The sequence below is a fragment of the Arthrobacter koreensis genome (genome assembly GCF_009193255.1).
GTDB lineage: Bacteria > Actinomycetota > Actinomycetes > Actinomycetales > Micrococcaceae > Arthrobacter_B > Arthrobacter_B koreensis.
The window spans coordinates 684,115-909,210 of sequence record NZ_WACG01000001.1 but is presented as its reverse complement, the minus strand read 5'-3'; the positions used below and the strand labels follow the sequence as shown (position 1 = coordinate 909,210).

At 66.3% G+C, this 225,096-nt stretch carries 212 protein-coding genes, 2 tRNA genes, 2 pseudogenes and 1 riboswitch (2 of these 217 cut by a window edge); of the genes and pseudogenes, 129 read left to right on the top strand and 87 right to left on the bottom strand.

Annotation, left to right across the window (positions count from 1 at the left end; all coding sequences use genetic code 11):
• Both GD628_RS04275 and GD628_RS04270 read left to right on the top strand, forming a co-directional pair.
• A protein-coding gene (locus GD628_RS04275) for an MFS transporter (RefSeq protein ID WP_091601407.1) crosses the window boundary here: on the top strand, nt 1-111 show its final stretch. It extends 1,185 nt beyond the left edge of the window; only the last 111 of its 1,296 coding nucleotides appear in the window; its start codon lies off the left edge, out of view; it ends in the stop codon at nt 109-111.
• A 201-nt stretch (nt 112-312) separates the two neighbouring features.
• Nucleotides 313-1,149 (top strand): SDR family oxidoreductase, encoded by an 837-nt coding sequence (locus GD628_RS04270; RefSeq protein WP_152273915.1) that lies wholly within the window; start codon nt 313-315, stop codon nt 1,147-1,149.
• A gap of 15 nt (nt 1,150-1,164) precedes the next feature.
• Here the strand turns inward: GD628_RS04270 and GD628_RS04265 are convergent, their stop codons facing one another.
• The 4 genes from GD628_RS04265 to GD628_RS04250 all read right to left on the bottom strand — a co-directional run bounded on the left by GD628_RS04265 (nt 1,165) and on the right by GD628_RS04250 (nt 4,873).
• Nucleotides 1,165-1,638 carry a GtrA family protein gene (locus GD628_RS04265; RefSeq protein ID WP_091601409.1) on the bottom strand — a complete coding sequence of 158 codons (474 nt, stop codon included), beginning with the start codon at nt 1,636-1,638 and terminating at the stop codon, nt 1,165-1,167.
• Between the two features lie 145 nt (nt 1,639-1,783).
• The gene (locus GD628_RS04260) at nt 1,784-3,382 is read right to left on the bottom strand and encodes an ATP-binding protein (RefSeq protein ID WP_152273914.1); all 1,599 of its coding nucleotides are present in this window, start codon (nt 3,380-3,382) and stop codon (nt 1,784-1,786) included.
• Nucleotides 3,379-4,197, bottom strand: a complete 819-nt coding sequence (locus GD628_RS04255) for an alpha/beta fold hydrolase (RefSeq protein ID WP_152273913.1) — start codon at nt 4,195-4,197, stop codon at nt 3,379-3,381. The genes GD628_RS04260 and GD628_RS04255 overlap by 4 nt, the downstream gene beginning before the upstream one ends.
• 139 nt (nt 4,198-4,336) lie before the next feature.
• Nucleotides 4,337-4,873: a dihydrofolate reductase family protein gene (locus GD628_RS04250; RefSeq protein WP_091601415.1), complete on the bottom strand. Its 537-nt coding sequence runs from the start codon at nt 4,871-4,873 to the stop codon at nt 4,337-4,339.
• Nucleotides 4,874-5,077: 204 nt separating this feature from the next.
• Between GD628_RS04250 and GD628_RS04245 the strand changes: the two genes are divergently transcribed.
• The 3 genes from GD628_RS04245 to GD628_RS04235 are packed head-to-tail and all read left to right on the top strand — an operon-like array spanning nt 5,078 to nt 6,854.
• Nucleotides 5,078-6,064 carry a pirin family protein gene (locus GD628_RS04245; protein WP_152273912.1) on the top strand — a complete coding sequence of 329 codons (987 nt, stop codon included), beginning with the start codon at nt 5,078-5,080 and terminating at the stop codon, nt 6,062-6,064.
• Complete coding sequence (locus GD628_RS04240; protein ID WP_338083407.1) at nt 6,061-6,402, top strand: GNAT family N-acetyltransferase; 342 nt, start codon at nt 6,061-6,063, stop codon at nt 6,400-6,402. Before GD628_RS04245 ends, GD628_RS04240 begins: the two co-directional genes overlap by 4 nt.
• On the top strand, nt 6,399-6,854 hold the full coding sequence (locus GD628_RS04235; RefSeq protein ID WP_152273910.1) for a carboxymuconolactone decarboxylase family protein: 456 nt from the start codon (nt 6,399-6,401) through the stop codon (nt 6,852-6,854). The genes GD628_RS04240 and GD628_RS04235 overlap by 4 nt, the downstream gene beginning before the upstream one ends.
• Nucleotides 6,855-6,917: 63 nt before the next feature.
• Here GD628_RS04235 and GD628_RS04230 read toward each other — a convergent pair whose 3' ends face one another.
• On the bottom strand, nt 6,918-8,375 hold the full coding sequence (locus tag GD628_RS04230; RefSeq protein WP_152273909.1) for a benzaldehyde dehydrogenase: 1,458 nt from the start codon (nt 8,373-8,375) through the stop codon (nt 6,918-6,920).
• A 212-nt stretch (nt 8,376-8,587) separates the two neighbouring features.
• On the opposite strand from GD628_RS04230, the gene GD628_RS04225 reads away from it, so the two are divergent.
• Complete coding sequence (locus tag GD628_RS04225) at nt 8,588-10,372, top strand: thiamine pyrophosphate-requiring protein (protein ID WP_152273908.1); 1,785 nt, start codon at nt 8,588-8,590, stop codon at nt 10,370-10,372.
• Nucleotides 10,373-10,470: 98 nt separating this feature from the next.
• On the opposite strand, the gene GD628_RS04220 is transcribed toward GD628_RS04225, so the two are convergent.
• The 3 genes from GD628_RS04220 to GD628_RS04210 all read right to left on the bottom strand — a co-directional run bounded on the left by GD628_RS04220 (nt 10,471) and on the right by GD628_RS04210 (nt 13,369).
• Nucleotides 10,471-11,757: an ammonium transporter gene (locus tag GD628_RS04220; RefSeq protein WP_152273907.1), complete on the bottom strand. Its 1,287-nt coding sequence runs from the start codon at nt 11,755-11,757 to the stop codon at nt 10,471-10,473.
• A 214-nt stretch (nt 11,758-11,971) separates the two neighbouring features.
• A complete protein-coding gene (locus tag GD628_RS04215; RefSeq protein ID WP_176697514.1) occupies nt 11,972-12,568 on the bottom strand; it encodes an HdeD family acid-resistance protein in 597 nt (198 codons plus the stop codon).
• 123 nt (nt 12,569-12,691) lie between these two features.
• Nucleotides 12,692-13,369 carry a phosphoribosyltransferase gene (locus tag GD628_RS04210; RefSeq protein ID WP_193313189.1) on the bottom strand — a complete coding sequence of 226 codons (678 nt, stop codon included), beginning with the start codon at nt 13,367-13,369 and terminating at the stop codon, nt 12,692-12,694.
• A 120-nt stretch (nt 13,370-13,489) separates the two neighbouring features.
• Here GD628_RS04210 and GD628_RS04205 point away from each other — a divergent pair, with 120 nt between their 5' ends.
• From GD628_RS04205 to GD628_RS04150, 12 genes are all read left to right on the top strand, one after another.
• Entirely contained in the window at nt 13,490-14,242 is a 753-nt protein-coding gene (locus GD628_RS04205) for an SDR family NAD(P)-dependent oxidoreductase (protein ID WP_152273905.1), read from the top strand.
• Between the two features lie 143 nt (nt 14,243-14,385).
• Nucleotides 14,386-15,711: a M20 family metallopeptidase gene (locus GD628_RS04200; RefSeq protein WP_152273904.1), complete on the top strand. Its 1,326-nt coding sequence runs from the start codon at nt 14,386-14,388 to the stop codon at nt 15,709-15,711.
• 85 nt (nt 15,712-15,796) lie between these two features.
• Nucleotides 15,797-17,371: an AbgT family transporter gene (locus GD628_RS04195; protein ID WP_091601434.1), complete on the top strand. Its 1,575-nt coding sequence runs from the start codon at nt 15,797-15,799 to the stop codon at nt 17,369-17,371.
• Nucleotides 17,372-17,408: 37 nt separating this feature from the next.
• On the top strand, nt 17,409-18,365 hold the full coding sequence (locus GD628_RS04190) for an ATP-grasp domain-containing protein (protein WP_152273903.1): 957 nt from the start codon (nt 17,409-17,411) through the stop codon (nt 18,363-18,365).
• Nucleotides 18,366-18,444: 79 nt separating this feature from the next.
• Nucleotides 18,445-20,133 carry a long-chain-fatty-acid--CoA ligase gene (locus GD628_RS04185; protein WP_152273902.1) on the top strand — a complete coding sequence of 563 codons (1,689 nt, stop codon included), beginning with the start codon at nt 18,445-18,447 and terminating at the stop codon, nt 20,131-20,133.
• Nucleotides 20,134-20,457: 324 nt separating this feature from the next.
• Nucleotides 20,458-21,429 (top strand): YsnF/AvaK domain-containing protein, encoded by a 972-nt coding sequence (locus GD628_RS04180; protein WP_152273901.1) that lies wholly within the window; start codon nt 20,458-20,460, stop codon nt 21,427-21,429.
• Between the two features lie 283 nt (nt 21,430-21,712).
• Nucleotides 21,713-22,216, top strand: coding sequence for a DUF805 domain-containing protein (locus GD628_RS04175; RefSeq protein WP_152273900.1), 504 nt, complete (start codon nt 21,713-21,715; stop codon nt 22,214-22,216).
• 82 nt (nt 22,217-22,298) lie between these two features.
• Nucleotides 22,299-25,775, top strand: a complete 3,477-nt coding sequence (locus GD628_RS04170) for a proline dehydrogenase family protein (RefSeq protein ID WP_152273899.1) — start codon at nt 22,299-22,301, stop codon at nt 25,773-25,775.
• Nucleotides 25,772-26,587, top strand: coding sequence for an SDR family oxidoreductase (locus GD628_RS04165; protein ID WP_226802329.1), 816 nt, complete (start codon nt 25,772-25,774; stop codon nt 26,585-26,587). The genes GD628_RS04170 and GD628_RS04165 overlap by 4 nt, the downstream gene beginning before the upstream one ends.
• A gap of 278 nt (nt 26,588-26,865) precedes the next feature.
• On the top strand, nt 26,866-27,132 hold the full coding sequence (locus GD628_RS04160) for a hypothetical protein (RefSeq protein WP_152273898.1): 267 nt from the start codon (nt 26,866-26,868) through the stop codon (nt 27,130-27,132).
• Between the two features lie 126 nt (nt 27,133-27,258).
• Nucleotides 27,259-28,305: an enoyl-CoA hydratase/isomerase family protein gene (locus GD628_RS04155; RefSeq protein WP_152273897.1), complete on the top strand. Its 1,047-nt coding sequence runs from the start codon at nt 27,259-27,261 to the stop codon at nt 28,303-28,305.
• Nucleotides 28,306-28,321: 16 nt separating this feature from the next.
• Nucleotides 28,322-29,122, top strand: a complete 801-nt coding sequence (locus tag GD628_RS04150) for an SDR family NAD(P)-dependent oxidoreductase (RefSeq protein WP_226802328.1) — start codon at nt 28,322-28,324, stop codon at nt 29,120-29,122.
• 45 nt (nt 29,123-29,167) lie between these two features.
• Here GD628_RS04150 and GD628_RS04145 read toward each other — a convergent pair whose 3' ends face one another.
• Nucleotides 29,168-29,407, bottom strand: coding sequence for a hypothetical protein (locus tag GD628_RS04145; protein WP_091601461.1), 240 nt, complete (start codon nt 29,405-29,407; stop codon nt 29,168-29,170).
• A gap of 134 nt (nt 29,408-29,541) precedes the next feature.
• Here GD628_RS04145 and GD628_RS04140 point away from each other — a divergent pair, with 134 nt between their 5' ends.
• Both GD628_RS04140 and malQ read left to right on the top strand, forming a co-directional pair.
• Nucleotides 29,542-29,871 (top strand): DUF6221 family protein, encoded by a 330-nt coding sequence (locus tag GD628_RS04140; RefSeq protein WP_152273896.1) that lies wholly within the window; start codon nt 29,542-29,544, stop codon nt 29,869-29,871.
• Nucleotides 29,872-29,968: 97 nt separating this feature from the next.
• A complete protein-coding gene (malQ, locus tag GD628_RS04135; protein WP_152273895.1) occupies nt 29,969-32,107 on the top strand; it encodes a 4-alpha-glucanotransferase in 2,139 nt (712 codons plus the stop codon).
• Here the strand turns inward: malQ and GD628_RS16875 are convergent.
• Nucleotides 32,104-32,604, bottom strand: a complete 501-nt coding sequence (locus GD628_RS16875; protein WP_152273894.1) for a MarR family winged helix-turn-helix transcriptional regulator — start codon at nt 32,602-32,604, stop codon at nt 32,104-32,106. The genes malQ and GD628_RS16875 overlap by 4 nt on opposite strands.
• Before the next feature lie 91 nt (nt 32,605-32,695).
• Here GD628_RS16875 and GD628_RS04125 point away from each other — a divergent pair, with 91 nt between their 5' ends.
• The 7 genes from GD628_RS04125 (at nt 32,696) to GD628_RS04095 (ending at nt 38,870) form a co-directional block, all read left to right on the top strand.
• The gene (locus tag GD628_RS04125) at nt 32,696-33,622 is read left to right on the top strand and encodes an SDR family oxidoreductase (RefSeq protein WP_152273893.1); all 927 of its coding nucleotides are present in this window, start codon (nt 32,696-32,698) and stop codon (nt 33,620-33,622) included.
• Nucleotides 33,623-33,639: 17 nt separating this feature from the next.
• Nucleotides 33,640-34,095 carry a MaoC family dehydratase gene (locus tag GD628_RS04120; protein WP_091601471.1) on the top strand — a complete coding sequence of 152 codons (456 nt, stop codon included), beginning with the start codon at nt 33,640-33,642 and terminating at the stop codon, nt 34,093-34,095.
• 108 nt (nt 34,096-34,203) lie between these two features.
• Nucleotides 34,204-35,220 (top strand): ABC transporter substrate-binding protein, encoded by a 1,017-nt coding sequence (locus GD628_RS04115; RefSeq protein WP_193313188.1) that lies wholly within the window; start codon nt 34,204-34,206, stop codon nt 35,218-35,220.
• A gap of 100 nt (nt 35,221-35,320) precedes the next feature.
• Nucleotides 35,321-36,865 (top strand): acyl-CoA synthetase, encoded by a 1,545-nt coding sequence (locus tag GD628_RS04110; RefSeq protein ID WP_091601596.1) that lies wholly within the window; start codon nt 35,321-35,323, stop codon nt 36,863-36,865.
• Nucleotides 36,866-36,920: 55 nt separating this feature from the next.
• Nucleotides 36,921-37,481, top strand: a complete 561-nt coding sequence (locus GD628_RS04105; protein ID WP_152273892.1) for a sigma-70 family RNA polymerase sigma factor — start codon at nt 36,921-36,923, stop codon at nt 37,479-37,481.
• Nucleotides 37,481-38,266, top strand: a complete 786-nt coding sequence (locus tag GD628_RS04100; protein ID WP_152273891.1) for a hypothetical protein — start codon at nt 37,481-37,483, stop codon at nt 38,264-38,266. The genes GD628_RS04105 and GD628_RS04100 overlap by 1 nt, the downstream gene beginning before the upstream one ends.
• An 85-nt stretch (nt 38,267-38,351) precedes the next feature.
• Entirely contained in the window at nt 38,352-38,870 is a 519-nt protein-coding gene (locus GD628_RS04095) for a metallophosphoesterase family protein (protein ID WP_152273890.1), read from the top strand.
• 37 nt (nt 38,871-38,907) lie between these two features.
• Here GD628_RS04095 and GD628_RS04090 read toward each other — a convergent pair.
• Nucleotides 38,908-39,722: pseudogene (locus GD628_RS04090) on the bottom strand (hydroxypyruvate isomerase family protein).
• Between the two features lie 114 nt (nt 39,723-39,836).
• On the opposite strand from GD628_RS04090, the gene GD628_RS04085 reads away from it, so the two are divergent.
• A complete protein-coding gene (locus tag GD628_RS04085) occupies nt 39,837-40,595 on the top strand; it encodes an IclR family transcriptional regulator (RefSeq protein WP_152273889.1) in 759 nt (252 codons plus the stop codon).
• Nucleotides 40,596-40,666: 71 nt separating this feature from the next.
• Here the strand turns inward: GD628_RS04085 and aceE are convergent, their stop codons facing one another.
• From aceE to GD628_RS04070, 3 genes are all read right to left on the bottom strand, one after another.
• Nucleotides 40,667-43,408, bottom strand: coding sequence for a pyruvate dehydrogenase (acetyl-transferring), homodimeric type (gene aceE, locus GD628_RS04080; RefSeq protein WP_152273888.1), 2,742 nt, complete (start codon nt 43,406-43,408; stop codon nt 40,667-40,669).
• A gap of 162 nt (nt 43,409-43,570) precedes the next feature.
• The gene (locus GD628_RS04075; protein ID WP_152273887.1) at nt 43,571-44,584 is read right to left on the bottom strand and encodes a PDR/VanB family oxidoreductase; all 1,014 of its coding nucleotides are present in this window, start codon (nt 44,582-44,584) and stop codon (nt 43,571-43,573) included.
• Nucleotides 44,585-44,587: 3 nt separating this feature from the next.
• The gene (locus GD628_RS04070; RefSeq protein ID WP_152273886.1) at nt 44,588-45,745 is read right to left on the bottom strand and encodes an aromatic ring-hydroxylating oxygenase subunit alpha; all 1,158 of its coding nucleotides are present in this window, start codon (nt 45,743-45,745) and stop codon (nt 44,588-44,590) included.
• A 136-nt stretch (nt 45,746-45,881) separates the two neighbouring features.
• Between GD628_RS04070 and GD628_RS04065 the strand changes: the two genes are divergently transcribed.
• Both GD628_RS04065 and GD628_RS04060 read left to right on the top strand, forming a co-directional pair.
• Nucleotides 45,882-46,490 (top strand): PadR family transcriptional regulator, encoded by a 609-nt coding sequence (locus GD628_RS04065; protein ID WP_152273885.1) that lies wholly within the window; start codon nt 45,882-45,884, stop codon nt 46,488-46,490.
• Between the two features lie 51 nt (nt 46,491-46,541).
• Nucleotides 46,542-47,471, top strand: coding sequence for an intradiol ring-cleavage dioxygenase (locus GD628_RS04060; RefSeq protein ID WP_152273884.1), 930 nt, complete (start codon nt 46,542-46,544; stop codon nt 47,469-47,471).
• Here GD628_RS04060 and GD628_RS04055 read toward each other — a convergent pair.
• Nucleotides 47,468-48,124, bottom strand: a complete 657-nt coding sequence (locus GD628_RS04055; RefSeq protein ID WP_091601621.1) for a TetR/AcrR family transcriptional regulator — start codon at nt 48,122-48,124, stop codon at nt 47,468-47,470. The two genes, GD628_RS04060 and GD628_RS04055, sit on opposite strands and share 4 nt — an antisense overlap.
• A 145-nt stretch (nt 48,125-48,269) precedes the next feature.
• Between GD628_RS04055 and GD628_RS04050 the strand changes: the two genes are divergently transcribed.
• The 5 genes from GD628_RS04050 (at nt 48,270) to GD628_RS04030 (ending at nt 54,470) form a co-directional block, all read left to right on the top strand.
• On the top strand, nt 48,270-49,925 hold the full coding sequence (locus GD628_RS04050) for a class I adenylate-forming enzyme family protein (protein WP_152273883.1): 1,656 nt from the start codon (nt 48,270-48,272) through the stop codon (nt 49,923-49,925).
• 3 nt (nt 49,926-49,928) lie between these two features.
• Nucleotides 49,929-50,711, top strand: a complete 783-nt coding sequence (locus GD628_RS04045) for an SDR family oxidoreductase (protein WP_152273882.1) — start codon at nt 49,929-49,931, stop codon at nt 50,709-50,711.
• Nucleotides 50,711-51,961, top strand: a complete 1,251-nt coding sequence (locus tag GD628_RS04040) for an acyl-CoA dehydrogenase family protein (RefSeq protein WP_152273881.1) — start codon at nt 50,711-50,713, stop codon at nt 51,959-51,961. Before GD628_RS04045 ends, GD628_RS04040 begins: the two co-directional genes overlap by 1 nt.
• Complete coding sequence (locus GD628_RS04035) at nt 51,958-53,049, top strand: phosphotransferase family protein (protein ID WP_226802327.1); 1,092 nt, start codon at nt 51,958-51,960, stop codon at nt 53,047-53,049. Before GD628_RS04040 ends, GD628_RS04035 begins: the two co-directional genes overlap by 4 nt.
• Nucleotides 53,050-53,159: 110 nt before the next feature.
• Nucleotides 53,160-54,470: an MFS transporter gene (locus tag GD628_RS04030; protein ID WP_152273880.1), complete on the top strand. Its 1,311-nt coding sequence runs from the start codon at nt 53,160-53,162 to the stop codon at nt 54,468-54,470.
• Between the two features lie 97 nt (nt 54,471-54,567).
• Here the strand turns inward: GD628_RS04030 and GD628_RS04025 are convergent, their stop codons facing one another.
• From GD628_RS04025 to GD628_RS04010, 4 genes are all read right to left on the bottom strand, one after another.
• Nucleotides 54,568-55,752, bottom strand: coding sequence for an ABC transporter permease (locus tag GD628_RS04025; protein ID WP_091601632.1), 1,185 nt, complete (start codon nt 55,750-55,752; stop codon nt 54,568-54,570).
• Complete coding sequence (locus GD628_RS04020; protein ID WP_152273879.1) at nt 55,749-56,633, bottom strand: ABC transporter ATP-binding protein; 885 nt, start codon at nt 56,631-56,633, stop codon at nt 55,749-55,751. Before GD628_RS04020 ends, GD628_RS04025 begins: the two co-directional genes overlap by 4 nt.
• A 110-nt stretch (nt 56,634-56,743) precedes the next feature.
• The gene (locus GD628_RS04015; protein WP_152273878.1) at nt 56,744-57,472 is read right to left on the bottom strand and encodes a response regulator; all 729 of its coding nucleotides are present in this window, start codon (nt 57,470-57,472) and stop codon (nt 56,744-56,746) included.
• A gap of 86 nt (nt 57,473-57,558) precedes the next feature.
• Entirely contained in the window at nt 57,559-59,007 is a 1,449-nt protein-coding gene (locus GD628_RS04010; RefSeq protein ID WP_152273877.1) for a sensor histidine kinase, read from the bottom strand.
• Between the two features lie 189 nt (nt 59,008-59,196).
• Here GD628_RS04010 and GD628_RS04005 point away from each other — a divergent pair, with 189 nt between their 5' ends.
• The 4 genes from GD628_RS04005 (at nt 59,197) to GD628_RS03990 (ending at nt 63,283) form a co-directional block, all read left to right on the top strand.
• The gene (locus GD628_RS04005; RefSeq protein WP_152273876.1) at nt 59,197-60,372 is read left to right on the top strand and encodes a M20 metallopeptidase family protein; all 1,176 of its coding nucleotides are present in this window, start codon (nt 59,197-59,199) and stop codon (nt 60,370-60,372) included.
• Between the two features lie 71 nt (nt 60,373-60,443).
• The gene (locus GD628_RS04000; protein WP_152273875.1) at nt 60,444-60,911 is read left to right on the top strand and encodes a DUF3237 domain-containing protein; all 468 of its coding nucleotides are present in this window, start codon (nt 60,444-60,446) and stop codon (nt 60,909-60,911) included.
• Between the two features lie 102 nt (nt 60,912-61,013).
• Entirely contained in the window at nt 61,014-61,712 is a 699-nt protein-coding gene (locus GD628_RS03995; RefSeq protein ID WP_152273874.1) for a DUF6308 family protein, read from the top strand.
• Between the two features lie 125 nt (nt 61,713-61,837).
• Nucleotides 61,838-63,283, top strand: coding sequence for an APC family permease (locus GD628_RS03990; protein WP_226802326.1), 1,446 nt, complete (start codon nt 61,838-61,840; stop codon nt 63,281-63,283).
• A 90-nt stretch (nt 63,284-63,373) separates the two neighbouring features.
• On the opposite strand, the gene GD628_RS03985 is transcribed toward GD628_RS03990, so the two are convergent.
• Entirely contained in the window at nt 63,374-63,586 is a 213-nt protein-coding gene (locus tag GD628_RS03985) for a hypervirulence associated TUDOR domain-containing protein (protein WP_091601648.1), read from the bottom strand.
• Nucleotides 63,587-63,710: 124 nt separating this feature from the next.
• On the opposite strand from GD628_RS03985, the gene GD628_RS03980 reads away from it, so the two are divergent.
• Complete coding sequence (locus GD628_RS03980; protein ID WP_152273873.1) at nt 63,711-64,265, top strand: acyl-CoA thioesterase; 555 nt, start codon at nt 63,711-63,713, stop codon at nt 64,263-64,265.
• A gap of 88 nt (nt 64,266-64,353) precedes the next feature.
• Nucleotides 64,354-64,953, top strand: coding sequence for a dihydrofolate reductase family protein (locus tag GD628_RS03975; protein ID WP_152273872.1), 600 nt, complete (start codon nt 64,354-64,356; stop codon nt 64,951-64,953).
• Nucleotides 64,954-64,971: 18 nt separating this feature from the next.
• Here GD628_RS03975 and GD628_RS03970 read toward each other — a convergent pair whose 3' ends face one another.
• Both GD628_RS03970 and GD628_RS03965 read right to left on the bottom strand, forming a co-directional pair.
• Complete coding sequence (locus GD628_RS03970) at nt 64,972-65,655, bottom strand: class I SAM-dependent methyltransferase (RefSeq protein WP_091601656.1); 684 nt, start codon at nt 65,653-65,655, stop codon at nt 64,972-64,974.
• 136 nt (nt 65,656-65,791) lie between these two features.
• Nucleotides 65,792-67,390, bottom strand: a complete 1,599-nt coding sequence (locus GD628_RS03965) for a hypothetical protein (RefSeq protein ID WP_152273871.1) — start codon at nt 67,388-67,390, stop codon at nt 65,792-65,794.
• A 373-nt stretch (nt 67,391-67,763) separates the two neighbouring features.
• Between GD628_RS03965 and GD628_RS03960 the strand changes: the two genes are divergently transcribed.
• The 3 genes from GD628_RS03960 to GD628_RS03955 all read left to right on the top strand — a co-directional run bounded on the left by GD628_RS03960 (nt 67,764) and on the right by GD628_RS03955 (nt 70,470).
• A complete protein-coding gene (locus GD628_RS03960) occupies nt 67,764-69,200 on the top strand; it encodes an OFA family MFS transporter (protein WP_091601661.1) in 1,437 nt (478 codons plus the stop codon).
• Nucleotides 69,197-69,298: an MFS transporter small subunit gene (locus GD628_RS16975; protein WP_193313187.1), complete on the top strand. Its 102-nt coding sequence runs from the start codon at nt 69,197-69,199 to the stop codon at nt 69,296-69,298. The genes GD628_RS03960 and GD628_RS16975 overlap by 4 nt, the downstream gene beginning before the upstream one ends.
• Before the next feature lie 134 nt (nt 69,299-69,432).
• Nucleotides 69,433-70,470: an NAD(P)-dependent alcohol dehydrogenase gene (locus GD628_RS03955; RefSeq protein WP_152273870.1), complete on the top strand. Its 1,038-nt coding sequence runs from the start codon at nt 69,433-69,435 to the stop codon at nt 70,468-70,470.
• A gap of 18 nt (nt 70,471-70,488) precedes the next feature.
• Here GD628_RS03955 and GD628_RS03950 read toward each other — a convergent pair whose 3' ends face one another.
• Nucleotides 70,489-71,274 carry an SDR family oxidoreductase gene (locus GD628_RS03950; RefSeq protein ID WP_420837565.1) on the bottom strand — a complete coding sequence of 262 codons (786 nt, stop codon included), beginning with the start codon at nt 71,272-71,274 and terminating at the stop codon, nt 70,489-70,491.
• 280 nt (nt 71,275-71,554) lie between these two features.
• On the opposite strand from GD628_RS03950, the gene GD628_RS03945 reads away from it, so the two are divergent.
• Together GD628_RS03945 and fmdA are read left to right on the top strand one after the other, a co-directional pair.
• The gene (locus GD628_RS03945) at nt 71,555-71,839 is read left to right on the top strand and encodes an FmdB family zinc ribbon protein (RefSeq protein ID WP_152273868.1); all 285 of its coding nucleotides are present in this window, start codon (nt 71,555-71,557) and stop codon (nt 71,837-71,839) included.
• A 22-nt stretch (nt 71,840-71,861) separates the two neighbouring features.
• On the top strand, nt 71,862-73,118 hold the full coding sequence (gene fmdA / locus GD628_RS03940; protein WP_152273867.1) for a formamidase: 1,257 nt from the start codon (nt 71,862-71,864) through the stop codon (nt 73,116-73,118).
• A 54-nt stretch (nt 73,119-73,172) separates the two neighbouring features.
• On the opposite strand, the gene GD628_RS03935 is transcribed toward fmdA, so the two are convergent.
• Nucleotides 73,173-75,152 carry an acyl-CoA dehydrogenase family protein gene (locus tag GD628_RS03935; protein ID WP_091601673.1) on the bottom strand — a complete coding sequence of 660 codons (1,980 nt, stop codon included), beginning with the start codon at nt 75,150-75,152 and terminating at the stop codon, nt 73,173-73,175.
• Between the two features lie 186 nt (nt 75,153-75,338).
• On the opposite strand from GD628_RS03935, the gene GD628_RS03930 reads away from it, so the two are divergent.
• The 8 genes from GD628_RS03930 to GD628_RS03895 all read left to right on the top strand — a co-directional run bounded on the left by GD628_RS03930 (nt 75,339) and on the right by GD628_RS03895 (nt 82,167).
• The gene (locus tag GD628_RS03930; RefSeq protein WP_091601676.1) at nt 75,339-75,974 is read left to right on the top strand and encodes a TIGR03085 family metal-binding protein; all 636 of its coding nucleotides are present in this window, start codon (nt 75,339-75,341) and stop codon (nt 75,972-75,974) included.
• 101 nt (nt 75,975-76,075) lie between these two features.
• The gene (locus GD628_RS03925; RefSeq protein WP_091601679.1) at nt 76,076-76,519 is read left to right on the top strand and encodes a MarR family winged helix-turn-helix transcriptional regulator; all 444 of its coding nucleotides are present in this window, start codon (nt 76,076-76,078) and stop codon (nt 76,517-76,519) included.
• Between the two features lie 45 nt (nt 76,520-76,564).
• Nucleotides 76,565-76,909 carry a bifunctional 3-phenylpropionate/cinnamic acid dioxygenase ferredoxin subunit gene (locus GD628_RS03920; protein WP_091601682.1) on the top strand — a complete coding sequence of 115 codons (345 nt, stop codon included), beginning with the start codon at nt 76,565-76,567 and terminating at the stop codon, nt 76,907-76,909.
• Nucleotides 76,910-76,912: 3 nt separating this feature from the next.
• Nucleotides 76,913-78,118 carry an NAD(P)/FAD-dependent oxidoreductase gene (locus tag GD628_RS03915; RefSeq protein WP_152273866.1) on the top strand — a complete coding sequence of 402 codons (1,206 nt, stop codon included), beginning with the start codon at nt 76,913-76,915 and terminating at the stop codon, nt 78,116-78,118.
• Nucleotides 78,119-78,237: 119 nt separating this feature from the next.
• Nucleotides 78,238-79,284: an iron-siderophore ABC transporter substrate-binding protein gene (locus GD628_RS03910; protein ID WP_152273865.1), complete on the top strand. Its 1,047-nt coding sequence runs from the start codon at nt 78,238-78,240 to the stop codon at nt 79,282-79,284.
• A 106-nt stretch (nt 79,285-79,390) separates the two neighbouring features.
• On the top strand, nt 79,391-80,605 hold the full coding sequence (locus GD628_RS03905; RefSeq protein ID WP_091601691.1) for a mechanosensitive ion channel family protein: 1,215 nt from the start codon (nt 79,391-79,393) through the stop codon (nt 80,603-80,605).
• A gap of 102 nt (nt 80,606-80,707) precedes the next feature.
• Nucleotides 80,708-81,019: a PRC-barrel domain-containing protein gene (locus GD628_RS03900; RefSeq protein WP_091601694.1), complete on the top strand. Its 312-nt coding sequence runs from the start codon at nt 80,708-80,710 to the stop codon at nt 81,017-81,019.
• An 80-nt stretch (nt 81,020-81,099) separates the two neighbouring features.
• Nucleotides 81,100-82,167 carry a YihY/virulence factor BrkB family protein gene (locus GD628_RS03895; protein ID WP_091601698.1) on the top strand — a complete coding sequence of 356 codons (1,068 nt, stop codon included), beginning with the start codon at nt 81,100-81,102 and terminating at the stop codon, nt 82,165-82,167.
• 47 nt (nt 82,168-82,214) lie between these two features.
• On the opposite strand, the gene GD628_RS03890 is transcribed toward GD628_RS03895, so the two are convergent.
• Both GD628_RS03890 and GD628_RS03885 read right to left on the bottom strand, forming a co-directional pair.
• Nucleotides 82,215-83,177, bottom strand: coding sequence for a DUF368 domain-containing protein (locus tag GD628_RS03890; RefSeq protein WP_091601701.1), 963 nt, complete (start codon nt 83,175-83,177; stop codon nt 82,215-82,217).
• Between the two features lie 72 nt (nt 83,178-83,249).
• A complete protein-coding gene (locus GD628_RS03885; protein WP_152273864.1) occupies nt 83,250-84,287 on the bottom strand; it encodes an NAD-dependent epimerase/dehydratase family protein in 1,038 nt (345 codons plus the stop codon).
• A 144-nt stretch (nt 84,288-84,431) separates the two neighbouring features.
• On the opposite strand from GD628_RS03885, the gene GD628_RS03880 reads away from it, so the two are divergent.
• From GD628_RS03880 to GD628_RS16615, 6 genes are all read left to right on the top strand, one after another.
• Nucleotides 84,432-85,481, top strand: coding sequence for a glutathione S-transferase family protein (locus tag GD628_RS03880; protein ID WP_152273863.1), 1,050 nt, complete (start codon nt 84,432-84,434; stop codon nt 85,479-85,481).
• A gap of 273 nt (nt 85,482-85,754) precedes the next feature.
• Complete coding sequence (locus tag GD628_RS03875) at nt 85,755-86,726, top strand: FecCD family ABC transporter permease (protein ID WP_091602203.1); 972 nt, start codon at nt 85,755-85,757, stop codon at nt 86,724-86,726.
• Between the two features lie 14 nt (nt 86,727-86,740).
• On the top strand, nt 86,741-87,778 hold the full coding sequence (locus GD628_RS03870) for a FecCD family ABC transporter permease (RefSeq protein WP_152274222.1): 1,038 nt from the start codon (nt 86,741-86,743) through the stop codon (nt 87,776-87,778).
• Between the two features lie 3 nt (nt 87,779-87,781).
• A complete protein-coding gene (locus GD628_RS03865; protein ID WP_091601710.1) occupies nt 87,782-88,669 on the top strand; it encodes an ABC transporter ATP-binding protein in 888 nt (295 codons plus the stop codon).
• Entirely contained in the window at nt 88,666-89,739 is a 1,074-nt protein-coding gene (locus GD628_RS03860) for a siderophore-interacting protein (RefSeq protein WP_091601713.1), read from the top strand. The genes GD628_RS03865 and GD628_RS03860 overlap by 4 nt, the downstream gene beginning before the upstream one ends.
• A 211-nt stretch (nt 89,740-89,950) precedes the next feature.
• Nucleotides 89,951-90,769: a M23 family metallopeptidase gene (locus GD628_RS16615; protein WP_226802324.1), complete on the top strand. Its 819-nt coding sequence runs from the start codon at nt 89,951-89,953 to the stop codon at nt 90,767-90,769.
• 59 nt (nt 90,770-90,828) lie between these two features.
• Here GD628_RS16615 and GD628_RS03850 read toward each other — a convergent pair whose 3' ends face one another.
• Nucleotides 90,829-91,821, bottom strand: coding sequence for a diacylglycerol/lipid kinase family protein (locus tag GD628_RS03850; protein WP_152273862.1), 993 nt, complete (start codon nt 91,819-91,821; stop codon nt 90,829-90,831).
• Between the two features lie 89 nt (nt 91,822-91,910).
• On the opposite strand from GD628_RS03850, the gene GD628_RS03845 reads away from it, so the two are divergent.
• From GD628_RS03845 to GD628_RS03800, 10 genes are all read left to right on the top strand, one after another.
• Entirely contained in the window at nt 91,911-92,684 is a 774-nt protein-coding gene (locus GD628_RS03845) for an SGNH/GDSL hydrolase family protein (RefSeq protein WP_152273861.1), read from the top strand.
• 241 nt (nt 92,685-92,925) lie between these two features.
• The gene (locus GD628_RS03840; RefSeq protein WP_176697526.1) at nt 92,926-94,512 is read left to right on the top strand and encodes an MFS transporter; all 1,587 of its coding nucleotides are present in this window, start codon (nt 92,926-92,928) and stop codon (nt 94,510-94,512) included.
• 112 nt (nt 94,513-94,624) lie between these two features.
• On the top strand, nt 94,625-95,125 hold the full coding sequence (locus tag GD628_RS03835) for a MarR family winged helix-turn-helix transcriptional regulator (protein ID WP_091601725.1): 501 nt from the start codon (nt 94,625-94,627) through the stop codon (nt 95,123-95,125).
• Entirely contained in the window at nt 95,126-96,271 is a 1,146-nt protein-coding gene (locus tag GD628_RS03830; RefSeq protein ID WP_091601728.1) for a glucose-1-phosphate adenylyltransferase family protein, read from the top strand.
• A 354-nt stretch (nt 96,272-96,625) separates the two neighbouring features.
• The gene (gene rpmB / locus GD628_RS03825) at nt 96,626-96,862 is read left to right on the top strand and encodes a 50S ribosomal protein L28 (protein ID WP_055239037.1); all 237 of its coding nucleotides are present in this window, start codon (nt 96,626-96,628) and stop codon (nt 96,860-96,862) included.
• Nucleotides 96,862-97,029, top strand: coding sequence for a 50S ribosomal protein L33 (gene rpmG, locus GD628_RS03820; protein ID WP_013602737.1), 168 nt, complete (start codon nt 96,862-96,864; stop codon nt 97,027-97,029). The genes rpmB and rpmG overlap by 1 nt, the downstream gene beginning before the upstream one ends.
• Nucleotides 97,030-97,031: 2 nt before the next feature.
• Nucleotides 97,032-97,337, top strand: a complete 306-nt coding sequence (gene rpsN, locus GD628_RS03815) for a 30S ribosomal protein S14 (RefSeq protein ID WP_055239038.1) — start codon at nt 97,032-97,034, stop codon at nt 97,335-97,337.
• Between the two features lie 236 nt (nt 97,338-97,573).
• Entirely contained in the window at nt 97,574-97,858 is a 285-nt protein-coding gene (locus GD628_RS03810) for an HU family DNA-binding protein (protein ID WP_055239039.1), read from the top strand.
• Between the two features lie 116 nt (nt 97,859-97,974).
• Nucleotides 97,975-100,122: a bifunctional copper resistance protein CopD/cytochrome c oxidase assembly protein gene (locus tag GD628_RS03805; RefSeq protein WP_091601731.1), complete on the top strand. Its 2,148-nt coding sequence runs from the start codon at nt 97,975-97,977 to the stop codon at nt 100,120-100,122.
• Nucleotides 100,119-102,032, top strand: a complete 1,914-nt coding sequence (locus GD628_RS03800; protein WP_091601734.1) for an NHL domain-containing thioredoxin family protein — start codon at nt 100,119-100,121, stop codon at nt 102,030-102,032. The genes GD628_RS03805 and GD628_RS03800 overlap by 4 nt, the downstream gene beginning before the upstream one ends.
• Before the next feature lie 80 nt (nt 102,033-102,112).
• Here GD628_RS03800 and GD628_RS03795 read toward each other — a convergent pair whose 3' ends face one another.
• From GD628_RS03795 to GD628_RS03750, 10 genes are all read right to left on the bottom strand, one after another.
• The gene (locus tag GD628_RS03795) at nt 102,113-103,096 is read right to left on the bottom strand and encodes a nuclear transport factor 2 family protein (protein WP_091601737.1); all 984 of its coding nucleotides are present in this window, start codon (nt 103,094-103,096) and stop codon (nt 102,113-102,115) included.
• 82 nt (nt 103,097-103,178) lie between these two features.
• Nucleotides 103,179-104,456, bottom strand: a complete 1,278-nt coding sequence (locus GD628_RS03790) for an ABC transporter ATP-binding protein (RefSeq protein WP_091602212.1) — start codon at nt 104,454-104,456, stop codon at nt 103,179-103,181.
• 36 nt (nt 104,457-104,492) lie between these two features.
• Nucleotides 104,493-105,335, bottom strand: a complete 843-nt coding sequence (locus tag GD628_RS03785; RefSeq protein WP_091601739.1) for a carbohydrate ABC transporter permease — start codon at nt 105,333-105,335, stop codon at nt 104,493-104,495.
• Nucleotides 105,336-106,298 carry a carbohydrate ABC transporter permease gene (locus tag GD628_RS03780; protein WP_091601742.1) on the bottom strand — a complete coding sequence of 321 codons (963 nt, stop codon included), beginning with the start codon at nt 106,296-106,298 and terminating at the stop codon, nt 105,336-105,338.
• Nucleotides 106,295-107,617 (bottom strand): sugar ABC transporter substrate-binding protein, encoded by a 1,323-nt coding sequence (locus GD628_RS03775; protein ID WP_152273860.1) that lies wholly within the window; start codon nt 107,615-107,617, stop codon nt 106,295-106,297. Before GD628_RS03775 ends, GD628_RS03780 begins: the two co-directional genes overlap by 4 nt.
• Nucleotides 107,618-107,858: 241 nt before the next feature.
• Nucleotides 107,859-108,278, bottom strand: coding sequence for an aspartate 1-decarboxylase (gene panD / locus GD628_RS03770; protein ID WP_176697528.1), 420 nt, complete (start codon nt 108,276-108,278; stop codon nt 107,859-107,861).
• A gap of 93 nt (nt 108,279-108,371) precedes the next feature.
• Nucleotides 108,372-108,445 (bottom strand) — tRNA-Gly (locus GD628_RS03765).
• Between the two features lie 106 nt (nt 108,446-108,551).
• Nucleotides 108,552-108,815 carry a protealysin inhibitor emfourin gene (locus GD628_RS03760; RefSeq protein WP_141653627.1) on the bottom strand — a complete coding sequence of 88 codons (264 nt, stop codon included), beginning with the start codon at nt 108,813-108,815 and terminating at the stop codon, nt 108,552-108,554.
• Entirely contained in the window at nt 108,812-109,876 is a 1,065-nt protein-coding gene (locus GD628_RS03755) for a M4 family metallopeptidase (protein WP_226802323.1), read from the bottom strand. Before GD628_RS03755 ends, GD628_RS03760 begins: the two co-directional genes overlap by 4 nt.
• A 133-nt stretch (nt 109,877-110,009) precedes the next feature.
• Entirely contained in the window at nt 110,010-110,510 is a 501-nt protein-coding gene (locus GD628_RS03750; protein WP_152273858.1) for an SseB family protein, read from the bottom strand.
• 156 nt (nt 110,511-110,666) lie between these two features.
• Between GD628_RS03750 and GD628_RS03745 the strand changes: the two genes are divergently transcribed.
• From GD628_RS03745 to GD628_RS03735, 3 genes are all read left to right on the top strand, one after another.
• Nucleotides 110,667-111,518 carry a tryptophan 2,3-dioxygenase gene (locus GD628_RS03745; protein WP_091601754.1) on the top strand — a complete coding sequence of 284 codons (852 nt, stop codon included), beginning with the start codon at nt 110,667-110,669 and terminating at the stop codon, nt 111,516-111,518.
• A gap of 20 nt (nt 111,519-111,538) precedes the next feature.
• Nucleotides 111,539-112,114 (top strand): dCTP deaminase, encoded by a 576-nt coding sequence (dcd, locus tag GD628_RS03740; protein WP_091601757.1) that lies wholly within the window; start codon nt 111,539-111,541, stop codon nt 112,112-112,114.
• Between the two features lie 66 nt (nt 112,115-112,180).
• Entirely contained in the window at nt 112,181-112,570 is a 390-nt protein-coding gene (locus tag GD628_RS03735; RefSeq protein ID WP_152273857.1) for a DUF1801 domain-containing protein, read from the top strand.
• 3 nt (nt 112,571-112,573) lie between these two features.
• On the opposite strand, the gene GD628_RS03730 is transcribed toward GD628_RS03735, so the two are convergent.
• Nucleotides 112,574-113,929 (bottom strand): MFS transporter, encoded by a 1,356-nt coding sequence (locus tag GD628_RS03730; RefSeq protein WP_226802381.1) that lies wholly within the window; start codon nt 113,927-113,929, stop codon nt 112,574-112,576.
• A gap of 193 nt (nt 113,930-114,122) precedes the next feature.
• Between GD628_RS03730 and GD628_RS03725 the strand changes: the two genes are divergently transcribed.
• From GD628_RS03725 to mnhG, 6 genes are read left to right on the top strand one after another with little or no spacing between them, the layout of a single operon-like run.
• A complete protein-coding gene (locus GD628_RS03725; RefSeq protein WP_152273855.1) occupies nt 114,123-117,128 on the top strand; it encodes a Na+/H+ antiporter subunit A in 3,006 nt (1,001 codons plus the stop codon).
• The gene (locus GD628_RS03720; protein ID WP_091601769.1) at nt 117,125-117,613 is read left to right on the top strand and encodes a Na(+)/H(+) antiporter subunit C; all 489 of its coding nucleotides are present in this window, start codon (nt 117,125-117,127) and stop codon (nt 117,611-117,613) included. The genes GD628_RS03725 and GD628_RS03720 overlap by 4 nt, the downstream gene beginning before the upstream one ends.
• The gene (locus GD628_RS03715) at nt 117,610-119,220 is read left to right on the top strand and encodes a Na+/H+ antiporter subunit D (protein ID WP_091601772.1); all 1,611 of its coding nucleotides are present in this window, start codon (nt 117,610-117,612) and stop codon (nt 119,218-119,220) included. Before GD628_RS03720 ends, GD628_RS03715 begins: the two co-directional genes overlap by 4 nt.
• Before the next feature lie 14 nt (nt 119,221-119,234).
• Nucleotides 119,235-119,816, top strand: coding sequence for a Na+/H+ antiporter subunit E (locus GD628_RS03710; protein ID WP_091602221.1), 582 nt, complete (start codon nt 119,235-119,237; stop codon nt 119,814-119,816).
• On the top strand, nt 119,813-120,070 hold the full coding sequence (locus tag GD628_RS03705) for an MrpF/PhaF family protein (protein WP_091601775.1): 258 nt from the start codon (nt 119,813-119,815) through the stop codon (nt 120,068-120,070). The genes GD628_RS03710 and GD628_RS03705 overlap by 4 nt, the downstream gene beginning before the upstream one ends.
• Nucleotides 120,071-120,072: 2 nt before the next feature.
• Nucleotides 120,073-120,609, top strand: coding sequence for a monovalent cation/H(+) antiporter subunit G (mnhG, locus tag GD628_RS16970; RefSeq protein WP_152273854.1), 537 nt, complete (start codon nt 120,073-120,075; stop codon nt 120,607-120,609).
• Between the two features lie 87 nt (nt 120,610-120,696).
• On the opposite strand, the gene GD628_RS03695 is transcribed toward mnhG, so the two are convergent.
• Nucleotides 120,697-120,960 (bottom strand): DUF4235 domain-containing protein, encoded by a 264-nt coding sequence (locus GD628_RS03695; RefSeq protein ID WP_091601781.1) that lies wholly within the window; start codon nt 120,958-120,960, stop codon nt 120,697-120,699.
• 93 nt (nt 120,961-121,053) lie between these two features.
• Nucleotides 121,054-121,194, top strand: a riboswitch (TPP riboswitch).
• A 52-nt stretch (nt 121,195-121,246) separates the two neighbouring features.
• Between GD628_RS03695 and GD628_RS03690 the strand changes: the two genes are divergently transcribed.
• From GD628_RS03690 to GD628_RS03680, 3 genes are read left to right on the top strand one after another with little or no spacing between them, the layout of a single operon-like run.
• Nucleotides 121,247-121,846, top strand: coding sequence for an ECF transporter S component (locus GD628_RS03690; protein WP_152273853.1), 600 nt, complete (start codon nt 121,247-121,249; stop codon nt 121,844-121,846).
• A gap of 3 nt (nt 121,847-121,849) precedes the next feature.
• Nucleotides 121,850-123,361 (top strand): ABC transporter ATP-binding protein, encoded by a 1,512-nt coding sequence (locus GD628_RS03685; protein WP_152273852.1) that lies wholly within the window; start codon nt 121,850-121,852, stop codon nt 123,359-123,361.
• On the top strand, nt 123,358-124,176 hold the full coding sequence (locus GD628_RS03680) for an energy-coupling factor transporter transmembrane component T family protein (RefSeq protein WP_152273851.1): 819 nt from the start codon (nt 123,358-123,360) through the stop codon (nt 124,174-124,176). Before GD628_RS03685 ends, GD628_RS03680 begins: the two co-directional genes overlap by 4 nt.
• 60 nt (nt 124,177-124,236) lie before the next feature.
• Here GD628_RS03680 and GD628_RS03675 read toward each other — a convergent pair whose 3' ends face one another.
• Nucleotides 124,237-125,112, bottom strand: a complete 876-nt coding sequence (locus GD628_RS03675) for an aminodeoxychorismate lyase (protein ID WP_091601793.1) — start codon at nt 125,110-125,112, stop codon at nt 124,237-124,239.
• 81 nt (nt 125,113-125,193) lie between these two features.
• Here GD628_RS03675 and cls point away from each other — a divergent pair, with 81 nt between their 5' ends.
• Nucleotides 125,194-126,660 carry a cardiolipin synthase gene (gene cls, locus GD628_RS03670; RefSeq protein ID WP_420837564.1) on the top strand — a complete coding sequence of 489 codons (1,467 nt, stop codon included), beginning with the start codon at nt 125,194-125,196 and terminating at the stop codon, nt 126,658-126,660.
• A 6-nt stretch (nt 126,661-126,666) separates the two neighbouring features.
• On the opposite strand, the gene GD628_RS03665 is transcribed toward cls, so the two are convergent.
• The 3 genes from GD628_RS03665 to GD628_RS03655 are packed head-to-tail and all read right to left on the bottom strand — an operon-like array spanning nt 126,667 to nt 130,159.
• On the bottom strand, nt 126,667-128,799 hold the full coding sequence (locus GD628_RS03665) for a chorismate-binding protein (RefSeq protein ID WP_152273850.1): 2,133 nt from the start codon (nt 128,797-128,799) through the stop codon (nt 126,667-126,669).
• The gene (locus GD628_RS03660) at nt 128,796-129,305 is read right to left on the bottom strand and encodes a low molecular weight protein-tyrosine-phosphatase (RefSeq protein ID WP_091601800.1); all 510 of its coding nucleotides are present in this window, start codon (nt 129,303-129,305) and stop codon (nt 128,796-128,798) included. Before GD628_RS03660 ends, GD628_RS03665 begins: the two co-directional genes overlap by 4 nt.
• A 50-nt stretch (nt 129,306-129,355) precedes the next feature.
• Nucleotides 129,356-130,159 (bottom strand): methyltransferase domain-containing protein, encoded by an 804-nt coding sequence (locus GD628_RS03655; RefSeq protein ID WP_091601803.1) that lies wholly within the window; start codon nt 130,157-130,159, stop codon nt 129,356-129,358.
• 171 nt (nt 130,160-130,330) lie between these two features.
• On the opposite strand from GD628_RS03655, the gene GD628_RS03650 reads away from it, so the two are divergent.
• The 5 genes and pseudogenes from GD628_RS03650 to GD628_RS16605 all read left to right on the top strand — a co-directional run.
• Nucleotides 130,331-130,777: a flavodoxin family protein gene (locus GD628_RS03650; protein ID WP_152273849.1), complete on the top strand. Its 447-nt coding sequence runs from the start codon at nt 130,331-130,333 to the stop codon at nt 130,775-130,777.
• A gap of 191 nt (nt 130,778-130,968) precedes the next feature.
• Nucleotides 130,969-132,855 carry a molecular chaperone DnaK gene (dnaK, locus tag GD628_RS03645; protein WP_091601809.1) on the top strand — a complete coding sequence of 629 codons (1,887 nt, stop codon included), beginning with the start codon at nt 130,969-130,971 and terminating at the stop codon, nt 132,853-132,855.
• A gap of 2 nt (nt 132,856-132,857) precedes the next feature.
• On the top strand, nt 132,858-133,469 hold the full coding sequence (locus GD628_RS03640; RefSeq protein ID WP_091601812.1) for a nucleotide exchange factor GrpE: 612 nt from the start codon (nt 132,858-132,860) through the stop codon (nt 133,467-133,469).
• A gap of 98 nt (nt 133,470-133,567) precedes the next feature.
• On the top strand, nt 133,568-134,557 hold the full coding sequence (locus GD628_RS03635; protein WP_193313186.1) for a DnaJ C-terminal domain-containing protein: 990 nt from the start codon (nt 133,568-133,570) through the stop codon (nt 134,555-134,557).
• 69 nt (nt 134,558-134,626) lie between these two features.
• A pseudogene (locus GD628_RS16605) lies at nt 134,627-135,004 on the top strand (heat shock protein transcriptional repressor HspR); the annotation flags it as partial.
• 156 nt (nt 135,005-135,160) lie between these two features.
• Here GD628_RS16605 and GD628_RS03625 read toward each other — a convergent pair.
• From GD628_RS03625 to trmB, 6 genes are all read right to left on the bottom strand, one after another.
• The gene (locus GD628_RS03625) at nt 135,161-135,979 is read right to left on the bottom strand and encodes an ABC transporter permease (protein ID WP_226802322.1); all 819 of its coding nucleotides are present in this window, start codon (nt 135,977-135,979) and stop codon (nt 135,161-135,163) included.
• Complete coding sequence (locus GD628_RS03620; RefSeq protein ID WP_152273847.1) at nt 135,976-136,926, bottom strand: ABC transporter ATP-binding protein; 951 nt, start codon at nt 136,924-136,926, stop codon at nt 135,976-135,978. The genes GD628_RS03625 and GD628_RS03620 overlap by 4 nt, the downstream gene beginning before the upstream one ends.
• 34 nt (nt 136,927-136,960) lie before the next feature.
• Nucleotides 136,961-137,257 (bottom strand): transcriptional regulator, encoded by a 297-nt coding sequence (locus GD628_RS03615; RefSeq protein ID WP_152273846.1) that lies wholly within the window; start codon nt 137,255-137,257, stop codon nt 136,961-136,963.
• 3 nt (nt 137,258-137,260) lie between these two features.
• Nucleotides 137,261-137,956, bottom strand: coding sequence for a hypothetical protein (locus GD628_RS03610; RefSeq protein WP_226802321.1), 696 nt, complete (start codon nt 137,954-137,956; stop codon nt 137,261-137,263).
• Nucleotides 137,957-138,056: 100 nt separating this feature from the next.
• Nucleotides 138,057-138,518 carry a GatB/YqeY domain-containing protein gene (locus tag GD628_RS03605; RefSeq protein ID WP_152273845.1) on the bottom strand — a complete coding sequence of 154 codons (462 nt, stop codon included), beginning with the start codon at nt 138,516-138,518 and terminating at the stop codon, nt 138,057-138,059.
• A gap of 93 nt (nt 138,519-138,611) precedes the next feature.
• Nucleotides 138,612-139,466 carry a tRNA (guanosine(46)-N7)-methyltransferase TrmB gene (gene trmB / locus GD628_RS03600; RefSeq protein WP_152273844.1) on the bottom strand — a complete coding sequence of 285 codons (855 nt, stop codon included), beginning with the start codon at nt 139,464-139,466 and terminating at the stop codon, nt 138,612-138,614.
• Nucleotides 139,467-139,738: 272 nt separating this feature from the next.
• Between trmB and GD628_RS03595 the strand changes: the two genes are divergently transcribed.
• A complete protein-coding gene (locus GD628_RS03595; RefSeq protein WP_152273843.1) occupies nt 139,739-141,331 on the top strand; it encodes a DEAD/DEAH box helicase in 1,593 nt (530 codons plus the stop codon).
• Nucleotides 141,332-141,417: 86 nt separating this feature from the next.
• Here GD628_RS03595 and GD628_RS03590 read toward each other — a convergent pair whose 3' ends face one another.
• The 3 genes from GD628_RS03590 to GD628_RS03580 all read right to left on the bottom strand — a co-directional run bounded on the left by GD628_RS03590 (nt 141,418) and on the right by GD628_RS03580 (nt 142,734).
• A complete protein-coding gene (locus GD628_RS03590) occupies nt 141,418-141,621 on the bottom strand; it encodes a helix-hairpin-helix domain-containing protein (RefSeq protein WP_091601833.1) in 204 nt (67 codons plus the stop codon).
• A gap of 70 nt (nt 141,622-141,691) precedes the next feature.
• Complete coding sequence (locus GD628_RS03585; RefSeq protein ID WP_091601836.1) at nt 141,692-142,261, bottom strand: HutD/Ves family protein; 570 nt, start codon at nt 142,259-142,261, stop codon at nt 141,692-141,694.
• A 2-nt stretch (nt 142,262-142,263) separates the two neighbouring features.
• A complete protein-coding gene (locus tag GD628_RS03580) occupies nt 142,264-142,734 on the bottom strand; it encodes a pyridoxamine 5'-phosphate oxidase family protein (RefSeq protein ID WP_091601839.1) in 471 nt (156 codons plus the stop codon).
• A gap of 83 nt (nt 142,735-142,817) precedes the next feature.
• Here GD628_RS03580 and GD628_RS03575 point away from each other — a divergent pair, with 83 nt between their 5' ends.
• Nucleotides 142,818-143,261: a YccF domain-containing protein gene (locus GD628_RS03575; RefSeq protein ID WP_091602236.1), complete on the top strand. Its 444-nt coding sequence runs from the start codon at nt 142,818-142,820 to the stop codon at nt 143,259-143,261.
• On the opposite strand, the gene GD628_RS03570 is transcribed toward GD628_RS03575, so the two are convergent.
• From GD628_RS03570 to betT, 5 genes are all read right to left on the bottom strand, one after another.
• Nucleotides 143,258-145,018: a penicillin-binding transpeptidase domain-containing protein gene (locus tag GD628_RS03570; protein WP_152273842.1), complete on the bottom strand. Its 1,761-nt coding sequence runs from the start codon at nt 145,016-145,018 to the stop codon at nt 143,258-143,260. The two genes, GD628_RS03575 and GD628_RS03570, sit on opposite strands and share 4 nt — an antisense overlap.
• Before the next feature lie 67 nt (nt 145,019-145,085).
• Nucleotides 145,086-147,032, bottom strand: coding sequence for a penicillin-binding transpeptidase domain-containing protein (locus GD628_RS03565; protein WP_152273841.1), 1,947 nt, complete (start codon nt 147,030-147,032; stop codon nt 145,086-145,088).
• A gap of 76 nt (nt 147,033-147,108) precedes the next feature.
• Nucleotides 147,109-148,722 carry a GMC family oxidoreductase gene (locus GD628_RS03560; protein WP_152273840.1) on the bottom strand — a complete coding sequence of 538 codons (1,614 nt, stop codon included), beginning with the start codon at nt 148,720-148,722 and terminating at the stop codon, nt 147,109-147,111.
• 5 nt (nt 148,723-148,727) lie between these two features.
• Nucleotides 148,728-150,218: an aldehyde dehydrogenase family protein gene (locus GD628_RS03555; RefSeq protein WP_152273839.1), complete on the bottom strand. Its 1,491-nt coding sequence runs from the start codon at nt 150,216-150,218 to the stop codon at nt 148,728-148,730.
• Complete coding sequence (betT, locus tag GD628_RS03550) at nt 150,215-152,323, bottom strand: choline BCCT transporter BetT (protein ID WP_152273838.1); 2,109 nt, start codon at nt 152,321-152,323, stop codon at nt 150,215-150,217. The genes GD628_RS03555 and betT overlap by 4 nt, the downstream gene beginning before the upstream one ends.
• Nucleotides 152,324-152,646: 323 nt before the next feature.
• Between betT and GD628_RS03545 the strand changes: the two genes are divergently transcribed.
• The gene (locus GD628_RS03545; protein WP_091601855.1) at nt 152,647-153,249 is read left to right on the top strand and encodes an SRPBCC domain-containing protein; all 603 of its coding nucleotides are present in this window, start codon (nt 152,647-152,649) and stop codon (nt 153,247-153,249) included.
• Nucleotides 153,250-153,463: 214 nt separating this feature from the next.
• Nucleotides 153,464-156,088: an ATP-dependent chaperone ClpB gene (clpB, locus tag GD628_RS03540; RefSeq protein ID WP_091601857.1), complete on the top strand. Its 2,625-nt coding sequence runs from the start codon at nt 153,464-153,466 to the stop codon at nt 156,086-156,088.
• A gap of 96 nt (nt 156,089-156,184) precedes the next feature.
• On the opposite strand, the gene GD628_RS03535 is transcribed toward clpB, so the two are convergent.
• Entirely contained in the window at nt 156,185-158,113 is a 1,929-nt protein-coding gene (locus GD628_RS03535) for a septum formation family protein (RefSeq protein ID WP_152273837.1), read from the bottom strand.
• Between the two features lie 274 nt (nt 158,114-158,387).
• Between GD628_RS03535 and GD628_RS03530 the strand changes: the two genes are divergently transcribed.
• A complete protein-coding gene (locus GD628_RS03530) occupies nt 158,388-158,624 on the top strand; it encodes a DUF3073 domain-containing protein (RefSeq protein WP_091601863.1) in 237 nt (78 codons plus the stop codon).
• A gap of 226 nt (nt 158,625-158,850) precedes the next feature.
• Here the strand turns inward: GD628_RS03530 and purM are convergent, their stop codons facing one another.
• Genes purM through GD628_RS03505 form a run of 5 tightly spaced genes read right to left on the bottom strand, consistent with a single transcriptional unit; the run spans nt 158,851 to nt 163,301 of the window.
• Complete coding sequence (purM, locus tag GD628_RS03525) at nt 158,851-159,966, bottom strand: phosphoribosylformylglycinamidine cyclo-ligase (RefSeq protein WP_152273836.1); 1,116 nt, start codon at nt 159,964-159,966, stop codon at nt 158,851-158,853.
• On the bottom strand, nt 159,963-161,516 hold the full coding sequence (gene purF / locus GD628_RS03520) for an amidophosphoribosyltransferase (protein WP_091601869.1): 1,554 nt from the start codon (nt 161,514-161,516) through the stop codon (nt 159,963-159,965). Before purF ends, purM begins: the two co-directional genes overlap by 4 nt.
• 51 nt (nt 161,517-161,567) lie before the next feature.
• On the bottom strand, nt 161,568-161,888 hold the full coding sequence (locus GD628_RS03515) for a polysulfide reductase NrfD (protein ID WP_091601872.1): 321 nt from the start codon (nt 161,886-161,888) through the stop codon (nt 161,568-161,570).
• Between the two features lie 25 nt (nt 161,889-161,913).
• On the bottom strand, nt 161,914-162,294 hold the full coding sequence (locus GD628_RS03510; RefSeq protein WP_091601875.1) for a sterol carrier family protein: 381 nt from the start codon (nt 162,292-162,294) through the stop codon (nt 161,914-161,916).
• A 2-nt stretch (nt 162,295-162,296) separates the two neighbouring features.
• The gene (locus GD628_RS03505; RefSeq protein ID WP_091602242.1) at nt 162,297-163,301 is read right to left on the bottom strand and encodes an asparaginase; all 1,005 of its coding nucleotides are present in this window, start codon (nt 163,299-163,301) and stop codon (nt 162,297-162,299) included.
• 308 nt (nt 163,302-163,609) lie between these two features.
• Between GD628_RS03505 and purD the strand changes: the two genes are divergently transcribed.
• Together purD and GD628_RS03495 are read left to right on the top strand one after the other, a co-directional pair.
• Nucleotides 163,610-164,920, top strand: coding sequence for a phosphoribosylamine--glycine ligase (gene purD, locus GD628_RS03500; RefSeq protein WP_152273835.1), 1,311 nt, complete (start codon nt 163,610-163,612; stop codon nt 164,918-164,920).
• Entirely contained in the window at nt 164,917-165,810 is an 894-nt protein-coding gene (locus tag GD628_RS03495; protein WP_152273834.1) for a phosphoribosylaminoimidazolesuccinocarboxamide synthase, read from the top strand. The genes purD and GD628_RS03495 overlap by 4 nt, the downstream gene beginning before the upstream one ends.
• A 69-nt stretch (nt 165,811-165,879) precedes the next feature.
• Here GD628_RS03495 and GD628_RS03490 read toward each other — a convergent pair whose 3' ends face one another.
• From GD628_RS03490 to GD628_RS03465, 6 genes are all read right to left on the bottom strand, one after another.
• A complete protein-coding gene (locus GD628_RS03490; protein ID WP_152273833.1) occupies nt 165,880-166,518 on the bottom strand; it encodes a dihydrofolate reductase family protein in 639 nt (212 codons plus the stop codon).
• Nucleotides 166,519-166,612: 94 nt separating this feature from the next.
• A tRNA-Pro gene (locus GD628_RS03485) sits at nt 166,613-166,689 on the bottom strand.
• Nucleotides 166,690-166,794: 105 nt separating this feature from the next.
• On the bottom strand, nt 166,795-168,621 hold the full coding sequence (locus tag GD628_RS03480; protein WP_152274219.1) for an ABC transporter ATP-binding protein: 1,827 nt from the start codon (nt 168,619-168,621) through the stop codon (nt 166,795-166,797).
• Between the two features lie 32 nt (nt 168,622-168,653).
• Nucleotides 168,654-170,468: an ABC transporter ATP-binding protein gene (locus tag GD628_RS03475; RefSeq protein ID WP_152273832.1), complete on the bottom strand. Its 1,815-nt coding sequence runs from the start codon at nt 170,466-170,468 to the stop codon at nt 168,654-168,656.
• Between the two features lie 145 nt (nt 170,469-170,613).
• The gene (locus GD628_RS03470) at nt 170,614-171,576 is read right to left on the bottom strand and encodes a metallophosphoesterase (RefSeq protein ID WP_152274218.1); all 963 of its coding nucleotides are present in this window, start codon (nt 171,574-171,576) and stop codon (nt 170,614-170,616) included.
• Nucleotides 171,573-173,753 (bottom strand): transglycosylase domain-containing protein, encoded by a 2,181-nt coding sequence (locus GD628_RS03465; protein ID WP_226802320.1) that lies wholly within the window; start codon nt 173,751-173,753, stop codon nt 171,573-171,575. The genes GD628_RS03470 and GD628_RS03465 overlap by 4 nt, the downstream gene beginning before the upstream one ends.
• 106 nt (nt 173,754-173,859) lie before the next feature.
• Here GD628_RS03465 and GD628_RS03460 point away from each other — a divergent pair, with 106 nt between their 5' ends.
• Genes GD628_RS03460 through GD628_RS03450 form a run of 3 tightly spaced genes read left to right on the top strand, consistent with a single transcriptional unit; the run spans nt 173,860 to nt 175,401 of the window.
• Entirely contained in the window at nt 173,860-174,015 is a 156-nt protein-coding gene (locus GD628_RS03460) for a Sp36 family protein (protein WP_141653630.1), read from the top strand.
• Nucleotides 174,015-174,497: a RidA family protein gene (locus tag GD628_RS03455; RefSeq protein ID WP_152273830.1), complete on the top strand. Its 483-nt coding sequence runs from the start codon at nt 174,015-174,017 to the stop codon at nt 174,495-174,497. Before GD628_RS03460 ends, GD628_RS03455 begins: the two co-directional genes overlap by 1 nt.
• A complete protein-coding gene (locus GD628_RS03450) occupies nt 174,490-175,401 on the top strand; it encodes an NUDIX hydrolase (RefSeq protein ID WP_152273829.1) in 912 nt (303 codons plus the stop codon). Before GD628_RS03455 ends, GD628_RS03450 begins: the two co-directional genes overlap by 8 nt.
• Nucleotides 175,402-175,472: 71 nt before the next feature.
• On the opposite strand, the gene GD628_RS03445 is transcribed toward GD628_RS03450, so the two are convergent.
• The gene (locus GD628_RS03445; RefSeq protein WP_055239104.1) at nt 175,473-176,150 is read right to left on the bottom strand and encodes a Crp/Fnr family transcriptional regulator; all 678 of its coding nucleotides are present in this window, start codon (nt 176,148-176,150) and stop codon (nt 175,473-175,475) included.
• A 221-nt stretch (nt 176,151-176,371) separates the two neighbouring features.
• Between GD628_RS03445 and GD628_RS03440 the strand changes: the two genes are divergently transcribed.
• Nucleotides 176,372-177,553, top strand: coding sequence for a MarP family serine protease (locus tag GD628_RS03440; RefSeq protein WP_152273828.1), 1,182 nt, complete (start codon nt 176,372-176,374; stop codon nt 177,551-177,553).
• Here GD628_RS03440 and aroQ read toward each other — a convergent pair.
• From aroQ to GD628_RS03425, 3 genes are all read right to left on the bottom strand, one after another.
• Entirely contained in the window at nt 177,543-178,016 is a 474-nt protein-coding gene (gene aroQ / locus GD628_RS03435) for a type II 3-dehydroquinate dehydratase (RefSeq protein WP_152273827.1), read from the bottom strand. The genes GD628_RS03440 and aroQ overlap by 11 nt on opposite strands.
• Nucleotides 178,017-178,024: 8 nt before the next feature.
• Nucleotides 178,025-179,353: an MFS transporter gene (locus GD628_RS03430; protein ID WP_226802319.1), complete on the bottom strand. Its 1,329-nt coding sequence runs from the start codon at nt 179,351-179,353 to the stop codon at nt 178,025-178,027.
• A gap of 122 nt (nt 179,354-179,475) precedes the next feature.
• Nucleotides 179,476-180,060 (bottom strand): TetR/AcrR family transcriptional regulator, encoded by a 585-nt coding sequence (locus GD628_RS03425; protein ID WP_152273826.1) that lies wholly within the window; start codon nt 180,058-180,060, stop codon nt 179,476-179,478.
• Between the two features lie 119 nt (nt 180,061-180,179).
• Here GD628_RS03425 and GD628_RS03420 point away from each other — a divergent pair, with 119 nt between their 5' ends.
• Nucleotides 180,180-180,602 (top strand): organic hydroperoxide resistance protein, encoded by a 423-nt coding sequence (locus GD628_RS03420; RefSeq protein ID WP_091601931.1) that lies wholly within the window; start codon nt 180,180-180,182, stop codon nt 180,600-180,602.
• Nucleotides 180,603-180,684: 82 nt separating this feature from the next.
• Here GD628_RS03420 and acs read toward each other — a convergent pair whose 3' ends face one another.
• Nucleotides 180,685-182,673: an acetate--CoA ligase gene (gene acs, locus GD628_RS03415; protein WP_091601937.1), complete on the bottom strand. Its 1,989-nt coding sequence runs from the start codon at nt 182,671-182,673 to the stop codon at nt 180,685-180,687.
• 321 nt (nt 182,674-182,994) lie between these two features.
• Here acs and GD628_RS03410 point away from each other — a divergent pair, with 321 nt between their 5' ends.
• The 3 genes from GD628_RS03410 to GD628_RS03400 all read left to right on the top strand — a co-directional run bounded on the left by GD628_RS03410 (nt 182,995) and on the right by GD628_RS03400 (nt 185,816).
• Entirely contained in the window at nt 182,995-184,263 is a 1,269-nt protein-coding gene (locus GD628_RS03410) for a hypothetical protein (RefSeq protein WP_152273825.1), read from the top strand.
• An 81-nt stretch (nt 184,264-184,344) separates the two neighbouring features.
• Nucleotides 184,345-185,136 (top strand): endonuclease III, encoded by a 792-nt coding sequence (gene nth, locus GD628_RS03405; RefSeq protein WP_091601947.1) that lies wholly within the window; start codon nt 184,345-184,347, stop codon nt 185,134-185,136.
• A complete protein-coding gene (locus GD628_RS03400) occupies nt 185,133-185,816 on the top strand; it encodes an NUDIX hydrolase (RefSeq protein ID WP_091601952.1) in 684 nt (227 codons plus the stop codon). The genes nth and GD628_RS03400 overlap by 4 nt, the downstream gene beginning before the upstream one ends.
• Here GD628_RS03400 and GD628_RS03395 read toward each other — a convergent pair whose 3' ends face one another.
• Together GD628_RS03395 and GD628_RS03390 are read right to left on the bottom strand one after the other, a co-directional pair.
• The gene (locus GD628_RS03395; RefSeq protein WP_091601955.1) at nt 185,817-186,482 is read right to left on the bottom strand and encodes a response regulator transcription factor; all 666 of its coding nucleotides are present in this window, start codon (nt 186,480-186,482) and stop codon (nt 185,817-185,819) included.
• Nucleotides 186,479-187,648 (bottom strand): sensor histidine kinase, encoded by a 1,170-nt coding sequence (locus GD628_RS03390; RefSeq protein ID WP_152273824.1) that lies wholly within the window; start codon nt 187,646-187,648, stop codon nt 186,479-186,481. The genes GD628_RS03395 and GD628_RS03390 overlap by 4 nt, the downstream gene beginning before the upstream one ends.
• A 134-nt stretch (nt 187,649-187,782) precedes the next feature.
• Between GD628_RS03390 and GD628_RS03385 the strand changes: the two genes are divergently transcribed.
• Nucleotides 187,783-188,730: a CPBP family intramembrane glutamic endopeptidase gene (locus GD628_RS03385; RefSeq protein ID WP_091601962.1), complete on the top strand. Its 948-nt coding sequence runs from the start codon at nt 187,783-187,785 to the stop codon at nt 188,728-188,730.
• Between the two features lie 3 nt (nt 188,731-188,733).
• On the opposite strand, the gene GD628_RS03380 is transcribed toward GD628_RS03385, so the two are convergent.
• Entirely contained in the window at nt 188,734-190,440 is a 1,707-nt protein-coding gene (locus GD628_RS03380) for a bifunctional 3'-5' exonuclease/DNA polymerase (RefSeq protein ID WP_152273823.1), read from the bottom strand.
• 162 nt (nt 190,441-190,602) lie between these two features.
• Here GD628_RS03380 and ssd point away from each other — a divergent pair, with 162 nt between their 5' ends.
• From ssd to GD628_RS03345, 7 genes are all read left to right on the top strand, one after another.
• Entirely contained in the window at nt 190,603-191,730 is a 1,128-nt protein-coding gene (gene ssd / locus GD628_RS03375) for a septum site-determining protein Ssd (RefSeq protein ID WP_091601965.1), read from the top strand.
• Entirely contained in the window at nt 191,727-192,932 is a 1,206-nt protein-coding gene (locus GD628_RS03370; protein ID WP_226802318.1) for a TadA family conjugal transfer-associated ATPase, read from the top strand. Before ssd ends, GD628_RS03370 begins: the two co-directional genes overlap by 4 nt.
• Before the next feature lie 4 nt (nt 192,933-192,936).
• Nucleotides 192,937-193,767, top strand: coding sequence for a type II secretion system F family protein (locus tag GD628_RS03365; protein ID WP_152273821.1), 831 nt, complete (start codon nt 192,937-192,939; stop codon nt 193,765-193,767).
• A gap of 16 nt (nt 193,768-193,783) precedes the next feature.
• Complete coding sequence (locus GD628_RS03360; protein ID WP_152273820.1) at nt 193,784-194,434, top strand: type II secretion system F family protein; 651 nt, start codon at nt 193,784-193,786, stop codon at nt 194,432-194,434.
• 204 nt (nt 194,435-194,638) lie between these two features.
• Entirely contained in the window at nt 194,639-195,034 is a 396-nt protein-coding gene (locus GD628_RS16445; protein ID WP_226802317.1) for a DUF4244 domain-containing protein, read from the top strand.
• Nucleotides 195,031-195,390: a TadE family type IV pilus minor pilin gene (locus GD628_RS03350; RefSeq protein ID WP_152273819.1), complete on the top strand. Its 360-nt coding sequence runs from the start codon at nt 195,031-195,033 to the stop codon at nt 195,388-195,390. Before GD628_RS16445 ends, GD628_RS03350 begins: the two co-directional genes overlap by 4 nt.
• Complete coding sequence (locus tag GD628_RS03345; protein WP_152273818.1) at nt 195,387-195,773, top strand: Rv3654c family TadE-like protein; 387 nt, start codon at nt 195,387-195,389, stop codon at nt 195,771-195,773. Before GD628_RS03350 ends, GD628_RS03345 begins: the two co-directional genes overlap by 4 nt.
• A 182-nt stretch (nt 195,774-195,955) precedes the next feature.
• Here GD628_RS03345 and GD628_RS03340 read toward each other — a convergent pair whose 3' ends face one another.
• Nucleotides 195,956-198,364 carry a DEAD/DEAH box helicase gene (locus GD628_RS03340; protein WP_152273817.1) on the bottom strand — a complete coding sequence of 803 codons (2,409 nt, stop codon included), beginning with the start codon at nt 198,362-198,364 and terminating at the stop codon, nt 195,956-195,958.
• 69 nt (nt 198,365-198,433) lie between these two features.
• Nucleotides 198,434-199,084 (bottom strand): GNAT family N-acetyltransferase, encoded by a 651-nt coding sequence (locus GD628_RS03335; RefSeq protein WP_091601986.1) that lies wholly within the window; start codon nt 199,082-199,084, stop codon nt 198,434-198,436.
• 83 nt (nt 199,085-199,167) lie between these two features.
• Between GD628_RS03335 and trhO the strand changes: the two genes are divergently transcribed.
• Complete coding sequence (trhO, locus tag GD628_RS03330; RefSeq protein WP_091601989.1) at nt 199,168-200,061, top strand: oxygen-dependent tRNA uridine(34) hydroxylase TrhO; 894 nt, start codon at nt 199,168-199,170, stop codon at nt 200,059-200,061.
• 65 nt (nt 200,062-200,126) lie between these two features.
• Here the strand turns inward: trhO and GD628_RS03325 are convergent, their stop codons facing one another.
• Nucleotides 200,127-200,726: a TetR/AcrR family transcriptional regulator gene (locus GD628_RS03325; RefSeq protein WP_176697532.1), complete on the bottom strand. Its 600-nt coding sequence runs from the start codon at nt 200,724-200,726 to the stop codon at nt 200,127-200,129.
• Between the two features lie 129 nt (nt 200,727-200,855).
• Here GD628_RS03325 and GD628_RS03320 point away from each other — a divergent pair, with 129 nt between their 5' ends.
• The 6 genes from GD628_RS03320 to proC all read left to right on the top strand — a co-directional run bounded on the left by GD628_RS03320 (nt 200,856) and on the right by proC (nt 209,989).
• Nucleotides 200,856-202,313 carry an MDR family MFS transporter gene (locus GD628_RS03320; RefSeq protein WP_226802316.1) on the top strand — a complete coding sequence of 486 codons (1,458 nt, stop codon included), beginning with the start codon at nt 200,856-200,858 and terminating at the stop codon, nt 202,311-202,313.
• 128 nt (nt 202,314-202,441) lie between these two features.
• The gene (locus GD628_RS03315) at nt 202,442-204,094 is read left to right on the top strand and encodes a DUF7059 domain-containing protein (RefSeq protein WP_152273816.1); all 1,653 of its coding nucleotides are present in this window, start codon (nt 202,442-202,444) and stop codon (nt 204,092-204,094) included.
• Between the two features lie 155 nt (nt 204,095-204,249).
• The gene (gene topA, locus GD628_RS03310; RefSeq protein WP_152273815.1) at nt 204,250-206,964 is read left to right on the top strand and encodes a type I DNA topoisomerase; all 2,715 of its coding nucleotides are present in this window, start codon (nt 204,250-204,252) and stop codon (nt 206,962-206,964) included.
• A gap of 87 nt (nt 206,965-207,051) precedes the next feature.
• On the top strand, nt 207,052-208,086 hold the full coding sequence (locus GD628_RS03305) for a Ppx/GppA family phosphatase (protein WP_091602001.1): 1,035 nt from the start codon (nt 207,052-207,054) through the stop codon (nt 208,084-208,086).
• A complete protein-coding gene (locus tag GD628_RS03300) occupies nt 208,083-208,916 on the top strand; it encodes a sugar phosphate isomerase/epimerase family protein (protein WP_152273814.1) in 834 nt (277 codons plus the stop codon). The genes GD628_RS03305 and GD628_RS03300 overlap by 4 nt, the downstream gene beginning before the upstream one ends.
• Before the next feature lie 227 nt (nt 208,917-209,143).
• The gene (gene proC, locus GD628_RS03295) at nt 209,144-209,989 is read left to right on the top strand and encodes a pyrroline-5-carboxylate reductase (protein ID WP_152273813.1); all 846 of its coding nucleotides are present in this window, start codon (nt 209,144-209,146) and stop codon (nt 209,987-209,989) included.
• A gap of 6 nt (nt 209,990-209,995) precedes the next feature.
• Here the strand turns inward: proC and GD628_RS03290 are convergent, their stop codons facing one another.
• Nucleotides 209,996-210,664: a potassium channel family protein gene (locus tag GD628_RS03290; RefSeq protein ID WP_091602010.1), complete on the bottom strand. Its 669-nt coding sequence runs from the start codon at nt 210,662-210,664 to the stop codon at nt 209,996-209,998.
• The gene (locus GD628_RS03285; RefSeq protein ID WP_152273812.1) at nt 210,657-212,066 is read right to left on the bottom strand and encodes a TrkH family potassium uptake protein; all 1,410 of its coding nucleotides are present in this window, start codon (nt 212,064-212,066) and stop codon (nt 210,657-210,659) included. Before GD628_RS03285 ends, GD628_RS03290 begins: the two co-directional genes overlap by 8 nt.
• Nucleotides 212,067-212,173: 107 nt before the next feature.
• Here GD628_RS03285 and GD628_RS03280 point away from each other — a divergent pair, with 107 nt between their 5' ends.
• The 3 genes from GD628_RS03280 to gdhA all read left to right on the top strand — a co-directional run bounded on the left by GD628_RS03280 (nt 212,174) and on the right by gdhA (nt 215,414).
• Nucleotides 212,174-213,382 (top strand): acetoin utilization protein AcuC, encoded by a 1,209-nt coding sequence (locus GD628_RS03280; protein ID WP_091602261.1) that lies wholly within the window; start codon nt 212,174-212,176, stop codon nt 213,380-213,382.
• Between the two features lie 57 nt (nt 213,383-213,439).
• Nucleotides 213,440-213,985 carry an ArsR/SmtB family transcription factor gene (locus tag GD628_RS03275; protein ID WP_091602016.1) on the top strand — a complete coding sequence of 182 codons (546 nt, stop codon included), beginning with the start codon at nt 213,440-213,442 and terminating at the stop codon, nt 213,983-213,985.
• Nucleotides 213,986-214,073: 88 nt separating this feature from the next.
• Nucleotides 214,074-215,414: an NADP-specific glutamate dehydrogenase gene (gdhA, locus tag GD628_RS03270; protein ID WP_091602019.1), complete on the top strand. Its 1,341-nt coding sequence runs from the start codon at nt 214,074-214,076 to the stop codon at nt 215,412-215,414.
• Here gdhA and GD628_RS03265 read toward each other — a convergent pair.
• The gene (locus GD628_RS03265) at nt 215,411-216,646 is read right to left on the bottom strand and encodes an alpha-hydroxy acid oxidase (protein ID WP_338083403.1); all 1,236 of its coding nucleotides are present in this window, start codon (nt 216,644-216,646) and stop codon (nt 215,411-215,413) included. The genes gdhA and GD628_RS03265 overlap by 4 nt on opposite strands.
• A gap of 307 nt (nt 216,647-216,953) precedes the next feature.
• On the opposite strand from GD628_RS03265, the gene GD628_RS03260 reads away from it, so the two are divergent.
• The 3 genes from GD628_RS03260 to GD628_RS03250 all read left to right on the top strand — a co-directional run bounded on the left by GD628_RS03260 (nt 216,954) and on the right by GD628_RS03250 (nt 218,697).
• Nucleotides 216,954-218,051, top strand: a complete 1,098-nt coding sequence (locus tag GD628_RS03260; RefSeq protein ID WP_091602026.1) for a 3-deoxy-7-phosphoheptulonate synthase — start codon at nt 216,954-216,956, stop codon at nt 218,049-218,051.
• Nucleotides 218,052-218,199: 148 nt separating this feature from the next.
• Entirely contained in the window at nt 218,200-218,412 is a 213-nt protein-coding gene (locus GD628_RS03255) for a helix-turn-helix domain-containing protein (RefSeq protein ID WP_055239164.1), read from the top strand.
• Between the two features lie 186 nt (nt 218,413-218,598).
• Nucleotides 218,599-218,697, top strand: a complete 99-nt coding sequence (locus GD628_RS03250) for a 30S ribosomal protein bS22 (RefSeq protein WP_003792170.1) — start codon at nt 218,599-218,601, stop codon at nt 218,695-218,697.
• A gap of 83 nt (nt 218,698-218,780) precedes the next feature.
• Here the strand turns inward: GD628_RS03250 and GD628_RS03245 are convergent, their stop codons facing one another.
• Nucleotides 218,781-219,593: an HAD family hydrolase gene (locus tag GD628_RS03245; protein ID WP_091602029.1), complete on the bottom strand. Its 813-nt coding sequence runs from the start codon at nt 219,591-219,593 to the stop codon at nt 218,781-218,783.
• A 66-nt stretch (nt 219,594-219,659) separates the two neighbouring features.
• Here GD628_RS03245 and GD628_RS03240 point away from each other — a divergent pair, with 66 nt between their 5' ends.
• Nucleotides 219,660-219,923 (top strand): glutaredoxin family protein, encoded by a 264-nt coding sequence (locus GD628_RS03240; protein ID WP_152273811.1) that lies wholly within the window; start codon nt 219,660-219,662, stop codon nt 219,921-219,923.
• Between the two features lie 122 nt (nt 219,924-220,045).
• Nucleotides 220,046-220,756 (top strand): redox-sensing transcriptional repressor Rex, encoded by a 711-nt coding sequence (locus GD628_RS03235; RefSeq protein ID WP_091602031.1) that lies wholly within the window; start codon nt 220,046-220,048, stop codon nt 220,754-220,756.
• Nucleotides 220,757-220,759: 3 nt separating this feature from the next.
• On the opposite strand, the gene GD628_RS03230 is transcribed toward GD628_RS03235, so the two are convergent.
• From GD628_RS03230 to GD628_RS03220, 3 genes are all read right to left on the bottom strand, one after another.
• Nucleotides 220,760-221,671, bottom strand: coding sequence for a hypothetical protein (locus GD628_RS03230; protein ID WP_152273810.1), 912 nt, complete (start codon nt 221,669-221,671; stop codon nt 220,760-220,762).
• Between the two features lie 175 nt (nt 221,672-221,846).
• Complete coding sequence (locus GD628_RS03225; protein ID WP_152273809.1) at nt 221,847-222,551, bottom strand: hypothetical protein; 705 nt, start codon at nt 222,549-222,551, stop codon at nt 221,847-221,849.
• 196 nt (nt 222,552-222,747) lie between these two features.
• Nucleotides 222,748-223,287, bottom strand: a complete 540-nt coding sequence (locus GD628_RS03220; RefSeq protein WP_091602040.1) for a YceI family protein — start codon at nt 223,285-223,287, stop codon at nt 222,748-222,750.
• Nucleotides 223,288-223,433: 146 nt separating this feature from the next.
• Between GD628_RS03220 and GD628_RS03215 the strand changes: the two genes are divergently transcribed.
• The 3 genes from GD628_RS03215 to GD628_RS03205 form a co-directional block, all read left to right on the top strand.
• Nucleotides 223,434-224,096, top strand: a complete 663-nt coding sequence (locus GD628_RS03215; protein ID WP_152273808.1) for a histidine phosphatase family protein — start codon at nt 223,434-223,436, stop codon at nt 224,094-224,096.
• 95 nt (nt 224,097-224,191) lie between these two features.
• Complete coding sequence (locus GD628_RS03210; protein ID WP_091602046.1) at nt 224,192-224,791, top strand: TlpA family protein disulfide reductase; 600 nt, start codon at nt 224,192-224,194, stop codon at nt 224,789-224,791.
• Between the two features lie 77 nt (nt 224,792-224,868).
• Nucleotides 224,869-225,096: the beginning of a cytochrome c biogenesis CcdA family protein gene (locus GD628_RS03205; RefSeq protein WP_091602267.1), read on the top strand. It continues 489 nt past the right edge of the window; the window shows 228 of its 717 coding nt (coding positions 1-228); its start codon is at nt 224,869-224,871; its stop codon lies beyond the right edge, outside the window.

The following is a 225,096-nucleotide window of genomic DNA, read 5'->3' as shown; positions in this document are numbered from 1 at the left end:
GCCATGGTGATCGGTGTCCTGTGGGCTCCGAACACCCGCGGCCGGAGCCTGGAAGAGATCGAGGAAGAGCGTTACGGCAGCGCTCCCGGTGCCGCCAAGCAGTCCGTCTAGGCGCACCCCAAACCACGGGCCTCCGTCCCGAACCGGCCTCAGCCGGTCCGGGCCGGAGGCCTTTGTGTTCCCGTCAGCGGTCCTGCGGGAGTGATTCCTTCCGTTAAATCCGTGACTTCCCGGGTCCCGGGTAGTTGGATGTGCCCTACGGGTGCTTCCAGGGGTACCGACGCCCCTGCGGCCGGATGACGAGGAGGTTCCATGGGACGGGTCAGCGGCAAGACGGTTCTAATCAGCGGAGGTGCACGGGGAATCGGGGCGGCTGTTGCGCGGCGGCTCGCCGACGAGGGCGCACAGGTAGTCATCGGGGACGTGCTCGACGCCGAGGGGCAGGCCCTGGCGGATTCGCTGGGCTCAGTTGCGGCCTTCGTGCACCTGGATGTCACCAGCCTCGAGGGATGGGCCGGCGCCGTTCGGGAGGCCGAAGGCCGGTTTGGCGGCGTGGACGTACTCGTCAACAACGCCGGCATTGCGAACTTCGGCAGCATCGAGGATTACACGCTGGAGCAGTGGAACTCCATCATCGGCATCAACCTCACCGGGGTTTTCCTGGGCATCAAGGCAGTGGTTGAAACCATGAAGCGCTCCGCTGGCGCCTCCATCATCAACCTGTCCTCCACTGCCGGACTGCAGGGCTACAAGGACCTGCCGGGATACACGGCTGCGAAATACGGAGTCCGGGGCCTGACCAAATCTGTTGCGATAGACCTTGGCCCGTACGGAATCCGGGTCAACTCGGTGCACCCCGGTGCGGTGCGGACGCCGATGACGGACGGACTGGAAGGAGGCCAGGAACATGTGGCGCTGCACCGCATGGGCGAGCCGGAAGAGATCGCCAACCTGGTGCTGTTCCTCGCCAGCGACGAATCGAGCTTCTCCACGGGTGCCGAATTCGTCGCCGACGGCGGAGAGACTGCCGGGCTGGCACGTTACGAGGTGGCGGAGCTGAGCTCGGAGCCCGGACAGGCGCCGTCGTCACCGGCGGGCGGATCCATTCCCGGCCAGCCGCCGGCACCACCGGAACCGCCGATCATGTAAGTCCTGCAATGCGGATTAGCGGGACAGCTCGGTGTCTGCACGCTCCGGGCTGCCGGTGTTGCCCTTGGGCTCAGTGAAGACGACGTACCGGTAGGCGAAGTAGCGGAAGACGTTGCCCAGCAGCACGCCGATGATATTGCCGGAAACGTTGTCCGCGAACTGGCTCGTGAAACCAAGGAGGTAATGGGAGACAAACAGGCATCCCGTGGCGATGCCCAGCCCCACCAGGTTTGTCAGGGCGAACAGGATAGTCTCCGCCCGCACACTGCGTCCGCGGGTACGCCGGAAGGTCAGGTATCGGCTGCCCAGCCAGGAGATGGTGGTCGCAACGATGACGGAAACAATTTTCGCCGAAATGGGATTGTCATCAAGGACGGTGGCGACGAGCAGGTTGAACAGGCCGATGTCGACCAGGAACGCGACGGTGCCCACGAAGGAGAAGGAGCCAAGTCGCCGGAGCACCCTCCGCGTCGTCGAAATGCCGTCCATGCTGCTACCAGTTCTTCTTCCGGTCCAGAACGGGCCGAGGCGTATTGTCCTGCAGCCCGGCCGCAGGCCAAAGAACCGCGGAACAGGGCTCCGCCTCGATGTTTTCACATGCACCAAAGCCGGACAAAATCGCCGCGCCCCTGCGTTACTGGCCCTGCATGGGCAGTCGGACCGTGAAGACGGTACCTTCCCCGGCCTCGCTCTGCAGGGTAATGGTTCCGCCATGGGCTTCGACGATGTTCTTGCTGATCACCAAGCCCAGTCCCACACCGGGAATGGCGGCCTTCCGGCTGGTCCCGGAGCGGAAGAACTTAGTGAACACCTCGGCCTGCTCGGCCTGTGTCATGCCAATGCCCGTGTCGGAGATCTCGAAAGTCAGGGTCTCCGGGGTGCTCCAGGCGCGCACGGTGACCTTGCCGCCGTCGGGGGAGTACTTGACCGCGTTCGACAGCAGGTTGTCGATGACCTGGCTGATCCGCTGCGGATCCAGGAAGACGGGGAGCTCAGCCGGGAAGTCGGGGACGAGCTGGACCTTGTTGATCTCCGCCCTGGGGGCGGCAGAGGTCAGGGCGCTGTTGAGCAGTTCGGACAGATCCGCAGGCACCCGTTCAATGCTGCTCGGCCCCGCGGCAGCGGAGAGCAGGTCGGAGACCAGTTCCAGCAGCTTCTCGGAATTGCGCAGCGCAACTCGCAGCGACGCCGCGACGTACGCGGGAATCTGGTCCTCGTCCTCAAGGGCCAGGTCGAGGTACCCCATGATCGAGGTCAGCGGGGTCCGGAGCTCGTGGGACACGTTGGCCACGAAGTCTTCCTTGGCCGCCACCGCGTTCACGAGTCCCGTCACGTCGCTGAACGCCAGGACGGATCCCTGGAAGTCGCCCTGCCGCTGAACGGACCGCGCGGTCACGGAGAACGCCCGCTGCGCATCGCCGCAGCCGAACCACACCAGCTGGTCCGAGAAGGACTGGCCCAGGACGGTGCGGCGCACCGGCCGCATTTCCGGAGGCAGCGGCGTCGTCCGGTCCGGCCCGTAGATCAGCAGGTCGCATTCGTCAGCTTCCACGGCACCCGGCGGAAGGGCCCGGCGGTTGATGAAGCGCTGGCGTGAGTTGGTGAGGATCGCGTTCCCCGCCTCGTCCACCACCGAAACCCCCACTTCCACCGTGTTCAGCACGGTCTGGAGGAGCGATTCCTTGCGGCGGCTTTCTGCGAGGCTCTCCTGCAGGATACGGTCCTTCTCCTGCAGCGCCCGCTGCTTTTCCAGCACCACTGCTTCGGCGCTGGCCCGTGCGACTTCGGCCTGCTCGGCCGCGCGCAGGGCGGTCACCAGCTCTCGCTCGTAGAGGCGGCGCTCATGGGCGTTGAAGACCACGATACGGTCCATGGCGGGCCGGGATCCCTCAGCGGGCTGCCGGTTGGCGGAGATCAGGGCGGGCAGCCGTGTGCCGTCCGCGCTGAGGAAATCTACCGCCAGTTCAGCGAAGGACCGGCCGACGCCGAGCTGCGGCAGGGCATGCGTGGAGTACACGATCCGGTCACCGACGGGCAGCAGGGACAGCAGGCTGGTACCGATCAGGTCTTCCCGGGGGCAGCCGATCCAGTTCGCGAACGTGGCGTTCGCTTCCGCGATGCTTCCGTCCTCCAGCGTGACCAGGTAGCCCGAAGGAGAAGTGTGGAAGAGCTCCTCATAGTCCAGTGCGGCGCCGGACGGGGTCAACCCGCTTCCGGCGGCCGTGTCGCTCACGACTGGTCCCGCGAAAGGTAGGCGAGGATGGCTTCGGCCGTTTCTGCGGGCGCGCTGACATGCGGCAGGTGTCCCGTGGCCCGAAGCTGCACCAGGGTGGCATTGGGCAGCTTGTCGCGGGTATAGGCGCCGATGTGTACGGGTGCCAGCAAGTCGTCGGAGCACTGCAGGACCAGCGTAGGTACGGAGACGTCCTTGAGGCGTCCGCGTACATCGGACCGGAAAGAAACGTCGGCGAAGCCCCGCGCAACCGCGGGGTCCAGACGGCAGAAGCTTCCTTCGAGCTCGTTATGGAGCTCGGGGCTCTCCGGGTTTCCCATGATCATGGGTGCCATGGCGGCTGCCCACACAAGGTAGTTGGCGTCCAGTGAGTCCAGCAGCTCATCAATGTCCTGGCTGGTGAAGCCTCCGGTGTAACCATCTTCCGGGCGGTCCATGTAGCTGGGGGAGGAGGCCAGGAGAACCAGGTTCGCGAACCTCTCCGGTGCCTGCGCCACGGCTTCGACGCCCATCATGGCGCTGACGCTGTGCCCAACGAAGGTCACGTCGCGGAGGTCGAGTGCCGAACAGATCTCCAGCACGTCATCCACGTACCCGTCGAGGGAGCCGTACTTGGAAGTGGAATAGGCGTCCTTGTCTGATGCGCCCGCTCCCACGTGGTCGAAGACCACCACGCGGTAGTTCTCCGTGAAATAGGGAAGCACCCGGCGCCACATCCCCTGGTCGCACCCGAATCCGTGCCCAAACATGACCACAGGGCCGGCGCTGTTGCCCAGAATCTGGACATTGTTGCGGGCGGAAACGTCAGTCGTCATGGGACGGCGGCCTTTGGTCGTGGGGCGTGGGGGTGGTGGTGCTGGAGTGAACTTTACCGCCCTCGCCGCCCCGCGCGGTGAATCCCGTTTTCATGACAGGTGTTTCCCCATCCCGGGCGCTCTGGCCCAGGCCGGAGGGTCACTCGCGGGCGAAGCGCAGTTCCGCGGCCCCGCCGTTGAAGGACGTGGTGCCGATCAGGTGCATCCGGCCGGTCGGTGCCGTGACCGGAAGCAGCCGCCGTCCCGAGCCCAGGGCGACGGGCATGTAGGTGACCCAGAGTTCGTCGAGCAGCCCGGCGTCCGCGAACTGTGCGGCCACGTCTCCGCCGCCCACCACCCAGACGTTCCTGTCCCCGGCCAGGGCGCGGGCCTGTTCCAGTATCTGGCCGGGATCCCCCGCTGCGAACCTGACTCCCGTGCCGGGCGGGGCCTGCAGATCACGGCGGGTCAGCACCAGGCAGGGCAGTTCGCCGTAATCCCAGGTGTCCGGCTGTTCGCGGCGGATCCATTCGTAGGTCTGCGAACCCATGATGAGGGCGCCCACGCCCGAGATGAACTGCTCGTAGTGGTCCTGGAAAGCGGCGAAGCCAAAATCCAGCAGCCAGTCAAGGCTGTTGCCTTCGGTGGCGATGAAGCCATCCAGTGACGAAGCGACGTAATAGATGACTTTTGGCATGACCTGAGCCTAGCGGTCGGGGTTACCCGAAGGTTAGGGCCTGCGCCGTCCCCTCCATCGAGATGGCAGAAACTGCTCATATGGAGCCCCATACGAGCAGTTTCTGCCATCTCGATGGAGGGAAGGGGGCTGAACCGGGCAATTAGATGCATATGCATGTAGTATGGCGGGAACAGCCGTTCTGCGAAGTGGATAAGGAGAGGCATGAGCAACATCGAGACTGCCCCGGTGGAAGTCGAATGCGCCAGTGCCCCCGCTGCCGCCGTCGAAATCCATACACCCAGGGATGTGCCGCTCGGCGGGCCCCGGGCAATGCCGGTCCGCCGCACGCTGCCCCAGCGCAGCCGCAGCCTCATTGGCGCCTGGTGCTTCGTGGACCATTACGGGCCCGACGCCGTCGCCCGCACCGGCGGAATGGTGGTGCCGCCCCACCCGCATACCGGGCTGCAGACCGTGAGCTGGCTCTTTACCGGCGAAATCGAACACCGTGACAGCACCGGCGCCCACGCCATGGTCCGTCCCGGCGAGCTCAATCTGATGACCGCCGGCCGGGGCATCGCCCACTCCGAGGTCTCCACGCCGCAGACCAGCACCCTGCACGGCGTCCAGCTCTGGCTGGCGCTTCCGGAGGCGTCCCGGCACATCGATCCGCGCTTTGAGCACTATGCCCCCGAACCCGTCGCCGGGCCCGGGTGGGAGGCCCGGGCATTCCTGGGCGAACTCGCGGGATCGTCCTCCCCGGTCCGCACCCATTCGCCGATCGTCGGCGCGGAGATCCTCCTGGAGCCGGGTACCGTCCTGGATCTCGACGCCGATCCCCGGTTTGAGTACGGGCTGCTCGCGGACACCGGCAACCTGCTCTTCCAGGGTGCCGCCGTCGCGCCCGGGGAACTCGCCTACGTGCCGCCCGGGAGCGCCGGCCTGCGGATCGCTGCGCCGGCGGATTCGTCCGTCCGCGCAGTGCTGCTTGGTGGCGAGCCGCCGGGCGAAACTATTGTCATGTGGTGGAACTTCATTGGCCGCAGCCACGAGGAGATTGTCCAGTACCGCCGTGACTGGCAGCAGCATCTCGGTGCCGAAACCCATCCAGGAGCAGACGCGGCCAGCCGGTTCAGCGCTGTTCCGGATGATCCGCTGCCGCCGCTGCCCGCACCTGTCCTGCCCAACGCCCGGCTGCGCCCGCGCCGCTGACAAGAAAGGCGACCGAAATGAAGATCCAGCACAACTCCGCAAAGCAGCGCTACGAAGCGATTGACGACGCCGATGGCACGGTTGCCGGGTTCGCCGCCTACCGCGACCGTCCGGGAAGCAGGGCGTTCACGCACACCGAAGTTTCCGATGCCTATGCGGGCCAGGGCGTGGCCTCCCAGCTGGCGCGTTTCGCTGTCGAAGACGTGCGCGACGCCGGACTCCGGCTGGTCCCGTACTGCCCCTTCATTGCCCGCTGGCTCACGAAGCATCCTGAATACAACGGATTCGTCGACTGGCCCAAGACCACCGAAAACAGGAACGAGGAGTCAGCACGTTGAGTGAGAAGGTCTTTATCGACAAGCAGCACCGTCCGGTCTACCAGGCGATGGCGGCTACCGCAGCGTCCATCCGGAGTGCCGCCGAAGAAGCCGGACTGGGACGCATTGTCATGGAACTGGTGAACGTGCGCGTTTCCCAGCTCAACGGCTGCGCCTTCTGCCTGGATCTGCATACCCGCCAGTCACTCGAAGCCGGAGAGAGCGAGCAGCGGCTCGCTGTCCTGCCCGCATGGCGGGATACCGCCCTGTTCGATGAGACCGAACGGGCAGCCCTGGGGCTCGCCGAAGCCGTGACGCAGCTGCCCGGCGGCGAGGACCGGGAGGGCATTTACGCCAAGTACCGGGCCCAGCTCAGCCCGGAGCAGTTCTCGGTGCTCAGCTGGGCTGCCATTGCGATCAACGCCTTCAACCGGGTATCCATCGTCAGCGGCCATCCGGTCCGGAAGCGCTAGGGCGCTTGGACGCCCGGGGCCGCGGCAGGACGACCTGCCGCGGCCCCGGGCTTTCCACCATTCCTAGAACGGATAGGGAGCAATTTCCGGCCGCATGGTCAGCCACTGGATTTCGGTAAACGCGTCGATGTTGGCGGCCGCGCCGCCGAACCGTGAACCGGTCCCGGAGGCGCCCATTCCTCCGAAGGGGGAATTCGCCTCATCGGACACCGTCTGTTCGTTAATGTGCACCTTGCCCGAAACCACGCGGTCGGCAACCTCCATGGCCAGCCCAACGTCGCCCAGGATTCCCACGGACAGCGCGTACTCCGAGGCGTTGGTCAGTTCGATCGCTTCCTCTATCGAGGAGAAGGCAAGGATGGGGGCTACCGGCCCGAAGATCTCCTGCGTCCAGGCGGGGTTGTCCGGCGTCAACCCGGTCAGCACGGTGGGGGAGTAGAACAGCCCCTCGTAGGTGCCGCCGGCCGCAATCTGCGCGCCGGAGTCCTTCGCGTCGCGCACCAGCCGGTCAATGTTGTCCCGCTGCCGCTCGTCGATGATCGGGCCCAGCGCCACCTGCCCGCTTGCAGGGTCGCCAACCGGCAGGTTCTTCGCCTTGTCCGCCAGGCGTGCCGTGTACTCCTCCACCAGTGATTCGTGGACCAGATGCCGGCCGGTAGTCATGCAGATTTGCCCCTGGTGCAGGAAGGAGCCAAACGCGCCCGCCGACGCGGCGAGGTCAAGGTCCGCACCCGGAAGCACGATGAGGGCGTTGTTGCCGCCGAGCTCCAGGTGGGCACGCTTGAGCAGGCGGCCCGCCGCCTCACCCACCTTCCGGCCTGCCGTCGTCGAGCCGGTGAAGGAAATCACGCGTACTTCCGGTGCTTCCACCAGTGCCTGGCCCACGTCCGCGCCGCCCGGCAGCAGCTGCAGGAGGCCGGCGGGCAGCCCGGCTTCCTCGAAGACCCGCATGATGACGACGCCGCCGGAGACGGTAGTGCGGGGGTCCGGCTTGAGCAGGACGGCGTTGCCAAGTGCCAGGGCCGGGGCTACGGAGCGGATGGAAAGGATCAGCGGAAAGTTGAACGGGGAGATGACCGAAACGACGCCGGCTGGCCGCCGCCGGGCGAAGGACCAGCGGTCCTCATTGCTGGTAAGCACGTCTCCTGCGGGATGGGCCGGCAGCGCTGCGGCATCGAAGCACTCATTGGCCGCTACGTGCGTTTCAAGCCCGGCCTTGGCGTCGATCCCACCGGTTTCACGCATGATCCACCCCTGGATCTCCTGCGCATGGTCTTCGAAGAACTGACCGGCCCGGCGCAGCACGGCGGCCCGGACTTCCGGTTTGGTCCGTGACCATTCCTGCTGGGCGGCCGCGGCCCTGGCGGCGGCGGCAAGGACGTCTTCACGGTTCGCCTGCCCTACGGAGCCAAGGACCGAGCCGGTGGCGGGTTCGAGCACATCCATGGTGCCGCCGGAGCCCGTGGTCCAGGAATCGGTGTGGATTTTGCCGTGCCAGTCGGAGGTAGTGAGGAGGGACATTGCTGCTCCTTGTCATGGATATGGCCAGATGCCGGGGAACGTGTTGCGGGTGGCCCCTAGGGTACGCCAGAAGTGATGTCCGTCACGTCACATGACGCTAATTGTGCGGCCGGACTGCGGCCCGCCCCGGCACCGCACTGCTTGGCCCGCATGTGCGTGCCGTGGAATAGTGGCAGGCGAACCCGTAAGCATGCTGACTAATGGAGGTTTCCATGGCAGAACGGCTCGTTGCAGATGTGATCGTCGAAAGGCTGCAGGCCTGGGGCGTCGACCGGATCTTTGGCTACAGCGGGGACGGGATCAACACCGTGCTCGGTGCCCTGCGGCGCTCCGGATCCCCGGAGTTCGTGCAGGCCCGGCATGAGGAAAACGCAGCGTTCATGGCGGTGGGGCACGCAAAGTACACCGGCCGGCCAGGGGTGGTGCTTTCCACCCAGGGCCCCGGGGCCGTCCACCTGCTCAACGGCCTGTATGACGCCAAAATGGACAGCGTGCCCGTGGTAGCAATCATCGGGCAGCAGTCCCGCAGCGTCCTGGGCTCGGCCTACATGCAGGAAATCGACCTGCTTAACCTCACCCGCGATGTCGCGTCGTCCTTCCGCCAGCAGGTCAACAGCCCCGAACAGCTTCCGCTGGTACTTGACCGCGCGTTCAAGGCCGCGCTCGCGGACCGGGCTCCCGCCGTCGTCATCATTCCGCACGACGTTCAGCAGGCGCCCGCCCCGGAACTGGAACAGGAACACGGAATCGTGACCAGTGCGCCGGTATGGAGCCCGCCGAACCTGGTGCCGGCGGACGCAGACCTGGAGGCAGCCGCGGCGGTCATCAACGACGGCGAGCGGGTTGCCTTTCTCGTCGGGCAAGGTGCCCGCGGAGCCTGGCCGCAGGTGCGGGCGCTGGCTGAAAAGACCGGTGCCGGAATCACGACCTCACTGATGGGCAAACCGTACGTGGATGAATCCCATCCGCTGGCTGCCGGAGTGATGGGACATCTGGGCACCAGCGCCAGCGGATATGTGCTGGGACGGTGCGACACCCTGGTCATCATCGGCTCCAACGATCCGTGGACCGAGTTCTATCCGCCGCCCGGCGCAGCGCGGGCGGTGCAGATCGACGTCGATGCCGCCGCAATCGGCAACCGGTACCCGGTAGAGGTGGCAGTGACCGGCGACGCCGCAGCCGCCTTGGAGGGGCTGCTTCCACTGGTCAGCGAGCGCAGCGGTTGGCGCAGCTCCGTGGAGACAGCAGTGCAGGACTGGAATCAGCTGGCCGCCGAACGTGCAGCGACCCCGGCGAATCCGGTGAACCCGGAACTGGCGGTGCGGGAGCTGGGCAGCCGGCTGCCGGAGAACGCGCAGGTGGCGGTCGACGTCGGAAGCAGCGTGTACTGGTACGCGCGGCAGCTGCGCCTGCCCGCCGGCGTCCCCGCGCATCTGTCCAGCACGCTGGCGAGCATGGGCTGCTCCATTCCCTACGGACTGGCAGCAAAACTGGCTGCCCCGGACAGGCCGGTGGTCGCCCTGTCCGGTGACGGAGCCATGCAGATGGCCGGGCTGTCCGAGCTCATCACCGTCAGCAGGCTCTGGCCCCGCTGGGCCGATCCCCGCTTTGTGCTGATGGTGCTGAACAACCGGGAACTGGCCGAAGTGACGTGGGAACAGCGGGAAATGGAAGGGGACCCGCGGTTTGACCAGAGCCAGGCGCTGCCGGACTTCTCCTACGCGGCGTACGCCGAACTGCTGGGACTGCAGGGCATCCGGGTGGAGGATCCCGCGCAGATCGGCGCGGCGTGGGACGCGGCCCTGGATGCCGACCGTCCGGTGCTGATCGAAGTGCTCTCCGATCCGGATATTCCGCTGCTGCCGCCGTTCCCGGCAGGGCGCACCAAGGGGCAGGACATGCTGGATGCGCTGGAGAAGGAAGGGCCGGATACTGCGCATGCCCGTGAGCTGGTAGAAACCTACCTGCGCCAGGAGGAAGGCCTCTCGTCGACCTAGCCCGCCCCTTTAAAACGAGATCACAGAAACTGCCCGTTAGAGCGTTCTAACGGGCAGTTTCTGTGATCTCGATGGGCGAGGAGGGGAAGTAGAGGAGATCAGGGCCGCACGGGAGCGCCGAGCTCGGCCGGTTCCTCTTCGTTCAGGTAGGCGGATTCGGAGTGCGCGGCCATGTCGATGCCGCGGACCTCGTGCTCCTCCGGAACCCGCAGGCCCATTACCAGGTCCAGGACCTTCGCGATGGCCCAGGTGAGCACAAAGGAGTACACCAGCACGGCAATCGTGGCCACGGACTGGATGCCCAGCAGGGACCAGCCGCCGCCGTAGAACACGCCGCTGACGCCGTTCGGCGCGGCAGCCGTTGCGAAGAACCCGATCAGCAGGGTGCCGATCACGCCGCCCACGAGGTGCACGCCCACGACGTCGAGCGAATCGTCGTAACCGAGCCGGAACTTCAGCTCGATCGCCAGGGAGCAGACCAGCCCGGCGATCGCGCCGATGGCCACGGCACCCAGCGGGCTGACCGCGCCGCAGGCCGGAGTGATGGCTACCAGTCCGGAGATCAGCCCGGAGGCTGCCCCCAGGGTCGAGGAGCGTCCCAGCCGCAGCCGTTCCATCAGCGCCCAGCCGAGCAGCCCCGCCGCTGCGGCAACCGCGGTATTCAGGAAAACGACGGCGGCAGTATGGCCGGCGCTCAGCGCGGACCCGGCGTTGAAGCCGTACCATCCGACCCAGAGCAGGCTCGCGCCGAGGATCACCAGCGGCCGGTTGTGCGGCTGGGTGATGACGTGCGGCCAGCCGCGGCTGCGGCCCAGGACCAGGGCGAGCGCCAGGGCCGCGACGCCGGCGTTCATGTGGACCGCGGTTCCGCCGGCAAAGTCGATGGCGCCCAGGCTGTTGGCGATCCAGCCGCCGGTGACGGTGCCGTCCTCACTGCTGAAGGCAAAGACCCAGTGCGCCACGGGGAAGTAGACCAGAGCGGCCCACAGCCCCGCGAAGACCATCCAGGCACCGAACTTCATCCGCCCCGCGGCCGCGCCGGCCACCAGCGCCGTGGTGACGCAGGCAAACATCAGCTGGAAGGCCGCGAAAAGCGCAGCCGGCAGGGCCGCGGCCGGATCTTCGGTGAGCAGGCTCTCCAGGCCGAAGAACTCCAGCGGGTTGCCGAGGACACCCAGGGGAGTGAGCGAGTTGCCGAAGGCTGCCGAGTAGCCGAACAGCACCCACAGCACGGCAACGAGGCTGGCGCTGCCGAAGCACATCATCATCATGTTGAGGATTCGGCGGGACCCAACCATGCCGCCGTAGAAGAACGCAATGCCGGGGATCATCAGGCAGACCAGTGCGGCGCTGGCGAGCAGCCAGGCGGTATTTCCAGAGTCCATGGAGCGGCTCCAATCCGGGTGCGTACCGGCCGTGGGGCCGGTGCGGGATCTGTACGTTAAGGAGGCCGAGACTGGTGGTGCGGCCAGGGGCCGCACCGCTGTCCTTAGCGTAGGAGCCGGAGTGTTTCAGGCGGCAGCGCACGCACGTTAGCGCTGTGTTAACAGCTGCTGGGAGGCCGCTGGGCGCTGCCTGAAAAGCGCAGGCCGGAGCGGGTTAGGCGGTGCGGACCCCGCCGCGTCCGAAGGTGATGGCCCGGACCAGCTGCACCACGCCCAGGACCACCAGGAAGATCCCGCCGAAGATCACCAGCGCTGCCAGGGACTCGACCGGAAGGAACAGGACAACGACGCCGGCAACGATGCTCAGGATGCCGAAGGTAATCGCGTACCAGCGGGAACCGCCCGATTCCGTCTCCGCCAGCGCCATGATGCCTTCGATGATCCAGGCGATGCCTACCAGCATGCCGAGTACGGCGAGTGAGGACAGCGGGTTGCGGATAGCGACGATGCCCACGATGAAGAGCAGCAGCCCCACAATGATGCTCAGCACCCGCAGTCCCGGTGTGAGGGGCGCGGCGATTCCGCTGACCACGCGCAGGGCACCGGAGATGAGGAAGTACAGGCCGAAGAGGAACGCGATCACTGAGAGGGTGGCCTGCGGCCAGAAGAGGACCAGCAGGCCGAGGATCAGGGACACCGCCCCCACAACGCCGAAACCTGTCCGCACCGCGGAGATAGTCCGGGACGAAAGTTCGCTGGTATCCAGGCCGAGCCCTCCCCAGCCGTAGAAAGCACCACTGGTCATGGACATTGGAGCCTCCCGAGCTCTCGAAAATGGTGTCCCCAAGCCCTTCGAATTATCCTCCCGGCCTACCTCCCAGACCAGCATGGGGCAGCCGTTCCGGCGCCGGGAGCAGGGGAAAACCAGGGAAGGTCAGGCGAGGCCCAGCAGGAAGCGCACCTCGTCCTCGCCGGTCTGCCCGAAGTGGAGGTAAGCCGAACCCACCGCCGGCAGGCCGCTGTCCGGCCAGGGAATGACGACGTCGTTCGCCGCCTCGGTGAGCGCGTCCGTCCGCTCACAGGACATGGGAGCCGCCGCCACCAGCCACGCCGGATCGAGTTTGCGGACAGCTTCCAGGGCCGCGCGCATGGTGGCACCCGTGGCAATTCCGTCGTCGACCACAATCACCGTCCGCCCCCGGAGTTCCTGCACACCGCGCCCGCCCCGGAACCTCCGGGCCCGGCGCTGCAGCTCCTCCCGCTCGGAGGCCAGGACGGCATCCAGCCCAGCCTGGCCGCCCGGCCCGGCGGCGGCCAGCCATGCGTTCAGGATGGGCAGATTCCAGGTTTCGGCAGCGGCACCCCCGGCCTCGGCCACCGCCCCGGCAGCGAGTTCCGGCTGTCGTGGATGGCCGATCTTGCGCACCACCACCACGTCCAGCTTTGCTCCCAGGGCGCCGGCGACCTCCGCTGCAACCGGCACCCCGCCGCGCGGGAGGCCCAGCACCAGCACTCCGGGGCCGCCCCGGTACCGCTCCAGCGCACCTGCCAGGACCCGGCCTGCGTCGGCGCGGTCGGTATAGGGGAACGGATGGGCGGTTTGGACGGCCACGGCACTCCCGGCATCAGCGGGTCCTGGTCCTCCCACGGTAGGTGCGTCCCGCCGCGGGAGGCAATGCGCCGCGCGAAGCCTGCGTTGCCAAACCCCCTGCAGGCGTAGCAGGCTGTCCCAATGACTGAAACGGCAGTAATCACAGGGGCCACCGCAGGCCTGGGAGCAGAGTTCGCCCGTGCCCTGGCCGAGCGTGGCTACAACGTAGTCCTGACCGCCCGGGACGAGGAACGGCTCAGGGCCAAGGCCGAAGAGCTCTCCTCCCGCTACCAGGTTGAGGCTTCAGTGCTGCCCGCGGACCTTTCCACGAAAGAGGGCGTGGAGAAGGTGGCCGCACGGGTGGGCCAGCCGGACGTCGCCGTCCTCGTCAACAATGCCGGGTACGGCCTGAAGAACGACTTCCACGCCAACCCGGCCCAGATAGAGCTCGACCACCTGGCCGTACTGGTCCAGGCACCCCTGCTGCTGAGCCACGCCGCGATCAACTCGATGCTCGAGCGCGGCGGCGGACGGATCATCAACGTCGCGTCGGTGGCCGGATTCATTCCCCGCGGTACCTACAGTGCGGCGAAAGCCTGGGTCATCAACTTCAGCCGCTGGGCCAACCTGCACTATGCCGGGCGCGGCATCTCCGTGACCGCAGTCTGCCCGGGGTTCGTGCACACCGAGTTCCACCAGCGGATGCAGATGGACAAGACGCTCTATCCCCGGTGGATGTGGCTGGACGCGGACCGGGTGGTCCGCGAAGGCCTCGCCGATGCCTTCGCGGGCAAGGGAGTCTCCATCCCGTCGAAGCGGTACAAGGTGCTTGCCGCGGTGGGGAGCCGAGGGCCCCAGGGGCTGGTGGCGCGGATAGGCGGCCGCGGGCGCTGACCCGGTTTTCGAGCACAGGATCCGGCACCCCACCCGGGCGCCCGGCCGAATCCTAATCCGGTTGCGGCGGCACCGGAACCCCCTATGCGCCGCATTACGGGTCCGGCAGGCATTAGCCCTGGATCAGTCGTAGGGTGGCCCCCATGAGTGATCCAACGCAGCCAAGCACCGACTACCTGGACTACCTGGACAAGGAAACGCAGGTCCGTGCCCGGCACATCCGGCACGAGGATTCTCCGTTTGCCGGAGCTCCGGAAGCGCTCGCCGACGCCGTCCTGGCCCGGGTGGACGCGCTCGCCCCGGAGCTGGCGGACCTGGCTGCCCAGCTGCACCAGGACCCGGAAACGGCCTATCAGGAACACCGCAGCGCCCGCCGCGTGGCGGACTTGCTGGAACGCCACGGGATCGCCGCCGAAGTGGGGGTCCACGGCCTGGACACCGCAGTCCGGGCGCAGGCCGGCTCCGGATCCCCGGTGCTTGCCGTCATGGGTGAGTACGATGCGCTTCCGGGGATCGGCCATGCCTGCGGCCACAACGTCATTGCCGCCGCCGGAGCCGGCGCGTTCCTGGCGCTGGCGGAGACCCTCCGCGATGATCCGGACGCGTTTCCAGGAACGGTGGTCTTCCTCGGAACTCCGGCAGAGGAAGGCTATTCCGGCAAAGAAGTGATGATCCAGCACGGTGCCCTGGACGGCGTGGATGCTGCGATGATGGTCCACCCGCTGGGGGCCGACGTCGTTGACCAGGTCTGGCTGGGCCGGCGGGTGCTCACGGTGAAGTTCTCCGGAGTTGCGGCCCATGCATCCGCCCAGCCCTTCATGGGCCGCAACGCGCTCGACGCCGCCACCCTCGCCTACCAGGGGGTGGGCCTGCTGCGCCAGCAGATGCCGCCGTCGGACCGGATCCACGCCATCATCACCGAGGGTGGCGAGCGGCCGAGCATCATTCCGGAATTCGCCGAAATGAAGTTCTACGCCCGGTCCAAGTACCCCGAGACCCTGCGGGAGCTCAGCGGCCGTATCGAGGACATTGTCCGCGGGGCAGCGCTCATGACCGGCACCGGGGTGGAGATTGAATGGGACGCGGAGCCGCCGTCGCTGCCCGTGCGTTCCAGCCGCGCGCTAACCGGCCGCTGGCTCTCCGCCCAGCGCCGCCGCTCCCGCGACCCGCTGCCCGCGGGAGTGGTTTCGGAGACGCTGGCGGCATCGACGGACTTTGGAAATGTGAGCTACCGGGTGCCCGGGATCCATCCGCTGATCGCCATATCCGCCCCGGACGTTGCCCTGCACACCCGCGAGTTCGCGGCGGCTGCGGGCTCACCCGAGGCTGCCCGGGGAGCAGCCGACGGCGCCGCCGGCCTGGCGCTGACAGCCCTGGACTACTTCTGGGACCCGGAGCTGCAGCGTGCCGCCGCCCAGGAATTCGCCGACGCCGGCGGTCCCGTGGACGTCGCCGGCTACTTCGACTGACCGCCCCACGGAAATACCCGCCGGGCCGGTGCCCGCCGGACGGGGAACCCCGCCTTAAGGATCCGCACTCTCCGAAGGACGCTCCATGACCACAGCACCCGCCGCAGCCCGTTCCTCCCGAACTGACCGGCTGCTGGCCGCCGTGGAACGGGCCGGGAACAAACTGCCGGACCCGTTCATCCTCTTCCTGCTGCTCTTCGGCATCGTTGCGGTTGCCTCCACGGCCATGGCGTGGGGAAACGTCAGCGTCACGGTTCCCGGCAGCGACGAGGCCACCCGCATCCGCGGACTGTTTACCGCGGAAGGCATGAGCTGGCTGACCACCACGCTGGGGGAGAACTATCTCGGTTTCCCGCCGCTGGCCACCGTGCTGCCGATTCTCCTGGCGGTCGGCGTGGCAGAAAAGTCCGGGCTGCTGGCTGCCATGATCCGCCGCGCCTTCGGCGCCGCCCCGCGCTGGGCCCTGCCCTACGCCGTCGGGCTGGTGGGCGTTGCCGGGTCCATCATGGCGGACGCCGCGTTTGTGGTGATCCCGCCGCTGGCCGCACTGGTGTTCAAGGCGGCCGGACGCCACCCCGTCGCCGGGCTGCTCGGCGGATTCGCGGCAGCCGGGGCGGGCTACTCCACTTCCATGCTCGTCACCTCCCTGGACGCCCTGTTCGCCGGGATTACGACGGCGGTGACCGGCTCGCTGCCCAACCCCGGTTCACCGGTCAATCCGGTCTCCAACTACTTCTTCAACGTGGCCTCCTCAGCGGTGCTGATCCTTGCCGCCGGCTTCCTGATCGACAAGGTCCTTGAGCCGCGGCTGGTCAGGCAGTCAGTGCCGCGCAGCCAGACGGAGGATCCCGACGACGGGGCTCCCGCGGGCGGGGAAGCCCTGGACCCGAACCTGTCCGCGCTGGAACGGCGCGGCCTGCGCTGGTCCCTGGGAATCGGCATCGTGGTTGCGGGGATCATCGCCGCGGCGGCACTGGTACCGAATTCGCCGTGGAGGAATGAGGACGGCGGATTCCTGCCGGCATCGCCGCTGCTCTCCTCAATCGTCTTCATTGTCTTTGTCATGTTCGTGATTCCGGGCCTGGTGTACGGCCGGATCACCGGGACCATGCCCCACGCCCGGGACATTCCACGCGTCATGGGCCAGTCCATCAAGGAGATGAGCGGGTTCCTGGTCCTGGCATTTGTGCTGGGTCAGTTCATTGCGTTGTTCAACTGGTCCGGGATCGGCAACTGGATCGCCGTTGCAGGAGCCTCCGGACTGGAATCCATTGGGCTCACCGGCTACCCGGCCATCCTCGCCTTCATAGTGCTCGCTTCGCTGCTGAACCTCTTCATCATTTCCGGCTCGGCGATGTGGACCCTGATGGCCGCCGTCTTTGTGCCCATGTTCGCGCTCCTGGGGTATGAGCCCGCCTTCGTGCAGGCCGCGTTCCGGGTGGGGGATTCCGCAACCCAGGTGCTGACACCGCTGAACCCCTACATGATCGTCCTGCTGACCATGCTGCGGCGCTACGAGCCGTCCGCCGGCCTGGGCACGGTCATCTCCCGGATGCTGCCGTTCACCGTGGTGTTCTGGGTGGCCTGGGTGGCAGTGCTGACGGTCTTTTATGTCTTTGATCTGCCCCTCGGCCCGGGCAACGGCATCTTCATCCAGTAGGCTTCCATTCCGTCCAACGCTCGTGAAAGGCCTCCCCATGGCACTGCCCGTTTACGCCCTGCATGAGAATCCGGAGTGGTTCCCGCCCTTCGCCAAGGCCTTTGAGGCCGAGGGTGTTGAGGTGCATGAATGGCTGCTGACCGACGGCGTCCTGGACCTGGATTCAGCGCCGCCGGAAGGCATCTTCTGGTCCCGGATCAGCGCTTCCTCGCACACCCGCGGGCACGGTCTTTCCAAGGACTACGCCCGGGCAGTCCTCGCCTGGCTGGAGGCGCACGGCCGCCGCACCGTCAACGGCCGCCGCGTGCTGGAACTTGAGATGAGCAAGGTGGACCAGCTCACCGCGCTGCGCGCTGCAGGCATTGAGACGCCCCGCACCGTGGCCGCGATTGGCCGGAACCAGATCCTGGCCGCGGCCAAGGAATTCCCGGTGCCGTTCATCCTGAAGCACAACCAGGGCGGCAAGGGACTGGGGGTGCGCAAGTTCGAATCGCACGGAGAGCTTGCCGACTACGTCGCCTCCGACGAATTCGAGGAACCGCAGGACGGCATCACCCTGGTGCAGGAATTCATCCAGGCGGCTGAACCGTCCATCAGCCGGGTGGAACTCGTCGGCGGGAAGTTCGTCTACGCCATCCGCGCCGACACTGCCCGCGGGGGCTTCCAGCTCTGCCCCGCGGACGCCTGCGCCATCGATCCGGCCACCGGCACGCCCATCATGCCGCCCGGAGCATCCATTGCGCCGGATCCGGATACCCAGCTGTTCAGCCTGCGGGAAGGATTCGACCACCCGATCATCAGCCGGTACGAGGAGTTCGCCCGGCGGATGAACCTGGAGGTCTGCGGCATTGAATTCATCGAAGCGGCTGACGGCCGGGTTCTGACCTATGACGTGAACACCAACACCAACTACAACGCGGTGGTCGACGCCGCGGCCCCGGTGTCCGCTCCGCGCCAGCTGGCGCGGTACCTGGGAGGGCTCGCGGCAGAATAGTCCGGAGTTCCCGGTGCTTTCCCTACCTATGCGGTGACTGGAATATAGTCGAAAGTACCGAACCTAAGGAGCTCCGTCCATGACCGCTGCCCAGGAACCGCTGTGGGTAAAGCACTACCAGCCCGGTGTACCGGCAGAAATCGAACTGCCCACCGAATCCCTCACCTCCATGGTGGAAGACGCGGTGGCGCGGTTCGGGCCGAAGGTGGCACTGGAGTTCTTCGGTGCCGAGACCACCTATACGCAGCTGGGCGACCAGATCAACCGCGCCGCTGAAGGGCTGCGCAGGCTGGGCGTCCGGAAGGGCCACCGGGTGGCAATCATCCTGCCCAACTGCCCGCAGTACCTCATCGCGTTCTACGCGGTGCTGCGCCTCGGCGGCGTCGTCGTGGGGCACAACCCGCTCTACACGGAGCGCGAACTGCGCCACCAGTTCGAGAACCACGGTGCGCAGGTTGCCGTCGTGTGGGACAAGGCCGTGGAGAAGGTCCAGGACTTCCCGGATGACCTTGCGGTACCCAGCATCATTTCCGTGGACATCACCAAGGCCATGCCGCGCCTGAAGCGGATTGGCCTTCGGCTGCCGATCCCGTCGATCCGCCGAACCCTTGCCGGTCTGACCACCAAGACCGAGAACACGATTCCCTGGGAAAAGCTGCTCGCCAACGATCCGGTCGACCCGCAGCACCCCAAGCCGTCCGTGCAGGACCTCGCTGCGCTGCAGTACACCTCCGGCACCACCGGAATCCCCAAGGGTGTCATGCTCACGCATTACAACCTCCGCTCGAACGCCCTGCAGGGACAGGCCTGGATGCACGGAGCCAAGGAGGGCGAGGAAGTCATCTACGGCGTCCTGCCGATGTTCCATGCTTTCGGCCTGACCCTCTACCTGACGTTCGCGATGCTCACGGGTTCACGGCTGGTGCTCTTCCCGAAATTCGACGTCGACCTGGTCCTGGACGCTGCCAGGAAGTCCAGGCCTACCGTCTTCTGTGCCGTGCCGCCGATCTACGAGAAGGTGGCAATCGAGTCCAAAAAGCGCGGAATCGACATCTCCACCATCCGCTTCGCCATTTCCGGTGCCATGACATTGTCCGCGAAGACCGTCGAAATCTGGGAAGAGGTCTCCGGCGGCCTGCTGGTGGAAGGCTACGGACTCACCGAATCTTCGCCGGTGGCCCTCGGTAATCCGTTCGCGGAGACCCGCCGCAACGGAACCATCGGCGTGCCTTTCCCCAGCACCCTCATGCGGGTTGCGGATCCCGAAGACCTGGGCCGTGATGTTCCGCAGGGCGAGCCGGGCGAGCTGCTGATCAGCGGCCCGCAGGTGTTCTCCGGTTACTGGAACAACCCGGAGGAAACCGCAGAGATCCTGACGGAAGACGGCTGGCTTCGCACCGGGGACATCGTCACGGTGGACGAGGACGGGTTCGTGAAGGTGGTGGACCGGCGCAAGGAACTCATCATCACGGGCGGTTTTAACGTCTCCCCGTCCGAGGTGGAGGAAGTGCTCCGCAGCAACCAGTCAGTCGCAGACGCAGCAGTGGTGGGCCTGTCCCGCGGCACCGGCGGAGAGCAGGTGGTTGCCGCCGTCGTGATGCAGCCGGACACCGAGCTGGATGAGCAGGCACTGCGCGCCTTCTGCCGGGAACGCCTCACCCCCTACAAGGTTCCCCGCCGGATCGTGGCGATCGAGGAACTGCCCAAGTCCATGCTGGGCAAGGTCCTGCGCAAGCAGGTCCGGGAGTCCCTCCAGGATTCGCTCTAGCCTCCCCTTTCCCACACCGGAGGCCCGCCTGGTGCCTTCCCGCTCCTCCTCGGCAGGGCTTTTCGGATGAGCCCGGTTTTCTCTTGACGCTGCTCGCATGCAGGCAGTGGAATAATAAGTAGGCTTGGCAATTCAGGCCCGGCCGAAGAATGGCCAGAGGAGCCGGAACCGGTGCCGGTGAAACGGTACAGCCGCGCGGGCGGGTATCTGCCCGGCACGGTGTTCGGGGAGCTGCGGGCGGAAGCTGCTCCGAAGGATCCCGGCTCGTGAATCGTGATCGCTGTGCCGGACCCCGGCGCAGATTCGCTGCCGAAGGAGAAAACGATGATCAGCAACGAGCAAGTCGAAGGACTCATGGCCGCTTCGGGGAACGTTCTTGGTCCCAACGGCGACAAAATCGGGTCAGTGGGAACGTTCTACCTCGATGACCAAACCAACGAACCGGCCTGGGTCACGGTGAACACCGGCTTGTTCGGAACGAACGAGACCTTCGTTCCGCTGAGCGAGGCCAGCGTTGAAGGCGTCGATGTGCTTGTGCCCTACTCCAAGGACGAGGTGAAGAACGCGCCGCAGATCGACAGCGACGGCTCCATTAGTGCGGAGGAGGAAGTAACGCTCTACCGCTACTACGGCTTCACGTACGACGACGGAACGTCGGACGCAGATACGCGCAGTGCGGGTGCCGGCACTGACACCCTCATCGAGTCCGACACGGAGACCCTTTCCGGCACGGACCGGGGGCGCAGCGGCCTGGTTGACGATTCCGGCGCAGGGGCCGGCTCAGAATCCGGGCGTGCTGGTACCGCCGGATTCTCCTCCGGTGCGGGAATCGACGAGGCAATGACCCGTTCGGAAGAGCAGCTGGAGGTTGGAACCGAACGCCGCGAAACCGGCAGGGCCCGGCTGCGTAAGTACACCGTGACGGAGACGGTCACCACCCAGGTGCCGGTCAGTCATGAGGAAGTGGTGATCGAGCGGGAGCCGATCACGGAGGCCAACCGTGAAGCTGCGATGCGCGGCCCTGAGATGCGCGAAGACGAATACGAAGTCACGCTGCATGCCGAGGAGCCCGTAGTCCACAAGCACACCGAACCGGTGGAGCGGGTGCGGCTGGACACCGAAACGGTCACGGGGCAGGAAAACGTGTCCGAGGAAGTCCGCAAGGAGCGGATCGAGAGTGAGGTGGAAGACGCCTCCGGGCGCTCCGCGTCCACCGAAGGCCATACCGGGCACCATTCCTCCGGCTCCGGCCACGATTCGGGCCACGGTGATTCCGGCTCGGGCAGTTCACGCTAACCGCGCCCGGATGACGGAGGCCGGAACCACCGGCTCATCAAGCAGGACCCCGCCGGCCCGCCAGGGCCGGCGGGGTCCTGCCATGACTGCGGGTTCCGGGACGCAGCTCTCCGCACCGGGAAGGGTCGGCACGGCTGCAGAATCCCTCTAGGTCAGCGCGTTCTTGACGCCCGCTCTGACCTGCGAAAACTGTCTCGACGGTGCCCCGTTCGTCGGCTATTATCCGTTCGGTCGCACAAATACTAAGCGGCCTTCACTTATCAGCTACAGGGGGAACACCAACATGTCACAGCACTCTGCATCCAACCCGTACGCGCCGAGCCAGCCCGGCGCCACGGACCTGTCCCAGCCGCTTTACGGAGCCGGGATCGGCGACGCCGTCAAGCGCTTTTTCAAGAAGTACGCCACGTTTTCCGGCCGCGCGAGCCGCAGCGAGTACTGGTGGTGGACGCTGGTGAACGCGGTAGTTCTCACCGTGCTGGGCATTTGGACCATCACTGCCGCTGTTGGCAGCGTGAACACGGTGACCGGAGAGCTGGAGGGCACCAGCTTTCTATTCCCCTACGCGCTGATCGGACTCTGGGGCCTGGCCACCCTGGTGCCGGGCATCGCGTTGACCGTGCGCCGCCTGCACGACGGCGGCTTCACCGGCTGGCTGTTCCTTCTGGCCCTGGTTCCGGGCCTCGGTGGACTCGCCCTCCTGGTGCTGGCCCTGATGCCGAGCAAGCCGGAAGGTGCCCGTTACGACGCCGGCGCCCCGCAGTACGGAGCGTACCCGCAGGCCTGACCTGTGCGGCGCGGAGGAACATAACCGCAGGTGAAACCGGTAACCCCTTCCCGTCAGGAGGAAAGACTCCAATACTGGGAGGATGACCCACACCACATCGCCACACCCCGGCAATGATGCCCACTACAGCTCCGATCCCGAATCTGCCCACCTCGCAGAGGAAACGATCCAGCTGGTCCGCACCTGGCTCGCAGAGGCGTCCACTCTCGAAGTGGACGCCTCTGCCGCGCAGCTGGCCGGAATCCTCAAAGACCCCGGCGGCCTCGGCTTCACGGTCGGCTTCGTTGACGGGGTCATCCGCCCCGAAGACCTGCAGGTCGCTGCCCGCAACCTCGCCACGCTCGCCCCCCGGGTTCCGGACTTCCTGCCCTGGTACCTGAAAGCCGCCGTACGCACCGGCGGAGTGCTGGGGCCGGCTGTTCCTTCCGTAGTGGTGCCCGCAGCCCGCCGGGCACTGCGCAGGATGGTAGGCCACCTGATCATCGACGCTTCCGAGGAGCGCCTCGGCCAGTCCATCGTCCGGCTGCGCCGTGACGGCGTGCGGCTGAACATGAACCTGCTCGGAGAAGCGGTGCTGGGACGCCGGGAAGCCGAACGCCGGCTGGAAGGCACCCGCAGGCTGCTGGAACGCAGCGACGTGGACTACGTCAGCATCAAAGTCTCCTCCACCGTGGCGCCGCACGCCCCGTGGGCCTTTGACGAAGCCGTCGCCGATGTGGCGGAAACCCTCGCCCCGCTGTACCGGCTCGCCGCCGAATCTCCCCGCCCCAAGTTCATAAACCTGGACATGGAGGAGTACAAGGACCTTGAACTGACCATGGCGGTCTTCATGGAACTGCTCTCCCGTCCGGAGTTCCACAACCTCGAAGCCGGACTGGTCCTGCAGGCCTACCTGCCGGACGCGCTGGCAGCCATGCAGCAGCTCCAGGACTTTGCCGCCGCCCGCTGCGCCGCCGGAGGTGCCCCCGTCAAGGTCCGGCTGGTCAAGGGGGCCAACCTCCCCATGGAACAGGTGGAGGCATCCCTGCACGGATGGCCCCTGGCCACCTGGGGTTCGAAGCTCGAAACGGACACGAACTACAAGCGCGTCCTGGACTACTCCCTGCACCCGGAGCAAATCCGCAACGTCCGCATCGGCGTCGCCGGCCACAACCTCTTTGACATCGCCTACGCCTGGCTGCTCGCCGGCGCCCGCGGAGTCCGGGACGGGATCGACGTCGAAATGCTGCTCGGAATGGCAGCCGCACAGGCAGAGGTGGTCCGGAAGGAAGTCGGTTCACTGCTGCTGTACACCCCGGTAGTGCACCCGCAGGAGTTCGACGTCGCCATCGCCTACCTGGTGCGGCGGCTGGAGGAAGGCGCCAGCAGTGAGAACTACATGTCCGCCGTCTTCGACCTGGCGGACGAAGAAACACTGTTCGAGCGCGAGAAGCAGCGCTTCCTCGACTCCCTGACCGCGGTGGACAGCAGCGTTCCGGCTCCCCGCCGCCAGCAGGACCGTACCCGGGCACCCGAGCCCGGGCCGGACGAATTCGCGAACACCCCGGACACGGATCCTTCCCTGCCTGCCAACCGCGGCTGGGGCCGGGACGTCCTGTCCCGGGTACCCGGATCGGACCTCGGGCGTGAGCTCGTCTCTGCATCGCGGGTGGTAACCGAAGAGCAGCTCGACGAACTCCTGAACGGTGCGGTGACCGCCCAGGAGAACTGGGCAGCCCTCGGCGGAACCGGACGCGCGGAGATCCTGCACCGGGCCGGGGACATCCTGGAAGCCCGGCGCGCCCAGCTGCTCGAAGTCATGGCGGCCGAGGCGGGCAAGACCTTGGACCAGGGCGATCCCGAGGTATCCGAGGCCATCGACTTCGCCCGCTACTACGCCGAGCGGGCGCGTGAACTGGACGCCGTCGACGGCGCGCGGTTCCATCCAGCCCGCCTCACGCTCGTCACGCCGCCGTGGAACTTCCCGGTGGCAATCCCGGCCGGTTCAACGCTGGCGGCTTTGGCGGCAGGCTCATCCGTGATCCTCAAGCCGGCAGGACCGGCAGCACGGTGCGGGGCGGTACTGGCGGAAGCGCTGTGGGAAGCCGGCGTGCCCAGGGACGTCCTGCGCTTCGTGCAGCTGGGCGAGTCCGAGCTGGGCCGCGAACTCATTTCCCATCCGGCAGTGGACCGGGTCATCCTGACCGGCGCCTACGAAACTGCTGAACTGTTCCGCTCCTTCCGCCCCGACCTTGAGCTGCTGGCAGAAACGTCGGGCAAGAACGCCATTGTGGTGACCCCCAGCGCAGACTTCGACCTCGCCGCCCGTGACGTGGCGGCGTCAGCGTTCGGGCACGCCGGGCAGAAGTGTTCGGCAGCCTCACTGGTGATCCTGGTGGGCTCCGTGGCTGAGTCCCGCCGTTTCCACCACCAGCTGCTGGACGCCGTCCAGTCCCTCGTAGTGGGGCAGCCGGAGGACCCCCGGACACAAATGGGGCCCGTCATTGAACCTGCTGCCGGCAAACTGCTGCGCGGACTCACCGAACTGGGCGCTGGGGAGACCTGGGTGCTCCAGCCCCAAAAGCTCGACGCCGAGGGACGGCTTTGGTCCCCGGGAATCCGTGCCGGGGTACAGCCGGGCTCGGAGTTCCACCTCACCGAGTACTTCGGCCCGGTACTGGGCGTGATGCGGGCAGACACGCTTGAGGATGCAGTCCGGCTGCAGAACCAGGTGGACTACGGCCTCACCGCCGGACTGCATTCGCTGGACCCGGAAGAGATCCGCTGGTGGACGGGGGCGGTTGAAGCGGGGAACCTCTACGTCAACCGTGGAATCACCGGCGCAATTGTCCGCAGGCAGCCCTTCGGCGGATGGAAGAAGTCCTCGGTGGGGGCCGGAACCAAGGCGGGCGGCCCCAACTACCTGCTGGGACTGGGCAGCTGGAGCACTGCGCCCTCCACGGCAGACGCGGCTCCGGGGGACAAGGTCCGCACCCTGCTGGACCAAGCCGGCGGCGCATCAGTGCTTCCCAGTTCGGACCTCGCCTTCCTGCACCGGGCAGCTGCGTCCGACGCCGCAGCCTGGGCGGCCGAATACGGCCAGGTCCGAGACGTCTCCGGTCTCAGTGCGGAACGGAACCTCTTCCGCTACCTGCCGGTTCCCGTCCACGTCCGGCTCGCGGAATCCGAACCGCAAGCGTCCGTGCTGCGCGTCCTCTCGGCGGCACTGCTGGCGGAATCCCACGTCACGGTCTCGGTTCCGGATGCGTTGGCTCCGGGTATTACCGCTGTCCTGGCCGCTTTCTCCTGTTCCGTCGCGGTTGAAAATGACGCCGAATGGCTGTCCCGGATGGGAACAGCGGACGCCCCTCCGTCCCGGATCCGGTTGCTGGGCGGAGACCGCAGGGCATTGGCAGCGGCCCTTGGCGGGCGGCCGGACTGTGCGGTTTATGCGCAGCCGGTCACCGAATCGGGAAGGGTTGAACTGCTGCCGTTCCTGCACGAACAGGCGATCAGTATTACGGCCCACCGCTTCGGTACCCCGAGCCCCATTGCCGACACCGAGCCCGGAAAGCCGTGAAACTGGACAGTCCGCTCCCACTGGCGGGCCGTACCGCCGTCGTCACCGGGGTGAGCCGCCGCCAGGGCATTGGCTATGCCGTGGCGTCGCGGCTCGCCCGGATGGGAGCCAGCCTTTTCACCGCCCACTACCAACCGCATGACCTGGACCAGCCGTGGGGCGGGGACTCCCTCGACGCCGTGGCTGAGGGGCTGCGCGGGCAGCTCGCCCCGGAGGCAGTCCTGGCGCACCGGAGCATCAACCTGGCCGAGCCTGACGCCGCTTCGGAACTGGTCAGCGCGGCAGCCGCGGAACTGGGCCACCTGGACATCCTGGTCTGCAACCACGCGCGCAGCGGCGGGGACGGCCCGCTGGCGGAGATGACCCCGGAAAAGCTCGATGCCCACTGGCAGGTCAATACCCGCTCCACGCTGCTCGCCACCCGCGAGTTCGCGGCGCAGCATGACGGCCGGCCCGGAGGCAGGGTGATCTGGATGACGTCCGGGCAGATCAACCGCGGGGTCATGGACTCGGAAATTGCCTACGCGACGTCCAAGGCCGCCCTTGCCGGCATCACTCCGTCCGTGGCGGCGGACCTGGCGCGCCGGGGAATCCTCCTCAACACGGTGAACCCCGGGCCAGTCAACACTGGATACCTGACGGTGGAGACGGCCGACCGGCCGCCGGAGGTCCTCGCTGATGTGCTGGCACATTTCCCTGCGGGCAGGTTTGGTGAACCGGATGATCCGGCGCGGCTCATCGCGTGGCTCGTCAGCGACGAAGGGCGGTGGATGGTGGGCCAGGTGCTGAGCAGTGACGGCGGATTCCGGTAATTCACGCGGTTCGTGGATTCGCTCTTTCCATTACCTTCTGCGCTTGTTAGGGTCCTGCACATGGATACGCTCATTTTCGAGTAGCGAACTGCGCCCGCCGGAACACTCCGGCCCTTCAAAGTGGCGCAAACCGCTCAACGCAGACCCACCCGCAACCGCTGGCCAAGGCCAGGCGTCCTTCCGTCTGCAGCTCGAAATCCCGCCGTGGAAAGTCTTCCCGGCGTGCCCGGAAGGGCTCACCCTGGCACAGCCACGCCAGAGATGAACTGGAGCAAACCATGACTGAACCTACATCCAATCCCGCACAGGAACCGCTCGAACCAGCCGGTCTGCCTGCTCACTCCTCCGCTGGGGACGAGACGCAGCTGCAGGTCAATATTGCCCCCGCAGCCGCCCGCCGCCTCAGCGAGGAAGGCCTCCAGCGGCTAGCGGCCGCCCGCGAGCAGGAAGCCAACCTGCCCGGCTGGCAAAGCCTGGGCAAGGGCGGGAAGCCCAACCATGCAACCGGCCGCCAGGGCCGCCGCGAACGCAAGGTCCGCTGGTAGGAGAGCGGAACATCCGGTAAACACAGCTGCGCCGGCTGCGGGCAACATCGCCTGCAGCCGGCGCAGCTGCGTTCCCGGCGCTATCCGGAGTTGGGCCGGATGGAAAAACTTGGGATGCTAGCGGGCATGAATTCCTCGCCCGCCCCCGCAACGGTTCAAACCTCCCCGCACGCCACGAATGAACTGCAGGCCTGGACCTCCGGCACTTTGGGAACCATCCGGCTGAACCGGCCGCGGGCCCTCAACGCCATGACCCTGGACATGGTGCGGGCGATGGACCGGGTACTGCAGGACTGGGCAGCAGACAGTGCCGTGCAGGCCGTGGTGCTTTACGGTGCCGGTGAACGCGGACTGTGCGCGGGCGGTGACATCCGTGCGATTGCGTCAGGCACGGATGAACAGGCCATGGAGTTCTGGACCGCCGAATACGCGCTCAATGCGCGGGTGGCAGCTTTCCCCAAGCCGTATGTAGCAGTGATGGACGGTGTGGTCATGGGCGGCGGTATTGGGGTCTCCGGACACGCCGGGATCCGGATCGCCACCGAAAGGACCACTGCTGCCATGCCGGAGGTGCGCATCGGCTTCAGCCCCGACTGCGCCGGGTCCCTCCTGCTCTCCGGCGCACCGGGTGAACTCGGCACCCACCTGGCTCTGACCGCTGGATCGATGACCGGTGCCGACGCCGTGCTGTGCGGTTTCGCGGACTTCTACGTCCCTTCCGGGTCGCTTGCCGACCTGCTGGCGGCGCTTGAATCCGCGGGCAGCAGCGCCGCGGATGTGGTGGCCGCTTTCGCCGTTGAACCTCCGGCCGCGCCGCTCGCCGCCGAGCAGGAGTGGATCGACGAGTGCTACACGGGTGGGGACGTGGCCGCCATCCTGCAGAACCTGGAGCGGCACCCGGCGCCGGCCGCAGGGGAAGCAGCCCGGGCCATTCGGGCCATGGCACCGTTTTCGCTGGGGGTTGCCCTTGCCGCGCTGCGCGCCGCCGCACAGGAACCGGACCTCGGCACGGTCCTGCAGCGTGACCTGGTGATGGCGGAGAGGATGATCGGACGCCCCGATTTCCGTGAGGGCGTCCGCGCCCGCCTCCTGGACCGGAACGAGCCGCGGTGGAATCCTGCCCGGCTTGACGGCGTCGATCTGGCCGACGTGGCCTGGACTCTGGCCCTCTGATTGCTCCGGTGCCAGAATGAGGCGCACTGCGTCCACATTCTCTTCAGGCAAGGACACCGGCATGCTCCTCAACGGCAGGAATGCGGTCATCTACGGCGGCGGCGGATCGATTGGCGGCGCCGCGGCGCGCGCGTTTGCCCGCGAGGGCGCACGGGTCTTCCTGGCTGGCAGGCACGCAGAGCCGCTGCAGGAGGTGGCCGCGGAAATCCGGGCCGCCGGCGGACTGGCGGAATCAGCAGTGCTGGACGCGCTGAACCAGGAAGCGGTCAACGAGCATGCGGATGACGTCGCCGCGGCGGCAGGGAGCCTGGACATCTCCCTCAACGTGATCCAGCACGGCGACGTCCAGGGCACACCCATGGCCGCCATGTACCTGGAGGACTACCTTCGGCCGGTTTCCACCGCCGTGCAGGCAACCTTTATCACGGCGCAGGCGGCCGCACGGCACATGATGGAACAGAAATCCGGGGTGATCCTGGCTTTTGGCGGTTCGGGAACCGAAGACCGGGGACAGTATCTTGGCGGGCTGGTCACGGCCCTGGAAGCCATCGAATCGATGCGCCGCCAGCTCGCCATCGAACTGGGCCCGTTCGGCATCCGGGTGGTGACACTGCGCTCCGGCGGTGTCCCGGAATCCCTCCCCGCCGCCATGGAGGGACGGGAAGGAATAGCCGGATCCATCGCCGCAGCGACGCTGCTGAACCGGGCGGCAACGCTGGAGGATGTTGGGAACGCGGCTGTTTTCGCTGCTTCGGACATGGCGGCGAGCATCACTGGGACCACCATCAATATCAGCGCCGGTGCGATGCTCGACTGAGCCTGACGGCTGGCTGAGCCGGGCGGTCCCGTCAGGCGGACGGGTTTAGCGCTGGGTGCGCCAAATGGTGAAGTCCTCCGTGCTCACGGCCGTGTGCATCCCGGTTTCCTCGTCATTGAGCCACAGGGTTGCGAGTCCGGGCGCTGTGTCGCGGACTTCTCCGCGGTAGTAGACCTCGTCGCCGCTGCGGGCTTCGACGTAGTCTCCGCGGTGGATCGAGCTGACATTGCGGACGCGGCGGGCAGGGGCATTGGAACGGGATGGGGACGCGCAGGCTGAGGGCAAACTGAACTCCTGGATAGTTGGCTGGGGTCTTCGATAGGGGACCTAGTTATGTCAACCAGTCAAGTGCGCGAAAATATTCCCGGAACGCCCGCGGACCCCTGACGCGGAGGATACCCTGCGCGTAAAGTCTGGGCATGGACATCGTGGATTTCCTGCTGACGCGCTTTCACGAAGACGCCGCGGAGTCACGCAAGCTGCTGGGCGGCTCCGAGATTTCGCTCTCTGACCGCTGGTATGAAGAGCGCCTGCTGCGCGAGTGCGAGGCCAAGCTGATGCTGATTGACATCATTGGCGGCGCCCGGCGCAACGCGCTTTCCCGCATGCTGCAGGACGCTGAAGGGGACAGCCGCACCTATGCGGACGAACTGGAATGGACCACGCTGGCGCTCGCTGCGCTGGCCGCCCCCTATGCGGAGCATGTGGACTACCAGGACGTCTGGCGGCTGGTTGAAAAACGGCCCTGACGTCCAGCACCGCGGTGCTTTGGCTGCACGGACCACCCCGCCCCTGTCCTTGGGGTGCCTTTGCGCCTAGATTGGCACGCATGACTGTGGAGACCCGATGACGGAATACGACGACGGCGCCGCACCGGCAAGGGAGCTGCTGGAGCAGCTGGCAGAAGCCAAGAACGTTGCCACAACCTTCACCGGCTGGGACGGCGGTGTCCAGCAGGTCTCGGATGCCTCCCTCATCAGCGTCCTCGCTGCCCGCGGAGCGCCGGCAGCGACCCGGGAGCAGGCCGAGGCATCCCTGGCGGAAGCGGCCCTGGCGCCCTGGCGCAGTATGCTGCCGCCCACGGTAGTCCTGCGCCGGCAGCAGTCCCTGCCAGTCACGGTACATGTGCCCCGCGGAGCCGAGGCGCGGGCCTGGATCACCCTGGAGGACGGCAGCTCCGTGCCGCTGCCCTCCCCGCAGGCTGTGGAACAGGCGGCCGAAACAGCGTTCATGAACGGCGTCGAACTGGAAGCCAGGCAGCTGCCGCTCCCGGCCGGCCTGCCGCTGGGATGGCATGCCCTGCACGTTTCCACCTCCGGACGGGAAGAACAGTCCGTCCTGGCGGTCACCCCTGACCGGCTGCCCGCTCCGAACACAGGGGGCCGGGGGTGGGGGATGATGGCCCAGCTTTACTCCGTGCGGTCCGAACGGTCCTGGGGGATCGGGGACCTTTCCGACCTCGCGGACCTCTCAGCCGTGTCAGGCAGCGCCGGCGCTGCCTTTATGCTCATCAACCCGCTCCACGCAGCCGAACCACTGCCTCCCGTCGAGGACTCGCCCTACCTTCCGGCCACCCGCCGCTTCTTCCACCCGCTCTACATCCGGGTGGAAGCGATCGAGGAGTATGCCTATCTTCCCGGGTCGGAGCGTGCCGGGGTCGAGGCCCTGGCCGCGAACCAGCGGGCAGTGGACCGCGATGCGCGGCTGCTGGACCGCAACTCGTCCTACGCCGCCAAGCTGCAGGCACTCCGAGCGGTCTACCAGGTGCCGCGCAGCCCCGCCCGGGCGCAGCAGTTCGAGGCCTTCGTCCGCGAGGCGGGGCCCGGACTGGAGAGCTTTGCCCTGTGGTGTGCCCTCGCGGCCGACTATCCTCCGGAAGCGGCCGAATGGCAGGAAGGGCTGCACAGTGCCCTGGCGGCGGAGAAATCCGCCGAACTCGCGGACGAAACCATGTTCTACAAGTGGCTGCAGTGGATCTGCGACGAGCAGCTCGAATCTGCCCAGCGGGCAGCACTCAGCGCGGGCATGGGAATCGGAATCGTCCACGACCTCGCCGTGGGGGTCCATCCCGGCGGCGCCGATGCCTGGACCCTGCGGGACGTGATGGCCCCGGAGGTGTCCGTGGGCGCGCCTCCGGACATGTTCAACCAGATTGGCCAGGACTGGAGCCAGCCGCCCTGGGATCCGGACCGCCTCGCGGCAAGCGGCTACGGCGCGTACCGGGACATGCTGCGCACCATCCTGCGCCATGCCGGTGGTGTCCGGGTGGACCATATCCTGGGCCTGTTCCGTCTCTGGTGGATCCCGAGGGGACAGGAGCCGGGCAAAGGCGCGTACGTCTACTATGACCATGAGGCGCTGGTGGGGATCCTTGTCCTGGAAGCGCACCGGGCCGGCGCCGTCGTCATCGGCGAGGACCTTGGGGTCTTCGAACCCTGGGTCCAGGGCTACCTGGCGGAACGGGGCGTGCTTGGCACGTCGATCCTGTGGTTCGAACAGACCGGGGAGGGGCCGCGGGAGCCCGCGGAGTACCGGCCGGGGGCGCTGGCCACGATCGGCACCCACGACCTGCCGCCGGCAGCCGGATACCTGGCCGGAGAGCACGTCACGCTGCGGGATTCGCTGGGACTGCTGAACCGTCCGGTGGAGGAAGAACGCGAACTGGATGCCGCCGCCACCCGCGGCATCCTCGACCTGGCCCGCCGGCACGGACTGCTGGAACCGGGTGCCTCCGAGCAGGAGACGGTGGAGGCACTGCACCGGCTCATCGCCCTGAGCCCCTCGTCACTGGTGGGGGTGGGCCTGGTGGATGCCGTCGGTGAGCGCCGCACACAGAACCAGCCGGGGACGGCGCGTGAATATCCGAACTGGTGCATTCCACTGGCCGGCCCGGACGGGAAACCGGTACTGGTCGAAGACCTCGCTGCCAACCCGCGGTTCGCGTCACTCACACGCGTCATGAACAGCGCGCTGGGAAAGGGCTAGGCCTGGTCTGCGAAGGCCACCCGGCGCAGCAGGTCCCTCAGTTGGTTCCGCTCGGCGGGGGAGAGCGCTCCGAGTGAGGCCTCCCCGGCTCCCTGGACCACCGCGGCCGCCTGGGCATACAGGCGCTTGCCTGCCGCCGTCGGGGTGATGATGTTGGACCGGCGGTCCCGCGGATCTGCCTTGCGTTTCACGGCTCCGCGCTTTTCAAGCTGGTCCACCAGCGCAACGATCTGGCTCGGGTCCAGGAACAGGAACTCGGCCAGTTCCCGCTGGGAGGGGTTCAGCCCGCTGCACGCCAGGGACAGGACCGAATAGGACCGGACCTTCAGGTCCAGCGCCGCCAAATGTTCGTTGGCCCGCCGCGAACCCACCGAGCGTGCGCGTGCGGCAAGAAATTCCGTCTCGTTGGCCAGATCGGATGAGTACAGGCGCTCGATTCCGGCTTCGGCTGACGGGGGTGCTGCAGCGCGCGCAGTTGGGTGGGCCGTCTCAGTCATGAGTCAAGAGTACGCCCCGTTTCAACTGTTGACTTTCTCAACTATCTCGGATGTCATGGTGTGAGACAGGACACAATCATGAGGAGTTCGAATGTCCCTTCAGGGCAAAGTTGCGATCGTTACCGGCAGCGGACGGGGGCTGGGCCTGGCCTACGCCCGCGAACTGGCACGGCAGGGCGCGGCAGTGGTGGTAAACGACGTCGACGCCGCCGTCGCTGAGGAAGCCGCGGCGACCATCACCGCCGACGGCGGCCGTGCCGTGGCCGTAGTGGCTCCGGTAGGTTCCACCGAGACCGCCAAGGCGCTGGTGAACGCCGCCGTGGAAAACTTCGGCGGCCTGGACATCCTGGTCACCAACGCCGGCGTGCTGCGGGATAAGTCCCTGCTGAAGATGACGGATGAGGACTTTGACCTGGTGATCAACGTGCACCTGCGCGGAACGTTCACCTGCGTGCGGGAAGCCTACGCGTACTTCAAGGAAAACAATGTCCAGGGCCGGATCATCGCCATTGGATCCCCCACCGGCCAGCGCGGAAACTTCGGGCAGACCAACTACGCAGCCGCCAAGGCCGGGATTGTTGGGATGGTACGGACCTGGGCCCTGGAAATGAAGAAGGCCGGCGTCACCGCCAACGCCGTCATTCCGGTGGCGGCAACCGCCATGACCAAGACCGTGCCGTACTTCGCGGCCGCCGTCGAAGCGGACGAGCGGGGCGAGGCCATGCCCGATTTCTTCCGCAAGACACTCGGCTTCGGGACGGCCGAGGACGTTGCCGGCCTGATCGCCTTCCTGGCCTCCGAAGAGGCAGCCGGCATCACCGGCCAGGCAATCGGAGTGGGCGGTGACCGCCTGCAGCTGTGGTCCCACCCGGAAGAAGTCGAATCCGAATACCGCGACGGCGGCTGGAGCTACGAGGATCTTGCCGAAGGCTTCCCCTTCGCCGGGAAGCAGCAAAGTGTGGGCGAGAAGTTCCCGCCGCTGCCCGCCGAGCTCCAGCCCGAGACCGCTACCAACTAAACGCTAGGAAGAAACACATGAGTGCCACTGTTGTCACCTTCGAAGAACTGCCGTCCCTGGTAGGCAAGGACCTCGGCTACACCGACTACATCGAGATCACCCAGAACCAGATCAACACGTTCGCGGACGCCACTGATGATCATCAGTGGATCCACACCGATCCGGAAAAGGCGAAGGATGGCCCCTTCGGCGCCCCGATCGCGCACGGTTTCCTGACCCTGTCCCTGATCATTCCGCTGTGGAGCTCGCTCTTCGACGTCGACGGCGTGAAGACCAAGGTCAACTACGGCCTGGACCGGGTCCGGTTCACCAACCCGGTGAAGGTGGGTTCCAAGGTCCGCCTCCACTCGGTAATCTCCGAGGTCACCGAGGTTAAGGGCGGCGTGCAGATCAAGACGTCCAACACCATCGAGATCGACGGCGAAGAACGTCCCGCCGTCGTCGCAGAGTTCCTGGCACGGTTCTACGCCTAACCTGCCAGCCGCACTCCCGGCCCCGTCCGCGGTTCGGGCAGCACCAACGCACCACCAGCACCACCCCTCCAGCAGTATCCATTTCTCCCCTCAAGGAAGAGGAAAGTCATGAGGCACTTCATTACCCGGCGGGCTGCCAAGGCCCTTGCGCTCGGCGCAGTCGCCACCCTGGCACTGGCGGGCTGCGGCGGCGGCAGCCTGTCCGGCAGCGATTCAAGCTCCTCCCCGTCCGCGTCCGGATCCGCTGCAGCGGGCGGCGAGGTCGAAAAGATCGTTGTTGGCGTCATCGGCATCGCGCCCTCGGCCGCCATGCAGTACGGCGTGGACGAAGGCATCTTCGAGGAGCACGGACTGGACGTTGAACTCCAGACCGGCCAGGGCGGCGCAGCCATGCTCCCGGCAGTCTCCACCGGAGACATGAACTTCGCCGTCGGCAACCCGCTGACCGTCATGGTGGCCAAGGACAAGGGCCTGGACATGAAGATCGTCACCGGGTACTCCAACTCCTACGCCGAAGGCGAAGACATCAACGGCGTGGTGGCACGGGCGGATTCCGGCATCACCAGCTTCGCCGACCTGGAGGGCAAAACCGCCAGTGTCAACGCAGTGAACACCCAGGGCGACCTGACCATCATGGAAGCAGCATCCCTGGCCGGGGCCGATCCCACGCAGATCAAGTTCTCCGAGATGCCGTTCCCGGACATGGAAGCCCAGCTGGACCTCGGCAACACGGACGCCATCTGGATTCCGGAACCCTTCCTCAGCAAGGCACTGTCCAACCCGGACAACGTCCTGGTGGGCTACTCCAACCAGGAAGCCGTCCCGGGCATGCCCACCATGGTGACCTTCACGTCCGGCAACTATGCCTCCTCCAGCCCGGAAACGGTGGAGAAGTTCAAGACCGCCATGGAAGACCTCCTGGAGCAGGCAGAAGCCAACATTGACGACGTCAAGGCAGTCCTCCCGGCGTTCATGAACATGCCTGCAGAGGTGGCCGCCAATCTGAAGATGGAGCAGTACGACGCCGAGCTGCGCACCGAACAGCTCAACGACATGGGCGAACTGATGCTCAAGTACGAGTTCGTTGAGAAGGCACCCGACCTGGAAGCAATGACGATCCAGTAATGAGCCGTGCCGGGGTCCGCCTGCACCTCCTCAGGCGGACCCCGGCACACCCGCTCACCAACACCCAAACCACCCGGCACGGATGAAGGACGTTTCAGCAATGCAGAACCAGGGCCTTGGGTCATGGATCCACCGCCAGCGGATCAAGTCAGGTTCCAGAACCGCACTGGTCTTCCGTGACCAGGCAACGAGCTACGCGGAGCTGGACGATCGGATCAACAGCCTTGCCGCAGCGCTGCGCGCGGCAGGAGTCCGGCAGGGAACGCGCGTGGCTTTCCTTGGCGACAACCACCCCTCCTTCCTTGAGACCTTCTTCGCCGCCGGTTCCCTCGGTGCGGTCTTCGTTCCACTGAACACCCGGCTGGCTCCGCCCGAGATCCAGTTCGCGCTCCAGGACTCCGGCAGCACCGTGCTGGTGAACACCCTGGCCCTGGACGAGCTTGCGGTCCGCGGCTCACGGGGCACCGGCGTCGAGCTCCGTCTCCTGGTGGATGACGGCACAGGTGCCGTCCGTGCCGAGGATCCCGAGGGCCGGGTCCAGCCGTACGAGCCGGCCTTCGAGGCACCGTCCGGCTTCGCGGATGCCCCGGTGTCCCTCGAGGACGCCGCGATCATCCTCTACACGTCCGGGACCACCGGACAGCCGAAGGGCGCCCTGCTCACCCATGCCAACCTGGCCTGGAACTGCTTCAACGTGCTGGTGGACTATGACGTCGCGGAGAACGATATTGCGCTGATGATCTCACCGCTGTTCCACGTCGCGTCCCTGGACATGGGGGTGCTGCCGAACCTGCTCAAGGGTGCCACCGTGATCCTCGAAACCCGGTTCGAGCCGGGGCGGACCCTTGAACTCATCGAGAAGTACCGGGCCACCTACATCAGCGGCGTCCCCACCACCTACCAGCTGCTGTGCGAGCACCCTGACTGGGACAAGCGGGACATCAGCTCGCTCCGCAAGCTCACCTGCGGCGGGTCAGCCGTGCCGCTGCGCGTGATCGACGCGTACGAGGAACGCGGCCTGAGCTTCTCCGGCGGCTACGGCATGACCGAAACGGCGCCCGGCGCCACCGCCCTGCCCCCGTTGTTCTCGCGGGAGAAGGCCGGTTCCGCCGGCGCTCCGCACTTCTTTACCTCCGTCCGTGTGGCCCGGCTGGACGGGAGCGACGCCGACCCCGGCGAAGTGGGCGAGGTACAGATCAGCGGGCCGAATGTCATCAAGTCCTACTGGAACCGGCCGGACGCCACTGAAGCTGCCTTTGTGGACGGACACTGGTTCCGCTCCGGGGACATGGGCTATTTCGACGCCGACGGGTTCCTCTTCATCTCTGACCGGCTGAAGGACATGATCATTTCCGGCGGAGAGAACATCTACCCCGCCGAAGTGGAGCAGATCATCAGCGAGCTGGATGCGGTTAGCGGCGTCGCGGTCATCGGAGTGGCGGATGAGAAGTGGGGCGAGGTGCCGAAGGCGCTGGTAACCCTGCGGGACGGGTTTACGCTGGAGCCGGCCGAGGTGGCCGCGCATCTGGACGGCCGCTTGGCACGCTACAAGATTCCCAAAACCGTGGAGATCGTTTCCGACTTTCCGCGCACTGCCAGCGGCAAGATCCGCAAGGCTGACCTGAAGCGCCAGTACGCCGGCTAGAAAATCCCCGGTGCCGGTGTGAAACACTCGGGCGCATGGCGGACAGGTACGGGGTATGACCCAGTTCCCAGGAAAGCCGGACCGTGAGGCGCGCTTTCGGGCTCTCTATGCCGCCGTGTACCCGGACCTGCTGAGGTTCGTGCAGCGGCGCACGGGCGCCGGCCATGCCGAGGACCTCGTCGCCGAAACCTTCCTGGTGGTGTGGCGCAGGTTCGAGGACCTGCCCGCAGGCGAGGCGGACCGGCGTGCCTGGATCTTTGGCATAGGCCGCAACATGATGCTCAATGGCCGCCGCGGTGAGCAGCGCCGCAGCGCGCTGGGCGTCCGCCTTAGTGAAGCCGTTTCAGTTCCGGTCTCTTCGGCCGAGATTGACTTCGCGGAGCAGCGGATGGATGTTGCCCGCGCCTGGCGGCAGCTGTCCGAGGTCCACCAGGAAGCCCTGGGGCTGGCTGTCTTCGAGGACCTTCCAGGGCCGCAGGCTGCGGCTGTCCTGGGCATTTCCCCGGTCGCCTACCGGATCCGGCTCACCCGCGCCCGCCGGGCGCTGCGGCTGCTGCTGGACCATCTTCCCGCTGCCGCTGCGGTGCGGGTACCTGCTGCCGAAAGGAAACCGTAATGCTGCGGGATGAAGAAACAGATGTGCTGCTGAAGTCACTGGACGCTGCTGCCCCGGCCGGTACAGGACCGGAGCGGAGAACTGCGGACGTTGAACGGATACTGGCTGCTGACCACGCCGGCGAAGAGTTGCGGACGATACCCGCGCGGACGCGAAGGAACCGCCGTCTTGTCCTTGGCTGTGCCGCCGCAGCAGCTGCCCTGGCGATTCTTGCCGTTCCGGTGCTTGGCGGCGGTGATCCGGCGTATGCCAGCTGGACCCAGACACCGTCTGCCCTGGGTCCGGAAGGCAGCGAGAAGGCCGGGAACGACTGCCGTTCGTCGGACCGGAACACGGCTCGCGAATCCGCAGGAGCAAGCGTGGCAATTGCCGAGCGCCGGGGCGAGTGGACCACGGTTGTCCTCTCCGGCCCAGGCGGCTTCTCATCCATGTGCGTTACTGACGGGTCTCTCTTCGGCGGTTCTTTTGGGTACTCAGGCAACACTCCGGGCGGAGCCGAGCCCGCTACGCGTGGCTTGCTTCCCACCGCCATGGGGATGGGATCCACTTCTGCTGGCGAGCTTTCCATGGTTGTGGGTGCCGCGGGAGCCGATGTCAGCGCTGTCTCCTATGCCAGTCATACCCAGGGTGAGGTGAGCGGCAGTGTTGCCAACGGGTACTTTGTGCTGTGGTTTCCCGGGGACGAGCTGAAGGACTATCCGGACGCCGGCATCCCGTTGGAGTTGACCTACAAGGACGGAACCCGGGGCCAGGTCCGGGTTTCCCTGGACTGGGCGAACCCGTAGGCCCGGCCGGCGAATCAATACCGGGCTAACCTAGGGTCCGGGCCCGGAACGTGCCCGTGGGGAATCCACCGAGAGGGAAGTGGGAATGACAACCAGGGCGCTGCTAATTGCAGACACCCATGTGCCAAAGCGGGCCAGGGCGCTGCCGGCACAGGTGTGGGATGAAGTGGAAGCGGCAGACCTGGTCATTCACGCCGGTGACTGGGTCAGCGAGGACCTCCTGGACGAGCTGCAGGAACGTTCGCACGCACTGCTGGGCTGCTGGGGGAACAATGACGGACCCGGACTCCGCGCCAGGCTGCCGGAGGCAGGCACCGCAGTCGTCGGCGGCGTGCGCATCGCCGTCGTGCATGAAACCGGTGCGGCAAAGGGCCGTGAAGCGCGTATGCAGGACGCATTCCCGGACACTGACCTGCTGGTCTTTGGGCACAGCCACATTCCCTGGGATACCACCACGCCAAACGGGCTGCGGCTGCTCAACCCGGGGTCCCCGACGGACCGGCGCCGCCAGCCGTACTGCACCTATATGGTGGCGAACATCGGCAACGGAACGGTCGACGTCGAACTGCACCGGCTGCCGCTGCGCACCTCCCGCACCCGATAACTCCCCACGGCACCGGCAGGAACCTCCGCGCCAGGGTTTACTCCGCGGCCGCCCGGTACGGCTCCAGCCAGGTGAAGGCCTCCGCGCTGGGGCTGAGGTATTCCAGGCTGATTAATCCCCGGTAGCCCGCGGCGATGGCCGACGCCGTCCACCGTTCCAAAGGCAGGCTGCCGGTTCCGGGGGCACCGCGTCCCGGAGCGTCGGCGAGCTGGATGTGCCCGAACGACGCCGCGTGCCCGGCGATGAGGGCCGGTACGTCCTCGCCGTTGACGGCCAGGTGGTAGAAGTCCGCCAGCAGGCGAGGTTCTGCCGTCCGGTGCCGTGCACCCGTTCGAGGACGGCGAAGCAGTCGGCTGCGGTCCGGAGGGGGTACCCGGGGACCCCGCTGAGCGGCTCCAGCAGGACCGTCCCGCCCAGGGAGGAGACGGCGTCGGCGGCCGCAGCCAGATTCTCCACCGCACAGTCTGCCTGGGCGGCCGGGACGGTGTTTTCCTCCGGCAGGCCGTACAGTGCGTTGAACCCTCGGCACCCCGTCCGCTCGGCGATGGCGGCCGTGGCCTCCAGACTGGAACGGAAGGCTGCGCTGCGGGAGGGAGAGGAGAGCACGCCGCGCTCCCCGTCCGGCATGTTCCCGGCATAGAAGTTGAGCCCGGTCAGCCGGACGCCGGCGTCGGAGATTGCGGTGAGGAAGGCATCCACCTCCCGATCCCCGGGAACCGGCGATTCGAACGGCCACCAGAATTCGACGGCGCTGAACCCCGCCGCTGCCGCTGCCGCCGGGCGCTCCAGCAGCGGAAGATCCGCGAGCATGATGGAACAGTTCACGGTCAGGTCCCGGAAGGGTCCAGCCATGGTAGTGCCTCCTCTGAGACTTCCGTAGAACGGATAATATTGTTTGCGATACGGAATGAGAACGTAGTGCTGAACTGTTCGCCTTGGTGAACCGTACCGGAAGGACCTGCCGTGATGGCTGAGCGAACCGCTGGCCCCGGTGTGCAGTCGGTGGAACGGGCCTTCGAGCTGCTGGAGCTCATTACGGACGCCGGCGGTTCGGCGGCGCTCAGCGAGCTCGCGGCCACTGCTGACCTGCCGCTGCCCACCATCCACCGCCTGCTGCGCACCCTGGTTGGCCTGGGCTACGTCCGCCAGCTGCCGAACCGCCGGTACGCCCTGGGGCCCCGGCTGATCCGGCTTGGCGAAGGGGCAACCGCACAGCAGGGTGCCCTGGCCCTGCCGGTGCTGAAAAAACTCGTTGACCAGCTGGGCGAAACAGCCAACATGGCCGTCCTGGACTCGGACCAGGTGCTGTACATCGCCCAGGCGCCGTCCAGGCACTCCATGCGGACCTTCACCGAGGTGGGCCGGCGGGCCCATGCCCATGCCACCGGCGTCGGAAAGGCGGTCCTGGCGCAGCTCCCGGATGACCAGGTTCGCGGCATTGTGGCCCGCACCGGGCTGCCCGCTGCTACGGAAGCCAGCATCACCGGCCTTGATGGGCTCTTGGCGGACCTGGAACTGATCCGCCGGCGCGGCTGGTCCGTGGATGAGCAGGAGCAGGAGCTGGGTGTGCGCTGCTTCGCCGTCGCCGTGCCCGGTGCGCCCAGCCCCACCGCGATCTCGGTGTCCGGGCCGGTCTCCCGGGTGGATGAAGCCTTTGGGCAGCGGGCAGTTCCGCTGCTCCAAGCAGCCGCGCGGGAGGTCGCGGAGGACCTGCGGCACCGCTGAGAGACCAACCGAAAGAAGGAAGGGCCGGAAACCGCATACGGTTTCCGGCCCTTCCTTCGTGAGACGGGGACTTAGGCGTCGCCGCCCGCGTTGCCGCTGGTGCCTGCATTCACGTTCAGCAGGTCATACTTCTCCATCGCCAGGCGCGGAGCGTCCTTGTCCACTTCACCGCGGGCCGCAAGCAGCTGCAGGGTCTTGACCACCATGGAGTGGCTGTCGATCTTGAAGTAGCGCCGGGCCGCTGCACGGGTGTCAGCGAAGCCGAAGTCGTCCGCGCCCAGGGACGCGAAGTCGTTCGGTACGAACTGGCGGATCTGGTCCGGCACGGCCTTCATGTAGTCCGTGGAGGCCACAATCGGTCCTTCGGCGCCGGCCAGCTGCTGGGTCACGAACGGCACGCGCGGTTCGGAGCCGGGGTTGAGGAAGGCTTCTTCCTCCGCTGCCAGGCCGTCGCGGCGCAGTTCGTTCCAGGAGGTCACCGACCAGACGTCGGCGGAGACGCCCCAGTCGCTGGCAAGCAGCTGCTGGGCCTCCAGTGCCCACGGGACTGCCACGCCGGAAGCGAGGAGCTGGGCCTTGGGGCCTTCTGCGTCGGAGGCCGAGACCTTGTAGATGCCCTTAATGACACCTTCAACGTCCAGGTTTTCCGGTGCCTTCGGCTGAAGGATCGGCTCGTTGTAAACCATGATGTTGTAGATCAGGTTCCGGTCTTCGGAATCTTCTCCGTACATCTCTTCGAGGCCGCGGCGCATGATGTGGCCGATCTCGTAGCCGTACGCCGGATCGTAGGTCTTCACCGCGGGGTTTGTGGAGGCCAGGATCGGGGAGTGCCCGTCGGCGTGCTGCAGGCCTTCACCGGTCAGGGTGGTGCGGCCGGCCGTGGCGGAGATCAGGAAACCGCGTGCCATCTGGTCAGCTGCTGCCCAGATGTAGTCCGCGGTGCGCTGGAAACCGAACATGGAGTAGAACACGTAGACCGGGATCAGCGGTTCGCCGTGGGTGGCGTAGGCGCTGCCCGCAGCGGTGAACGCTGCGATGGAACCGGCTTCGTTGATGCCCACGTGCACAATCTGGCCCTGCGGGGACTCCTTGTACGCCAGGACGAGGTCCCGGTCCACGGAGAGGTAGTTCTGTCCCTTGGGGTTGTAGATCTTGGCCGTCGGGAAGAACGAGTCCATGCCGAAGGTACGGGCCTCATCGGGGATGATCGGCACAATACGCTTGCCGAATTCCTTGTCCCGCATGAGGTCCTTGAGCAGGCGGACGAAGGCCATGGTGGTGGCAGCCAGCTGCTTGCCGGAACCGCGGTTGGCCACCTCGTAGGCAGAGGCCTCCGGCAGCTTCACCGGGGCGTGCTTCTCGCGGCGTTCGGGCACGTTGCCGCCCAGTTCACGGCGGCGTTCCAGCAGGTACTTGATCTCCGGGGCGTCGGCTCCCGGGTGGTAGTACGGCGGCTGGTATGGATCGGCTTCCAGCTGCTCATCCGTGATGGGGATGCGCAGGTGGTCGCGGAAGGCCTTCAGGTCCTCCAGCGTCAGCTTCTTCATCTGGTGCGTGGCGTTGCGCGCTTCGAAGTGCGTGCCCAGGCCGTAGCCCTTGACGGTGTGCGCCAGGATGACGGTCGGCTTGCCCTTGAACTCGGTGGCAGCCTTGTAGGCAGCGTAGACCTTGCGGTAGTCGTGGCCGCCGCGCTTGAGGTTCCAGATTTCCTGGTCGGTCAGGTCCGCAACCATGTCCTTGGTCTGCGGAGTCTTGCCGAAGAAGTGTTCACGGACGAATCCGCCGGACTCGGCCTTGTAGGTCTGGTAATCGCCGTCGAGCGTGGAGTTCATGATGTCCACGAGCGCGCCGTCGTTGTCCTTCTCGAGCAGCGAGTCCCACTCGCGGCCCCAGACAACCTTGATGACGTTCCAGCCGGCACCGCGGAAGAAGGCTTCCAGTTCCTGCATGATCTTGCCGTTGCCGCGGACGGGTCCGTCCAGGCGCTGCAGGTTGCAGTTGACCACGAAGGTCAGGTTGTCCAGCTTGTCATTGGCGGCGAGCTGGAGCAGGCCGCGCGATTCCGGCTCGTCCATTTCGCCGTCGCCCAGGAACGCCCAGACGTGCTGGTCCGAGGTGTCCTTGAGTCCGCGGTTGTGCAGGTAGCGGTTGGACTGCGCCTGGTAAATGGCGTTCATGGGGCCGATGCCCATGGAGACGGTGGGGAACTCCCAGAAATCGGGCATGTTCCGCGGGTGCGGGTAGGAGGACAGTGCGTGTCCCTCACGGGACTTTTCCTGCCGGAACCCGTCGAGGTCCTCCTCGCTCAGGCGGCCTTCGAGGAAGGCGCGGGCGTAGACGCCGGGGGATGCATGGCCCTGGAAGAAGACCTGGTCGCCGCCGCCGGGGTGGTCCTTGCCGCGGAAGAAGTGGTTCATGCCCACTTCGTACAGGGTGGCGGCTCCGGCGTAGGTGGAGATGTGGCCGCCGACGCCGATGCCCGGGCGCTGCGCGCGGTGCACCATGACTGCGGCGTTCCAGCGCAGCCAGGCGCGGTAGCGGCGTTCGGTTTCCTCGTCGCCGGGGAACTCGGGTTCCTGGTCCACCGGGATGGTGTTGACGTAGTCGGTGGTGGTCACCATGGGAACACCAACGGAGCGGGATCCTGCCCGCTGGAGCAGCGAGCGCATGATGAACTGCGCACGCTCCGTGCCCTGCGAGCGGATCAGCTCGTCAAGGGATTCAATCCATTCCGCGGTTTCTTCCGGGTCACGATCCGGCAGCTGGCTGGTCAGCCCGCTGAGGATGTCCGTTCTGTCTTCACTGACGCTCATATGCAGCCTCTCGGTTGAGGGCGGGGTCCCCTCAAAGTAATTCGGTGACTCACCGACCATTCCGTTATGCGGAATGCTCAGTTCAATCTATACGAATGCGCGGCTTCATGCCTGCTCAGGCAGGTAGCCGCCGCGCCTTCGTAAGACGTATCACAGAACTGTTTAGGAGACCTCAATGGTGACGACGGCGGGGCCGGCGCGGAGCCCGGAAGTTCCAGGCTCTGCGGCGGGATCTGTGACGGCGCGCGAGACGCAGCAGCACATTTTCTCCCGGGCCCGCTGCTGGCGTTCGCTGTAGAAGACGTCCCGGTGGTCCACGGTGCCTTCCAGCTGCAGGATCCGCACTTCGCACAGCCCGCATTCGCCCTTGCGGCAGTCGAACATCATGTCCGCCCCGGCGTCTTCGAGGGCTTCGAGCATGGACCGTCCGGGCCCCACCCGGGTTTCAAGTCCCAGCCGCGGCACCCGCACAATGAACTCCTCCGGGCGGTACCAGCCAGAGTTGCCGAACGTCTCATACCGCAGGTTGGCGGGGTCCAGGCCATGGTCCCGCCAGGACCGGCGTACCGCGTCCATCAGGCGGATCGGTCCGCACATGTACAGTTCCGTTCCGTCCTGCAGCCCTGCGACCAATTCCGTAACGGACAGCGCACTGCCTTCGGCATCCACGTGGATTTCAAGGGCGTCACCGTGCTCGGCCTGCAGCTCGGCCAGGTAGGCCATGGCGCTGCGGTTCCGTCCGGCATAGACCAGACGGTAGTCGGCCTTCACGTTCTTCAGGACCCGGGCCATGTTCAGGATGGCGGTGATGCCCACGCCGCCTGCCAGCAGGACATAGCGCGGCGCACCTACGCGCAGCGGAAAGTTCTGCAGCGGCTGGGTAATCTCCAGCTCGTCCCCCGGTGCCAGGGTATGCATGAAGATCGACCCGCCGCGGGACGCCGCGGTACGGAAGACGCTGATCGCCAGTTCCCTGCCGCCGTCGTGCGCTTCAACGATCGAGTAGGAGCGGCGGTGCTTCTCGCCGTCAATGGTGACCATGACGTCCACATGGGTTCCCGCCGCGGCCGGAACCGGTTCTCCGGGGACCAGCACAATGCGGCGGATGCCCTCCGCTACGTCCCGGGTTTCCCGGACGACGGCGCGCTGCCAGGCCTCAACATTTGTTGCAGCCATCGCCTAGCCCAGTGCCGCGCGCTGCCGGACACCGGACGGGAGCCTGCTTCCGTCCGGACGGCGTCCCTCGGCCTCGAGCCGGCGTTCGATCAGCCGCCTCACCCACATGCCACCGGCGTCGATGTTCAGGTTGTAGAACTCGTAGTCCGGGTTCGCGTCGATCGCCGCCTGCTGCGCGGCGAGCATTTCCTCATCCTCGCCGAAGACGCCGTGGACACCGTTGCGCAGCTGGGTGGTGATGAGCTGGCTGTCCAGCCGGTAATTGCGCATGAAGGCCCAGAAGTAGTGGCAGGTCTTCGCCGTCTCCGGGGTGATGGTGTTCATGACGAATCCGTTCACGCCCTGGCTGCGGTCACCCTGCGGTGCGCCAGTTCCTGCCTTCGCCACGCCCACGTCAATGTTGATGGTCGACGGCGCACGGTAGGTGATGATCTGCCACCGGTCCACCTTGCCTTCAAAGCCGGGGAATTTGTCCCGCATGTTCTTGAGCCAGAAGGGCGGCGGATCGATGTTAAGCATCCAGCGGGTCACCGTGACGGTGTCGTCGTCATGCGTGACGACGAATTCGGATTCGCTCAGCTCGTCCTGGCCAATGGAGGAGGAGTGGACGAACTCTTCATGGGTGAGGTCCATCAGGTTGTCCAGGACCAACTGGTAGTTGCACGGCGCGAAGATGGTCTCGCCGTCGCCGGCCCATTCGTCGGATGACATCTGGTGCATGTCCGGCACGGCGTCCGGATCGGCCAGGGTGGGGTCGCCGAGCCAGACCCAGACGTAGCGGTGGCGTTCGATCACGGGGAAGGAGGGCACCGTGGCGCTGGGGTTGATGGTTTCCTGGGCCGGCATGGAGATGCAGCGGCCCGCCGAGTTGTAGACGATCCCGTGGTACGGGCACTGGATCCCGTCCCGTCCGGTGGTCTTGCCCATGGACAGCGGGGCCAGGCGGTGCCAGCAGGCGTCGGCCAGGGCTACGGCCTTGCCGTCCTCGGTCCGGTAGAGCGCCAGCGGGCGGTCGGCGATCCGGCGGGACATGGGCTTGCGGGTCACCTCGTGGTCCCAGGCAGCCACGTACCAGGCATTCAGCGGGTAGCCCAGCACCTTGGACGTGGTAGAGCTCTGTGTCTGGCTGTTGATTCCAGTATCGGTCGAGACGGCAGTCATTGCGTTCCTTCCAGGAGCATCTGCACTGATGCGGCGGTACAACTCACTATGGACATAGATAGTTAGTGATATGCGCCACAGTATCTATGTCTATAGTGGTTAGGCAAGGGATTTCTTTTTACGGAATGGGGCCGTCATGAGCCTTCGGTACGCACTGCTGGCGCTGCTGAACGTGGAGCCCATGACCGGCTATGACCTGTACAAGCAGTTCGAATCGTCCGTTGGCTATGTCTGGCATGCGCCGGACTCGCAGATCTATCCCGAGCTGCGCCGCATGGAGCGCGACGGCCTGCTGGAGGGCGAGGAAGTCGCCTGGGGTACCAAGGGACGCAAGCGGCAGTACCACGTGACGGATGCCGGCCGTGAAGCATTCCGGACCTGGGTGAACACGCAGCTGGACTATCCGCGCGAACGGGATCCAATGCACCTCAAGGCTGCCTACCTGGAGTGGGCGGATCCGGACGCGGCCCGCAGCCAGCTGCTGGCCCACGCCGAGCACTACGGTGCGCGCCTTCTCCAGTGGCAGCAGAAGATCCAGGAGATTGACGGCGGCACCTCGGACATGCTCAACCGCCGCCTGGCGACCTTCCCCTCCGCAGACCATTCCCGCGTAGCCGCCTTCAAGCGGTTCACCTATGAAGGGCTCACTGCGCGGGCCGAATCTGAAATTGCCTGGGCACAGCGCGGACTGGCGCTGCTGGATGAGCTCTACCCCGAGGACAGCTCCGGCACAGCCGCGACATAGGAAGCGGGCCTAGCCTCAATCCGGAGAGAGTTCCGGAAGAAGAGGAGAACCATGCCGCACCCGAAAGCCACCTATCAGGGCCGTCCGCTGCCCCGCCCGGAAGAGGACCTGGAAGACCAGGGCCTGCCATTCGACGTCGGGACCCTCCTCCAGCGGCGGCAGGTCCTGAAGGTGTTCGGCATCGGCGCCCTCGGTTTTGGACTTGCGGCCTGCGGTGGACCCGCCGGGGCGGAGGGGGAGATCCCCGATGAGACAGCGGGTCCCTATCCGGGCGACGGATCCAATGGTCCGGATGTACTGGAACAAAGCGGCATTGTCCGCAGCGATATCCGCTCCAGTTTTGGCGAATCCTCCGGCACCGCCGAGGGCATTCCCCTGGATCTGGAACTGAAGGTCACGGACCTGGCCAACGGGGGTGCTCCCTTTGCCGGAGTGGCCGTCTACGTGTGGCACTGCACGCGGGAGGGGCTGTACTCGATGTACTCCGAGGGTGTGGAGGACCAGAACTACCTCCGCGGGGTCCAGATTGCCGACGGCGACGGCGCAGTCCGGTTCACCAGCATCTTCCCGGCCTGCTATTCGGGCCGCTGGCCGCATATCCACTTCGAGGTCTACCCCGACGAAGCTTCCATCACCGATTCAGCCAACGCCATTGCCACCTCCCAGATGGCGCTTCCGGAGGACGCCTGCAACGCGGTCTATGCCACCTCCGGGTACGAGGCCTCGGTGCAGAATCTGTCCGGGGTCACGCTGGAAGGCGATAACGTGTTTGGCGACGACGGCGGTGCGAGCCAGCTGGGCACGGTCACCGGCAGCGTCGGCCAGGGCTACTCAGCGACCCTGGCCGTCCCGGTGGACACCCGCACGGAGCCTTCCGCGGGAGGAGCTCCCGGAGGAGGAGCTTCCGGAGGGCCGGGAGGCCCCGGCGGGCAGCCCCCAGCCGGCGACCGTCCGGGCGCCGAACCCCTGGCAGCTCCCTAGGCCGGCCTGGCCCCCACGGCCATGCGGGCGATGGTGCGGTAGCGTTCGGCCAGCTGCTCCGGAGTCAGCTCACCGTCCAGCCGGAACCACTGTGCGACCCCGGTGCACATGGTGACGACGGCGGTACCCGCCTCACGCGGGTGCGGTGCGGAGAAGATTCCCGCCGCCGTTCCCTCTTCAAGGATCGTGTCCATGAGGCGCTGCTGCCGGTCCCGGGCCGCGATGTGGGCGGCGCGGGCGTCCGGTTCCAGGGAGCGGATCTCGCTGAAAGCGATGAAGGCCTGGCCGCGTCGCCGCGCGTGGAAAAGCACCAGGCACTCGACGAGCAGGTCGAACCGGCGGGAAAGGTTGCCGCCGGCCTCGGCGATTGCCTGCTCGCTGCGAATCCACAGATCGTTCATGGCATGGGAGGCGATGGCTACCAGTAGCGCCTGCTTCGAGGGGTAGTAGTGGTAGAGGCCCGGAACTGACAAGCCTGTCCGAGCGGCCAGCTGGCGGATGGTGGTGCCGTGGTAGCCGTGCTCCATGAAGCACTCCAGTGCGCTGGCCAGCATGGGCGGCAGGTCATCCATATCGTAATTCCGCCAGCCGGGGGTGCCGGAGGGCAGGGGGGCGGAGCCGGGAGCCGGTTCCTGTGCAGCAGCTTTTGCCATCGGACCTCTTCGTGTTTGGAAAAACATTAGGTTGCCAAAGGGGGTTGACACTACCTTGTGACGTTCTTCACACTACTTCTACCGAGCGATCGCTCGCAAGGTAGATGCGGAACCATTACAGGGAAGCAGGCACACAGTGGAGGACATGGCGCTCTCACCGGCGTGGGCCGGTGCCTATCCAGCCGGAGTCTCAACGAGGCTGGAAGTGGCGGCCCCTTCGCTGGTGGCGGCGTGGAAAGACCGCGTCCGGACCAACCCCGGCGGAACAGCAGTCGCCTACTTTGACGGCCGGATCAGCGCTGCGGAGCTCGACGGGCTTTCCGATGCCTTCGCGGCCGCGCTCGAAAACCGGGGGATCGGACACGGGGACCGGATTGGCATCCAGCTGCAGAACATTCCGCAGTACGTGATCGCCTTCCTGGCGCTGTGGAAACTGGGTGCCATCGCGGTGCTGATGAACCCCATGTACAAGGAACGCGAACTGCGGCACCTGATCGAAGACTCAGGCGCCCGGGGCATTCTCGCCGATGACACCCTCTACCAGGCAACGGCAGCGGCCGCCGCAGGAACCAGTGTCGAGTGGATCCTGACCACGTCCGGCCTGGAGTACCAGAGCCGCTGCGATCCCCGCATCTTCGGGCCAGCGGAACCGGTGCCGCCGTCCCCGGACGGAGACATGGCTGCCTTGATCGCCGAATTCACCGGCCGCGCCCCGGCACCGCTAACCATCACACAGGACGACGTCGCCCTGCTGGCCTATACCTCCGGAACCACGGGTGCGCCGAAGGGTGCGATGAATACCCACGGCAACATCCTCAACGTCGCGGCAACCTGCTCGGCCTGGATGGGGCTGGCTCCCGGGGACACAGTGCTTGCCGTCGCACCGCTGTTCCACATTACCGGCGCCGTGATCGACGCCGCTGCGCCGCTGCTCACGGACACCACGCTGGTTATGGTGAACCGAACCGACCCGGCCGTGGCGGTGGATGCCTTTGCCGAACACCGGGTCACCTGCACCACCGGTTCCATCACCGTCTTCAACGCCATCTACCAGCTCCCGGATGCCGGAGCGGAGCACTTCGCCTCCGCCAAAACCCTCTACTCCGGCGGTGCTCCCATCCCGCCCTCCACGGTTGAGTCCTTCCAGCAACGGTTCGGCGCCTATATCCACAACATCTTCGGCATGACCGAAACAACGTCTGCCGTCATCGGTGTTCCGCCGGGAGTGCAGGCACCGGTGGATCCGGCCAGCGGCAGCCTCTCCATCGGGCTTCCGCTGCCCAACGTCACTGCCCGCATCATCGACGCGGCCGGGAATCCGCTGCCGGCCGGGGAACAGGGAGAACTCGAACTCGCCGGACCGCAGATCGTCCCCGGGTACTGGAACAACCCCGAAGCAACCGCCCGAACCATGCCTGCCGGCCGGCTGCGCACCGGCGACGTGGCCACCATGGATGAGTCCGGCTGGGTGTACATCGTTGACCGGATGAAAGACCAGATCAACGTCTCCGGCTACAAGGTGTGGCCGCGCGAGGTGGAGGACGTGCTGTACGAACATCCGGCCGTCTACGAAGCCGCCGTCGTCGGGATGCCAGATGCATACCGGGGCGAAACCGTCGTCGCGTACGTGTCCCTGAAATCCGGTCAGGCGGCCACCGAAGAAGAACTGATCGCCTTCACCAGGGAACGCCTGGCCGCCTACAAATACCCGCGGTCCGTGCACGTGATCGATGACCTGCCCAAGACGCAGACCGGCAAGATCCGCCGCCGGGAACTGCGCGAGACCCCAAAGGAAGGATGATCCGTGGCAACTGACCGTGGGCTCCAAGGAAAACTCCAAGGAAAAACAGCAATCGTCACCGGCGCCAGCCGCGGGATCGGGCTCGCCATTGCCCGGGACCTCGTCTCCCAGGGCGCGCGGGTCTGCCTTACGGCCCGGCGCAGCGACGCGCTGAAGGAAGCCGCCGCACAGTTTCCGGACGGCAGCGCCATCGCCGTCGCCGGGGCGTCAGATGACCCGGTGCACCGTGCCGACGTACTGGACACCGTGGCCAAGGAGTTCGGCGGGCTGGACATCCTGGTCAACAACGCCGGCATCAACCCGGTCTTCGGACCGCTGGTGGAGATGGACCTTGAAGCGGCCCGGAAGATCTTCGAGGTCAACGTCCTGGGCACCCTCGCCTGGGTGCAGGACACCGTGGTGCACAGCGGGCTCGGATTCCGTGAACGCGGCGGAACAATCGTCAACCTGTCCTCAGTCTCCGGCGACACTCCCTCACCCGGAATCGGGCTCTACGGCATCAGCAAGGCAGCGGTCTCGCACCTGACCCGGTCCCTCGCCGTCGAACTTGGCCCGGAGATCCGCGTCAATGCCGTTTCGCCGGCGGTAGTGAAGACCCGCTTCTCGCGGGCCCTCTACGAAGGCAAGGAAGACGCCGTCACCAGCGCCTATCCGCTGGGCCGGCTGGGCACCCCCGAAGACGTCGCTTCTGCGGTGACCTACCTGGTCTCCCCGGACGCTTCCTGGGTCACCGGGCAGGTCCTGACGCTCGACGGCGGCCTGCTTGCAGCGGGAGGTACCGCCTGATGGGCGCGCCCGCCCACACTGCCCCCGGCCGCGAAGCCGTGGCGGACCTGCGCCGGCGTACACGTGCGTTTATCCGGGAGGTGGTGATGCCCGCCGAGCCGGTGCCGGGCCAGGCGCTGACCGAGTCCGAGCGTGCCCGCCTCCAGCAGGCAGCCAAGGACGCCGGCGTCTTCGCCCCGCACGTGCCCGTGGAGTACGGCGGCCAGGGGCTGCCGCTGCAGGACTGGCCGGAAATCTTCGAGGAGGCCGGCTACTCACCGATCGGCCCCACCGCCCTGAACTGCATGGCGCCGGATGAGGGCAACATGCACATGCTCGAGCTCATCGGCACGCCGGAACAAAAGCAGCAGTACCTGGCACCGCTGGCGGCCGGGGACGTCCGGTCCTGTTTCGGCATGACCGAACCGCACCCGGGCGCCGGGTCGGACCCGGACGCTCTGCAGACCACCGCCCGCCGGAACCGGGACGGCTGGCTGATCAACGGCCATAAGCGGTTCACCTCCGGTGCGATCGGCGCCGGGTTCTGCATTGTCATGGCCCGGACGGAGGCCGACGGCGATGCCCCCGCCGGTGCCACCATGTTCCTGGTGGACATGGACAACCCGGGCATCCGCGTGGGGGAGCACATCCACACGATCGACCGGACCATCGGCGGCGGCCACCCGCACGTGTACCTGGAGGACTGCGCGGTGCCGGACTCGGCGGTCCTCGGCGAAGTGGGGCTGGGCTTCAAATATGCCCAGGTGCGGCTCGGTCCGGCCCGGCTGACGCACTGCATGCGCTGGCTGGGACTGGCCAGGCGCTCGCTGGACATCGCGCTGGACCGCACCGGGAAACGGGAAATCTTCGGTTCAAGCATCAGCGAACTGGGACTGGCGCAGGAGCTCATAGCGCAGAGCGTGATCGACATCGAAACCTCGGCCGCGATCATCACCCGCACGGCGGACCTGCTGGCAGCGGATGCGAAGGCCGGCTCTGCCCTGTCCTCGGTGGCCAAGGTGCACTGCTCCGAAGCCGTGTACCGGGTGATTGACCGCTGCGTGCAGCTGTGCGGCGGGGACGGGGTTTCCGACGGGCTGCCGCTGGCCCAGTACCTCAACGAAGTGCGTCCCTTCCGGATCTACGACGGTTCGAATGAGACCCATAAGTGGGCCATCTCGCGGCGGGCTTCGGCCCGGCGGCGGCGGGAAGTGGAAGCCGGGGCGCCCTACCAGGGCGACGCCGTCGTCCGCGGGGAGCAGGAGCGGTGAGCCGGCTGCAGACCACTGCGGACGGGACTGAAGTTGTCTCCACCGGTTCTCAGGCTGCCGCACTCGAACGGCCGCCGCTGCTGGTGCTGGACGCCGTCGCCGGTTTCCTGGACGCGCACGGACTCGGCAGCGGGGACCTCGCCTGGGAACGCATCGGCGACGGGCAGTCCAACATCACCTACCGGATCATCCGCGGCGGCGAATCGTTCGTGCTGCGGCGAGGCCCGCGTCCGCCGCTTCCCCGGTCCACGCATGACATGGTGCGCGAAGCCAGGGTCCAGCAGCTGCTCGGCGCCGAAGGGATCCCGGTGCCGCAGATCCTGGCGGTCTGCAGCGACGAAACCCTGCTCGGAGTGCCGTTCTACGTCATGTCCTACCTGGACGGGCACGTGATTACCGGATCAGCCCCGGAGCACCTGGATACCCCGGAGCAGCGCGGAGACATCAGCCGCGCCGTCGTCGAAACCCTTGCCCGGCTGCACAGCGTGGACGTCACCGGCCCGGAGCTTTCCAGGCTGGGCCGGGCCGAGGGATACCTGGAACGGCAGGTCAGGCGCTTCGCCGGGCTCTGGGAGGCAAACACCCTGCGCGATGTGCCGCTCGTGGAGCAGGTCGCCCAGGAACTGGGGGCCAGTGTGCCGGCGTCCCAGCGCGCTTCGGTGGTGCACGGCGACTATCGGCTGGGGAACCTGATGTTCGGGCGGCAGCAGCCGGCAACGGTAACGGGGATCCTGGACTGGGAAATGGCAACCCTGGGCGATCCGCTGGCGGACCTTGGGTACCTCGCCGCCACCTACTCCGAACCCGGTGCCGAGTCCACCGTGATGGACCTGACCTCTGTCACCAAGCAGCCCGGCTACTGGAGCAGGGACCAGCTGGTGGCCGGATACGCGGACCGAACCGGACTCGATGTCAGCGCCCTGCCCTGGTACCAGGCACTGGCGCTGTGGAAATCCGCCATCTTCTGCGAAGCGATCTACACGCGGTACCTCAAGGGCGAACGCCCCGGGGACACCTTCGGACCCACCCTCGAAGAAGGTGTCCCGCTGCTGCTGGAATCAGCCGCCGAAACCCTGCGGAGGAGCTAGCCCCGTCCCCCCCCATCGAGATGACAGAAACTGCCCGTATCGGGCGTCAAATGGGCAGTTTCTGCCATGTCGATGGGACACCCCGATGCAACACTGGCAAAGGAGCCATCATGTCTGCACAGCCTTCGGCTGCCGTTCCGGCACGCCCGGCATCAGCCACCGCAGGTAAGAAGAAGTCCCTGCTGGCCACTACGGCCGGCAACATCCTGGAGTGGTACGAATGGAGCGCTTACGCGGTCTTCGCCCCGTTCATCGCCGCGGCGATGTTCAACCCGGATGACCCGGTCTCGGCGCTGCTTTCAACCCTCGCCGTCTTCGCCGTCGGCTTCCTCATGCGCCCGCTTGGCGGCATCGTCTTCGGCCGGGTCGCCGACCGCCGGGGCCGCAAATTTGTGCTGATCACCACCATGCTCATGATGGCCGGCGGCTCCCTGGTGATCGGGCTGATGCCCAGCTACGAGACGGTTGGCGTTTGGGCCTCGGTGATCCTGCTGGCCGCACGGATTGGCCAGGGCTTCGCGCACGGAGGTGAGTCGGCCACGGCCAACACCTACATCGCCGAAATCGCTCCGCACAACCGCCGCGGCATGTGGGGCAGCATCGTGTTCGTGGCGATCTTTGCCGGGTCAATCCTCGCGTACACCGTGGGCGGGTCCGTGACCGCTGTACTGGGGGAAAGCGCCGTGGCCGACTGGGGCTGGCGGATTCCGTTCATCCTGGGTGCCTTCCTGGCGCTCGCCGCACTGTACCTGCGCAAGGGCATGGTTGAAAGCGAAGTGTTCGACGACGCCGCTGCCGCGACCGCCGGTGCGTCCGCGCAGGAACCCCTGCCGCGCCGGCAGATTGTCCGGGCCGTGCTGCTGATGATCGCCATGACCTCGGGCATCACGGCCGCGCACTACACCTGGACTTCCTATGCGTCGACCTACGCGATCACCCAGCAGGACATGCCGGCGGCCTCGGCGTACTGGATGTCCGTCACCGCGCAGCTGATTGCCCTTGTTTCGCTGCCGTTCTGGGGGCGGCTCTCGGATTCAGTGGGCCGCCGTCCGCTGATGCTGGCCTTTGCAGGACTGATGATCCTGCTGCAGCTGCCGCTAATGGGCCTGATCAGCTCCGCTCCGTGGACCCTGCTGGCCGCGTCGTCACTGGCGCTCGTCGTCGTCGCTATTCCCGGAGCCCTGCTCTCGGCGACCCTGTCCGAGAACTTTCCCACCAAGGTGCGCACCCAGGGCATCGGGTTCGCCTACTCGGTTTCGGTGGCGGTCTTCGGCGGCACGGCTCCGTACCTGAACGCCCAGCTGATCGAGTGGAACGTGGGCTGGATGTCCAGCGTCTACATCATGATCCTCTGCGGCTGCACCGCCGTCGCAGTGTGGCTGATGCCCGAGACCAAGGGAATCGACCTCAAGGACGCGTAGCCCGCCGCCGATGCAACGCATCGAGATGACAGAAACTGCCCGTATGAGCGCTCATACGGGCAGTTTCTGTCATCTCGAAGGGGGAGAGGGGCAGCGGCTACTGCTCCAGCTTCATGGCCTTGCGCAGGGTGAGTGCGCCGCCGCCCTGCATCACGGCACGGCGGTAGATCTTCTCGCCGAACCGCAGCAGCGCATAGGCCGCAGCCAGGGCGAGCGCCAGGGAGAGGAAGGTTTCCCAGAGCGGAATCTCTCCGCTGAGCATCCGGACCGGCATGGCCACCGTGGAGATGACCGGGACGAAGGACGCCGCCACCAGCAGCTGTCCCTTGGCGAACAGGCCGGCGAACAGCGCAACGATAATCACCGTGAGCACCGGGCCGGAGCTGTTGTTCAGGTCCTCGGTGCGGGATGCCATGGAACCGATCATGGCCCACAGCGAGGCCAGGATGAGGAAGCCCACCAGGAAGAAGACCAGGAACCAGCCCGACGCCGGAATGATGGTGCTGACCGAGTCCGCCGTGCCGGTGAACGTCAGCGCCAGCAGGGCGGCGCCGGCGTACAGGGCCAGCTGGATCATGGCCAGGATGGTGTTGCCCGCAACCTTGCCGTAGAGCAGCTGGCGGATCGGAATGGCGGTGGCGAGGATTTCCACCACGCGGTTCTGCTTTTCCTCCAGGACTGAGGTAGCGATTGCCATGCCGAACACGATCGCGGCCATATAGAACAGGAAACCGAACACGAACCCGGTGAACTGGGCAACGAACTGGTTTTCAGCGTCGCCGTTCAGCAGGGCGGTCTTGAACTCGCTGCCTTCGAGCAGTGCTTCCGGGGTGGTGCCGGCGTTGGCGGCGTTGATTTCCAGGACCTCCGCCCGCAGTGCTTCAGCGATGCCCTGCTGCAGGCCGTTGGCGAGTTCCTCATTGCCGGTCAGCGTCCAGCCGTCGTATGCCACCAGGAGGGCGGCGTCGGCTTCTCCGGACCGGACCAGTTCCTCGGCAGCCTCCCGGCTGGAGGCTTCAACCGCCTCGAAACTGGTGTTGCCGCCGTCGGCCTGGCCGGTTTCATGTGCCGTCTCAACAACGGAAACGGCGTCCGCTCCGGTCACCGCAACGGTGTACTCCTCCGCCTTGCTGCTCATGTAGGCGTTGAAGACGACGACGCCGACGATCAGTACCAGCGTGACGAGGGTGGAGATGAGGTAGCTGCGGTCGCGGGCCTTGACCATGACCTCGCGGAGGGTGACGATCGCCCACGCCGGGGTGGGCCGGGATACGGTGCTCATGCTGCGGTGACCTCACGGTAGATTTCGCTCAGGGACGGACGGATCGGGGCGAATTCCTCCACGGAACCCCGGGTCAGGGCGGTGGCCAGCAGCCGCTGGCGCGCGTCGTCGTCGTCGAACTGGAGGATGGCCGTGGGGCCGGCGACGTCCAGGACCCGCACGCCCGGTTCGTCGCGCACCCAGCCGGCGTCCGGGGAAATGGTGAGACGGTGCCGGTTGACGGCCTTGGCACGGAGGTCATCCCCGGTGCCGGAGGCGATCACCTTGCCCTGCTGCAGCACCACCATGTTGTCGCAGAGCCGGTCCACGAGGTCCAGCTGGTGGCTGGAGAAGAGCACCGGAACTCCGGCGGAAGTGCGTTCGCGCAGCAGTTCCACCATCGAATCCACGGCGACCGGGTCCAGGCCGGAGAACGGTTCATCCAGGATCAGCACGGAAGGCTCGTGCAGCAGCGACGCCGCGATCTGCACCCGCTGCTGGTTGCCCAGGGAGAGGGACTCCAGCTTGTCCTTGGTGCGGCCGCCCAGGCCAAAGCGTTCAAGCAGCTCGGTGGCGCCCTTCCGCGCATCGGTGGAGCTCATCCGATGCAGCTGGCCCAGGTACACCAGCTGGTCCAGGATCGGCTGCTTGGGGTAGAGGCCGCGTTCCTCGGGCATGTAGCCAAAGCTGGAGCGTGCCTCGGCATCCAGCGGAGCGCCGTCGAGCAGGATTTCACCGGACGTGGTGCTGAGCACGCCCATGATCATGCGCATGGTGGTGGTCTTGCCGGCACCGTTGGCACCGACAAAGCCGGTCATTTGACCTGAAGGGATGTCAAAGGTCACCGAGTCGACGGCGGTCTTGTCACCGAACCTTCGGGTGAGATTGCGGACCTGCAGCATGGGGGTACTGCTCCTTTTCCCGGCGAGCCGGACAGTTGATCGAAAGTAACTGCCTCCAGCCTAGGGAAGGGAGTACGACGCCGGATCGGCCGTTCGGCGGAAGCCGCAGCTTACGCTTCGCGTCCGGCCTCACCCGGAAGAATGAGTCCGGATTCGTAGGCGAACACCACGGCCTGCACCCGGTCCCGTACCTGGACCTTGCCCAGCAGATTGGAAACGTGTGTCTTGACGGTGGCTTCCGCCACGAACATGCGGGATGCAATTTCGGCGTTGCTCAGCCCGGCCGCCACCAGCTCCAGCACCTCCCGCTCGCGCGCGGTCAGCGAAGCGAGAAGCCGCTGCTGGGCCGGGTTGGCCTGCGGCTCGACGGCGGCGGGACCCTCGGGGGCCGCGGCGGTGTTGCGCTCGGCCTCCAGCTGGCGGGCGAACCGCTCGATCACCCGCACGGTCACTTCGGGGGCAAGCAGTGCGTGTCCGCAGGCGACGGCATGGACTGCGCCAACCAGGTCATCGGGATCCGCGTTCTTGAGCAGGAACCCGCTGGCTCCGGCCTGGATGGCGTCAAAGAGGTAGTCGTCGCGTTCGAAGGTGGTCAGGATGATGACCTTGGCACGGTCAGCGGCCACGATCTGTTCGGTGGCGCGGATGCCGTCCAGCACGGGCATCTGCACGTCCATCAGGATGACGTCCACATCATGGGACGCCGCGAAGTCCACCGCCTCCTGGCCGTTGGCGACTTCCCCCACCACCTCGATCTCATCCTCGACGGAGAGCATCATGGCGAAGCCGGCGCGCACGAGCGCCTGGTCGTCAGCAAGCAGAACACGGATCGGTTCCATAAGTCCTCGAAAAAATCCCGGCCGGCCCGGTGCCGTCCGCCGGAATCACCCTATCGGCTAGGCCGCCGGGCGGGGCAAACCGGATGTCAGCGCAGCGTAAAGCGGACCCGCACCCGCCAGCCGCCGCCGTCGCGCGGGCCAATGTCCGTGATGCCGCCGTGCAGGGCAGCCCGTTCACTGATGCCGCGCAGGCCGTAACCGGTGCCGCCGGTGCCCTGGCGCGGACGGCCGTCGTCGACCGTCTCGACTTCCACCCAGCGCAGGGGCGGTGTATCCGGACCCGCCGGTGTGCTGCCGCTTCGCAGGGCGACGACGGCGCTTCCGGCCGTGGAGTGGCGCCGGATGTTCGCCAGCGATTCCTGGATAGTCCGGTAGACGGAGAGCGCGAGCGGCGCCGAGAGGTTTTCCAGCACGCCCGGTTCGTGTTCGGCGCGGTGGAACTTCACGTCCAGGCCGTTGGAGCGGTAGTCCGCCAGGAGCTGCGGAATCTCCTCCAGCCCGGGCTCCGGCTCGCGCTGGGCAGGACCGTCCGTCTCGGCATCCGAGGAGCGCAGGACACCGAGCAGGGAGCGCATCTCAGCGACGGCATCGCGGCTGGAAGATTCGATGGTCTGCAGGGCCCCGGCCGCGGCATCCGGCCTCTTTTCCAGGACCCGGCGGGCAGCACCGGCCTGGATGCCGATTACCGAGATGTGGTGCGCAACGACGTCGTGCAGTTCCCGCGCGATGCGCAGGCGTTCCTCGATGACGGCCTTGCGGGCCAGGTCAGCAGCCTGGGCCTCAAGCTGGACGGCCTGGTCCGCGAGCTGTTCGCGCTGGTGGGCGCTGCGCCAGGAGTTCCAGCCGAACATGATGGCGCCGCCAAAGTAGGCGGCATTGAGCATGAAGGAGTAGAGCACGTAGGAAGTCAGCGGTGCGAAGAGTCCTACCGGGTCATTGGAGCTCATGTTGAAGGTCTGCAGGATTTCGTCGTAGCTGCTGGACAGCGTGAAACCAACGATGATCCACAGGAACATGGCGGCGACCACCACAGTGACGGAGAGCCACAGGGCCCGTCGGTTCCGTGCCCATGCCACGGCGCTGTACAGGGACGTGAAGTAGGCGGCCTGGAATCCAATGGTCTGGCTGATTGGCGGCATGGTGATGCCCACAATGACGAACGTTGCGGAACTGAGCAGCATCACGACAATCGGGAACCGGCGCCGGAAGACCAGGAAGACGAAAATGGACGACTGCACCAGGTGCTGGACCCAGCGGTTGCCGATGTCGCCGTCGCCGAAGGCGAATCCGCGCATGAATTCAAGCATTACCGCGCTGAGTAACAGCGCTATGCCGACGCCGATAATGTCGCGGCGGTACCCCTCCGGCCCGGGGGCCGGGCGTTCCCAGTCATCCTCGGCATGCCAGGGCAGGCTGAGCCGGAACGTGCGGATCCGTCCGGCCAGGCCGCGGAGCGACTCTGCGGACACCGCCGGCTTCTTCCCCGGCACAGCTGGACCGCCGGTGTCCGTGCCGGACGGCTGGGTTTCAATCATGCCCAACAGTCTAAATCCGGGAACCCGGCAGCGGATCCGCCTTGCGGCTGAGGCAGGCCTGCCGGCGCATTGCTCCCCGCGGACCTGGAAAGCCACTGTGACAAGTGCGTTTGTCCGTCCGGGGTGGTTTACTTCCACGCAGGGCAGGAGGACTCCGCCCGCTGTGCCGGACCAACCGTAAGGACGAGGATGTTTGCTGCTGAGGGCCAGGACCTGCTGCCGGAGCTGGTGGCTTTGCGCCGGGATATCCACCGCGAACCCGAGGTGGGCCTGCACCTGCCGCTGACCCAGCAGAAGATCCTGGACGCGCTGGACGGACTGGGGCTGGAAATCACCACGGGCAAGTCACTGAGCTCCGTGACCGCAGTGCTGCGCGGCGGTGAGGACGGCCCCTCGGTGCTGCTCCGCGGAGACATGGACGCGCTGCCGGTGGAGGAACTCACGGACCTTGAGTACGCCTCGACCAACGGAGCGATGCACGCCTGCGGCCACGACCTCCACGTTGCCGGCCTGGTTGGTGCAGCGCGGCTGCTCGCGGCGCAGCAGCGGGACATCTCCGGGAACGTCATTTTTATGTTCCAGCCCGGCGAAGAGGGCGACGGCGGTGCCGGGCTGATGATCGAGGAAGGCGTCCTTGAGGCGGCCGGCGAAAAGCCGGTTGCCGCGTACGGCGTGCACGTGCGGCCCGGCCCGCTGGGTCTGTTCAGGACCAAGCCCGGAACCCTGATGGCCGGAGCCAACGAGCTGCGGATTACGGTTCACGGTTCCGGCGGCCACGGTTCCCAGCCGCACAACGCCCTTGACCCGGTGCCGGCCCTGGTTGAAATCGCCGGTGCGCTCCAGGTGATGGCTACCCGCAAGTTCTCGGTCTTTGATCCGATCGTCCTGACCATCACCCAGCTCGAAGCCGGCCGAGCGATCAACGTCATTCCTGACTCAGCCCGGCTCGGCGCGAGCGTCCGCACGCTGTCCGCGGAATCAGTGGACCGGCTCATCGTGGAGACCAAGGCGCTCGCGGACGGGATAGCCGCGGCCCACGGCTGTACCGCGGAAGTCAGCTTCGAAATCCTCTACCCGATGACTGAGAATGACCCTTCGCGGACTTTCGAGGCGATGCGTGAGCTCCGGGAAATGTTCGGTGAGGAGCGGGTTCTCCAGTCCCGCGATCCACTGATGGGCTCCGAGGATTTCTCCCTGGTGCTGCAGAAGATTCCCGGAACCTTCCTGTTCCTGGGCGCCACTCCGCCGGACGTGGATCCGGACACCGCCGCGTGGAACCACTCCCCGCGGGTGCTTTTCGACGATTCGGTGCTGGCGGACCAGGCCGCGGCGCTGGCCCAGCTCGCCTTCAACCGGCTCACGTAGCTCTTCCGGGACAAGAAGGTGAGGGCGCGGCCTGCCGGGACGAGGCCCCGGCAGACGATAGCCTCGTGGACATGTCTCCTGCCGCTCCTGCTGTCTCGTATCTGGCCACCGTCTCCGTTGAAGTGGGCAAACCCATTGAGGTTGGGCAAACCGCAGCCGGCCTGCGGCGCATCATTCCCATCCTCGGAGGAAAGGTGGACGGCCCCGCGCTGCGGGGCACTGTCCTGCCTGCCGGCGCGGATTTCCAGTTGCTCCGCACCTCCACCCTGACGGAACTGGAAGCCAAGTACGCCATCGAAACGGATAAAGGCGAGCGGCTCTACGTGAACAATTTCGGGCTGCGATCGGGCAGTGAGGAGGATATTGCTGCCCTCCTGCGCGGCGAGCCGGTGGACCCGGAACGGATCTATTTCCGCTGCACCCCGAAAATCGAAGCGCCCGACGGCGGCAGCTGGGCCTGGCTCACCAGCCGCATCCTGATCGGCACCGGTGTCCGGCTCCCCAACGAAGTCCGGCTGGAAATCTTTACCGTGGACTAGGAAGGCCCCCTGGGTACTAATCCCTGGCCTACAAATATCCTTCCGCGGGTACTATGCGGGACAGGAGAGCGTGCCGACTTTCGCAACTTGTAGGGGGACTTTATGAAACTGCCTGAAATTCTCGATGATGGTTCAGTCGACCAGGCTTCGCAGCTGCTCCGGGATTACTATCTAGCACCTTCGAAGGCCACGGGGGATGTCCGCACCGGCGCCCGATACGACGACTGGGCCGGAGGCGGAGACTCACCGGAGACGCGTGACTCCATTACTGGTGACGACGTCATTGCCGCATTGTTTTTGTCGATTCCATTCCCGGGCCGTGCTGCGATAGGGATCTTGGAAACCCACGCAGAGAAAGTGACTCAGCTGCTGCGGGGAATTCCTTCCGACGTGGAGCTAAGCGACTTGAACGGTGACCAGTTCGAATCCGTTCTGGGACCGGACAGCGCATCATGGCACCTCTGGGATCTACTACGCGGAAAACCCGACCGGAAGTGGGGAGTGGGCCCGACTACGGCCAGCAAACTCATGGCTCGTAAAAGACCGCATCTCATCCCTATCTGGGATTCGGTGATCAAGAGCCAGACTGGACTCAATAGCTCGCTGACTCAGTGGCGGGAGTGGCACACGGCGTTGACAGCGGACGGAGGCAAGCTTGCTTCCCGACTAAATGAAATCCAGGAGCACGCGCAGCTCTCCGCGCCAATTTCACGCCTGCGTGTCATGGACGTCGTGCTTTGGATGAATGGAACCGACCGCGGACGGAACGTCTCCGCTCCCGTGGAAGCAGACGACGCATAGCGCGTTTCACCTGGAGTCCCCAAACCGGACGAAACATTAGGTGTGGCCGGACCATCCCAGTAACGTGAGTGGGCAATTTCGTTTCGTGTCCCGTGACACAGCTCTACAGAAAGGGGGGTGTCGGCGTGTCCGCAGCAGAAACCGGAACCGAACCCTCACTCAAAAAGGTCCTGGGCCGCATCGACGTTCTGGCACTTGGATTTGGCGCCATGATCGGCTTCGGCTGGGTTGTGCTGACGGGGGACTGGCTGTCCAATGCCGGCACCGGAGGCGCGATCCTCGCCATGCTCACCGGCGGCGTCATCATGGCGATCGTGGGCCTGACCTACGCCGAACTGTGCGCCGCAATGCCAAAGGCCGGCGGCGAGCACAACTACATCCTGCGGGCGATGGGTCCGCGTACGTCCTTCATCGGTTCCTGGGCAATCATCGGCGGCTACGTCACCATCGTTGCGTTCGAAGCCGTGGCCCTGCCGCGGACGGTGCAGTACATCTTCCCGGACCTCAGCCAGATTCCGCTCTGGACGGTGGCGGGATTCGAAGTGCACCTGACGTGGGCGCTGGTAGGGGCCATTGCCGCCGTCGTTATCACCTGGATCAACGTCCGCGGCGTGAAGGAAGCCGGCATTGTGCAGACCTTCGTGGTCCTGTTCCTGCTGGCCATTGGGCTGATCATGATCTTCGGTTCCTTCTCCGGCGGCGCCGCCGCCAACATGGATCCCTGGTTCACCGGCGGGATGACCGGATTCTTCGCGGTCCTCGTGGTGGTCCCGTTCCTCTTCATCGGCTTCGACGTCATTCCGCAGTCCGCAGAGGAAGTGAACATCCCTGCCCGGCAGATCGGCCGGCTGGTTGTCATCTCAGTCATCCTGGCAACCATCTGGTACGTGATGGTCATCCTCACCACGTCATCCGCCATGCCTGCGTCGGAGCTGGCCGGTGCGGATATCGCCACTGCAGACGCCGTCGGTGCGATGTTCGGTTCCGACTTCATGGCCAAGGTCCTCATTGCGGGCGGCATCGCCGGCATCCTGACTTCCTGGAACTCGCTGCTCATGGGTGCGTCCCGACTGATGTTCTCCCTGGCCCGCTCCGGCATGCTCCCGGCCTGGTTCGGCCGGCTGCACCCGAAGTACCACACCCCGCACAACGCGCTGCTGTTCATCGGCGGACTCAGTGTTTTGGCGCCGTTCGGCGGAGCTGAAATGCTCGGCTGGCTGGTGGACTCCGGCGCGCCCAGCATCGTGCTGGCCTACACCCTGGTAGCCGTGTCCTTCCTGATCCTGCGCCGCCGTGAACCGGGAATGGACCGGCCGCTCCGCGTAGGCGGCAAGGGCAAGGGCGGCATCGCCATCGGCATCGCCGCAGCCATCCTGGGAACCGCACTGTTCAGCCTCTACATGCCGGGCATGCCTGCCGCGCTGGGAATCGAACCGTGGCTGCTGTTCGGCGCATGGTGGGTCATTGGGCTCATCTTCTTCTTCCGGGTTCCGGGCGGCATCAAGGCCGGACCTGACGCGGAGGAGCATGTGCTCGCCAAGCTCCGGGCCAGGGCTGGTGCACGCTCCTAGGGCACTGCAACACAACGACGGGCACCTCAACACGACGACGGCGGCGGCTTCCCCGGCGGGGACGCCGCCGCCGCGCGTCTGGCTTGAGAATCAGCCCAGGCGCCGCAGGGCATCCGCCCGGTGGACCGCGTGCAGTGCGGTGGCGTCACTGCGCACCTTGTACTGCGGGTCATCTTCCGAGCACACCCGGCGCCGGCCCATGAACTCGAAGTCTGCGGTGTGTACTTCGGTCACTTCCCCCGTGACGGCTCCCGTGCGCGAGTTCCACCGCACCCTGTCGCCCACGTTGAATTCCTCGCTCATGAGCAGAGTTCTACACCCAGGCTGCCTCTCCTGTAACGAGTAGTTGCACGCATTCACGCTCACTGTGCCGAAACACAGCGGCGGGGTGGCGCGCAGCTATGTTACTCATGGGTAATATGACGGCATGCACCTGATCTTCCGCACCCTGCTGCTGCTCCTGACCGCGCGCCGCCGCCGGCCCTCACTCGACCTGTTCGAGACGTCCTCCCTGCCCATGCGTGTCCTGCCCACGGACCTCGACTTCGCGAACCACGTCAACAACGGCATGTACCTCTCGCTGATGGATCTGGGCCGGTTCGATCTGATGATCCGCAGCGGGTTCTGGAAGCTGATGCGCCGCAAGGGCTGGGGCCCGGTGATCAGCAACGAGACCATCAGCTTCCGCAAGTCGCTCGAACCCTGGCAGCGCTACAGCATTGAAACGAAGATCATAGGTTTCGATGAGCGCGCCATCTACTTCGAACAGCGCATGGTGGTGGACGGCGAAATCTACGCCAGCGCGTTCATCGCCACCCGGATGCTCTCCAAGAACGGGCCCGTCAGCAACGAGGAAATCTTTGAGGCGGTGGGCCGCCGCCCGCCCGAAGACCTGGTGCTGCCTGAGTGGATTGCTGACTGGCGGGCCAACGTGGCGCTGCCCGGTACACGCCGTCCGGCTCCGCACGCCTGGGCTGCCTGATCCTCTCTTGACTCAGGTTCGGCACTGGCCGAGCCTGAGAATAGCCGCATCTGCGGCATTCGGGTTCTGGAGTCCGGAGGTGCCGGCCATGCGGCTTACCGTAAACACACTGCTGAGCATGGACGGCGTGATGCAGGGGCCCGGTGGTGCGGATGAGGACCCGTCCAATGGGTTCGACCGGGGCGGCTGGCTGGTGCCGCTGGCAGGCGAAGAAATGGACCAGATCGTCTCCGGATGGTTTCGGCAGGCGGATGCGCTGCTGCTCGGCAGGACCACGTATGAGATCCTGCAGCCCTACTGGGAGATGGTCACGGATCCGTGCGATGAGGTAGCCGATTCCCTGAACCACCTGCCTAAGTACCTGGTCTCCAGCACCCTCGCGGAACCGAGCTGGCACAACACCAGGGTGCTCGACGGCGACCCGGTTGAAGCCGTCGCCAGGATCAAGAAGCATGAACGGGGCGAACTGCAGATGCACGGCAGCCATCAGCTGGCCCAGTCGCTCTACGAAGCCGGCCTGGTGGACGAGTACCGGCTGCTCATCTTTCCCGTGGTGGTGGGTGCCGGCAAGCGGCTGTTCCAGGACTCCGTGCCGCCGTCGTCCTTCATCGTGGCGGGAACGCACGTCACCAAGTCAGGCCTGGTGGCACTGTCCCTCCTCCCGCGGCCGTTTCGCGCGGCCTTCTAACCCCCCTGACCCATACCTCTAGGCTCCGCGCTGGGCCAACAGTACGTTGTCATGGACAACGGCTTCCTGGCCTTCGGGGCCCTGGACTGTCCGCGGAATCGCCTCAGCGGTCTCGATGATCCAGCCCGCAGCCACCAGGCCAAGCTCCTCCGCCAGTTCCCCTGCGGTGGGCAGTGCGGGATCGGGCGCCGGGTGGCGGCCCCACGGCGGGAAGTCCTGGTGCCCGACGACGAGGAGCCGGCCGCGCGGCGCCACGGCGGCGACCGCGCGCAGCAGAATGGCGTTGCGCGGAAGTTCGGTGGGGGAGTGCAGGTACTGTGCACAGACCAGGTCATAGCCGGGGCAGGTCCCGGGATCCGTGGCGGACCACTCCGCCAGGTCTGCTTCGAGGAGCGTGACCAGGTTATCCACCCCGGCGTCGCGCGCATGTGCGGCTGCCCGTTCAAGGGCCACCGCGGAGATGTCCATGCCCGTCACTTCCCAGCCCTTTTTCGCCAGCCAGACGGCGTCTGCCCCTTCTCCGCAGCCGAGCTCGAGTGCGGTGCCCGGATTCAGTCCTTCGACCTCACGGACCAGCAGGGCGTTGGGGTTCCCGCTCCACACCTGGGTGCGTTCGCGGTAGAACCCGTCCCAGAATTCATGGGGCCGGGCCGGGGGCTCCGATTCCTGCGGATCATGCTGGTGCGTGGGGTTTTCCTGCATGGTTGAACTCTAGTTCCGCGGCCCGGCGCCTCCAAGCCGCCTGTCTGCACGCCGGCCGGCACGTAGAAAGGCCGGACACCTCCCTGGGGACGTGTCCGGCCTTTCCTTCGTCGGTGGTGCGCTTATCCGCGCCGCTCTAGTGCTGTGAGCGGCGGCCGCGGGCCGAGATCAGCAGGGCCAGCGGGATGAGCAGCAGAGCCACCGGGATCAGGACCGCCAGGATGGCGGGCGAGGTGAGGATCTCACCCGGCGTCATGGCCGAGGTGCGTTCCATCATGGTTCCGGCGCCGGCGGAGATTTGACCGTTGCCGTCAGCGAGGGTCACGGTGCCGTCGGCGAGCTTGCCGTTGCCTTCTGCGAGGTCCGCCGCGCCGGTCTTCAGCGTGGTGGTTCCTTCCTTCAGCGTCTGAGCGCCGTCGTTCAGCTTGACCATGCCTTCGTTCAGCGAATCCGAGCCGGAGAGCAGCCGGCCGGAGCCGTCTGCCAGCTTGGCGTTGCCCTCGGAGAGCGTGTATGCGCCAGCTTCAAGGGTGCCGAGGCCGCTGGTCAGGGTTCCCGCGCCGTTGGCGAGCTTCGCGTTGCCTTCGGAGAGGGTGTAGGCGCCGTTTTCGAGGGTGATGAGGCCCTGGTTCAGGTTCTGGGCACCTGCGGAGAGCGTTCCGGCTCCGGCGTAGAGCTGTTCGACGCCCGCTGCTGCGCTGTTTGCTCCGGCCGCGAGGGCGGGGGCTTTGGTGTTGAGCTCGCTTAGACCTCCGGATACAGCATCGGAGCCATATACAAGCCCGCCCTGATAAACAGTGGTTCCGAACTTCGTCGGATGGGAGGGGGCGGCAGGGTTGCCTTTGAGGCCGAGGTCGATGCCCACTACGAGGCGTTCCAGTCCTTCGAGCTTGTCGGCTGCGACTGCCAGTTTGGCGCCGCTGCCTGCCGGAACGAATCCAAGGGCTTCCAATGGCGCCAGTGCTGCCCCTGCATCGCGGAGGTCTTGGGCTCCCGCGGAGGTTCCGCTCGTCGAGTACGGCGTTAGGTCCGCGGAGATCTTCTGGTAGGGGGTGAGCCCTTCGGCATCCGGCTGGAGGTTGATCGCGGCATAGACGTCGTTCACACCTTTGCTCAGCGCCTGCGCCCCCGGGGCCAGCTGCCCGATGCCGGCAACGGCCGCGTCCGCACCGGCGGCGAGTTCCTTGGAGCCCCCTACCAGGGGCTCCATCTTCGTGTAGAGCTCGTTGGCGCCGGTGGCCAAGGCGGACGAACCTTCCCGGGCGGTGGTCGCGCCGGTGGCCAGCTTGTTGGCGCCCTCGGAAGCGGAGTAGGCGCCGTTGGCCAGCGTGGAGGCTCCGGTGTAGGCATTCGTGGCACCGGCGGCGAGCTTGCTGGCGCCCTCAGAGGCGGCAGCGGCGCCGTCGTTCAGGGTGGCAGCGCCGTCATTCAGGGACGTGGCGCCGGTCTTGGCGGTCCCGATGCCCTGGGCGAGGGTCTGGGCACCGCTGTCCACTTTTTCACTGCCGGCGGCGACTTTGTCTGCGCCCTCCGCGGCTGCAGCAGCGCCTTCCTTCAGGTCTCCGGCACCGGCGGATGCCCGCTCGGCCCCTTCGGAGAGCTGGGAGGCGCCGTTGGCTACCTGGTTGGTGAAGAGGACGAAGAACGCCAGCAGCAAGACCAGGAACACGGCCAAAAGACCGGTCAGAATGGTGTGCGGCCGGTTAGTGGACCGGCCGGACGTGGAACTCGTCATTGAATATCCCTTTTCTGATTCAACTTCGGTCTTGAGACCGCTTCAACGGCGGGAGTACGCCTGTGGGCTCCGCCTTCGTGGTGCGCTGCCGGGTAGTTCCCCCGTGTCATGGAGTGTCACGAACGGTGGTTACCGGACAGTAGGAATGTGATGTCGGTTACATCTAACTTACTGATTGGTAACAAAGCAAGGGTTTTTCAAAATTAGTTACCCGCGGGTAGGTTGCGGCCCTGTCGCGCATATGATCCGGCAATTTACGGCGTGTCGAGGCCCCCGTATCCCCAGGCATCGACAAGGCTGGGGCGCACAGGCCGGTGCTGCCCTGGCGGCACCGGCCGGCCAATGACTGTGCTGGGTGAGATTGGGAGAACAGATGAGCTGGCTGGACCGAGACCGCATAATTGCCCCGCCCGGATTCAACCGATGGCTCATTCCTCCTGCCGCACTCGCCGTTCACCTCTGCATCGGACAGGCGTACGCGACGAGCGTCTATAAGACAGCCCTGGTGGAGTACTTCGACGCGAGCCTCACCCAGATTGGCGTGATTTTCTCCATCGCCATCGTGATGCTCGGTCTTTCGGCCGCGGTCATGGGCACCTGGGTGGACCGCAACGGTCCGCGCAAGGCCATGTTCGTCTCGGCGCTTTTCTGGTCCGGTGGTTTTATGGTCGGCGCCGCGGGCATCTTCACCGGACAGCTGTGGCTGGTGTACGTGGGCTACGGATTCCTGGGCGGTATTGGACTTGGCATCGGCTACATCTCGCCGGTGTCCACGCTGATCAAATGGTTCCCGGACCGTCCAGGCCTGGCAACAGGCATGGCGATCATGGGATTTGGCGGCGGCGCCCTTATCGCCAGCCCGCTTTCCTCGGCCCTGCTGGCCTTCTATGATCCGGACTCAGGGAACCCCGGCTGGGTGGCCAGCGGCGACGCCGTCGGCAAGCTGTTCCTGACCCTCGGAATCGTGTACCTCGTCTATATGCTCTACGGGGCATGGACTATCCGCGTGCCCGCGGATGACTGGAAGCCCAAGGGATTCGATCCGGCCACCGTCGCCAGGAAACCTCTGGTCACCAACGCCAACGTGTCGGCGTCCAACGCCATCAAGACCCGCCAGTTCTGGCTGGTGTGGATTGTGCTCTTCTGCAACGTGACCGCGGGAATCGGCATCCTGGAACAGGCCGCACCCATGATCCAGGACTTCTTCCGGGAGCCCGACGGCGCCTCCCTGGTCACGGCGGCCGTCGCCGGCGGGTTCGTGGGACTGCTCTCGATCGGCAACATGGGCGGCCGGTTTGTCTGGTCAGCCACCTCGGACCTGATCGGCCGCAAACGCATCTACATGGTCTACCTGGGTGCAGGTGCCGCGTGCTACGTACTGCTGGCCCTGTTCGGCTCCACGTCCACCATCCTGTACGTGCTGCTGGCCTTCATCATCCTCTCCTTCTACGGCGGCGGATTCGCCACCGTCCCGGCCTACCTGCGTGACCTTTTCGGCACGTTCCAGGTCGGTGCAATTCACGGCCGCCTCCTCACCGCTTGGTCTGCTGCGGGCATCGCCGGTCCGTTGATCGTCAACTCTTTCCTGGATGCGCAGGGCACTCCCGGCGAACTCACCGCCCAGGCATACCAGCCGGCGCTGCTGACTATGGTGGGACTGCTGATCGTGGGGTTCATCGCCAACCTGCTGATCAAGCCGGTGGCCACGAAGTACCACGAGCCCGGCAAGGATCATGCGTCCGAAGCGGCGGACGAGAATCCGGCCCGGGACCCCAATGCAAGCGAACCCCTTGAGGAAGGCACGCGATGAGCAACCTGAAACTGACCTTTAGCTGGCTGCTGGTCGGCATTCCCCTCGCCTACGGTGTCTTCCAGACCCTGACCAAGGCGGCAGCGCTCTTCGGATAGCCCCTAAGGTGGCCTCCGGGCCGCCGTGCGCTGCGCTGCGGGGCTGTGTAATCAGCCCAACGGTGCAACGATGAAAGGGCAAATCCATCCACCCGTGCGGGCAGGATCTGCCGGTGCGGAGACAGGAGCATGCCATGAAGGCCCTTCAATACCGCAGCATTGGCCAAGCCCCCGAAGTAGTGGAAATCGACACCCCGGAGCCCGGGCCGGGACAGGTGCGGCTCAAGGTCACGGCCGCCGGAGTGTGCCACTCCGACGAATACATCATGTCCCTCCCTGAAAGCGAGTATGTCTACGGGCTGCCGCTGACCCTCGGCCATGAGGGTGCAGGGATCGTGGACAAGATCGGCGAGGGGGTGAAGTACATCGAGGAGGGCCAGTCAATGGCCGTCTACGGACCGTGGGGATGCGGCCTCTGCTACGAATGCTCCTCCGGCCGGGAAAACTACTGCCGGAACGCGGGCACGTACGGCATCACTCCTCCCGGGCTGGGTGCACCGGGCTCCATGGCGGAATACATGATTGTGGACAGTGCCCGGCACCTCGTGCCGCTGGGGGACCTGGATCCGGTCAGGAATGTTTCCCTCACCGACGCCGGCCTTACTCCGTACCACGGGATTAAGGGATCCCTGGAGAAGCTGCACTCAGGGGCCACGGCGGTTGTGATTGGCGTTGGCGGGCTTGGCCACGTGGCCATCCAGATCCTGCGGGCACTTACCAGCGCCACGGTGGTTGCGCTGGACATCGACGAGGCAAAACTGAACCTGGCCAGCGACGTCGGCGCGCAGTACACCTTCCCGTCCGAGGCCGGCGCCGCGACCATGGTCAGCGATCTGACCAACGGCCTGGGTGTAGACGCCGTCTTCGACTTCGTAGCCAACCAGGCCACCCTGGACCTGGGCCAGGCAATGGTGCGCCACCAGGGCGACCATGTGCTCCTGGGCGCCGGCGCCGGAAACCTGAAGATGGGGCTGGTCTCCGGAGCGGCGTGGGACGTCTCCGTGCGCTCACCGTACTGGGGTTCGCGCTCCGAGCTGTTCGAAGTCCTGGACCTCGCCCGGAGCGGAAACATCCGGGTGCACACCGAGGTCTTCTCGCTCGATGATGCACCGTCTGCGTACGAGAAGCTGAAGAACAACCAGCTGCTGGGCCGCGCCGTCATCGTCCCGTAACCGGCTGCCGCGGGAAGGCTAACCGCCGCCCAGCAGTCCGCCGTCGAGCGTCAGCACCTGGCCCGTGATCCACGCCGCGTCGTCGGAAGCCAGGAACGCTGCTCCCGCCGCGACGTCCTCCGGGGTGCCCAGCCGTTCAAGCGGATAGGCGGCCGCAGCCTTCTCCTCACGCCCCTCATAGAGGGCCTGGGAGAAGCGCGTCCGGACGACGGCGGGTGCCAGCGCATTCACGCGCACCGCCGGTGCCAGCTCGACGGCGAGGGACCGGGTGAGGTGCTCCAATGCGGCCTTGCTGATGCCATAGAACGCGATCCCCCTCGCCGCAGTCCGCGCGCTCACCGAGGAGAGGTTCACCACCGACGCTCCGCCGCCGAGAAATCCGGCGGCCGGATGGCGGCAGGCTGCCTGCACCCAGGCCAGGGTGGTAAGCAGGTTCGTCTCCAGGATCTTCCGCGCCGCGTCCAGATCCAGGTCCAGCAGCGGACCGTAGACGGGGTTGGTCCCGGCACAGTTCACGAGGATGTCGAGGCCTCCCAGCCCGTCGGCCGCCGCGTCCAGCACGCCCCGCTGGTGCAGCGGATCCGACGCGTTGCCGGAGACGGCCAGCACCGTTCCCTCCGGGAATCCCGCAGCTGCTTCGCCAAGCGCAGCCGCGTCCCTGCCGGTGATCAGCACGCGGGCACCTTCGTCCACAAGACGGTGCGCTATGGCCAGCCCAATACCGCGGCTGGACGCGGTGACTACTGCCCTCCTCCCCGCCAGGCGGCCAGGACCGCCTGCTGCCGGTGCCGGATAGGTACTCACGGGCATCCCCTTCGCTGTTCGCCGTCCGGACTCGGCTGCCGGAGGGCCTGAGTCTGCGCCGGCCTCCGGGAGGTGTCAAGGCTCGTCCAGGTTCCACCGCAGCACTCGGCAAAAGTGCCGGGCAGCACGAACCATTGACCTTTATGAGGAGCCGTCATTAGGGTGTGAAACAATCGCCGTTTGGTTTTTCGGAAACTATTCAGGCCCGGGGTCCAGAATTTCTGGAATGTATCCGTAAACGGAACCGGGCCCGGAAGAAATGCCCGCAGAGAGGTGACTAATGCCGCTGTACGCGTACCGGTGCATGGACTGCTCGGTCTTTGAGGTCCAGTCACCCATGGGCAGCGTCCGGGATGCGGAACCATGCCCGGACTGCGGGGCCCCGGCACCACGGAGATTCACCGCCCCTAACCTGTCACGCGCGTCCTCCAGCGCCTATCAACTCATCGAGAGTACGGCCCGCAGCGCGTCTGTTCCTGCCGTGGTTTCCTCCCCGGGCGGGCGGCTCCCGTCTTCCGGGATTACCCGGAATCCGCTCCACCGGAAGCTTCCCCGCCCCGATTAAAGAATGTCCACAAGGAGGAATGGTGCCAAAAAACCTGTTTCCACTCGACTCGGCCAGAAAATTCGAAGACCAGGAAAAGCTGGGACATAACCGGTGGCACCCGGAGATCCCTCCGGTCGCCGTGGTAAAACCGGGCGAATCCTTCCGGGTGGACTGCCGGGAATGGTTTGACGGCGCGATTGTCAACGATGATTCCGCCGAGGACATCCTCAACGCCCCGCTGCTGACCGTGCACAAGCTCAGCGGACCCTTCGCAGTGGAGGGCGCCAAACCCGGTGACCTGCTGATAGTGGACATCCTGGACGTGGGGCCTATTCCGCAGGAGGATTCAGGCCCGCTGGCGGGACAGGGCTGGGGCTACACCGGCATTTTCGCCAAGGAAAACGGCGGCGGCTTCCTCACGGACCAGTTCCCGGACGCCTATAAGGCTATTTGGGACTTCAACGGCCAGACGGCCACCTCGCGCCACGTCCCCGGCGTCTCCTTTACCGGGCTGATCCACCCCGGCCTGATGGGAACGGCGCCGTCCGCGGCGCTGCTGGCCAAGTGGAACAAGCGCGAGGGGGACCTCATCGCCACGGACCCGCACCGGGTGCCGCCGCTGGCCCTGCCGCCGGAAGCCGAACATGCCGTTCTCGGCGGGCTGCCGCGGGAGGACTGGGCACGCGTGGGCGGCGAAGCGGCGCGCACCGCGCCCCCGCGGGAGAACGGCGGCAACCAGGACATCAAGAACCTCTCCAAGGGCTCGAGGATCTTCTATCCGGTGTTTGTGGACGGCGCCAATCTCTCCGTGGGGGACCTGCACTTCTCCCAGGGAGACGGTGAGATAACCTTCTGCGGTGCCATCGAGATGGGCGGCTTTATCGACCTGCGCGTGGACATCATCAAGGACGGCATGGACACGTACGGAGTGCAGCAGAACGCCATTTTCATGCCCGGCAACGTGGACCCGCAGTTCAGCGAATGGATCGCGTTCTCCGGAACGTCGGTGACGCTCGACGGCGAGCAGCGCTACCTCGACTCGCACCTGTCCTACCAGCGGGCCTGCCTGCACGCGATCGATTACCTGACCAAGTTCGGCTACAGCCCGGAACAGGCGTACCTGCTGCTGGGTGCCGCGCCGATCGAGGGCAGGCTCTCCGGCGTCGTCGACATTCCCAACTCCTGCTCCACCGTCTACATTCCGACGTCGATCTTCGACTTCGACGTGCGGCCCTCGGCATCCGGACCCTTCCAGATAGACCCCGGAATCGGAGCACCGCGCGACTCAAGCCGCTAAAACGGCCAGCCGCGCACGTCTGCCCCGGGCACGGTTCCGGGGCAGGCGCTCCGCTCAGCGGTACTTGCGGTGCAGGTTCTCCTTGGGTTCGCCGTCGGACGCCGTGGGGGAGATCCACGGGCCGGTTCCCTCCGACTGGTCCAGCACGCCCTTCTCCAGCCAGGTGTACCGGCCGTCCAGGACCTTCTTTGAAAGCCTGTGGTCCTCGGCATCCGAGTTGCTCCACAGCTCGGCAAAGAGGGCATCCACCCGCACCCGCGACTGGGCGCAGAAAGCGTCGGCCAGCTCGTACGCTCCGGCGCCTTCGGAGGCATCCCGCCGCCGGATGGTTTCTGCCTTCATGCAGGACGCGGACATGGCGAACAGCTCCGCGCCGATGTCCACGATCCGGCCCAGGAACGCCTGGTGGTGCTCAAGCCCGGCCTGCCAGCGGGCCATGCCGTAGAAGGTGGAGCGTGCCAGCTTCCGGGAAGCGCGCTCGGCGTAGCGCAGGTGCTTGGCCAGTGGCCCGAACTCGGCGTACGACGTCGGGACGTTGCCGCTGCCCACCGCAAGGGTGGGCAGCCACTTACCGTAGAAGCCGCTGGCCTTCGCGCCGGCCCTCACCTTGCTGGACAGCGGTGCGTCGGCCACCGCGAGGTCCCCGGCAGCCTTGAGGTGCGAATCCACGGCTTCGCGGGCGATGAGCAGGTGCATGATTTCCGTGGACCCCTCGAAGACCCGGTTGATCCGCAGGTCCCGCAGCTGCTGCTCCGCGGCGACCGCCCGCTCCCCGCGGGCAGCCAGCGATGCAGCAGTCTCGAACCCGCGCCCGCCGCGGACCTGGACCAGCTCATCGGCAATGTCGTAGGCCATTTCGCTCGCCCACAGCTTGGCCAGTGCAGCCTCGATCCGGATGTCCTTGGTTCCGGCGTCGGCCATCTCCGCGGAGAGTTCAAAGACGGACTCCAGGGCGAAGGTGGTGGCCGCGATGAACGCCAGCTTCTTTCCCACCGCCTCGTGCCGGCCGATCGGGCGGCCCCACTGTTCACGGGCGTTCGACCACCCCCTGGCGATCTTCAGCGACCACTTGCCGCCGGCTGCGCACATGGCCGGAATTGAAAGCCGCCCGGTGTTCAGGGTGGTCAATGCGATCTTGAGGCCCTGGCCTTCGCTGCCCACCCGGTTTGCCGCCGGAACCCGGACGCCCTGCAGCCGGGTCACGCCGTTCTCGATGCCCCGCAGGCCCATGAAGTTATTACGGTTCTCGACGCTGATCCCCGGCGAATCCATCTCCACGATGAATGCACTGATCCCGCCCTTCTGGCCGTCGTGCGGAGGAACAGCGGCCATCACCACCACCAGTTCGGCGATGACGCCGTTGGTGGTCCAGAGCTTCACGCCGTCCAGTACGTATTCGCTGCCGTCTTCAGTGGGAACGGCCGTGGTGCGCATGCGGGCCGGGTCCGATCCGACATCCGGTTCGGTGAGGAGGAAGGCCGTGATTGCCCCGGCGGCGCAGCGCGGCAGGTACTCCCGTCGCTGCTCTTCACTGCCGAAGACCTTCACGGGCTCAGGGACGCCGATCGAGAGGTCTGCCGAGACGAGGGCGCCCAGGCTGGGATGGACCGTACCCAGGATCATCAGGGCTCGGCCGTAGTAGAGCAGGGAGAGTCCCAGGCCACCGTATTCCTGCGGAATCTTCAGGCCGAAGACTCCCAGCTCGGCCAGGCCCGCCAGATACTCGTCCGGGATCACCCCGGTGCGCTCGATCAGCTGGCCGTCCATGGTGGCGCAATACTCCGTCAGGTCCGCCAGGAACTTCTCCGAACGGGCTGTTTCGCCGGGCGACGGCGCGGGATGCGGGCGGATGAGGGAAAGATCGAAGTCGCCCAGGTAGATGCCCTTGGCGAAGCTGGGCCGCTGCTCGTCGGTGATACGGGACGCCTCTGCGACGTCGCGGGCGTCCTTTTCGCTGACCTTGCGTTCCCGGAGCCGGCGGACCGAATCATCCTCGCCGGTGTTTTGGGCATCCTGCAGATTAGTTGAACTCATGGTTTTCCCCTAGTTCTGAACTGATCAGGGCCGCTCCCCATGCAGCCTCCGCTGGCTGTGCCAGCCATGCTACGCGTTCCTACTGGCCGGTAAAGGGGTAGCCGGAGAACCGGTGCCGGCCAGTAGGCAATCCACGACACCGCCCTTTTGCAGGTGCCGGGACGGCGGCCATGTAGGGTACCGGGCATGGCATGGATGGAAACCGAACGCGAGGCCATGGTCCGCACTTTGCACGCCGCTGACCCGCACGCACCCACGCTCTGCGACGGCTGGAACGTGAGCAGGCTGCTCGCTCACCTGATAGTGCGGGAGGAACGGCCGTGGGCGATGGCAGGGGATGTGGTCCGGAGGGACAAACCGGGGCAGGAGCACAGCCTGGACCCGCTGGTGGCCCAGGCCGCGACGGAAACCGGTTACCGGCAGCTCGTTGACCGGTTCGCCGCCGGCAGCCGGGGTTTCTCGCCAATGCGGTGGGGCGGCGACACCGCCAACCTCCTCGAGTTTTTCGTGCACCACGAAGACATCCGCCGCGGAACCGGTCATGCGGAACCCCGGGAACTGCCGGAGGGCGAGCTGCGCGAACTGCGCCGCAGGCTGCCGCTGATGGCCCGCCTGGGGTACCGGCGCAGCCCCGTGGGGGTGGTGCTGCAGGTTCCCGGCGGAGAGCAGGTCACGGTGCGCAAAGGCGAGCCGGCAGTGACCATCACCGGCCCGGTGACCGAGCTGGCGCTGCATGCCATGGGAAGGCGAACGGCCGCGCAGGTGCGGATTTCCGGCGCGCCCGGGTGCGTGGCGCGATTCGAGGACTATGCCGGGGCCTGAGGGCGGCCGAGCTTGACAGCCACCCCCCTGCTTCGGTTTGGATAGTAAGTACACTGAGGAAATCGGAAACCAGCCACAGCTAACTCAGGGGGAACCGAGGTATGCAGAACGAGGGGGATTGGGAAGCGGTCCGGCTGCTGTCTACGGCAGCCCGGATGCTGCGCCGGGAGATGGATAACCGGCTGCGGGCCATGGGGCTGACCCAGGAGCGGGTCACGGCTCTGAAGGTCCTGCGGGACTTTGGGCCGATGCGCCGGGCGGAACTGGCACGCAGGCTCCGGGTGACCGCGCAGACACTGGGTACCACCCTGGTGAGCATGCGCTCGCAGGGGCTCGTCTACGAAGTGGGCGACGGCGCCGAGGCGCCCAAGCGTGCAGTGCACATTTCCGAGTACGGCCGCGAAGCGCTGGGAGAGGCAATCAGCCTGGAAGACCAGAGCCTTACGGCTGAACTCCGGCCGGCACTGCGCCAGGAGCTCATCTCACTAATCTCCGAGCTGGAGGGACAGCGCCAGTACGGAGCCGCAGGGTCCGCCGGTGCCTAGGCGCCGGCTCAGTTCGGGCGCTGGGCTCGCGGTAACGTGGATGCCATGAGTGAAGGTATTCGCGTAGCTGCAGCAGATGACATCGATGAGGGCGAAGCCATCACGGTTGACTCCACCACCACCGGAACAGCGGACGACATAGCTGTCTTCCACAGCGACGACGGCGGGTTCTACGCCCTCAATGACACCTGCACGCATGAGGAAGCATCCCTGGCTGAAGGGTGGATCGAAGACGGCGAGGTTGAGTGCCCGGTCCACTCGGCGCGCTTCTGCCTCAAGACCGGTGAGGCCCTGTGCCTTCCCGCCACTGTGAATGCCGTTGCCCACCGCGTGGAGGTCGTGGACGGGGACGTGATCCTCTACCCGGGCGTCGCCCCCGCCGGGTCCTAGGGGATGTCCCAGCCCCGCTCCGCAGCCATCATCGGGGCCGGTCCGGCGGGCTTCAGTGCTGCCGCCGAACTACGCCGGCGCGGTTTCCCCGGACGCATCCAGCTCCTCGATCCGGACGGCCTGCCCTATGACCGTCCGCCGCTCAGCAAGGCCTACCTGGCCGGCGGATCCGCCACCGCCCTGGCCGAGGATTCCTGGTACCAAGCCAATGCCGTGGAAGTGGTATCCGGGACGGCCGTGCAGCTGCACCCGGATTCCGGAACCGTAGTATTGGCCGGCGGGGAGGAGATCCAGGCCGACGCTGTGCTGCTGGCCACCGGCGGCACCGCACGGACGTTGCCCGTCCCCGGCGCGGAATTCCTCCATGCCCTGCGGACGCGCGCAGATGCCGATGCCCTCCGCGGCCGTCTGGGTGCCGGAAAACGCCTCGCCATCATAGGGGCCGGACTCATCGGAGCTGAAGTCGCGGCCACGGCCGCCGCGGCCGGCACCGCCGTCGTACTCATTGACCCTGTGCCCGTACCGCTGGTTCCGGCCATGGGGCCGGAAGCTGCCGCTTACCTCCATTCACTTCATGCCCGGAACGGGGTTGAAACCCTTACCGCCCTGCCTGTGGACGTAGTGCCCGACGGCGCCGGGCTGGCTGTGCTGCTGGAAGACGGATCCGCGGTGGCCGCGGATACCGTGCTGGCCGCGGTGGGAATGGTCCCGGACACTGCGCTCGCTGAAGCTGCAGGTCTGGAGGTTGATGACGGAATTGTGGTGGACTCCGCCGGGCGCACCAGCCATCCCCGTGCTTACGCAGCGGGCGACGCCGTCCGCCTCCGGAGCGGCGGACACCTCGAGCGGCGAGCGGAGCACTGGGACGCAGCCGTGCGGTCCGGGCAGGCTGCCGCGGCCGGAATCCTGGGGCAGGAACCCCCGGAAGCCGCCGTGCCGTGGTTCTGGACCGACCGTTATGGCATTCATGCCGAGGCAGTGGGATCGATGACCCGGAGCGGTTCCAGTGTGGAGCGCGGACTTCCCGGCCCGGGGTACATGGTGTTCCGCGTCTCTGAGGATGGAACGCTCGCCGGCGCAGCCGGAATAGACGCCGGGAACTCCATGCGTGCCGCGCGGCGGCTGATTGCGCTGGGCAAGCCTGTGGACGCTGCCGCGTTGGCTGATCCCAAGGTTGACCTGCGCCGGCTGCTGCGTCCCCGGCCCTGAGTGTGACCCATTAGGACACATCTGTTTTGCGTATTTAGCTGACGAATAGGTTAGCCTTACCTTGCCGGACAAAAAACGCCGGCATCCCCGTCCACATTGCACTATCAAGGAGCCCACAAATGGCCCTGTCCCGCATGCGCAGCCTTGCGGCCGTCGCAGCCGTTGCCGCGCTGTCCCTTTCCGCCTGCTCCACCGGGTCCACCTCGGATGCGGGCAGCGCAAGCTCTGCCGGCTCCAGCGACCAGTTCCCCGTCACGATCCAGCACGCGTTCGGTGAAACCACCATCGATGAGGTGCCGGAGCGAGTCGCCACTGTTTCCTGGGTGAACACCGACACCGCGCTGGCCCTGGGCGTAGTCCCCGTGGGCATGCCGGAATACGAGTGGGGCGGCAACGAGAACGGCACCACCCCGTGGATTGACGACGCACTTGAAGAGCTGGGGGCACCCATCGGATCGGAGAACGCTCCGGTCCAGTACTCCGAGACTGACGGCATCAACTTCGATGCCATCGCTGCCACCACCCCCGACGTCATCCTTGCCGCCTACTCAGGCATTACCGAGGAAGAATATGACAAGCTCAGCGCCATCGCTCCGGTGGTCGCCTACCCGGAGACTCCGTACTACACCTCCTGGCAGGATTCCGCCGAGATGATCGGCGAAGCCCTGGGCAAGAGCGACGAAGCAGCGAAGCTGGTGGAGGAAACCGAGCAGGCCATCACGGATAAGGCCGCCGAATACCCCGAACTGGCAGGAACCAGCTTCATCTACGGCAACCTGGACACCACGGCTGGTGCAGACCAGATTTCGATCTACACCTCCGGGGACAACCGGCCCAAGTTCCTGAAGGAACTCGGCATGGTCCAGGCTCCGCTGGTGGACGAGAACGCTCCCTCCGACGCGTTCTACCTGACCTGGTCTCCCGAGCGCGCCAATGAGCTCGAAGCCGACCTCTTTGTCAGCTGGGTGGCGGACGACGCCGCCAAGGAAGCCATTGTGTCCGATCCGCTGCTGAGCCAGATTCCGGCCGTCAAGAACGGCGGACTGGTTGCGGACTCGGACAACACCCTCACGCTGTCCATCTCCGCCGCAAACGTGCTGAGCATCCCCTACGCGCTGGACAACTTCGTTCCGATGCTGGGCGAGGCCGCCGCGCAGGTCAAGTAACACCGTTCCGCGCACAGGTGCCCCTCCGGTTCGTCCGGAGGGGCACTTTTGCGTCCGGGATCACAGAATTGGACAGGCCCCCCGGGACGTTTGCCATGATCGGCCCATGCAGGAATTCCTCGACACCCTGGACCCGCTGCGGCCACTGATCGCTGTTCTTCTAGCCGTCACTGCCGCATTAATTGCCGCCCGTGTTGTGCACGGATCCGCTGCCCGGATTTTCCGGAAGGTCCCGCACATCCGCGAAGTCACCGCCCTGGGGCGGAACCCGCTGCGGCTGGTACTCGCGCTGATCGGCACCCGGATTGCCCTCGGAGCCACGGCCCGCGGGGAGTCCTGGTACGGCACCCTGGACTACGTGCTGGTCATTGGGCTGATCGCTGCCATCGGCTGGCTCGCCGTCGTCGCACTGCTGATCGTCGAAGCCGTCATCCTCACGAAGTACAGCACCGACACCAAGGACAACCGGCGGCTGCGGCGCCTGAAGACGCAGGTCATCCTGGGCCGCCGGGTCGCCGTCGCGCTGATCATCACCGTGGCCGTAGCCTGCGTGCTGCTGACCATCGAGGAAGTCCGTGCCCTGGGCGCAGGCCTGCTGGCCTCCGCCGGCCTGCTCTCGATCGTGGCCGGCCTTGCGGTGCAAAGCACCCTCGGAAACGTTTTTGCCGGCCTGCAGCTCGCCTTCACCGATGCCATCCGCGTGGATGACGTGGTGGTGGTGGAGGGCCAGTGGGGCACCATCGAAGAAATCACCATGACCTACGTGGTGGTGCATATCTGGGATGACCGGCGGTTGATCCTGCCCTCCACCTATTTCACCTCCACCCCCTTCGAGAACTGGACCCGCAAGCAGTCCGCGATCCTCGGCACCGTTGAACTGGACCTGGACTGGGAGTCTCCGGTGGCGGCAATGCGCGATGAGTTGAAGCGCATCCTGGCCGGCACGGATCTCTGGGACGGACGCACCGGCGTCCTCCAGATCACCGATGCCATCCAGGGCCTCATTCGGGTCCGCATCCTCGTTTCAGCTCCGGACTCGGGCACCCTGTTCGACCTGCGCTGCCTGGTCCGGGAGTCAATGGTTTCCTTCCTGCAGGATGAGCACCCGGCGGCCCTGCCGCGGCAGCGCTTCGAGCAGCTGCGCCAGCCGGCCGTGGACGCGGTGCCCCCGCGCCTGCAGCCGCAGCGCCGCGGCGGAGGCGAAGATACCAGCACGTCGCAGCTGTTCACCGGCAGCATCGATGCGGTGGAACGCAACCGCAGTTTTGCCGGTCCCGGCCGCGACGCCTGGGAAGACCGGGATGACCATACGGACCGCTAGGTGTTGACAACCCGGGGGGCCTTAGGGCTGGAATGATACCCACGGCGCAGCCAGCGAAGCCGGAAAGGCTGTGCGAACCACCCTGAGAAGGAGCCAGCGGCCATGGTTGACCAGTACGTGATCCACGAATTGCAGGGCTCGAATGTGTGGGCGAAGGACGGCGAACGGCTGGGGCTGGTGGGCAACGTCCATCTGGACCGGGCCACGGGACAGCCGGCCTGGATCACGGTGGCGTTGGGGCTCTTTGAAGGCCGGCAGTATTTCGTGCCGCTGCAGGGCTCCCGCCGGGACGACGATGACCTGTACGTGAACTATTCCCGCAAGGCGATCGAGGATTCCCCGGACGTGGACCACGACGGCGCGCTTACTCCGGAGGAGGAAGCGCAGCTGGAGGACTATTACAAGGCCTGGTGAGCCCGGCGGGGCTGCTTGGACATAAGTCTACTTAGCAATACCATGGGTAACCCGGACTCGAGCATGCCAGGAGGGGCCCCATGGCTCAGCAGGACAAATCTGACCAGTCGGGCGAAGGTTCGCTCGGAACGGCGTCGAAGCCGGACACCCCGGCGGAAGTCACCAAGCCCAGCTGGATGTATATCTTCAAGAAAACAGCGCGGGAATTCTCCAAGGACCAGTGCACCGACCTGGCTGCGTCCCTGACCTACTACACGGTGCTCGCGCTGTTCCCAGCGCTACTGGCCCTGGTTTCCATTCTGGGCCTTGTGGGGCAGGCGGAGAGCACTACCAGCACCCTGATGGAGTACGTCCGCTCCTTCGCGCCGGCCGAAGCCGTCACGGTGCTAGAGGGGCCGATCGAGCAGCTCACTTCCTCCTCCGCAGCGGGTCTGGCGCTGTTCGTTGGTCTCGCGGGCGCCCTCTGGTCCGCCTCCGGCTACACCGGCGCGTTCGGGCGGGCGATGAACCGGATCTACGAAGTCGAAGAGGGCCGGCCCATCTGGAAGCTGCGCCCCATCCAGCTGCTGGTCACCCTCATCCTGATCCTCCTCGTGGCCTGCCTGCTGATTATGCTGGTGGTCAGCGGGCCGATCGCCGAAAGCATCGGCAACTGGATCGGCATGGGCGGGCAGGCCCTGACCGTGTGGAACATCGCCAAGTGGCCGGTGATGGTCATTTTCGCCGTCATCCTGATTGCCGTGCTGTACTACGCCACACCCAACGTGAAGCAGCCCAAGTTCCGCTGGATGAGCATGGGTGCCTTCCTGGCACTGGTGGTCATGGCCGTTGCCACGCTCGGGTTCGCCTTCTATGTCAGCCGGTTCGGCAGCTACAACGCCACCTACGGTGCAATCGGTGGTGTCATCGTGCTGCTGCTGTGGCTGTGGCTGGTGAATATATCCCTGCTCTTTGGCGCCGAGTTCGACGCCGAGGTGGAACGCGGCCGGGAACTGCAGGCCGGGATCCAGGCCGAGCATTCGATTCAGCTGCCTCCGCGGGACACCCGCCAGATCGAGAAGCGCGCGGAACAAGAAGAAAAGGACGTCCAGCAGGGCCGGGAACTGCGCCAGCAGCACGCGGGCAAGGACTACGACGACGACCTGTAGGCGGTTTCCCGGCCCGCTCCAGCGGGCCGGGAACCAGGCCGCAGGTGCTAGGCGGAAAGGTTCTTCGCTTCGGCGCGGGACTGTGCGAACCACAGCAGCAGCACCACCGCGGCACCGATAAGGGCGGCGGCGAGCGGCATCATCCACGCATCATCGGGCGGCAGCAGGGCACTGTCTTCCTGCCAGGGCCACAGCGCCCGGATGGAACCCAGGATCAGGCCGGTCGCCACCAGCAGGACGGCACGGCGGTGGACCCGCAGCAGGTAACCCAGCAGGCGGACAAAGGACCCCAGGCCGATGACCGCTCCGGCGGCGAAGAAGGCAAGGTATCCCAGGTCCCGGTTGCTCACGGCTTCCAGCGTCGGCTCGTACATGCCAAAGGTCAGCAGCAGGAAGGACCCGGACAGGCCGGGAAGCGCCAACGCACAGACTGCTATCGCACCGCTGAGGACCAGGACCCACCACGAGTGGTTCTCAATCTGCAGGGCGGGGATCCCGAGCAGCGCGAACGCGGCGGCAGCTGTCACGAGCACCACCGCGGGACCAGCCAGCCTGCCCGCCGCCGTCGCCGGTCCGGCCGGCGCGGCGTCACGGGCCATGCTGATCGGAACAACCAGGCTGGCCGCCACCATGCCGAAGAACAATCCGCTGGCGATCTTCGGCTGGCCCTCCACGAAGGCATGCAGCGGTCCGGACAGGAAGATCAGGGCAAGGAACATTCCGGCAGCCAGCGGGAGGAGCAGGTTCCATTCCACCCCGGACGCCCTGCGGACGGCGCCGGCCCGGTCCCGCCGGAGCACCAGGTGCACTGCGCCGCTGATGAAGTGGTTTGCCGAGGCGATCAGCCGATCGAAAACGCCAAGGACCAGTGCAACGGTGCCGCCGGAGACTCCGGGGACAAGTTCCACCAGGCCAATGAGGGCGCCGCGGCCGGCGTGGGTGACGCCGGAACGGACGGGCCGCGCGGGTTTGGACGGCGTGGGCAGCGGCGAGGGGTGTGAAGAAACCATTCGGTCCACGCTACTAGACGTCCCGGAGGCACCGGGAACTCCCGGCCCGCTGCAGCAGGCCGGGAGGCCGGATCAGCGGCCGGGACCCAGCAGCGGCGATGCCGGTACGCCGGCCTGCTCGCTCAGTCCGTCCAGCACATCCTGGAACGCCCGCAGGGACGTGCGGGTCGGCTGCCAGCCAAGAACCTCACGGGCACGGGTGGTGTCCATCAGCGGTGCTCCCGCAGCCATGTCGATCCATCCCGGATCGGTGGCCTGCAGATGTGCGGCCCAGGTGAGGCCCACAATGGCACGGATGACACGCACGGGAACGTTAATGATCCTGCGAGCTCCCAGCATGCCGGCCAGCAGCTCGGGCGTGACGACGGGATCGGAGGCAATGTTGAAGGCACCCTCCGCCCGCTGGTCCACGACGCGCCAGTACGCGTCCGCCATGTCATCCGCGTGGACCACCTGGAAGGAGAACTCGGCGGGCAGCGGGATGATCGGCAGGCTGAGCTTGTTCAGGATGGACCGGGGAACCAGCGGGCCCAGGAAGTACCGGCCAATTTCACTGCCGGCGTCGGACTGGAAAATCAGTCCCGGACGCAGCCGTGCCACCCGGATCTCCGGATAGCGCCGCTCGAATTCGTCCAGCAGTTCTTCCTGCTCACCCTTGTGCCGGCTGTAGTGGGAAGTGGCGATGCCGCGGGCCGGCCAGGACTCGTCCGTAAGCCTGTCCTTCGGGGCAGGGGAGTAGGCGCCCACGGAGGACGCGCAGACAACCTGCCGCACTCCGGCCTCCGCAGCAGCGGCGAGCATGTTCTGCGTACCGCGCACGTTAATCCGGTGCAGCTCCGCCTCATCACGGTTCGGCTGAATGGCCCAGACCAGGTGGATCACGGCGTCCACGCCGCGCAGCACCTCAGTCAGCTCTTCGGTTCCCGCCCGTGACGCTACGTCGATGCTGTGCCACTGCACTGACTCGTAGGGGCCGGTGCGCTGCTCCGGAATCCGGCGGGCGACGCCGATGATCTCCAGGCCATCGGGACGTTCGGCCCGCGCTGCCTGCAGTCTGCGCAGGACGGCGGTCCCAACGTTTCCGGTTGCTCCAAGGACGGCTACACGCATCAAGAAAGTCCCTTCGATCTTCGAACCCGCGGTTCCGCTGCGGCAGTGCTGTTGGTTCCCGACTCTACAGCTCAACCGGCCCGGCCGGCAGGGCGATAGGCTGGAGGCCAGAGCAGGCAAGCGGTGAGGAAAGGCGGAGCGACCATGGCGAACGCAGCGGACCAGGCAGCATCGGAGTACAGCACCAAGGGGGCCTATGTGTCCGGCGGGCAGGAGTACACCCGCGACACCAACTACATCGAAACCCGCATCACCCGAGACGGCCGTGATGGCTACCCCGTAGAAGCGGGCCGGTACCGGTTGATCGCGGCCCGCGCGTGCCCTTGGGCCAACCGCACCATCATCGTGCGCCGGCTGCTGGGCCTGGAGGATGCGATCTCCTTGGGCATGCCCGGCCCCACGCACGACTCCCGCAGCTGGACCTTCGACCTGGACCCGGACGGCAAGGACCCGGTACTGGGCATCGAACGGCTGCAGGAAGCCTTCTTCCGCCGCACCCCCGGCTACAGCCGCGGTATCACCGTTCCCGCCGTCGTCGATATACCCACCGGCGCCGTGGTGACGAACAACTTCCCGCAGATCACCGAGGACTTCAGCAGCGAGTGGGTCGATTTCCACCGCGACGGAGCTCCGGACCTGTGGCCGGCCGAACATCTGGAGGAAATGCGCGAGGTCAACAAGCGCGTCTTCACCGAGGTGAACAACGGTGTGTACCGCTGCGGTTTCGCCGGATCGCAGGAAGCGTACGACGCCGCTTATGACCGCCTCTGGACGGCAATGGACTGGCTGGAAGACCGGCTGGCCACGCAGCGGTACCTGATTGGTGACACCATCACCGAGGCTGACGTGCGGCTGTTCACCACCCTGGTTCGGTTCGACGCCGTCTACCACGGCCATTTCAAGTGCAACCGGAACAAGCTCAGCGAGATGCCGAACCTGTGGGGCTACGCCCGGGACCTGTTCCAGACTCCGGGCTTCGGCGACACCGTGGATTTCGTGCAGATCAAGCAGCACTACTACATCGTCCACGAGGACATTAATCCCACGGGGATCGTGCCCAAGGGGCCGGACAACTCGGTCTGGCTGACCGAGCACGGACGGGAGGCGCTGGGCGGCCGTCCGTTCGGTAACGGAACCGCTCCCGGACCGGTCCGTCCCGGCGAGGAAGTTGCCCCCGGCCACGGCGCCGAGTAACTCGCTTTGCTTCACTCCTGAACCCGCGAGAGGCCAGTTACGGCTGTTATGGACGTCCATACGAGCCGTAACTGGCCTCTCGCGTGTCTCGTGGTGAGTAATACGGCACAGAACTGTTTCTTAATCTGACCAGCCGTAGGTTAGCCTTACTTAAGTCCTATACCGCTGGCTTCAGGAGGTGCCGCCGTGTCCTCACCGGCCGTGCTCAGCACCCCCGTCTCCGGTTCCCGGCCCGCACAGCAGAATGGCCGCCGGGTGCCCCCGGTGCTCCTTCTGGCAGTCTCCCTCGGCATCCTGGCCGTGGCCGCATTCGCCTCCGTTGCGCTCGGTGCCAGGCCGCTCTCCCTAGACACCGTCTGGCAGGCCCTCGTCAACGCCGATCCCGCCAACGGTGACCACGCCGTCGTGCTGAGCCGGCTTCCGCGCACCGTCTCCGCGCTGCTCATCGGCGCCGCGCTCGGACTTGCCGGAACCGCGCTGCAGGGCATGACCCGCAACCCCCTCGCAGACCCCGGAATCATGGGCCTTAACGCGGGCGCGGCCTTCGCGGTCGTCACCGCAATCTACGTTTTCGGCGTTACGTCCTTTACCGGCTATGTGTGGTTCGCCCTCGCAGGCACAGCCCTCGCCGCACTGGTGGTTTACGCCGTCGCGTCCCTGGGCAGGGAAGGGGCCACCCCGGTGAAGCTGGCACTGGCCGGCGCGGCCCTCACCGCCGGACTAACCAGCCTGCTCTCCGCCGTGCTGGTCTCCAGCCAGCAGACTCTGAACACCTTCCGCTTCTGGCAGGTGGGCACGGTCTCCGGCCGCGGCTGGGACGTCCTGCTTCCGCTGATCCCGTTCCTCGCCGTGGGCGCAGCCATCCTGCTTGCCTCCGGTCGTGCGCTGAACGGCCTGAGCCTGGGCGACGACGTCGCGCGCGGCCTGGGCCAGAACGTCGCCCTTTCCCGCGGCGTCATGGCAGTTGGCGTCGTGCTGCTCTGCGGTGCCGCAACCGCGGCGGCCGGCCCCATCGCGTTCCTCGGCCTGGTCATTCCGCACCTGGTACGCGGCCTGGCCGGGCCGGACTACCGGTGGATCCTGGTGCTCTCGGCGGTGCTGGCGCCCGTACTGCTGCTGGTGGCGGACGTCGTCGGCCGTCTCATCCTGCCCCCTGGCGAAGTGCCGGTTGGCATCATGACCGCCGTCATCGGCGCACCCGTCTTTATTGCGATCATCCGCCGGCGGAAGCTGGCCGAGCTGTGAGCGCCGCACCCCTGATGCAGGAGAACCGGCCTGCCGCCGCAGCCGTACGGGACGTCCGCCGGCGCAGCGGGCGGCGCCGCCGTGCGGTACTTGCTGCGCTTGCAGCCGCAGTGGTGGTGCTCTTCTTCGCCGGCGTGCTGCTCGGCAGCTACACCGTGACCATCCCTGACTTTGTGCGCATCCTGGCGGGGGAGAGGATCCCCGGCGCCTCGTTCATCGTTATGGAGAGCAAGCTGCCGCGTGCCGTGACCGCCGTCCTCATTGGCGCGGCCTTCGGAATCTCCGGACACCTTTTCCAGACCATGCTCCGCAACCCGCTGGCCAGCCCGGACATCATCGGCATCAGCTACGGAGCGAGCGCCGCGGCCGTCACGGCCATGGTCGTCTTTGGTGCCACCGGCGCCGGAGTCTCCCTCGCTGCCCTCGCCGGGGCCTGCGTGATCGCCGTGTCCCTGCACCTGCTCAGCCGGCGCGGCGGGGCGTCCGGTGCACGCCTTGTCCTCATGGGTATCGGCTTCGCGGCCGTGCTCCAGGCCGTGGTGAACTTCCTGCTCACCCGCACGGATGTCCGCACGGCAGCCGAGTCGCTCGTGTGGCTGACCGGGTCCCTCAACTCCGCGTCCTGGGAGCGTGCCGGCATCGTTGCCGCCGCACTGGTGGTGCTGATCCCCGCCGCCGTCCTGCTGGGCCGGCGCCTGCGCGTGCTGGAACTGGGGGACGATTTCGCTGCCGGACTGGGCCTGCCCGTGGAAGGAACCCGCGCCGGCCTGCTGTTCACCGGCGTCGCACTCGCTGCCGTGGCGACCGCAGCGGCGGGGCCCGTGGCCTTTGTGGCGTTCCTGGCCGGCCCGATTTCCCGCCAGCTGATTGGCGGGCGTGCCTCGCTGGCTGCGGCCGCCCTCACCGGTGCCCTCATCCTGCTGGCCGCCGACTTCGTGGCCGGCAACCTGCTTCCGGGTGCCCTGCCCGTCGGCGTTGTGACGGGCGCCTTGGGCGCGCCGTTCCTGCTGTGGCTGCTCGTCAGCTCCAACCGCGTAGGCCGAGGAGGCTAAAGCATGCAGAACAAGCTCGAGGCACGGGACCTGGTGCTCTCCTACGCAGACCGGACGGTGGTAGACGGCCTTACCGTTGAGCTGCCCGCCGGGAAGATCACCGTGATCGTCGGTGCCAACGCCTGCGGGAAGTCCACTCTCCTGCGTGGCCTGGCGCGCCTGCTGAAGCCTGCCTCCGGCGTGGTGGAACTGAACGGCCGGAACATCAATTCAATGCCCAGCCGCGAAGTAGCCCGCACCCTCGGCCTGCTGCCCCAGACGCCGAACGCGCCGGATGGCATCACCGTCGCGGACCTCGTGGGCCGTGGCCGCTACCCGCACCAGGGCTGGTTCCGCCAGTGGAACGCGGATGACGACGCCGCAGTCGCCGCTGCCCTCGAAGCGACCGGCACGCTGGAGCTCGCTGGACGGGACATCGACGAGCTCTCCGGCGGCCAGCGCCAGCGGGTCTGGATCGCCATGGCACTGGCCCAGCAGACGGACATCCTGCTCCTGGACGAACCCACCACCTTCCTGGACGTCACCCACCAGGTGGAAGTCCTGGACCTGGTTACTGACCTGAACCGGCGCGCGGGCACCACCGTGGTGATAGTCCTGCATGACCTGAACCTGGCGGCCCGCTACGCAGACCACCTCATTGCCATGAAGGGCGGCTGCATCGCCGCCCAGGGTGCTCCGGCCGACGTCGTGACCGAGGAACTGGTCCAGGACGTATTCGGCCTGGAAGCCGCCGTCATCCCCGATCCGGTATCCGGAACGCCCATGGTGGTCCCGGTGGGACGCCACCATTCCCGCCCGGCTCCGGCCGCGAAGAACCCCGCCGTGGGCTACCTGCCCAACCCGCACGATTCCCGCCATGAGCACCACAACCCAATGGAGGCAGCTTCATGACCGCTATCCGCACCACCTCGACGGCAGCGGCTGCTGCCCCGGCACGGCGCCAGGGCGCGAATGCTGCCGTACTGGCCTTCGACGTCGAGGTCCGTAACGTCTTGCGGCTCAGCGCCAACTTCCAGCGCATCACCTTCGGCGGGGAATGCCTGCGCGAATTCGGGGTGCAGGGCTGCACGGACGACCTCCGGATCAAGCTGGTCATTCCGCCGCAGGCCGCTGACGGCACCCGGGCGCCGCTGCCTCCCATCGACTGCGACGACGCCGGGTGGTACCGGAACTGGCTCGCCATGGATGCGCAGGCCCGCGGCTCGATGCGCACGTACACCGTCCGGGCCTCCCGCTGCTCCGCGCCCGAGCCGGAGATCGACGTCGACTTCGTCCTGCACTTCGATGCCGACGGCGAAGGCGGCCCGGCTTCCACCTGGGCGGCCGCGGCAAAGCCCGGGGACCGTGTGACGGTCATCGGCCCCAACGCAGTGCACTGCGTCACCGCGGAGTCCTACGGTGGCATTGAATGGCGTCCCGGACTGGCCCAGCACGTGCTGCTGGCCGGTGACGAGACCGCGGTGCCGGCGATCGCCTCCATCCTCGAAAACCTTCCGGAGGACTTCACCGGACACGCGCTGCTGGAAGTTCCCGACGCCGCAGACGTCCAGCAGCTCACCACGGCATCCAAGGTGAGCATCAGCTGGCTCCCCCGCAACGGCCGGCCTCACGGCGAAGCGCTGGAAGCCGCGGTACGGGATGCCGTCGCGGTTCCGGGGTACGCCACGGTTGAACGCGCGGAAACGGCTGCTCCTGTTCCGGCCCGCCGGCCGGAACTGGAAGACGTGGACATCGATTCAGTTATACTCTGGGAAACGCCCGCCCGGCTCGACCCCGACGTCGTCAAGGGTTCTCCCAGCCCCAATACGCCTGCCGGCGCGCTGCCGTTCTATGCCTGGATTGCGGGCGAAGCGGCGGTAGTCCGGGGGCTGCGCCGCTACCTGGTCCGGGAAGCCGGAATCGACCGCAAGCAGGTGGCCTTCATGGGCTACTGGCGGCAGGGACGGGCCGAAGCTTCCTAAATTTCCGCTTCCCGCCTGGTGTGAATTGGCGCTGCCGGCCGGGCAGTAGGCCCCGCCACGCGCCCCTGTTTGTTTAGACACAAAAGCTCCACTGTCAAGACGGGCTTCGTTAAGCTGGAGGAAATCACTTCCACTTTTCCGTGGCTCTCGCACGCCCTCAAGAGGCACCGCAGTACCGACAGAACTGTTGTCTATCCACAGTGGAGTATGCGTGACCCCCAAACTGAACGAGACCGCCCGGAACCTGGCTGACGCTTTCCGACGGTATATCACCGAAACCGCGTCCCGGTACCGTACCCCCGGCCGGCATGCCGGGCCGGAAGGCGACCGTCAGCATCTTTTCGATTCCGCCGGGCTGCAGCAGGCCCTGCGGCGTGCCCGGACATACAGCACACCCGCACGCAAGACGGCAGCGCTTGGAACCGGCGCTTCCCTGCTGCTCAGCGGGATGGTCTTCGGCGTGGCCGAAGCCGCAACCCTTGAAGCACCCGAAACGGTTTCCGAACGGCAGCTGGTCAACATCCGTCAGCTTGACGAGGAACCGCCCGCAGAGGCTCCCGTCGAGGACGGCGCCGGCTCAACCGCCCCGGTCCAGGATGGCGCCGGCACTACCGCCCCCGTTGCCGAAGAGCCACCGGCCAAGCCTTCCGTTCCGGTGGACGGAATGGTGATCACCTCACCGTTCGGGTGGCGGATCAACCCGATGACCGGATCCGGCCAGGAGTGGCACACCGGCACCGATTTCCGCGGAGTCACGGGCACCGAGGTCCGCTCAGCCCGAGCAGGCACGGTCACGGAAGCCGGCTGGCACACCACCGGCGGCGGTGGGCTCAGGGTGGTGGTGGACCACGGGAACGGAACCCAGACCACCTACAACCATCTCAACGACATCCGGGTTGAACCCGGACAGCCCGTCGGGGAAGGCCAGGCAGTCGGCGGAGTTGGCAGCACCGGAAACTCCACCGGTCCCCACCTGCACTTCGAAGTGCTCATCAACGGTGAATACATCGATCCCATGACCTGGCTCTAGGTCACAACAGACAGCCCCCGGCATGAGCCGGGGGCTGTCCTTCTTATGTCTTCGGGAGCTTAGGGCTCCGGATTGGTGAGGATCGCCGGGTCTTTCTTTCCGTGGGGCATGCGGATCCGCAGGGCGCTCGGATCAACCCGCAGCGACAGGCGCGTTGCGCTGCCCAGGTGGTCTCCGTCCATCTCGAAGTCCTGCGGGGAGTCCGCCCAGATATCGGCGCTGCGGCACTGGAAGTACTCAACGGCCGTACCCCGGCCCTTGCCGCGGCGCAGCAGCCCGGCCACCACGGAGAGCCAGCCGAGCCGGCCCTTCGGCGCCATGGTCATGATGTCCAGGAGGCCGTCATCGATCTTGGCACCGGGGAAGACTTCCAGGCCGCCGACGATCTTGCCGCAATTGCCGCCCATGACGCTGCGGAGCCGCCGGGAGAACGGTTTGCCGCCGTCAATCGAGATCATGGTCTTCACCGGCTTGCCGGGGAGGTTGCGGATACCGGCATCCACGTAGGCCAGCCATCCCACGCGGTCCTTGAGCGCAGTATTGGTGTCCCCCATCATCACGGCGTCGTAGCCGAGCCCGGCCATGACCAGGAAGATTTCGCTGTCCACGGCCTCGTCCACCTTGACGTGGACCACGTCAATGCGCCGTTCGGTCCCTGCCAGAGCCGTGCGGATGGCACCCTCCGGGTCATCAACCGGCACGTCCAGGTTCCGGGCCAGCAGGTTGCCGGTCCCGAGCGGCAGCAGTCCCAGGGGAGTGTCCGTGTCGGCCAGCTCAGCGGCGACGCAGCGTACGGTGCCGTCGCCCCCCGCGGCGATGACGACGTCGGCACCTTCTTCCAGCGCCTGCTTCGCCATGCCGTGGCCGGGGTCATCCGCCTCAGTTTCCAGCCACAGCGGCGCAGCCCACCCTTCACCGGCGCAGACCTGCTCCACCAGTGCGCGGATGTCCACGTCTGTCTTCTTGGTGGGGTTGATAACGACGGCGGCGCGCCGACCGGGGGAGTGCGCAGCGGATTCTGCCGCGCCCTGCGTCTGGGACTGGCTGGACATGATGCCCTTCGATAGATGGGAGTGTTCCGGCTCTGAGTCTAGACTGCTGCCGGGCCACCGGCGTGAAGAACGGCTTGTAGGCTGTGGGGGTGACTTTCTCGCAGCGATACGTGGCCCTTGGAGATTCCTTTACCGAAGGTGTGGGGGACTGGGATTCCTCCCGCCCCAACGGCGTCCGCGGCTGGGCGGACCGGGTAGCGGAGCAGCTCACCCTGGCCGACCCCTCCTGGGGCTATGCCAACCTGGCCATCCGCGGAAAGAAGCTGCGCCAGGTCATCGACGAGCAAATTGAACCGGCACTGGCACTGGAACCCACGCTGGTGAGCATCTATGCCGGCGGCAATGACATCCTGCGTCCCAAGGTGGACATCGATGCCATTGTCCAGGCCTACGATTCCGCGATCGGCCGCCTGCAGGCCTCCGGAGCGGCCGTGCTGGTCTTCACGGGTTTCGACTCGGGCCAGTCGCCCATTTTCGGCCGGACGCGGGGACGCACCGCACTGTACAACGAGCTGGTGCGCGAAGCCGTGGACGCACGCGGAGCAATCCTGGTGGACTACTGGCGCCTGAAGGTCCTGCAGGACGAGAGGTACTGGGACGTGGACCGCCTTCACATGTCCCCGGCAGGCCACATCCAGACGGCGAAGAAGGTTCTTGAGGTGCTGCGTGCCACCGACGCACTGGATGTTCCCGAGCTGGATACCCTGCCGGCCCGCGACCGGATCCAGCGCCTGAAGCACGACGCTCGCTGGGCCCGTGAGTACCTCGGTCCGTGGGTCAGCCGGCGCCTCCGCGGAGTTTCCTCGGGAGATAATCTCACCGCCAAATTCCCGGGGCTGGTGCAGCTCGCTCCACAGGGCTGAGCCGGGTCCAGGGCCGGAAAAGGCCCCGCGAAACTATGTGTGTGACTCACTTCACAATACTCGTGGATTGCCGCGTAGTTGTTGGCCACTGCGGGCGCTGCCGCGCGCCCGAACCTGGATAAGCACCCTTACGATTCGGGAATAGCCGCCCGTTTTTCTAGACTTATGGGTCTGCCGGCCCGCTGCCGGCGCGCAGGGATGCACCACCCCTCAGCAGATGACCTCTAGAGAAAAGGCCCAAATGCAGCAGGAAGCACCTGATTCGAGCACCGCTCCGCCCGGTTCACTCCCGGGCGCTGCGGCCCGCAAACCGAAGCGCAACCCGCTTCGCCGCCGCCGGCTCGAGGTAGAAGACGTCAACGTAGTTGATCATTCGATGATGAAGAAAGCCGTCGGAGGCACCGTCGTCGGCAACACCATGGAATGGTTCGACATCGGCGTGTACGGCTACCTGGCCGTCACCATGGGCGCCGTCTTCCTTTCCGACGCGGACCCCGCCGCCCAGCTGCTCTTCAGCCTGGGCGTGTTCGCGGCGACCTTCGTTGCCCGCCCGCTGGGCGGCGTCGTCTTCGGGCGCATCGGAGACCGGATTGGCCGGCAGAAGACGCTGGCCGCCACGCTGATCATGATGGCGGCGTCCACGTTCGTCATTGGCCTGCTGCCGGGTTATGCCCAGATTGGCATGGCCGCACCCGTGCTGCTGGTCCTCATGAAGCTCCTGCAGGGCTTCAGCACCGGTGGTGAATACGCAGGCGCCACCACGTTCGTCTCGGAATACGCTCCGGACAAGCGCCGCGGCTTCCTGGCCAGCATCCTGGACCTCGGCAGCTACATGGGCTTCGCCCTCGGCGCGCTGACAGTCTCAACGCTGCAGCTGACCCTCAGCGAAGAAACCATGCTGGACTGGGGCTGGCGGATCCCGTTCCTGATCGCCGGACCGCTTGGCGCCATTGCCATCTACTTCCGCCTGAAGATCGAAGAATCCCCCGCTTTCCAGGCCACCTTGGACGCCCAGGAGGAGCAGGCCGCTTCCGCCGCCAGCAAGGACCTGGACAAGGATTCAGTTGCGCAGGGAACCTTTGGGATCTTCCGCACCTACTGGCGCCCGATCGTGCTGGCCATGGTCCTCGTGGCCGCAGCGAACACCGTCGGGTACGCCCTGACGTCCTACATGCCTTCCTACCTCACCGATTCGAAGGGCTACGATCCGCTCCACGGCACCCTGCTGACCATCCCGGTGCTGGTAGCCATGGCCCTGTGCATTCCGCTGACCGGACGCCTTTCGGACCGGATCGGCCGGCGCCCGGTGCTGTGGATGGGCGCCGGAAGCACCATCGTGCTGGCCGTCCCGGCCTTCGTCCTCATTGACCAGGGCCCCATCTGGACCACCCTGCTCGGACTGGGCCTGCTCGCCATTCCGGTGACGTTCTACGTTGCCAACCTGGCCTCGGCTCTGCCGGCACTCTTCCCCACCGCCAGCCGCTACGGAGCGATGGGCATTGCCTACAACTTCGCGGTGGCGATCTTTGGCGGTACCGCTCCGCTGATCATGCAGGGCCTGATCACCCTTACCGGCGATGACATGATGCCCGCCTACTACCTGATGGCAACCTCGGCCATTGGAGCCGTCGCCATCGGCATCATGAAGGAATCGGCGCGCCGCCCGATGCCCGGGTCCATGCCGAGCGTTGCCACCGAAGAGGAGGCCCGCGAGCTGGTTGCGACGCAGGACGAGAACCCGCTGCTTGACCTGGATTCGCTCCCGTTCGACTCAGCGGACGAGGCAGGCGGACCATCCGCGCCCGGGGGCCGGGAAGCGGTTCGCTAGCTCCTGCGCAGAGCCGGATGCCTGGCCGGCACCCCTGTCCGAATGGAGAAGGGTGCCGGCCAGGTCCTGACTTAAGGCTTGAAGGCTCAAGTGACGTGAGAGAATTGGCCCCATGACCGAACAGCAGTCCGGCCGGTGGCTCACCCCGGAGGAACGCAGCGCCTGGCTGGCGCTCTACGCCGTCGCCACGCGGCTGCCGGGAACCCTCGACGCCGATCTTTTCCGCCGGGCACGGATCACCCTTTTTGACTACCACGTGCTGGCCATGACGTCGGAGGCCGAGGGGCAGCAGCTGGCCATGAGCGAACTCGCCTCACGCTCCAACGCTTCCCTCTCCCGCCTGTCACACGTCGTGAAGAAACTCGAGGCGCGCGGCTGGATGCGCCGCTTCCCGTCCCCCACGGACGCACGGGTGACGACGGCGGCACTCACGGAAGAGGGCATGGCTGCCCTGGTTGAACTCGCCCCCGGGCATGTGGAGACTGTCCGGGAAGCGGTTTTCGACGCCTTGGATGACCGGGACGTGGAAGACCTGACCCGCGTAGGCACCAAAATCCTTACCCTGCTCGATCCGGCCTCGGACCGTCCGGGCGCCCCAACCGAAGGAACCTGAATGCGCCAGCCGCGGATACTGACCATCATCCTTGCCGGGGGATCCGGAGGAAGGCTGGGAAGCCTCACAGACACGCGGGCCAAGCCTGCCATGCCGGTGGGCGGTTCCTACCGGCTAATCGACATCCCGCTTTCGAACCTGCACAACTCCGGACTCAGCGACGTCTGGATCGTGGAGCAGTACGAACCGAAGTCCCTGAATGACCATCTGGTCAGCGGACGGCCCTGGGACCTGGACCGCACCAACGGCGGCCTGCGCGTGCTTCCGCCCTACCAGGGGTCCGAGGGGGAGGGGTTCGCCGAAGGCAATGCCGATGCCCTGTACCGCCAGGTGGACTACATCCGCGAATATGATCCGGACCTGGTCCTGGTCCTCAGCGCGGACCACCTGTACCGGCTGGATTACCGGGACGTTATAGCCGCGCACACGTCCGCGGCCGCCGCCCTCACCGTAGTGAGCTACCGGATCAGCCATGAGCCGTCCGAGCACGGTGTCCTCGAAGTGGCGGACGGCACCGTCACCGGGTTCGAATACAAGCCCGAGGATCCCAAGTCGGACCTGGTTGCGGCGGAAATCTTCCTCTACGACGCCGAAGTTCTGCTGCGCAGCCTGGAGGAGCTCATGGAGCGCGACGGCAAGCTGGAAGACTACGGAGACCAGCTCCTGCCGTACCTCGTGGAGCGCGAAAAGGTCATCGAACACCGGTTGGACGGCTACTGGCGGGACATGGGTACGCCGGAGAGCTACCACCAGGCGCACATGGACCTGCTCGAAGGGCACGGCTTGGTCTTCGACGACCCGGCATGGCCCATCCTTTCCGCCACCCCGCGCCGCCTGCCCGCTTTCGTGGGTGCCTCTGCGCAGGTTGAAACCAGCCTGCTGGCTCCCGGCTCGCGCGTGGACGGCAAAGTTGTCCGCAGCGTGGTGGGCCCGGACTGCCATGTTGAACCCGGCGCCGAGATCCATGGCTGCGTGCTGCTGGACGGAGTGCGCGTCACCAGCGGCGCCCGGCTGCGGAACATGGTGGTGGATTCCGGGGCCGTGGTGGGCGGCGCAACTGATTTGGACGGCGCGAAAGAGGACCCGGAAACCGGGATCGCCGTCGTGACTGCCGCCGGAGCGCTGGAGAAGCCCTCCGCTGATTAGCCGGTTTGGACCAGGGGCCCGCACCGTTTAGGATAGGAAGGCGTTAAGTCGCGCCCATGATCTGGTTCCTTCCCGCAAGAGCAGGGACCAGGGCATTTGCGTGGCCGCCCGTATAAACCTAGAATTGAAGGCTGTCACAGTGGATTTCCGCTGTGCCTGCCCGAACTTCACCGTCTTCCCCGCGGCGAGGCACTTCGGCTGGATCTCACCCCGCCAGGTCAACCTCCGGAAAGTCGCAGTAATAACGGTGTCAAAACTGGTGGCGGGACGCTCTTTATTGCAGGTGCCATGGCGGCATCGCCTGGTGCTTGTTTTTTGAGGACCGTCATATTTACTACAACTGGAGGAGAGATCATGGCAGCTTACTGCCAGGTAACCGGAGCTGTTCCCGGCTTTGGTCACAGCATTTCGCACTCGCACCGCCGCAACAAGCGTCGGTTCGACCCGAATATTCAGAAGAAGCGCTACTGGGTTCCGTCCCTGCGCCGCAACGTGACGCTGCAGGTTTCCGCCCGCGGCATCAAGACGATCGACGTCCGCGGCATTGACGCAGTCGTCACCGAACTCCTCGCGAAGGGTGTGAAGCTCTAGTGGCTAAGGACAAGGACGTTCGTCCGATCATCAAGCTGAAGTCGACCGCCGGCACCGGGTACACCTATGTGACCCGCAAGAACCGTCGTAACGACCCGGACCGCATGGTTCTGAAGAAGTACGACCCCAAGATCCGCCAGCACGTCGAATTCCGTGAGGAGCGCTAAGAATGGCAAAGAAGTCCAAGATTGCCCGCAACGAGCAGCGCAAGGTTGTTGTTGAGCGCTACGCTGCCAAGCGCCTCGAACTGAAGAAGACCCTGGTCGACCCGAACGCGACCGACGAAGCACGCGAAGCAGCACGCCTCGGCCTGCAGAAGCTTCCCCGCAACGCTTCCCCGGTTCGCCTGCGCAACCGCGACCAGATTGACGGCCGCCCCCGGGGTACCCTCCAGAAGTTCGGTATCTCCCGCGTGCGTTTCCGCGATATGGCTCACGCCGGCGAACTGCCCGGCATCAAGAAGTCCAGCTGGTAAGCTCCGCTTTCCACGCCTGAAAAGGGCGGCAACCCCCGTGGTTGCCGCCCTTTTTTCATGCCCGGCACTTTACTGCATCCAAAACTCCCCGGATTTTGCCCAAAAACCCGAAAAAACCGCGAAAAACCGGGGTTTTCAGCGTGACTTAGGCTTCTAAGCTGGTAAGTTTTCGAACAGAGGCGGTTACGCATCCGTGAACCGCTCGCGCTAAACACCAGAGTCCAGGAGGACATAAATTGGCTATGAACCGCAGTGAACTTGTTGCCGCTGTCGCAGAGAAGTCCGGCAACAGCCAGACCGCCGTTAACGGCGTGCTCGACGCTGTCTTCGACATCTTCGCCACTTCCGTTGCCAACGGCGAAAAGATCACCATCCCGGGCTGGCTTGCTGTTGAGCGCACCGACCGTGCAGCTCGCCAGGGCCGCAACCCGCAGACCGGCGAAACCATCCAGATCCCGGCCGGCCACAGCGTCAAGCTGACCGCAGGCTCCAAGCTGAAGGCTGCTGTCGCCAAGAAGTAGTATTCTCGCTTTCCCGAGAGGCCGGTACCGGATGGTGCCGGCCTCCCGTGTTCCCGGGCCCGCAGGCTGGTCCAACCAGCGGCCGGGATTGGCCCAATTTTTACAAGGGGTAGAGAATGGATACCGTGCCAAACTCTGCCAAGACCCAGAACACCTCACCGGGCCGTCCTGCCGGATCGGCGTCCGAAGCCGGACACCCGGCCCGCAACGGCTGGCTGGCTGCTGCCGCGGGTGTCATGGTTCTCGCCCTGGGCATTGCGCTGCTGTTCACGGGTGCCGCCGCGGCGTCCCAGCTCTCGGACCCCGGTGCGCTGACCCGCTGGGGGCTGCCCATCGCCAAGGCGCTGCAGAACGGTGCCGTTGCGGCAGTCATCGGCGCCCTGGTGTTCGCCGTTTTCATACTTCCCAAGCACACCGGGCCCCGCCCCGGCAAAGGCGAACGGGAGACTCGTCCAGAGCATCCTGCGTTCACGCAGGCCATGTACCTCGCCTCCGGCGCCGCCGCGCTGTGGACACTGTCCGCCATCGCGGTCATGCTGTTCACCTACTCGGATGTCTCCGGCCTGCCGCTGAGCCCGGACCCGTCTTATACCGAAGGGCTCGCATCCTTCCTCACCGATTTCGCCACCGGACGCGCCTGGCTGGCAGTGAGCATTATTGCCGCCGTCGTGACTACCCTGACGTTTGGTGTCCGTTCCCTCACCGGCCTGGCTCTCACGCTGATACTTGCTGCCGGCGGACTGCTGCCCATGGCACTGGTGGGCCACGCGGCCGGCGGTGATGACCACAGTGCCGCCGTGAACTCGATCGGGCTGCACCTCATTGGCGTCTGTGTGTGGATCGGCGGGCTCATCGTCCTCGTCGTCATAGCCAGGCAGCTTGGCGACATCACCGGGGTGGTGCTGCGCCGGTTCTCGGCACTGGCCGGTTTCGGCTTTGTCCTGGTTTCCCTTTCCGGCCTGGTTAACGCCTCACTGCGGATCACGTCCCTGGAGCAGCTCGATTCACGCTGGGGTGCCCTGGTGCTCTTCAAGGTAGCGGCCACGCTGGTGCTGGGCGTCTTCGGTTTCCTGCACCGGCGCTGGATCATCCCGCAGCTGCCGGCCCAGGCGGCAGGGTCCACCAAGGGGACCTCAGCGGAGACACCACGCTCCATGAGTGCCCGCAGGGTGCTGTGGCAGCTCGTCGGCGTGGAACTGCTCATCATGGGGGCCATTTCCGGCGTTGCCGCGGCACTTGCACGCACGGCCCCGCCGCGGCCGGAGGAATTGCCGCCGAACGCTTCCCCGGCCCGTATCCTCACCGGGTACGACCTGCCTCCCGAGCTGACCGCTGAGCGATTCCTCACCGAGTGGCGCTTCGACTGGCTGTGGGTCGCGATCACAGTGACCATCGGCGTCGCGTACGTGCTTGGAGTCATCAAAGTGCGCCGCCGGGGAGACAAATGGTCCCTGGTCCGGACGCTGTGCTGGCTGGTTGGCCTTGTTGCGCTGACCTACGTCACCTCCGGTGCGCCCGCCGTGTACGGCATGGTGCTCTTCAGCACGCACATGCTTGGCCACATGGCCCTGACCATGGTGGTGCCCCTGTTCCTGGTTCTCGGAGCGCCCGTCACCCTGGCACTCAAGGCCCTGACCCCGCGCCGGGACGGCAGCCGCGGCCTGCGTGAATGGATCCTGATCGGGGTGCATTCGCGGTACTCGAAGATCATTACCAACCCGATCTTCGCGGCAGTGAACTTCGCCGGCTCCATTGTGATTTTCTACTACTCGGACCTCTTTGGCTTCGCGCTGCGCGAGCACGTGGGCCATGAGCTGATGGTGCTGCACTTCCTGCTCACCGGCTACATCTTCATCCTGACCATGATCGGGATCGATCCGCTGCCCAGCCGGGCGCCGTACCCGCTGCGCCTGGTCATCCTGCTGGCCACCATGGCATTCCACGCGTTCTTCGGTGTGGCGGTGATGGGCCAGACCTCGCTGATCCAGGCGTCCTACTTCGGCAACATGGGCCGTGACTGGGGCGTCAGCGCCCTGGAAGACCAACAGCTGGGTGGAGCAATCATGTGGGGAATCGGCGAAGTTCCCACGGTTCTGGTGGCGATTGGCGTCGCTCTCCAGTGGTCCCGGACGGATGCACGTGAAACAAAACGCAAAGACCGTGCGGCCGAACGGAATAACGATGCTGAACTTACGGCTTACAACAATATGTTCGCCCAGCTGGCCGAACGTGATGCTAGGACAGACCAAGGAGAACGCAGATGACTGAAACGGTGCGCGCCGGATACCGCGTCCGGGCCTCCGAGCTGGAAGGCCGCAACTGGCTCAACACGGGCGGGAAGCAGCTGGGGCTGGAAGACCTCCGCGGCAAGATCGTCCTGCTGGACTTCTGGACTTTCTGCTGCATCAATTGCCTCCACGTCCTGGATGAGCTGCGGCCGCTGGAGGAGAAGTACTCCGACGTCCTGGTGACCGTGGGCGTCCATTCGCCCAAGTTCGAGCATGAGGCCGATCCGGTGGCACTTGCTGCCGCCGTCGAACGCTACGAAATCCACCACCCCGTCCTCGATGACCCGGAACTGGCCACCTGGCAGGCCTACACGGCCCGTGCCTGGCCCACCCTGGTGGTCATTGACCCCGAGGGTTACATCGTGGCCCACCTCTCCGGCGAAGGCCACGCAGCCGGCCTGGAGTCCCTGGTTGCTGAGCTGGTGGCTGAGCACGAAGCCAAGGGCACCCTGCACCGCGGCGACGGCCCGTACGTGCCGGCAGAGGTAACCTCCGGAGACCTGCGCTTCCCGGGCAAGGCGGTAGCCCTGCCGGAAGGAACCTTCCTGGTCACGGACACCGGCCACCACCGCCTGGTGGAACTGGAAGCGGACCTCTCCACGGTGCGCCGGGTCATTGGTGAAGGCACCAAGGGCTGGCGCGACGGCGACGCCGGTACGGCCAGGTTCAATGAACCGCAGGGCCTGACCGTGCTCCCCGCTGCCGTCGCAGAGACCCTCGACTACGACGTGCTGGTTGCTGACACCGTCAACCACCGCCTGCGCGGCGTGAACCTGGCCACCGGAGCCGTCACCACCGTGGCCGGAAACGGGATCCAGCGGCTGCTTGACGCTGAGAACCAGACCGCCCCCGCGTCCACGGACCTGGGAACCGATCCGCTGGGGACCTCGCTGTCCTCTCCGTGGGATGTGCTGTGGTCCACCGCGCTGGGCCAGGCCGTGGTGGCCATGGCCGGCACCCACCAGATCTTCGCCTTCGACCCCGCCACCGGCGCGCTGTCCATCCTGGCCGGAACCGGCCTTGAAGGCCTGCTCGACGGCGACGGCGACGCCGCCTGGTTTGCCCAGTCCTCCGGTTTCGCCCAGGACGCTGAAGGCAGCATCTGGGTCGCCGACTCCGAGACGTCCGCACTGCGCCGGCTCCGCTTCGACACCTCCGCCGCAGGCAAGCCCGCCGTCACGGTGGACACCGCCGTCGGCGCCGGGCTGTTCGACTTCGGCTTCCGCGACGGCGACGCTTCCGAGGCACGGCTCCAGCACCCGCTGGGAGTCGCTGTCCTTCCGGACGGCTCCGTGGCGATCGCCGACACCTACAACGGCGCCGTGCGCCGCTATGACCCGGCGACGAAGACCGTTTCCACCCTCACCCGCGGCCTCGCAGAGCCCTCGGGAGTCCTGGTGGACTCGACGTCCGACGAGCCGCTCCTGGTGGTTGTGGAGGCCAACAAGCACCAGCTGGTCCGGCTGCCGATCCCCAAGGAAGCGCAGTCCGTGGATGAAGGGGCCCGGCAGACCCAGCGGCCGAAGACCCCCATGGCACCTGGCGCCCTGGGCCTCACCGTCCGCTTCGCCGCGCCCAAGGGACAGAAGCTTGATGACCGGTGGGGAGACCCCACTCAGCTGAAGATCTCTTCCTCCCCGGAGGAGCTGCTGGTTTCGGGCGGGGGAACCGCCGTCGGATTGGTCCGTGAACTGGTGCTTTCCGATTCCGTTGCCGAGGGAGTCCTGCACATCACCGCCCGCGCTGCGGCCTGCGACGGTGAACCCGGCGGAGAAATCCCGGACCACGCCGCCTGCCACCTGTACCAGCAGGACTGGGGGATCCCCGTGGTGATGCAGGCCGGCGGCGAAACGGAACTGACCCTGGACCTCCGCGGCCTCGACTAACCACCATCGAGATAACAGAAACTGCCCGTATCCGGCCGGATACGGGCAGTTTCTGTTATCTCGTTTGTGTGTGGGGGGAGCTAGTCGATGACGGCGGTCAGCGACACTCCGGCGTCGGTCACGGAGAGCCGGGCGCCGAAGGTGAAGTCCTTCTCCTCAATGAGCGGGCTCTGCGCGCCCGAGAAGAGATCGGTCTGGGTGGCGCTCACGCGGGCCTTGCCCTGCAGCGGGGCCAGTACCCAGTGGCCGTCAGCCGGAGAAATCTCCACCGTGGGGTACTCCAGGATCTCCCAGGTGATGGGGGGCTCCACGCGGTTGTCCGTGAGGTGGTAGAACGGGCAGCCCGGAGGTGCCAGGCGGTTCTGCTCGCCGGCGCAGTTGTCCAGGAACTCGCGCACCCGGGCATCAACCGTCTTGACCAGTTCCTCGGTAGCCTGGCTGCGCAGCGTCAGGTCCACTGAGTCGCCCGGCCCGGCCAGGACAGCGGACTGCTCCGGTGCCTCGAAGTACCCGCTGGTGTAGGAGGCCGCCACCCGCGAGGGGTAGAACGCGGCGAAGGTGTTGCTGCCCTCGGGCAGCAGGACCCGGGCTCCGTTCAGCTGCGCCTCGTTTTGGTTGGGCGCGTTGACGCGCACGGTGGGCAGGTCCTGCGGCCGGAAAGACCACTCGTCGAAGAACATCCACCGGGTGCCGGTCTGCTCCAGCTCGAAGGTGGACTGCTGCTCGGCTCCGTCAAGCCGGTAGTTCACCACCACGTTGGTGCGCCCGTCCATGGACGTGGAGACCTCCTCCATGCCGAGCACCTCAAGGCCTGCAGTGGAGGCACGCAGTGCGTCCGCGTCCAGCAGGGCAGCGTTTGCCTCCGGCACCTCCGCGTTGAGGATTCCAAGGGCCAGAGCGCCGTCTCCGTCCTGGAGCGCCTGGAAGTAGTTCTCCACCTGCTTTGCCGGCCCGTAGACCTTGGCGTTCACGAGCCAGATCACGACGACGGCGGCCGCGATGGAGAGCATGAGGGCAGTGAGCCAGATAGTGACTGCCTTGATTACCGGTGATGATGCCTGCACGCTCTTACGTTACCTGCCGTTTCCGTGCGCAGCCGACCGGAGGGCCCGCGTGCTGCGGTTCCTCCGGCCGGCTGCGGGACGGCTAGGAGTCTGCGGCGGTACCTGCCGCTTCCCGAACATCCTCGCGTGCCATGGCGATCTCTTCGGCCCGACGCTCGTTGGCTTCCTCGGTGAGTTCCGCCCCCGCCTCGGGGTCGCGGGTCAGGTTCTCACCGGTCTCCGGATCGAAGATATGGATCTTCCGGGTGTCCAGCCAGAGCTCTGCCTCGCGTCCGCCGCGTACCCGGCTGGCGGCGTCGAGCGTCACCACAATCTGCGGACGGAGCTCGTCAGCGTCCATGTCCCGGGCCAGGTTGTCCAGCAGCTCGCGGACTTCCGGTGTCGGGTCGAAATGGATGTAGCCGTACTGTTCGTTGCCCAGCCACTCGGTATGGGTGATCGGCGCGGTAAAGGTGGATCCGTGGGCCTTCTTGTCCCCCTCAACAAGGGACGCGTCCTCGAAGAATTCCGGCCGGATACCCACCAGGACTACCTTCTTGCCCGCGGCCTTGGCGGCCTTGTCTTCGGGGATCCGGATGTCTCCCACGGCAGTTTCAAGGACGTTGCCCTCCTTGATGGTGGCCGGAAGGAAGTTCATCGACGGCGATCCGATGAAGCCGGCAACGAACAGGTTGACCGGCTGCTCGTAGAGTTCCCGCGGCGAAGCTACCTGCTGCAGGATTCCCTTTTTCAGCACGGCCACCCGGTCACCCAGGGTCATGGCTTCGGTCTGGTCGTGGGTGACGTAGATGCTGGTGACGCCCAGGCGGCGCTGCATCTGCGAGATCTCCGAACGCATCTGCCCGCGGAGCTTGGCATCCAGGTTGGACAACGGTTCATCGAACAGGAACGCGTCTGCCTGGCGGACGATCGCGCGGCCCATGGCCACACGCTGCCGCTGCCCGCCGGAGAGGTTGGCGGGCTTGCGGTCCAGGTGCTCGGTCAGCTCGAGGGTGGCGGCTGCGTCGTTGACCAGCCTCTTCACTTCCTCATCGCTGTACTTCCCCTTGTTCAGCCGGAGGGGGAACGCGATGTTCTCGAACACCGTGAGGTGCGGGTACAGGGCATAGTTCTGGAACACCATGGCAAGGTTCCGGTCACGCGGAGCCTTGTCATTGACGCGCTCCCCGTTGATCAGCAGGTCACCGGAGGTGATGTCCTCCAGGCCCACGATCATCCGAAGCAGGGTCGACTTGCCGCAGCCGGAGGGGCCCACCAGGATGATGAACTCACCGTCGGCAATGTCCAGGCTGATGTCGTTGACAGCCGGGAAGCCGTCCCCGTACTTCTTGACGAGATGGTTGAGCGTAATAGATGCCATGCTCATGGCTCCTTTTCTAGTACCGTGCGTCTGGGGCTAGCCCTTGACGGCGCCCTGGGTTAGTCCGGAAACGATCTGTCGCTGGAACAGCAGTACAAGCACAACGACCGGGATGGTCACAATGATCGCGGCTGCGGAAATTGCTCCGGTTGGCGCTTCGAACTGGGAAGCGCCGGTGAAGAAGGCCAGAGCCGCAGGCACCGGCCGTGCAGCTGAGGTTGAAGTAAGCGAAATCCCGTACACGAAGTCATTCCAGGCAATGAAGAACGCGATGATTGCCGTCGTAAAGACGCCGGGGGCGGCGAGCGGAACGATCGCCTTCCGGAACGCCTGCCAGGTGGTGGCGCCGTCGACCTGCGCTGCCTGCTCCAGCTCCCAGGGAATCTGGCGGAAGAACGCAGCCAGGGTCCAGATGGAGATGGGCAGGGTGAGGGAGAGGTAGGGGATGATCAACCCGAGCCATGTGTCATAGAGGCCAATGTTCCGCCAGAGGTTGAACAGCGGGGTCACGATCGAGATGACCGGGAAGATCGAGACGCCGAGTGCGGTGGTCAGCACGAGCTTCTTGCCGGGGAAGTCCAGCCGGGCAATGGCGTAGGCACAGAGTGTGGCCAGCACGACGGCGATGAACGTGGCGATCAGCGAAATGCCGATCGAGTTCCGCAGCGCGGAGAGGAACAGTTCCTGGGCGTCTCCAACCAGGATCTGTTCGTAGTTCACCGTGGACCAGGTGGTCGGCAGGAACGTGCCGGAGGTGAGATCGCTGGGGAGCTTGAACGACGTCGCGAAGATGGATGCGACGGGGAACAGTGCGTAGACGATCACCAGGATGGAAATGATGGTCCAGGTGATGCGCCTGCGTATCGGTGACGATTCCATTTAGTTGCCCCCTCGTGCGCCGGTCAGGTCCACCTTGAAGAGTTTGATTGCGATGAAGCAAATCAGGATGACGCAGAGGAACAGCAGGACGGAAACCGCCGAACCCATGCCGATCTCCAACCGGGTAATGGATGTGCGGTAGGCCAGGAGGGACAGCGTCTCAGTGCCGTACGCTCCCTTGGTCATGATGTAAACGTTGTCGAAGATGCGGAAAGCGTCCAATGCGCGGAACAGGACTGCCACCATGATGGCGGCCTTCATGTTCGGCACGATCACCCGCGTGAAGCGCTGCCACCAGGTGGCGCCGTCGACTTCCGCCGCTTCCGTCAGTTCCCCCGGAACCTGGGCAAGTCCGGCCAGCAGGAGCAGCGAGATGAACGGCGTCGTCTTCCAAATCTCCGAAGCCATGATCACGGTGATGGCGGTGCCGAAGTCCGCGAACCAGTTCAGGTCCGTGCTGATGCCCGGAACCCAGCTGAACCAGTGGTTCACGTACCCGGAGTTGATGTCGAAGGCGTAGAACCAGGCGAAGGCCGACACCACGGTGATGATGCCGTAGGGCACCAGGATGGCCGTCCGCAGCCAGCCGCGGACGGCTTTCAGCGCGCTGTTCATGACCATGGCCAGGGCGAACCCGAGGATCAGCTCGATGATCACGGTGACCACCGTGATGAGCACGGTCACCAGCAGGTCCCGCCAGAACACTTCGTCCGTGAGGATGGTGGCGTAGTTGCTCAGGAAGACGAACTGCCTGTCATCCGGCGCTGTGAGGCGGTACTTGAAGAGGGAGTCCCACAGAGCCAGCAGGATCGGGTAGGCAGTCACGGCCAGCATGATGATGAACGCGGGGCCGGCAAGCCAGAATCCAAGCCGCCGTTCAGCCCTGGCCCTGTCGCTCAGCCCGGGTTTGCGCCCTTTGGGGCTGCCGCCGGCGGCGGCACGTGTTTCCACTGACGTACTCATAGCAGCCTCTCTCCCTTTAGGACCTCAAGAATGAACTGCTGGCTGGTTCCCGGTGTGGTGTCCGGATTGACGTCCTGCGGCGGCGTCCAGGTCTGCTGGATGCCGGTGGAGATTTCGTTGTAGTACGGAGTCTGCGGGCGGGGTTTTGCCAGGTCCAGCGATTCACGGATGGTTCCGGCCATGGGGAAGGTGTCAACGACTTCCGGATCGTTGTAGGCGTCCGGGTTGGACGGCGGGTTACCGTTCGATGCGAAGTAGTAGGCCTGGTTTTCGGGGCTGACGATGCACTCGATTGCCTTGTACGCCAGGTCCGGGTGCTTGCTCTTGGAACCGACGCCCAGGTTGATGCCGCCCAGCGGGGGAGCGGTTTCCTCTCCCTCGTTGACCTGCGGGTAGAGGGCCCACCCAATGTCGTCGATCAGGGAAGCGGGCAGGGACCCTTCCTCGACGGCCGCATTGGTGGCGGGCCAGACGAAGGGGTAGTTGACCATGAAGGCGCCCTTGTCACCCTGGAACTGGATCATTGAGAAGTTCTCGGTCTGGGTGGGCAGGCCCGGGCCGCCGAGTCCGTCCTTGCCAATCTTCGAGACGATCTCCGCAGCCTTCTTGCCGGCATCGGAATCGATGCCCAGCCGGATCTCGTCGGCGGAAGCGTCCGGGTTCTCCACGATCTGCCCGCCACCGGATTCGATCAGGGCATTCACCCAGACGGTCATCGACTCGGCCCGGGCACCCTGCACGCTCAGGTACTTGTCCTGGCTGGCTACGGCTTCCATCAGCTGGTCCCAGGTGACGGGCTGGCTCATGTCCAGTCCCGCTGCCTCGGCTACGGACTTGCGGTACCAGAGGATCTGGGTGTTTGCCCAGAACGGTACGGCGACAACCTCGTCCTTCCAGGTGGCGCCCGCAAGGGCGCCCTCAAGAACGTTGGCGGTGGTACGTTCGCGCACATCATCGGGAATGGGAGCCAGATAGCCCGGTTCCGCGTATTCAGGCACGTTGGGCGGATCCAGGCTCATGATGTCCATGCTGGTGTCACCGGCGGCGAGCCGCCGCGCCAGCTGCTCCCGCTGCGACGGGGCATCGTTGGGAAGCAGGGAAGTCTCGATGGTGTACTCCCCGTTCGAAGCGTCAGTGCAGCGCTTCGCCAGTTCGGCCTGTCCGCCGTCATCCGGGTTGATGTACCACGTCAGGGTAGGCGTGGAACCGGAATCCGAACTGCAGCCCGCCAGCAGGGTGGCGCCGACGGCGAGGGCGAACCCCGCAGCTGCAGACTTCCTTATCCGGTGTCTGCCGTGATGTTTTGCACCTTGTGGCATGGGTATATGCCTCCACCTCGTCGTAGGCACGGACTTCAGTGATGTTCCGCGAAAGGAAGCTCAGCAACCTTTCGATCGACCATATGCCCAACAAGGTGCATTACGCCACAGTTCCGCGGGCAAACCCGTGAAAGCTCAGGTGGCAGGGGAGCGAACTGTTATCTAACCGTGTCCGCTGAGGGTAGAAGGAGGCGTGCAGGCGCCTCCTCCGGCGCCGGAATCCAAGTGGCGGACCCGTAGGTCAGTGCCGGGAAGCTGCGAACGGCGGGCGCTGTGTGCCCGGGGTGACCGCCTCGGCTGGATCGGTGCCGAGTTCGATAATGCGGTTGCTGCCGTCCACATGGACGACGGCGGGAACATAGGCACGCGCCTCTTCGGTGCTCATGTCCGCATAGGTAATCAGGATGACCTTGTCCCCGATGTTGACCAGATGCGCGGCCGCGCCGTTAATGCCGATAACGCCGGACCCGCGCTCGCCGGCGATTGTGTAGGTTTCAAGCCGGGATCCGTTGTCCACGTCAACTATCGAGACCAGCTCACCGGGAAGGATGTCTGCTGCGTCGAGCAGGTCCTCGTCCACGGTCACGGAGCCTACGTAGTGGAGGTTGGAATGGGTGACGGTGGCACGGTGGATCTTGGACTTAAACATTTTGCGGTTCATAGCGTGTTCAAGTGTACGCCCGGCACGTGGTCTGCCATCCGGCAAAGAAAGGCACCTCCGGCCTGGGGCCGGAGGTGCCTTTTCTCCCTGTGGTGGAGCGGGCGACGGGAATCGAACCCGCGTATCGAGCTTGGGAAGCTAGCGCTCTACCATTGAGCTACGCCCGCACGGCGCCGGACAAGCACCGGCACAGGAAACCACTTTACATGCCTTTCGCATCAGCAGCACAAAGCTGTTTGCGGTGTCCCGGGAGGCCACCGGCGGCGGGCAATCCTAGGCCCGGCGGGCCTCTCCGCCGTCCCGAGCACGCTCCACCAGTTCCCGCCACTGCCCGGTGAGGGACGTCTCGGGAATGGTGACGGCCTGCTGGCCAACCCTGATCTCATACGTGAATCGGTCCTGACCGCCGGCAGGTTCCTCGGGCGGCTCCTGGAGCAGGGGAAGCCAGCGTTGCTCAGCCTCCTCGGAACTCACCTCGCTGCTCCAGGTGCGCCGCATTCCAGCGATGCCTCCGGTACGCACCACAACCAGTCTCATACCATGACATTAACCTCTTGCCATGCAGCCTGCACAGCGGAACTTTCTTCGCTCCCGGCCCCATAGCGCTTTTCAGCGGCCGTAATGGTGGCAGCCGCGAAAACCGGGAAGGTGCAGTCCGCCGGGAAATTGGGCTCCGTGATTGTGTCGTACCAGATCTGGCCTGCGCGTTCCCAGGCATAGCCGCCCAGCCGCACGGAGGCGAGATAGAAGGCGTGGTTCGGGATTCCCGAGTTCAGGTGCACGCCGCCGTTGTCCGAGGTGGTTTCTATGTAACCGGACATGTCCGCAGGCTGCGGATCCTTGCCCAGCACGTCGTCGTCGTACGCCGTTCCCGGAGCGGCCAGGGACCTGAGGGCGGAGCCGCTGACCTCCGGCGTGAAGAGGCCTTCGCCAACCAGCCAGGAGGCGTCCGCGGCGGTTTGTCCGAGTAGCTTCTGCTCCACCAGGCTGCCGAAGACATCCGCTACCGATTCGTTCAGCGCGCCGGCCTGGTCCTGGTACACCAGCTTGGCTGTGTACTGGATGACGCCGTGAGTCAGTTCGTGGCCGATCACCGTCAGCGATTTGCTGAACCGTTCGAAGACTTCGCCATCCCCATCCCCCAGGACCATCTGCGCCCCGTCCCAGAACGCATTGTCATAGTCGCGTCCGTAGTGGACGGTGGCCAGGAGCGGCTGCCCTGCCCCGTCCACCGAGGACCGCCCGTAAGCGTCCTCATACAGGGCATAGGTGGCTCCCAGCCCGTCATAGGTTTCGTCGACGGCGGGATCCCCGGTCGAAGCCGAGCCCTCCGCGCGCACCTCCCTGCCGGGCAGTTCCTGCCGCTGCATGGCGTCGTAGACCGTACGGCGGAGCTTGGGGCTGAAGGCGGTGCCGGACGACGGCGCCTTCGCAGTGCGGCCGAGCTGCCTGGTTTCTGCCACAGAGCTGAACTCCATGAGCGTACGCCGGGCAGCCTCGGCGGCAGCAGCGAGCCGGTCGGGACGTTCCGCGATCCGGGAGAGCAGAAACGGCGGAACGATTGAGCAGTTCGTTGGGGAAGCCGGGAAACAGGTCACGTTACAGCCCTCCATCTGTAGTGAGTTTCCTCAGAGTAGACGCCGCCACCCCCACAGCAAGGCCGGGGCCGGAAAACGGGGCCGTCTTGGCCAAAGGGCAACCTGTACGGAGGCTTCCGCCGGCTGCCCGGGGCTAGGCCTCGGAGGAGTCCGTCTCCTCACCGGCCACGCCCCCGAAGGCGGCGACGACGGCCTGGACACCTTCCGGGCCAAGCTCCAGACCCAGCGAATTTCCGGGATTGATGGCCAGGCCGTAGCCCGGGGCGATGCTGCGCAGCGTAGCCTCGCCGGATGCCTTGACCATGATCGGAGCAGTGTCGCGGATCCGCTGCGGGATCCGCTGAGCATCGGTAAAGGTTGCAGCGACAGGAGCCGCGCCCTCTGGGGACTTAAGCACCAGCGCCTGGAAGCTTGCCGGGTCATCCTCCACAGTCAGCCGGCCGACGCTGAGCAGTTCAGAATTCCAGATGGCTGTGATGACATCCTGGTTGCTGATTGCACCGGACTGGCCGGAAACGATGGCTTCTTCCAGCGCCGTGGCGGGCTCAGGGGCGCTTGGCCGGGAAGCTGCAGTGCCGGTTTCCTCTGCGGTGCCGTCCATGCCGGTGTTGCTGTTCTCGGTGCCGTTGTCCAAGGGGACCTCCTCTGGAGGGTCGGATGCATAAACCGCCAGTCTTCCACAGCCCTGCCGTGGCGCAGAAGCCGTTGCCACGGTGCTGCGGCTACCGTGAATGCCAGCACCGCAGTACTCAGGGCATGGGCCCAATCACCAGCCACACATGGAGCACCGATGAGCGTAGACCGGAATACAAGGGACCTGGAACCGGGAATCGAGCGCGATTTCAGCCGGAAAATGAGCTACGGATCCTACCTGGGCCTGGACGAGCTGCTCTCCGCCCAGCATCCGGTCAGCAGCCACCATGACGAGATGCTGTTCATCATCCAGCACCAGACCTCGGAACTGTGGCTCAAACTGGTGCTGCACGAACTCAGGGGCGTGCGGACGCGGCTCATGGCCGATGACCTGCGCTCGGCCATGAAAGGCATTGCCCGCATCAAGCACATCCAGCGCTCGCTGACCGAGCAGTGGTCCGTGCTGGCAACGCTGACGCCGTCGGAGTACGCCGGGTTCCGCGGCGAACTTGGTGCTTCCTCCGGTTTCCAGTCCTACCAGTACCGTGCCGTGGAGTTCCTGCTCGGCAACAAGAACGCGGCCATGCTGGAGGTGTTCCGTTCAGACCGGGAGGCGCAGGCACTGCTTGCGGAGCTGCTCTCGGCCACCAGCGTGTACGACGAGTTCATCGCGGCTTTGGCGCGCCGCGGCTACGAGGTGCCGCAGGAGCTGCTGGAACGGGACGTCACGCAGGCGCACGTCTTCAACGCGGCGCTGATGGACATATTCCGCCACGTGTATGAGCACCCGGCAGAGAACTGGGACATTTACGAGGCCTGCGAGGAGCTGGTGGACCTGGAGGACAATTTCCAGCTGTGGCGCTTCCGCCACCTGCTCACCGTGCAGCGCACCATCGGCATGAAGCGGGGCACCGGTGGATCCTCGGGTGCGCACTTCCTGCGCAGTGCCCTGGACCTGACGTTTTTCCCTGAGCTCTACGCCGTCCGGACGGAAATCAAGCAGGGATGAGGATGCGCTATTTTTAGAAGGTGCTGATATCTGACCGCGACATTCGAGCCGAAATTGCCGACGAACGGATTGTCCTCGATCCCTACGACCCGGCGATGGTCCAGCCCTCCAGCGTTGACGTACGGATTGACCGCTACTTCCGTCTTTTCGACAACCACAAGTACGCGCACATCGACCCGTCCCTGGACCAGCCGGACCTCACCCGGCTGGTTGAGGTGGCTCCGGATGAGCCCTTCATCCTACATCCGGGCGAGTTCGTCCTCGGCTCGACGTACGAGCAGGTCACCCTCCCCGATGACATCGCCGCCCGGCTCGAGGGTAAATCTTCGCTGGGCCGTCTTGGACTGCTCACGCACTCGACCGCAGGGTTTATCGACCCCGGTTTCTCCGGCCACGTGACCCTTGAACTCTCCAACATGGCTACCCTGCCGATTAAGCTGTGGCCCGGCTCGAAGATCGGCCAGCTGTGCTTCTTCCGGCTGTCTTCACCGGCTGAGCACGCCTACGGCTCCGGAGCTTACGGAAACCGCTACCAGGGACAGCGGGGCCCGACGGCGTCGCGCAGCTACCAGAACTTCCACCGCACCAGCATCTAGCTCCCGGGGCGCCGCCGGTGGCCCCTTACTGTGGACACCGGCGCGGCGCGGTGCCAGATTGTCCGCATGGAACCCGCAGAACCAGAAGAGCTGACGGATTACCTGGCAGCCCTGGACCACCCGATGTCCTCCGTGGTGCGGCACCTTCGTGCGGCCATTCTCTCCGTGGATCCCCGGATCCACGAAAACATCAAATGGGGCGCTCCGAATTTTGCCCTGCGTGATGACTTTGCCACCTTCAGCCTGCGCCGCCCGGAGAATATCCAGGTTGTCCTGCATACCGGTGCCAGGCCGAAGCCCGACCACCGCGAAATCTCCCTCACCGACCCGCGCAAAGTGCTGCGCATGGCGGGGCGCAACAGGGGAGTGGTGACCTTTTCCAGCCGGGCGGCAGCCGAAGCGGCGATGGACGACTTCACCGACGTCGTCCGCCAGTGGGTGGCCCAGCTGGAGTAGCTGCTAGATCTCCGGAACTACGGCCTTGGGCGTACGGTCCGGTGCCCGCACGGGCAGCAGGGCCAGCAGGCCCAGCAGCAGCACCAGCAGGATGCCGATGATGCCGTACCGCTGCGCCCCGAAGATGGTGATGAAGAGGGCGAACAGCGACGGCGCCAGGAAGCTGACCGCGCGTCCGGTGGTGGCGTAGAGCCCGAACAGTTCCGACTCCTCGCCGTCCGGCGCGAGCCGGGCAAGGAAGGCACGCGAGGCGGACTGGGCAGGTCCGACGAAGAGGCACAGGGACAGGCCGAAGATCCAGAAGGTGGTGTCCCCGGTCCACTTGAGCCCGAACAGGCTGACGTCTCCGGCGCCCAGGATGGCAATGGCGGAGCCTGCCAGCAGCAGGCCGGTCAGGGAGCCGACGATCACGGGTTTGGGGCCAATCCGGTCATCGAGGAATCCTCCCGCGAAGGAGCCCGCGGCTGCCACGATGTTTCCGAAGATGGCGAACATGATCACCTGGGAAAGCTCCCAGCCGAACGTACCGGCCGCAATGACCCCGCCGAACGTGAACACGGCGGCAAGGCCGTCCCGGAACACGGCGCTGGCCAGCAGGAAGAAGATGGTGTGCGGGCTGGTCTTATAGATCGCCCTGATGCGGCGGAACAGCAGGCCGTAGGACGCGAAGAAACCGATCTTTGCCGCGCGGGTCCGCGGAACCTCGGGAACGGTAAAGAAGATGGGCAGCGAAAAGACCAGGAACCATACCGCGGAGAAGACGGCCACCGCCCGAATGTTCTGCCCGTTCTCCGACGTGACTCCGAACCAGCCGACATCCGGGTTGATGAATCCCACCAGGACCAGTGCCAGGGCGGCAATTCCGCCAACATAGCCCATGGCCCAGCCGAAGCCGCTGACCTTGCCGATGGTGCCGGGCGTGGAGACCTGCTTGAGCATGGCGAAGTAGTTCACGTTGGCGAATTCGAAGAACACATTGGCCAGGGCAATGAGCGCAACGCCAAGCAGCAGGAAGTTCTCGCTGGGGTACACGAAGAAGCAGAGCCCGGTGGCAACACAGACGGCCACGGTGTTGATGCCCAGCCAGAGTTTCCGGCGCCCGCCGGCGTCGGACCGCTGGCCGGCCACCGGAGCCAGTACGGCCACCAGAATGCCGGCGAGAGCCAGGCCCGTTCCGAGCACCGCGGAAGCGTGATCTTCGCCACCAAAGGCGTCGGAAGTCAGGTACACCGTAAAGACGAACGTGGTCATGACGGCGTTGAAGGCAGCCGATCCCCAGTCCCAGGAGGCCCACGCCCAAACCTCCCGCCGGCGCGCCTGTGCAGGGGCGCCTGGGTGCCCGGGGGTTGCGTGCGTCATCGAAGCCATATTCCAGATGCTAATGGGCAAATGCGTCCGGGAGGTGAACGGACGCGGCCCGGTTTGTTCATGGACCGAATGTGACCGGCGCGTATGCCTCCGTTAGAATAAACAAAGCCCCTCGACCCGACGTTGACAACTAAAGCTGTGTTCCTGACCTGTAAGGCCCATTGAGAGAACCCGGGAGATCTACGTGCTGCTTGTGCTAACCGTTCTATTTGCGGTGGCACTTGTGGCGCCCTTATTCTTCCGCCGGATGGGAAGGTCAGCGTTCTACCTGCTGGCAGCTGTTCCCGCCGGAGCGTTCATCTGGCTCATGGCAACGTACCCCCGGTACATCGACTCGGACCAGTCCCTGGCTTCCGGCGCTCCCAATGCGCCGCCGTCGGTCATTATCAACTGGATCCCGGACCTGCGGGTCGAACTGGCCTTCCGCATGGATGCGCTCTCCGCAGTCCTCGCGATCCTCATCCTGGGCGTCGGCTCCCTGGTCCTGTTCTACTGCGCCCGCTACTTCCGTCCCGAAGATCCCAAGATGGGCAGCTTTGGCGCGCAGCTGCTGGCGTTCGCAGCAGCAATGTTCGGTCTGGTGACAGCCGATGACCTGATCCTGCTGTTCATCTTCTGGGAACTGACAACAATCCTGTCCTACCTGCTCATCGGCTACGCGGCGCACCGGCTCTCAGCCCGCCGTGCGGCACTGCAGGCGCTGATCGTCACCACCTTCGGCGGCCTGGCAATGCTGGTGGGCATGATCATGCTTGGCTCGGCAGCCGGCACCTACCGTATCTCCGAGATCATGGCCATGGCGCCGGAGCTCGCGGCCAGCGGCGTCATCGTCGACGTCGCTGTGGTCCTGCTGCTGCTCGGCGCGGTGTCCAAGTCGGCGCTGTTCCCGTTCCACTTCTGGCTGCCCGCAGCGATGGCGGCCCCCACCCCGGTGAGCGCCTACCTGCATGCTGCGGCGATGGTGAAGGCCGGCATCTACCTGGTGGCCCGGCTGGCCCCCGGTTTCTGGGAAACCACCTACTGGACCCCGGTCGTCACCGTGCTGGGCCTGGCTACCCTGCTGCTCGGCGGCTGGCGGGCCCTGCGCCAGCATGACCTGAAGCTGATGCTCGCCTACGGTACTGTCAGCCAGCTCGGGTTCCTCACGCTGGTGGTGGGGCTGGGCAACCGCGAGGCAGCGCTGGCAGGCCTGGGCCTGCTCGTTGCCCACGGCTTCTTCAAGGCCACACTGTTCCTGGTGGTGGGCATCATTGACCACCAGGCCGGGACCCGTGACATCCGCAAGCTTTCCGGCGTGGGACGTTCAGCTCCCGTCCTGGCCGTGGTCGCTGCGATCGGCGCCGCCTCCATGGCCGGCCTGCCTCCGCTGCTGGGGTTCGTGGCCAAGGAATCCGTCTACGAGACGTACGTCCACTTCGCCGAGGATCAGGGCACCCCCACGGCCATCGTCCTGCTGGTGGGCGTTGTGGCCGGCGCCATCCTGACCTTCGCGTACAGCTGCCGGTTCGTCTGGGGCGGCTTCGCCACCAAGGAATCCTGCAAGCCGACGGCCTTCAAGGCCATTCCATGGCCATTCCTGGCGCCCCCCGCCATCCTGGCCGCCGTTACCGTCTTCTTCGGCCTCTGGCCGAAACCGCTGGATACGATCATCAGCCCGTACGCGGACCTGTACCCGCTGGAAGGCGAGGCCACCCACCTGGCGCTCTGGCACGGATTCACCCTCGCCCTGGGCCTGACCGCCCTGACGATCGCCGCCGGGACCCTGCTGTTCTTCCAGCGCACCCGGGTGGAGAAGATCCAGGCCAGCATGGCCAGCCCGCTCGACGCCGAGCGTTCTTACCGCGGGCTGATCGGCATCCTCGATGACGTAGCCGTGTGGGTGACCGGCCGCACCCAGCGCGGTTCGCTGACCTTCTACCTGTTCGTCATCCTGACCATGGCCATCGTGACGCCGCTGAGCGCCGTCCTGCTTCGCAGTGCGCCCCTGCCCGAACAGTTCCACTGGTTCGATTCCCCGCTGCAGGCGGTGATCGGCGCTGCCGTCGTCATCGGCGCCGTCGGAGCAGCCCGCGCCAACAAGCGTTTCCTTGCCGTCCTGATGGTCAGCGTCAGCGGCTACGGGCTCGCCCTGATCTTCGCGCTGCAGGGCGCGCCGGACCTTGCCCTGACCCAGATGCTGGTGGAGACCATCGTCCTGGTTGCCTTCGTGCTGGCGTTGCGTTCGCTGCCGGCCCGGCTATGGAAGCGCGAGCCTACCGGCCAGCGGCTCCTTCGGGCTGGTCTCGGCATCGCCTTCGGCGCCGCCATGGTGCTGTTCGCGATGACGGCAATGGCGTCCCGGGTGGCCGAGCCCATTTCGCTTTCCTACCCGGAACTTGCGTACAAGGGCGGCGGCGGACTGAACATCGTCAATGTAACCCTGGTGGACATCCGAGCCTGGGATACCTTCGGTGAAATCTCCGTGCTGGCCATGGCTGCCACCGGCGTGGCGTCCCTGATCTTCATCCGCGGACGAGGCGACAAGCGACGCCGAGCGAACGAGGTGGCTACCGGCTCCGTGGACCGCGGGCGCGAGCACTTCGCCTCCTCCGAACGGGAAGCCGCCACGCTGGCCCTGGCCCGGAAGTTCTCCTCCGTGGCCCGGGAAGCCTGGCTCGTAGCCGGCCGCACCCTGGCGCCGGAGCGCAGGTCCATCATCTTCGAAGTGGTCACCCGGCTGCTCTTCCACTCGGTGATCATCTTCTCCATCTACCTGCTGCTCGCCGGCCACAATTCACCGGGCGGCGGCTTCGCCGGCGGCCTGATGGCCGGCCTGGCACTGACCATCCGCTACCTCGCTGGCGGACGGTTCGAACTCGCCGAGGCCACGCCCGTCAGCGCCGGGGCGCTGCTCGGCGGCGGCCTGGGTCTGGCCGCACTGTCCGCCGCAGCCCCGCTGTTCTTCGGCGGGCAGGTACTGCAGAGCGCCATCATCGAGTTCACCTGGCCGGTCTTCGGCGACATCAAGTTCGTCACCTCGACCATCTTCGACATCGGCGTGTACCTGGTGGTGGTTGGCCTGGTGCTCGACGTCCTGCGCAGCCTCGGCTCGGAGATCGATGAACGCTCCGAGGGCGGCTCCGATGACGACGACGAGGACATGGTGGAACCCGAACCCGAAATGCTTGAAACGGAAGGAGTGTCCCGATGAGCGTCAACATCACGCTGCTGCTCATCATGGGCGCCCTCTACGCCGCCGGGATCTACCTGGTGCTTGAACGCAGCCTCACCCGGGTTGTGCTCGGCCTAGCCATGATGACCAACGCCACCAACCTGCTGCTGCTCGCCACCGGCGGGTTCGCAGGACTGGCTCCGCTGTTCAACTCCGAGATTCCGCCGGAGGACTATAACGATCCGCTCCCGCAGGCGTTTATCCTCACCTCGATCGTCATCTCCTTCTCCGTGACCGCCTTTATGCTCGGCATCATTTACCGGTCATGGGTACTTGGACGTCAGGACGAGGTCCAGGACGACATCGAAGACCGCCGCGTGGCCAGCCAGAGCAGCTACGACGCGGAAGACGACGCCGATGTCCCCGAGGACACCACGGAGTTCACGCCGGCTGAGGAAGCCGAAGAAGCACCCGGTTCGCAGCGCGGCGCGGGCAACGGATCAACAGGAGAGGCAAAACGATGAACGCTTCCAGTTTTGCCCCGCTCGCCGTCGTTCTGCCGTTCCTCGGCGCGGCGCTGGCCTTCCTGCTCATCCGGCACCAGCGCTCCCAGCGGATCGTCTCGATCAGCGTGCTGGCCCTGACTTTGGCGCTTGAGTGCTTCCTGCTCGCAGCAGTCTGGGAGACCGGAGCACAGGCCGTGAACCTGGGCGGCTGGATGCCGCCTTTCGGGATCACCATGGTGGTGGACCAGTTCTCCGCCCTGATGCTCGTGGTCTCCACTGCCATCAGCCTTGCGGTCCTCATCTACGCCACCGGCCAGGGCATGGCCGACGGCGATGAAGACGGCCCCATTTCAATCTTCCATCCGACGTACCTGATCCTCGTGGCCGGTGTTTCCAACGCCTTCCTCGCCGGTGATCTCTTCAACCTCTACGTCGGCTTCGAGATCCTGCTGACCGCCAGCTACGTGCTGATGACCCTGGGCGGCACCACACCGCGCATCCGCGCCGGCGTGACCTACGTCGTCGTCAGTGTCATTTCCTCCGTCCTGTTCCTCACCGCCATCGGCATGATCTACGCCGCGACGGGCACCGTGAACATGGCGGACCTGGCCATCAAGCTCGGCGAACTGGACCCGGGCACGCAGATGATGCTGCACCTGATGCTGCTGGTCGCCTTCGGCATCAAGGCTGCCGTCTTCCCGCTCTCCTTCTGGCTGCCTGACTCCTACCCCACGGCCCCGGCACCCGTTACCGCGGTGTTCGCCGGCCTGCTGACCAAGGTGGGCGTATACGCCATGGTCCGGACCGAGACCCTGCTGTTCCCGGGGGACCGGATCAACACCCTGTTGATGGTGGTGGCCGGCCTGACCATGCTCGTGGGCATCCTGGGTGCGCTGGCGCAGACGGACATCAAGCGAATGCTGTCCTTCACGCTGGTCAGCCACATCGGCTACATGGTGTTTGGGCTGGCTGTCGCCTCGATCGTTGGCATTGGCGCAGCAGTGTTCTACGTGGTCCACCACATCACCGTCCAGACCAGCCTCTTCCTCGTGACCGGGCTGATCGAACGGCGCGGCGGAACAGCAAACATGGACCGCCTGGGTGGACTGGCAAAGCTCTCACCGCTGCTGGCAGTCCTGTACTTCATCCCCGCGATCAACCTCGCCGGCATCCCGCCGTTCTCCGGCTTCCTGGGCAAGCTTGGACTGATGCAGGCCGGCGTGGAACTGGGAACGCCGCTGGCCTACATTCTGGTGGCCGCGTCCGTCCTGACGTCGCTGCTGACCCTGCTGGTGATGGCGAGGGTCTGGAACCGCGCGTTCTGGCGCACTCCGGAAGACGCGGTCCATCCGGACCCGATCCTGCTGGCCACCACCACGGACGGCAGCGTTGTGCGGGACTCCGGCAACGTGAGCGGGAACAACAGCGGACGCTTCGGCGGCCGCTCCACGGTGGACCTGCTGCCCAAGACCATGGTTTACCCCACGGTGGGACTGGTAGCCCTGGGTGTCTCCCTCACCATCCTGGCCGGACCGCTGTTCTCACTGAGCGACGACGCCGCCCAGGACCTGCTGGACCGCACGCCGTACATTGAGGCCGTGCTCGGCGAAGGGAGCGCACCGTGACCAAAAAGGCACTCATGCGCAAGCACCCGCGCATTCCGCTGCTCAAGGAACTGCCGCTGATCATTTGGCTGGTGCTGCTCTGGGGAGCGCTCTGGCAGGATTTCAGCCTGGGCAACCTGGTGTTCGGCGCCATCATCGCGTTCGTCGTCACGAACATCTTCTACCTGCCTCCGGTTGACCTCTCCGGGAGGTTCAACATCTTCTATGCCGCGGGCTTCGGCATCCGGTTCCTCTGGAAACTGGTGGTCGCCAGCGTCCACGTGCTCTGGCTGGCCACCGTCCAGGGACCACGGATCAAGAATGCGGTTGTCGCGGTGAAGCTGCGCAGCCACTCGGACCTGCTGGTGACGGCCACAGGCCACGCGCTCTCGCTGATCCCGGGCTCCCTGGTGGTGGAGGTGGACCGTTCCACGTCCACCCTGTACCTGCACTGCCTGGGTGTGGACACCCAGGAGGCAGCCGAAAAGGTCCGCAGCGACGTGCGTGCCACGGAATCCTGGCTGATCCGTGTGATGGGTACCAAGGAGGAGCTCGCGCTTGTCCGGGCGGAGCAGAAGGACCTCAGGGAACTGCGCGAAAGGGAGGTCAGCCGATGACTGTTGCCGTCATCATCGTGTCCATCATGCTGGCCGTTTCTGCCGCCGGTGCCATCTTCCGCATTGTCCGCGGACCATCCATCCTTGACCGCGTGCTCGCCGCAGACGTCCTCCTGGCGATTGTGGGCGGCGCCCTGGTGGTGGACATGGTCGTGCACCGGCATCTGGACTACATGGCCCTGCTGATCGCGATCTCGCTGATCGGCTTCATCGGCTCTGTGACGGTTGCCCGCTTCGTGACGGACCGGAGGTAGCCATGAACGAGACTGTGATTGACGTTATTGTGGCGGCCCTCCTGCTGGGCGGTGCCACCATGTCCCTCGCCGCGGCGATTGGCTTGACCCGCTTCCCTGACCTGATGAGCCGGATGCACGCCGCCTCCAAGCCGCAGGTGCTTGGCCTGCTGCTCTTCCTGCTGGCCATGGCCGTCGAGTTCCGCAGCTGGGTCCTGCTGCCGGTCCTGGCGCTGTGCTGGATCTTCATGCTGCTCACCGCGCCGGTGTCCGCCCACATGGTTGGCCGGGCCGGGTACCGCACCAAGCACCTGCGTCCCGAGCTGCTGACCATCGATGAACTGGACGACGTCGTTGAGCGTGCCCAGCAGCTGATGTTCGAGGCCTCCGAGGAACAGGCCGCCGGGAGCACGGACGCGGATCCGAAGGTGGATGACGATCCAGGCCAGGAACCGGACGGCAGCTACTACACCGGTGAACTCAGCGATGATGAACTGGCCCGGACCCGTGCCGAAGCCGAAACCGGGAAGCTGCCGCCGGGGCGCAGCCGCGAAGGCTGACCCCCCTCGCAAATCCATCGAGATGACAGAAACTGCCCGTATGAACGCTCATACGGGCAGTTTCTGTGATCTCGATGGAGGGGGAGGCTAAACGACCTCGGGAGTGCGGTTGTAACGGGCGATGGCGCGCTGCGTGCCGCGGTTGGTCAGCACCCGGATAGCCTGGCTCACCGCGCCGGAAACCAGCGCGAAGATGACGGCCGAGCGCAGGCTCGCTTCCAGTGCACCGTCCTTATCCTTGGGCGGCTCGTTGCCCGTGGCCTTGGTCCAGATGAAGTCCAGGATCTTTGCCGAGGCCAGTCCGGCGCCCACGCTGACACCGGTACCCAGCAGTTTCAGGATCAGGTTCATAAGTGCTCCTTGGTCTAGTGCGTTGGTGTTTCCCCCTACGCTACCTGCCGCGCCCGGATTACACGCGTCACTGCGTGTACAGTGGACCACGCATACACACGACAGGGGAGCGCCGCTTCCCGGCTCCGGAGCATTCCGGACGCCGGTTTTCGGGCGCTGAGAGTGCGGACCAAGCCGCAGACCCTCGAACCTGCTCCGGTTAGTACCGGCGAAGGGAGTCGAGATCTCAGGGGTGCACCGCCGCCGGCGGTTTTCCCTCCCCTCCTGATTCCAGGAGGAACATTCAATGCAGCAAACCCAAACAGTCCAGCCCGTACGCTCTTCGTGGCGGGTGGTGGACATCGTCGTAGCATCCGTACTGGGCGTGGCCATCGGGGTAGTTTTCTGGGCCTGGTCACTGGCCTACGGCGGAGTTGCCGCCGCGTTCGTGGCCTTCCCGCCGCTGGGCGGGCTCTACACCGGCGGCTGGCTGATCGCCGGTGTCCTGGGCGCCCTGATCATCCGCAAGCCCGGAGCCGCGCTGTACTGCGAAGTCCTCGCTGCCGCCGTCTCCGGCGTGCTGGGAACCCAGTTTGGCCTTTCCGTCCTGCTCTCCGGAGCCATCCAGGGCCTGGGCGCCGAACTTGTGTTCCTACTCTTCCTGTACCGGAAATTCACCCTTCCCGTGGCGCTGCTCGCAGGCCTCGGTTCCGGCCTCTTCCTCGGAGTGAGCGAATCAATCCTGTACATGCCGGAATGGGCCTTCCAGTGGCAGGTGCTGTACACCGTCTTCGCGATGGTTTCCGGGCTGCTGCTGGCAGGGCTGCTGTCCTGGCTGGCGGTGCGGGCACTGGCGAAGACCGGGGTGCTCTCGGCCTTCGCGTCCGGACGCACGGCGGACGTGTAGGCGATGTCCGCAGCCAATCCCGTGGCAGTTGCTGCCCGGGACTGGGGATGGCGGCACGCCGGGCGCAAAGCCCAGGCGGTTGCCGGCGTTTCCTTTGACATTAGCCCGGGGGAGCGGGTGCTTCTCCTGGGGGCCTCCGGAGCAGGCAAGTCGACGCTGCTGCATGCCCTGGCCGGAGTCCTGGGGGAGGACACCGGCGGAACAGAAACAGGAACGCTGCGGCTGGACGGGGCGCACCCCCAGGCCGCCAGGGGGCGCGCGGGACTGCTGCTGCAGGATCCCGACTCGCAAATCGTGCTGTCCCGGGTGGGCGACGAGGTGGCTTTCGGTGCCGAGAACCTCGGCGTTCCCCGCGCCGAGATCTGGGAACGGGTGCACGCGGCCCTGGACGACGTCGGACTCCGGGTGCCGCTCGGACATTCAACTGCCGCCCTTTCCGGCGGCCAGAAGCAGCGCCTGGCACTGGCATCCATCCTTGCCATGGCCCCGGGACTGCTGCTGCTGGACGAGCCGACCGCCAACCTGGATCCGGACGGCGTGCTGGAAATCCGGGACTCGGTGGAACGCGTCCTGGACCGGACCGGTGCCACGCTGATTGTGGTGGAACACCGCGTAGCCGCGTGGGCGCAGCTGGTGGACCGGGTGATAGTGCTCGACGCCGGCGGGGGACTGCTGGCGGACGGCCCGCCCCAGGAGGTCCTCACCGCTGAGCGAACGCGTTCCCGGCTGGCGGAAGCCGGTGTCTGGCTGCCCGGTGCAGCGGTGGACATGCCTCCGCCGCTGCCCGCCCTGCGGTCCGCCGAGGACCTGCTGACCGCCGACGGTCTCGAGGTTGCCCGAACGCCGCGCGGCCGTGCTGTGCTCACCGGCGTCGACCTAACCCTCAAGGCCGGGGACGCACTGGGAATCACCGGGCCCAACGGTGCCGGGAAGTCCACGCTGGCGCTGACACTGGGCGGACTGCTGCGTCCCCGCGGCGGACAGCTCACTGCTTCACCGGCGCTGGCCAGGGAAGCGGGCAGTACCCCGTCCAAATGGAAGTCGGCCCAGCTGGTAACCCGGATAGGAACCGTGTTCCAGGAACCTGAGCACCAGTTCCTCACCGGCTCGGTCCGGGACGAGCTGGCTTTTGGGCCGCTCCGTGCCGGCCGCAGCGAATCCGAAGTCCGGGACACTGTGGAAGAACTGGCGCACCGGCTGAAGCTGTCCGGGCTGACCCAGGCAAACCCGTTCACGCTCTCCGGCGGGGAAAAACGCAGGCTCTCCGTGGCCACCATGCTCGCCACCTCGCCGGACATCCTGCTCCTGGACGAGCCCACCTTCGGCCAGGACGCCAACACCTGGCGGGAGCTGGTCTCGCTGCTCGCGCGGCAGCGCCGGGACGCGGGCTGCGCCGTCGTCTCGGTGACGCACGACCGCGAGTTCACTGAGGCGCTGGGAGGGCGCATCCTCCAGGTGCAGGAGGGCTGTGCCCGCCTGCAGCCGGCCGGACCCGCAGCCGGAGCGGCAGCATGAGCGCCCAGGCCGTGCGGCCGGCCGCCGCAGGAACACTTCCCGGCACTCAGCGTTCCCGGCTCAGCGCCGCGAATCCGCTCTCCACCCTCGGCGCCGCCGTCGCAGTCACTGTTGCCGTGCTGCTGACGGTGGACTGGGTCAGCGCCACCGTGGTGCTGGCAGGGGAGCTGGCGCTGCTCCCGCTGCTCCGGATCAACCCGTGGACGCTGGCAAAACGGATCTGGCCGCTGCTCATCGCCGCGGCCGTGGGTGCGTACGGGACAGCCCTGCTGGCGGAGAAAACCGGAGACGTGCTGCTGGACGCCGGGCCCCTGCTGTTCACCACGGACTCGGTGGGCGCCGGCATCGCCATTGGGCTGCGCGGCCTGGCGATAGCGCTGCCCGGCATTTTCCTCCTGGTCACCGTGGACGCGACGGACCTGGCAGACGCGCTCGCCCAGCGGCTCCGGTTGCCGTCCCGGTTTGTTCTCGGGGCGCTGGCCGCGATGCGGCTGGTGGGACTGCTCGTCGAGGAATGGCGCACGCTTGGGCTGGCGAGGCATGCGCGCGGGGCCGACGCCGCCGCGTCGCCGCTGGGACGGTTCCGCAATTTCCTGGGCCAGGGGCTTGCCCTGCTGATCCAGGCGATTCGGCGCGCCACGCGGCTGGCCGTTGCCATGGAGGCCCGCGGCTTCGGCAGCAGCGAACGGACGTGGGCGCGTTCGTCCACGTTCAGCCGGATTGACCTGTGGGTCCTTGCCTACGGCGTGGGGCTGGCGGCGGCGGCGGTGTGGGCCGCCGCGGCGGCCGGAACGTTCAACTTCATCCTGTCCTGAAACGCGGACGGGCGCAGCCGCCATGGCTGCGCCCGTCCGGATTCCGGCTGGTGGCCGGGGCTACAGGACGGTTTCCACCAGGGCTGCCAGCTCATCGGTGAGCTCACGGGAAACCGGTACCGGGCTGCCGTCGATCGACTTCACGGGTGCGAGCAGGCGGATGCTTGAAATCAGCCACACGCCGTCGGCCTGCATCAGGTGGGTGGGCTCCAGCGGACCGTAGCCGAGCTGCCAGCCTTCCTTCTCTGCCGCTGCGAACAGGGCGCTCTGCGTGGTACCGGGCAGGATTCCGCTTTCAAGCTCCGGGGTAAGCAGCGTCTTGACTCCGTCCTCCACCACGGCCAGCACCACGGTGGAAGTGGGGCCTTCCAGGACCTTTCCGTCGGATGACGTGAAGATGACGTCATCGGCGCCGTGCTGTTTTGCGAACCTGAGCGCAGCCATGTTCACCGCGTAGGACAGCGTCTTGGAACCCAGCAGCAGCCACGGAGCGCGCTCTGCCACGGAGGAGTCGTAGCCGCGGTCCAGCAGGAGCACGTCCAGGCCTTCCTCCCGCTGGCGGCCGGTGGATTCGGGCACGGGGGAGGCCGCCACCCATGCTGTCGGTGAGCCGGCGCCCTCGGGTCCGCGGGTCAGCATCAGCTTCACGACGGCGGGCGCATTCCCGTGTACGCGGGCAAACTCGGCCAGCGCCGTCGCGATGGCCGGTTCCCAGACCTGCGGCGCGGGGAAGTCCAGCTGCAGCGCAGCCGCGGAGGATGCCATCCGCTCCAGGTGCATGCCCACCTTCCGGGCATGCCCGTCAACGGCCAGCATCGACTCGAAGACTCCGTCACCGCGGGTGGCCCCGAGGTCCGTTGCCATCAGCTGCGGCTTGGACGCATCCGCGATGCGGCCGGCGGGATATGCGGGGTCCAGGAAAACCAAAACAGTCATGCAGCAAGCCTAGTGGCCGCGGAGCCCCATTCCGGGCGCTAGGCTGAAGGGAAGGTTGGGTGGTCGGAGGGAAAAGCGCACGTGTGGTGGACGGTTACTGCTCCAAATTGGCTGGCGACGAGCCTGACAATCCTGGACTTCGCAATCCGGATCATTGCCCTGGGCATTGTGCCCGGAAACCGGCGCCCCACCACGGCCATGGCCTGGCTGCTGGCGATCTTCTTCCTTCCGGTGCCCGGAATTATCCTGTTCGCCCTTTTTGGCAACCACCGCCTCTCCGAGCAGCGGGTTGAGCGCCAGACACAGATCAACAAAAGGGTCCGTGAGAACACACGCGAGCTGGAGGCCGAGTCTTCCTCCTACTCCGGACCGGAGTGGGTGCTCTCAGCCGTGGAACTCAACCGGCGGCTGGGCTCACTGCCCAGCCTTGACGGCAACAAGGTGGAGCTCCAGCGCGACTACGAGGAATCCATCCGGCAGATGACCGACGCGGTCCGCGGTGCCACCAAGTACGTGCACGTCGAGTTCTACATCATGAGCTACGACGCCGTTACCCGGGAGTTCTTCACCGCGCTGCGCGATGCCGCCGAACGCGGCGTAGCCGTGCGCCTGCTGTTCGACCACATTGGCACGCTGCGCGTGAAGGGCTACCGGCAGCTGCTCAGGGAACTCAAGAGCAGCCGGATCCAGTGGCATCCCATGCTGCCCATCCAGCCGCTCCGGGGCCACTGGCGGCGCCCGGACCTGCGCAACCACCGCAAGATCCTCGTTGTGGACGGCGTGCTGGGTTTCACCGGTTCGCAGAACCTGGTGGAGCCCGGCTACCGCAAACCCGGCAACCACAAGATGGGCCGCAAGTGGGTGGAGCTCATGAGCCGGCTCGAGGGCCCCGTGGTTGATGAAATCAACGTGGTGTTCGCTACCGACTGGAACATGGAGACGGACGAGAACCTCGAACAGGAACTGAGCCTCTACGAGTGGACCTCCAAGCCGGGTGAAGTCACCTGCCAGGTGGTCCCCTCCGGCCCCGGCTTCACGACCGAGAACAACCTGCGCCTGTTTACCTCGCTGCTGTACTCCGCCTCTGAACGCATCTCGATCACCAGCCCCTACTTCGTCCCGGATGATTCACTGCTCTACGCCATTACGACGGCGGCACAGCGCGGAGTGCAGGTAGAGCTTTTCGTCTCCGAACGCGGTGACCAGTTCCTGGTGGACCATGCCCAGCGTTCCTACTACGAGGCGCTGATGGAAGCCGGAATCCGGATCTGGCAGTACCCGGCACCGCTGGTGCTGCACGCCAAGCACTTCACCGTGGACAACGACGTCGCTGTCCTGGGTTCCTCCAACATGGACATGCGCTCTCTCTCCCTGAACCTGGAGGTCTCCATGATGATGTTCGGCGGGGACATCGTGGAAAAGATGCGCCAGATCGAGGACACGTACCGGAGCCTGTCGAAGGAGCTCATCCTCGACGAGTGGGGCAACCGCCCCGTGTGGCAGCGCTACGTGGACAACGTTGCGCGCCTGACCGCCACGCTGCAGTAGGCCTGCTTACCCGGCCGGAACCACTGAGCCCAGCGCACTGAGCACGCCCCTGGACTTGGTCCGGACTTCCTCCCATTCAGCTTCCGGGTCGGACCCCGACGTTACAGCCCCGCCCACGCCTAGGCGCAGCGAGGTACCCCCTGCGCCGTCCGGATGCAGCTCGAGTGTGCGGATCACCACCGAAAGGTCCGCGGCGCCGGTCAGCGAAAAATAGCCAAGCACCCCGGAATAGAACCCCCGGGGAGCGGCCTCCAGGCGGTCCAGGATCTCCATGGTGCTGACCTTGGGTGCGCCCGTCATAGAACCGGCGGGAAACGCGGCGGCCACGGCTTCTGCCCGGCTGGCTCCGGGGGCGAGCTGTGCGTCGATAGTGCTGACCAGCTGGTGGACCGTGGCGTAGCTCTCCACCACGCACAGCCTGGGAACCGCAACGGTGCCCGGGATGGCCAGCCGGGAAAGGTCATTGCGCATCAGGTCGACGATCATGATGTTCTCCGCGCGGTCCTTGATGCTTCCCAGGAGGTCCCGGCGGAGTGCGGCGTCCTCGGCCTCGGTGGCACCGCGCGGCCGGGTGCCTTTGATGGGCTCGGCTCGCAGGTTCCCGCCGGCGCTGATCCGCAGGAAACGTTCCGGGGAGGTGCCCGGCAGGGCGGTGCCGTTGACGTGCAGCAGCGAGGCGAAGGGTGCCGGGCTCCGGCGCCGCATCAGGCCATAGAGTTCCCTCATGTGCCGGGGCGGTACGGGAGCCGGCAGGGTAGCCTCCAGCGCCGTGGTCAGGCAGATCTCGTAGCTGTTGCCTTCCCGGATTTCGTCCTGGGCCCGGCGGACCTTGGCCAGGTAGCCTGCGCGGCTGTCGCGGAAGGTGAAGGCCGGACCACCGGGGTGGGTGTCCGGCAGGGTGTCGGCGGGTGTGCCGGTACCCTTTCCTGAACTGTTCCGTGCGCGGCCCACGGCGTCCAGGGCCTCCTCGAACCAGCGTGCAGCTGGATCCCGTGCAGCGGAGGCCTCCTGGCCGGCCGTCGCCCCGGGCTCTTCCAGGTCTGGATCGTGCAGCCACAGCATATGGACCTGGGACAGTGCATGGTCCAGCACTACGGCGCGGGCCGCGAAGATGAGTGCGGCATCCGCTTCGGGACCCGGCTGGCGGCCTGGTGCAGCACCTGTTTCCCGTTTCAACCCATAGCCCAGCGCGCCCACCCAGCCGAGGGCAAACGGACAGGGATACGACGCCGGGACCTCCACCGGCGGCCTGCCCCACTCATGATCAAGCCAGCGGAAGAACGGGCCGGGGATGTTCACGGTCACCGGGCCCCAGGCCACCCGGGTGTTCCCGGACGCATGGACGGCATGGCGGCCCAGCGCCCCGCCGTCGTCCGCCATGATGCTGAACCGGCTGCGCTCCGGCGGGCTGCCGCCCGCACCGGCCGAACCGGCGTCGGAGCTGTCCAGCCACACAGCGTTGGAGCTGTTGCCGAACAGTGCACCGAAAAGCGCCTGCGGATCCGGTGCGCCCGCCACCGTGCGGATGGAGACTGCCGGTCCCGGCTGGGGAAGGCCAAGACCGGGAGCGGGAAGAGGCAGGGAGTCCAGTGCGCGCAGGACATACCGGTGGAGGGGGAAGCCGGCGGCACCGCTGGCGAGTACAACGTCCGCGTCCTCAACAACCTGGTCGGCGGCAGCCCAGCGGGCTTCCTGCCGGGCCCAGCGGTCCCAGTGCGGCGCGTACGTTTCGCCGTCGCGGGCCAGGGCGCGTTCCCTGCGGAGCTCCTCGGGCGCCTCTACCCACACCACGGCATCGAGCAGGGCTCGGGCGGCGCGGTGTGCGGCACCGACACCTTCGAAGATGACGATCTCCGCCGGTTCGGTCCGCCGCGGCTCGTCATAGTGCCCGGCTTCCCAGTCCCAGGCCTGCCAGCTTGCTTCCCGGCCCAGGGCAAGCGGGGCCAGCACTTCGCGCCGGTAGTACTCCATGCCGTCCTGCAGGCCGTCCCAGCCCGGATATACGTCTTCCAAATGGAACACGGCAACCGAACGGTGCGCCCGCAGTGCGGCAGCCAGCTCCAGCGCAAGGCTGGTCTTGCCGGCCCCGGAGAATCCGTCGACGCCGATCAGCAGCGGACGCCCCGCGGCAGCAGTCATCTGCTGCCGTCCGCCAGCGCAGCGCGGACGTACTCCACCACGCCCGGCACCGCAGCCTCAATCAGGGCATACGAAGAATCGAAGTCGGACATGTCCCCGTACCAGGGGTCCGCTATGCCCTGTGCGCTCGCCGGCAGGTCCGCGGCAGCCGGATCAAAGCTGCGGAGCATGCGGATCTTGTCCTGGTCCTTCGCCGGAGCCTCGGCCCGCAGGTGGCTCAGGTGTCCGTGGTCCAGGGCGAGGATCAGATCCCGGGAACCGTACCAGGCCGCCTCGAAGGCGCGGGCCCGGAAACCGTCCAGGACGGACTCACGGTAACCGTGCTGACGCAGTTCGGCCGCAGTCCGCGGGTCCATAGGGCGTCCCGCCTCCCACCCCGTCACACCAGCGGAGTCGACTTCCGTCCGGGATCCAAGTCCGGCTTCGGCCAGGGCACGTTCAATGCTGAACTGGGCCATGGGCGAGCGGCAGATATTGCCGGTGCACACGGTGATGATTCGGTACATGTTTCCAGCCTACCCAGCACCGGATGCCGCGCTGCGTCAGTGCAGGTCCGTCATGCCCGGGCCAGCAGCTCCCCGTTCGGCATCAGGAACCAGCCGTCCGGCGAATCCGCCCAGCGCTTCCAGCCGGCGGCGATCCTGGCCAGGTCCTCCCCGGTGGCAAGGCCGCGTTCCAGGGCCTGTTCGGCGTAGGCGGAGTGGAGCACCCGGTCAGCCCAGGCACCCGCGTGCCAGCGGCGGCGTTCTTCGGTTGCGTACAGCCAGTTCGACGACGACGGCTCAAGTTCGGTGAATCCCGCCTCGAGCGCCCAGGCCACGAGGCGGCGGCCGGCATCCGGCTCGGCGCGGTTGCCGCGGGCGATCTGCTGGTAGGTTTCCATCCACTCCTGCAGCTCGGGGACTTCCGGGTACCAGCTCATGGCCCGGTAGTCGGCGTCGCGCACTGCTACCAGGCCGCCGGGACGCGTGACGCGGCGCATCTCGTGCAGGGCCGCTACCGGGTCCGTGAGGTGCTGGAGAACCTGGTGGGCGTGGACCACATCGAACGTGTCATCCGGGAAATCGAGGTCGTAGACGTTTCCCGGCTGGAATTCAACGTTGTCCGCGCCCCGCTCGGTGGCCAGCGCGCGGGCCTGGACCAGCACGTCCTCCGAACGGTCCAGCCCGGTGACCAGCCCCGGTGCCGTCAGCGCTGCGAGGTCCACGGTGATGCTGCCGGGGCCGCAGCCTACGTCGAGGACCCGCAGGCCGGGCTGCAGGTGCGGGAGGAGGTAGGCAGCGGAATCGGCGGCGCTTCGGGTGGCGTGCGCGCTCACAACGCTGCGGTGGTGTCCATGCGAGTACGTGTCCTGGGCCATAGCAGGACGATACGCGGACCCGGCCCCGAAAACCCGCCGCAGCCGGGGAACAGGTCATGCTGTGTCATATCGTGCGGAGTTCCCCTGTCCGGTGCGCGGATAGCAGCTACCCCTTGTGCGCCCCGTGGACGCGGTGCCTTCATAGAACAGGGGGCCCGGAAAGGAACCCGGATGAAGGCCGTTGTGCTCTACGACTCTGCCTACGGAAATACCCGACGCATCGCCGAAGCGATCGCCGGTTCCCTCCGGGACGTAGACGCTGAAGCGACGCAGGTGCCGGGGTTCCGTCCGGAAACGCTTCAGGAGGGCGACCTGCTGGTGGTGGGCAGCCCGATCAACGGCTGGCGGCCCACGCCGATTGTCATGGCGGCCCTGGAGGCCCTGGGTCCGGACCAGCTCAACGGGGTGCGGGCGGCCGCCTTCGACACCCGGGTTCGGCTGTTCATCCACGGTGACGCCGCCGGGAAGCTTTCCGAGGAACTTCGCCGCCGCGGTGCGGAGATTGTTGCGGCGCCCCAGCCCTTTTACGTGAAGGGAACGGAAGGTCCGCTCCTGTCCGGAGAGGTTGAGAAGGCCCAGTTCTGGGGGCGTTCCCTGCTTCACGCGATCGGGGATTGACGGCGATGGATCCACGGCCGGAGGGTTGAGTGGATGTCGCTCAAGTTTGTTGACAAATGTCCACCCCGGAGTAAAGTTGAGTGCAGAACGCTCAATATGCGCTACGGGTGGCGCACTGGACGCACCGGCTGGTTTGCCTGCCGGAGGCGCCCGGCAGTGGCCATCGATTTCCAAGGAAAGAGGAAGCAAATATGTCACGTGCAGTAGGTATCGACCTCGGAACCACCAACTCCGTTGTCTCCGTCCTGGAAGGCGGCGAGCCCACCGTTATCGCCAACGCTGAAGGCGGGCGGACCACCCCGTCGGTTGTTGCTTTCGCCAAGTCCGGTGAAGTCCTGGTCGGCGAGATCGCCAAGCGCCAGGCGGTCAACAACATCGACCGCACCATTTCCTCGGTCAAGCGCCACATGGGCACCGACTGGAGCGTGGACATTGACGGCAAGAAGTACACCGCCCAGGAAATCTCCGCCCGCATCCTGCAGAAGCTGAAGGCCGACGCCGAGGCGTACCTGGGCGAGAAGGTCACCGACGCCGTCGTGACCGTCCCCGCATACTTCAACGACGCCGAGCGCCAGGCCACGAAGGAAGCCGGCGAAATCGCCGGGCTGAACGTCCTGCGCATCGTCAACGAGCCCACCGCCGCAGCACTCGCCTACGGCCTGGACAAGGGCAAGGAAGACGAACTCATCCTGGTCTTCGACCTCGGCGGCGGTACCTTCGACGTCTCCCTGCTGGAAGTTGGCAAGGATGAAGATGACTTCTCCACCATCCAGGTGCGCGCCACCGCCGGTGACAACCGCCTCGGCGGCGACGACTGGGACCAGCGCATTGTTGATTACCTGCTGAGCCAGGCCAAGGCCAAGGGTGCAGACCTGTCCAAGGACAAGATCGCCCTCCAGCGCCTGAAGGAAGCAGCGGAGCAGGCCAAGAAGGAACTCTCCTCGGCCACCTCCACCAACATCTCCCTGCAGTACCTCTCGGTGACCCCCGAAGGTCCCGTCCACCTGGACGAGCACCTCTCCCGCGCCAAGTTCCAGGACCTGACCAAGGACCTGCTGGACCGCACCAAGAAGCCGTTCAACGACGTCATTGCCGAAGCCGGCATCAAGGTCTCGGACATCGACCACATCATCCTGGTCGGCGGCTCCACCCGTATGCCCGCCGTTTCCGAGCTGGTCAAGGAACTGGCCGGCGGCCAGGAGCCGAACAAGGGCGTGAACCCGGATGAGGTTGTGGCCGTTGGCGCAGCCCTGCAGGCCGGTGTCCTGAAGGGTGAGCGCAAGGACGTACTGCTGATCGACGTCACCCCGCTTTCCCTGGGCATTGAGACCAAGGGCGGCGTGATGACCAAGCTGATCGAGCGCAACACGGCCATCCCGACCAAGCGCAGCGAAACGTTCACCACGGCCGATGACAACCAGCCCTCGGTGGCCATCCAGGTCTTCCAGGGCGAGCGCGAGTTCACCCGGGACAACAAGCCGCTGGGCACCTTCGAGCTGACCGGCATCGCGCCGGCCCCGCGCGGCGTGCCGCAGGTCGAAGTCACCTTCGACATCGATGCCAACGGCATTGTCCACGTGTCCGCAAAGGACAAGGGCACGGGCGCTGAGCAGTCCATGACCATCACCGGCGGTTCCTCCCTTTCCAAGGAAGACATCGACCGCATGGTCCGCGAAGCCGAAGAGCACGCTGCCGAGGACAAGAAGCGCCGCGAGGCCGCAGACGTCCGCAACTCTGCCGAGCAGCTGGCCTACTCGGTGGACAAGCTCCTCACCGACAATGACGACAAGCTCCCCGAGGACGTCAAGTCCGAGGTCAAGGGTGATGTCGATGCGCTGAAGAAGGCACTGGAAGGCACGGACAACGACGACGAGGTGAAGACCGCGTTCGAGAAGCTCCAGGCCTCCCAGACCAAGCTCGGCGAAGCGATCTACTCGCAGGCCCAGGCAGCCGGGGAGCCGGGTGCAGGCGCCGGAGCTGAGGGTGGTTCCGCAGCAGGTGAAGGCGCAGGCGGTTCGGCTGCAGGCGATGAAGACATCGTGGATGCCGAAGTAGTCGACGACGAAGAAAAGAAGTAGCCATGGCTGCTGAGGACGCGAACGGAAACCAGACCCCGGGCAACGAACCCGAGGAAAACCTGGACCCCCAGTCACAGCAGGCAGGATCCGCGGGCGAGCAGCCCGCCGCGGAGGGCGGCGCCGAGGGCGATGCCCTGTCCCAGGCGGAGGAAATCCTGAACAGTGCCGGTGCCGAAGCGCCCGCAGCTGCCGGAACCCCGGAAGCCGCGGAACTGCGCAATGACCTGCTGAGGCTGCAGGCCGAGTACGTGAACTACCGCCGCCGCGTGGAGCGGGACCGCGACGTCGCCCGGGAAATGGCAGTGGTGGGAATGCTCAATTCCCTGCTGCCGGTCCTGGACGACATCGAGGCTGCCCGCAAGCACGGCGACCTGGCGGAGGGGCCTTTCGCTTCGATCTCCGTGAAGCTGGAAAACACGCTCAAGGGCTACGGCCTGAGCCGGATCGATGAGACCGGAGTGGAGTTCGACCCGAACGTCCATGAAGCACTGATCCAGCAGCAGAGCCCGGACGTCACCTTCGACACCGTTACGCAGATCCTGCGCACCGGCTATAAGGCGAACGAGCGGGTGCTGCGCGCGGCACAGGTGATTGTCTCCGTTCCGGAGCAGTAGCACTTTGCGCCAGGGGCCGCCGAAAGGCGGTCCCTGGCGGCTCCGTACCGGAGCAGGCCTAAGCGTTGTTTATGCAAGACACAGGAAGGGGACACCAATTGGCTAGCCAGGATTGGGTCGACAAGGATTTCTACAAGATTCTGGGTGTTCCCAAGGACGCTTCCGACGCCGACATCAAGAAGTCGTACCGGAAGCTCGCCCGTAAGTACCACCCGGACCAGAACCAGAATGATCCGTCCGCGGAGAAGATGTTCAAGGATGTTTCCGAGGCCTACTCGGTGCTTTCCGACGCCGAGGAACGCCAGCAGTATGACGCCATCCGGGCCATGGGCAGCGGTGCCCGGTTCTCCGCAGGCGGCGGAGGCGGACCCGCCGGCGGCGGCGCCGGATTCGAGGACATCTTCGGCGGACTGTTCAACCAGTCCTCCGGGCGCTCACGCCGCACCACGTACAGCACCGGCGGAAGCAACATCCCGCCGGAGTTCGCCGACCTGTTTGGAGGCGGCGGTTTCGGCGGCGGAGGCTTTGGATCAGCGCCGCCCCAGAAGGGTGCGGACCGCACGGCCAGCACCACCATCTCCTTCGCCGGCTCCATCAACGGAACCGTCATTGGACTGCGTGAACCCAGCGGCGAAGTGGTAGAAGTCCGTGTACCCGCCGGCGTCAAGGACGGCCAGCGCATCCGGGTCCGGGGCAAGGGGATGCCGGGAGCTGCCGGCAACGGGGACCTCATGGTCACCGTGCACGTCACCCCGCACGACTTCTTTGTCCGGGACGGGAACAACATCCGCATCCACGTCCCCATCACGTTCCCGGAAGCGGCCCTCGGCGCCACCATTGAGGTACCCACGCTGACCGCGGACAAGGTCAAGCTTAAGATTCCGGCCGGCACGCCCTCCGGACGCACGCTGCGGGTAAAAGGCCGCGGCGTCCACACATCCAAGGGCAACGGCGACCTGCTGGTGACGGTCGACGTCGCGGTTCCCTCGCACCTGAACAAGGATGCAAAGGCGGCCGTTGAAGCTTTCGCGGACGCGACCAAGGGCGAGGACCCGCGCGCGGGCCTCGCGGCCAAGGCACGCCTCTAGCGCGTCAGGCGTATACGCCGCGCGCGCAGCTAATATAACGGGAACACCAGGGAAGCGGAGGAGAGGGCAGTGGGCATCGACGTCAATGCGCCGATCTTCGTGATCTCGGTCGCCGCAGAACTGGCGGACATGCATCCGCAGACGCTCCGCCAGTACGACCGGCTGGGCATCGTCAGCCCCAGCCGGGCGCCCGGCCGGTCCCGCCGGTACTCGCAGCGGGACATCGAGATGCTGCGGGAGGTCCAGCGCCTGTCCCAGGAAGGCGTCTCGCTTGAAGGCATCAAACGGATCATGCAGCTGCAGCAGCAGGTGAACGGACTCCGCCAGCGCGTGGACCAGCTCTCCGCCGAGCTGGACCAGGTGCAGCAGCGCAGCTCCGACATGGGCCGGGTCTTCGCTGCCGGCCTGGCCGGGGACGTCGTCACGCTGTCCCGCGGGCAGCGCCCGCCCGCCGCCAAGGCAGCCTCGCGCAGCGGACTGGCAGCACTGGTTGCCCGCAGCCGCCGGGTCATGGCGCTGCCGGCAGGCAAGGGGGCGGCCGTCGAAACCGAGCTGGGCTACACGGCCGACCGCGGGGATTTCTTCCGCTCCAGCTAGCTGCGCTCAGCGGAAGCGGCGGCCCTGGTCCCGCCGGTTGGCCCACACAGCCCCCGCGCACAGCAGGATGGTCCACGCCAGGAAACAAATGACCGACGACGGCGCCAGCTCGGTTCCGGAAAAGACAGACACGGAGATGTCCCGGGCAGCCCGCGATGGCAGGAAGAGCGAAAAGGTGTTCAGCCCCGGGGAGAAGATTGCCGGCGGCAGCATCATTCCACCCGCGAAGGCCAGCGGGAAGAACACCACCTGGGTGAGTGCGATCGCCACCTTTGACGTGCACAGGTAGCCGATCAGCAGCCCCAGGAACAGGAACGGCAGGCCGCAGAGCAGCCAGACCGCCACGGACGCCGGAATTCGCCACCAGGACAGGGTGCCGTCGGTGTACAGCTGCAGTCCGGCGGTGGTCGCGGCGCCAACCGCCAGGACCGGTATGAGGGCGAAGAAGGCGAACATCATGGCGGTTACTGCCCGGGCCACCGTGGCGGGGAAAGCCCCGGCAGGCAGGGTGCGCACGTAACTGCTCCAGGGATTGGCCCGCTCCTCGGCCACGCCGATTCCGTAGTTGAACAGGAATGCGCTCATCACGCCGAACACGGCCAGCTGCGCGATCGAGATCAGTGAGGCTTCCGGGTTGGACGTCACCGCCGTCTGCGGCAGCACAAAGAAGACCAGCGCCAGGGTGGGGAAAACCGTTGAGGACAGCACCGCCACCGGGATTCGCAGCTGTTCAAGCACCTGCGCCCGGGTGTGGATCCGGATCAGTGTGAAGAGCGGCTTATTGGCGGGGAGTTTCATGTTTCCGGGAATTGCTGGGGTGCTCATCCGGCTGCCTTCCTGTCCATGGTGCGGCCCTGCCCGGCTCCTGCGGGGGAGTGGGTGAGCGAAATGAATGCTTCCTCCAGGCTCGCGGCGTGGACCTCGAGTCCGCGGAAATCCACCTCGTCCCGGACCAGCGTCCGAACTGTTGCATCGGCGTCGTGCGTGAGGATGGTGGTGGCGCCGGACGGTGCCAGGCTGGCTGACACTGTGTCCGGCAGGGAGTCGAAGAACGACGGCGGCAGGGCAGTGTGGAAGGAAACGCGGCTGACGCTGACCCGGCTGCGGATTTCATCCACCTGGCCGTCCGCCACCACGGTTCCGCTGTTGATGACCACCACGCGGCTGGCCAGGTTCTGGATCTCGTCCAGGTAGTGGCTGGTGATCAGGAGTGTTCCGCCTGCTGCGCGGTAGTCGGCCAGCCGTTCCCAGAGGTTCTCCCGTGCTTCCACGTCCAGGCCGGTGGTGGGTTCATCAAGGATCACCAGCCGGGGCCGGCCCACCAGGGCCAGGGCTACCAGCAGGCGGCGCTGCTGGCCGCCGGAGAGTCCGCCGCACTGCTTGCCTGCCGCCGGGCCCAGTCCGAATCCGTCCAGCAGTTCGGCTGTGGGTATGGGGTTGGCGTAGTGCGACCCGACGAAGTCCACCGTTTCCCGCACCCGCAGGGTAGCGGGCACCGAGGTGGCCTGCGGTGTGGTGCCCAGCTGCTGGCGCGCCTGCGGGTTCCGCGGTTCCCGGCCGAAGAGCTCAACCCGGCCGGAGTCCGGCTGGCGGAGTCCGCTGAGCAGGTTCAGCAGTGTGGACTTGCCGGCGCCGTTGGGTCCCAACAGGCCAACGGTCTCTCCGGCGGTGACGGTGAAATCGATACCGTCCAGGGCGGACACCGGGCCGTAGCTTTTGCGGACGCCGTAGGCGCCGGAGAGGACTTCGCCGCGAGGGGAAGGAATGGTCATGGTTCAAAGCTCCTGAGAGGGGTCGGCGCGGCGGTTAGGCCAGGCCTGAGAGCAGATCGTGGAGGTTCTTGCGGTAACGGGCGTAGGCGGCTTTTCCCTCGGGGGTGATGCCCACGTAGGTGGCGGGCGTACGTCCTTCGATGGTTTTGGTGACTTCCACGTAGCCGGCGGTTTCGAGCTTCCGCAGGTGGGTGGAGAGATTGCCGGCCGTCATGTCCAGCATCTTCTGCAGCTTGGTGAAGGCAATCTGGTTGTTTTCGCCCACTTCATTGAGCGTAGTGAGGGCTCGCAGGCGGGATTCGGCGTGGATTACGGGATCGAGTTCGGGCATCGCTCAGCCGTTCCGCTGCCGGCGCGTGCGCAGGTATTCGACGGCGGATCCGGCCAGCAGGCCGGTCGCGCCCAGGAAGAGGAACACGGCCAGGAAAAAGTCCGGACCGGACACCAGTGCCGCAATGGTGACCAGCAGCAGCCAGATGCCCAGCAGTGACTGGGCCTTGTCATTGAAGATGATTCCGCCGGTGATGTAGAGCAGGCCTACGACCAGAACAGCGATGGAGTTGACCAACAGGCCGCGCAGCCAGAATTCGTCCACCGAATTGCCGATCACGGCGCTCATGGCTGCCATGACGGTGAAGCCCAGTGCCCAGGCCAGGCCGTACATGCCGCCCTGGAAAGCGGACTGCCCGCGGACGCCGCGGCTGCTGCGGGCAAACAGGACGATGGTGGTCAGGGTTGCTGCCGCGAGGGCCACTCCCAGAACACCGAGGGCCGCCGGGGGGTCCAGTTCAAGGAGTCCCTGCTGCGTTCCCCAGAGGGACCCGTAGCCGATAATCCAGGTGGTGCCCCATAGAAGGTAGACCAGGGCGGTGTTGCCACCGAGGTTTCGGCGGGCGGAACGCTCTGCCTCCTGCACGGTGCGAAGTGCTGAGTGCAGGTCAAGGGGCAGTTCTTCGGCCGAGGAGTCCGGGTGGGCGGTGGACTGTTTCGGTGCGGCCGGTAGGTGCGGTCCGGTTTCGTTTTTGCTCATGCAAAGTAGTTTGCACTACAAACCTCGCCAGCACAAGGCGTAGAAGGTCTGTGGTTCCGTTAGCGGATTCGGCGGCCGGGGAAACGCCGGTCCGGGACGGCTAGGCCAGCCGCGAGCGGACGATGTCGCTGACGGCCTTGCCGTCGTACCGCCCGGCAACCTTCGCGGTAACCGGCTTCATGACCTGGCCCATCGAGCGCATGCCCAGCTCGGTGCCGCTGGCCTTGAGTTCCGCGATGACACTGTCCACGATCGCCGTGACGTCCTCCTCGCTGAGTGCCTCGGGCAGGTACGCCTCGATGACCTCGGCCTCGGCGATTTCAGCGTCAGCGCGGTCCTGCTGGCCGGCCTCCACGTAGATCCGGGCGGTGTCACGGCGCTTGGCAGCTTCCTTCTGCAGCAGCGAGATGACTTCCTGGTCCGTCAGGTCCACGGGGGTCTTGCCGGACTTCTCGCGGGTGCCGATTTCGCCAAGAACGTTGCGGACCGTGGTCAGCTCGAGCTTTCGGCCGGCCTTCATGTGAGCGGTTACGTCGGCCTGGAGCTGTTCTTTCAAGGTCATCGTCTGTTCCTTCGCGATAGTTCCCGGTCCGGAATGACACCGGCTGTCCGGGGATGATGGGGCGGTGCCGTGCGTCCGGATGCTGCCGTGCAGCTAGATGCGGCGGTAGGTCAGATCGAAAATAAGCCGGCCTGCCTGGTGGGCCTTGTTCTCGAAGCTGGTGAGGATCCGGCCCTCGAAACGCGGGGCCCACCCGCCCAGGGTATCGACGTCGTCGGACGCCTCCTTGCCTTCGAGCCCCTGTGCACGGACCTGGGTCAGCGGGCTCCCGGCGCCGGAACGCTCGCCCGGGTGCAGGCTTTCGAACTGCGCGGAGGCATCCAGCACCTCACGCATCTGGACGGCGTAGTCGGACCAGTCGGTGGCCAGCCGCCACAGGCCGCCGGGGGCCAGTGCCCGGGCAGCCAGTTCGGCGAAGCTGTCCTTGACCATGCGCCGCTTGTGGTGCCGGGTCTTGTGCCAGGGATCGGGGAAGAAGACCCACAGTTCGTCAACGGAACCGGCCGGAAGCATGGTGGTGAGGACTTCGGGTGCGTTGGCCTGCACAACGCGCACATTGGTCAGGTTCTTCTGCCCGATGCGCTGCAGCGTCTGGGCGAGACCTGGCAGGTATACCTCGACTGCCAGGAAGTTCTTGTCCGGATTCTGCTCCGCGGCATGGGTGATGGCTTCGCCGAGGCCGGAACCTATTTCGACGACGAGGGGAGCCTTGCGCCCAAAAGCCGCCTCGGCGTCGAACACGTACTCCGGGTCCACCGAAGTGTCCGAGTGCACGCGTGGAACGTCGATGACGAAGACATCCGAGAGTTCATCCCAGGCCTGCTGGCGACGGCCCTGCAGGCGGGATCCCCTGCGGACGAAGGACACCGGGGCCCGGAAATGCACGGAATCGGGGTTTTCAGGCCCGTCGGCTGCGTCGGAAACGGGCAGGGCTGGGTCAGTAGTCATCGGTGTTAATGCTACCCGGGGGCAGCCAGGGCCGGGTCTGCATGTAAGCACCCCTAATTAGGTAACTGGAGGCGATCCGGTAAACTAGGGGAAGTTGTTGCGACTGCCGCGCCTAAAAGCCGCGTGTGTAAGCAGCGCAACCTGCGTCGATGAACGCTTTCTTTTGTCCCGCCCGTTCGGTACGTGCGGTGGACACTGTCTGACTTTTCTTCGGCGAACCCTCTGCGCCAGATGGCCTAGGGGGCCATTTACCGAAAGTTGCCTGTCTTTTTATGACTACTTTTGCTGCCCTTGGCGTACCCAAGGCGCTTGTTTCTGTTCTCTCTGCCCAGGGAATTGCCGAGCCGTTCCCCATCCAGGTGCAAACCCTGCCGGACACCCTCAAGGGCCGGGACGTCCTGGGACGCGGACGCACCGGTTCCGGCAAGACCCTTGCTTTCTCGCTTCCGCTCGTTGCCCGCCTGGCTGAGGGCGAGGCCGCCTACCGCCGCCGGCCGAACCGCCCGCTGGGCCTGGTGCTGGCACCGACCCGCGAACTCGCCACGCAGATCAACAACGTGATTGAGCCCCTGGCAGCCGAGCTCGGCCTCAATACCACCGTGATCTACGGCGGCGTTTCCCAGCAGCGCCAGGAAAAGGCACTGGCCACCGGCGTAGACATTGTCATTGCCTGCCCGGGCCGCCTCGAGGACCTGATGAAGCAGAAGATCATCAGCCTTGAATCCGTTGAAATCACCATCCTGGACGAGGCAGACCACATGGCTGACCTCGGCTTCCTTCCGGTCGTCCAGCGCCTGCTGGACCGCACTCCGGAAAAGGGCCAGCGCCTGCTGTTCTCCGCCACCCTGGACAACGGCGTGGACAAGCTGGTGCGCCGCTACCTCTCCAACCCGCTGACCCACTCCGTCGACGAGCCGCAGGCCGCGGTCAGCACCATGGAACACCACGTGCTGCTGGTCCAGGACCAGACGGCGAAGAAGCTGCTGGTCAAGGAACTGGCCTCCGGCCAGGGCCGCCGCATCATGTTCATGCGCACCAAGCACCACGCCCGCAAGATGGCCAAGTTCCTCACGGACAGCGGCATCCCCGCCGTGGACCTGCACGGCAACCTTTCGCAGAACGCCCGTGACCGGAACCTGGCCGAGTTCGCCTCCGGTGATGTCCGCGTCCTGGTCGCCACCGACGTCGCCGCCCGCGGCGTCCACGTGAACGACGTCGAGCTGGTTGTCCACATCGATCCCCCCACGGAGCACAAGGCGTACCTGCACCGTTCCGGCCGCACCGCGCGTGCCGGCTCGGACGGAACCGTGGTTACGGTGACCCTGCCCGAGCAGAAGGGCGAGGTGTCCAAGCTGATGAAGGCTGCCGGCGTCGACGTCTCGATGGAGAAGGTCTCCCACAACTCACCGTCCATTGCCAAGCTCGTGGGCGAACGTGCTGCCGTCGTGGAACCGCACGTCCGTGCAGCCCAGCTGGCAGCAAAGTCCCCGCAGCAGGGCGGCGGCCGGTCCACTGGGGCGAACGCCCAGCGCAAGCGCGCGGCCCGTTCAGGCTCCGGAACCCGAGCCGGTGGCCGCGGCGGTGCAGGTGGACGCGGACGCGTCTCCGCTGAGCGCACGGCTTCCTCCGATGCGCCCCGCGCCCAGCGCAGCCCAGAAGGACGCCGCGGCGCGGCCGCGGCAGCAACGTCGCAGGGCCGCAACCGCCGTCCCGCCACCGGGCAGCGCGCCGGTGACGTCGCCGCAACCGGCACGCACCGTTCGGGCACCCGCTCAGCTGCGCCGTCAGGCAGCGGCCGTCCCGCCCGCTCCGCCGGTCCCCGCCGGGCATCGGCACCGGCGTCGAACGAACGCCGCGGACGCTAACAAGCACGCTAGGAAAGGCCCTGCATCCGTTTTTCGGTTGCTGGGCCTTTCCTGTTTAACGGGGCGGCTTCGGTCAGGGCATGGGCCTATCCGAGTTTGAGGCCGTGCTCGTTCAAGGCCGCTTCAATGAGATCCAGCGCCTTGGGGCCCACACCGTGCAGGCGGGCCAGTTCCTGCCGCCGCATTCCGGCGAGCTGCCGGAGGGCGGTGAATCCGGCTGCTCCCAGGCCCCGCGAGGCAGGGGCGCCGATTCTCGGCAGCTCATCCAGCGACGTCGGGGATTTACCCATGGTTCGAGACTAGCCAGCCGGGGCTCCGCGGCCCAGACGTGCCGGCGTTACCCGCCCGGCGAACGGGCCTTCAGCCGAGGGGATAGAAACTGACGACGGCGGCAAAGCCGCGGCCAAACACCTTGGGCTGGTCTGCGCCGCCGGCGACTGTGTCCAGCAGCTCGAGGTCTTCGGGAGCATCTTCGCCGGGTAAAAAAGCCTTGGCGGAGCCCTGCAGCAGTACCAGGAACTGGTCCGCCCCCAGGGACGGAGAATTCTTCTTGGACAGTTCCACCACCATGACCGCAGCACCGAAGCTGTCCCGGTTAACGAGGGTGTTAAGCACGGTAACTTCGCCGGTAGGCAGGGACGCCTGAACCGGGACGTCGCCCGGGTAGCGCAGGGGCCGGAGACGTTCCATGGCGTGCTCGGTACCCTCAACGTCCAGGACCAGCAGTTCGCCTTCCACCGGGACCGTGATCCGGTCGACGCCGGGGAACGTGGTGAACGGCCCGGACTTTTCTACGGTCGCAGCGGACAGGCGCCATCGGGGAGCGCCGGTTGAATCCTTCGGTCCGAATGCCAGGTCCTTGGCGCGGCCGGAATTCGACCCCCAGGAGCGGGAAGGAAGGGATGCGAACCGCACCAGGGAATTCGTCATGCCTACTCGATGAGAGCCTGGCGGCGGCGGGCTTCGAGGACGTGCCGCCGTGCCGCGTTGCTGATCAGGAACCGCCGGCCGGTGGTCTCGGCCGGGACAATCCGGATGAAGTTGTTCTTTTCCCCGGCCTGCCAGGGGAAAAGCTCAAGGTCGGCGGAATCCAGGACATCCTCGATGGACTCGAGCCGGGATGCCGTGCCCTTGGCAACGACGCTCCACGCGTAGCCCAGCCGGTCGTCGTAGCCGTCGACCTCGAAGGCAACGGCGGACCCGTTCAGTGCCGCGGCGAGCTTGGTGCCCTCAGCGGTACGGAAAACCAGGGTTCCGTGGTCCACGGCAAAGTTGATGGGGAAAATATCCGGGTGTCCTTCGACCACCACGGCCAGCCGCCCCACGGACGCCTGGCGGATGTAGTCCCAGCAGTCGCTGGATCCGAGTTCGACGGGTACACCTGCATCTTTGGTTGGCGGCATGTCCCCAGTCTAGGCACAAGCACGGCGGAGCAGGTAAGCACCCCGCCCGTGACTCCGCAGGCCAAATGGAGAACAATGGATCCATGAAGGCAATCCTGAACGTCATCTGGCTCCTGTTCGGCGGCATCTGGCTGGCGCTGGGGTATGTCCTGGCCGGAATTCTCTGCTGCCTGCTCATCGTGACCATCCCGTTTGGCATAGCCTCATTCCGGATTGCGTCCTATGCCCTGTGGCCCTTCGGCCGCACGGTTGTGGACAGCGGCCGCGGAACGGGAGTGCTGGCCACCGTAGGAAATGTCATCTGGGTGGTTTTTGCCGGCATTTGGATTGCCATCGGCCATGTGCTGACCGCCATTCCCATGTTCGTCAGCATCATCGGCATTCCGCTGGGCATCGCGAACCTGAAGATGATCCCTATTTCCCTCACGCCCCTGGGCAAGCGGATTGTGCCTACGTCCGGTTCCGGACTGGTGCCCTACAACCGCAACGCTCCCTACGGTACGTACCCGGGACCGTATTACCGCTAGCCCGCCAGGCCCTCCAGGAAAGCAGCCGCCAAAGCTGCCGAATCCGTGCTGCTGCCCTGGACGAACACGGCCAGTGCAACGTCTCCCTGGACCGCCGTCACCCAGCCAAAGCCGGCCTTCTCACCGTCCGTTTCGGCGGTGCCTGCTGCTGCCAGGACCGGCCCGCCGGAAACAGACTGCAGGGCTCCCACCGCGTCCCCGTCAACTGCATCGGCCACATTGGCGCGCAGCGCGCTGCGCAGTGATGTGGCTTCCTTCGAGCTGATGGCGGGAGCTGCGTCGGTGCCCGACGGCGGCGTTCCTGCCCCTTCGCCTCCGGGCTCCTCCGTGTTGAGGACCAGGACCGGTGAAACCAGTTCGCCACGGGCAACGGTTGCCGCGGCAACCGCTGCGGCAAGGGGAGAGGCCAGGACTTCGCCGCCCGCGAGGGCACCCGCCTGCTGTGCTCCGTCGGAGCCGTTCTGCACTGCCCCGTAGAAGGCCTGCGTTCCCAGGCCCGAGGTAATGCCCAGTCCCAGCGACTGGGCGGCAGCGCTGAGCGCAGCGGCGTCGGCCGCCCCGGATCCTCCCGAGCGCAGGCGGGCCAGGGCGTTTACGGGTTCGAACCCGGTCCCGAGGGAATACTCACCCATCAGGGCGGGTTGCGTTCCGTCCGTCCCTGTTCCGCCGGCGACGGCCAGGACGTTGCCGGTGGACGGCTGGACTGCCACGAGCGATGCACCGGGGGAGTCAGCCAGGACGGCATCCGCACGGGACTGGATTCCCGGGTCAAGGGTGGTTTGAAGGGCTGTGCCGGGTTCTGAGGGGGCTTCGAAGAGCGGAGCCGAAGCGGAGTTGTCCGAGTCCAGGATGCGGACCGTGACGGCGTCCGAACCACGCAGCTGCGAGTCGTATTCACCCTGGAGGCCGGAAAGCCCGGCCAAGTCCCCCTTGGCCAGCGGTCCGTCAGCCGCCATTTCCTCGGTTGCCGGTCCCACGCTTCCCAGCAGTGCGGCCGCAAAACCGGGGCTTGGGGCCAGCACCCGTCGTTCGGCAAGGGCGGCGGCTCCCGGAATGGTGGCGATGTCCGTTTCGAATGCCGGGGAAACCTTGTCCTGCCGCACTGTCACAACGTCAACGAACGCATCAGGTCCCGCCGCCTGGACCTTTGCGGCAAGCGCGTCCGCGTCCAGTCCCAGGTAGAGGGATAGATAGAAGACAGAGGAGGCGTACTCATGGGCGCCGAGTACCGATTTGTCCAGGCCCACACGCCACACCGGCCAGTGCCGCATCAGCACTGATCCGCCCGCTCCGAGAATATCCGCACGCGGCGGCGGGCTGGCCTTGCGGACCAGCCGCTGTCCGGGTAGGAGATCCGGGTGCACGGTGGTGGACCGGAAACGCGTCTGCCACCCGGTGTCAGGGCCGCGTTCTAGCGTCACCGTGGTTTCGTAGCTGAAGTCCTCCGGCGACGCGTTGACGTCCCACACATACTTCAGGGTGGCTACGGCCTCATTGGAGGAAACCTCGTCGATCTTGGCGACCGTTACGGAAGGGTTGATGTTCATGCCGGCGACTTCGTACTCGAGCATCCCGTTCACCGCCTCGACGGTGGACCCGGCGAACTCGTTTCCGGTGACGTCCAGGCGGGACAGTCCCTCGGCCAGCGAGGCGACGGACTGTTCCGGACCAGGGCGTTCTTCAGGAGAACATCCGGCCAGCGCGAGGCCGAGTACTGAGAAGGCTGCGGCGGCAGCAGCAAGGCGGTTCTTCCCCATGCCGGAAGGCTAGCCGTGCGCCTGCGGAAATGGCACTGGAAAGGCCGAAAACCGGGTGCCCGAAGAGCTATTGGACGCTTGCGGCCAGCCCGTCCAGGAACGCCTTCATCACCGGTCCGCCGGACGTGGAGCCCAGTTCGCCTTCTTCGATGAACAGCGCGACGGCGAGGTCCCCCTGCAGTGCCACTACCCACGCGTGCGTGCGCGGCGGAACGTCGCTGCCGAACTCGGCAGTACCGGTCTTGGCGAGCACCGGCTCTCCGAGTACGGAGCCCAGCAGCTGCACACCGCCGTCGGTCACCACGGCACGCATCATTTCGCGCAGCGTCGCGGCCTCCTCAGCCGTCAGCGGAGCTGCACCGGGCTGGGTTGCGGACGGTGAAGCGGAGGCCGACGGCGATGCAGTCTCCGGCGTCGGCGATTCCTGGACCAGCACCGGTGAGACCCGGCTGCCGTTGCCGATCGATGCGGCCGCTACTGCCAGCGCGAACGGGGAAACGAGCACCTGACCCTGCCCGATCATTGAGGCAGCGTGTGCCGTGCCCTCCGCACTGTCCGGGACAGAACCAAAGTAGGCACCCGTGCCGATCGGGGAATCGATTCCAATGCCCAGGCTCCCGGCGGCCTCCGCAAGGGAGGCCTGGGAAACATCGCCGCGCGCATTGATGAACGCGGTATTGCAGGACTGGGCGAAGGCCTGGATCAGGGGGATTTCGCCTAGGAACTGCGCGGGATAGGTGCTGGCGTTATTGAACTTCCGTCCGTCCACGTTCAGCTCGGCCGGGCAGCCAACCGTGGCCTGGGGAGTGGATCCGGAGCGAAGCATTGCCAGGGTGGTGGCCAGTTTGAACGTGGATCCCGGGGCGTACTGTCCAAGCAGGGCAGTCTGCTGGCCCTGGCTGCCGGGTCCGTTGGCAACGGCAAGGACGTTGCCCGTAGAGGGCTGGATGGCAACCAGCGCGGAGGCGGAGGGTTCGTCTTCCAGTACCGATTCCGCGAGTGTTTGAACCGCCGGGTCCAGCGTGGTGTGAAGCTCACCGCTCGAGCCGGCGTCCTGGAAGAGGGGAGCGGAGCGGACGTCGTCAGGGGTCGCGGTTGCGATGGTCACTGAATCCGTGCCGCGCAGCAGGTCGTCGTATTCGCGCTGGAGGCCTGAAAGGCCTGTGATGTCACCGGCGGAGAGCGCGCCGTCGGAATTCTCGATGAGCTCGGCGGTGGCTTCCCCGGCTGAACCGAGCAGGGCACGGGCGAAGGTGCGGGTGGGGGCGAGGGACAGGGTGGAGTTCAGGGCGGCGGCACCCGGGATTTCAGCGACGTCGGCCTGGAAAACAGGTGGGGGGCTGACGGAGTCCTGGCGGAGTGTAATGGCTTCCACGAAGGCTTCGGGTCCGGCTGCGAGGACCTGCTCCGTGAACGGTGCCGGGTCCAGTTCCAGGAACTCGGCCAGCGCCGCGGCGGAGGGTTCGAGCTCCGCCTCCGTGATGCGGGTCTTGTCGATCCCCACCCGCCACACGGGACGTTCGGTGACCAGCACCTCGCCGTCGGCGCCGAGGATGTTCCCGCGCGGAGCCGGCGACACCTCGCGTACCAGGTGGTCCTCCGGCGCCAGGTCCGGGTGGACTGCGGTGGAAGTGAAACGGACCTGCCACTCGTCTTCGGTCCCGCGCTGCAGCGCGACGGTGGTGTCATAGCGGTAGTCATTGTCTGAGGCATTGACGTCCCAGACGTAGGACAGGGTGGCAACCGCCTCGCCGTCGCCGGTTTCTTCCACCGAGGCCACGCTGACTGACGGCTTCAGCGGGTCCATTCCCGAGGTCCAGTCCGCAAGCCGGGTATTGGCCTCCTCGGCCGTGGATTCAACAAAGACGCTGTCCGAGACGTCCAGTTCCGCCAGGCCTTCAGCGAGTGTGTTCGCTGCTTCCTCCGGGGACGGGGCCTCCTCCGAGCAGGCCGTAAGGGTCATCCCCAATACGGCGACGGACAGGACGGACGCAAGCCAGCGGTTTTTCCCCATCCGCATAGAGTACCGGCGGAGCCAAAAAAGCGGACACAGGCGCCGGGCGCCCGTGTCCGCTTCGCTGGCAGGACCGCTAGCGTGCGGCGGTCCCGGCCCCCGTGGCCGAAACAGATTCGCTGCGGGCTTCGCGGACCAGTTCGGCACAGCGCTCGCCGATCATCATGGTGGTGATGTTCGGATTGACCGTGGTCAGCTCCGGCATGACCGAAGCGTCCGCTACGCGCAGTCCGGTAACGCCCTTGACCCGCAGCTGCGGATCCAGCGGCGACAACGCGTCGTCGGGTGCTCCCATCCGGACGGTGCCAGCCGGGTGGTAGACGGTGTTGTGGGTCTTCCGAATGTAGTCGGTGATTTCCTCGTCAGTCTGTACCTCGGGCCCGGGGTAGAGTTCCCGGCCGGCCCAGTCTGCCATGGCCGGCGAGGCCACAATCTCGCGGGCCTTCCTGATGCCGTAGACCATCACGCGCATGTCATGCGGGTCGGTGAAGTACCGCGGGTCCACCATGGGCTTGTCGCGGAAGTCCCGGCTGCGCAGCCGCACGGTGCCGCGGGAACGGGCGTGGGTCACGTTCGGAGTCAGGCAGAAGCCGTTCTCCGTGGTGGGGTAGCCCTGGCGCAGGGTGTGCATGTCGAAGGGGACGGAGCCATAGTGGAACATCAGGTCCGGGCGGTCCAGGCCGTCTTCGGTGGGCGTGAAGATGCCGATTTCCCACCATTGCGTGGAGGACTCGCGCATGGGCTGCTTCGCTTCCCACTGGATGACGCCCTCGGGGTGGTCCTGCAGGTTTTCTCCGACGCCGGGGGAGTCGACGCGCACGTCGATCCCATGTTCGGCCAGGTGCGCCGCGGGGCCAATGCCCGAAAGCATCAGCAGCTTGGGGGAATCGATGGCGCCGGCGGAGAGGATCACTTCCGTCCGGGCCGTGAGTGTGTGGGTGCGGGCGAACTGCCCGTCCACCACGTCGACGCCGGTGCAGCGGTTGTCCTGGTCGAACTTCAGCTCACGGGCACGGAGGTCCGTCAGAAGGGTGAAGTTGGGCCGGTCCATGACCGGGTGGATGTAGGAAACCGACGACGACGAACGTGTTCCGTCCGCGCGGCGGTTGATCTGGAAGAAGTTCGCGCCGTTGATGACGGTTTCACCGGTGTTGAACTTCACGCGGGGAATGCCGGCCTGCTCGCAGGCATCCAGCAGGGCCACGCCGCAGGGGTCGCTCGGCGGAATGTTCATGAGGTGAACCGGGCCGCTGTCCCCGTGGTGCGGGGCGTCAGGACCGGCGTCCTCGTTCTTTTCCAGCTGCTTGAACAGGCGGAAGGCCATTTCCGAGTTCCAGCCCTCGGCGCCGAACCGTGATTCCCATTCATCAATGTCCTCGCGCGGGGCCCAGAAAGCGATGCAGGAGTTGTGGCTTGAGCAGCCGCCCATGACCTTGGCACGTGCGTGGCGCATGAACGAGTTGCCGTTTTCCTGCGGCTCGATCGGGTAGTCCCAGTCGTAGCCGGATTCGAGCAGCTCCATCCAGCGGTCCAGCTGGAGGATTTCATCCAGCCCGCGGTCATCCGGCCCGGCCTCTATCAGGGCGACCTCGACGGACGTGTCCTCGCTGAGCCGGGAGGCGACCGCCGCCCCGGCGGAGCCTCCGCCGATGACGATGTAGTCGAATTCGGTCTTCTGCAGATCAGTCATGGAACTTAGTTGACCTTTCCGTGGTCGGTGAACCAGCCGGTCACCTGGGGATTGATGTTCTGGTAGATGTGCTTGGCTTCCTGGTACTCACCGAGGCCGGTGGGTCCGAGTTCCCGGCCGACGCCGGAGATGCCGAAGCCTCCCCATTCCGCCTGCGGCAGGTAGGGGTGGAAGTCGTTGATCCAGATGGTGCCGTGGCGCAGCCGGCGGGCGACGCGCTGGGTTTTTCCGGCGTCGGAGGACCAGACGGCGCCGGCCAGGCCGTAGGAAGTGTCATTGGCCAGGGCAACGGCTTCGTCTTCGCCGTTGAACGTTTCCACGGTGACTACCGGGCCGAAGGCTTCGTCCAGGAGGGCCGAGCTGCCGCGCTTCACGTTGTCCAGCACGGTGGGCGCGTAGTAGTAGCCCTTCTCGAGTTCGCCCGTGCCCCAGGTTCCGCCGCAGCGGAGCCGGGCGCCTTCTTCCTGTGCCTTCTTCACGTAGGCAGTGACCTTGTCCCGGTGCGCCTCGGAAATCAGCGGCCCGGTCTCAGCGGTTTCATCGAAGGGCCCGCCCATCCGGATCTGCTCTGCCCGGCGGACGAGTTCGGCGGTGAAGCGCTCGGCAATCGGCTCCTCGACGATCAGGCGGGCGCCGGCGGAGCAGACCTGTCCCGAGTGGACGAATGCAGCGTTCAGGGCATTGTCCAGGGCGGCGTCGAAATCCGCGTCGGCGAAGACAACGTTGGGGTTCTTGCCGCCGAGTTCGAGCGCGACCTTCTTGACCGTTCCTGCTGCGGCCGCGGCAATGGTCTTGCCGGTGGCGACGCCGCCGGTGAAGGAAACCAAGTCGACGTCGGGCGATTCCGCCAGCGGCGCTCCCGCCACGGCACCGGCGCCGAGCACCAGGTTGGCCGTGCCGCGGGGCAGGCCCAGGTCCTCAAGGACCTTCATCATCAGGATGGACGTGGACGGGGTTAGCTCCGAGGGCTTGAGCACGAAGGTGCAGCCGGCGGCCAGGGCCGGGGCGATCTTCCAGGCCGCCTGCAGCAGCGGATAGTTCCACGGCGCGATCAGCCCGCACACGCCCACCGGCTCGTACTCAATGCGGGAGACGACCTCGGGGTTCCCCGCGTCAACGATCCGGCCGGCGTTCTGGCCTGCGATCTTTCCGAAGTAGGTGAAGCACGCAGCGATGTCGTCCATGTCGATTTCGCTCTCGACCAGCCGCTTGCCGGTGTCCAGGGTCTCGGCGCGGGCGAAGTCGGCCTTGCGGGCCTTCAGTTCGGCGGCGACACGGAGCAGGAAATCGCCGCGCTCGGGGGCGGGAACCGCGGCCCATTCCCCGCGGTCGAATGCGGAGCGGGCGGCGGCAATGGCCTTGCCGGTGTCCTGCGCCGTGGCCTCGGAGACGACGGCAACCAGCTCGCCGTCGGCGGGGTTGCGGATTTCACGGGTGCCGCCGTCGGACGCGGGTACCCAGGCTCCGTCGATGAAAAGGGTTGCGGGCGTGGTCATCGTTTCTCCTCCCCGCCGACAAAGTCGGCGTCCCAGTTGTCTTTGACAACGGGGTCTTCGGTGATTGCGGTGTTTCCAGGCACCTCACGGTTGAGGTGCAGGAATTCGAGGTGGCGTTCGTAGTGGTCAAGGACGTCGGTGATGAGCTGGTCCTTGGTGTAGCCCATGACGTCATAGCCATGGCTGCCCTCCAGCGAGAAGACCTCCATGCGGAAGTACTTCGTCTCAGCCGAGGCGCTGCGCAGGGCGTAGGAGGGGGTCTCATACTCCACGGGGTAGACCTGGTACTTGAAGGGGCGCTCGTCGCCAAGGCCCACGGTTAGGTCTGCGGTCAGGATGCCGTTCCCCGCCTCGGTCTGGCTGAGGGAAACTTCCGCACCCTTGGACTCGAGCTCGTCATGAACTTCGGCCAGGGCCGGGCAGGCCACGACCTCCACGAAGCGGGCTGCCTGCCGGCGTCCGGGATAGGACATGGCGCGGGTGAGCCGCTGGCGCCAGGTGCGGCCGCCGCGCGGATCCGGACTGCGGCCCGCGATCATGCTCGGCAGCGACGCACGGAAGCTTGCCGCCAGCGAGTGCTCAACCCTCAGCGCCTTGTACACCCCGAGCATGATGAACAGCAGCAGGATCGAGAGCGGCAGCCCCATGATGATCGTGGCGTTCTGCAGTGTGGTCACACCGCCCACCATCAGCATGGCGAGGGTCAGCAGGCCGGTGATGACGGCCCAGAAGACGCGCATCCACTTCGGGGCATCAGAGTCGGCGTCCTTCAGATGGGACGTGAAGTTGGCCATCACCAGAGCGCCGGAGTCCGCCGAGGTGACGTAGAACAGCAGCCCGGTGAAGGTTGCGATCGCTGCGGTGGCCGGCAGCCAGGGGAACTGCTCCAGCAGTCCGTAGAAGGCCCGTTCCGGCTGGTTCATGGCCACCTCGCCGAAGGCGGCGTTGCCGCCCATGACCAGGTCCAGGGCGCTGTTGCCGAAGATGGAGATCCACAGCAGGATGAAGGCGAACGGCACGATCATGACGCCGAGCACGAACTGGCGGATGGTGCGGCCGCGGGAGATGCGGGCCAGGAACAGGCCCACGAACGGCGCCCAGGCGATCCACCAGGCCCAGAAGAACAGGGTCCAGCCGGAGAGCCATTCATCCGGGCGGTCATAGGCCATGGTGTCCAGGGTCATCGCCGGGAAACGGCTCAGCACGTCGCCGATGTTCTGCACGATCCCGTCGAGCAGGAAGCTGGTTTTGCCCGCGATGAGGATAAAAACCATCAGGCCCAGGGCCAGGATGACATTGAGCTCGGAGAGCCGCCGGATACCCTTCTCGACGCCGGACACCACGGAGACGGTTGCCATGAGCACGGACAGGGCAATCAGCGCTATCTGCACGGTGAGGTTCTCGGGCAGGCCGAACATAAAGCTCAGGCCGTAGTTGAGCTGGACGACGCCGATACCCAGCGAAGTGGCGATGCCGAAGATGGTGCCCAGCAGGGCAGCAATGTCCACGCCGTGTCCGAGCGGGCCGTCGATCTTCTTCCCGAAGATCGGATAGAGCGCTGAACGGATACTCAGCGGGAGGTTGTGGCGGTAAGCGAAGTAACCGAGAGCCAGGCCCATGAGCGCGTAGAGCGCCCAGCCGGTGATGCCGTAGTGGAACAGTGTCCACACCAGCGCCTGGCGTGCGGCCTCTGCGGTGGAGCCGTCACCGGTGGGCGGGGCGAGGTACTGGGTCACCGGCTCCGAGACCGAGAAGAACATCAGGTCGATGCCGATTCCTGCGGCGAAGAGCATTGCACCCCAGGTGAAGATGCCGAATTGGGGCTTGGAGTGGTCTGGTCCGAGTTTGGTCCTGCCGATGTTGGAAAGGGCCAGGACCAGGACAAAAACCACGACCATGGTCACCACGAGGAAGTAGTACCAGCCCATGTTGGTGGAGACCCAGCCAACCATGGCTCCGATGACTTCCTCGGCGGACTCGGTGGAGATCATGGCCCAGAGGGCAATGGCCGTGATTCCCACTGCCGAGCCGGTGAAAACTACCTTGTTTGTGCGGGTTTTCTCCACGGCCGCGGGCGGCGCTTCGGATTCTGCAGTCTTGGTCATGACATCCTTCAAGGCTGTGTGAATAAAAAGTAAGGTCCCTTAGTCGTGGGCTTTAGCCTAGCAAGAGCCCATATGGCAGGCGGATTTGTGTGACCTGGGTCAACTGCGGGCACTGGGGCCGCCTGGGAGAAAGCTCATCGTCCCGTTGGGCCGGCTATCCCTCCGGCCCTGTCCGGGCCGCCGCTGTCCTGCTAACCTCCAAGAGAGTGCGGAACACGTGGCGCACCTCACATTGACCGGTTTCGGGGACGTCCGGCCGGACCGCTGGATCGATCCGGAAGCCTCCTTTGGGACCGTGCTGACGGCAAGCTGAAGGAGCGGGAATGTCCGAGTTGGACGTGTTGCTATCCGAAACCGAGCGGTCTTTTGGTCTCCGCCAGATCCAGGCCGGACACGCCCGGATGCTGGTCATCGGGCGGGATCTGCACCAACCCATCGGGGAGGTCTGGAGCGCCCTGTCTGATCCGGCCCGGATAGCGGCCTATTTTGCCCAGCCGAGCGGAGAACTGAGGCGCGGGGGCGATTATGAAATGGCGGGTTTCTCCACGGGGACCATTCTGCGGTGCGATCCGCCGCGCATGCTGACCGTGACATGGATTCCGCCGCACGGCAATCCAGGGGAACTTGAGATCCATCTGGCGGATATTGACGGTTCAACCCGCCTGGAGCTGCTCTATGCTTCGGTTCGCAAAAAGTTCGCAGTCATCGACCCAGACGCAGGAGAATGGGCGGCCGGACCAGGATGGGAATTCTTTATAGACCGCCTGGAAGCGCACGTCCAGGGCCGGGAGCTCTCATCAAACCTTGTGAGCTGGGCCCAGATGGAGGCGGAGGAGCGGGAGCTTTACCACGCGCGCAATGCCGAGTGGGAGCGCGTCCGGGAGGAGTTTGAGCGGCAGCATGCACCTCTGCCTGGACCTGAATAAACGCAGGTCAGGGCTCAGTCTAGCCTGTGGATAACTTTGCAGACTGGGGTTGAGTGAAGTACACTCAAGTTAGTTGAGTACGGTTGGATGAAGCGAGTGGGCCAGGCGTTCCATAAAGGAAACGGCACCTGGGCCGCGCAGCCCGTTCCAGCGGGATGGTGCTGAATCTGCCGGGAGCTTGAACGGTTTATCCGAGCCTGAGAAGGAGCCCGCCGTGGAAACCAAATTCACCACCAAGAGCCAGGAAGCGCTGCAGGCTGCAGCCATGAACGCCTCCACCGCCGGTAACCCCCAGATTGAGCCCGCGCACCTGCTGAAGGCTCTCATGGACCAGCGGCAGGGGGTGGCTGTCGCGCTTCTTAAGGCAGCAGGAGCCAATCCGGACGCGGTCAGCGTCGCCGCCAGCAGTGCCATCCACGACCTTCCCTCCAGCTCCGGCTCGTCCGTGCAGCAGCCGCAGTTCTCGCGGCCGCTGCTGCAGGTAATCAACACCGCGCAGCAGGAGGCAGCCCAGCTTGGAGATGCCTACGTATCCACCGAGCACCTGCTGCTGGCGCTGTCCGTGGACAACAGTCCCGCCGGTAAGGCCCTGCGGGACAATAATGCCGGCCACGATGCCCTGGCCGGAGCCCTTCCCAGTGTGCGAGGAGACCGCAAAGTGACCAATGCAGATCCGGAGAATACCCTGCAGGCGCTGGAGAAGTTCAGCACCGACCTCACCGAAATGGCCCGGGCCGGAAAACTGGATCCCGTGATCGGGCGGGACTCGGAAATCCGCCGTGTCATCCAGGTGCTGAGCCGGCGTACCAAGAACAACCCCGTCCTCATCGGTGAGCCGGGCGTGGGTAAGACGGCCGTAGTGGAAGGACTCGCCCAGCGCATCGTGGCCGGGGACGTCCCGGAGAGCCTCAGCGGCAAGACGCTGCTCTCGCTCGACCTTGGGTCCATGGTTGCCGGCGCCAAGTACCGCGGCGAGTTCGAGGAACGCTTCAAGGCTGTCCTGGAGGAAATCTCCAACTCCGAGGGCCAGATAGTCACCTTCATTGATGAACTCCACACCGTCGTCGGTGCCGGGGCCGCAGAAGGATCGATGGATGCGGGCAACATGCTCAAGCCCATGCTGGCCCGCGGGGAACTGCGCCTGATCGGCGCCACCACCCTCAACGAGTACCGGGAGAATATCGAGAAGGATGCCGCCCTCGAGCGCCGCTTCCAGCAGGTGTTCGTCGGCGAACCCAGCGTGCCGGACACCATCGGTATTCTCCGCGGGCTCAAGGAGCGCTACGAGGCCCACCACAAGGTGGCCATTGCAGACTCCGCCCTCGTGGCCGCAGCCACTCTGTCCAACCGCTACATCACGGGCCGCCAGCTGCCGGACAAGGCCATCGACCTGGTGGACGAGGCAGCATCCCGGCTGCGGATGGAGATCGACTCCGCACCGGAGGAGATCGACGAACTGCGCCGCGCCGTCGACCGCCTGACCATGGAAGAGCTCGCCATCAGCGGTGAAACGGACGAGGCCTCGCTGGAACGCCTGGAAGTCCTGCGCGAAGACATGGCGAACAAGAAGGAGCAGCTGGCTGCCCTGAACGCCCGCTGGGAAGCTGAGAAAGCCGGACTGAACCGCGTGGGTGACATCAAGGCCCGGATCGACGAACTCCGGTCCCTGGCGGAAAAGGCACAGCGCGACGGCGACCTCACGGAAGCCTCCCGCATCCTGTACGGCGAGATCCCGGCGATGCAGAAGGAGCTCGACGCCGCGCAGGAAGCCGAGGAAGACAAGTTCGGAGACGGAGCCCGTGAGCTGATGGTCTCCGAGGAAGTCACCGCGGACGATATCGCCGAAGTGGTCTCGTCGTGGACGGGTATTCCGGCGGGACGGATGCTGCAGGGCGAATCGCAGAAACTGCTGGACATGGAGTCGGTCATCGGATCGCGGCTCATCGGCCAGACCAAAGCAGTTGCCGCCGTCTCGGACGCCGTCCGGCGTTCCCGCGCCGGAGTTGCCGACCCGGACCGCCCCACCGGTTCCTTCCTCTTCCTGGGCCCCACCGGCGTCGGCAAGACCGAGCTTGCCAAGGCTCTCGCCGAGTTCATTTTCGACGACGAGCGTGCCATGGTCCGGCTGGATATGAGCGAGTACGCCGAGAAGCACACGGTTTCCCGGCTGGTCGGTGCCCCTCCCGGATACGTCGGCTACGAGGAAGGCGGGCAGCTTACGGAAGCGGTCCGTCGGCGCCCGTACTCGGTGATCCTGCTGGACGAGGTTGAAAAGGCGCACCCGGATGTCTTCGACATCCTGCTGCAGGTCCTCGACGACGGCAGGCTCACGGACGGCCAGGGACGCACCGTGGATTTCCGCAACGTGATCCTGATCCTCACCTCGAACCTGGGTTCACAGTTCCTGGTGGACCCCGGGCTGACGGAGGAACAGAAGCGCGAATCGGTCATGAACATGGTCAACGCGAACTTCAAGCCCGAATTCCTGAACCGCCTGGACGACGTAATTCTCTTCGATCCGCTGAACCTGGAGGAGCTGTCGGAGATCGTGGACCTGCAGGTCCAGGCACTGGCTACCCGGCTGCGGGATCGCCGCCTGACCCTGGAGGTCACGGATGCCGCCCGCGAATGGCTGGCACTGACCGGATACGACCCGGCCTACGGCGCCCGTCCGCTTCGCCGGCTGGTCCAGCGGGAGATTGGGGACAAGCTGGCCAAGGGAATCCTTGCCGGACGTATCTCAGACGGAGATACCGTGCTGGTGGACCGTCCGGAAGTCGCGGGAGACGAACTGGCAGACCCGGGCCTGACCGTCGAAGCGGCGGCACCCGTCCGCTAATTCCGTTCCCTGCCTGACGCGGAGCAGTAAAAAGGGAGGCTCAGTGCGAGCCTCCCTTTTTACTGCTCTATTGCTTTTTACTGGGCGTTTCCCAGGTCATGGCTGAACAATGAGGGATTCGGTCAGCTCGTCACTTGGCGCCACAACAAAGCAGTCAACCCGCCGGTCACCGGTGTTCCATGAATTCTGTGTGGGAACCGCGCGGTTGAGTTCAAGATCGGTGTATTTCGACGCCGCATCCGTGTAGATGACGGACGAACACACCTCTTCTGCCTTCGCGGCCAGCGCATCGGTGCCGGGGAAGGTGTCGGAATCAGCGTAGGTGGAGGTGGCGACCAGCTGTGCATTGTGGGCGGTCTCGCAGGTCACAACGGTCACCTCGGCATTCACGCTCTGGAAGTCCTGCAGGCAGGCGCCTGCCTCCAGATCGACCGGAGATACCGAATCCTCCAGGACACCCTCACCCCGGTTGCTGTCCGCGATCACCGTGGCGAGCCAGATGCCCAGCAGCACCACAATGAGGATTGACCCCAGCAGCACCAGCGTGCGGGTGGTCTTGCCCGGGCCCTTGCCGCGGGCGGCTGCTTCCTCGGCCTCACGGGTCCGCCGCGCACGGCGAGAGTCCGCCGGGACGGCACTGGCACCGGAAGGGTTCACCGTGTGGACTACGCCCGTGTCATCGGGATCCTTTTTGCTCAGCGTCAGCGACTCGAAGGAGTCAGTGACGGGAGCCGCGACGTCGGAGCTGCCGCCCTGGATAGTCGATGTATGGATCCGCGGACCGGCCGCCTTGGACGCAGCATCGTCTTCATCCTGGGGGCTGTCCTTGGCACTGCCGGCTTCCGTGGCATCCTCGTTCGAGCCGTTGTCCTCGGCAGGTGCCTCGGCAGGTTTCGGGGATGATTGAGGGCGAGCCTCCACGGGAGCGTCCGCGGCCTCGGCGTCATCATCGGCCGACTCGTCTGATGGCTTATCGCCGGATCCGTCCTTGGACTGGCCGGCGGCCGTGTCAGTGTTCGAATCGCCGTCTACGGCGGATTCGCTCGACGGTTCGCCCTGCGTGTCATCCGCTGCGGCGGGTTCCAGCTCCGTGAGCCCTGCCCCCGGCTCGACGGCGACTTCCGTGCCTTCGGGGGCGGGCTCGGAGATTCCTGCCTGCTTACCGGCTTCGGCAGCCTCCTCGGAGACTGCCCGCACCTCGGCGGCGGTTTCCGGCAGGGAAGCCGCCTCGGCGGCATCGGTGCTGATGGCCGGCGTCTCCAGCGACGGTTCGTCGAGGTGAACGTCATCAGCGGGAATGACTTTGGGCTCCGGCGGGGCCGCGTCCTGCGACTCGGCGTCGAAAGCGCCGTCCCACAGCTCGGCGTCGTGCCCGCCGTCGGTGGACAGCCAGGCCGGGGCGTCGGTGTGGGCGGACAGGTCGGGAACGGCAGCCGCGGTCGTTTCGGCGCCTGCACCTGTTTCCGGGGACTGGGCGGGTGCGGCGGCACTGGTCTGCGCAGTTCGGCCGTCGCCGGTTGCAGCAGCGGCGTTTTTGCCGGTTCCGGGGGCGGCGTTCGTCCCGGCAGCCTCGGGCCCGGTCGGAGTCGATGACGGTTCGTCCGCCGGACTCGAATTCTTCTTGGCTCCGGGGCCGGTGCGGACAGCGGGACGCTTGGCTCCGCCCTTTGAACCCAGCAGGCCCTTCTGGACGCCACCCTGGTTGGCGGCGGCCGGACGCCGTGCTCCGGAACCCTTGCCGCGTCCTGATTTTCCGGACTTGGCAGGTTTGGCGGGCTTGGCTGAACCGGCGCCCCGCTCCGGGTCGGTGGGGCCGGAGCGCCCGTTGGAGGCGGACAGCTGGGGCTTAATAACTGGAATGCTCCTTGTAGCAGGGTTGTTCCGGACCGGGGGTGCAGTTCGCGGTGTGGGCGGCTTGGCACTGGATCCCTTGGGGCGCGCGGTACTTCCGTTCGGGGTGGAAGGGCGCGGGGACTTCCCCGGCTGGGCTGTTCCCTGCCGCGGTGTCCTCTTTTGATCGCTCATGGTGAACGCCGGTCCTCCCTGTCCATGGCCGCAAAAGTGTCCCGCGGCATCTGTTCCTCCCTGACTTTAGCGAATTTGCAGGTCGCGGCGCAGTACGCACCTGCGGGAGAGAAGGACTAAACTGGGAAGTTGAGTGCGCCTGCGGGTCCTGAGGGGCACAACCCAGCGGGAAAACATGTAACCTGTAGTTACGACAAATTGACCAAATATTCCGGGGCCTCGCTCTCCTGCCCGAGCGACCACCTCCGGATCGACGCAAAAAGGGGGTCACGCCATGGGGCGCGGCCGTCAAAAGGCAAAAGCAACCAAGCAGGCACGCGAGATGAAGTACTTCACTCCTGCCACGGACTACTCAGCCCTGCAGCGTGAGCTGTCAGGACCCTCGAGCCGTCCGTCGAGTCGATATCCCGAGGAACCGGCCGAGCCGGACTACTCGGCGTACGAGGATAAGTACGCAGATCAATTTGGCGATGAAGACGATGATGATGAGGGTTCCCGCCGCATCGGATAGATGCCGGCAAACCCATTCTTCGGCAAACTGATTGCCCTCCTTCAGCGGATCACCAGCACGGTGGATCCGCTGAAGGGCGTTAAAGGCGGTAATTCCCCTTCGCTTCCCCTCCATCGAGATGACAGAAACTGCCCGTATCAAGGCTGATACGGGCAGTTTCTGTCATCTCGATGAGGCTCTGCCCCCGCCTCATCTCGATGAGGCGGGGGCAGAGCCTCCGGAAAGGCTAGGCGTAACTGCCCACCAGGCGGACGGCACCGCCGTCGACGCCCTTGGCGCCCTGGACGTAGTTGGGATCGCCGGCCTCGGAATCCGTGACGGCTCCGACGGTACCCATGGTCCAGGCCGGAACACCGCGTTCGCACAGGCGGGCCAGCGCAGCGTCCGCACCGGCGGCGTCGACAATCGCCACCATTCCGACGCCGAGGTTCAGAGTGCGCTCCAGGTCCGGCAGCGGTACATTGCCGAGCTCGCTGACGAGCTTGAAGACCGGCGGCAGTTCCCAGGTTGAACGGTCCACGGTGGCTTCCAGGCCCTTAGGCAGGACCCGGGCCAAGTTGGCGGCAAGCCCGCCGCCGGTCACATGGCTGAAACCGTGCACTCCAGCGGGCGCGTAGCGGGCCAGGTCCAAGCAGTCGGCAGCGTAGACGCGCGTAGGCTCCAGCAGCTCTTCGCCGAGGGTGCGCCCAAGCTCCGGGATCTGGCGTTCAAGCTGCCAGCCGGCGTGGTTGATGACGCGGCGCACCAGGGAGTAGCCGTTGGAATGGATGCCGGAGGACGCCATACCAATAACGACGTCGCCCTCCCGCACGCGCTCCGGGCCCAGCAGGTCCGCAGCTTCCACGACGCCGGTGGCGGCACCGGCGACGTCGTACTCGTTCACGCCCAGCAGGCCGGGGTGTTCAGCGGTCTCGCCGCCCACCAGGGCGGTGCCGGCAACTTCGCAGGCAGCCGCGATGCCGCGGACAATGTCCGCGATACGCTCCGGCACTACCTTGCCGCAGGCGATGTAGTCGGTCATGAACAGCGGCTCCGCGCCGACGACGACGATGTCATCAACCACCATGCCAACCAGGTCGAACCCGATGGTGGAGTGGATATCCAGTGCCTGGGCAATGGCGACCTTGGTGCCGACGCCGTCGGTGGAGCTTGCCAGCAGCGGCTTCTTGTAGGTCAGCAGCCGGGAAACGTCATAGAGCCCGGCGAATCCGCCCACCCCGCCAAGAACCGAGTCGTTGTGGGTTGCCTTGACCGCTGCCTTCATTAGCTCGACGGCCCGGTCACCGGCCTCGACGTCCACCCCTGCGGAGGCATAGGTGATGGCGTTTTCGCTCGCGCTCATACCGATTCTTTCTTGTCTGTTGGGGTCAGGAGGGGCTCGAACTCACTGTCCGGTCCCGGATCACAGCCGTTGGAGCCGTCCGCGTCGGACGGGTTTTCCAGCAGGTTCTTTCCCAGCCGGTCTGCCGGGGGCAGCTCGATGGGGTACCGGCCGGTGAAGCAGGCTGTGCAGAGCTTTTCGCGCGGCTGCTGGGTGGCCCCAATCATGCCGTCTTCGGAAATGTAGGCGAGGGAATCAGCGCCGATAGACGTGCAGATTTCCTCCACTTTGGCGCCGTTGGCGATCAACTCGGCGCGGGAAGCGAAGTCGATTCCGTAGAAACAGGGCCACTGGACCGGCGGAGAGGAAATCTTGACGTGGACTTCCTTGGCCCCGACTTCCCGGAGCATGCGCACGATTGCACGCTGGGTGTTGCCGCGGACGATCGAGTCGTCCACCACCACCACGCGCTTGCCGCGGATGACGGACTCGAGGGCGTTGAGCTTGAGCTTGATACCTAGCTGGCGCAGGGTCTGGCTCGGCTGGATGAAGGTACGCCCCACGTAGGAGTTCTTGACGAACCCGTGCGCAAAGGGGATGCCGGACTGCTCGGCGTAGCCCACGGCCGCGGGTGTGCCGGATTCGGGGACCGGAATGACAATGTCCGCTTCGACGCCGTTTTCGCGGGCCAGCTGGCGGCCCATCTCAACCCGGGATTCGTAGACCGAACGGCCGTTGATCGAAGCGTCCGGGCGCGCAAGGTAGACGTACTCGAAGACGCAGCCCGCCGGCGTCGGCTCCCCGAACATCTGGGAACGGATGCCGTTCTCGTCGATGGCGATGAACTCGCCGGGCTTGATCTCACGGATGAAGCTTGCGCCGACGGTGGCCAGGGCAGAACCCTCGGAGGCCACAACCCAGCCGCGGTTCAGCCGGCCGAGTACCAGCGGGCGCACGCCGTAGGTGTCGCGGGCCGCATACAGGGTTCCTTCGTCCATGAAGACGAAGGAGAACGCGCCGCGCAGCTTGGGCAGCAGTTCAAGTGCGGTTTCTTCCAGGGAGCGGCCGTCAGTCCCGTTCAGCAGGGCGGTGACAAGGGCGGTGTCCGAGGTGTTGCCCTGGGCAATTTCGCCCGAGCGGGGGCGTCCCTGGCGGGCCAGGATCATTTCGTAGAGTTCGGCGGAGTTGGTCAGGTTGCCATTGTGGGCCAGCGCCACGGTGCCGGCGGCCGTCGCGCCGAGGGTGGGCTGGGCGTTCGCCCAGTGCGAGGCACCGGTGGTGGAGTACCGGCAGTGCCCAATCGCAATGTGGCCCAGAAGAGTGTTCAGGGTGGTTTCGTCGAAGACCTGGGAGACCAGTCCCATGTCCTTGTAGACGCTGATCCGGCTGCCGTCGCTTGTAGCGATGCCCGCGGATTCCTGTCCGCGGTGCTGCAGCGCGTACAGACCGTAATAGGTAAGCTTCGCTACCTCTTCGCCGGGGGCCCAGACGCCGAAGACTCCGCAGGCATCCTGCGGTCCTTTTTCGCCGGGCATGAGATCGTGGGAAAGCATTCCGTCACCGCGTGCCATGGAAGTTATTCTCTCACGCCCGCCGGGTACGAACGGCTCCGGGGCAGAGCGTTACGCGGTGGGGGAAGTGCCTGTGCTATCGGGCTCGTCGTCTGCCGCCTCAACCACTGCGTGCTCGGAGCGGCGGATGCTGATCCGGTCCAGGATCAATGCGGCGATGGAACCCAAAGCCACACCGGGGAGAGCGAACATCACGGTGAAGAATCCCAGGACGGCTTCCCGGGTGTACTGCGGGTTCTCGTCTCCGGTGTACGCCATGATCAGGGCGGTAATAAAGGCAGCGACCACGCCCAGCGCCATAAAAGGTACAAAGCGGGGAGCTCGGCGGATGGTGATCTCGCGGCGTTCAGGGCTGTGCTGCTCGGAAGTCATGCCCAAATTCTACCGGCAGTAGAGATTAGGCTGTCCCGCCGCCGGCAAGCCGCGGAAACAGTGGCAGGCATTCGGACAGGTCCGCACGCAGCCCGGAGGCGGAAACCTTTCCGGCAGCCACCGCGTCAGCCCATGCCAGGGCACCTGTCACCAGCCCCAGCCAGGTGGCGGCGTCGGTCTCTACGACATTCGGGGGAGTACCCCGGGTGTGCCGGGGGCCGGGAATGCACTGGGTGACGCCGAAGGGCGGAACCCGCACCTCTACAGAGTTGCCGGGCACCCGTTCAGCGAGTTCCTCGAGGGCGTAGCGGACCGCCATTGCGGTGGTGTTCCGGTCTGACGGTCCGGCCGCCGCTGCGGCGAGGGCGGCCGTGCCGTCTGCCGAAGAAATCCTGCGCCGTGCCATGGCTAGTCCAGCAGTGCGGTGACCGGCGCGGCGAGGCGCAGGCTGCCGACGGGTTCGCCGCCGCCGAGTACCGGCGGAACGGTTTTGGCCAGGACCTTGAAGACGCCCTCCGGGTCAATGGCACCGCTGGCGGCGAGCAGCGTCAGGCCCACGAGGGTGGCGGCGCGGCCGTTGCCGTCGAGCATTTTCAGTGCCACGGAAACCCCGGTGTCCGTACCCAGTACCAGGACGCCTTCGGCGCCGCTCTTGGCGATGATGCCGAGGTCTTCCATGACCACGGAGTTCTCCTTGCCTGCGCCGTGAACGGCCCAGGGGTAGTCCAGCATTGCTGTTGCCACGGTGGCTGCGCGCGCATCGCCCAGCTTGTCTGACGGCGCCTTGGCCAGCTTGCCGATCCCGCGTGCCAGCCCGGTCAGGGATACCGCAGCCAGCGGAGCCCCGCAGCCGTCAATGGCCCAGTGCGCGGGCTTTTCCTCGCAGAAGTCCTCGAAGACCCGGGCGATTCCCTGCTGCAGCGGATGGGACGGATCAAGGTACGTCCGGGTGTCCCAGCCGTTCTCGGTGCAGGCCCACAGGAATGCCGCGTGCTTACCGGAGCAGTTGAAGGCAATCCGCTGCTTGCCCTTGCCGGCACGGATCAGCTCGGTCCGTGCCTGTTCGTCCTGCGGCCAGTCCGCCGGGCACTGCAGGTCCTCTTCGGTGACGCCCGCAGCCTGGAGCATTCCGCGGACCACATCGGTGTGTTCCTTCGCGCCGATGTGGCTGGCAGCGGCCAGCGCTACCTGCGGACCCCGCAGCGGTACGCCGGCCTGCATCGTGGCAACGGCCTGGAACGGCTTGAGCGACGAACGCGGGAACACCGGGGTGGTGATGTCGCCCAGGGCTGTGACCACCGACCCGTCACCGGAAAGCACGACGGCGGAACCCACGTGGCGGGATTCAATGAAGCCGTTGCGCTCCAGGACAGCGAGTTCAACGGCATCGGAGGCAGCAAAGGTGGCAGACATACTGCCAGTGTACGGAAGTCCGGCACCCGTCCGGGACGCCGGAAAAGCCCGGCGGAAAGGCTCCGCCCCGGCAGCACGGGAGAGGGCGCGGGCAGCGAAGCAGGGGAGCGATGACCGCCCCAGCACCGCCATCGAGGCAGCCTCCCTCGCTGCCCGGCCCGGCGGGGCCAAAGCCCCGCCGTGATTCACTATCCGGCGGCAGGCGCCGCCGGGCAACGGGTCGGCGGGAAATCCACCCCTGCGCGGGCCGCGTCACGGACCAGCGGCGGCTTTCGGGGCGTGCATCCCAGCCAGTAGTCTGAACTCTTGTGAAGGTTCTCGTTGTTGGCCCCGGCGGCCGCGAACATGCCATTGTCCGGGCCCTGCTGGCCGACCCCTACGTTTCGGAAGTCCACGCGGCTCCCGGCAACGCGGGCATCGCGCAGGTAGTGCCAGTCCATTCCATCAAGGCCAGCGATCCGGAAGCCGTGACAGCCCTGGCCCGTGAGCTCGGTTCCGACCTCGTCGTCGTCGGCCCGGAAGCGCCGCTGGCAGCCGGTGTTGCAGACGCCCTCGCGGAGGCCGGCATTCCGGTTTTCGGTCCTTCCAGGGCAGCAGCCCAGCTGGAAGCCTCCAAGGCTTTCGCGAAGCAGGTCATGGCCGAGGCGAACGTGCCCACGGCGATGGCCCGGGTCGCTGCGACACCGGACGAAGCCGCCGACGCGCTGGACACCTTCGGTGCTCCCTACGTGGTCAAGGATGACGGGCTGGCCGCCGGCAAGGGCGTTGTTGTGACATCGGACCGGGACGAAGCGCTGGCCCACGCGCAGGCCTGCTTCGACGCCGGCGGAACGGTGGTCATCGAGGAGTTCCTGGACGGCCCCGAGGTCTCCCTGTTTGTCCTCTCCGACGGGCGGCACGTGGTGCCGCTGGCCCCGGCCCAGGACTTCAAGCGCATCTTCGACAACGACGAAGGCCCCAATACCGGCGGCATGGGCGCCTACTCCCCGCTGGAGTGGGCCCCGGCCAACCTGGTGGACGATGTCATTGCCCGGGTGGCGCAGCCCACCGTGGATGAGATGGCCTCCCGCGGCACCCCGTTTGTCGGAGTGCTGTACTGCGGCCTGGCCCTGACCTCCCGCGGACTGCGGGTCATCGAGTTCAACGCGCGCTTCGGCGATCCGGAAACCCAGGCGGTGCTGGCCCGGCTGAAGACCCCGCTCGGCGGACTGCTGCTGGCTGCCGCCAAGGGTGAACTGGATGCCATGGAACAGTTGAAGTGGGATGCCCGCACGGCAGTCGCCGTCGTCGTCGCGTCCGAAAACTACCCTGACACTCCGCGCACCGGCGACCCGATCCTGGGACTCGTGGAAGCCGAGGCGATCGAGGGCGTTCACGTGCTGCATGCCGGCACCGCCATGGAAGCCAACGAGATCGTGAGCGCGGGCGGACGGGTCCTGGCCGTCGTCGCACTGGGGGAGAACCTGGCGCAGGCAAGGGAACTCGCCTACCAGGGCGTGGACGCCATTGACCTTGAGGGTTCCCAGCACCGCGGTGACATCGCGCTGAAAGCCGAGCGCGGCGACATCGTGGTCCCTGCCGGCAGCGCAGGCGCTGACATCGAAGAGGACCTGGCATGAGCACCGCACCGCAGCTGGACGGCTGGAACCACATCTACTCCGGGAAGGTGCGGGACCTGTACGTGCCCGCCGGACCGGACGCCGCGCAGGACCGGGTGCTGGTTGTGGCCAGCGACCGGATCAGCGCCTACGACCACGTGCTCTCCAGCATCATCCCGGACAAGGGCCGCATCCTGACGCAGCTGAGCCTGTGGTGGTTCGAGCAGCTGGGCAGCGTTCCGAACCATGTGCTTTCCGCTGACGAGGGCGTGCCCGCCGAAGTGGCCGGCCGGGCCATGATCTGCAAGAAGCTTGAAATGTACCCCGTGGAAGCCATTGCCCGCGGCTACCTCACCGGCTCCGGACTGGCGGAGTACCGGCAGTCGCAGACCGTGTGCGACGTTCCGCTGCCCGCCGGGCTCGTTGACGGCTCGCGGATTGAGCCGGCTATTTTCACTCCCTCGGCCAAGGCCGAGGTGGGCGAGCATGACGAGAACATCAATTACGACGCCGTCGTGGCCGCGGTGGGTGCCGAGACGGCCGCGCAGATCCGGGACCTGACCCTGGAGATCTACACCACGGCCGAGGCCATTGCGCGGGACCGCGGAATCATCCTGGCGGATACCAAGGTGGAGTTTGGCCTGGATCCGGCGACCGGCCTGGTGACCCTTGGCGACGAGGTACTCACCCCGGATTCCTCGCGCTTCTGGGACGCTTCGCTGTACGAACCGGGCAAGGCCCAGCCTTCCTTCGACAAGCAGTACGTCCGGGACTGGCTGACCTCGCCCGAGTCTGGCTGGGACAAGGCAGCGGACACCCCGCCGCCGGCCCTGCCCGAGGATGTTATCGACCGCACGCGTGCGAGGTACGTAGAAGCGTACGAGCGGCTGACCGGAAAGAGCTTCGTCTAGGATTTCCATGACCGCAGGCCCCGGGGTTTCCCGGGGCCTGCGGTGTTGTGTGGCGCCTGTCGCGCGGACTTAGCGGAAGAACGTCAGGTGGGTGACGCCGTCGTCAGCCGCTTCCGAGCGGGCCTTGTAACCGTTCTCCAGGCCGCGCAGGCCCTCCCACAGGTTGATGCCGCGGCCCAGCAGGATCGGTGTGATGCCTACGTGGATCCGGTCCACCAATCCCGCTTTAAGAAACGACTTAATGACCGTTGGCCCGCCGCCGATCCGTACGTCCTGGCCGGCCGCGGCGTCGAGGGCCCGGTCCAGGGCTTCCTGCGGCGAGGCGGCAAGGAACTCGAACCGGGTGCCGTCGGGCATGTCGATGGGTTCACGGGCGTCATGGGTGAGGATGAAGACCGGGTACTGGAACGGCGTCTCATCTCCCCACCAGCCCTTCCACTCGGGATCGTCCGGGAAATTGTGCAGGCCGAACATCCCGGCGCCCATGATTTCCGCCCCGATGCCCTCGAAGTAGGCGGCGGCGTATGTGTCATCCACCCCGGTGGTGCCCTTACCGGGCTGCTTCAGCACCCGCTCCTGGAAGGTACGCGTGGCGGTATATGGCCCAACCAGCCGTCCCCAGTCTTCCCCGAACGGCTTCTCCCGAGTCTGGTCCGTGGTGGTGGCGTACCCGTCAAGGGAGATGTTCAGGTCAACGCGGACAGCCATGGGAACTCCTGGTGTCTTGGTGAGGGATGTTCCAGAGCATACTCGCCGGCACAGCAAAAAGGACCCATCGAAAACGATGGGTCCTTTCCTGTTTTGGTCGGGGTGACAGGATTTGAACCTGCGACCTCGTCGTCCCGAACGACGCGCGCTACCAAGCTGCGCCACACCCCGTAACCACTGCTCATCCGGAGGTTTCCCTCCCGGCCAAGCAACTTTACAAGTGTACTCGACAACCTGCGGGAGCGCGAAATCAGCGCCCTGCGACAGGCAACAGCGTTACACGAGCGAGTCCTGCCAGGCGGCATTGAGTGCCGCGAAGCGTCCGGTTCCGCTGGTGAGCTCGGCAGGCGTGCCGTCTTCCACCACAGCGCCGGAATCCATGACCAGCACCCGGTCCGCGATTTCAACCGTTGAAAGCCGGTGGGCGATGATCAGCGCGGTCCGGTTGCCCAGCAGCGTCTTCAAGCCCTGCTGCACCAGCCGCTCGCTGGGCACGTCCAGGGAGGACGTCGCTTCGTCGAGAATCAGCACCGCCGGGTCGGCGAGGAAGGCGCGGGCAAAGCTGATCAGCTGGCGCTGCCCGGCCGAGACCCGGCCGCCGCGCTTGTTTACATCGGTCTCATAACCCTCGGGCAAAGACTCGATGAAATCGTGGGCGCCCACGGCACGGGCAGCGGCTTCGATTTCCTGCGGCGAGGCGCCCGGTTTGCCCAGGGCAATGTTCTCCGCCACCGAGCCGCTGAACAGGAACGCTTCCTGGGTAACCATGACGACGGCGCGGCGCAGGTCGCGCTGCGTGAGGTTCCGCAGGTCCACGCCGTCCAGCAGCACTGCACCGTCCGATGGGTCATAGAACCGGGCGATCAGTTTGGCGAGGGTGGATTTGCCGGCACCGGTCTGGCCCACCAGGGCCACGGTCTGCCCGGCGGGGATGTGCAGGTCCAGTCGGGGCAGGACCAGCGGGCCGTCCCCGTAACGGAATTCGACGCCGTCGAACCTTACGTCCCCCTTGGCGTCCCGAAGTTCCACCGGCTGGCGGGGCGGACGGACGGTGGGGACTTCTTCCAGCAGGCCGGACACCTTTTCGAGGGCCGCGGAGGCGGACTGGAACGAGTTGTAGAACATGGCCATCTGGTCCACCGGCTGGAAGAACCGCTTGGCGTAGAGCAGCAGGGCCAGCAGCGCGCCGACTTCCAGGCCGCCGTCGAGCACCCGGTAACCGCCCACCAGCAGCACCACGGCCACGGTCGCGTTGCCGATGAAGATCAGGCCGGGCTGGAACACACCGTTGAGGTTGATGGAGCGGAGGGTGGCCCGGCGGTAGTCCTCGGCCAGTTCGTCATTCTTCTCGGCGTTGACGGTCTCCCGGCGGAAGGCCTTCACGGCGCGGATGCCGGTCATCGTTTCGATGAAGTGGACGATCAGTTTTGCCGAGGTCACCCGGGAGGCCCGGTACGCGATCTGGGAGCGCTTCTGGTACCAGCGGGTCAGCAGGAACATCGGCACGAACGCCACGCAGAGCAGCACTCCGGTGCGCCAATCCAGGGCGAAGATGCTGACGGCCACGAAGACCATGTACATAGCACCCGAGGCCAGGGAACTGATGCCCGAATCCAGCAGTTCACGCAGCGCCTCGAGGTCCGAGGTCTGACGCGAGATGATTCTGCCCGAGGTGTAGCGTTCATGGAACTCGAGGCTCAGCCGCTGGGTATGCCGGAACACCCGGAGCCGCAGGTCCAGCAGCATTGCCTGGCTGAGCTGCGCCGTGGAACGGACGTAGCCTGCCGTCAGCCCGGCCGCCAGGACCGCTGCGAGCAGGTAGGTGCCGCCGGCCGCCAGCAGCGGAAGGGAACTGCCGTCCTGCAGGGCGGGCAGGGCGTGGTCGATGCCGAAGGCGATGATCGCGGGTCCGGCGACCCGGGCGGCCTGCGAGAACACCACCAGTGCGATGGTGAAGATGAACCGTCCGCGGTTGGGGCGGACCAGGGACGCCAGCAGGGATAGCGAACGACGCCGCACGGCCAGGTTCTGCTCCCGGTCCAGGTCCAGGTTGTCCTCGCCGGACGTGCCAACGGCGTTGTCTGCCCGTGCCGGGCCCGGCAGGGGCGCACCGGGACGGCGGATGCTGAACCGGCTCACCGGAGAACCTCTCTTTCGTCTTCGAGTCCACTGTCCAGGTCCTGCGGCGAGGCCGGGAGGCTGGCGATCACGTGGCGGTAGTGCTCATTCTGGGCCAGGAGCTCAGCGTGGGTGCCGACGGCGGCGATCCTGCCGTCCTGTATCAGGGCCACGCGGTCCGCCAGGGAGACTGTGGAGGGACGGTGGGCCACCACCAGCGTGGTGGTCTCCGCGAGGACCTCGCGGAGCCGGTGCTCCACCAGTTCCTCGGTGCGTACGTCCAGCGCGGAGAGCGGGTCATCCAGAACCAGGACCGTGGGCCGGGCAGCAATCGCACGTGCCAGCGCCACGCGCTGGCGCTGCCCGCCGGAAAGACTGAGTCCCTCTTCCCCGATCAGCGTGTCCACGCCGTCCGGAAGCGAATAGACAAACTGGGCCTGCGCTACGTCCAGGGCTTCTCGCAGGAGGTCCGCGGCTTCGGAGCCGCTGGCGGCGTCAGCTCCGAGCAGTACATTGTCCCGGACTGAGCTGGAGAACAGGGTGGTCTCCTCGAAGGCCACCGATACGATGCGGCGCAGTTCCGTCAGCGGGTAGTCCCGCACGTCGACGCCGTCGATCCGGATGCTGCCGGCGGTGACGTCGTATAGCCGGGGGACCAGCTGCAGCAGAGTGGACTTGCCGCTGCCGGTGATGCCGACCAGCGCCATGGTCTCACCGGCACGCAGGTCCAGGCTCACGCCGTCGAGCACGTCCGGGCGGTCCGGCGCGGCGTCCGGGTAGGCAAAGTGCACGTCCTCGAAGGAAAGCCGGCCGTGGACTTCCTTCGGCTGCACCGGGTGTTTCGGATCGGTGATGGTGCGCCTGGCATCCATGACCTCGAAGTGCCGGTCGATCGCGGTGGCGGCCGTCAGCGTCATGGACAGCAGCGGTCCCATGGACTCCACCGGTCCGGCAACCACCGCAGCGGTGGCAAAGAAAGCCACCAGCGCGCCAATGCTCACCTGTCCGTCGTTGACCAGCAGGATGCCCAGGACCAGGGAGACAGCCAGTGCTGCCTCCGGAAGGAGAGTCACCACCAGGGAGAACTTGGCCAGTGAATTCGCCTTGTACACCTCGGTCTGGCGCAGGCCCTCGGCCTGCTCTTCGAACGCGTCCAGCGCCTCGGAACTGCGGCCGAAAGCCTTCAAAACGCGGATGCCGTGGACCGATTCTTCCACGGTGGTAGCCAGGTCTCCGGCCTGGTCCTGGCTTCGGCGAGATACCCGGCCGTAGAAGCGGCGGAACTTGAAGCCGTAAACGATGATCGGCACGGCGGCGAGCAGGAACACGATGGCCAGCTGCCAGGCCGTGAAGAACATGATGGTGACGCCAATGAGCACCGTCAGCGCCGTGACGATCAGCATCAGGGCGCCGAATGCCATCCAGCGGCGGATCAGGTTCAGGTCGCTCATGGCGCGGGAGAGCAGCTGCCCGGAGCCCCAGCGGTCATGGAACGCGACGGAAAGGTCCTGCAGGTGGCGGTAAAAGGAGGTCCGCAGGCTGGTTTCCACAAGAGTGGACGGCGCGACGGCGAACTGCCGCCGCAGTGCCATGAACACGGCTTCCAGCGTCCCCAGGGCCAGGACGATGCCGGTGGCCCACCACAGTGCGGTGACCGCACCGCCGGGGGCGAGGTAATTGTTCACCAGGATCCGGAGGACCTGCGGGATGGCCAGCGCGACGACGCTGGCGCCGACCGCGCAGAGGAAGCCAAGGAACAGCCGGGGGAGGATCGGTTTGATGTGCGGGTACAGGCGCCCCAGGGATTGCCACAATGATGTCTGCGGGGGCATGAATCCTCTTCGAGATCGAGAGGTCCGCGCCGAGGGGTGCGGGCCGGATACCGCTCAATCCTAGGCCACGCCGGGCATGGTTACGACGCCGCGTGCCGGTTTCGCCCCTCCCGCCGAGAGGCCACTTACGGCTCGTTTCGGCGCTCTAAGAAGCCGTAACTGGCCTCTCGGCGGGGGTGAGGGTGAGCAGCACGGCTTCCGGCCTGCAGGCGAACCGCACCGGGGCGAACCGGGAGGTGCCGATGCCGGCCGAGACATTCAGCGGCACGGTGCGCCCGTTGTGTTCCCAGTCCGTCAGGCCCTTGGCCCGCCAGGTGGGAAGGTCGCAGTTGCTCACCAGAGCGCCGTAACCCGGAATGCAGACCTGCCCGCCGTGGGTGTGTCCGGCCAGGATCAGCTGGGCACCGCCGTCGGTGAAGTAATCCAGCACCCGCTGGTACGGGGCATGCGCGACGCCGATGCGCACGTGCCGTGCGGAGGACGACGTCGAGCTCCCGGCCGGGAAGCCGGCATACCGGTCGCGCTTCAGGTGCGGATCATCAACGCCGGAGAAGTCCAGGCGCAGACCGTTGAGGACCACGGACTGGTTCCGGTTGGTGAGGTCGATCCAGCCCGCGTTGCCGAAGGCCGTGAACATGTCTGCCCAGGGCAGTTTGGCCGGATTCTTCCGCAGCTTGGACGGCGAGGTGAAGTACGTGAACGGGTTCTTCAGGACGGGCGCGTAGTAGTCATTGGAGCCGGGAACGAACACGCCGGGGAACCGCATCAGCGGCTTCAGCGCTTCCAGCAGCGGAGGCACGGCCTGCTGATGGCTGAGATTGTCCCCGGTATTGACCACCAGATCAGGTTCCAGGTCCGCCAGGGAGTGCAGCCAGCGGGTCTTGCGGTCCTGGCCGGGAACGTAGTGGATGTCCGAGAGATGGAGGACCCGCATCGGCTTGCTGCCCAGAGGGAGCACCGCCACCGTCTCGGTGCGGATGCCGAAGAGGTTCCGCTCGATGAGGGAGCCGTAGGCGAGGGCCGCAGCGCCGGCAGCCGCGAAGCTGCCGGCGGTCCACGCGGCGGATCGAAGGACCGGGGCCACCGGATGTTCAGTTGCCAAGGTCAGTCGTCGTTGTTCCGGTTGTTGCCGTTGTTGCCGTTGTTGCCGTTGTTGCCGTTGTCCCGGTTGTTGTCCCGGTTCGGGGCCGGGGAGCTGGGGGCCGGTCGGGCCGGGGCAGGAGCCTGCCCCACGATGTTGGCCGGCGGGGCGGGGAACGGATCTGCCCGGTACTGGCCCGGGACGCGCTGGATGAAGTTCTTCCACGACGGGCCGGCAATCAGGGAGCCGTCGATCTCGGGGTAGTACCGGCCGCCGATCAGCTTCTCGGACATGGTGGTGTTGTTGGCTTTCCAGTTGCCAATCCAGGATGCCGTGGAGAGTCCGGTGCTGTAGCCCATGAACCAGGTCTGGGACCGGTAGTCATTGGTACCGGTCTTGCCGGCAGTGGGCACGCCCACCTGCAGGTTGATGCCGGAGCCGTTGGTCATCACGCGCTGGGTGGCCACGTTGACGCCCTGGGCCACTTCCTTGCGCATGACCTGCTCGCAGTCCTGCTCCGGAACCGGGTATTCAGTTCCGTCGCTGCTCTTTACCGACTCCAGTGCACGGGGTTCGCACATAAGGCCGTCAGCGGCGAAGGTCGCAAAGCCCGTTGCCATGGACAGCGGCGAGGCGTCGCCGCCGCCGCCGAAGGTCGACGGCGGGTTCACGGCCAGCATCTCGCGTTCACCGGAGGCGCTCTTGCCGTTGTGCACACCCGAGGCGAAGGCCATCTGCTGGAACTTGCACAGGTCCAGCTCATTGGCCTCAGCCAGCGTGATGGTGTTCAAGGACTGGGCCAGGCCATCCAGCACTGTCGTGTTGCGGTAGTTCGTGTCTCCGTAGTTAATCGGAGTCCACGGGTCAAGGATGGCGTACCGGCCGCCGGGCAGGCAGCTGGCGTTCCAGGTGTGTCCGGCAGGGTACGTCCGCTTTTGGCCGTTCAGCTGGGCGTTGAGCGTCTTGCCCGAATCGAGCCACGCAGCCACCGTGAACGGCTTGTACGTGGAACCGGGCTGGAACCCGCCCAAACCGTTGAGGATCTTGTTGGGATCGCCGTCCTGGTACGCGTCCACGTTGAAGTTCTGCACGGAGTTACCGGGTGCCAGTTCAGGGGTGTACCGGGTGTTCTGCGCCATCACCAGGATCTTGCCGGTGCCCGGCTCCACGCTGACCATTGAGTGGCCGATTTCCGCATCGGTGGTGTCCGGATTGGCGGTCTCGTTGATCGCTGCCTGGGCCGCGTTCTGCAGGGTGGGGTTGAGCGTGGTGGTGATGCTCAGCCCGCCGCGGTACAGCAGCTTATTGCGGTCCTCCGGCGTGGCTCCGTAGCGGTCATCGTTGAGCACCAGCTGCTTGACGTAGTCACAGAAGTAGGGCGCCTGTTCCGCGCCGACACAGCCGTTGAGGACCGGGGTGAGGTTCAGCTCGAGGCCGGTGGCAACCGCGGCGTCGTGCTCTTCCTGGGTGATGCGGCCCTTATCCAGCATCGCGTCCAGCACGAGGTTCCGCCGGGCAAGGGAACGCTCCGGGTTCAGTTCCGGGCTGTAGAAGGTGGGGCCGTTGACCACGCCGGCCAGCAGCGCGGCCTGCGCGATGCTCAGGTCCTTGGCATCGACGTTGAAGAAGTACTTGGAGGCTGCCTGCACGCCGAAGGTGGTTCCGCTGAACGGAACAATGTTGAAGTAGCCTTCCAGGATCTCGTCCTTGCTGAGCTCCTTCTCCACGGCAATGGCCAGCTTGATTTCGCGCAGCTTGTCACCGACGGTCTTCTGTCCGCTGAAGACCACCTCCCCGCCTTCCTGGAGGTTGGTATCGATGATCACGTTGTTCACGTACTGCTGCGTGATGGTGGAAGCGCCGCGCGTACGGTCCGAGGTGACGTTGGAGATGATGGCGCTGAAGATGCCCTGCAGGTCAACGCCGCCGTGTTCGTAGTAGCGGTCGTCCTCGATGGCCAGCATGGCGTCGATCATGTGGGGCGAGACCTCGTCCAGCGTGATCGGCTGCCGGTTCTCCTCATACAGGGTGGCGATCAGCGAGCCGTCGTTCGCGTAGATACGGGATGGCTCAGCCAGTGCCCCGCGCTTCAGTTCGGAAGGCAGCTGGTCGAAGAACTGGATGGATCCGGATGCCGCAGTACCCGCGGCAGCGGCGGCCGGTACCAGCAGCCCGGCGGCGAGGACGCCGCATAAAGTGCTCACCCCAAAGAAGGCCACAATCTTGCCCAGAGTGGTAGCCGTGTCAAAAAAAGGAGATTTGCGAGCTGCCATGCGGATCAGTCTACAAGCACGCGCTAGTCTTTGGATCATGAGCAAATGGGAATACTTCATTACACCGCTGCCTTTGCACACCCCCGGCGCCGTGCTGAACATGCACGGTGAAGAAGGATGGGAACTGGTGCAGATCACCCCGGCCCCGAATGGCACCGGTTCAGTGGCCTACATGAAGCGGGAGAAGGCCTGATGAGCACTGCCCCGGAGGCGGTTTCCGCCGTCGAGCAGCGCCTGGCCGAACTCGGCCTGGAACTGCCCCCGGTCGCCGCGCCGGTGGCAGCCTACGTTCCTGCCGTAGTGAGCGGGAACCACGTGTACACCTCCGGCCAGCTGCCCTTCATCGACGGTGCGCTGACGGCCGCCGGCAAGGTCGGCGCGGACGTGAGCGCCGAGGACGCAAAGACGTACGCCGCGCGCTGCGCAGTGAACGCACTGGCCGCCATCAAGGCGCAGATCGGTGACCTGGACCGGGTCACCCGGATTGTGAAGGTTGTGGGCTTCGTGGCCTCGGACCCGTCCTTCACCGGCCAGCCCGGCGTCATCAATGGAGCTTCGGAACTCCTGGGACAGGTATTCGGTGAGGCGGGCAGCCACGCCCGTTCCGCCGTCGGCGTGGCAGTGCTGCCGCTGAACGCGCCGGTGGAAGTGGAAGTGATCGCAGAGTTTGCCTAACGTCTCCACCCGGCATTTCCAGCTGCCGCCCTGGCAACAGGGTGCAGCGCAAAGCTGGTTCGAACGGGAGGAAGGCACCGCCCGCAAGCCAAGGGCTGCCTCCTCCGTCCTGCTGCTGCGTGACTCCCGCCAGGGAGCCGAAGTGTTCCTGCGCTACCGCCGGGGCGAATCCCCGCTGGGGAAGATCGCCTTTCCCGGCGGCAGCCTGGAAGAAGCCGACGGCGATCCCGTCGACTGGTACGGTCCAACACCCGCCGAATGGGCGCGGACCCTGGGGATGGACGATGCCCAGGAAGCCCGACGCCACGTCGTAGCCGCTGCCCGGGAGCTGTTTGAGGAGACCGGCGTGCTGCTGGCCGGCCCGGACGGGTCCACACTGCTGGAAAGCAACCGGGGCCCGGAATGGATGGCCGCGCGGGTCGGCATCGCCGCCGGCGACGAGTCCTTTCCTGAGCTGCTGGCCCGCCGCGGACTCGGCCTGCGCAGCGACCTGCTGCGGCCGCTCACCCACTGGCTGACTGCGGACTTTGCGCTGCGCCGCTTCGACACCCGTTATTTCGCCGCCGTCCAGCCCCTCGGGCAGGAAACCTCGCTCCTGGAGAGCAAGGGCATCTGGGGGCAATGGCGTGCGGCAGCAGTCGAAATGGAACGTGCAGCCACCACGGAACTCGGGGACGAAGTCGGTCAGCCGGACACCGTCGGGCTGACGCTGGAACAGCTCACCGTGCCCGCCGTGGCGCTGATGATCGAAAAGCTGGCCAAGGCCAGGGGCTGCATTGCCTACCTTGCCCACCGGCGAGCGAACGAGGTTTTCCAGCCGGAGCTGGTGGAAGCTGACGGCGGTTACGCCCTGCGGGTGACCGCCGTCGACGCCGCTGAAGGTTCCGGGCACCGCGGCCGCTGAGTTAGCACACAGAAAAGCGGCACCGCTTCCGGGAGGAAGGCGGTGCCGCTTTTCTGTTTGTCTGGAGAGACTCAGCGGGAGCGCTGGCGCAGGCGCTGGACGTCAAGGATGACGACGGCGCGTGCCTCCAGCCGCAGCCAGCCGCGCTGGACGAACTCGGCCAGTGCCTTGTTCACGGTTTCACGGGAAGCGCCAACCAACTGGGCCAGCTCTTCCTGGGTCAGTTCGTGGGCCACCAGGATGCCGTCCGTCGCCGGCCGGCCAAACCGGTCCGCCAGGTCCAGCAGAGCCTTGGCAACGCGGCCGGGCACGTCGGAGAAGACGAGGTCTGCCAGGGACTCATTGGTGCGGCGCAGGCGGCGGGCCAGGGCCTGCAGCAGCTGTACCGATACCTCGGGGCGCGTCTCGATCAGTGCGCGCAGGTTCTCGTGGCGCAGACCGGCCAGGCGCGTTTCGGACACGGCAGTGGCCGTGGCGGTGCGGGGGCTCGGGTCGAAAAGGGCCATCTCGCCGAACAGCTCGCCCGGGCCAAGGATGGCCAGCAGGTTTTCGCGGCCGTCAGGAGCCGAACGCCCCAGCTTGATCTTTCCGGACACGATGAAATAGAGCTGGTCGCCCTGGTCACCTTCGCGGAAGACAGATGCTCCGCGGGACAGATCGACCTCGGTGAGTTCGTCGGTCAAAGCGGCGAAGACGTCGTCTCCCAGTGAGGCGAACAAAGGCGCGCGGCGCAATACCTCGATATCCATGAAATCTCCTGTTAATAGTTGTCGCTTCTACTATCTTGCCGCACCGAACGGGCATGTGACAGCCGTAATAGCCTTGTTCGCCCTCGGATGATAAAACGCCTGCCTAATGTGCGCAGGATTACACGCCCGTGGAATCGTCACCAGCGGCCGCTAGACTCGGGAGGCAAAGGGGCTCTTGACCGGCAGCCGCCACGCGTACGTACACCATATTGGAGCTCTTTGTGCTCGGATTCACCGTTCTGGACATCATTCTGGGCCTCTCCCTGCTTTTTTACCTGCTGGCAGGCCTGCGGAACGGCTTGGCGGTTACCCTCGGCGGAATCGTCGGGTTCGTGGCCGGTGCCACCGCGGCGTTCTTCGCCATCCCGCTGGTTTCGGGCTGGGTGCCGGATGAGACCTGGCGCCTGGTAGCGGTGATCGCCACCGCCGTCGTGCTGGTCCTGGTGGGCCACGCGGCCGGCGCAGCGCTCGGCGGTGCGGTGCGCCGGTGGTTCAACTTCGCGCCGCTGCGTGCACTGGACCGCATCCTCGGCGGTGCCCTGAACGTTGTGGTGGCCGCGGTGGTGATGTCCATGCTCGCGTTCAGCATCGGCACACTGGGCATGCCCTTCCTGTCACAGCAGATCGCCTCGTCGAAGGTCCTGATGACCATCGATTCGATCACTCCGAACGCGGTGAAGACGGTGGCTGCGCAGGTGCGCTCCTTCACCCTCGACGAAGGGCTGCCGCGGATTTTCGACGGCGCGGCTCCCGAAACGGTCGAGCTTCCTGCCGACGGCATCAGTTCGGAGGCCCTGACCGCTGCGTCGTCCTCGGTCCTGAAGATCACCGGCACCGCGTTCCAGTGCGGCCAGAACCAGACCGGATCAGGGTTCGTCGTCGCGGAAGACCGGGTGATCACCAACGCGCACGTGGTTGCCGGAGTGAGCGAACCGGTGGTCCAGGTCCCCGGGGGCGGGGTGCTGCCCGGACGCGTGGTGCACTTCGACCCGGCCAGGGACCTCGCCGTCATCGCTGTGGACAACCTGGACGCGAAGCCGCTGCCCCTGGGCACCGAACTTCCAGCGGGAACAACCGCGGGGTTCGCGGGCTATCCGGCAGGCGGACCCTTCAGGCTCCAGCCCGCCGTCGTGCAGAACCTCGGCGACGTCTCCGTGCGCAGTATTTACGGAACCTCGCCGGAAGTCCTGGAGGTCTACACGCTGGCGGCGAACGTCCAGCAGGGCAACTCTGGTGGTCCGCTGCTGGATATCGACGGCCAGGTTGCCGGAGTGGTCTTCGCCAAGACCACCGGCGATCAGCCGATTGGGTACGCGCTGTCCCTTGCCGAACTTGGCCCGATCGCCGAGGCCGCCCCCGGGTACAGCAGTGCGGTGTCCCCGGGGGAGTGCATCAGCGAGTAGCGGACCCGGCTGCTGCGTCCAGTTTCGCGGCAATGTAGTCCACTGCCATGCGGTAGCCGGCGATTCCTGCACCGCAGATGACCACCTCCGCTACCGCGGAGACGAACGAGTGGTGCCGGAACTCCTCCCGCTTGTGGATGTTGCTCAGATGGACTTCCACCACGGGAAGGCCGACTCCGGAGAGGGCGTCGCGGATAGCCACCGAGGTGTGGCTGTAGGCGGCGGGGTTGATGATGATTGCGTCGGCCAGGCCCGGAGCCCCGTGAATGGCATCGATCAGGTCGCCTTCGTGGTTGGACTGGATGCAGTCCGCCGTCCAGCCATGGGATTCCGCGGCTCCAACTGCCGCGGCTTCCACATCATCCAGCGTGTCCGTCCCGTACACCGCGGGTTCGCGCGTCCCCAGCAGGTTGAGGTTGGGGCCGTTCAGGACCAGGAGGTTGCGGGTGCGTTCTGTAGTCATGGGTTCAACTATGCCGCAACCGTCTCTGCGTCCGCCGTCTGTGACTGCGCCCGAATCCGGCGGGCTGCCGCGAGGGAGCCGGCGATCGTGATCAGGGACATCAGGGCCAGTACCGCGCCGGGGTGCCACCAGGCGGCGCCGGTTGCTTCGGAGAAGAGCTGGGTGACGGCCGGTGTGAAGCCTGCGGCAATGCCGGCGAAGCTGTAGGCCAGGGACATGGCTGTGTACCCCGTCCGGGCCGGGAACAGGTCCGCCATCAGTCCGCCCAGCGCTGCCCAGGCAGCGGTCGGGGCGATGCCGCCGATCAGGATGGTCAGGATGTACAGCGGCTGGTCCGCAATGCTGATCAGGTAGTACAGCGGGAAGGAAATCAGCGCTGTGGCTGCCGCGCCGCCGGCGACTACCTTCGCCGAACCAATCTTCGTGGCCAGCCAGCCGAAGGCCGGAATGGTGGCCAGCTGCAGGACCGAGCCCACCAGGGCGGCGTTGAGTACCGTGGATTCGGACAGTCCCAGGACACCCACGCCGTAGGCCTGGGTGTAGGTGGTCATCAGGAAGTAGGAGCCGATGCCCAGCAGGGCGGCGGCCATGGCGATAACGACGGCGGCGGGCTGGGACCGCAGCACCTCCAGGACCGGGACGCGGGCCACCTGGTTGTGCTCGGCGACGTCCTTGAAGACCGGGGTCTCGTCGATGGCCAGGCGCAGGTAGAGCGCTACTGCCATGAAGGGGAACGCGAGGAGGAAGGGAATGCGCCAGACGCCGGCTTCCATGGCCTCGGGGGAGACCTGGGTGAGGATCAGGAAGGTGGCGGTGACCATGATGGTGCCCACCGGGGAGCCGATCTGCGGGATGGCGGCGTAGAGGGCTCGCTTGCGCGGTTCGGCGTGCTCGCTGGCAATCAGGACGGCGCCGCCCCATTCTCCGCCAACGGCCAGGCCCTGCAGCAGCCGCAGGGCCACCAGCAGGATCGGAGCCCAGACACCGATGGTGGAGTAGTCCGGAAGCAGGCCAATGATGCCGGTGGCCAGGCCCATCAGGACGATGGTGTAGATGAGGGACTTCTTCCGGCCCACGCGGTCCCCAATGTGGCCGAACAGCACGGCGCCCAGCGGCCGGGCGACGAAGCCCATGCCCAGGGAAAGGAAGGCCAGGAGCGTTCCGGTCAGCGGATCGACGTCGGGGAAGAACACCCGGTTCAGGATCAGGGCGGCGGCAGTGCCGAAGACATAGAAGTCATAGGATTCCAGTGCTGTCCCGACGAAGGAGGCGCCGGCGACCCTGCGGGCCATCCGGGAACGCTGGGCGGGATTCACCGTGGTGGAGGAAGTAGACACAAGTGCTGATTGTGCTAGGTGCCGGCGGCTTTGGCCAGTTGCTGAGCCGAACGTCACGATTTGGGTCGCTGGGCGCGTCTTCCGCGCGCTGAGCGGTGGCCCCCGGCGTGCAGTGCGGCGGCTTAGTGCAGCGCCGAGGGGAGGTGCTGCTGCAGGACGGCGGCACCGGCCTGGAGCAGGGCGGCTCCTACCGCCCGGGGATCGGCAACGTAGCCGTGGACCATGGCGCCGTCGCGCAGCATGATCAGCTGGTCCGCGGCGAGCTCGGGATCGGCGGCGCCGAGCCGGCCCGCGAGTTCGGCCACCAGTCCGCGAAACCAGTCCCGGTGGCGTGCGACGGCGGCCCGCACCGGGTGGTCGCTCGCCGGGTACTCGGCTGCCGCATTGATGAACGGGCAGCCGCGGAAACCGGGCCGGCAGGCTTCGGACCCCATGACCTGGGCCAGAGCCCGGAGTGCTTCACAGGGGTCCGCGGGCAGATTTCCTGCCGCCGTACGGATCAGCTCCGACTGCCGGTCGAGGTAGGCGGCCACCAGGTCATCCTTGGTAGGGAAATTCCGGTAGAAGGTCACCTTGGTGGTGCCGGCGGAGGCAATGATCTTGTCCGCGCTGACGGCGCGGATCCCGTCGCGGTAAAAGGCATCCGTGGCGGCATCGAGGATGCGCTCCCGGACCGGCCTCGTGCCGCCGTCGTTCTGTGCTGCCACTGGAACCTCCTTGGGACCGTCGGACTGGCGATTAGTAGACTTACTAGTTAGTCTACTAGCTGAACGGCGGAAAGCCCCGCTTTTCGACAGCCAAGTGTTCCAACCCGAAGGAGAACCCGATGAGCGCCCTTTACACAGCAGTTGCCACGGCCACCGGTGACGGCCGGAACGGAGAGGCCCGCACCAGCGACGGACTCCTCGAAGTCGACCTCGCCGTTCCTGCCGAAATGGGTGGCGCAGGCGGAGCGACCAACCCGGAACAGCTCTTCGCCGTCGGATACGCCGCATGCTTCCATTCCGCACTGAAGATGGTTGCCCGCCAGGCCAAGGCACAGATCAGTGACAGCGCAGTGACCTCAGAAGTCAGCATCCATCCCAAGGAAGAGGGCGGTTTCCAGCTCTCCGTCGCCCTGCACGTTGAAATGTCCGGTGTTGACCAGGCCATGGCAGACAAGCTGGTCCAGGAAGCACACCAGGTCTGCCCGTACTCCAACGCCACCCGCGGCAACATCGAGGTGGAAGTGGACGCCGTCGTCGGCTAATTCCTCCTCCCTCCCCATCGAAATGACAGAAACTGCCCGTATCGAGCTCGATACGGGCAGTTTCTGTCATCTCGTTTGGGGACTACTTGCGCAGGGACTCCGCGATCTGGGACATCACGGTGTTATCCGCAAGGGTGCTCGAATCGCCCGGCTCGCGGCCCTCTGCCACGTCCTTTAGCAGGCGCCGCATGATCTTGCCGGACCGGGTCTTGGGCAGCTCCGGGACCACGAGGATGTGCTTGGGCTTGGCGATCGGGCCGATTTCCTTGCCCACGTGGTTGCGCAGCGTGGTGACGATGTCGTCGTCGTCCTTGGCGCTGCCGCGCAGGATCACGAACGCGACTACAGCTTCGCCGGTGGTGTCATCGGTGGCACCGACCACGGCGGCTTCAGCCACTGAGGGATGGCTGACCAGCGCGGATTCGATCTCCGTGGTGGAGAGCCGGTGTCCGGATACGTTCATCACGTCATCCACGCGGCCCAGCAGCCAGATGTCCCCGTCCTCGTCCTTCTTGGCACCGTCTCCGGCAAAGTACATGTTGTCGAAACGGGACCAGTAGGTGTCCTTGAACCGCTGCGGATCTCCCCAGATGCCGCGCAGCATGGAGGGCCAGGGCTCCTTGACTACCAGGAAGCCGCCGGAACCGTTGGGCACGGGCTCGCCCATTTCGTCCACCACGTCCACGGAAATACCGGGCACCGGAACCTGGGCGGAACCGGGCTTGGTGGCCGTGACGCCGGGCATCGGCGCGATCATGTGGGCGCCGGTTTCCGTCTGCCACCAGGTGTCCACGATTGGGGCCGGGACTTCCTTCTTGCCGCCGTTGCCGCCGATCACCGTGCGGTACCACATCCAGGCTTCGGGGTTGATGGGTTCGCCCACCGTGCCCAGCACCCGGATGGAGTCCAGGTTGAACTTGCCGGGAATGTCCCGGCCCCACTTCATGCAGGTGCGGATGGCCGTCGGAGCCGTGTACAGGATTGAAACCTTGTACTTCTCCACCAGTTCCCACCAGCGTCCCTGGTGCGGGGTGTCCGGGGTTCCCTCGTACATCAGCTGCGTGGCGCCGTTGACCAGCGGTGCGTAGGTGACGTAGCTGTGGCCGGTAACCCAGCCGACGTCGGCGGTGCACCAGTAGACGTCCGTCTCCGGCTTGAGGTCGAACGTTGCCCGGTGGGTGAACGCCGTCTGGGTCAGGTAGCCGCCGGTGGTGTGCAGGATGCCCTTGGGCTTGCCCGTGGTGCCGGACGTGTACAGGATGAACAGCGGGTGCTCGGAGTCGTGCGGTACGGCGGTGTGCTCGGCGCTCGCAGAACCAACGACGTCGTCCCACCAGACATCGCGGCCATCGGTCCACTCGACGGGCTCGCCGTTTCGCTTGACCACGACGACGTTTGAAACCGTGTGCCCCTCCTTCACCAGGGACTCATCGACTGCCGGCTTGAGCAGGCTGGGCTTTCCGCGGCGGTAGGAGCCGTCGGCGGTGACGACCAGCTTGGCCTCGGCGTCGTCAATCCGGCTGCGCAGGGCATCGGCGGAGAAACCTCCGAAGACCACCGAATGCACGGCACCGATGCGCGCGCAGGCAAGCATGGTGATCACGGCTTCCGGGATCATGGGCAGGTAGACGGCCACGCGGTCGCCCTTGGAGACTCCCAGCGACTCGAAGGCGTTGGCGGCCCTCTTCACCTCTTCGGTGAGCTGGGCATAGGTGTAGGTGCGGGTGTCCCCGGGTTCGCCCTCGAAATAGATGGCTACGCGGTCGCCGCGGCCCTCTTCCACATGCCGGTCGAGGGCGTTGTAGGAGGCATTGAGCTTGCCGCCGACGAACCACTTGGCAAAGGGCGCGTCAGTCCAGTCCAAGGTCTGGGTGAAATCCTCATCCCAGGTGAGCAGTTCCCGTGCCTGCTTTGCCCAGAACTCGGGGCCCGACGCCGCAGCCTCTTCGTAGACCCCGGGCTGTGCCACGGCTGCGGCCGCGAATTCCGCGCTCGGCGGAAAGCTGCGGCTCTCGTGGTAAAGGTTCTCCAGTGCGTCACCGTGCTGCTTGACCGGAGGCTGTTCAGTCATCTCGGACCCTTTCCATTGGCTGCACCCGGCGCCGGAGCCGTGCGTCTGCCCGGCCGGCGGGGCTGTTGATGGTCTTTGTCCTTACCCTAACGCGGACGCGGCAATGCTGTGGTGCCGGTCACAGCCACCTCCGTGAAACGGGGTAATTATGCGATAAACGGTTACCTCGCTGCCCCCGGGCAGGCGCGAACCGGTAGTCTGACCTGCTGGCGTTGACTAGGCTGTCAGTGAAAGCAAACCGCTCTGGCGCCGCTGCGGCGGAGCCAGAGCACGGTCGGCGCACCCGCCTTCCGGTTGGATGCTCTCGGAACGGAGACCAGAATGAACCAGCCCCACGTTGAACACGGGGAACACCCCGCTGCGGAAGCCGCCGGCACCCGCCCCGGCGCCGAACCGGCAACCGGCCTCCGTGCTGTAGCCGGGCCGTTCGGGCTGCGGGACATCGTGGTGGGATCCGCGGTGCTGGTGATGCTGGTAGGCAGCGTCCTGCCGTTCACCATTGGCAGCGGACGGAACCTGTGGACCGCCTTCAGCCTCTTCTACGTCGGAATCGGCATCATCATGCCGCTGGTGGTGGCAGGCCTCCTCACTGCCCGCCGACTGGCACCGTCCACCCGCCTGCGCGTGGGCTCCCTCTCGCTGGACCAGTTCGCTTCCGTGATTGCGGTACTCGCCGCCGTCTTCTTCTTCCTGCAGATCGTCTACGTTTTCAGCGTTGGCTCCCTGCTGGGGCTGCTGGGCGCCGCCGCGCTGCTCGCGGCCACCACGTTCGCTCCGTACATCCCGCCGTTCGCCGCTGAGTTCAGCGACCGTCCGGAGATTCCCGCACACCCCGTTGCGCGGGATGCCAAGCCGCTGGTCCGGGTTCCCAAGCCGGTACCGGCGCCCGGGCCGGCAGGGGCTGAGGGTGACCGCCGGCCTGTTGGAGCGCCCAAGCCCGGGGAAAGCGCTCCCGGCGCACCCCGGACCGGGCAGGTCCACGCCCAGCAGGCCGGTACCGGGCGTCCGGAGACGGTGTCCGGTAACGCCGCCCAGTCCGACGGCGCGGCAGAAGCCCGTTCCGCCGGTGCTGGCGCCCGCAGCGAATCCGGCCAGGCCGGAGCCGGATCGGGCGCTGCGGCGGCCGGGGCCGGCAAGGGCCCTGCGGGTGCGGCCGGGGCTGCAGGGGCAGGTGCTGCGGCATCAGCCACCGGAACAGCCGGAACAGCCGGAACAGCCGCCGGCGGTAACAGTCCCGCTGGTCGCGAAGTCCCGGCAGGGGAAGATCCGCTGCCTGCCACCACAGTGAACCCTGCGGTCCAGGGCGGCGCTCCGGCGTCGAACACCGAGGCCCATGAATCAATCTCGGCGACCCGTGAAGAGAACGAGAACGTTGTGGAGGCCTTCTGGTTCGCCGTTGGCACGCCGCGCCAGATCGTTGACGAACGTACCGGCCTGCCGCTGTTCATGTTCTACCCGGGTGACTGGGAACTTGGCCTGGAAGACCGCGGCCACGAGTTCCTGGTACAGGACAAGCGCACCGGAAGAATCGGCGTGCTGCGGGACCTCACCAACATCGAACGGGTCAGCGACGACAGTTCCGGCCACTAAGAGAACCACCACCGATGCCCCGGCGCCCCGGATACTTCCGGGAACGCCGGGGCATCGTTGACTGCGAAGGAAACCATCCAGATGCCCACCGGCAACGATGCCTCCCCGCTGGCGACCAAGCGCCGCGCCCGCAAGATCAACCGCCTGCTCGGTGAGCTCTACCCCTACGCGGTGGCCGAGCTGGATTTCACCAACGCGTTCGAGCTGCTGATTGCGACCGTGCTCTCCGCCCAGACCACCGATGTACGCGTTAACTCGGTCACCCCGGTCCTGTTCGCGCGTTACCCGGACGCCCGTGCGCTGGCGGAAGCGAACGAGGAAGAGCTGCAGGAACTGATCCGGCCCACGGGTTTCTTCCGGGCCAAGTCGGCCGCGATCAAGAAACTGGCAACCCAGATTGTTGACGACTATGACGGCGAAGTGCCGAACAAGCTGGAAGAACTGGTGAAACTGGCCGGGGTGGGCCGCAAGACCGCCAACGTGGTGCTGGGCAACGCCTTCGGAGTTCCGGGCATCACGGTGGACACGCACTTCCTGCGCCTGTCCCGGCGGTTCGGCTGGACGGACTCGAAGGACCCGGTGAAGGTTGAGCAGGACGTAGCGGAGCTCTTCGAACCCAAGGACTGGACGCCGCTGTCCAACCGGGTGGTCTTCCACGGCCGCCGGGTCTGCCATGCCAAGAAACCCGCGTGCGGTGCGTGCGCCGTGGCGCAGCTCTGCCCCTCCTACGGAGAAGGCGAAACGGATCCGGAGAAAGCCCGGAAACTGCTCAAATACGAGCTCGCTCCCGGACGCGAGGACCTGCTTGCCCGGATGATGGCTTCCGAAACCAGGGCCCAGCTGCGCGCCGCCGGCTACGGGCTTGAAGCATGAGCGCCCAGGCCCAGCTGGAAGCGTTCGGCAGCCTCGTCAGCAGCGGGGGCGGCAACTACGGGCGTGACCTGCGTTTCCTGACCCGCGCGGTGGATCCCGCCGTGGCGCGGGAAGCGGCCGTGCTGATCCTCTTCGGTGTCCTCGATGACCACCCGGCGCAGTTCCACTCCGATGCCGTTCCGGACGACCTCGATGTCCTTTTCGTGGAGCGTGCCTCCACCCTCAACGATCATCCGGGGCAGGTGGCCTTCCCGGGCGGCGGGGTGGATGCTTCCGACGCCGACGCGGTGGCTGCGGCACTGCGCGAGGCCAACGAGGAAACCGGACTGGACCCCAGCGGCGTGCGGATACTGGGCACGCTGCCGAAGGTCGGCCTGCCGGTGAGTAACTTCCTGGTGACGCCGGTCTTGGGTTGGTGGGCCAAACCCACTCCGGTGGATGTTGTGGATGAGGCCGAATCGGCGTCGGTGTTCCGTGTCCCGGTTGCAGACCTGCTGAACCCGGTCAACCGCCGCACCACCGTGCTGGGCCGCCCCGGGCAGGAGCACCGCGGCCCGGCATTCCTCGTGAACGGGGTGGTGGTGTGGGGATTCACGGCTCTGCTCCTGGACGAGGTGTTTAACCAGCTGGGCTGGACGCTGCCCTGGGACGAGGCACAGGAAATGGTTCCGCCGCTCTAGCTACGTGGCCTCGGCGCTCCGCAGCGCCTCAAGGACGGTGACGGCCAGCTGCACCCGGTTGGTCACGTCCAGCTTGGTGAAGGCGTTGGCGATGTGCGTCTTGACGGTGGCGACGCTGACGAACAGCTGGGAGCTGATCTCCGTGTTCGTCAGCCCGCGGGCCACCGCCTCCGCGACCTCCCGCTCGCGTTCGCTGAGGACTTCCAGCCGGGTGTCCGGTACCCGGGCCGACGGCGGCGGGACCGCCGCTGCCGCCGCCACGATGCGCTTCAGCACGGTGGGGGAGAACCTCTGTGAGTCCTGCGCCGCGTCCCGGACAGCGGACACCAGGACGTCCGGTGCCGTGTCCTTGAGCAGGAAGCCGCTGGCTCCCGCGCGCAGGGCGGACAGGATGAAGTCATCGGTATCGAACGAAGTCAGGACGATGATCCGCGGTGGTGCGGCCAGCGCAGTGATGCGTTCCGTGGCGCGGATGCCGCTGAGGACCGGCATTCGGATGTCCATGAGGACCACGTCCGGGCGAAGCTGCGCTGCGAGGCGCACGGCGGCTTCACCGTCCCCGGCCTCACCAACGATCTCGATGTCCGGCGCGCCGTCGAGGATGAGCCGCAGCCCCGCGCGGATGAGCGGCTCGTCGTCGGTCAGCAGGACACGCAGGGGTTTCACCAGGGCACCTTCACAGTCGTCGCGTAGACGTCCCCGCGGACGCCTGTTTCAAAGGATCCCCCGGCCAGCCGGGCACGTTCTGCCAGGCCCACCAGGCCCAGGCCTCCGGTGCCCGGAGACGCTGCCCCGGCGGGAAGGGGATTGCTGACGTCCACCGTGATGCCCTGCCCGGGTGCGCCGGTGAGGGAGACCCGGACGGGCTGGCGTGGTGCATGCTTCTGCGCATTCGTGAGCCCCTCCTGCACAATCCGGTACAGGTGCCGGGAGGTTGCATCCGGGAGCGAGGCAGTTGCCTCCCCCTGGAGAGGCGGATCCATCTGCAGCGTAACGTTGCTGCCGGCTGCGCGGGCCGAAGCCACCAGCCCGGGAATCGAGTCCAGTGCCGGCTGCGGCTCGGTCTCAGCCGGATCCTCCCGCAGCACGGAGAGGACAGTACGCAGTTCGCCCGCTGCTGTCTGCGCGGTCTCGCGCAGTATGGCCGCAGTGGCCCGGATGGTGTCCCGGTCCAGGTCGGAGCGGTACTCAAGGGCGCCGGCATGCATTGAAATCAGGCTCAGCCGGTGGGAGAGAGTGTCATGCATTTCCCGGGCAATACGGGTGCGCTCAGCGAGCCGCGCCGCGGACATCCGTGCCTCCTGCTCGCGGTGCGCGCTCTGTGCCTCGTGCTGCAGGGAGCGGATGAGCTGCCGCCGGGCGCCGCGGTTCAGGCCCACTAAAACCAGGACGGCGAGCAGCAGGCCTGCGGTCGTCGGCACGGCCCACCAGGGCAGGTCTCCGTCCGGATGCACGGCCAGGTCCACCGCGACAGCGGCAGCGTAGGCGGCCGCTGCGGCGATCAGGGCCCGGGGCCGGCGCAGGGCGGCAATCCCGATCAGTGCCATGCAGGCCGGGATGAAAGCCAGGGAAGAGAGCGAAGAGAGGGCGATGGTCGGCAGTCCGGCGCCCAGCGGCGCCCGCCGGAGTGCCAGCGGCAGGAGCCCGACGGCGGCAAGCCCCAGCAGCAGATCCAGCACCATCAGTGCCAGGAAAGAGGGCGGCGGGTCCGAACCATCGGCGGGAAACATGCTGCCCTGCGCCACCAGGAAGGTGGCGATCCCGGCGGCCGCCGCGCCGAGGGTCAGCCCCGTGGTCCGAAGGACGCTGGGGCGGTAAAGCATCGGCTGCATTCAACCGATCCTAGTGAGGGCCGCTTAGACCGGGCAATTGGCCAAAAGCATGAGCTTCGGGCGCCAGAGGGCGGAGCGGGAAAAGGCCCAGTGGCCGATGCGGGCAAACACCGGCGGCAGGGAGGCTGGGGACCATGGTTTCCCCTTCCCCACTCCACGCCCAGTCCGCAGCCGCACCCCGCGGGACGGCCTTCCACCGCCTGGCCCGCGCAAGGCCGGACTACCGGTGGTGGCGTCCGGTGTTCACCCTGCTCTTCGCCGCCGGGATCTACGGTGTCTTGGTCCTGGCATCCGTCGTGTTCCTGTTCATCCTTGGGTTCTTCGTCCCCGCGGTGGCCGCCACCGTAGACAGAGCGGTTTCGGTGCACCCCGATCTCCGCGACCCCGGGCAGCTGGCGTTCCTGCTGGGCGCGGTGTGCCTGCTCTGGCCGGCGGCCGTGCTGGGCGTGCGCTGGGGCGGCCGGCGCAGCGGCGGGACGCTCTCATCGGTTACCGGCAGGCTGCGCTGGCAGCTCTTTCCCCGGCTGCTGGCGGTGGCCGCCGGGCTGGTCCTGGCCGGCAGCGCGGTCACGCTGCTGCTGCCCGGAGAAGTCTCCGGTGAGTCCTCCGCCGGCGCCGCCGGGGGAGGGTGGCTGATGCTCCTGGTCGCCGTGGCCGTGGTCCCGTTCCAGGCCGCCGCGGAGGAATATGCCTTCCGAGGGCTGCTCATGCAGGTCATTGGGTCCTGGCTCCGCCATCCGGCGTTCGCGATCCTTCTTCCGGTGCCGTTGTTCGTGCTGGGTCACGGCTACGGACTGGTGGGCCAGATCGACGTCGCCGTGTTCGCCGTAGCCGCAGGCTGGCTGACGTGGCGCACGGGCGGACTGGAAGCCGCCATTGCCCTGCACGTGGTGAACAACCTGGTGGTGCTGGCCCTGGGGGCGGTGGGCCTGGCAGACCCGAACGCCGTCGATCTGCCGCTGGCCCACCTGCCGGTTTCCATCGCCGTCGTGCTGGCCTACACACTGCTGGTGCTCCGCTGGTTCCCGCCCGCCGGTTCCCATCCGGGTCACGCGCCCTCCGGTACCGCTGCGGCAGGCTGAGCGCTACTTCGCCTCGGCGTAGGAGTCGACGGCGGCACACACCACCGGGAACTCCAGCGGAATCTTTCCGAAGAGCAGCTCCGTGGCCTCGGCTGCGGCGTCCGTGACAATCGACTCGGCCTCCCGGACCCGCCCGGCAGGCACCTCCAGCATCACCTCGTCATGCAGGAAAAACACGAGCCGCCCCGCCGGTGAGGTGCCCGACGCCGCCCGCAGCCGGCGTCGTATTCCCGCCAGCCAGCAGGTAGCCCACTCAGCTGCGGTGCCCTGCACTACGAAGTTTCGCGTGAAACGTCCCCGGGACCGGGCAAGGTTGTCCGCGCGGCGCTGTTCCTCCGCCGACGCTGTGCGCTGCGAGGCGAGCCACCGTTCGGAGGCGGGGGGCGTGCTGCGGCCCAGCCGGCTAGATACTGTTCCGCCGGCTTCACCGGTGCGCGCGGCACGTTCCACCACTGCGATTGCCCGGGGATAGTTCCTGGTCAGGACGGGCATCAGCCGGCCGGCTTCGCCGCTGGTTGCCCCGTACATGGCGCCGAGCATGGCCACTTTGGCCAGCGACCGCTCACCGTTGAAGCCCTGGTCTGCAATGCCCTGGTACAGGTCCTTGCCGCGGGCGGCTGCCGCGAGCGCAGAGTCCTGGCCCAGGGCGGCGAGGACCCGTGGTTCAAGCTGGGCGGCGTCGGCCACGAGGAGCTTGTGCCCGGAATCCGCCCGCACGGCGTCACGGACGGACTTGGGGATCTGCAGGGCGCCTCCGCCGCGGGAGGACCAGCGGCCGGAAACCACGCCGCCCACCACGTACTCGGTGCGGAAGCGTCCATCCTGAACCCAGTCATCGAGCCAGCTCCAGCCGCTGGCTGAGAGGAGGCGTGCCAGTTTCTTGTAGCGCAGGAGCGGTTCGATGGCCGGGTGGTGCTGCTGTTCCAGTTCCCAGGTGCGGGTGGTGCGGACTTCGATGCCGGCGCGGTGCAGGGCGCGGAGGAGTTCCTGCGGGGAGTCGGGGTTGAAGGACGGATTGTTCAGTTGTGCCCGCAGCTCAGCGACCGCGGCCTCAAGTTTGGCGGGGCGCCGGCCTTCCGGCGGACGCGGCCCAAGCTGTTCTTCGAGCATCGCCTCGTGCAGGTCCCGGCGCCAGGGCATCCCGGCATGCTCCATCTCCGCGGCGATCAGGCCTCCGGCGGATTCGGCCGCGAGCAGCAGCGTGAGGCGTCGCCGTTCGGTGCTTCCGGCGACGGCGGCCAGCTGGTCCTGGAGCTCTTCGGTGAGTTCCTCGACCGTGCGGGATGCCTGCCGGGCGCGGGGATCAAGGTTTTCGGCGCCGTCGAGCCCCTCGAACAGTGATCCCTGGTCCGGGGACGGTGCTGCCGGGAGCAGCTGGCGGGGTGCCAGGTCCGGCTCATCCTCGGGACGGTGGGCCCGCAGCTCCTGGATGTAGGGCGTTTCAGCGGCGAATTCGGAGTTGCGCAGGATCTCCCGGCACAGGGTGAGGTCGTGGCTGCGTTCAACGCTCATCCCGGCGGACAGGAGCCGGCCGTAGGTCTCCCGGCTCCGGTCCCAGACCCAGCGGACCGGCCGCTGCTCCGCCTGCGCCACGGCGCGCGGCAGCTCAGCTGCGGGCACGACGGCGGCCGGAGCGGTGGGCGTCCCGGCAGCGTCGGCCGGCTGCAGGACCCAGGCATCGGCGCTTGCGGGAGCCAGGACAAGGTGCATGCCTTCATTCTTCCCTGTCCCGGGGACATCCAAAGACGCGGACGGCGACGGTGCCTGCGGTCCTGTCCTCCACAGGGGGTGACCGCTGACCGAGGAGTGTCTTCTCTCCCCAGTTTGGCCTGCAGTCGAGCAGGACCGGGCACCGGCCGGAAGGCTGAAGCCATGACGGAAACTCTCTCCTGGACCCCACCTGCCAGGCGGGTCCAGCTGGAACGGGCGTCCTCGGGCCAAACCGGCGGAGTGGACGCCGTCCTGGTGAATCCCAGAAACCAGGCGCTCCAGGACGAAGTCGCGCGCATCGCCGTCGCTGCAGGCATCGCCCTTGGCACGGCAGAAACCGTTGCCGGTGCGCTGGCGCTCTCTCCCGGAATCCTGTTGCTGGACACCCACGCCCTGGAGCGCGGAGGACGTGCGCTGGGAGGTTTCGGGGGCACGGAAACCATCTGTGTTGGTTTTGACGCTGATGAGCCCTGGCAGCAGTCTGCCCGGCACGGGGTGGATGGAGTAGCGGTGCTGCCGCAGGCCGGCGGCTGGCTGGCCGAACACCTCGCCCGGCGCAACAGCCCCACCGGACGCATCCTTGGCGTTGCAGGGGCCTTTGGCGGGATCGGCGGTTCAACACTGGCGTGCCTGCTGGCCCGGGAGGCAGCTGAGTCCGGGCTGCAGGTACTGCTCGCCGAGACGGGGTCAAGCAGCGGAGGCATCGAATACCGTGTGGGTGCGGCGGAAGCGGGCGGACTGCGCTGGCAGGATCTTGCCGGCGTTGAGGGGACGGTCAACCCCGTCCAGCTGGCGGCTGCACTCCCGGAGACCGGGCACTTCGCAGTGCTTGGGAACGCCACCGGTGAACCCATTCCGGAAGGGCTGGAACATGAGGTCCAGCCTGCAGTCCTGCATGCGGCCCGTGCAGCCTTTGAACTGACCATCCTGGACCTGGGGGCCTCTCCGCCGCGGCACTCAAGGGCGCTGGAGCAGTGTGACGCACTGTTGGCCGTCGTCGGCGGAGGAACAGCCCGGCTTCTCGCTGCCAAATCCTGGTGGAGCGGTATGGGCTCCGGGGCGCCGCCGGCCTTCGCCGTAGTTCGGGGACCGCTCCCGGAGGGTATGGATGAGGCCCGGACAGCTGCGCTGCTGGGGATGGACCTGGCCGGTTACCTGCCCTGGGTGCGGGGGCTCGCCTCAGCTTCCGACGGCGGGCGCCTGTTGGACGCCAGGCGAAAACGGCTCCGCCGCGCTGTCCGCGGAATCCTGGCCGCGGCTGGCCCTTCAGCGGGATGGATTCAACCATGAACGGCGCGGGGCGGCGGGCACTTCGTCCGGTCCAGCGGACCGCTGACCGGCAATCCTACGCCGGCTTGGTCAACCAGATCCGGGAGGACGTCCTGGCAGGCGACGTCCCGGTCACCGGTGCACGGCTGGCCGCCGCGGTGCATGCCAGCGGCCGCCTGCTGGGATCGGACGGAGGTCTGCGCGCCGTTGACCGGGTCCACGCGGAGCTGCAGGGACTCGGACCGCTGCAGGGGCTGCTTCAACTACCGGGGCTGACAGACATCCTGGTCAACGGGCCACAGGAGGTATGGATAGACACCGGGGCCGGACTCTCCCGGACCGAAGTCACTTTCTCCTCCGAGGCTGACCTGCAGGGACTGGCCGTCCGGCTCATCGCCGCCGGTGGCCGGCGCCTGGATGACTCAGCTCCATGCGCCGATGTTCAGCTTCGGGGGTGCCGCGTCCATGCAGTACTGCCGCCTGTCTCCACGGGTTCCACCCTGCTGTCGATCCGGGTTCGGGCTGCGGACAGCTTCAGCCTGGACGAGCTGCAGGACGCAGGCATGATGGATGCGCAGTGTGCAGGCATCTTGCGGACCGTCGTGGCTTCCAGGCTGAACTTCCTGATTAGCGGTGCCACCGGCACGGGGAAAACCACACTGCTCTCCAGCCTCCTGTCCCTTTGCCAGCCGAATGAACGCCTGGTGCTGATCGAGGACGCCGCTGAACTTGCGCCCCTGCATCCTCACGTCGTCGGGATGCAGGCGAGGCACACCAACATTGAAGGCGCTGGATCAGTGGATTTGGCCGACCTGCTTCGCCAGGCCATGCGCATGCGTCCTGACCGGCTGGTTGTGGGGGAGTGCCGCGGGGCGGAAGTACGGGAACTCCTCGCGGCAATGAATACCGGCCACGACGGCGCAGGCGGAACCATCCACGCCAGCGCAGCCACCACTGTCCCGGCCCGGCTTGCTGCCCTTGGCGCGCTCGCCGGACTCAATGCGCGGGCGTTGGCCCTGCAGGCGGCGGGCGCCTTGGATGCTGTGATCCATCTGGAACGGGACGCGGACGGTCGCCGGGTTGCTGAAATTGCCGTGCTTGACTCAGCAGGCGACGGCGCGCTCGTTGCCCTGACAGCCCTGGACTGCCGTCCCGACAGCCCGGAACCCGGACCGGGCTGGGACAAACTGCAGGCACGGCTGGCCGCGAAGACCGAAAGGTGACGGTGTGTACCCGGGAGTTCGCAGGTACCCGGTGCCGGTTGCCTCACCGGCACCCTCGTCTCCGGGCACAGTCGTGACTGGCCTGTGGGTCGCCGGCCTGCTGGCGGCTGCCTGGCTGCTGGCGCTCAAGAACCAGAGGGCAGGCGAACCGCTGCAGCGGAACCCGCTTCCATCGGGCGCTCCCCCGGCTGTGCCGAAAACTCATCCTCCTGTGCCTCGGCGGACCAGACAGAACAGGGTCACCGAGGACGAACTGCACCGCTTGCCGCTGCTGGTCCACCAGTTGGCCGGTCTTCTCGAAGCGGGCCGGACACCTGTCCAGCTGTGGGCTGACGCCGCCAGCCTGCAGCGGGATGCGGAGGCCGCGCTCCCGGGAAACCTCCTGTCACCAACCCTGGACCGGGCCGCGCGGGCAGCCCTGCTGGGGATGAGCCCGGTGCCCGTGCTGCGCCGGGCCGCGCGGGAAACCTCCGGCCTGCATGCCATGCTGTGGAGCGATCTGGCAGCGTGTGTGCAGGCAGCAGAGCGCAGCGGAGCGCCGCTGGCAGGAATCCTGGCACGCTACGCGCAGGGCCTGGAGGCAATTCTGGATTCCCGCGCGGCGAGGGCCTCGGCGCTTTCGGGGCCGCGGGCCACCGTCCGGCTCCTGACCTGGCTGCCGCTGGCTGGGCTGGGGCTCGGATTCCTGCTGGGCACCAACCCACTGGCCGTACTGGCCCAAAGCCCGCTGGGATGGGCCGCAGCCGGAACCGGTACGGTGCTCGGTCTGGCTGCGCGGTTCTGGTCCAGACGGCTGATGGTGCGCGCGGTACCGCCTGGGGAGGGGACCGGGTGACGTTCCGGATCAGGATATGACCGGCCTGTTCGTGGGCCTCCTGCTCTGCCTCGCCGTCGCAGTCCTGTGGCAGGGGCCTGTCACGATCGTGGTGCCCACGCCATCCGGCGGCTCTTTGCCGGCCGCATCCGGGCCGGCCGCCGGCGAGGCCGGCGCATCTGGACGCGCTGCAGCTTCAGGCGGCGGCATGTCCGCACAGGCCGTGCCTGCTGGAATCCGTGACCCGGCCCTCATGCTGGATCTTTCTGCGGCCATGTTTTCCGCGGGACGGCCGCTGAGCACCGTCTTGCTGGTGCTTGGCGAGACCGCCGATCCACCGCTTCGTACCATCCTGCGCCGGGTAGTGACGGCACTGGAGCTGGGAGCCGGATGGGAGCAGGCCTGGGAACTGGGGGCTAGGACAGGAGGGGAAACGACGAAGGAAGCCGGGTCATCGGCCACGGTTCTCGGGAATGCCCTCGCTTTTGCCGCGTCCAGCGGTGCGCCATCGGCCGCCGTGCTTCATGCCCAGGCATCACAGATTCGCCGCCGCCGGGCCCGGGAGGCGGAACGGCGTGCGGCAGCACTGGGGATCCAGCTTGTCGTGCCGCTGGGCCTCTGCGCCCTACCTGCATTTCTGTGTTTCACAGTGGTTCCGCTTCTGCTGGCGCTGCTGCCGCAGTTCTAGGGTTTTTGCTCCACCCATTCCGTGACGGAGATTGTGGAGGAGTGCCTGCAGCAGAGGCGGTGCTCCTCCACAGGGCCGTGTGCGGAAGCTGTTTTCCCTAGCTGCGGACCCCTCGGTCTCCAGAAGACCCCGCGAGGGCAAGACTCGGTTCATGCCAACGGCCGCCGGTCCGCGGCGTTACCCACACAATCGAGGAGTCAAAGAATGTCATCCATGCAGCTCGAACCGATCGCATCCCCCGAGTCCCGCCGTCTGGCTGCAACGACCGGTGCCGGCAACGCCGGCCGCTCTCCCGGCGCTGCTGCTCCGGACGATGCTCAGCACATGCCTGCGGCCGGTACCGGGGCAACGGTATCCGGGTCCGCCGCGCTACCGGATACACCGGACCAATCCGTTCCCCTGGCCAAGGTCTACCCGTTCCCGGATAGAAGGGGACAAATGACGGCGCAGGATAAGGAGGCGGGAATGGCGACCGCAGAGTACGCCATCGCTACCCTTGCGGCCGTCGCGTTCGCCGCGCTGCTCGTGGCGGTGCTCAGCAGCGGTGATGTCCGGGAGCTGCTCATGTCCCTGATTCGTGCCGCGCTCAGTTTCGGGTGAGCCCCGCACTCCGCCGGGAAACCGACCATGGTGCCGTCACAGCTGAACTGGCAGTGGCTATGCCTGCCGCGGCAATCGTCCTGGCTGCACTGCTGACCGGAGCAGCGGCTGGCCTGACCCAGCTGCGGCTCGAAGAAGCTGCCGGTGCTGCGGCCAGGCTCGCCATGCGCGGAGACATCGATGAGGCTTCCGCGGCCGTCAACCGCCTGGCCGGTGACGGGGCGGCGATGGAGATATCCGAGAGCGGGGACTGGATTCAAGTCCGCGTTGAATCCCCGCTTCGGGCACCGTTACTGGACCTGTTGCCCATCACACTCACTGCAGAAGCCTCGGCCCCGCGGGAGGATAACGAATGAACCCTGTCCGCCATGCTGCCCCGGCGGATGCTGGGGCGGGAACGGTCCTGATGCTCGGTATCGTGCTGGCGGCGATCACACTGGCGGTGGCCGCGGTGCTCCTAGCATCCGCAGTGGTATCCGGAGCCAGGGCGGGTGCTGCAGCGAACCTTGCCGCGCTCGCGGGGGCAGATGCCCTGAGGGGGCTTCGCGGCGCCGACCCGTGCACACTCGCCGCTGCGGTAGCGGAACGAAACGAGGCCCGGTTGGAGCAGTGCGTCCCGGATCCGCAGGAGCGAACGGTGACCATCAGCGTGAGTACTGCGGCCGGGCTGCTTCCCTGGCCCGCAACCGCCGCTGCGCGCGCGGGACCGCCGCCGGGAAACCCCGCGGGACCACCATAGGGCAACTCGGGAGCAGGGAACTCTTCGGGGTCCTCGGGCAACGGGTTGAACCGCCGGGGAAGCGGGCACGGCCGGGGAACGGGGCTGAACGGCCGGGCCGGGCCAGACCAGGCGGGGCCAGGCCGGGCGGGGCCAGGCCGGGCGGGGCCAGGCCGGGCCAGGCCGGACTGGTGCCGGTCGGTCTACGAACGGGTCCCGACCCGGCCCGGAACACGGTCTTCCCCGGGCCGGTTGCCGGACGAGGCTCCGGACCGGTCCGGGGAAACGCCGCTCGCCGGAGCATTCGCCAGCAGCACTTCGATCAGCGTGACGGCCCCCTTTTTGTCCAGCGGGTTGTTCTTGTTCCCGCATTTGGGGGACTGAACACAGGAGGGGCAACCGCCGTCGCACTCGCAGGCACGGATCGCATCCCGCGTCGCGGTCAACCAGATCGCGGCGGCCTCGTAGGCGCGCTCCGCGAATCCGGCACCGCCGGGATGCCCGTCGTACACGAAAATGGTCGGCTTGCCGGTGTCAGCGTGCAGGGCGGTGGAAACCCCGCCGATGTCCCAGCGGTCTGAGGTCGCCACAAGCGGCAGCATCCCGATCGAGGCATGTTCCGCAGCGTGCAGGGAACCGGGGAAGTCAGCTGCGGCCAGGCCGGCGCCCAGCAGCAGCTTCTCGTCAACGATGAACCATACGGCCTTCGTAAAGAGTTCCTTGGCCTCGAGCTCCAGCGGCTCCTCGCCCAGGATCTCGTTGGAAACGAGGGCCTTGCGCTGGAAGGAAACCACCTGCGTAGTCACCTTCACCGTTCCGAAGCACATCTGGACGTCGCCCCACTGCTCGGAACGTTCGGTTTCCATGACCTCGATCTGGGTGATATCCCGGGCCTGCGTATAGAACTCAGGGTTGGCCCGGGTGACCACGGCGCAGTGGTCTGCTTCGTTCAATTCCTCCACCAGGAAGGTCTGCCCCTGATGCACGTACACCGCACCGGTATGGGCCTGGTACTGGCTCTGGGCTCCGTCCATGGTTCCCAGCAGCGTGCCGGTCTCGGCCTCCACGATGTTGATCGGCCCGCCGCCGGCGGCCCGCAGGTTCACCATCGAGGCGGCACTTTCGGCATGCGTCCAGAACCACCCGGCCGGACGGCGGCGCAGGTACCCCTGCACCACCAGCGAATCCAGCAGGCCGGAGGCCGTCGGACCGAACATGTCCCGCTCCTCCGGCTTCAGCGGCAGTTCAGCCGCCGCCGCACACAGGTGCGGACCCAGGACGTACGGGTTGGAAGGGTCGAAGACCGTCGCCTCCACGGAAATGTCAAAGATCGCTTCCGGGTGATGTACCAGGTAGGTGTCCAGCGGATCGTCGCTGGCCACGAAGGCCGCCAGGGCATCCTGCCCGGACCGGCCGGCCCGGCCGATCTGCTGGAACAGGGACGCGCGGGTCCCGGGCCAACCGGCCACCAGCACGGCGTCCAGCCCGGAAATGTCGATGCCCAGTTCCAGCGCCGACGTGCTGGCAATACCCAAAAGCTGCCCGCTGCGCAGCTGGTTCTCCAGCGCCCGCCGCTCCTCCGGCAGGTACCCGGAGCGGTACGCGGCCACCCGGTCAGGAAGGGAAGGATGCACCTCGTCGAGCAGCCGCCGTGTGATGGTGGCAATGGTCTCAGCTCCCCGGCGGGACTTGATGAACGCAATTGTCCGTACCTGCGCGGAGACCAGGTTGGCCAGCAGGTCCGAGGTTTCGGCGATCACCGTCCGGCGCTCGCGGGCACCGTTCTCACCCTTGCCGTCCGTGAGCTGCGGCTCCCACAGCGCAACCGTCGTGGCGCCGTGCGGCGAATAGTCATGGGTGAACGCCTCCACCGCACTGCCAATCAGGCGGCCGAAGGACTGGGCTGGATCAGCGGAGGTGGCGGAGGCACCAATGAACACCGGGTCGGCGCCGTAATAGGCACAGATCCGGCGCAGCCGGCGCATCAGGTTGGCAACGTTGGACCCGAAGACGCCGCGGTAGCTGTGCGCTTCGTCGATGATCACGTACTTCAGGCGGCGGAAGAACCGTGCCCACCAGGCATGGTTCGGAAGCACCCCGAAATGAAGCATGTCAGGGTTCGCCAGCACCATATTGGCGTGGTCCCGGATCCAGCGGCGGGCACCCGGGTCCGTATCACCGTCGTACGTTTCGGCACGCAGCGTCGGCAGGTGCAGGGCATTGAGGGCGGCCAGCTGGTCAGCAGCCAGCGCCTTGGTGGGGGAGAGATACAAGGCCACGGACCCGGTGGGCTCAAGCGAAATCCGGTCATCGAGAGCGGTCCGGTGGATCTCATCCAGGACCGGCAGCTGGTAGGCCAGCGACTTGCCGGACGCGGTGCCGGTGGAAATGATGGTGTGCCGTCCGGAATGGGCGCAGTCTGCGGCCTCGGCCTGGTGCTGCCAGGGCGAATGCACACCCAGCCTTGCGTAGGCCTCAACCAGGTCCGGGTGAACCCAGTCCGGCCAGGGGGCGGTCTTGGCCTCCCGCGCCGGAATCCGGTGGGTGTGGACCAGCTGCTCCGGGTCGGCTCCGCCGCCGAGCAGCGGGATCAGGGAATCGGAAATGGCCACGCCGCCATTGTCCCACCGGTACCTGCACGTTCGGGACACGGGCACAGCGGGGTCCGCGGCGGGCGAAATCTACAGCCGCGGCTCGAACATCATGACGCTGGCCAGGGACTCCCAGCCCAGGTACCGGTACAGCCCAAGGCCGGTTTCGGGAGAAATCAGCAGCCCCGTGTCTGCGTCGTGCTCCAGGGCGAGCGCCGTCAGTGCCCGCATCACGTAACTGCCCAGCCCCTGCCGGCGGAAATGCCGGTCCGTGTAGATCTGGTCATAAACCGCGAACCCGTCCACCACCGCCACATGCCCCCGCGCAGCCGGTGTCTCGCCGGAATCCACTTCCACCCGTCCGCCGGAGGAACCGCGGAGAGTCCTGACACTGAACCCGTCCGGAGGCAGCGGGTCTTCAACGTCCTGGCCCTCCATCGGCAGCATCATGAAGACCTCATCCGTGGACCGGACGGTCAGCCCGTAGACGTTGGCCGCACCGTAGAGTTCGGACACCCTCGACGTCACGATCGTGAACAGCCGCCCCGCACCCTGCCGCGCCGAATTCGCCAGGGCGGCGAACTCGTCATGGGAGGGCTCCAGCGCGAAGTACTCCCAGTCATTGGTCTTGTCATGCAGGAACGCGGCCGGGAAACGGCCCTCGTGGCGCGTCTGATACCCCCTGGCGCTGGCCCACCCGCTCACCCAGGTCTCAAGGAGTTCGTCGGTTAGTCCGTTCATGCGGAAACACTAGCCTGCTGCCCCTGCCCGCGGGAGGGCCGCTGCGCAAATCAGGATTTCGCCTCCCGGTCTACCCTTAATACGTGGCCATGAATCGAATTGCTCTCTACTACGCTTTCACCCCCCTCCCGGATCCCGAAGCGGTCCGGCTCTGGCAGCGCGCCCTGTGCGAAAAGCTCGGACTGCGCGGCCGCATCCTGATTTCCAAGGACGGCATCAACGGGACCGTCGGCGGTGAACTCGGCGCGGTCAAGGCCTACGTAAAGGCCACTCGCGAGTACCCCGCCTTTAAGAAGATGGACATCAAGTACTCCGAAGGCTCTGCCGAGGACTTCCCCCGGCTCAGCGTGAAGGTCCGCCTCGAAATCGTGAGTTTCGGTGCGCCCGGGGAGCTGAAGGTGGATGAGAACGGGGTGTTGGGCGGCGGCACCCATCTGCGGCCCGAGGAAGTGCATGAGCTGGTGGAAGCAAAGAAGGCGGCCGGGGAGGACGTGGTGTTCTTCGACGGACGCAACGCCTTCGAAGCCCAGATCGGCAAGTTCAAGGGCGCTGTGGTTCCGGACGTATCCACCACTCACGACTTCATCAAAGAACTTGAATCAGGCAAGTATGACGACCTGAAGGACAAGCCGGTGGTCACTTACTGCACCGGCGGTGTGCGCTGTGAAGTGCTGTCCGCACTGATGGTGAACCGCGGCTTCTCCGAGGTGTACCAGATGAAGGGCGGAATCGTCCGCTATGGCGAGACGTTCGGGGACAAGGGTCTCTGGGAAGGCTCGCTCTACGTCTTCGACAAGCGGATGCACATGGAATTCACTGACGACGCCGCCACCATCGGTGAGTGTGCCCGGTGCCATGCGCCCACCAGCAAGTTCGAGAACTGCTCCAACCCGTCCTGCCGGAAGCTGACGCTGTACTGTGCCGAATGCGCTGCGGATCCGGCGACGCTGCGCTGCCCGGACGGCTGCGAAGACTAGTACACCCCCCCCGGGAAGCGGCATCCGCTTTCCAGCAGCACACGGGGCGCTGCCTCCCGGCGGGGCTACCGGCCGAATGCCTCCGGTGCTGTGATGACGGACAAGCCCTGTACCGCCTGCTCGAACAGGTCGGCTGGATGCGAGGTGCGGCCTGCGCTCTCCTCCCGCGCAAAGCACTGCCACGCCACCCGCCAGGTGCAGGCAATCAGCTCCGCTGCGAGCTGTGCCTGCATCCGGGTCAGCGCCGCGCGTTCCGTCAGTGCGCTGCTCACTGCGTCCACCAGATGCATCTCCTGGCGTGAGACGGCCTGGAGCAGCCGGGGCTCACGCAGCAGAAGACGTGAGATCCGCTTGAACTGAACCTGTTCCACCTCGTAGGCGAACTGCTGCCGGCAGGCATCGATCAGCTCGCGCAGGATCTCCGCCGGGGAAGCTTCCGGGACAAGCTCCCGGGAGAGCAGCGCGTCCAGGAGTTCGCCCTGACCCGGAACGGCGGCGGATTCCTTCGAGTCGTAGTAGCGGAAGAACGTCCGCTCCGAGATCCCGGCGCGCTCTGCGATGCTGGCTACCGTGGTGGACTCCACGCCCGCCGTTTCCAGCAGGTCCAGGGTGGCCTGCTGGATCTGCCGCCTCGTTGCGGCCTTGTGGTCGTCTCGTTTTCCCACGGTGTTCCAGCTTTCGTCGGAGGGCCGCCACTGAAATATCTTCTGTCACAGTATGCCAGTTTGGTTAGAATAATCTGTCAGTCTGTGACAGTATTTTCCGGTTCGCGTCCCACAGAAACCGAGGAATCCTTGACTTCCGAAAGCCCCGCCGCCGAGCACAAAGCGGCACCCGCAGCACCTCCGCGTCCGGACCTGCCCACCCGGCAGCTGACCGGCATCATTGGCGCACTGGCCCTGGCCGCGTTCCTGATGATCCTGAATGAGACCGTCCTCTCGGTGGCCCTTCCCTCGATCATGGCGGACCTGGACGTCACGGCGTCCGCAGGCCAGTGGCTGACCACCGGCTTCCTGCTCACTGTTTCGGTAGTCATCCCCACCACGGGCTTCCTGCTCCAACGGTTCACCACCCGGAGCCTGTTCATCTTTGCGCTGGCCAGCTTCCTGACCGGAACCGCCCTGGCCGTCTTCGCCCCCACCTTCGCCGTGCTGCTCATCGCCCGGATCATCCAGGCCGTCGGCACCGCCATTGTGCTTCCGCTGCTGATGACTACCACGCTGACCCTGGTTCCGCTGCACAAGCGCGGCACCATCATGGGCCTGAATTCTATTGTCATCTCGGTAGGGCCGGCTGTCGGCCCCACTGTCTCCGGAGCAATCGTGAATGCACTGAGCTGGCACTGGATCTTCGTGCTGATGATTCCCCTTGCCGTGGCAATCCTGCTGCTGGGAACCATCTTCATTAAGCTGCCCTCCCAGACCCGCCGCCTGCCTGTCGACGTTCCCTCCGTCATTCTTTCCGCCCTGGCGTTCGGCTTCCTGGTTTATGCCATCTCAAGCCTTGAACATGCCTCCGACAACCTCCTCCTGGTCTCCGCCAGCGTCGTCGTCGGGGCCGCGGCCCTGGTGCTGTTCATCCGGCGCCAGGTCCGCCTGGCCCGGACCGGACGGGAACTGCTGAACCTGGCACCGTTCCGGAACCGGAACTTCCGCCTCAGCGTGGTCATGATCATGATCGCCATGGGCACGCTGCTGGGCACCGTCATGATTGTGCCGATCCTGCTCCAGACCGGCCGCGGCCTGGACACCCTGACCATTGGCATGATGCTCCTGCCCGGCGGCCTGGTGCAGGCCGCCGTCGGTCCCGTCTTTGGCCGGGTCTTTGACCGCTTTGGTCCGCGTCCCGTCCTCATCCCCGGTGCGGCCATGCTGGCGCTGGGACAGTGGCTGTACGTCAGCGTCACGCCGGAGTCCCCGCTCTGGATGTTCACCGTTTCCCATGTTGTATTCAGCATTGGGCTGGCGATGCTGATGACCGGGCTGCTGTCCTCGGCCCTGGCCACAGTGGAACCCCGGCTCTACGGCCACGGCTCGGCCATCTTCAACACCGGCCAGCAGCTGGGTGGTGCAATTGGCACCACCATCTTTGTGACCGTGCTGTCCATGCTCTCGGCAAGCCGACTCGAGGAGGGGACCGCGCTGGCGGATTCTCTGTTCGCCGGTGCGCACACAGCGTTCATCATCGGAGCGCTGCTGTCCACGGCCAGCCTCGTCCTGGCGCCCTTCATTCGCATCCCCCGCCGCGCCTAGACACACCTGCCCCACAAATCGAGATGGCAGAAACTGCCCGTATGAGCGCTCATACGGGCAGTTTCTGCCATCTCGATGGGGGAGCGGACGTGGTGAGGTGGCAGGAAGCCGGAACCTAGACTGGACGGGTGACGAATTTCTCCCGCGTTCCGGGCACACCCCAGAGTTCAAACCTCCCGCTGCTGGCCGACCTCGCCGCCGACCTCACGGACGCGGGCTACACGGTGGACGGTGTCGCAGCCTTCCTGGGGAAGGAAGCCAGTGCTGCGCTGTCCCGGGACCAGCTGGTTCCTGCGATGCTCGCCTGCCGGGCAGCGGCCGACGGCGGCACTCCGGAACCGGTGGCAGCTGCGGTAGCGCTGTGGCTGGTGGGCTCCTCCGTTCCGGCGCAGCAGGTCCGGGACGCCTTCCCCCGGACCGGTGCCGAGGGACTGCTGGAGCTCGGGCTCGCCGAGAAGGACGCCCCGGACATGCTCCGCGCCAGGGTGGATCTGCGGCCCTACGAGTTCGACGCCGCGACCAGCGAAAGCGGCCCCGAAGACTCCGGGGAAGCCCCGGAACAGGCCGGCGGCACCCACCTCTGGGTGGCCAGTGACCTCGGCGCCCATCAGCGCCCCGGCGTCCTGCCGCACGGCCACGTGCTGGGCATCGGGCAGGCCTCCCTGTCCCTGGCCCAGCTGAGCATCACTACTCCGGTGGACCGTGCGCTGGACCTGGGGACCGGCTGCGGAATCCAGGTTTTCCACCTGCTGGGCCACGCCCGGCACGTCACCGCCACGGACATTTCCGAGCGTGCCCTGGGCTTCACCCGCTTCAACCTCGTGCTGAACGCGCCCGCGCTTGGACTGGACCCGGAACACCCGGAGCAGCGCGTGGACCTGCGGCTCGGCAGCATGCTTGAACCGGTGGCAGGGGAGCGCTTCGACCAGGTGGTTTCAAATCCGCCGTTCGTGATCACCCCCCGCGTGTCCGGCGAGGACGAGGAGGACCGCTTTACCTACCGGGACGGCGGACTTCCCGGAGACCAGATTGTTTCCGGGCTCTTCCGGAACCTCGAATCCGTGCTGGCTCCCGGCGGCATCGCACAGATGCTGGGGAACTGGGAGATCCAGGGCGACGCGGACGAGAAGGATGCCTGGAGCGAAAGGCTTCGCTCCTGGCTGCCGGAGGGCATGGACGCCTGGGTTATCCAGCGGGAAGTGCTCAGCCCGGCCGAGTACGCGGAAATGTGGCTCCGGGACGCGGCGGAGAACCGGGACCGGAACGAGTACGCGGCCTCCTATGCCGCGTACCTGGCCGATTTCGCCGCCCGCGGAACCACCGGAATCGGCTTCGGCTCGGTGTGGATGCGCCGGCGGAAAAATCCGCAGGCCGCGCCGCTGCGCCGGTTCGAGGAAATTACCCACCCGCTCGAGTCCCCGCTCGCCCCGCACCTGGCCGCCGCCGTCGGGCGTTTTGACTGGGCCCAGGCGCACCCGGACCTGGGCGCCGAACACCTGGTAGTGGCCGACGACGTCACCGAGGAACGCCATGCGCGCCCCGGAGCCGAGCACCCCGGCGTGATCCTGCTGCGCCAGGGCGCCGGCCTGCGGAGGACCAACCTGATGAGCACCGAACTGACCGGCTTTGTGTCAGCGTGCGACGGCGATCTCCCCGCCGGGGCGATCATCGCGGCACTGGGTTCGCTGCTGGGCCGGGATGATCCGGAGTTTGCCGCCGGGCTGGAAGATGAGGTCCGCAACCTGGTCCTGGACGGGTTCCTCCTTCCGGCTGAACCGTAACCGAGCGCACGGCTAAATTGGTCCGGGTCCGCCCGCAGGTGCAGTTATGGTTACCCTTGTGCTTGGGGTTTCCCCATACTGTCTAAGGATGAGCGGGCATGCGGTGCAGCACGCGCCCTCATCCGTATTGATCCACCCCCGTACGTAGGAGAACAGTGCCAGTTAAGGCAACGGACAAGTCGACCGGCAAGAAGAAGCTGGTAATTGTCGAGTCACCGGCCAAGGGCAAGACCATCGCCGGGTATCTTGGCGAGGGCTTCGAGGTCACGGCGTCGATGGGTCATATCCGTGACCTCCCGCAGCCCTCGGACCTTCCCGCCGAGCTCAAGAAGAGTTCGCTGGGGAAGTTCGCCGTTGACCTGGATAAGGACTTCGAGCCCTACTACGTGGTCTCCACGGACAAGAAGAAGAAGGTTGCGGAACTCAAGGCCGCCCTCAAGGACGCCGACGAACTCTACCTCGCAACTGACGGTGACCGCGAAGGCGAAGCCATCGCGTGGCACCTGCTCCAGGTGCTTAAGCCCAAGGTTCCCGTCCACCGCCTGACCTTCCCCGAAATCACCAAGGAAGCGATCCAGCGCGCGCTGCAGGAAATGCGCGACATCGACATCTCCATGGTTGATGCACAGGAAACCCGCCGCATTCTGGACCGCCTTTACGGCTACGAGATCTCCCCCGTGCTCTGGCGCAAGGTAGCCCGCGGACTCTCCGCCGGACGCGTCCAGTCCGTGGCAACCCGACTTGTCGTCGAGCGCGAACGCGAGCGCATGGCGTTCCGTTCCGCGTCCTACTGGGACCTGCTCGGCACGTTCTCCACCGCCTCCTCTGAGTCCTTCAAGGCCCGCCTGACCTCGGTCGACGGCGCCCGGATCGCTACCGGCAAGGACTTCACGGACCGCGGCGAACTCAAGTCCAAGAACGTCACGCACCTGGATGAAGCGGCAGCCCTGTCCCTCGCCGAAGGCCTGCAATCGGCGTCGTTCACTGTCCGCTCCCTGGAAACCAAGCCGTACACCCGCCGCCCGGCAGCCCCGTTCACCACCTCCACGCTGCAGCAGGAAGCCAGCCGCAAGCTGCGCTTCTCTTCCCGCGTGACCATGCAGGTTGCACAGCGCCTGTATGAAAACGGCTACATCACCTATATGCGTACGGACTCCTCCGCGCTGTCGGACCAGGCCATCAACGCGGCCCGCCGCCAGGCCTCGGAACTGTACGGACCCGAGTACGTGCCCGAAGCGCGCCGCGTCTACAAGGGCAAGTCCAAGAACGCGCAGGAAGCCCACGAGGCAATCCGCCCCGCCGGCGACTCCTTCCGCACTCCGGCGCAGGTTGCCTCCTCGCTGCGCGGGGACGAGTTCAAGCTCTACGAACTGATCTGGAAGCGTACCGTCGCCTCGCAGATGGCGGACGCCAAGGGCTCGACGGCGTCAGTCAAGCTCGGTGCCGTGTCGGCAGACGGGCGCGACGCCGAATTCTCGGCTTCCGGCACCGTCATCACGTTCCGCGGCTTCATGGCCGCCTATGAAGAAGGCCACGACGCCACCCGCGACGAGGACGAGGGATCCGAAGGCGGACGCCTGCCCGTCCTGAAGAAGGACGATCCGCTCAGCGCAGCGGACCTGGCAGCCAGCGGCCACGAGACCTCCCCGCCGCCGCGCTTCACCGAAGCTTCGCTGGTGAAGACGCTCGAAGAGCTGGGAATTGGACGCCCGTCCACGTACGCCGCCACGATCTCCACGATCATGGACCGCGGCTACGTCACGCAGCGCGGCCAGGCCCTGGTGCCCAGCTGGATCGCGTTCTCCGTGGTCCGGCTGCTGGAGGAGCACTTCACGGACTACGTGGACTATGACTTCACCGCCGAGATGGAAGAGGACCTGGACCGCATTGCCCGCGGCGAAGCCGGCCGGGTGGAATGGCTGAACCAGTTCTATTACGGAGACCGGAAAGACACCGGCCTGCACACCATCGTCAACGACCTCGGTGAAATCGACGCACGCGCGGTGAACTCCATCGAAATCGCAGACGGAATCGTGCTGCGCGTGGGCAAGTTCGGCCCGTACCTGGAGCGCCCGCTGCCCGCGGACGCCCCGGAAGGCACCGAACCGGACCGCGCCAATGTACCCGAAGACCTTGCCCCGGATGAGCTGACCGCCGAGAAGGCAGTTGAGCTGATGAACAGCGCCGGCCCCGAGGAGCGGGTGCTGGGCGAGGATCCCGAGACCGGGCGCACCATCGTGGCGCGCAACGGACGCTACGGCCCGTACGTCATCGAAATCATCCCGGAGCCCACGGCAGAGGAACTGGCGAACCAGCCGGTGGAGTACTACAAGAACGGCAAGCCCAAGCCGCCGAAGAAGCCTGCCAAGATCAAGCCGCGGACGGGTTCGCTGTTCAAGTCCATGAGCGTTGACACCGTCAGCTTGGAAGAGGCCCTGAAGCTGATGCGGCTGCCGCGCGTGCTGGGTACCGACGCCGAGGGGAACGAAATCACGGTACAAAACGGCCGGTTCGGCCCGTACCTGAAGAAGGGCACTGACTCCCGGTCGATCGGCTCCGAAGAGGAGATCTTCACGATCACCCTGGAGCAGGCACTGGAGATCTACTCCCAGCCCAAGCAGCGCGGCGGCCGGCAGGCTGCGGCTCCGCTGGCCGAGTTCGGTACAGATCCCGTCTCCGAGAAGCCGGTAGTGGTGAAGGACGGCCGGTTTGGTCCCTACATCACCGACGGCATTACGAACATCACCGTTCCGCGGTCCATGGCCATTGAGGAACTCACCCGGGAACGGGCGCTCGAACTGCTCGCCGAGAAGCGCGAAAAGGGCCCGGCCAAGAAGCCGGTCCGCAAGCGCGCCGCGGCCAAGAAGTAAGACGGTGCCGGCCGCCGCGCACATTCTTCGGACCCCTGCACGGGGGGCCGGAAAGGTGCGCGGCCGGTACAGCCGCATAATGGGATCATGCGACTAGGAGTCCTGGACGTCGGGTCCAACACGGTGCATCTGCTGCTGGTGGATGCACACCCGGGCGCGCGCCCGGTTCCGTTCGCATCCCATAAACGGCCCCTGCAGCTGGTAGCCCACCTGGATGCCGAAGGGGCAATTACGGCCGAGGGCCAGCGCCTCCTGGCAGATTTCGTGGCCGAGGCCCGCGACTTCGCCCTCCGCCACCACGCGCAGGACATGCTCGCCTTCACCACCTCCGCCATCCGCGAATCCGCAAACGGCCAGCATGTACTGGACTTCGTGGAACGTGAAACTGCCGTGGTGCTCAGGGAGCTCAGCGGCCGGCAGGAAGCTTCCATGACGTACCTCGCGGTCCGCCGCTGGTTCGGCTGGGGCGCCGGCACCCTGCTGGACCTGGACATCGGCGGCGGTTCCTTTGAAATGGCGCAGGGGCAGGACGAACTGCCCGACGTCGCTGTCTCAGTGCCGCTTGGCGCCGGACGGCTCACCCGAGACTGGCTGCACGGCGACCCGCCCGGACCGGCCGCGGTGCAGGCCCTGCGCAGCTACATTCGGGACGTGGTGCAGGACGCCGCGGAGGAATTCAGGGAGTACGGCGCCCCGCACGTAGCTGCGGGTACCTCCAAGACGTTCCGGTCCCTGGCCCGCCTCACCGGTGCTGCGCCGTCGGCCGCAGGCCCGTACGTTCGCCGCAGGCTCCGCCGTGCGGACCTCACCGCCCTGATCCCCCGGCTGGCCGGAATGACCGCCGCCCAGCGCGCGGAACTCGACGGCGTCTCCGCCCTGCGTGCGCCGCAGGTCCTCGCGGGCGCACTGGTAGCGGAAGCAGCCATGGAAGCCTTCAGCATCAAGTCCCTGCGAATCTGCCCCTGGGCGCTTCGCGAGGGACTCATCCTGCAGCGTTTCGACACGCTGCACTTCGAAACAGCGGGCCGGCTCCCGGCTGGCTCCCACATCCTCCCGCCGGAACCGGCCGGGGCCCTGGTCCTGGCTGCGGCCGGCGAACCGAACGGAAGTGCACCACTATGACTCTGACCTCCCCCCAGAACTTGCAGCCCGCGGCCAACCTGCCGCAGATTCCCGTGGCGCTGTCCAGTTCGTCCGTCTACCCGCTGTCTGTGCATGACACGTTCGCCGTGGCACATGACCTGGGTTACGACGGCGTGGAAGTGATGGTCACCGGCAGCCAGATCAGCCGCAACCCGGAGACCATCCGCAGCCTGATTGAGCGGTACCAGATGCCGGTGCTCGCCGTCCACGCGCCAACCCTGCTGCTGACGCAGCAGGTCTGGGGAAAGGCCTGGACCAAGATCGAACTGTCCGCCGCGATGGCCGCCGAAGTCGGCGCCACTACCGTGGTGGCCCACCCGCCGTTCCGCTGGCAGTCCGGTTACGCGGAGAACTTCGCCGAAGGTGTCCGGCGCATCTCGGAGGAGTACGGCGTGACCATCGCCGTGGAGAACATGTATCCGTGGCGGGTCCGGGGCCGGGAAGCGAAGGCCTACCTTCCGCACTGGAACCCGCTGCCGGAGCCCTATGAGCACGTGACCTGGGACTTCTCCCACGCCGCCATCGCCGGCATGGACTCCTATGAGGAGATTCGCAAGCTCGGCACCCGGCTGAGCCACGTGCACCTTACCGACGGAACGCCCAACGGCAAGGACGAACACCTGCTGCCGGGGGAGGGCACCCAGCGCTGCGCCGAAACGCTGCAGTACCTCTCCGAAACCGGGTACACCGGCACCGTGGCGATTGAAGTCAGCACCCGCAAGGCCAAGGAAGCGGGGGAACGGGAAGAGATGCTCCGGCAGACCCTTGAGTTCGCCCGCGTGAACCTGAACCAGGTGCTGGACGAATAACCGCTTAAACGAGTGAGTGCCGGCGGTCAGACGCGGACGGTTGGGGGAAAACGTCCGCGGATCGCCGGCACCACCGGGCCGGGAAACCGGCCCTTCATCACTCGCACCTCCAAGAGGCACTTACTACGCTAGGCATCGAAGTTGTGCGCAGGCACAGAACAGCCTGAATTTATGCTTTAAGTTCCCGTATTCGATGCCCTGCAGCGCGCCGTGACAGAATCAGGTGCATGCAGAATCTACCCCGACTTTCCTTCCTGGGCTGCGGCTCCATGAACGAGGCAATCCTCGGCGGCATCCTGGCCGGAGGCTTCCCGGCAGAACTCATTACCGCCACCGTTCGGCGGGCCGAACGCGCGGCTGAGCTGCGGGAACGCCACGGCATCACTGTGCTTGCCGAGTCCGAGGACACCGCCGCCAACCGCACCGCCGCCGAATCCGCGGACGTCCTCATTGTCGGGGTGAAGCCCGTTGGCGTTAGGGCCATGCTCGAGGGGATAGCCGCCGTGCTCCGTCCGGAAGCCGTCGTCGTCAGTGTTGCGGCGGCGGTCCCGCTGGAGCTGATGGAGGCTGCCCTGCCTGCCGGCGCCCAGGTGATCCGCACCATGCCCAACACCCCCGCGAAACTGGGCCGCGGGGTCACCGCCCTGGCGGCGGGTTCGGCTGCCACACCTGAATCCGTGGACCTGGTGACGAATCTGCTCTCAGGCACCGGGCGGATAGTCGAGGTCCGTGAGGACCAGATCAACGCGGTCGGTTCCGTCAGCGGTTCCGGCCCGGCGTACGCCTTTTACCTGGCCGAGGCAATGGCGAGGGCCGGCGCGGACCTGGGCCTGGACCCGGAACTGTCCGCCCTGCTGGCCGCCGAAACCATCGCCGGAGCAGGCGCCATGCTGGCCGAACCGGGAGCGGTCGCCACAGCCCTGCGGAAGGCCGTCACCAGCCCCAACGGGACCACGCAGGCGGCGATCGGCGTCTTCGACGCCCAGGGACTGCCGGGGATTATTGCTGCCGGCATGCAGGCCGCGGCGGACCGCTCGGCAGAGATCACTGCCGATCTCAGCGCCTCCCGGTAACCGGCACTAGGGCCTGGACGCGAAGCGTTCCAGCAGGTCTACGTGACCGGAGACGATCAGCACGTCCCGGCTGGAGACCTTGGTGTCAGCCTGCGCGTACGTGAAGTCCTCGCCGGGGGACTTCACCCCCACCACGGTGACCCCGTACTTCGAGCGGACGTTGGATTCCCGCAGGGTGAAACCCTGGGTCTCCTTGGGCGGGTACATCTTCACAATCGCGAAGTCGTCGTCGAACTCGATGAAGTCCAGCATCCGCCCGCCCACCAGGTGGGCGGCGCGCTGCCCGGCGTCCGCTTCGGGGTAGATCACGTGGTTCGCGCCGATCCGGGTGAGGATCTTTCCATGCGCCGGAGTAATGGCCTTGACCCACAGGTGCTCAATGCCCAGGTCCACCAGGTTCACGGTGATGAGCACGCTGGACTCGATGGACGTGCCCACGCCCACGACGGCGGCAGAAAAGTCCTGCGCGCCAAGCTGCTTGAGGGCGTCGATGTTGGTGGCGTCCGCCTGCACCACGTGCGTGAGCTTGCCGGAGGCCTTCTGCACCAGGTCCGGGTCCCGTTCGATGGCCAGGACTTCACGGCCCTGCTTCACCAGCTGTTCGGCGGTGGCGGAGCCAAAGCGGCCCAGCCCAATCACCAGGACGGGGGCGTTATGCGGAGGTCTCTCAGCCAATGATGGGCCTTTCTTCGGGGTAGTGGTACAGCGGTTTGCGCTGGCGCAGGGCCAGCGCCGCGGCCAGCGTGATGGTTCCGACGCGGCCGGCGAACATCAGCCCGGCCAGGATGTATTTGCCCGACGGCGGCAGCTCGGGACTGAGCCCGATGCTCAGGCCCACGGTGGCGAACGCGGAGATCACTTCGAACAGTACCGGCTGGAGGGTTTCCTCCGTGACGACCAGCAGTCCGATCGTGGCCACTGCCACCATGGTGGCGCCCAGGATGACCACTGAGATAGCTACCCGCAGCGCTCCGGCTGGAATGTTCCGCCCGAAGGCCCGTACGTCGGTATCGCCGCGTGCCTCCGCGATGATGGCCAGGAAGATCACGGCGATGGTGGTGACCTTGATGCCGCCGGCAGTGGACGCTGAGCCGCCGCCGGCGAACATCAGCATGTCCGTGATGAGCAGGGTTGAAGCGTCCTGGTCTGCCATATCGACGAGGTTGAAACCGCCGGAGCGCATCATCACGGAAGCGAACACGGCATGCAGGATCTTCTCGCCGACGCCCATGCCGGCGATCGTGCGCTCGTTGAACCACTCGAACAGGGCCCACAGCACTGAACCGGCAGCCAGCAGGATCAGCGAGACCAGCACGGTGAGCTTGGTGTGCAGGTTCCACCTCCGGGTCCGCAACCGGCTTTGCAGCAGCACCATGATCACCGGGAAGCCCAGGCTGCCGGTGAAGACGCCGGCCATGATGGGGATCAGCACCCACAGATCGTTTTCGTACGGCACCAGGCCGTCCGAGTGCGGCGTAAACCCGGCATTGTTGAAGGAAGAGATGGAGTAGAAGAGGGCGTGCCAAATGGCCTGGCCCGGAGACTCGCCCAGGATCATGAACCGTGGCGCGAGCACGGCAGCCAGAGCGAGTTCAATGAGGACGGTGGTGCTCACCACGATCCGCAGCAGGTTGCCTACCTCGCCCAGGCGGCCGGTGTTCATTCCTTCCTGCGCGATCAGCTTGCCGCGGACGCCCAGGCGTCGGTTCACGGCAAGCGCCAGCAGCGACGCCATGGTCAGGATGCCCAGGCCGCCCACCTGGATGGCAATCAGGATGAGGACCTGGCCAAAACCGGACCAGTACGTGGCCGTGGACACCACGGTCAGCCCGGTGACGCACACGGCGGAGACCGCGGTGAACAGCGCGTCGTGCAGGGCCGTGGCCTCGCCGGAGGAGGACGCAATGGGCAGCGCCAGCAGGGCGGTGAACACCAGGATCACCAGCGAGAAGACAATGAGTGCGAGCCGAGCCGGGGACGAACTGGCTACTGCGTCAATGAAGTCCCGGCCTGCGACGATGAAGCCGAGGGGACGGCGCTGCCGCGTCTGCAGCGTGGGCTGCGGTTGGGATGCCATGGGTCGAAAAGTCCAGTTCTGTGCGCGGGGTCCTGCCAAGTAGTAAACCACTTAACCGGGCGTCCGGCGGTGCAGGCCGCCCGGGGCGGATCGCGTAGCCTGTGAGCATGACGAGTACCGGGCTGGGCCTTCCCGCTGTGCCGACGCACATCGTGTGGGACGAATCGCTGCTGGCGTACAACTTCGGCTCCACACATCCCATGAGCCCGCTGCGGCTGGACCTGACCGCCCGCCTGGCGAAGGAGCTGGGAATTTTCGACCTTCCGCAGGTGACGCTGGGAGCCCCGTACGTCGCCGAGGACCGTCAGCTGGAGCGGATCCATGACCCCGCCTACGTCGCAGCGGTGCGGGAAATCAGCCGGAATCCCCAGACCTCCAATGCTCCCCTTGGCCTCGGTACGGAAGACGATCCGGCGTTCGAGGGGATGCACGAGGCCAGTGCCCGGCTCGTGGGAGGCTCCCTGGCAGCGGCCGAGGCGGTGCTCTCCGGGAGGGCACGCCACGCAGTGAACTTCGCCGGGGGAATGCACCATGCGTTTGCCGGAAAGGCTGCCGGTTTCTGCATCTACAACGACGCCGCTGCCGCCGTCGCGCGTTTCCTGGACGCCGGCTACACCCGGGTCCTCTACATCGACGTGGACGCGCACCACGGGGACGGCACCCAGTCCATCTTCTGGAACGATCCCCGGGTCATGACCATCTCAATCCACGAAACCGGAATCTCGCTCTTTCCCGGAACCGGGTTCGCCAACGAATCCGGCGGGCCGGACGCGCCGGGCACCGCCGTGAACGTTGCCCTGCCTCCCGGCACCCGGGACGCCGGGTGGCTGCGTGCCTTCCACGCCGTCGTACCCCAGCTGGCAGCCGCCTTTGCGCCGGAAATCATCATCAGCCAGCACGGCTGCGACGGTCACCGCGATGACCCGCTCTCCAACCTGCGCGTATCCGTGGACACGCAGCGGCAGGCAGCGCTGAGCATTTCCGGACTGGCGGACCAGTTCTGCGAGGGGCGCTGGATCGCCACCGGCGGCGGCGGATACAACGTTGCCAGCGTGGTGCCTCGGTCCTGGTCCCTGCTGCTGGCTGTGGCCGCGAATACCCGGATGCCGCTGACCACCCCCGTGCCCCAGCCCTGGCGCGAATACGTCCGCGAACGGCACGGAATCGACACCCCTACCGAGATGGGGGACGGGGTGGATATGTGGTGGCGTTCCTGGGAGGTCGGCTACGACCCGAATGACGACATTGACCGGACAGTCATGGCCACCCGCCGGGAAGTCTTCCCGCTGCACGGACTGGATCCCTGGTTCGACTGACCGGCCCGACGGCTGCCGAAACAGGGGCAGCACAGATATGCCGCTAAGGTAATGCCTATGGTCATTGACGATGTTTTCGCTGTCATAGCAGAGGGAACCCGGCGGGAGATCCTGGGCGCGCTGCGCTGCGGCGACAAGTCCGTAGGGGAACTGGTCCAGGAACTGGAGGTCAGCCAGCCCACGGTATCCAAGCACCTGAAGGTCCTCCGCGAAGCCGGACTGGTGGATATGCGCGCCGAAGGCCAGCGCCGCTACTACTCGTTGAAGACCGGCCCCCTCGACGAAGTAGTACTATGGCTAAGCGCATTTGATCTGCCATCACTCACAGCCGCCCAGGCCACCACACCTCGTCTGGCAGGCGTCGCCGCCGGACACAGCAGCGAAGCCCGCGGCCGTTCCCTGTTTGCCGGGCTTCCCGGCACAACACGGCAAACCACTGCTGCAGCAGCCGCGGCCAAGATGCCCTCCGGTGCCGCCGAAACCCCGGCAGCAGCAGTCGATGCCAGTGTCCAGCAGCAGCTGGGCCGAACTGTAGGCCGCGCCGCGGAACGCGCAGCCGATCTGTTGGGAGCTCTGCCCAAGTTCCGCCGGCGCCGCCCGTAGGCGGCTCCCCAACCCGGTCCTGGATCGCTTCCCGGCGCTGACCGGTCTAGCGTAGTAAGCGGGTGGGGGCATCGATAAGGAGCAACACATGGACGCAACACTCACACGCGTGCGCGACGAAGTTTTCCGCCGCAATCCCGGCGAAACTGAATTCCACCAGGCAGTCGTCGAAGTCTTCGATTCCCTGGAGCCGGTGCTGCGCAAGCACCCCGAGTTCGGTGAAGCCGCCATCCTGCAGCGGATCTGCGAGCCGGAGCGCCAAATCATCTTCCGCGTCCCGTGGGTGGACGACCAGGGCCATGTTCGCATCAACCGCGGCTTCCGCGTTGAGTTCAACTCCGCACTCGGCCCGTACAAGGGCGGCCTGCGCTTCCACCCCAGCGTCTATCTGGGCATCGTCAAGTTCCTCGGTTTCGAGCAGATTTTCAAGAATGCCCTGACCGGCATGCCCATCGGCGGCGGCAAGGGTGGCTCCGACTTCGACCCGCGCGGAAAGTCCGATGCCGAAGTCATGCGTTTCTGCCAGTCCTTCATGACCGAGCTGTACCGGCACATCGGTGAATACACGGACGTGCCCGCCGGTGACATCGGCGTGGGCGGCCGGGAAATCGGTTACCTCTTCGGCCAGTACAAGCGGATCACCAACCGCTACGAGTCCGGTGTCCTCACCGGCAAGGGCGTCAGCTGGGGCGGCTCGCTGGTGCGCCCCGAGGCGACCGGCTACGGCGTCGTGATGTTCGTCGAGGAGATGCTCAAGACCCGCGGACTGAGCCTGGACGGGCAGCGCGTCATTGTCTCCGGCTCCGGAAACGTGGCCATCAACGCGATCGCCAAGGCCCAGGCCCTGGGCGGCAAGGTTGTGGCGTGTTCCGATTCCTCCGGCTATGTGGTGGACGAGGCAGGAATCGACGTCGAACTGCTGCGCCAGATCAAGGAATACGAGCGCGGACGCATCTCCGAGTATGCCCAGCGCCGCGGCGGCAACACCTCCTTCGTAGCCGGCGGTTCCGTGTGGGACGCCGGAGCCAACGTGGCCCTGCCCTGCGCGACGCAGAACGAACTGAACGACGACGACGCAGCCTCGCTGCTGAAGTCCGGCGTCGTGGCCGTGGCAGAGGGCGCAAACATGCCCTGCACCCCCAAGGCCATCGAGGTCTTCCAGGAAGCCGGAGTGCTCTTCGGTCCGGGCAAGGCAGCGAACGCCGGCGGCGTTGCTACCTCAGCCCTGGAAATGCAGCAGAACGCCAGCCGCGACTCCTGGTCCTTCGAGCACACCGAGCAGCGGCTGAGCCAGATCATGGTCAATATCCACGACCGCTGCGCCGCCACCGCGGACGAGTACGGAGCTCCGGGGAACTACGTGGTGGGCGCCAACATCGGCGGCTTCGTCAAGGTTGCCGACGCGATGCTGGCCCTCGGCGTCATCTAGCGCGCAGTACCCAGCCGGACGTGGTCCGGTGTCAGTTCGCTGACGCCGGCCACGCCCATCAGTGCCATGGTCCGGGCTGCCTGGGAAGCCAGGATGCCGATGCTGCGGTCCACGCCCGCCCGCCCTCCGGCCATCAGCCCGTAGAGGTAGGCCCGGCCAATGAGGGTGAAGTCCGCGCCCAGTGCCAGCGCGGCAACAATGTCCCCGCCGCTCATGATCCCGGTGTCCAGGATGATGCTGGTCTTCCCCTTCAGCACGGCGGCGACCTCCGGAAGCAGCTGCAGCGGAATGGGCGCACGGTCCAGCTGGCGGCCGCCGTGGTTGGAGAGCACGATTCCGTCCGCTCCGTGGTCCACCGCGCGCCGTGCATCCTCAAGGGTCTGGACGCCCTTGACCACGAGGTTCCCTTTCCAGACGCTGCGGAGCCAGTCCAGGTCCTCATAGGTCAGGGTCGGGTCGAACATTGAGTTGATGAGCTCCGCCACGGTTCCGGAGTACCGGTTCAATGAAGCGAAAGACAGCGGTTCGTGGGTTAGGAAATTGAACCACCAGGCTGGCCGGTAGGAGGCATCCAGCACGGTCTTCAGCGTCAGCGCCGGAGGAATCGTCATGCCGTTGCGCACATCCCGCAGCCGTTCACCGGCCACCGCAGTGTCCACGGTCACCATCAGGGTGTCGAATCCGGCAGCCGCAGCCCTGGTGATGAGTTCCAGGGACCTGTCCCGGTCCGTCCAGAGGTAGAGCTGGAACCAGTTCCTGCCGCCGGGCGCCGCGGCGGCAACGTCCTCGATGGAAGCCGTTCCCATAGTGGAGAGCGTGTACGGGATGCCAGCCGCCGCTGCAGCCTGTGAACCGGCGTACTCGCCTTCCGACTGCATCATGCGGGTGAAGCCCGTGGGCGCGATGCCGAAGGGCAGGGCAGACGGCCGGCCAAGCACTGAGGTGGACAGGTCCACCGTCTCGACGTTCCGCAGCACTCCGGGACGGAACTGCAGGTCTGCGAAGGCCTCCCGTGCCCGCCGCAGGGTGATCTCCGCCTCGGCTGCGCCGTCCGTGTAGTCGAAGGGAGCCTTGGGGGTGCGCCTCTTGGCCATGTCCCGCAGATCCCAGATGGTGCTGGCGCGCTGCAGCCTGGCAGCGGTTCCAAGCTGCGGCTTCTTGAACTGCATGAGGGGAGCCAGATCCTGTACACGGGGAATCCGGCGGGTCAGGGCCCGGGGTTTGGAGGTCACCAAAAACTCGCTTTCACTGCTGGCTGTTCTTGGCACCCGAGCCTACGCCGTCAACGGCGGGACACACGTCACAAAGAAAGATTGTGAACACGGGAACTTGCGGTGCTTCCGGAACCGGCCTACGGTCTTACCCATGACTAACCGTTGGTATGCGTATTTTTCGTTGGCTCTGGAGGAGCCCGCGCGATAATACGCTGACGCCAACCTTCAGAGCCAACAGGACAGGGATCATTCCCTGTCCTTCGCCATATCCGGCGGGTTCTGGAGAACGAGTCCCGCCGGTCCACCCTCAAACGGATACGGGACCATGAACCTCACCGCCACACAGCACACCACAACCACCTCAGATCAGCGGGTGCGCGAATTCCGTCCGCTGCCGGCGCCGGAGCAGTTGCTGGCTGAACTGCCGCTTACGCCGGAGCTGGCGGCTACCGTGCGCCAGGGACGCGAAGCTGTCCGCGCAGTGCTCGACGGCGTTGACGACCGCCTGCTCGTCGTCGTCGGACCCTGCTCCATCCACGATCCGGACGCCGGCCTGGACTACGCCCGGCGGCTGGCCGCCGTGGCGGAGGAGCACAGTGAGGACCTGCTCATTGTGCTGCGGGCCTACTTCGAGAAGCCGCGCACAACGGTGGGCTGGAAGGGCCTGATCAATGACCCGCACCTGGACGGCAGCCATGACATCGAGGCCGGCCTGTACGCCGCCCGGAGGTTCCTGATTGCTGCCGGCGAGCTGGGGCTGCCCGTTGCCACCGAGTTCCTTGAGCCCATCAGCCCGCAGTACGTCGCGGACCTGGTCAGTTGGGGTGCCATCGGCGCACGGACCACGGAAAGCCAGATTCACCGCCAGCTCGCTTCTGGGCTCTCAATGCCGGTGGGCTTCAAGAACGGCACGGACGGGTCGCTTCAGATCGCCCTGGACGCGTGTGCGGCGGCAGCTGCCCCGCAGTCCTTCCTGGGAATCGACGGCGCCGGCCGCGCCTCCATGGTTCGAACCGCCGGCAACGCGGACACCCACCTGATCCTGCGCGGCGGAAGTGCCGGTCCCAACTACTCACCGGCCGACGTCGCTGCCGCCTCGCAGGCGCTGGCGGAGCGGGAGCTGAATCCGCGGCTGATCGTGGATGCCAGCCACGCGAACTCCGGCAAGAACCACCACCGCCAGGCGGAGGTCGCGCTGGAACTGGCTGCCCAGCTTGAATCGGGGACGGAGGGTGCCGGCATCCTGGCCGGAATCATGCTGGAGAGCTTCCTGGTGGGAGGCGCCCAGGCGCATGACTCCGCCAATCCGGGCCCGCTGGTCTACGGCCAGAGCATCACGGACAAGTGCATGGACTGGGAAACTTCCGCGGGAGTCCTGACCGTGCTGGCGCAGGCAGCACGAAGCCGCCGGAATGCGTCTTAAGAGCCGAAGAATGAGCGGAAAAACTTCCACTATGGTTACTCCAGCCACTAGAGTAGAGTGCTAGACGGTCACGAGATGGTCATCAAGGCGACACGCCGCCTCTAGTTGTATGGCGCAGGTTGCTTCCGAGCGAAGGAACAAGAGATAAATGGCAGACGAGAGCAATTTCTCGGACGTGCGGTTTCTGACGGTGTCAGAGGTCGCGGATGTCATGCGCGTGTCCAAGATGACCGTTTACAGGCTGGTGCATTCCGGGGAACTCCCGGCAGTCCGTTTCGGACGGTCCTACCGCGTTCCGGAGTCTGCGGTGCAGCAGGTTCTGCGCAACGCCGTCATCGACCGGCAGTCCGGAACGGCCTAGGCATTCCCAGTCCGTAACCTGTTTCGGGGTTGCCCCGGCGCTGTCCATGAAGGCTGCGCGGAGGCGGTACCCTGTTAAGGAACGTTTCATTCTGGCTAGTAATTGCCGGAACCGATGCTGGCGGGCCATGTGGCCTGGCGGAAGCGGGGACCGGCATGGCTCCTAATTCAAGTTTGTGAGGACTCTGTGGGTTCAGTAATCAAGAAGCGCCGCAAGCGTATGGCCAAGAAGAAGCACCGCAAGCTGCTTCGTAAGACCCGCCACCAGCGCCGCAATAAGAAGTAAATTCTTCTTAGCTGCCGCGAAGCCCGCCGTCCGCACAGGACCTGGCGGGCTTCCGCTTTTTAAGCTCCGCTCCGGCAGCTGTCCTAGCGGGAACGCACCCAGGAGAAACCGCGCCACAGCCCGTAGGCGGCACCCGCGAGTGAAGCCGTCTTCAGGCCCAGTGTTGCCGCCCGGCGCCCGGAACGGAAGTCATAGACCGGCCAGTTCCGGTCCCGGGCATGGCGGCGCAGCCGGGCATCCGGATTGATCGCCACAGGGTGGCCCACAAGACTGAGCAGCGGCACATCGTTGTAGGAGTCGCTGTAGGCCCAGCAGCGGTCCAGGTCCAGCCCTTCCTGCTCGGCCAGCGCCTTCACACCGGATGCCTTCGCCGGCCCGTGCAGGAACTCACCGACCAGGCGTCCGGTGTACAGGCCGTCCGTGACTTCGCTGACCGTTCCCAGTGCGCCGGTGAGGGAGAGCCTGCTCGCGATAACCGAAGCGACTTCCACCGGAGTCCCGGTCACCAGCCAGACAGGCCGTCCGGCCTTCAGGTGCTGTTCGGTCAATGCACGGGTTCCCGGCCAGATCTTGGAGACGATCATCTCGTCATAGACTTCCTCGCCCAGGATACGGACGTCCTCCGCGGCCAGCCCGGTGGCGAACGCCAGGGCCGCGTCCCGCACGCTGTGGACGTCCTTCATATTCTCGCCCCGAAGCATGAACCGGATCTGCTTGACCGCGAACCCTGCCGCTTCACGGAGCGTGAAGACTTTCTTCTGGTACATTTTCCGGCCCACGTGGAACAGGCTGGCCCCTCGCATCAGGGTGTTGTCCACGTCGAAGAATGCTGCTTCCCCCGGGTTGCCTTCCGCGGCCGGAGAATCGGCGGCACGGACGAGCGCGGGACGGGGCATGCAAGAAGTCTACTGAAAAACCTCACCGGAACGCGGAAACGCTGCCAGGAGACTAAGTTGGAAGTCATGAAAGATGCGTCTTCCGGAGCCGGTGTACCCGAGCTCCTCCTGCTGACCCGCCCCGGCTGCCACCTGTGCCAGGGCGCCCGTGAAGTATTGGATCGGGTATCCGCGGACCTTGGTGTTCCGTGGCAGGAACGGTCGATCGCGGAGGATCCCGAGCTGCAGGAACGCTTCGCCGAGGAGATTCCGGTGCTGATGATCGACGGCGTGCAGCGCGACTTCTGGCAGATCGACGAGGCCCGCCTGCGCCGCCTGCTGGCAAAGTAACCCTGCGCTAAACACACTTGGTCGCCGGGAGAAGCGGTTCTAGAGTGGAGAACCTGCCGGGGCATCCCGGCTGCCAGGAGCCGCACCGCAGCCCGTAGCTATCGAAAGTTGCCGAAGTGAGTATGCCGGAAGAGTCAGCCTCCGCAGGCCCGGCCGTGCCTGCGCACGGCCGGCACATACCCCCGGCTTCCCTCGCGCGGCTAACCGTCTACCTCAGGGTCCTGGGCACCATGCTGACTGAGGGTGTTGAACGGGTGTCCTCCGAGGAACTCGCCGAAGCCGCGGGGGTAAATTCCCCCAAGCTCCGCAAGGACCTTTCCTACCTGGGTTCCTACGGAACCCGCGGCGTTGGATATGACGTGCCCTATCTCAGCGGACAGATTTCCGCAGCCCTGGGCCTGACCCTGGACTGGCGCGTGGCGATCATTGGTGCCGGTCACCTGGGACGGGCCCTGGCCGGCTACCCGGGATTCGGGTCCCGGGGCTTTGAAGTGGTGGCGCTTTTCGACGCCGATCCGCTGGCCGTGGGCCAGGAAGTCGGCTGGCTCCGGATCAGTGAAGTGCAGTCGCTGGAAGCCGTGCTCGAAAAAACACGGGCCAACATGGCTGTCCTGGCGGTGCCTGCTGAAGCCGCCCAGGAAATGTGCACGCGCCTGGTGAACGCCGGAATAACGAGCATCCTCAGCTTCGCCCCAGTGGTCCTGCAGGCTCCCCCGGAAGTCCAGATCCGCAAGGTGGACATGGCAACCGAACTGCAGATCCTCGCGTACCACGCGCAGCGCGCCCAGGTCTCCGCCATCGCGACGGATGCCCAGGCGCGCCTGATGCGCTGAGGCCTAGGCGATCCTGCCTCCCTTGGTCGCGAAGTACCGGCTGCTGGCCGGCAGGAACAGGAGGCCGGTTCCCACCAGGGCCAGCAGTGCCCCGGCCACCTGGACGGAGGAACCATCCCGGAAGGCAAAGTACAGCGCAGCGGCAACCACCACGCACCCGCCGGTCCGCGCCCAGCTCCTGCCGTCCCGAACCAGGGACGCCAGGAGCAGGAAGATTCCAAAGGCGACGGCGGATACGGCCACATCCGCGACCCTGGCGAAGGACAGCACCATCTCAACCGGAACGCGCAGTTCCGCCAGTTGGGCCGCTGCCTGAGGTGCAGGCCGTTCCGGATCCAGGGCCGCGCGGAGGCCGGCAACCAGGCTGAGCACGCCGCCTGCGATGAGGAGCAGTGCCGCGGTATTGATGGCGAGGGGTGCCGGGCGCCGAGTCTTGCGAGCTGAGATCTGCGGCGGCCGCGGTGCTGCTGCGGGAGCCGACGGCGAGTGGTCCGGCCGGTGCGGTGTCTTGGCTGCGGGCCGCGGCTGGACGGGTGCCTTGGCAGGCTGCCCGGTAGTGGTTGCTTCCTGGCTGGCCTTCGTCTCCGCGGTGCTGTCTACGGGCAGCGTCCTGGATCCATCAAGTGCAGCAGGGGAGGAGTGCGCCTTGGTCCGGCGGGAAGCCGGGGACGAGAGCGCCAGCTGGATGACTGCGTCGGGGAAGCGGGCCCAGCCGAACAGGCGGTCGCCGATTCCCGTGTGTCCTGCCGTTGAATCCGGCGGATGCAGGCCGGCCGTATTCCTGGCCTGCAGGTCATGGTCCGGGGACAAAGTATTGCCGCCGGGTGGCCGGCGAGGACCGGGATGCAGGATGCGGTTGGCGAGGGAATGGGTGCCTGCTCGGGATGAGCGGGGCGCTGCGGGAGGAGTCGTCATAATCGTCGCCGCCTTCACAAGACCGGAAGAATCGAAACTCCGCCGTGATCCCGAAGGTGCCCGGCGGAGACTCAACGCTACGCGTCAGTGCTCCGGCTGTGGACTGTGCTGCCCCGAACCCGTCTCCCCGCGGCCCAGATTCTTTTCCCGTGGGCCGGTTGGCAGGGCGGAAGCCCTAGTAAGCGCGGTAGGGGTTGAACTCCCGGCGCCGGAAGTAGGGGTTGCTCGGGCGGAGGTAGAGCATCACAATTCCGGCGATTCCGGCCAGTGATGACAGCAGCGAGAGCCAGCCCAGCGGGGACATCACATAGGCGGGCAGGGAAACCAGCAGGCCTACGGCAGAAAAGGCGGCGAAAACCGTGCCGAGGATCCGCGCCCAGTTGTGCCCCTTCAGGATGAACCAGCCGATCAGGACGTACAGGCCAAGTCCAATAATGCTCAGGACCACGGAGAACCAGACGACGAAGCCTCCGGCGTCCTGGACGTCGACGTTGGCATCCCGCAGGGCATCCATCTGGGAGGCGGTGAGGACGTCCGGCAGCCGGAAGGAAGTCACAAGGTTGTTGATCAGGGACAAGACCCCGGCGGCGATGATCAGCCAGAAACCGAGAACAACCTCGCGGGGTGCCGGACCCTTCGGCTGGCCCTGCTGCTGGGGTGCCCCCGGGGAGCTGTAGCCGGAAGGCTGGGCCGGCTGGTAACCGTAGGACTGGCCGTACTGGCCCTGTCCGGGCTGCGGGGGAGTGTGCTGCTGACCCTGTTGCCCGGAGGCCTGGCCATACTGTCCGTAGCGGGGTTCGGGCCGGGGATCCGGTCCCGGGCCATCGCCGTGGGCGGCGTTGCCGCCGTCCTGCGGATCGGGAACGTTGGGAGTGCTCATGGGGCCCGCCTGCCGTGTGGATTGGCCTGCCGGAAGGTCTCCGGCAGGGCAGATAACCCATCTGCGAAGTCGCAAGCCAGTCTATGCCCCCTGCCAGCCCGGACACACCGGGAGCGGCCCTTTTCCAGCGGGCCGGAACACGTTAAAAACGGATCCGGAGCGCGTTCAGCGCTCCGGATCCGTGTGGATGGGCGGATTAGGCCTTGACGAAGGCTACGTCCACGTTGATGGTGACCTTGTCGCCCACGAGGACGCCGCCGGTCTCCAGTGCTGCGTTCCAGGTCAGGCCGAATTCCTTGCGGCTAATGACCGTGCTGCCGGCGAAACCTGCGCGGGTGGCACCGAACGGATCAACGGCGACGCCGTTGAACTCGACGTCGAGCGTCACCGGGCGGGTGGTGTCCTTGATGGTCAGGTCGCCGGTGAGCTTGTACTCTTCGCCGGAACCTTCAATGCCGGTGGCGGTGAAGCGCAGTTCGGGGAACTGCTCGACGTCGAAGAAGTCCGCGCCCTTGACGTGCGCGTCGCGGTTGGCGTCGTTCGAGTTGAAGGATGCGGCGTCGATCACGGCAGTGATCTTGGAGTCACCCAGGTCCTGGCCAACTTCCAGAACCGAGGTCACCTTGTCGAAGTTGCCGCGGACCTTGCTGATGCCGGCGTGGCGGACGGTGAAGCCAACTTCGCTGTGGGAAGAATCGAGGTTCCAGGTGCCTGCGGTCAGACCGGTGGGGATCATGTGTTTCTCCTTGGTTGTTGCAGTGGCGAAGCGCTTTGCCCCACCACCAGTAGATGCATTTGCATCCACTATTGCATACGTTGCTCAAAGGTTCAACCGTTTGTGAAGATTTAATCTTCCCCGGCGTGTCTGCGAGACTGGGAGGCATGTCCCGCGCCTCAATCCACCTCGTCCGCCACGGTGAAGTCTTCAATCCGGACGGCATTCTCTACGGCAGGCTGCCCGAATTCCATCTATCGGACCTCGGGCGGGAAATGGCGGACCGTGTTGCGAACTACTTCGCCGAACGCCGGAACGACGGCGCGAAGCTGGTGTACCTGGTTGCCTCACCCCTGACCCGTGCGCAGGAGACGGCGGCTCCGATCGCCCGCGCGCTCGGAGTCGAAACCATCACTGACGAGAGGATCCTCGAAGCGGAGAACCGTTTCGAGGGACTGCCCGGGGTCAAGCGGCAACTGCGCAATCCGAGGTACTGGCCGCTGCTGCGCAACCCCATGAAGCCTTCCTGGGGCGAGCCCTACGCTCAGCAGGTGGACCGGGTCATGGCCGCAGTGCATGAGGCGAGGATCCATGCCCTTGAGCTGGGCGGCAGTGGAGCCGAAGCAGTGCTGGTCAGCCACCAGCTGCCCATCTGGGTCACCCGGCTGGCAGCCGAGGGGCGCAGGCTCTGGCACGACCCCCGCAGCCGCGAGTGCACGCTCACCTCGGTGACCACCCTGGACTTCAATGACATGGAACTTACCGGGGTCCGCTACGCCGAGCCGTCGGCCGACCTCCTGCCCGGGGCGGCGAATCTCCCCGGCGCATAATACAATTACTACGCGTTGTAGAAGTGGCCGCCCCCTGCCGCGATGAAAGCTGGAGCTCCGTGAAGAAACCCACAAGCGAAACATCACCTGCTGCCATGCACCGCAGGTCCTTCCTGCGCCTTGGCGCCGGGCTGGCAGTTGGCGTGCCGCTGGCGGCTGCCCTGGCCGGTTGTTCGGCCGATGATCCGCTTGCCGAACAGGCCAAAGCCGGAGACAACAAGAACTACATTGCCGGTGACGGCTCCGTCACCGAGTACGCCGCCTCCGAGCGCGGAGAGCCGGTCCGCCTGACCGGAACCCTCTTTGACGGCACGGAAGTCAGCGCTGCGGACTGGGCCGGCGACGTCGTCGTCCTGAACTTCTGGTACGCCGCCTGCGCGCCGTGCCGGAAGGAAGCCCCGGACCTCGTGGAACTCCATGAGACCTACGCCCCGGAAGGTGCACGCTTCTACGGCGTGAACATCCGCGACGAAGCCGAGACCGCCCAGGCCTTCGAGCGGAACTTCGCCATTCCCTACCCCAGCTTCGAGGACCGCAACGGGGGAGTGCTGCTGGCCATGACCAGCTTCGTGCCGCCGCAGGCCGTTCCCACCACGCTGGTCCTTGACCGCGAAGGCAGGGTAGCCGCACGCATCCTGGGCCTGGCGGACAAGGGAACGCTGAAGACCCTCATCGCCGACGCGCTGGCCGCGTAGCCGACGTGCCGCCCGTGCTTCCAGCTGCCGCCGTGCCGGCAGCCAACGTCTTCGCCGAAACGATCCTGAACGGATCGATGCTTCTGGCGATCCCCGTTGCCGTGCTGGCCGGGCTCGTTTCCTTCCTCTCCCCGTGTGTGCTGCCGCTGGTGCCCGGCTACCTGGGATACGTCACCGGCCTGACCGGAATCGACCTGCAGAAGCAGCGCCGCGGCCGGATGTTCACCGGCATCGCCCTGTTCGTACTGGGCTTCTCCGTGGTGTTCGTGGCCATCGGGGCGGGAATCGGCCAGCTGGGTGCCTGG

What these genes read in the sequence shown, in the direction of transcription:
- GD628_RS04120 (WP_091601471.1), top strand. Translation starts at nt 33,640, where the DNA reads ATGAGTGCCACTGTTGTCACCTTCGAAGAACTGCCGTCCCTGGTAGGC.
- GD628_RS03570 (WP_152273842.1), bottom strand. Translation starts at nt 145,018, where the DNA reads ATGGGGAAGAACCGCCTTGCTGCTGCCGCCGCAGCCTTCTCAGTACTC.
- GD628_RS04150 (WP_226802328.1), top strand. Translation starts at nt 28,322, where the DNA reads ATGAGGCGCACTGCGTCCACATTCTCTTCAGGCAAGGACACCGGCATG.
- aroQ (WP_152273827.1), bottom strand. Translation starts at nt 178,016, where the DNA reads ATGACTACAGAACGCACCCGCAACCTCCTGGTCCTGAACGGCCCCAAC.
- GD628_RS03410 (WP_152273825.1), top strand. Translation starts at nt 182,995, where the DNA reads ATGAACCAGCCCCACGTTGAACACGGGGAACACCCCGCTGCGGAAGCC.
- GD628_RS03665 (WP_152273850.1), bottom strand. Translation starts at nt 128,799, where the DNA reads ATGACTGCTGCCGCGGGGCGTCCGCTGCTGATCGGCGTCGACGGATTC.
- ssd (WP_091601965.1), top strand. Translation starts at nt 190,603, where the DNA reads ATGACGGAAACTCTCTCCTGGACCCCACCTGCCAGGCGGGTCCAGCTG.
- GD628_RS04055 (WP_091601621.1), bottom strand. Translation starts at nt 48,124, where the DNA reads ATGGCAAAAGCTGCTGCACAGGAACCGGCTCCCGGCTCCGCCCCCCTG.
- GD628_RS03785 (WP_091601739.1), bottom strand. Translation starts at nt 105,335, where the DNA reads ATGGAATCGTCACCGATACGCAGGCGCATCACCTGGACCATCATTTCC.
- GD628_RS04125 (WP_152273893.1), top strand. Translation starts at nt 32,696, where the DNA reads ATGTCCCTTCAGGGCAAAGTTGCGATCGTTACCGGCAGCGGACGGGGG.
- GD628_RS04060 (WP_152273884.1), top strand. Translation starts at nt 46,542, where the DNA reads ATGCCGCACCCGAAAGCCACCTATCAGGGCCGTCCGCTGCCCCGCCCG.
- GD628_RS03720 (WP_091601769.1), top strand. Translation starts at nt 117,125, where the DNA reads ATGAGCGTCAACATCACGCTGCTGCTCATCATGGGCGCCCTCTACGCC.
- GD628_RS03625 (WP_226802322.1), bottom strand. Translation starts at nt 135,979, where the DNA reads ATGAGCACCCCAGCAATTCCCGGAAACATGAAACTCCCCGCCAATAAG.
- betT (WP_152273838.1), bottom strand. Translation starts at nt 152,323, where the DNA reads ATGACCAAGACTGCAGAATCCGAAGCGCCGCCCGCGGCCGTGGAGAAA.
- GD628_RS03515 (WP_091601872.1), bottom strand. Translation starts at nt 161,888, where the DNA reads ATGACTTCCGAGCAGCACAGCCCTGAACGCCGCGAGATCACCATCCGC.
- GD628_RS03745 (WP_091601754.1), top strand. Translation starts at nt 110,667, where the DNA reads ATGAGCGTAGACCGGAATACAAGGGACCTGGAACCGGGAATCGAGCGC.
- GD628_RS03590 (WP_091601833.1), bottom strand. Translation starts at nt 141,621, where the DNA reads ATGGGTAAATCCCCGACGTCGCTGGATGAGCTGCCGAGAATCGGCGCC.
- GD628_RS03400 (WP_091601952.1), top strand. Translation starts at nt 185,133, where the DNA reads ATGAGCGCCCAGGCCCAGCTGGAAGCGTTCGGCAGCCTCGTCAGCAGC.
- GD628_RS03235 (WP_091602031.1), top strand. Translation starts at nt 220,046, where the DNA reads ATGCCGGAAGAGTCAGCCTCCGCAGGCCCGGCCGTGCCTGCGCACGGC.
- GD628_RS03565 (WP_152273841.1), bottom strand. Translation starts at nt 147,032, where the DNA reads ATGGGGAAAAACCGCTGGCTTGCGTCCGTCCTGTCCGTCGCCGTATTG.
- GD628_RS03285 (WP_152273812.1), bottom strand. Translation starts at nt 212,066, where the DNA reads ATGGCATCCCAACCGCAGCCCACGCTGCAGACGCGGCAGCGCCGTCCC.
- GD628_RS04110 (WP_091601596.1), top strand. Translation starts at nt 35,321, where the DNA reads ATGCAGAACCAGGGCCTTGGGTCATGGATCCACCGCCAGCGGATCAAG.
- GD628_RS03660 (WP_091601800.1), bottom strand. Translation starts at nt 129,305, where the DNA reads ATGTACCGAATCATCACCGTGTGCACCGGCAATATCTGCCGCTCGCCC.
- GD628_RS03535 (WP_152273837.1), bottom strand. Translation starts at nt 158,113, where the DNA reads ATGAGCGATCAAAAGAGGACACCGCGGCAGGGAACAGCCCAGCCGGGG.
- GD628_RS03890 (WP_091601701.1), bottom strand. Translation starts at nt 83,177, where the DNA reads ATGGTTTCTTCACACCCCTCGCCGCTGCCCACGCCGTCCAAACCCGCG.
- GD628_RS03985 (WP_091601648.1), bottom strand. Translation starts at nt 63,586, where the DNA reads ATGAGCGAGGAATTCAACGTGGGCGACAGGGTGCGGTGGAACTCGCGC.
- GD628_RS03260 (WP_091602026.1), top strand. Translation starts at nt 216,954, where the DNA reads ATGAACCTCACCGCCACACAGCACACCACAACCACCTCAGATCAGCGG.
- purM (WP_152273836.1), bottom strand. Translation starts at nt 159,966, where the DNA reads ATGAGCGCGAGCGAAAACGCCATCACCTATGCCTCCGCAGGGGTGGAC.
- GD628_RS03860 (WP_091601713.1), top strand. Translation starts at nt 88,666, where the DNA reads ATGACCGCTATCCGCACCACCTCGACGGCAGCGGCTGCTGCCCCGGCA.
- GD628_RS03605 (WP_152273845.1), bottom strand. Translation starts at nt 138,518, where the DNA reads ATGACCTTGAAAGAACAGCTCCAGGCCGACGTAACCGCTCACATGAAG.
- GD628_RS03575 (WP_091602236.1), top strand. Translation starts at nt 142,818, where the DNA reads ATGAAGGCAATCCTGAACGTCATCTGGCTCCTGTTCGGCGGCATCTGG.
- GD628_RS04220 (WP_152273907.1), bottom strand. Translation starts at nt 11,757, where the DNA reads ATGGACTCTGGAAATACCGCCTGGCTGCTCGCCAGCGCCGCACTGGTC.
- GD628_RS03835 (WP_091601725.1), top strand. Translation starts at nt 94,625, where the DNA reads ATGACCGAACAGCAGTCCGGCCGGTGGCTCACCCCGGAGGAACGCAGC.
- GD628_RS03380 (WP_152273823.1), bottom strand. Translation starts at nt 190,440, where the DNA reads ATGCACCTTGTCCTGGCTCCCGCAAGCGCCGATGCCTGGGTCCTGCAG.
- GD628_RS03475 (WP_152273832.1), bottom strand. Translation starts at nt 170,468, where the DNA reads ATGCCCCCGCAGACATCATTGTGGCAATCCCTGGGGCGCCTGTACCCG.
- GD628_RS03640 (WP_091601812.1), top strand. Translation starts at nt 132,858, where the DNA reads ATGGCTGCTGAGGACGCGAACGGAAACCAGACCCCGGGCAACGAACCC.
- GD628_RS03420 (WP_091601931.1), top strand. Translation starts at nt 180,180, where the DNA reads ATGAGCGCCCTTTACACAGCAGTTGCCACGGCCACCGGTGACGGCCGG.
- GD628_RS04010 (WP_152273877.1), bottom strand. Translation starts at nt 59,007, where the DNA reads ATGATTGAAACCCAGCCGTCCGGCACGGACACCGGCGGTCCAGCTGTG.
- GD628_RS04245 (WP_152273912.1), top strand. Translation starts at nt 5,078, where the DNA reads ATGAGCAACATCGAGACTGCCCCGGTGGAAGTCGAATGCGCCAGTGCC.
- GD628_RS04160 (WP_152273898.1), top strand. Translation starts at nt 26,866, where the DNA reads ATGACTGAACCTACATCCAATCCCGCACAGGAACCGCTCGAACCAGCC.
- GD628_RS03460 (WP_141653630.1), top strand. Translation starts at nt 173,860, where the DNA reads ATGAGCAAATGGGAATACTTCATTACACCGCTGCCTTTGCACACCCCC.
- GD628_RS04040 (WP_152273881.1), top strand. Translation starts at nt 50,711, where the DNA reads ATGGGCGCGCCCGCCCACACTGCCCCCGGCCGCGAAGCCGTGGCGGAC.
- GD628_RS03580 (WP_091601839.1), bottom strand. Translation starts at nt 142,734, where the DNA reads ATGCCGCCAACCAAAGATGCAGGTGTACCCGTCGAACTCGGATCCAGC.
- GD628_RS03280 (WP_091602261.1), top strand. Translation starts at nt 212,174, where the DNA reads ATGACGAGTACCGGGCTGGGCCTTCCCGCTGTGCCGACGCACATCGTG.
- GD628_RS03505 (WP_091602242.1), bottom strand. Translation starts at nt 163,301, where the DNA reads ATGTCTGCCACCTTTGCTGCCTCCGATGCCGTTGAACTCGCTGTCCTG.
- GD628_RS03965 (WP_152273871.1), bottom strand. Translation starts at nt 67,390, where the DNA reads ATGACGAGTTCCACGTCCGGCCGGTCCACTAACCGGCCGCACACCATT.
- GD628_RS04255 (WP_152273913.1), bottom strand. Translation starts at nt 4,197, where the DNA reads ATGACGACTGACGTTTCCGCCCGCAACAATGTCCAGATTCTGGGCAAC.
- GD628_RS03805 (WP_091601731.1), top strand. Translation starts at nt 97,975, where the DNA reads ATGGATACCGTGCCAAACTCTGCCAAGACCCAGAACACCTCACCGGGC.
- GD628_RS04000 (WP_152273875.1), top strand. Translation starts at nt 60,444, where the DNA reads ATGTCTCCTGCCGCTCCTGCTGTCTCGTATCTGGCCACCGTCTCCGTT.
- GD628_RS16975 (WP_193313187.1), top strand. Translation starts at nt 69,197, where the DNA reads ATGAGCAACCTGAAACTGACCTTTAGCTGGCTGCTGGTCGGCATTCCC.
- GD628_RS03915 (WP_152273866.1), top strand. Translation starts at nt 76,913, where the DNA reads ATGTCCCAGCCCCGCTCCGCAGCCATCATCGGGGCCGGTCCGGCGGGC.
- GD628_RS04205 (WP_152273905.1), top strand. Translation starts at nt 13,490, where the DNA reads ATGACTGAAACGGCAGTAATCACAGGGGCCACCGCAGGCCTGGGAGCA.
- GD628_RS04025 (WP_091601632.1), bottom strand. Translation starts at nt 55,752, where the DNA reads ATGAGCACCGTATCCCGGCCCACCCCGGCGTGGGCGATCGTCACCCTC.
- rpmB (WP_055239037.1), top strand. Translation starts at nt 96,626, where the DNA reads ATGGCAGCTTACTGCCAGGTAACCGGAGCTGTTCCCGGCTTTGGTCAC.
- GD628_RS03620 (WP_152273847.1), bottom strand. Translation starts at nt 136,926, where the DNA reads ATGACCATTCCTTCCCCTCGCGGCGAAGTCCTCTCCGGCGCCTACGGC.
- GD628_RS03495 (WP_152273834.1), top strand. Translation starts at nt 164,917, where the DNA reads ATGAGCACCGCACCGCAGCTGGACGGCTGGAACCACATCTACTCCGGG.
- GD628_RS04270 (WP_152273915.1), top strand. Translation starts at nt 313, where the DNA reads ATGGGACGGGTCAGCGGCAAGACGGTTCTAATCAGCGGAGGTGCACGG.
- GD628_RS04230 (WP_152273909.1), bottom strand. Translation starts at nt 8,375, where the DNA reads ATGTCCCTCCTCACTACCTCCGACTGGCACGGCAAAATCCACACCGAT.
- GD628_RS04030 (WP_152273880.1), top strand. Translation starts at nt 53,160, where the DNA reads ATGTCTGCACAGCCTTCGGCTGCCGTTCCGGCACGCCCGGCATCAGCC.
- GD628_RS04250 (WP_091601415.1), bottom strand. Translation starts at nt 4,873, where the DNA reads ATGCCAAAAGTCATCTATTACGTCGCTTCGTCACTGGATGGCTTCATC.
- GD628_RS03445 (WP_055239104.1), bottom strand. Translation starts at nt 176,150, where the DNA reads ATGGATATCGAGGTATTGCGCCGCGCGCCTTTGTTCGCCTCACTGGGA.
- GD628_RS03885 (WP_152273864.1), bottom strand. Translation starts at nt 84,287, where the DNA reads ATGCGTGTAGCCGTCCTTGGAGCAACCGGAAACGTTGGGACCGCCGTC.
- GD628_RS03610 (WP_226802321.1), bottom strand. Translation starts at nt 137,956, where the DNA reads ATGAGCAAAAACGAAACCGGACCGCACCTACCGGCCGCACCGAAACAG.
- GD628_RS03880 (WP_152273863.1), top strand. Translation starts at nt 84,432, where the DNA reads ATGGCGAACGCAGCGGACCAGGCAGCATCGGAGTACAGCACCAAGGGG.
- GD628_RS04005 (WP_152273876.1), top strand. Translation starts at nt 59,197, where the DNA reads ATGTTTGCTGCTGAGGGCCAGGACCTGCTGCCGGAGCTGGTGGCTTTG.
- GD628_RS04175 (WP_152273900.1), top strand. Translation starts at nt 21,713, where the DNA reads ATGTCACAGCACTCTGCATCCAACCCGTACGCGCCGAGCCAGCCCGGC.
- GD628_RS03975 (WP_152273872.1), top strand. Translation starts at nt 64,354, where the DNA reads ATGCGGCTTACCGTAAACACACTGCTGAGCATGGACGGCGTGATGCAG.
- GD628_RS03510 (WP_091601875.1), bottom strand. Translation starts at nt 162,294, where the DNA reads ATGGCACGGCGCAGGATTTCTTCGGCAGACGGCACGGCCGCCCTCGCC.
- GD628_RS03555 (WP_152273839.1), bottom strand. Translation starts at nt 150,218, where the DNA reads ATGACCACGCCCGCAACCCTTTTCATCGACGGAGCCTGGGTACCCGCG.
- GD628_RS03675 (WP_091601793.1), bottom strand. Translation starts at nt 125,112, where the DNA reads ATGACTGTTTTGGTTTTCCTGGACCCCGCATATCCCGCCGGCCGCATC.
- GD628_RS03960 (WP_091601661.1), top strand. Translation starts at nt 67,764, where the DNA reads ATGAGCTGGCTGGACCGAGACCGCATAATTGCCCCGCCCGGATTCAAC.
- GD628_RS04155 (WP_152273897.1), top strand. Translation starts at nt 27,259, where the DNA reads ATGAATTCCTCGCCCGCCCCCGCAACGGTTCAAACCTCCCCGCACGCC.
- GD628_RS03710 (WP_091602221.1), top strand. Translation starts at nt 119,235, where the DNA reads ATGCGCAAGCACCCGCGCATTCCGCTGCTCAAGGAACTGCCGCTGATC.
- GD628_RS03385 (WP_091601962.1), top strand. Translation starts at nt 187,783, where the DNA reads ATGGTTTCCCCTTCCCCACTCCACGCCCAGTCCGCAGCCGCACCCCGC.
- GD628_RS03935 (WP_091601673.1), bottom strand. Translation starts at nt 75,152, where the DNA reads ATGAGTTCAACTAATCTGCAGGATGCCCAAAACACCGGCGAGGATGAT.
- GD628_RS03560 (WP_152273840.1), bottom strand. Translation starts at nt 148,722, where the DNA reads ATGACTGATCTGCAGAAGACCGAATTCGACTACATCGTCATCGGCGGA.
- GD628_RS03545 (WP_091601855.1), top strand. Translation starts at nt 152,647, where the DNA reads ATGTCCGAGTTGGACGTGTTGCTATCCGAAACCGAGCGGTCTTTTGGT.
- dnaK (WP_091601809.1), top strand. Translation starts at nt 130,969, where the DNA reads ATGTCACGTGCAGTAGGTATCGACCTCGGAACCACCAACTCCGTTGTC.
- GD628_RS04140 (WP_152273896.1), top strand. Translation starts at nt 29,542, where the DNA reads ATGGACATCGTGGATTTCCTGCTGACGCGCTTTCACGAAGACGCCGCG.
- GD628_RS03900 (WP_091601694.1), top strand. Translation starts at nt 80,708, where the DNA reads ATGGTTGACCAGTACGTGATCCACGAATTGCAGGGCTCGAATGTGTGG.
- GD628_RS03300 (WP_152273814.1), top strand. Translation starts at nt 208,083, where the DNA reads ATGACTCTGACCTCCCCCCAGAACTTGCAGCCCGCGGCCAACCTGCCG.
- purF (WP_091601869.1), bottom strand. Translation starts at nt 161,516, where the DNA reads ATGGCACGCGGTGACGGAATGCTTTCCCACGATCTCATGCCCGGCGAA.
- GD628_RS03255 (WP_055239164.1), top strand. Translation starts at nt 218,200, where the DNA reads ATGGCAGACGAGAGCAATTTCTCGGACGTGCGGTTTCTGACGGTGTCA.
- GD628_RS03210 (WP_091602046.1), top strand. Translation starts at nt 224,192, where the DNA reads ATGCACCGCAGGTCCTTCCTGCGCCTTGGCGCCGGGCTGGCAGTTGGC.
- GD628_RS03840 (WP_176697526.1), top strand. Translation starts at nt 92,926, where the DNA reads ATGCAGCAGGAAGCACCTGATTCGAGCACCGCTCCGCCCGGTTCACTC.
- GD628_RS03360 (WP_152273820.1), top strand. Translation starts at nt 193,784, where the DNA reads ATGACCGGCCTGTTCGTGGGCCTCCTGCTCTGCCTCGCCGTCGCAGTC.
- GD628_RS03615 (WP_152273846.1), bottom strand. Translation starts at nt 137,257, where the DNA reads ATGCCCGAACTCGATCCCGTAATCCACGCCGAATCCCGCCTGCGAGCC.
- GD628_RS04070 (WP_152273886.1), bottom strand. Translation starts at nt 45,745, where the DNA reads ATGACTGCCGTCTCGACCGATACTGGAATCAACAGCCAGACACAGAGC.
- GD628_RS04185 (WP_152273902.1), top strand. Translation starts at nt 18,445, where the DNA reads ATGACCGCTGCCCAGGAACCGCTGTGGGTAAAGCACTACCAGCCCGGT.
- GD628_RS04195 (WP_091601434.1), top strand. Translation starts at nt 15,797, where the DNA reads ATGACCACAGCACCCGCCGCAGCCCGTTCCTCCCGAACTGACCGGCTG.
- GD628_RS03780 (WP_091601742.1), bottom strand. Translation starts at nt 106,298, where the DNA reads ATGAGTACGTCAGTGGAAACACGTGCCGCCGCCGGCGGCAGCCCCAAA.
- GD628_RS03215 (WP_152273808.1), top strand. Translation starts at nt 223,434, where the DNA reads ATGTCCCGCGCCTCAATCCACCTCGTCCGCCACGGTGAAGTCTTCAAT.
- GD628_RS04050 (WP_152273883.1), top strand. Translation starts at nt 48,270, where the DNA reads ATGGCGCTCTCACCGGCGTGGGCCGGTGCCTATCCAGCCGGAGTCTCA.
- gdhA (WP_091602019.1), top strand. Translation starts at nt 214,074, where the DNA reads ATGGACGCAACACTCACACGCGTGCGCGACGAAGTTTTCCGCCGCAAT.
- GD628_RS04095 (WP_152273890.1), top strand. Translation starts at nt 38,352, where the DNA reads ATGACAACCAGGGCGCTGCTAATTGCAGACACCCATGTGCCAAAGCGG.
- GD628_RS03925 (WP_091601679.1), top strand. Translation starts at nt 76,076, where the DNA reads ATGCAGAACGAGGGGGATTGGGAAGCGGTCCGGCTGCTGTCTACGGCA.
- GD628_RS03995 (WP_152273874.1), top strand. Translation starts at nt 61,014, where the DNA reads ATGAAACTGCCTGAAATTCTCGATGATGGTTCAGTCGACCAGGCTTCG.
- GD628_RS03680 (WP_152273851.1), top strand. Translation starts at nt 123,358, where the DNA reads ATGAGCGCCCAGGCCGTGCGGCCGGCCGCCGCAGGAACACTTCCCGGC.
- mnhG (WP_152273854.1), top strand. Translation starts at nt 120,073, where the DNA reads ATGAACGAGACTGTGATTGACGTTATTGTGGCGGCCCTCCTGCTGGGC.
- GD628_RS03220 (WP_091602040.1), bottom strand. Translation starts at nt 223,287, where the DNA reads ATGATCCCCACCGGTCTGACCGCAGGCACCTGGAACCTCGATTCTTCC.
- GD628_RS03345 (WP_152273818.1), top strand. Translation starts at nt 195,387, where the DNA reads ATGAACCCTGTCCGCCATGCTGCCCCGGCGGATGCTGGGGCGGGAACG.
- trmB (WP_152273844.1), bottom strand. Translation starts at nt 139,466, where the DNA reads ATGACTACTGACCCAGCCCTGCCCGTTTCCGACGCAGCCGACGGGCCT.
- GD628_RS04190 (WP_152273903.1), top strand. Translation starts at nt 17,409, where the DNA reads ATGGCACTGCCCGTTTACGCCCTGCATGAGAATCCGGAGTGGTTCCCG.
- GD628_RS04015 (WP_152273878.1), bottom strand. Translation starts at nt 57,472, where the DNA reads ATGGAACCGATCCGTGTTCTGCTTGCTGACGACCAGGCGCTCGTGCGC.
- proC (WP_152273813.1), top strand. Translation starts at nt 209,144, where the DNA reads ATGCAGAATCTACCCCGACTTTCCTTCCTGGGCTGCGGCTCCATGAAC.
- GD628_RS03240 (WP_152273811.1), top strand. Translation starts at nt 219,660, where the DNA reads ATGAAAGATGCGTCTTCCGGAGCCGGTGTACCCGAGCTCCTCCTGCTG.
- GD628_RS03595 (WP_152273843.1), top strand. Translation starts at nt 139,739, where the DNA reads ATGACTACTTTTGCTGCCCTTGGCGTACCCAAGGCGCTTGTTTCTGTT.
- GD628_RS03930 (WP_091601676.1), top strand. Translation starts at nt 75,339, where the DNA reads ATGGCATGGATGGAAACCGAACGCGAGGCCATGGTCCGCACTTTGCAC.
- GD628_RS03530 (WP_091601863.1), top strand. Translation starts at nt 158,388, where the DNA reads ATGGGGCGCGGCCGTCAAAAGGCAAAAGCAACCAAGCAGGCACGCGAG.
- GD628_RS03730 (WP_226802381.1), bottom strand. Translation starts at nt 113,929, where the DNA reads ATGACGCACGCAACCCCCGGGCACCCAGGCGCCCCTGCACAGGCGCGC.
- GD628_RS03585 (WP_091601836.1), bottom strand. Translation starts at nt 142,261, where the DNA reads ATGACGAATTCCCTGGTGCGGTTCGCATCCCTTCCTTCCCGCTCCTGG.
- GD628_RS16445 (WP_226802317.1), top strand. Translation starts at nt 194,639, where the DNA reads ATGTCATCCATGCAGCTCGAACCGATCGCATCCCCCGAGTCCCGCCGT.
- GD628_RS03850 (WP_152273862.1), bottom strand. Translation starts at nt 91,821, where the DNA reads ATGTCCAGCCAGTCCCAGACGCAGGGCGCGGCAGAATCCGCTGCGCAC.
- GD628_RS04170 (WP_152273899.1), top strand. Translation starts at nt 22,299, where the DNA reads ATGACCCACACCACATCGCCACACCCCGGCAATGATGCCCACTACAGC.
- malQ (WP_152273895.1), top strand. Translation starts at nt 29,969, where the DNA reads ATGACGGAATACGACGACGGCGCCGCACCGGCAAGGGAGCTGCTGGAG.
- GD628_RS03690 (WP_152273853.1), top strand. Translation starts at nt 121,247, where the DNA reads ATGCAGCAAACCCAAACAGTCCAGCCCGTACGCTCTTCGTGGCGGGTG.
- GD628_RS04085 (WP_152273889.1), top strand. Translation starts at nt 39,837, where the DNA reads ATGGCTGAGCGAACCGCTGGCCCCGGTGTGCAGTCGGTGGAACGGGCC.
- GD628_RS03735 (WP_152273857.1), top strand. Translation starts at nt 112,181, where the DNA reads ATGGAACCCGCAGAACCAGAAGAGCTGACGGATTACCTGGCAGCCCTG.
- GD628_RS03945 (WP_152273868.1), top strand. Translation starts at nt 71,555, where the DNA reads ATGCCGCTGTACGCGTACCGGTGCATGGACTGCTCGGTCTTTGAGGTC.
- GD628_RS03230 (WP_152273810.1), bottom strand. Translation starts at nt 221,671, where the DNA reads ATGACGACTCCTCCCGCAGCGCCCCGCTCATCCCGAGCAGGCACCCAT.
- GD628_RS04020 (WP_152273879.1), bottom strand. Translation starts at nt 56,633, where the DNA reads ATGCTGCAGGTCCGCAATCTCACCCGAAGGTTCGGTGACAAGACCGCC.
- GD628_RS03305 (WP_091602001.1), top strand. Translation starts at nt 207,052, where the DNA reads ATGCGACTAGGAGTCCTGGACGTCGGGTCCAACACGGTGCATCTGCTG.
- GD628_RS03980 (WP_152273873.1), top strand. Translation starts at nt 63,711, where the DNA reads ATGCACCTGATCTTCCGCACCCTGCTGCTGCTCCTGACCGCGCGCCGC.
- GD628_RS04105 (WP_152273892.1), top strand. Translation starts at nt 36,921, where the DNA reads ATGACCCAGTTCCCAGGAAAGCCGGACCGTGAGGCGCGCTTTCGGGCT.
- rpsN (WP_055239038.1), top strand. Translation starts at nt 97,032, where the DNA reads ATGGCAAAGAAGTCCAAGATTGCCCGCAACGAGCAGCGCAAGGTTGTT.
- GD628_RS03490 (WP_152273833.1), bottom strand. Translation starts at nt 166,518, where the DNA reads ATGGCTGTCCGCGTTGACCTGAACATCTCCCTTGACGGGTACGCCACC.
- GD628_RS04065 (WP_152273885.1), top strand. Translation starts at nt 45,882, where the DNA reads ATGAGCCTTCGGTACGCACTGCTGGCGCTGCTGAACGTGGAGCCCATG.
- GD628_RS03955 (WP_152273870.1), top strand. Translation starts at nt 69,433, where the DNA reads ATGAAGGCCCTTCAATACCGCAGCATTGGCCAAGCCCCCGAAGTAGTG.
- GD628_RS04100 (WP_152273891.1), top strand. Translation starts at nt 37,481, where the DNA reads ATGCTGCGGGATGAAGAAACAGATGTGCTGCTGAAGTCACTGGACGCT.
- GD628_RS03245 (WP_091602029.1), bottom strand. Translation starts at nt 219,593, where the DNA reads ATGCCCCGTCCCGCGCTCGTCCGTGCCGCCGATTCTCCGGCCGCGGAA.
- GD628_RS03870 (WP_152274222.1), top strand. Translation starts at nt 86,741, where the DNA reads ATGCAGGAGAACCGGCCTGCCGCCGCAGCCGTACGGGACGTCCGCCGG.
- GD628_RS04115 (WP_193313188.1), top strand. Translation starts at nt 34,204, where the DNA reads ATGAGGCACTTCATTACCCGGCGGGCTGCCAAGGCCCTTGCGCTCGGC.
- GD628_RS03715 (WP_091601772.1), top strand. Translation starts at nt 117,610, where the DNA reads ATGAACGCTTCCAGTTTTGCCCCGCTCGCCGTCGTTCTGCCGTTCCTC.
- GD628_RS03895 (WP_091601698.1), top strand. Translation starts at nt 81,100, where the DNA reads ATGGCTCAGCAGGACAAATCTGACCAGTCGGGCGAAGGTTCGCTCGGA.
- GD628_RS03905 (WP_091601691.1), top strand. Translation starts at nt 79,391, where the DNA reads ATGCAGGAATTCCTCGACACCCTGGACCCGCTGCGGCCACTGATCGCT.
- GD628_RS03655 (WP_091601803.1), bottom strand. Translation starts at nt 130,159, where the DNA reads ATGGCCCAGGACACGTACTCGCATGGACACCACCGCAGCGTTGTGAGC.
- GD628_RS03705 (WP_091601775.1), top strand. Translation starts at nt 119,813, where the DNA reads ATGACTGTTGCCGTCATCATCGTGTCCATCATGCTGGCCGTTTCTGCC.
- GD628_RS03390 (WP_152273824.1), bottom strand. Translation starts at nt 187,648, where the DNA reads ATGCAGCCGATGCTTTACCGCCCCAGCGTCCTTCGGACCACGGGGCTG.
- GD628_RS03455 (WP_152273830.1), top strand. Translation starts at nt 174,015, where the DNA reads ATGAGCACTGCCCCGGAGGCGGTTTCCGCCGTCGAGCAGCGCCTGGCC.
- GD628_RS03775 (WP_152273860.1), bottom strand. Translation starts at nt 107,617, where the DNA reads ATGCCACAAGGTGCAAAACATCACGGCAGACACCGGATAAGGAAGTCT.
- GD628_RS03370 (WP_226802318.1), top strand. Translation starts at nt 191,727, where the DNA reads ATGAACGGCGCGGGGCGGCGGGCACTTCGTCCGGTCCAGCGGACCGCT.
- GD628_RS03225 (WP_152273809.1), bottom strand. Translation starts at nt 222,551, where the DNA reads ATGAGCACTCCCAACGTTCCCGATCCGCAGGACGGCGGCAACGCCGCC.
- acs (WP_091601937.1), bottom strand. Translation starts at nt 182,673, where the DNA reads ATGACTGAACAGCCTCCGGTCAAGCAGCACGGTGACGCACTGGAGAAC.
- GD628_RS03970 (WP_091601656.1), bottom strand. Translation starts at nt 65,655, where the DNA reads ATGCAGGAAAACCCCACGCACCAGCATGATCCGCAGGAATCGGAGCCC.
- GD628_RS03275 (WP_091602016.1), top strand. Translation starts at nt 213,440, where the DNA reads ATGGTCATTGACGATGTTTTCGCTGTCATAGCAGAGGGAACCCGGCGG.
- GD628_RS04215 (WP_176697514.1), bottom strand. Translation starts at nt 12,568, where the DNA reads ATGTCCATGACCAGTGGTGCTTTCTACGGCTGGGGAGGGCTCGGCCTG.
- GD628_RS04265 (WP_091601409.1), bottom strand. Translation starts at nt 1,638, where the DNA reads ATGGACGGCATTTCGACGACGCGGAGGGTGCTCCGGCGACTTGGCTCC.
- GD628_RS03650 (WP_152273849.1), top strand. Translation starts at nt 130,331, where the DNA reads ATGAAGGCCGTTGTGCTCTACGACTCTGCCTACGGAAATACCCGACGC.
- nth (WP_091601947.1), top strand. Translation starts at nt 184,345, where the DNA reads ATGCCCACCGGCAACGATGCCTCCCCGCTGGCGACCAAGCGCCGCGCC.
- GD628_RS03685 (WP_152273852.1), top strand. Translation starts at nt 121,850, where the DNA reads ATGTCCGCAGCCAATCCCGTGGCAGTTGCTGCCCGGGACTGGGGATGG.
- GD628_RS03910 (WP_152273865.1), top strand. Translation starts at nt 78,238, where the DNA reads ATGGCCCTGTCCCGCATGCGCAGCCTTGCGGCCGTCGCAGCCGTTGCC.
- GD628_RS03695 (WP_091601781.1), bottom strand. Translation starts at nt 120,960, where the DNA reads ATGAACCTGATCCTGAAACTGCTGGGTACCGGTGTCAGCGTGGGCGCC.
- aceE (WP_152273888.1), bottom strand. Translation starts at nt 43,408, where the DNA reads ATGAGCGTCAGTGAAGACAGAACGGACATCCTCAGCGGGCTGACCAGC.
- GD628_RS03800 (WP_091601734.1), top strand. Translation starts at nt 100,119, where the DNA reads ATGACTGAAACGGTGCGCGCCGGATACCGCGTCCGGGCCTCCGAGCTG.
- GD628_RS04075 (WP_152273887.1), bottom strand. Translation starts at nt 44,584, where the DNA reads ATGGCTGCAACAAATGTTGAGGCCTGGCAGCGCGCCGTCGTCCGGGAA.
- GD628_RS16875 (WP_152273894.1), bottom strand. Translation starts at nt 32,604, where the DNA reads ATGACTGAGACGGCCCACCCAACTGCGCGCGCTGCAGCACCCCCGTCA.
- GD628_RS03830 (WP_091601728.1), top strand. Translation starts at nt 95,126, where the DNA reads ATGCGCCAGCCGCGGATACTGACCATCATCCTTGCCGGGGGATCCGGA.
- GD628_RS03865 (WP_091601710.1), top strand. Translation starts at nt 87,782, where the DNA reads ATGCAGAACAAGCTCGAGGCACGGGACCTGGTGCTCTCCTACGCAGAC.
- GD628_RS04180 (WP_152273901.1), top strand. Translation starts at nt 20,458, where the DNA reads ATGATCAGCAACGAGCAAGTCGAAGGACTCATGGCCGCTTCGGGGAAC.
- GD628_RS03790 (WP_091602212.1), bottom strand. Translation starts at nt 104,456, where the DNA reads ATGGCATCTATTACGCTCAACCATCTCGTCAAGAAGTACGGGGACGGC.
- panD (WP_176697528.1), bottom strand. Translation starts at nt 108,278, where the DNA reads ATGAACCGCAAAATGTTTAAGTCCAAGATCCACCGTGCCACCGTCACC.
- GD628_RS03335 (WP_091601986.1), bottom strand. Translation starts at nt 199,084, where the DNA reads ATGAACGGACTAACCGACGAACTCCTTGAGACCTGGGTGAGCGGGTGG.
- GD628_RS03920 (WP_091601682.1), top strand. Translation starts at nt 76,565, where the DNA reads ATGAGTGAAGGTATTCGCGTAGCTGCAGCAGATGACATCGATGAGGGC.
- GD628_RS04200 (WP_152273904.1), top strand. Translation starts at nt 14,386, where the DNA reads ATGAGTGATCCAACGCAGCCAAGCACCGACTACCTGGACTACCTGGAC.
- GD628_RS04225 (WP_152273908.1), top strand. Translation starts at nt 8,588, where the DNA reads ATGGCAGAACGGCTCGTTGCAGATGTGATCGTCGAAAGGCTGCAGGCC.
- GD628_RS03760 (WP_141653627.1), bottom strand. Translation starts at nt 108,815, where the DNA reads ATGAGACTGGTTGTGGTGCGTACCGGAGGCATCGCTGGAATGCGGCGC.